General features: G+C 68.3%; 221 protein-coding genes, 4 tRNA genes and 1 riboswitch (1 of these 226 cut by a window edge). Of the genes, 126 read left to right on the forward strand and 99 right to left on the reverse strand.

From position 1 onward, the window contains the following. Positions 1–109: 109 nt before the first annotated feature. The 8 genes from ACIPV5_RS16120 to ACIPV5_RS16155 form a co-directional block, all read right to left on the reverse strand. On the reverse strand, positions 110–559 hold the full coding sequence (locus ACIPV5_RS16120; protein ID WP_230100380.1) for a DUF559 domain-containing protein: 450 nt from the start codon (positions 557–559) through the stop codon (positions 110–112). Positions 560–1162: 603 nt separating this feature from the next. Next, complete coding sequence (gene pstB / locus ACIPV5_RS16125; protein ID WP_045254296.1) at positions 1163–1942, reverse strand: phosphate ABC transporter ATP-binding protein PstB; 780 nt, start codon at positions 1940–1942, stop codon at positions 1163–1165. Positions 1943–1979: 37 nt separating this feature from the next. Then, positions 1980–3089 carry a phosphate ABC transporter permease PstA gene (gene pstA / locus ACIPV5_RS16130; protein WP_053097332.1) on the reverse strand — a complete coding sequence of 370 codons (1110 nt, stop codon included), beginning with the start codon at positions 3087–3089 and terminating at the stop codon, positions 1980–1982. Position 3090: 1 nt separating this feature from the next. Continuing rightward, the gene (pstC, locus tag ACIPV5_RS16135; RefSeq protein WP_053097329.1) at positions 3091–4059 is read right to left on the reverse strand and encodes a phosphate ABC transporter permease subunit PstC; all 969 of its coding nucleotides are present in this window, start codon (positions 4057–4059) and stop codon (positions 3091–3093) included. Positions 4060–4188: 129 nt separating this feature from the next. After that, positions 4189–5292 carry a phosphate ABC transporter substrate-binding protein PstS gene (pstS, locus tag ACIPV5_RS16140; protein WP_053097327.1) on the reverse strand — a complete coding sequence of 368 codons (1104 nt, stop codon included), beginning with the start codon at positions 5290–5292 and terminating at the stop codon, positions 4189–4191. Positions 5293–5484: 192 nt separating this feature from the next. Next, positions 5485–6462, reverse strand: coding sequence for an NUDIX domain-containing protein (locus ACIPV5_RS16145; protein WP_400341883.1), 978 nt, complete (start codon positions 6460–6462; stop codon positions 5485–5487). Continuing rightward, the gene (locus ACIPV5_RS16150) at positions 6459–8624 is read right to left on the reverse strand and encodes an RNA degradosome polyphosphate kinase (RefSeq protein WP_053097323.1); all 2166 of its coding nucleotides are present in this window, start codon (positions 8622–8624) and stop codon (positions 6459–6461) included. Before ACIPV5_RS16150 ends, ACIPV5_RS16145 begins: the two co-directional genes overlap by 4 nt. A gap of 54 nt (positions 8625–8678) precedes the next feature. Then, positions 8679–9362 carry a response regulator transcription factor gene (locus ACIPV5_RS16155; RefSeq protein ID WP_053097321.1) on the reverse strand — a complete coding sequence of 228 codons (684 nt, stop codon included), beginning with the start codon at positions 9360–9362 and terminating at the stop codon, positions 8679–8681. Positions 9363–9434: 72 nt separating this feature from the next. Here ACIPV5_RS16155 and ACIPV5_RS16160 point away from each other — a divergent pair, with 72 nt between their 5' ends. From ACIPV5_RS16160 to ACIPV5_RS16170, 3 genes are all read left to right on the forward strand, one after another. Then, the gene (locus ACIPV5_RS16160; protein ID WP_053099202.1) at positions 9435–9722 is read left to right on the forward strand and encodes a hypothetical protein; all 288 of its coding nucleotides are present in this window, start codon (positions 9435–9437) and stop codon (positions 9720–9722) included. A gap of 164 nt (positions 9723–9886) precedes the next feature. Beyond that, the gene (locus ACIPV5_RS16165; protein ID WP_053097319.1) at positions 9887–10489 is read left to right on the forward strand and encodes an FABP family protein; all 603 of its coding nucleotides are present in this window, start codon (positions 9887–9889) and stop codon (positions 10487–10489) included. Position 10490: 1 nt separating this feature from the next. Further along, on the forward strand, positions 10491–11612 hold the full coding sequence (locus ACIPV5_RS16170; protein ID WP_400341885.1) for a YgfZ/GcvT domain-containing protein: 1122 nt from the start codon (positions 10491–10493) through the stop codon (positions 11610–11612). A 22-nt stretch (positions 11613–11634) separates the two neighbouring features. Here the strand turns inward: ACIPV5_RS16170 and ACIPV5_RS16175 are convergent, their stop codons facing one another. Next, positions 11635–12459: a class I SAM-dependent methyltransferase gene (locus ACIPV5_RS16175; protein WP_053097315.1), complete on the reverse strand. Its 825-nt coding sequence runs from the start codon at positions 12457–12459 to the stop codon at positions 11635–11637. Between the two features lie 60 nt (positions 12460–12519). On the opposite strand from ACIPV5_RS16175, the gene ACIPV5_RS16180 reads away from it, so the two are divergent. Further along, positions 12520–13269 (forward strand): phosphoglyceromutase, encoded by a 750-nt coding sequence (locus tag ACIPV5_RS16180; RefSeq protein ID WP_187250566.1) that lies wholly within the window; start codon positions 12520–12522, stop codon positions 13267–13269. 61 nt (positions 13270–13330) lie between these two features. On the opposite strand, the gene phoU is transcribed toward ACIPV5_RS16180, so the two are convergent. Then, on the reverse strand, positions 13331–14029 hold the full coding sequence (phoU, locus tag ACIPV5_RS16185; protein ID WP_053097311.1) for a phosphate signaling complex protein PhoU: 699 nt from the start codon (positions 14027–14029) through the stop codon (positions 13331–13333). A gap of 221 nt (positions 14030–14250) precedes the next feature. On the opposite strand from phoU, the gene ACIPV5_RS16190 reads away from it, so the two are divergent. Together ACIPV5_RS16190 and ACIPV5_RS16195 are read left to right on the forward strand one after the other, a co-directional pair. After that, positions 14251–15468: a cell wall metabolism sensor histidine kinase WalK gene (locus ACIPV5_RS16190; RefSeq protein WP_072591611.1), complete on the forward strand. Its 1218-nt coding sequence runs from the start codon at positions 14251–14253 to the stop codon at positions 15466–15468. Then, a complete protein-coding gene (locus ACIPV5_RS16195) occupies positions 15465–16148 on the forward strand; it encodes a response regulator transcription factor (protein ID WP_053097307.1) in 684 nt (227 codons plus the stop codon). The genes ACIPV5_RS16190 and ACIPV5_RS16195 overlap by 4 nt, the downstream gene beginning before the upstream one ends. 91 nt (positions 16149–16239) lie before the next feature. Here ACIPV5_RS16195 and ACIPV5_RS16200 read toward each other — a convergent pair whose 3' ends face one another. Then, a complete protein-coding gene (locus ACIPV5_RS16200) occupies positions 16240–16776 on the reverse strand; it encodes a hypothetical protein (protein ID WP_053097306.1) in 537 nt (178 codons plus the stop codon). 136 nt (positions 16777–16912) lie between these two features. On the opposite strand from ACIPV5_RS16200, the gene ACIPV5_RS16205 reads away from it, so the two are divergent. The 6 genes from ACIPV5_RS16205 to ACIPV5_RS16230 all read left to right on the forward strand — a co-directional run bounded on the left by ACIPV5_RS16205 (position 16913) and on the right by ACIPV5_RS16230 (position 22468). Then, entirely contained in the window at positions 16913–17395 is a 483-nt protein-coding gene (locus ACIPV5_RS16205; RefSeq protein WP_053097304.1) for a CarD family transcriptional regulator, read from the forward strand. A gap of 67 nt (positions 17396–17462) precedes the next feature. Further along, positions 17463–18668: a 2-C-methyl-D-erythritol 4-phosphate cytidylyltransferase gene (gene ispD, locus ACIPV5_RS16210; RefSeq protein ID WP_400341889.1), complete on the forward strand. Its 1206-nt coding sequence runs from the start codon at positions 17463–17465 to the stop codon at positions 18666–18668. Positions 18669–18759: 91 nt separating this feature from the next. Next, positions 18760–19350 (forward strand): short chain dehydrogenase, encoded by a 591-nt coding sequence (locus ACIPV5_RS16215; RefSeq protein WP_400341891.1) that lies wholly within the window; start codon positions 18760–18762, stop codon positions 19348–19350. A 61-nt stretch (positions 19351–19411) separates the two neighbouring features. Then, positions 19412–20815 (forward strand): cysteine--tRNA ligase, encoded by a 1404-nt coding sequence (cysS, locus tag ACIPV5_RS16220; RefSeq protein WP_400341893.1) that lies wholly within the window; start codon positions 19412–19414, stop codon positions 20813–20815. Further along, positions 20808–21815 carry a 23S rRNA (guanosine(2251)-2'-O)-methyltransferase RlmB gene (gene rlmB, locus ACIPV5_RS16225; protein ID WP_053097298.1) on the forward strand — a complete coding sequence of 336 codons (1008 nt, stop codon included), beginning with the start codon at positions 20808–20810 and terminating at the stop codon, positions 21813–21815. The genes cysS and rlmB overlap by 8 nt, the downstream gene beginning before the upstream one ends. An 11-nt stretch (positions 21816–21826) precedes the next feature. Then, a complete protein-coding gene (locus ACIPV5_RS16230) occupies positions 21827–22468 on the forward strand; it encodes an NAD(P)-dependent oxidoreductase (protein ID WP_400341895.1) in 642 nt (213 codons plus the stop codon). 2 nt (positions 22469–22470) lie between these two features. On the opposite strand, the gene ACIPV5_RS16235 is transcribed toward ACIPV5_RS16230, so the two are convergent. Together ACIPV5_RS16235 and ACIPV5_RS16240 are read right to left on the reverse strand one after the other, a co-directional pair. After that, on the reverse strand, positions 22471–23775 hold the full coding sequence (locus ACIPV5_RS16235; protein ID WP_053097294.1) for a DUF4032 domain-containing protein: 1305 nt from the start codon (positions 23773–23775) through the stop codon (positions 22471–22473). Positions 23776–23856: 81 nt separating this feature from the next. Then, the gene (locus ACIPV5_RS16240; RefSeq protein ID WP_053097292.1) at positions 23857–24960 is read right to left on the reverse strand and encodes an ABC transporter ATP-binding protein; all 1104 of its coding nucleotides are present in this window, start codon (positions 24958–24960) and stop codon (positions 23857–23859) included. A gap of 229 nt (positions 24961–25189) precedes the next feature. Here ACIPV5_RS16240 and ACIPV5_RS16245 point away from each other — a divergent pair, with 229 nt between their 5' ends. Beyond that, positions 25190–26158 carry a DsbA family protein gene (locus ACIPV5_RS16245; RefSeq protein WP_400341897.1) on the forward strand — a complete coding sequence of 323 codons (969 nt, stop codon included), beginning with the start codon at positions 25190–25192 and terminating at the stop codon, positions 26156–26158. 42 nt (positions 26159–26200) lie between these two features. Beyond that, positions 26201–26273: transfer RNA gene (locus ACIPV5_RS16250), tRNA-Thr, on the forward strand. Between the two features lie 72 nt (positions 26274–26345). Here ACIPV5_RS16250 and ACIPV5_RS16255 read toward each other — a convergent pair. Beyond that, positions 26346–27452 (reverse strand): tyrosine-type recombinase/integrase, encoded by a 1107-nt coding sequence (locus tag ACIPV5_RS16255; protein WP_400341899.1) that lies wholly within the window; start codon positions 27450–27452, stop codon positions 26346–26348. 167 nt (positions 27453–27619) lie between these two features. Between ACIPV5_RS16255 and ACIPV5_RS16260 the strand changes: the two genes are divergently transcribed. Further along, entirely contained in the window at positions 27620–28048 is a 429-nt protein-coding gene (locus ACIPV5_RS16260) for a hypothetical protein (RefSeq protein WP_400341901.1), read from the forward strand. Between the two features lie 9 nt (positions 28049–28057). Continuing rightward, on the forward strand, positions 28058–28318 hold the full coding sequence (locus ACIPV5_RS16265; protein ID WP_053097287.1) for a hypothetical protein: 261 nt from the start codon (positions 28058–28060) through the stop codon (positions 28316–28318). A gap of 71 nt (positions 28319–28389) precedes the next feature. Here ACIPV5_RS16265 and ACIPV5_RS16270 read toward each other — a convergent pair whose 3' ends face one another. After that, complete coding sequence (locus ACIPV5_RS16270) at positions 28390–29697, reverse strand: hypothetical protein (RefSeq protein WP_400341903.1); 1308 nt, start codon at positions 29695–29697, stop codon at positions 28390–28392. Between the two features lie 22 nt (positions 29698–29719). After that, complete coding sequence (locus ACIPV5_RS16275; protein WP_053097283.1) at positions 29720–30043, reverse strand: hypothetical protein; 324 nt, start codon at positions 30041–30043, stop codon at positions 29720–29722. Positions 30044–30124: 81 nt separating this feature from the next. Here ACIPV5_RS16275 and ACIPV5_RS16280 point away from each other — a divergent pair, with 81 nt between their 5' ends. Both ACIPV5_RS16280 and ACIPV5_RS16285 read left to right on the forward strand, forming a co-directional pair. Next, a complete protein-coding gene (locus ACIPV5_RS16280) occupies positions 30125–30385 on the forward strand; it encodes a DUF3263 domain-containing protein (protein ID WP_400341905.1) in 261 nt (86 codons plus the stop codon). Positions 30386–30609: 224 nt separating this feature from the next. Beyond that, positions 30610–31563, forward strand: coding sequence for an aldo/keto reductase (locus ACIPV5_RS16285; RefSeq protein ID WP_400341907.1), 954 nt, complete (start codon positions 30610–30612; stop codon positions 31561–31563). 26 nt (positions 31564–31589) lie between these two features. On the opposite strand, the gene ACIPV5_RS16290 is transcribed toward ACIPV5_RS16285, so the two are convergent. The 6 genes from ACIPV5_RS16290 to ACIPV5_RS16315 all read right to left on the reverse strand — a co-directional run bounded on the left by ACIPV5_RS16290 (position 31590) and on the right by ACIPV5_RS16315 (position 36447). Then, on the reverse strand, positions 31590–32282 hold the full coding sequence (locus ACIPV5_RS16290) for a response regulator (protein WP_400341909.1): 693 nt from the start codon (positions 32280–32282) through the stop codon (positions 31590–31592). Further along, positions 32279–33544 (reverse strand): sensor histidine kinase, encoded by a 1266-nt coding sequence (locus ACIPV5_RS16295; protein ID WP_400341911.1) that lies wholly within the window; start codon positions 33542–33544, stop codon positions 32279–32281. Before ACIPV5_RS16295 ends, ACIPV5_RS16290 begins: the two co-directional genes overlap by 4 nt. Positions 33545–33584: 40 nt before the next feature. Beyond that, positions 33585–34394 carry an ABC transporter permease gene (locus tag ACIPV5_RS16300; RefSeq protein ID WP_053097273.1) on the reverse strand — a complete coding sequence of 270 codons (810 nt, stop codon included), beginning with the start codon at positions 34392–34394 and terminating at the stop codon, positions 33585–33587. Further along, positions 34391–35302, reverse strand: a complete 912-nt coding sequence (locus ACIPV5_RS16305) for an ABC transporter ATP-binding protein (RefSeq protein WP_053097271.1) — start codon at positions 35300–35302, stop codon at positions 34391–34393. The genes ACIPV5_RS16300 and ACIPV5_RS16305 overlap by 4 nt, the downstream gene beginning before the upstream one ends. 103 nt (positions 35303–35405) lie before the next feature. Next, positions 35406–35789 carry an MmcQ/YjbR family DNA-binding protein gene (locus ACIPV5_RS16310; RefSeq protein WP_400341914.1) on the reverse strand — a complete coding sequence of 128 codons (384 nt, stop codon included), beginning with the start codon at positions 35787–35789 and terminating at the stop codon, positions 35406–35408. Positions 35790–35793: 4 nt separating this feature from the next. Then, entirely contained in the window at positions 35794–36447 is a 654-nt protein-coding gene (locus tag ACIPV5_RS16315; protein ID WP_400341916.1) for an SOS response-associated peptidase family protein, read from the reverse strand. A 75-nt stretch (positions 36448–36522) separates the two neighbouring features. Here ACIPV5_RS16315 and ACIPV5_RS16320 point away from each other — a divergent pair, with 75 nt between their 5' ends. Then, positions 36523–37464 carry a DMT family transporter gene (locus ACIPV5_RS16320; protein WP_056279900.1) on the forward strand — a complete coding sequence of 314 codons (942 nt, stop codon included), beginning with the start codon at positions 36523–36525 and terminating at the stop codon, positions 37462–37464. A 5-nt stretch (positions 37465–37469) separates the two neighbouring features. On the opposite strand, the gene ACIPV5_RS16325 is transcribed toward ACIPV5_RS16320, so the two are convergent. Together ACIPV5_RS16325 and msrB are read right to left on the reverse strand one after the other, a co-directional pair. Beyond that, on the reverse strand, positions 37470–38018 hold the full coding sequence (locus tag ACIPV5_RS16325; protein ID WP_053097263.1) for a nitroreductase family protein: 549 nt from the start codon (positions 38016–38018) through the stop codon (positions 37470–37472). Then, positions 38015–38419 carry a peptide-methionine (R)-S-oxide reductase MsrB gene (gene msrB / locus ACIPV5_RS16330; RefSeq protein WP_285364169.1) on the reverse strand — a complete coding sequence of 135 codons (405 nt, stop codon included), beginning with the start codon at positions 38417–38419 and terminating at the stop codon, positions 38015–38017. Before msrB ends, ACIPV5_RS16325 begins: the two co-directional genes overlap by 4 nt. A gap of 69 nt (positions 38420–38488) precedes the next feature. On the opposite strand from msrB, the gene ACIPV5_RS16335 reads away from it, so the two are divergent. From ACIPV5_RS16335 to groL, 4 genes are all read left to right on the forward strand, one after another. Beyond that, positions 38489–39481 (forward strand): DUF2332 family protein, encoded by a 993-nt coding sequence (locus ACIPV5_RS16335; RefSeq protein WP_400341918.1) that lies wholly within the window; start codon positions 38489–38491, stop codon positions 39479–39481. A 9-nt stretch (positions 39482–39490) separates the two neighbouring features. After that, the gene (locus tag ACIPV5_RS16340) at positions 39491–39748 is read left to right on the forward strand and encodes a DUF3263 domain-containing protein (protein ID WP_053097256.1); all 258 of its coding nucleotides are present in this window, start codon (positions 39491–39493) and stop codon (positions 39746–39748) included. Between the two features lie 69 nt (positions 39749–39817). Next, the gene (locus tag ACIPV5_RS16345) at positions 39818–40396 is read left to right on the forward strand and encodes a LytR C-terminal domain-containing protein (RefSeq protein WP_230100374.1); all 579 of its coding nucleotides are present in this window, start codon (positions 39818–39820) and stop codon (positions 40394–40396) included. 122 nt (positions 40397–40518) lie between these two features. Next, a complete protein-coding gene (gene groL, locus ACIPV5_RS16350; protein WP_053097253.1) occupies positions 40519–42138 on the forward strand; it encodes a chaperonin GroEL in 1620 nt (539 codons plus the stop codon). A 75-nt stretch (positions 42139–42213) separates the two neighbouring features. Here the strand turns inward: groL and ACIPV5_RS16355 are convergent, their stop codons facing one another. From ACIPV5_RS16355 to ACIPV5_RS16380, 6 genes are all read right to left on the reverse strand, one after another. Next, a complete protein-coding gene (locus ACIPV5_RS16355; protein WP_056279906.1) occupies positions 42214–42501 on the reverse strand; it encodes a WXG100 family type VII secretion target in 288 nt (95 codons plus the stop codon). Between the two features lie 125 nt (positions 42502–42626). Then, positions 42627–44324 carry a cell wall metabolism sensor histidine kinase WalK gene (locus ACIPV5_RS16360; RefSeq protein WP_072591604.1) on the reverse strand — a complete coding sequence of 566 codons (1698 nt, stop codon included), beginning with the start codon at positions 44322–44324 and terminating at the stop codon, positions 42627–42629. A gap of 56 nt (positions 44325–44380) precedes the next feature. Continuing rightward, positions 44381–45067 (reverse strand): response regulator transcription factor, encoded by a 687-nt coding sequence (locus ACIPV5_RS16365; RefSeq protein WP_053097249.1) that lies wholly within the window; start codon positions 45065–45067, stop codon positions 44381–44383. 101 nt (positions 45068–45168) lie between these two features. Further along, positions 45169–46809 (reverse strand): DNA repair helicase XPB, encoded by a 1641-nt coding sequence (locus ACIPV5_RS16370; protein WP_056279908.1) that lies wholly within the window; start codon positions 46807–46809, stop codon positions 45169–45171. 11 nt (positions 46810–46820) lie between these two features. Next, the gene (locus ACIPV5_RS16375; RefSeq protein WP_400341919.1) at positions 46821–48530 is read right to left on the reverse strand and encodes a helicase-associated domain-containing protein; all 1710 of its coding nucleotides are present in this window, start codon (positions 48528–48530) and stop codon (positions 46821–46823) included. Between the two features lie 10 nt (positions 48531–48540). Further along, entirely contained in the window at positions 48541–48816 is a 276-nt protein-coding gene (locus ACIPV5_RS16380) for a multidrug ABC transporter ATPase (protein ID WP_400341920.1), read from the reverse strand. 139 nt (positions 48817–48955) lie between these two features. Between ACIPV5_RS16380 and ACIPV5_RS16385 the strand changes: the two genes are divergently transcribed. Continuing rightward, positions 48956–49336 carry a cold-shock protein gene (locus ACIPV5_RS16385; RefSeq protein WP_053097241.1) on the forward strand — a complete coding sequence of 127 codons (381 nt, stop codon included), beginning with the start codon at positions 48956–48958 and terminating at the stop codon, positions 49334–49336. After that, positions 49320–50033: a DUF3027 domain-containing protein gene (locus tag ACIPV5_RS16390; RefSeq protein ID WP_400341922.1), complete on the forward strand. Its 714-nt coding sequence runs from the start codon at positions 49320–49322 to the stop codon at positions 50031–50033. Before ACIPV5_RS16385 ends, ACIPV5_RS16390 begins: the two co-directional genes overlap by 17 nt. 70 nt (positions 50034–50103) lie before the next feature. On the opposite strand, the gene serC is transcribed toward ACIPV5_RS16390, so the two are convergent. Then, positions 50104–51216, reverse strand: coding sequence for a phosphoserine transaminase (gene serC, locus ACIPV5_RS16395; protein ID WP_072591600.1), 1113 nt, complete (start codon positions 51214–51216; stop codon positions 50104–50106). Positions 51217–51315: 99 nt separating this feature from the next. Here serC and ACIPV5_RS16400 point away from each other — a divergent pair, with 99 nt between their 5' ends. The 4 genes from ACIPV5_RS16400 (at position 51316) to ACIPV5_RS16415 (ending at position 54043) form a co-directional block, all read left to right on the forward strand. Then, complete coding sequence (locus ACIPV5_RS16400; RefSeq protein ID WP_053097237.1) at positions 51316–52017, forward strand: metal-dependent transcriptional regulator; 702 nt, start codon at positions 51316–51318, stop codon at positions 52015–52017. A 364-nt stretch (positions 52018–52381) separates the two neighbouring features. Further along, positions 52382–53101, forward strand: coding sequence for a M23 family metallopeptidase (locus ACIPV5_RS16405; RefSeq protein ID WP_400341924.1), 720 nt, complete (start codon positions 52382–52384; stop codon positions 53099–53101). A gap of 329 nt (positions 53102–53430) precedes the next feature. Then, the gene (locus ACIPV5_RS16410; protein WP_053099198.1) at positions 53431–53928 is read left to right on the forward strand and encodes an HNH endonuclease; all 498 of its coding nucleotides are present in this window, start codon (positions 53431–53433) and stop codon (positions 53926–53928) included. A 41-nt stretch (positions 53929–53969) separates the two neighbouring features. Next, positions 53970–54043, forward strand: a tRNA-Arg gene (locus ACIPV5_RS16415). 4 nt (positions 54044–54047) lie between these two features. On the opposite strand, the gene ACIPV5_RS16420 is transcribed toward ACIPV5_RS16415, so the two are convergent. The 8 genes from ACIPV5_RS16420 to idi are packed head-to-tail and all read right to left on the reverse strand — an operon-like array spanning position 54048 to position 61953. After that, positions 54048–56234 (reverse strand): MMPL family transporter, encoded by a 2187-nt coding sequence (locus tag ACIPV5_RS16420; protein WP_400341926.1) that lies wholly within the window; start codon positions 56232–56234, stop codon positions 54048–54050. Positions 56235–56271: 37 nt separating this feature from the next. Next, positions 56272–57159 (reverse strand): prenyltransferase, encoded by an 888-nt coding sequence (locus ACIPV5_RS16425; RefSeq protein WP_400341928.1) that lies wholly within the window; start codon positions 57157–57159, stop codon positions 56272–56274. Next, a complete protein-coding gene (locus ACIPV5_RS16430; RefSeq protein WP_400341930.1) occupies positions 57156–57500 on the reverse strand; it encodes a lycopene cyclase domain-containing protein in 345 nt (114 codons plus the stop codon). Before ACIPV5_RS16430 ends, ACIPV5_RS16425 begins: the two co-directional genes overlap by 4 nt. After that, positions 57497–57838, reverse strand: coding sequence for a lycopene cyclase domain-containing protein (locus ACIPV5_RS16435; protein WP_295104009.1), 342 nt, complete (start codon positions 57836–57838; stop codon positions 57497–57499). The genes ACIPV5_RS16430 and ACIPV5_RS16435 overlap by 4 nt, the downstream gene beginning before the upstream one ends. Continuing rightward, positions 57838–59439 (reverse strand): phytoene desaturase family protein, encoded by a 1602-nt coding sequence (gene crtI / locus ACIPV5_RS16440; RefSeq protein ID WP_400341931.1) that lies wholly within the window; start codon positions 59437–59439, stop codon positions 57838–57840. Before crtI ends, ACIPV5_RS16435 begins: the two co-directional genes overlap by 1 nt. Beyond that, positions 59436–60341 carry a phytoene/squalene synthase family protein gene (locus tag ACIPV5_RS16445; RefSeq protein ID WP_400341933.1) on the reverse strand — a complete coding sequence of 302 codons (906 nt, stop codon included), beginning with the start codon at positions 60339–60341 and terminating at the stop codon, positions 59436–59438. The genes crtI and ACIPV5_RS16445 overlap by 4 nt, the downstream gene beginning before the upstream one ends. Next, entirely contained in the window at positions 60338–61429 is a 1092-nt protein-coding gene (locus ACIPV5_RS16450; RefSeq protein ID WP_187250550.1) for a polyprenyl synthetase family protein, read from the reverse strand. Before ACIPV5_RS16450 ends, ACIPV5_RS16445 begins: the two co-directional genes overlap by 4 nt. Positions 61430–61431: 2 nt before the next feature. Further along, positions 61432–61953 (reverse strand): isopentenyl-diphosphate Delta-isomerase, encoded by a 522-nt coding sequence (idi, locus tag ACIPV5_RS16455; RefSeq protein ID WP_400341934.1) that lies wholly within the window; start codon positions 61951–61953, stop codon positions 61432–61434. Between the two features lie 76 nt (positions 61954–62029). Here idi and ACIPV5_RS16460 point away from each other — a divergent pair, with 76 nt between their 5' ends. Further along, on the forward strand, positions 62030–62674 hold the full coding sequence (locus tag ACIPV5_RS16460) for a MarR family winged helix-turn-helix transcriptional regulator (RefSeq protein ID WP_400341936.1): 645 nt from the start codon (positions 62030–62032) through the stop codon (positions 62672–62674). Position 62675: 1 nt separating this feature from the next. Here ACIPV5_RS16460 and ACIPV5_RS16465 read toward each other — a convergent pair whose 3' ends face one another. From ACIPV5_RS16465 to ACIPV5_RS16475, 3 genes are all read right to left on the reverse strand, one after another. Further along, positions 62676–63020 (reverse strand): Lsr2 family protein, encoded by a 345-nt coding sequence (locus ACIPV5_RS16465; protein ID WP_053097221.1) that lies wholly within the window; start codon positions 63018–63020, stop codon positions 62676–62678. A gap of 37 nt (positions 63021–63057) precedes the next feature. Beyond that, positions 63058–63384, reverse strand: coding sequence for a DMT family transporter (locus ACIPV5_RS16470; protein ID WP_400341938.1), 327 nt, complete (start codon positions 63382–63384; stop codon positions 63058–63060). A 10-nt stretch (positions 63385–63394) separates the two neighbouring features. Beyond that, positions 63395–63462, reverse strand: a riboswitch (guanidine-III (ykkC-III) riboswitch). Positions 63463–63530: 68 nt separating this feature from the next. Beyond that, positions 63531–64388, reverse strand: a complete 858-nt coding sequence (locus ACIPV5_RS16475; RefSeq protein ID WP_053097217.1) for a LuxR C-terminal-related transcriptional regulator — start codon at positions 64386–64388, stop codon at positions 63531–63533. Positions 64389–64498: 110 nt separating this feature from the next. Between ACIPV5_RS16475 and ACIPV5_RS16480 the strand changes: the two genes are divergently transcribed. Continuing rightward, the gene (locus ACIPV5_RS16480; protein WP_400341940.1) at positions 64499–64846 is read left to right on the forward strand and encodes a DUF485 domain-containing protein; all 348 of its coding nucleotides are present in this window, start codon (positions 64499–64501) and stop codon (positions 64844–64846) included. Next, positions 64843–66480, forward strand: a complete 1638-nt coding sequence (locus ACIPV5_RS16485; RefSeq protein ID WP_056279927.1) for a cation acetate symporter — start codon at positions 64843–64845, stop codon at positions 66478–66480. Before ACIPV5_RS16480 ends, ACIPV5_RS16485 begins: the two co-directional genes overlap by 4 nt. A 59-nt stretch (positions 66481–66539) precedes the next feature. Here ACIPV5_RS16485 and ACIPV5_RS16490 read toward each other — a convergent pair whose 3' ends face one another. After that, positions 66540–67055, reverse strand: a complete 516-nt coding sequence (locus ACIPV5_RS16490; RefSeq protein ID WP_400341942.1) for a methylated-DNA--[protein]-cysteine S-methyltransferase — start codon at positions 67053–67055, stop codon at positions 66540–66542. Between the two features lie 190 nt (positions 67056–67245). On the opposite strand from ACIPV5_RS16490, the gene ACIPV5_RS16495 reads away from it, so the two are divergent. Together ACIPV5_RS16495 and ACIPV5_RS16500 are read left to right on the forward strand one after the other, a co-directional pair. Next, entirely contained in the window at positions 67246–70965 is a 3720-nt protein-coding gene (locus ACIPV5_RS16495; protein WP_400341944.1) for an AAA family ATPase, read from the forward strand. Further along, complete coding sequence (locus tag ACIPV5_RS16500; RefSeq protein ID WP_053097209.1) at positions 70958–71152, forward strand: hypothetical protein; 195 nt, start codon at positions 70958–70960, stop codon at positions 71150–71152. The genes ACIPV5_RS16495 and ACIPV5_RS16500 overlap by 8 nt, the downstream gene beginning before the upstream one ends. Positions 71153–71235: 83 nt before the next feature. Here the strand turns inward: ACIPV5_RS16500 and mscL are convergent, their stop codons facing one another. From mscL to ACIPV5_RS16515, 3 genes are read right to left on the reverse strand one after another with little or no spacing between them, the layout of a single operon-like run. Next, positions 71236–71661: a large conductance mechanosensitive channel protein MscL gene (gene mscL, locus ACIPV5_RS16505; RefSeq protein WP_053097207.1), complete on the reverse strand. Its 426-nt coding sequence runs from the start codon at positions 71659–71661 to the stop codon at positions 71236–71238. 25 nt (positions 71662–71686) lie between these two features. After that, positions 71687–71962, reverse strand: coding sequence for an FmdB family zinc ribbon protein (locus ACIPV5_RS16510; RefSeq protein WP_400341946.1), 276 nt, complete (start codon positions 71960–71962; stop codon positions 71687–71689). Positions 71963–71977: 15 nt separating this feature from the next. Further along, positions 71978–72574 carry a 5-formyltetrahydrofolate cyclo-ligase gene (locus ACIPV5_RS16515; protein ID WP_053097203.1) on the reverse strand — a complete coding sequence of 199 codons (597 nt, stop codon included), beginning with the start codon at positions 72572–72574 and terminating at the stop codon, positions 71978–71980. Positions 72575–72614: 40 nt separating this feature from the next. On the opposite strand from ACIPV5_RS16515, the gene galU reads away from it, so the two are divergent. The 4 genes from galU to ACIPV5_RS16535 all read left to right on the forward strand — a co-directional run bounded on the left by galU (position 72615) and on the right by ACIPV5_RS16535 (position 75221). Beyond that, complete coding sequence (gene galU, locus ACIPV5_RS16520; protein WP_400341947.1) at positions 72615–73502, forward strand: UTP--glucose-1-phosphate uridylyltransferase GalU; 888 nt, start codon at positions 72615–72617, stop codon at positions 73500–73502. Between the two features lie 46 nt (positions 73503–73548). Continuing rightward, the gene (locus tag ACIPV5_RS16525; protein ID WP_053099195.1) at positions 73549–74160 is read left to right on the forward strand and encodes a GNAT family N-acetyltransferase; all 612 of its coding nucleotides are present in this window, start codon (positions 73549–73551) and stop codon (positions 74158–74160) included. Positions 74161–74242: 82 nt separating this feature from the next. After that, positions 74243–75100 carry a hypothetical protein gene (locus ACIPV5_RS16530; RefSeq protein ID WP_053097199.1) on the forward strand — a complete coding sequence of 286 codons (858 nt, stop codon included), beginning with the start codon at positions 74243–74245 and terminating at the stop codon, positions 75098–75100. A 48-nt stretch (positions 75101–75148) separates the two neighbouring features. Beyond that, positions 75149–75221, forward strand: a tRNA-Ala gene (locus tag ACIPV5_RS16535). A gap of 46 nt (positions 75222–75267) precedes the next feature. Here ACIPV5_RS16535 and ACIPV5_RS16540 read toward each other — a convergent pair. Further along, positions 75268–75684 carry a DUF2809 domain-containing protein gene (locus tag ACIPV5_RS16540; RefSeq protein WP_372984222.1) on the reverse strand — a complete coding sequence of 139 codons (417 nt, stop codon included), beginning with the start codon at positions 75682–75684 and terminating at the stop codon, positions 75268–75270. A 21-nt stretch (positions 75685–75705) separates the two neighbouring features. Continuing rightward, positions 75706–77385, reverse strand: coding sequence for a glucose-6-phosphate isomerase (gene pgi / locus ACIPV5_RS16545; protein ID WP_400341949.1), 1680 nt, complete (start codon positions 77383–77385; stop codon positions 75706–75708). Between the two features lie 72 nt (positions 77386–77457). Here pgi and ACIPV5_RS16550 point away from each other — a divergent pair, with 72 nt between their 5' ends. Together ACIPV5_RS16550 and ACIPV5_RS16555 are read left to right on the forward strand one after the other, a co-directional pair. Then, a complete protein-coding gene (locus tag ACIPV5_RS16550) occupies positions 77458–78501 on the forward strand; it encodes a hypothetical protein (protein WP_400341951.1) in 1044 nt (347 codons plus the stop codon). A 27-nt stretch (positions 78502–78528) separates the two neighbouring features. Further along, positions 78529–78861, forward strand: a complete 333-nt coding sequence (locus ACIPV5_RS16555) for a hypothetical protein (RefSeq protein ID WP_400341953.1) — start codon at positions 78529–78531, stop codon at positions 78859–78861. A 1-nt stretch (position 78862) separates the two neighbouring features. Here the strand turns inward: ACIPV5_RS16555 and ACIPV5_RS16560 are convergent, their stop codons facing one another. Beyond that, the gene (locus tag ACIPV5_RS16560) at positions 78863–79474 is read right to left on the reverse strand and encodes a flavodoxin family protein (protein ID WP_187250542.1); all 612 of its coding nucleotides are present in this window, start codon (positions 79472–79474) and stop codon (positions 78863–78865) included. Positions 79475–79552: 78 nt separating this feature from the next. Between ACIPV5_RS16560 and ACIPV5_RS16565 the strand changes: the two genes are divergently transcribed. Then, positions 79553–79783, forward strand: coding sequence for a hypothetical protein (locus ACIPV5_RS16565; protein ID WP_150115093.1), 231 nt, complete (start codon positions 79553–79555; stop codon positions 79781–79783). On the opposite strand, the gene ACIPV5_RS16570 is transcribed toward ACIPV5_RS16565, so the two are convergent. From ACIPV5_RS16570 to ACIPV5_RS16580, 3 genes are read right to left on the reverse strand one after another with little or no spacing between them, the layout of a single operon-like run. Next, positions 79784–80386, reverse strand: a complete 603-nt coding sequence (locus tag ACIPV5_RS16570) for a GNAT family N-acetyltransferase (protein ID WP_400341956.1) — start codon at positions 80384–80386, stop codon at positions 79784–79786. Positions 80387–80421: 35 nt separating this feature from the next. Further along, positions 80422–80862: an ImmA/IrrE family metallo-endopeptidase gene (locus tag ACIPV5_RS16575; RefSeq protein WP_082297859.1), complete on the reverse strand. Its 441-nt coding sequence runs from the start codon at positions 80860–80862 to the stop codon at positions 80422–80424. Positions 80863–80884: 22 nt separating this feature from the next. Then, positions 80885–81262, reverse strand: coding sequence for a helix-turn-helix domain-containing protein (locus tag ACIPV5_RS16580; RefSeq protein ID WP_232224461.1), 378 nt, complete (start codon positions 81260–81262; stop codon positions 80885–80887). Positions 81263–81356: 94 nt separating this feature from the next. On the opposite strand from ACIPV5_RS16580, the gene ACIPV5_RS16585 reads away from it, so the two are divergent. The 3 genes from ACIPV5_RS16585 to ACIPV5_RS16595 are packed head-to-tail and all read left to right on the forward strand — an operon-like array spanning position 81357 to position 82951. Continuing rightward, positions 81357–81566 carry a hypothetical protein gene (locus ACIPV5_RS16585; RefSeq protein ID WP_056279941.1) on the forward strand — a complete coding sequence of 70 codons (210 nt, stop codon included), beginning with the start codon at positions 81357–81359 and terminating at the stop codon, positions 81564–81566. Positions 81567–81584: 18 nt separating this feature from the next. Further along, positions 81585–82514, forward strand: a complete 930-nt coding sequence (locus ACIPV5_RS16590) for an aldo/keto reductase family oxidoreductase (protein ID WP_400341958.1) — start codon at positions 81585–81587, stop codon at positions 82512–82514. A gap of 38 nt (positions 82515–82552) precedes the next feature. Continuing rightward, positions 82553–82951, forward strand: coding sequence for a PLDc N-terminal domain-containing protein (locus ACIPV5_RS16595; protein WP_400341959.1), 399 nt, complete (start codon positions 82553–82555; stop codon positions 82949–82951). Here ACIPV5_RS16595 and ACIPV5_RS16600 read toward each other — a convergent pair. From ACIPV5_RS16600 to ACIPV5_RS16610, 3 genes are read right to left on the reverse strand one after another with little or no spacing between them, the layout of a single operon-like run. Next, positions 82948–83922: an epimerase gene (locus ACIPV5_RS16600; protein WP_400341961.1), complete on the reverse strand. Its 975-nt coding sequence runs from the start codon at positions 83920–83922 to the stop codon at positions 82948–82950. The genes ACIPV5_RS16595 and ACIPV5_RS16600 overlap by 4 nt on opposite strands. Positions 83923–83930: 8 nt before the next feature. Further along, a complete protein-coding gene (locus tag ACIPV5_RS16605) occupies positions 83931–84560 on the reverse strand; it encodes a DUF4166 domain-containing protein (RefSeq protein WP_400341963.1) in 630 nt (209 codons plus the stop codon). Between the two features lie 9 nt (positions 84561–84569). Beyond that, complete coding sequence (locus tag ACIPV5_RS16610) at positions 84570–85181, reverse strand: TetR/AcrR family transcriptional regulator (protein ID WP_056279948.1); 612 nt, start codon at positions 85179–85181, stop codon at positions 84570–84572. Positions 85182–85290: 109 nt separating this feature from the next. Here ACIPV5_RS16610 and ACIPV5_RS16615 point away from each other — a divergent pair, with 109 nt between their 5' ends. Together ACIPV5_RS16615 and ACIPV5_RS16620 are read left to right on the forward strand one after the other, a co-directional pair. Further along, on the forward strand, positions 85291–86097 hold the full coding sequence (locus ACIPV5_RS16615; RefSeq protein WP_295101436.1) for a sugar phosphate isomerase/epimerase: 807 nt from the start codon (positions 85291–85293) through the stop codon (positions 86095–86097). After that, positions 86097–87236: a Gfo/Idh/MocA family protein gene (locus tag ACIPV5_RS16620; protein ID WP_053097175.1), complete on the forward strand. Its 1140-nt coding sequence runs from the start codon at positions 86097–86099 to the stop codon at positions 87234–87236. Before ACIPV5_RS16615 ends, ACIPV5_RS16620 begins: the two co-directional genes overlap by 1 nt. Before the next feature lie 29 nt (positions 87237–87265). On the opposite strand, the gene ACIPV5_RS16625 is transcribed toward ACIPV5_RS16620, so the two are convergent. Next, the gene (locus ACIPV5_RS16625; protein WP_056279954.1) at positions 87266–88462 is read right to left on the reverse strand and encodes an ROK family protein; all 1197 of its coding nucleotides are present in this window, start codon (positions 88460–88462) and stop codon (positions 87266–87268) included. Positions 88463–88574: 112 nt separating this feature from the next. Between ACIPV5_RS16625 and ACIPV5_RS16630 the strand changes: the two genes are divergently transcribed. The 8 genes from ACIPV5_RS16630 to ACIPV5_RS16665 all read left to right on the forward strand — a co-directional run bounded on the left by ACIPV5_RS16630 (position 88575) and on the right by ACIPV5_RS16665 (position 96803). Then, on the forward strand, positions 88575–89684 hold the full coding sequence (locus ACIPV5_RS16630; RefSeq protein WP_053097173.1) for a Gfo/Idh/MocA family protein: 1110 nt from the start codon (positions 88575–88577) through the stop codon (positions 89682–89684). Further along, positions 89681–91189, forward strand: coding sequence for a sugar ABC transporter ATP-binding protein (locus ACIPV5_RS16635; RefSeq protein WP_400341966.1), 1509 nt, complete (start codon positions 89681–89683; stop codon positions 91187–91189). The genes ACIPV5_RS16630 and ACIPV5_RS16635 overlap by 4 nt, the downstream gene beginning before the upstream one ends. Next, on the forward strand, positions 91186–92268 hold the full coding sequence (locus tag ACIPV5_RS16640; protein WP_400341968.1) for an ABC transporter permease: 1083 nt from the start codon (positions 91186–91188) through the stop codon (positions 92266–92268). Before ACIPV5_RS16635 ends, ACIPV5_RS16640 begins: the two co-directional genes overlap by 4 nt. Then, a complete protein-coding gene (locus ACIPV5_RS16645) occupies positions 92265–93314 on the forward strand; it encodes an ABC transporter permease (protein ID WP_053097169.1) in 1050 nt (349 codons plus the stop codon). The genes ACIPV5_RS16640 and ACIPV5_RS16645 overlap by 4 nt, the downstream gene beginning before the upstream one ends. A gap of 14 nt (positions 93315–93328) precedes the next feature. After that, entirely contained in the window at positions 93329–94525 is a 1197-nt protein-coding gene (locus tag ACIPV5_RS16650; protein WP_400341970.1) for a substrate-binding domain-containing protein, read from the forward strand. Between the two features lie 83 nt (positions 94526–94608). Beyond that, the gene (locus ACIPV5_RS16655; protein ID WP_400341971.1) at positions 94609–95460 is read left to right on the forward strand and encodes a sugar phosphate isomerase/epimerase family protein; all 852 of its coding nucleotides are present in this window, start codon (positions 94609–94611) and stop codon (positions 95458–95460) included. A 27-nt stretch (positions 95461–95487) separates the two neighbouring features. After that, entirely contained in the window at positions 95488–96513 is a 1026-nt protein-coding gene (locus tag ACIPV5_RS16660; RefSeq protein ID WP_400341973.1) for a sugar phosphate isomerase/epimerase family protein, read from the forward strand. After that, entirely contained in the window at positions 96510–96803 is a 294-nt protein-coding gene (locus ACIPV5_RS16665; RefSeq protein WP_053097158.1) for a Dabb family protein, read from the forward strand. The genes ACIPV5_RS16660 and ACIPV5_RS16665 overlap by 4 nt, the downstream gene beginning before the upstream one ends. Before the next feature lie 21 nt (positions 96804–96824). Here ACIPV5_RS16665 and ACIPV5_RS16670 read toward each other — a convergent pair whose 3' ends face one another. Further along, a complete protein-coding gene (locus tag ACIPV5_RS16670; RefSeq protein ID WP_053097157.1) occupies positions 96825–97835 on the reverse strand; it encodes an NYN domain-containing protein in 1011 nt (336 codons plus the stop codon). Then, positions 97828–98823 carry a Gfo/Idh/MocA family protein gene (locus tag ACIPV5_RS16675; RefSeq protein WP_400341975.1) on the reverse strand — a complete coding sequence of 332 codons (996 nt, stop codon included), beginning with the start codon at positions 98821–98823 and terminating at the stop codon, positions 97828–97830. Before ACIPV5_RS16675 ends, ACIPV5_RS16670 begins: the two co-directional genes overlap by 8 nt. A gap of 340 nt (positions 98824–99163) precedes the next feature. Between ACIPV5_RS16675 and ACIPV5_RS16680 the strand changes: the two genes are divergently transcribed. The 13 genes from ACIPV5_RS16680 (at position 99164) to ACIPV5_RS16740 (ending at position 111075) form a co-directional block, all read left to right on the forward strand. Then, positions 99164–100591 (forward strand): NtaA/DmoA family FMN-dependent monooxygenase, encoded by a 1428-nt coding sequence (locus ACIPV5_RS16680; protein WP_400341977.1) that lies wholly within the window; start codon positions 99164–99166, stop codon positions 100589–100591. A 164-nt stretch (positions 100592–100755) separates the two neighbouring features. Further along, positions 100756–102390 (forward strand): TIGR04028 family ABC transporter substrate-binding protein, encoded by a 1635-nt coding sequence (locus ACIPV5_RS16685; protein ID WP_400341978.1) that lies wholly within the window; start codon positions 100756–100758, stop codon positions 102388–102390. 22 nt (positions 102391–102412) lie between these two features. Further along, the gene (locus tag ACIPV5_RS16690; protein ID WP_053097150.1) at positions 102413–103360 is read left to right on the forward strand and encodes an ABC transporter permease; all 948 of its coding nucleotides are present in this window, start codon (positions 102413–102415) and stop codon (positions 103358–103360) included. Continuing rightward, positions 103357–104253: an ABC transporter permease gene (locus tag ACIPV5_RS16695; RefSeq protein WP_400341980.1), complete on the forward strand. Its 897-nt coding sequence runs from the start codon at positions 103357–103359 to the stop codon at positions 104251–104253. Before ACIPV5_RS16690 ends, ACIPV5_RS16695 begins: the two co-directional genes overlap by 4 nt. After that, positions 104250–105878, forward strand: coding sequence for a dipeptide ABC transporter ATP-binding protein (locus ACIPV5_RS16700; RefSeq protein ID WP_400341981.1), 1629 nt, complete (start codon positions 104250–104252; stop codon positions 105876–105878). The genes ACIPV5_RS16695 and ACIPV5_RS16700 overlap by 4 nt, the downstream gene beginning before the upstream one ends. After that, positions 105875–106894 (forward strand): putative FMN-dependent luciferase-like monooxygenase, encoded by a 1020-nt coding sequence (locus ACIPV5_RS16705; protein ID WP_400341983.1) that lies wholly within the window; start codon positions 105875–105877, stop codon positions 106892–106894. Before ACIPV5_RS16700 ends, ACIPV5_RS16705 begins: the two co-directional genes overlap by 4 nt. After that, positions 106891–107511 carry a CMD domain protein gene (locus ACIPV5_RS16710; RefSeq protein ID WP_400341984.1) on the forward strand — a complete coding sequence of 207 codons (621 nt, stop codon included), beginning with the start codon at positions 106891–106893 and terminating at the stop codon, positions 107509–107511. Before ACIPV5_RS16705 ends, ACIPV5_RS16710 begins: the two co-directional genes overlap by 4 nt. After that, positions 107508–108104: an alkylhydroperoxidase domain protein gene (locus ACIPV5_RS16715; RefSeq protein WP_072591572.1), complete on the forward strand. Its 597-nt coding sequence runs from the start codon at positions 107508–107510 to the stop codon at positions 108102–108104. The genes ACIPV5_RS16710 and ACIPV5_RS16715 overlap by 4 nt, the downstream gene beginning before the upstream one ends. A gap of 131 nt (positions 108105–108235) precedes the next feature. Next, complete coding sequence (locus ACIPV5_RS16720; protein WP_400341986.1) at positions 108236–108538, forward strand: hypothetical protein; 303 nt, start codon at positions 108236–108238, stop codon at positions 108536–108538. Then, the gene (locus tag ACIPV5_RS16725; RefSeq protein ID WP_400341988.1) at positions 108538–109830 is read left to right on the forward strand and encodes a putative T7SS-secreted protein; all 1293 of its coding nucleotides are present in this window, start codon (positions 108538–108540) and stop codon (positions 109828–109830) included. The genes ACIPV5_RS16720 and ACIPV5_RS16725 overlap by 1 nt, the downstream gene beginning before the upstream one ends. Beyond that, on the forward strand, positions 109827–110312 hold the full coding sequence (locus ACIPV5_RS16730; protein WP_187250524.1) for a hypothetical protein: 486 nt from the start codon (positions 109827–109829) through the stop codon (positions 110310–110312). Before ACIPV5_RS16725 ends, ACIPV5_RS16730 begins: the two co-directional genes overlap by 4 nt. Further along, positions 110309–110794 (forward strand): hypothetical protein, encoded by a 486-nt coding sequence (locus ACIPV5_RS16735; protein WP_400341990.1) that lies wholly within the window; start codon positions 110309–110311, stop codon positions 110792–110794. Before ACIPV5_RS16730 ends, ACIPV5_RS16735 begins: the two co-directional genes overlap by 4 nt. Beyond that, a complete protein-coding gene (locus ACIPV5_RS16740; RefSeq protein WP_400341991.1) occupies positions 110791–111075 on the forward strand; it encodes a WXG100 family type VII secretion target in 285 nt (94 codons plus the stop codon). The genes ACIPV5_RS16735 and ACIPV5_RS16740 overlap by 4 nt, the downstream gene beginning before the upstream one ends. Before the next feature lie 5 nt (positions 111076–111080). Here ACIPV5_RS16740 and ACIPV5_RS16745 read toward each other — a convergent pair whose 3' ends face one another. Then, the gene (locus ACIPV5_RS16745; protein WP_295101409.1) at positions 111081–112025 is read right to left on the reverse strand and encodes an NADP-dependent oxidoreductase; all 945 of its coding nucleotides are present in this window, start codon (positions 112023–112025) and stop codon (positions 111081–111083) included. A gap of 9 nt (positions 112026–112034) precedes the next feature. Beyond that, a complete protein-coding gene (gene hrpA, locus ACIPV5_RS16750) occupies positions 112035–115913 on the reverse strand; it encodes an ATP-dependent RNA helicase HrpA (RefSeq protein WP_400341993.1) in 3879 nt (1292 codons plus the stop codon). 25 nt (positions 115914–115938) lie between these two features. Between hrpA and ACIPV5_RS16755 the strand changes: the two genes are divergently transcribed. From ACIPV5_RS16755 to ACIPV5_RS16775, 5 genes are all read left to right on the forward strand, one after another. Next, positions 115939–117126, forward strand: a complete 1188-nt coding sequence (locus ACIPV5_RS16755; protein ID WP_363521492.1) for a heparan-alpha-glucosaminide N-acetyltransferase domain-containing protein — start codon at positions 115939–115941, stop codon at positions 117124–117126. Beyond that, positions 117123–117959 carry an aldo/keto reductase gene (locus ACIPV5_RS16760; protein WP_053097128.1) on the forward strand — a complete coding sequence of 279 codons (837 nt, stop codon included), beginning with the start codon at positions 117123–117125 and terminating at the stop codon, positions 117957–117959. Before ACIPV5_RS16755 ends, ACIPV5_RS16760 begins: the two co-directional genes overlap by 4 nt. Before the next feature lie 76 nt (positions 117960–118035). Beyond that, the gene (gene msuE, locus ACIPV5_RS16765; RefSeq protein WP_053099190.1) at positions 118036–118605 is read left to right on the forward strand and encodes an FMN reductase; all 570 of its coding nucleotides are present in this window, start codon (positions 118036–118038) and stop codon (positions 118603–118605) included. Between the two features lie 37 nt (positions 118606–118642). Continuing rightward, positions 118643–120442, forward strand: coding sequence for a thioredoxin domain-containing protein (locus tag ACIPV5_RS16770; protein ID WP_400341994.1), 1800 nt, complete (start codon positions 118643–118645; stop codon positions 120440–120442). Between the two features lie 78 nt (positions 120443–120520). Further along, complete coding sequence (locus ACIPV5_RS16775) at positions 120521–121930, forward strand: amino acid permease (protein ID WP_053097123.1); 1410 nt, start codon at positions 120521–120523, stop codon at positions 121928–121930. 28 nt (positions 121931–121958) lie between these two features. Here the strand turns inward: ACIPV5_RS16775 and ACIPV5_RS16780 are convergent, their stop codons facing one another. After that, positions 121959–123524: a dolichyl-phosphate-mannose--protein mannosyltransferase gene (locus ACIPV5_RS16780; protein WP_400341995.1), complete on the reverse strand. Its 1566-nt coding sequence runs from the start codon at positions 123522–123524 to the stop codon at positions 121959–121961. Positions 123525–123572: 48 nt separating this feature from the next. On the opposite strand from ACIPV5_RS16780, the gene rsmI reads away from it, so the two are divergent. The 11 genes from rsmI (at position 123573) to ACIPV5_RS16835 (ending at position 136877) form a co-directional block, all read left to right on the forward strand. Then, complete coding sequence (gene rsmI, locus ACIPV5_RS16785; RefSeq protein WP_056279993.1) at positions 123573–124391, forward strand: 16S rRNA (cytidine(1402)-2'-O)-methyltransferase; 819 nt, start codon at positions 123573–123575, stop codon at positions 124389–124391. After that, complete coding sequence (locus ACIPV5_RS16790; RefSeq protein WP_400341997.1) at positions 124391–125011, forward strand: class I SAM-dependent methyltransferase; 621 nt, start codon at positions 124391–124393, stop codon at positions 125009–125011. Before rsmI ends, ACIPV5_RS16790 begins: the two co-directional genes overlap by 1 nt. 49 nt (positions 125012–125060) lie before the next feature. Next, positions 125061–126167 (forward strand): LacI family DNA-binding transcriptional regulator, encoded by a 1107-nt coding sequence (locus ACIPV5_RS16795; protein ID WP_072591560.1) that lies wholly within the window; start codon positions 125061–125063, stop codon positions 126165–126167. 178 nt (positions 126168–126345) lie between these two features. Beyond that, entirely contained in the window at positions 126346–128010 is a 1665-nt protein-coding gene (locus ACIPV5_RS16800) for an ABC transporter substrate-binding protein (RefSeq protein WP_400341998.1), read from the forward strand. Next, positions 128007–128987, forward strand: a complete 981-nt coding sequence (locus ACIPV5_RS16805) for an ABC transporter permease (RefSeq protein WP_285364224.1) — start codon at positions 128007–128009, stop codon at positions 128985–128987. Before ACIPV5_RS16800 ends, ACIPV5_RS16805 begins: the two co-directional genes overlap by 4 nt. Continuing rightward, a complete protein-coding gene (locus ACIPV5_RS16810) occupies positions 128984–129898 on the forward strand; it encodes an ABC transporter permease (RefSeq protein ID WP_400341999.1) in 915 nt (304 codons plus the stop codon). Before ACIPV5_RS16805 ends, ACIPV5_RS16810 begins: the two co-directional genes overlap by 4 nt. Continuing rightward, a complete protein-coding gene (locus ACIPV5_RS16815; protein WP_400342001.1) occupies positions 129895–131619 on the forward strand; it encodes an ABC transporter ATP-binding protein in 1725 nt (574 codons plus the stop codon). Before ACIPV5_RS16810 ends, ACIPV5_RS16815 begins: the two co-directional genes overlap by 4 nt. 12 nt (positions 131620–131631) lie before the next feature. Further along, positions 131632–132801: a glycoside hydrolase family 1 protein gene (locus ACIPV5_RS16820; protein ID WP_053097102.1), complete on the forward strand. Its 1170-nt coding sequence runs from the start codon at positions 131632–131634 to the stop codon at positions 132799–132801. 43 nt (positions 132802–132844) lie between these two features. Next, the gene (locus ACIPV5_RS16825; RefSeq protein ID WP_400342004.1) at positions 132845–134386 is read left to right on the forward strand and encodes a molybdopterin-dependent oxidoreductase; all 1542 of its coding nucleotides are present in this window, start codon (positions 132845–132847) and stop codon (positions 134384–134386) included. 38 nt (positions 134387–134424) lie between these two features. Then, the gene (metG, locus tag ACIPV5_RS16830; protein ID WP_400342006.1) at positions 134425–136002 is read left to right on the forward strand and encodes a methionine--tRNA ligase; all 1578 of its coding nucleotides are present in this window, start codon (positions 134425–134427) and stop codon (positions 136000–136002) included. Positions 136003–136004: 2 nt separating this feature from the next. Continuing rightward, complete coding sequence (locus ACIPV5_RS16835) at positions 136005–136877, forward strand: TatD family hydrolase (protein ID WP_400342007.1); 873 nt, start codon at positions 136005–136007, stop codon at positions 136875–136877. Here the strand turns inward: ACIPV5_RS16835 and ACIPV5_RS16840 are convergent. Continuing rightward, positions 136856–138115, reverse strand: a complete 1260-nt coding sequence (locus ACIPV5_RS16840) for an MFS transporter (RefSeq protein WP_187250514.1) — start codon at positions 138113–138115, stop codon at positions 136856–136858. The genes ACIPV5_RS16835 and ACIPV5_RS16840 overlap by 22 nt on opposite strands. 55 nt (positions 138116–138170) lie before the next feature. Between ACIPV5_RS16840 and rsmA the strand changes: the two genes are divergently transcribed. The 7 genes from rsmA to ACIPV5_RS16875 all read left to right on the forward strand — a co-directional run bounded on the left by rsmA (position 138171) and on the right by ACIPV5_RS16875 (position 146390). Further along, positions 138171–139040 (forward strand): 16S rRNA (adenine(1518)-N(6)/adenine(1519)-N(6))-dimethyltransferase RsmA, encoded by an 870-nt coding sequence (gene rsmA, locus ACIPV5_RS16845; RefSeq protein ID WP_320489962.1) that lies wholly within the window; start codon positions 138171–138173, stop codon positions 139038–139040. A 9-nt stretch (positions 139041–139049) separates the two neighbouring features. Then, a complete protein-coding gene (mgrA, locus tag ACIPV5_RS16850; protein ID WP_295105049.1) occupies positions 139050–140117 on the forward strand; it encodes an L-glyceraldehyde 3-phosphate reductase in 1068 nt (355 codons plus the stop codon). Positions 140118–140130: 13 nt separating this feature from the next. Continuing rightward, positions 140131–141063, forward strand: coding sequence for a 4-(cytidine 5'-diphospho)-2-C-methyl-D-erythritol kinase (locus ACIPV5_RS16855; protein WP_400342010.1), 933 nt, complete (start codon positions 140131–140133; stop codon positions 141061–141063). A 100-nt stretch (positions 141064–141163) separates the two neighbouring features. After that, complete coding sequence (locus ACIPV5_RS16860) at positions 141164–142177, forward strand: LacI family DNA-binding transcriptional regulator (RefSeq protein ID WP_053097086.1); 1014 nt, start codon at positions 141164–141166, stop codon at positions 142175–142177. A 155-nt stretch (positions 142178–142332) separates the two neighbouring features. Then, positions 142333–143853, forward strand: coding sequence for a multiple monosaccharide ABC transporter ATP-binding protein (gene mmsA, locus ACIPV5_RS16865; RefSeq protein ID WP_222839478.1), 1521 nt, complete (start codon positions 142333–142335; stop codon positions 143851–143853). Then, positions 143850–145208: a multiple monosaccharide ABC transporter permease gene (gene mmsB / locus ACIPV5_RS16870; protein ID WP_053097084.1), complete on the forward strand. Its 1359-nt coding sequence runs from the start codon at positions 143850–143852 to the stop codon at positions 145206–145208. Before mmsA ends, mmsB begins: the two co-directional genes overlap by 4 nt. A 60-nt stretch (positions 145209–145268) precedes the next feature. Continuing rightward, on the forward strand, positions 145269–146390 hold the full coding sequence (locus tag ACIPV5_RS16875; RefSeq protein WP_053097082.1) for a sugar-binding protein: 1122 nt from the start codon (positions 145269–145271) through the stop codon (positions 146388–146390). 145 nt (positions 146391–146535) lie between these two features. Here the strand turns inward: ACIPV5_RS16875 and ACIPV5_RS16880 are convergent, their stop codons facing one another. From ACIPV5_RS16880 to ACIPV5_RS16895, 4 genes are all read right to left on the reverse strand, one after another. Further along, a complete protein-coding gene (locus ACIPV5_RS16880) occupies positions 146536–147462 on the reverse strand; it encodes a hypothetical protein (protein WP_400342013.1) in 927 nt (308 codons plus the stop codon). A gap of 203 nt (positions 147463–147665) precedes the next feature. Next, positions 147666–148436 (reverse strand): hypothetical protein, encoded by a 771-nt coding sequence (locus ACIPV5_RS16885; protein ID WP_400342015.1) that lies wholly within the window; start codon positions 148434–148436, stop codon positions 147666–147668. Positions 148437–148507: 71 nt separating this feature from the next. Next, the gene (locus ACIPV5_RS16890) at positions 148508–149107 is read right to left on the reverse strand and encodes a hypothetical protein (protein ID WP_400342017.1); all 600 of its coding nucleotides are present in this window, start codon (positions 149105–149107) and stop codon (positions 148508–148510) included. Positions 149108–149171: 64 nt separating this feature from the next. Next, entirely contained in the window at positions 149172–150506 is a 1335-nt protein-coding gene (locus ACIPV5_RS16895; RefSeq protein WP_400342019.1) for a DUF222 domain-containing protein, read from the reverse strand. A 103-nt stretch (positions 150507–150609) separates the two neighbouring features. Here ACIPV5_RS16895 and ACIPV5_RS16900 point away from each other — a divergent pair, with 103 nt between their 5' ends. The 6 genes from ACIPV5_RS16900 (at position 150610) to ACIPV5_RS16925 (ending at position 157965) form a co-directional block, all read left to right on the forward strand. After that, positions 150610–151350 (forward strand): alpha/beta fold hydrolase, encoded by a 741-nt coding sequence (locus ACIPV5_RS16900; RefSeq protein WP_400342020.1) that lies wholly within the window; start codon positions 150610–150612, stop codon positions 151348–151350. A gap of 64 nt (positions 151351–151414) precedes the next feature. After that, complete coding sequence (locus ACIPV5_RS16905; RefSeq protein WP_056280025.1) at positions 151415–153226, forward strand: ABC-F family ATP-binding cassette domain-containing protein; 1812 nt, start codon at positions 151415–151417, stop codon at positions 153224–153226. Between the two features lie 123 nt (positions 153227–153349). Continuing rightward, positions 153350–155152 carry a Na+/H+ antiporter gene (locus tag ACIPV5_RS16910; protein WP_400342023.1) on the forward strand — a complete coding sequence of 601 codons (1803 nt, stop codon included), beginning with the start codon at positions 153350–153352 and terminating at the stop codon, positions 155150–155152. Between the two features lie 91 nt (positions 155153–155243). After that, positions 155244–156158, forward strand: coding sequence for a MetQ/NlpA family ABC transporter substrate-binding protein (locus tag ACIPV5_RS16915; protein WP_053097067.1), 915 nt, complete (start codon positions 155244–155246; stop codon positions 156156–156158). A gap of 104 nt (positions 156159–156262) precedes the next feature. After that, a complete protein-coding gene (locus ACIPV5_RS16920) occupies positions 156263–157306 on the forward strand; it encodes a methionine ABC transporter ATP-binding protein (RefSeq protein ID WP_053097066.1) in 1044 nt (347 codons plus the stop codon). Further along, entirely contained in the window at positions 157306–157965 is a 660-nt protein-coding gene (locus ACIPV5_RS16925) for a methionine ABC transporter permease (RefSeq protein ID WP_053097064.1), read from the forward strand. The genes ACIPV5_RS16920 and ACIPV5_RS16925 overlap by 1 nt, the downstream gene beginning before the upstream one ends. On the opposite strand, the gene ACIPV5_RS16930 is transcribed toward ACIPV5_RS16925, so the two are convergent. Together ACIPV5_RS16930 and ACIPV5_RS16935 are read right to left on the reverse strand one after the other, a co-directional pair. Then, the gene (locus ACIPV5_RS16930) at positions 157952–158875 is read right to left on the reverse strand and encodes a pseudouridine synthase (protein WP_222839477.1); all 924 of its coding nucleotides are present in this window, start codon (positions 158873–158875) and stop codon (positions 157952–157954) included. The genes ACIPV5_RS16925 and ACIPV5_RS16930 overlap by 14 nt on opposite strands. A 17-nt stretch (positions 158876–158892) precedes the next feature. Further along, on the reverse strand, positions 158893–159387 hold the full coding sequence (locus tag ACIPV5_RS16935) for a MarR family winged helix-turn-helix transcriptional regulator (protein WP_053097060.1): 495 nt from the start codon (positions 159385–159387) through the stop codon (positions 158893–158895). 71 nt (positions 159388–159458) lie between these two features. On the opposite strand from ACIPV5_RS16935, the gene ACIPV5_RS16940 reads away from it, so the two are divergent. From ACIPV5_RS16940 to ACIPV5_RS16965, 6 genes are all read left to right on the forward strand, one after another. Then, positions 159459–159530: transfer RNA gene (locus ACIPV5_RS16940), tRNA-Gln, on the forward strand. A 1-nt stretch (position 159531) separates the two neighbouring features. Then, positions 159532–160962 (forward strand): bifunctional UDP-N-acetylglucosamine diphosphorylase/glucosamine-1-phosphate N-acetyltransferase GlmU, encoded by a 1431-nt coding sequence (glmU, locus tag ACIPV5_RS16945; protein WP_072591547.1) that lies wholly within the window; start codon positions 159532–159534, stop codon positions 160960–160962. A gap of 8 nt (positions 160963–160970) precedes the next feature. Beyond that, a complete protein-coding gene (locus ACIPV5_RS16950; RefSeq protein WP_053097056.1) occupies positions 160971–162005 on the forward strand; it encodes a ribose-phosphate diphosphokinase in 1035 nt (344 codons plus the stop codon). Positions 162006–162090: 85 nt separating this feature from the next. Continuing rightward, the gene (locus ACIPV5_RS16955; RefSeq protein ID WP_053097053.1) at positions 162091–162561 is read left to right on the forward strand and encodes an FMN-binding protein; all 471 of its coding nucleotides are present in this window, start codon (positions 162091–162093) and stop codon (positions 162559–162561) included. A 15-nt stretch (positions 162562–162576) separates the two neighbouring features. Beyond that, the gene (locus tag ACIPV5_RS16960; RefSeq protein WP_400342027.1) at positions 162577–163434 is read left to right on the forward strand and encodes an FAD:protein FMN transferase; all 858 of its coding nucleotides are present in this window, start codon (positions 162577–162579) and stop codon (positions 163432–163434) included. A gap of 27 nt (positions 163435–163461) precedes the next feature. Beyond that, complete coding sequence (locus ACIPV5_RS16965) at positions 163462–165036, forward strand: FAD-dependent oxidoreductase (RefSeq protein WP_400342029.1); 1575 nt, start codon at positions 163462–163464, stop codon at positions 165034–165036. Between the two features lie 248 nt (positions 165037–165284). Here the strand turns inward: ACIPV5_RS16965 and ACIPV5_RS16970 are convergent, their stop codons facing one another. The 3 genes from ACIPV5_RS16970 to ACIPV5_RS16980 all read right to left on the reverse strand — a co-directional run bounded on the left by ACIPV5_RS16970 (position 165285) and on the right by ACIPV5_RS16980 (position 168575). Further along, the gene (locus tag ACIPV5_RS16970; RefSeq protein ID WP_400342031.1) at positions 165285–166118 is read right to left on the reverse strand and encodes a DUF559 domain-containing protein; all 834 of its coding nucleotides are present in this window, start codon (positions 166116–166118) and stop codon (positions 165285–165287) included. Positions 166119–166350: 232 nt separating this feature from the next. Then, positions 166351–167820: a sensor histidine kinase gene (locus ACIPV5_RS16975; RefSeq protein WP_400342032.1), complete on the reverse strand. Its 1470-nt coding sequence runs from the start codon at positions 167818–167820 to the stop codon at positions 166351–166353. A 26-nt stretch (positions 167821–167846) separates the two neighbouring features. Next, positions 167847–168575 (reverse strand): response regulator transcription factor, encoded by a 729-nt coding sequence (locus ACIPV5_RS16980; RefSeq protein ID WP_056280043.1) that lies wholly within the window; start codon positions 168573–168575, stop codon positions 167847–167849. 163 nt (positions 168576–168738) lie between these two features. Between ACIPV5_RS16980 and ACIPV5_RS16985 the strand changes: the two genes are divergently transcribed. Together ACIPV5_RS16985 and ACIPV5_RS16990 are read left to right on the forward strand one after the other, a co-directional pair. Further along, complete coding sequence (locus ACIPV5_RS16985; RefSeq protein WP_400342035.1) at positions 168739–170211, forward strand: ABC transporter permease; 1473 nt, start codon at positions 168739–168741, stop codon at positions 170209–170211. A gap of 40 nt (positions 170212–170251) precedes the next feature. Further along, positions 170252–170977 (forward strand): ABC transporter ATP-binding protein, encoded by a 726-nt coding sequence (locus ACIPV5_RS16990; protein WP_400342036.1) that lies wholly within the window; start codon positions 170252–170254, stop codon positions 170975–170977. 56 nt (positions 170978–171033) lie between these two features. Here the strand turns inward: ACIPV5_RS16990 and gndA are convergent, their stop codons facing one another. Next, positions 171034–172482 carry an NADP-dependent phosphogluconate dehydrogenase gene (gene gndA, locus ACIPV5_RS16995; RefSeq protein ID WP_053097041.1) on the reverse strand — a complete coding sequence of 483 codons (1449 nt, stop codon included), beginning with the start codon at positions 172480–172482 and terminating at the stop codon, positions 171034–171036. A gap of 97 nt (positions 172483–172579) precedes the next feature. After that, complete coding sequence (locus ACIPV5_RS17000; protein WP_256381367.1) at positions 172580–172705, reverse strand: hypothetical protein; 126 nt, start codon at positions 172703–172705, stop codon at positions 172580–172582. A gap of 222 nt (positions 172706–172927) precedes the next feature. Between ACIPV5_RS17000 and ACIPV5_RS17005 the strand changes: the two genes are divergently transcribed. Further along, the gene (locus tag ACIPV5_RS17005) at positions 172928–173536 is read left to right on the forward strand and encodes a 50S ribosomal protein L25/general stress protein Ctc (RefSeq protein ID WP_053097039.1); all 609 of its coding nucleotides are present in this window, start codon (positions 172928–172930) and stop codon (positions 173534–173536) included. A 120-nt stretch (positions 173537–173656) separates the two neighbouring features. Then, a complete protein-coding gene (gene pth, locus ACIPV5_RS17010; protein WP_053097037.1) occupies positions 173657–174238 on the forward strand; it encodes an aminoacyl-tRNA hydrolase in 582 nt (193 codons plus the stop codon). Positions 174239–174273: 35 nt separating this feature from the next. On the opposite strand, the gene ACIPV5_RS17015 is transcribed toward pth, so the two are convergent. The 8 genes from ACIPV5_RS17015 to sdhC all read right to left on the reverse strand — a co-directional run bounded on the left by ACIPV5_RS17015 (position 174274) and on the right by sdhC (position 181716). Beyond that, positions 174274–174984, reverse strand: a complete 711-nt coding sequence (locus ACIPV5_RS17015) for a hypothetical protein (RefSeq protein WP_400342039.1) — start codon at positions 174982–174984, stop codon at positions 174274–174276. Between the two features lie 24 nt (positions 174985–175008). Next, positions 175009–176013: a tryptophan--tRNA ligase gene (gene trpS / locus ACIPV5_RS17020; RefSeq protein WP_400342040.1), complete on the reverse strand. Its 1005-nt coding sequence runs from the start codon at positions 176011–176013 to the stop codon at positions 175009–175011. A 77-nt stretch (positions 176014–176090) separates the two neighbouring features. Next, the gene (locus ACIPV5_RS17025) at positions 176091–176933 is read right to left on the reverse strand and encodes an exodeoxyribonuclease III (RefSeq protein ID WP_053097033.1); all 843 of its coding nucleotides are present in this window, start codon (positions 176931–176933) and stop codon (positions 176091–176093) included. A 9-nt stretch (positions 176934–176942) separates the two neighbouring features. Beyond that, positions 176943–178145 (reverse strand): YihY/virulence factor BrkB family protein, encoded by a 1203-nt coding sequence (locus ACIPV5_RS17030; protein ID WP_053097031.1) that lies wholly within the window; start codon positions 178143–178145, stop codon positions 176943–176945. Between the two features lie 77 nt (positions 178146–178222). Beyond that, positions 178223–178990, reverse strand: a complete 768-nt coding sequence (locus tag ACIPV5_RS17035) for a succinate dehydrogenase iron-sulfur subunit (RefSeq protein WP_053097029.1) — start codon at positions 178988–178990, stop codon at positions 178223–178225. 2 nt (positions 178991–178992) lie between these two features. After that, positions 178993–180819: a succinate dehydrogenase flavoprotein subunit gene (gene sdhA / locus ACIPV5_RS17040; RefSeq protein ID WP_053097027.1), complete on the reverse strand. Its 1827-nt coding sequence runs from the start codon at positions 180817–180819 to the stop codon at positions 178993–178995. A 19-nt stretch (positions 180820–180838) separates the two neighbouring features. Beyond that, entirely contained in the window at positions 180839–181282 is a 444-nt protein-coding gene (locus tag ACIPV5_RS17045; protein WP_053097025.1) for a succinate dehydrogenase hydrophobic membrane anchor subunit, read from the reverse strand. Beyond that, positions 181282–181716 (reverse strand): succinate dehydrogenase, cytochrome b556 subunit, encoded by a 435-nt coding sequence (sdhC, locus tag ACIPV5_RS17050; RefSeq protein WP_072591539.1) that lies wholly within the window; start codon positions 181714–181716, stop codon positions 181282–181284. The genes ACIPV5_RS17045 and sdhC overlap by 1 nt, the downstream gene beginning before the upstream one ends. A gap of 179 nt (positions 181717–181895) precedes the next feature. Here sdhC and ACIPV5_RS17055 point away from each other — a divergent pair, with 179 nt between their 5' ends. From ACIPV5_RS17055 to ACIPV5_RS17100, 10 genes are all read left to right on the forward strand, one after another. Beyond that, complete coding sequence (locus tag ACIPV5_RS17055) at positions 181896–183011, forward strand: mannose-1-phosphate guanylyltransferase (RefSeq protein WP_053097023.1); 1116 nt, start codon at positions 181896–181898, stop codon at positions 183009–183011. 147 nt (positions 183012–183158) lie between these two features. Continuing rightward, on the forward strand, positions 183159–184271 hold the full coding sequence (locus ACIPV5_RS17060) for a BMP family protein (RefSeq protein ID WP_400342042.1): 1113 nt from the start codon (positions 183159–183161) through the stop codon (positions 184269–184271). A gap of 161 nt (positions 184272–184432) precedes the next feature. Beyond that, on the forward strand, positions 184433–185947 hold the full coding sequence (locus tag ACIPV5_RS17065) for an ABC transporter ATP-binding protein (RefSeq protein WP_053097019.1): 1515 nt from the start codon (positions 184433–184435) through the stop codon (positions 185945–185947). Continuing rightward, positions 185944–187263, forward strand: a complete 1320-nt coding sequence (locus tag ACIPV5_RS17070) for an ABC transporter permease (RefSeq protein ID WP_053097017.1) — start codon at positions 185944–185946, stop codon at positions 187261–187263. The genes ACIPV5_RS17065 and ACIPV5_RS17070 overlap by 4 nt, the downstream gene beginning before the upstream one ends. Then, the gene (locus ACIPV5_RS17075) at positions 187260–188546 is read left to right on the forward strand and encodes an ABC transporter permease (RefSeq protein WP_053097015.1); all 1287 of its coding nucleotides are present in this window, start codon (positions 187260–187262) and stop codon (positions 188544–188546) included. Before ACIPV5_RS17070 ends, ACIPV5_RS17075 begins: the two co-directional genes overlap by 4 nt. A gap of 7 nt (positions 188547–188553) precedes the next feature. After that, positions 188554–188952, forward strand: coding sequence for a cytidine deaminase (locus tag ACIPV5_RS17080; RefSeq protein WP_042536471.1), 399 nt, complete (start codon positions 188554–188556; stop codon positions 188950–188952). Beyond that, complete coding sequence (locus tag ACIPV5_RS17085; protein WP_053097013.1) at positions 188949–190241, forward strand: thymidine phosphorylase; 1293 nt, start codon at positions 188949–188951, stop codon at positions 190239–190241. Before ACIPV5_RS17080 ends, ACIPV5_RS17085 begins: the two co-directional genes overlap by 4 nt. Before the next feature lie 52 nt (positions 190242–190293). Next, on the forward strand, positions 190294–191409 hold the full coding sequence (locus ACIPV5_RS17090) for an adenosine deaminase (RefSeq protein WP_400342046.1): 1116 nt from the start codon (positions 190294–190296) through the stop codon (positions 191407–191409). A gap of 3 nt (positions 191410–191412) precedes the next feature. After that, positions 191413–192516 carry a polysaccharide deacetylase family protein gene (locus tag ACIPV5_RS17095; protein WP_056280060.1) on the forward strand — a complete coding sequence of 368 codons (1104 nt, stop codon included), beginning with the start codon at positions 191413–191415 and terminating at the stop codon, positions 192514–192516. Between the two features lie 29 nt (positions 192517–192545). Continuing rightward, a complete protein-coding gene (locus ACIPV5_RS17100; protein WP_400342048.1) occupies positions 192546–193403 on the forward strand; it encodes a carbohydrate kinase family protein in 858 nt (285 codons plus the stop codon). A 19-nt stretch (positions 193404–193422) separates the two neighbouring features. On the opposite strand, the gene ACIPV5_RS17105 is transcribed toward ACIPV5_RS17100, so the two are convergent. The 8 genes from ACIPV5_RS17105 to ACIPV5_RS17140 form a co-directional block, all read right to left on the reverse strand. After that, complete coding sequence (locus ACIPV5_RS17105; protein WP_400342050.1) at positions 193423–194172, reverse strand: alpha/beta hydrolase; 750 nt, start codon at positions 194170–194172, stop codon at positions 193423–193425. Positions 194173–194182: 10 nt separating this feature from the next. Continuing rightward, positions 194183–195502 carry a flavin-containing monooxygenase gene (locus ACIPV5_RS17110; protein ID WP_400342052.1) on the reverse strand — a complete coding sequence of 440 codons (1320 nt, stop codon included), beginning with the start codon at positions 195500–195502 and terminating at the stop codon, positions 194183–194185. Between the two features lie 85 nt (positions 195503–195587). Next, on the reverse strand, positions 195588–196745 hold the full coding sequence (locus ACIPV5_RS17115; RefSeq protein WP_072591535.1) for a mannitol-1-phosphate 5-dehydrogenase: 1158 nt from the start codon (positions 196743–196745) through the stop codon (positions 195588–195590). Then, complete coding sequence (locus ACIPV5_RS17120) at positions 196745–197176, reverse strand: PTS sugar transporter subunit IIA (protein WP_056280066.1); 432 nt, start codon at positions 197174–197176, stop codon at positions 196745–196747. The genes ACIPV5_RS17115 and ACIPV5_RS17120 overlap by 1 nt, the downstream gene beginning before the upstream one ends. Positions 197177–197243: 67 nt before the next feature. After that, positions 197244–198887, reverse strand: coding sequence for a PTS mannitol transporter subunit IICB (locus ACIPV5_RS17125; RefSeq protein ID WP_320489917.1), 1644 nt, complete (start codon positions 198885–198887; stop codon positions 197244–197246). Continuing rightward, positions 198884–200569 carry a phosphoenolpyruvate--protein phosphotransferase gene (ptsP, locus tag ACIPV5_RS17130; RefSeq protein ID WP_072591533.1) on the reverse strand — a complete coding sequence of 562 codons (1686 nt, stop codon included), beginning with the start codon at positions 200567–200569 and terminating at the stop codon, positions 198884–198886. The genes ACIPV5_RS17125 and ptsP overlap by 4 nt, the downstream gene beginning before the upstream one ends. Further along, positions 200566–200847, reverse strand: coding sequence for an HPr family phosphocarrier protein (locus ACIPV5_RS17135; RefSeq protein ID WP_053096995.1), 282 nt, complete (start codon positions 200845–200847; stop codon positions 200566–200568). Before ACIPV5_RS17135 ends, ptsP begins: the two co-directional genes overlap by 4 nt. After that, positions 200844–201161 (reverse strand): PTS sugar transporter subunit IIB, encoded by a 318-nt coding sequence (locus ACIPV5_RS17140; RefSeq protein ID WP_053096993.1) that lies wholly within the window; start codon positions 201159–201161, stop codon positions 200844–200846. The genes ACIPV5_RS17135 and ACIPV5_RS17140 overlap by 4 nt, the downstream gene beginning before the upstream one ends. A gap of 165 nt (positions 201162–201326) precedes the next feature. Here ACIPV5_RS17140 and ACIPV5_RS17145 point away from each other — a divergent pair, with 165 nt between their 5' ends. Further along, positions 201327–203249 (forward strand): transcription antiterminator, encoded by a 1923-nt coding sequence (locus ACIPV5_RS17145; RefSeq protein ID WP_187250490.1) that lies wholly within the window; start codon positions 201327–201329, stop codon positions 203247–203249. 8 nt (positions 203250–203257) lie between these two features. On the opposite strand, the gene ACIPV5_RS17150 is transcribed toward ACIPV5_RS17145, so the two are convergent. The 3 genes from ACIPV5_RS17150 to ACIPV5_RS17160 are packed head-to-tail and all read right to left on the reverse strand — an operon-like array spanning position 203258 to position 206027. After that, positions 203258–203521 (reverse strand): HPr family phosphocarrier protein, encoded by a 264-nt coding sequence (locus ACIPV5_RS17150; RefSeq protein WP_082297852.1) that lies wholly within the window; start codon positions 203519–203521, stop codon positions 203258–203260. Between the two features lie 5 nt (positions 203522–203526). After that, entirely contained in the window at positions 203527–205161 is a 1635-nt protein-coding gene (locus ACIPV5_RS17155) for a phospho-sugar mutase (RefSeq protein WP_400342057.1), read from the reverse strand. Positions 205162–205193: 32 nt separating this feature from the next. After that, positions 205194–206027 (reverse strand): purine-nucleoside phosphorylase, encoded by an 834-nt coding sequence (locus tag ACIPV5_RS17160; protein ID WP_053096984.1) that lies wholly within the window; start codon positions 206025–206027, stop codon positions 205194–205196. 48 nt (positions 206028–206075) lie between these two features. On the opposite strand from ACIPV5_RS17160, the gene ACIPV5_RS17165 reads away from it, so the two are divergent. After that, positions 206076–207530, forward strand: a complete 1455-nt coding sequence (locus ACIPV5_RS17165; protein ID WP_171821928.1) for an NAD(P)H-quinone dehydrogenase — start codon at positions 206076–206078, stop codon at positions 207528–207530. A gap of 68 nt (positions 207531–207598) precedes the next feature. Here the strand turns inward: ACIPV5_RS17165 and ACIPV5_RS17170 are convergent, their stop codons facing one another. Continuing rightward, positions 207599–209365, reverse strand: coding sequence for an acetyl/propionyl/methylcrotonyl-CoA carboxylase subunit alpha (locus ACIPV5_RS17170; protein ID WP_400342060.1), 1767 nt, complete (start codon positions 209363–209365; stop codon positions 207599–207601). A gap of 78 nt (positions 209366–209443) precedes the next feature. Beyond that, positions 209444–210082 (reverse strand): nucleoside triphosphate pyrophosphatase, encoded by a 639-nt coding sequence (locus tag ACIPV5_RS17175; protein WP_053099183.1) that lies wholly within the window; start codon positions 210080–210082, stop codon positions 209444–209446. A gap of 23 nt (positions 210083–210105) precedes the next feature. Here ACIPV5_RS17175 and ACIPV5_RS17180 point away from each other — a divergent pair, with 23 nt between their 5' ends. The 5 genes from ACIPV5_RS17180 (at position 210106) to ACIPV5_RS17200 (ending at position 215762) form a co-directional block, all read left to right on the forward strand. Beyond that, positions 210106–211335: a TRAM domain-containing protein gene (locus ACIPV5_RS17180; protein WP_363521619.1), complete on the forward strand. Its 1230-nt coding sequence runs from the start codon at positions 210106–210108 to the stop codon at positions 211333–211335. A gap of 40 nt (positions 211336–211375) precedes the next feature. Continuing rightward, on the forward strand, positions 211376–212038 hold the full coding sequence (locus ACIPV5_RS17185) for a response regulator transcription factor (RefSeq protein ID WP_053096978.1): 663 nt from the start codon (positions 211376–211378) through the stop codon (positions 212036–212038). Next, positions 212028–213257: an ATP-binding protein gene (locus tag ACIPV5_RS17190; RefSeq protein WP_400342063.1), complete on the forward strand. Its 1230-nt coding sequence runs from the start codon at positions 212028–212030 to the stop codon at positions 213255–213257. The genes ACIPV5_RS17185 and ACIPV5_RS17190 overlap by 11 nt, the downstream gene beginning before the upstream one ends. After that, a complete protein-coding gene (locus tag ACIPV5_RS17195) occupies positions 213254–214264 on the forward strand; it encodes a hypothetical protein (protein ID WP_053096976.1) in 1011 nt (336 codons plus the stop codon). The genes ACIPV5_RS17190 and ACIPV5_RS17195 overlap by 4 nt, the downstream gene beginning before the upstream one ends. A 298-nt stretch (positions 214265–214562) precedes the next feature. After that, entirely contained in the window at positions 214563–215762 is a 1200-nt protein-coding gene (locus ACIPV5_RS17200) for an ROK family transcriptional regulator (RefSeq protein WP_400342065.1), read from the forward strand. A gap of 198 nt (positions 215763–215960) precedes the next feature. Here the strand turns inward: ACIPV5_RS17200 and ACIPV5_RS17205 are convergent, their stop codons facing one another. From ACIPV5_RS17205 to ACIPV5_RS17220, 4 genes are all read right to left on the reverse strand, one after another. Then, a complete protein-coding gene (locus ACIPV5_RS17205) occupies positions 215961–216194 on the reverse strand; it encodes an acyl-CoA carboxylase subunit epsilon (protein ID WP_400342067.1) in 234 nt (77 codons plus the stop codon). Then, positions 216191–217780 carry an acyl-CoA carboxylase subunit beta gene (locus tag ACIPV5_RS17210; protein ID WP_372984169.1) on the reverse strand — a complete coding sequence of 530 codons (1590 nt, stop codon included), beginning with the start codon at positions 217778–217780 and terminating at the stop codon, positions 216191–216193. The genes ACIPV5_RS17205 and ACIPV5_RS17210 overlap by 4 nt, the downstream gene beginning before the upstream one ends. A gap of 108 nt (positions 217781–217888) precedes the next feature. Beyond that, on the reverse strand, positions 217889–218863 hold the full coding sequence (locus ACIPV5_RS17215) for a hypothetical protein (protein ID WP_400342069.1): 975 nt from the start codon (positions 218861–218863) through the stop codon (positions 217889–217891). 80 nt (positions 218864–218943) lie between these two features. Further along, on the reverse strand, positions 218944–219636 hold the full coding sequence (locus ACIPV5_RS17220; RefSeq protein WP_053096968.1) for an NTP transferase domain-containing protein: 693 nt from the start codon (positions 219634–219636) through the stop codon (positions 218944–218946). Between the two features lie 251 nt (positions 219637–219887). On the opposite strand from ACIPV5_RS17220, the gene ACIPV5_RS17225 reads away from it, so the two are divergent. The 3 genes from ACIPV5_RS17225 to ACIPV5_RS17235 are packed head-to-tail and all read left to right on the forward strand — an operon-like array spanning position 219888 to position 223469. Further along, the gene (locus ACIPV5_RS17225) at positions 219888–221621 is read left to right on the forward strand and encodes an ATP-binding cassette domain-containing protein (protein WP_400342071.1); all 1734 of its coding nucleotides are present in this window, start codon (positions 219888–219890) and stop codon (positions 221619–221621) included. Then, entirely contained in the window at positions 221597–223162 is a 1566-nt protein-coding gene (locus ACIPV5_RS17230; protein ID WP_400342073.1) for a hypothetical protein, read from the forward strand. Before ACIPV5_RS17225 ends, ACIPV5_RS17230 begins: the two co-directional genes overlap by 25 nt. A 40-nt stretch (positions 223163–223202) precedes the next feature. Next, positions 223203–223469, forward strand: coding sequence for a DUF3039 domain-containing protein (locus ACIPV5_RS17235; RefSeq protein WP_053096965.1), 267 nt, complete (start codon positions 223203–223205; stop codon positions 223467–223469). A gap of 20 nt (positions 223470–223489) precedes the next feature. On the opposite strand, the gene ACIPV5_RS17240 is transcribed toward ACIPV5_RS17235, so the two are convergent. After that, a protein-coding gene (locus tag ACIPV5_RS17240) for a nicotinate phosphoribosyltransferase (protein ID WP_400342075.1) crosses the window boundary here: on the reverse strand, positions 223490–223541 show its final stretch. 1274 nt of this gene lie beyond the right edge of the window; the window shows 52 of its 1326 coding nt (coding positions 1275–1326); its start codon lies off the right edge, out of view; its stop codon occupies positions 223490–223492.

A 223541-nucleotide genomic window follows, 5' to 3' on the forward strand; every position in this document is an offset into this window, starting at 1 on the left:
ACAACTTCGGAGCTCTCGACCGACCCGCCGCGCGCAGTCACCCGGATCGGCGCGTCGTCGACCGGCATCCGAAGTTGTGCCCGTAAATGGGGCGCTGATCCGAGAATGATCAGGGCCTGAGCGCCATCATTCCGACAATCGCTCGCTCGACGAGATCCCAGTCATGTATGACCATCGCATAGTCGAACCGAAGTGTGGCGTGCCCCCACGCGGCGGCCGTGGCGTCCCGAGTGAGATCGCGGTGTCGATGCGACTGTCCCTCATGATTCGCCTTGCCATCCGTCTCGATGAGAAGCCAATCATCGATCATGAGATCGACGATGCCGCTCGCGACGAACCGCACTTGGCAGCGGACGAACCATCCGTACTTGCGGAGTCGCAGCCGAACGAGTGACTCCAGGCCGCTGTCGGCATCCGCGCGGGAGAAGTCGATCAGGTCTCGTCCAAAGGTATCGACGTGCAGCCGCAGCCATCGCAGCCCATCGCCGTCGATCAGGCCGAGGCGGCGCGCGGACTCGAGCGCGACGAAGAACGCCTCGCCGCCGCGGCAGTGGAGCATCTGCAGCAGTATCCGAGGTGCCGAAGGGAGCCCGAACGTTCGCGAGGAAGCGCCTGAATCCCAATGACGGATGCAGGTGCACTCACGGCTGACGCCTGGGTGATGGTGTCTGTCTGCGCGAAGCCAGACGTGCAGAGCTGGATCCTCGAGAACCCAGATGCCGAGGTGCCGTGCTGCGCTGGCGCATCCCAGAGAGCCTCCATGCTCAGCAGCCTCGACGGCGCTCGCGCAGGCCGTGTCGGCAGCGTAGACCCCCCGTCGGATTCGACGGAGCTGCCCGCGCCGCACGCGAGCGTCGAGAGCCCGGCGTGAGCTTCTCGCCCGAAGGTCGCGCCAGGTCCAGATCTCGATCGATGATGAGCTGCACATCAGAGGAGCATCCGCGATCCCGATGCTCGTTCTCGACCATGATGCCGGCATCTGTGGACACAATCCGTCCTGGCTCGTCTCTGCAGGATGAGTGCCGCGGTCTGGCCCCGGGCACCGATTCGGACTAAAACGACGAAACGCCGTGGGACCAGAGGGTCACACGGCGTTTCGAACCAGCAGCTCCGAAACTGTGCCCGCGAAGAACGGGCGCCCGGTCGAAGCTGAGGCGGATGCTTATCCGAAGCGACCCGAGACGTAGTCCTCGGTGGCCTGGACAGACGGAGTGGTGAACATCGTGCGGGTGTCGTCGTACTCGATGAGCTTGCCCGGCTTGCCGGTGCCCGCGATGTTGAAGAACGCCGTCTTGTCGGACACGCGGCTCGCCTGCTGCATGTTGTGCGTCACGATGACGACCGTGTACTGGGTCTTGATCTCGGCGATGAGCTCCTCGATCGCGAAGGTCGAGATCGGGTCGAGCGCCGAGCAGGGCTCGTCCATGAGGATCACGTCGGGGGAGACGGCGATGGCACGCGCGATGCAGAGACGCTGCTGCTGACCGCCGGACAGGCCGGAGCCCGGGCGGTCGAGGCGGTCCTTGACCTCGTTCCAGAGGTTCGCCCCACGCAGCGACTTCTCGACCAGGGCATCCTGGTCGCTCTTGGCCATGCGCGTGTTGTTGAGCTTGACGCCCGCGAGCACATTCTCCTTGATCGACATGGTCGGGAACGGGTTCGGGCGCTGGAAGACCATGCCGACCTGGCGGCGCACGAGCACAGGGTCGACCCCGGTGCCGTAGAGGTTCTTGCCGTCGATCAGCACCTCGCCCTCGACGCGCGCGCCGGGGATGACCTCATGCATGCGGTTCAGGGTGCGCAGGAACGTGGACTTGCCGCAGCCCGACGGGCCGATGAAGGCCGTGACGGTGTTGGGCTTGATGTCGATGCTGACGCCTTCGACCGCGAGGAAGTCGCTGTAGTAGACGTTGAGGTCGTTGACTTCGATGCTCTTGGACACGTGAAATCCTTCTTCTTCTTCAGTCGGGTATGACGGCTCAGCGGCCGTTGATCTTGGGGGCGAACACCTTGGCGATGACGCGAGCCAGGAGGTTCAGCACCATCACGATGACGATCAGGGTGAGGGCGGCTGCCCAGGCCCGCTCGAGGTAGGCATCGACGGGGATGCCGGGGTATTTGGCCTGCATGTACGAGAACACCGGCAGTGTGGCCATCTGGCCGCTGAACATGTTCAGGTTCATGCCCTGCACGATTCCGACGGTGAGCAGCAGCGGGGCGGTCTCGCCGATCACTCGGGAGATGGCCAGCATGATGCTCGTCAGGATTCCGGCGATCGCGGTGGGCAGCACGACCTTGAGGATGGTGAGCCACTTCGGCACGCCGAGTGCGTAGGCCGCCTCGCGGAGCTCGTTCGGCACGATGCGCAGCAGCTCTTCCGAGCCGCGCACGACGACCGGGATCATCAGCACCGAGAGCGCGAGCGAACCCATGATGCCCATTCGCGTGCCCGGTCCGACGATGATCGAGAAGACCGAGTAGATGAAGAGACCTGCGACGATCGACGGGATGCCGGTCATGACGTCGACGAGGAAGGTGATGCCGCGAGCGAGCTTGCGGCCTTCGCCGTACTCGACGAGGTAGATCGAGGTCATCAGGCCGATCGGCACCGAGATGATCGTCGCGCCGAGGGTGATGAGCAGCGTGCCCCAGATGGCGTGCACCGCGCCGCCGCCCTCGCCGACGATGTTGCGCATCGAGAAGCTGAAGAACTCTCCGTCGAACCGCATGAGGCCGTTGACGACCACGGTGTAGAGCAGCGAGATCAGGGGCAGGAGCGCGACCACGAAGGCGCCGGAGACCAGCGCCGTCATGAGACGGTCGATCGCGTGGCGACGGCTCTCGACCACGGTGGAGATCACCATGATGAGCACCATGTAGAACAGCAGGCCGACGACGAGCGTCAGCGCGATGTTGAAGTCGGCGGGGTCGTTGCCCACGTTCATGAAGGCGAAGATCGTCGCCGACACGACGAATGCGACCAGCAGCAGTGCCCAGGGGGCCCACTTGGGCAGGTGGCCGGCCGAGGTGATGTGCGTCGGGGCGACGACGGACGCGGGCGACGGCGAGGGCGTGAGAGTGGCGGTCATGTCAGTTGGCTCCCGAGAACTCGGCGCGGCGCGAGACGATCCAGCGGGCCACGAAGTTGACCGCGAAGGTGACGATGAAGAGGATCAGACCCGCGGCGATCAGCGTGTTGACGCCTTCGTCGTGGGCCTCGGGGAACCGCAGCGCGATGATCGCAGGGATCGTCGTGGGGTTCTCCGGGTTGATCAGGTTGAAGGTGACGATGCCGAGCGGCGAGAGCACGAGGGTCACTGCCATCGTCTCGCCGAGTGCGCGACCGAGACCGAGCATCGCGCCCGACACCATTCCGCTGCGTGCGAAGGGGAGCACGGCCATCCGGACCATCTCCCAGCGCGTGGCTCCCAGCGCGAGGGCCGCCTCTTCGTGAAGCTTCGGCGTCTGCAGGAAGACCTCGCGGCAGATCGCGGTCATGATCGGCAGGATCATCACCGCGAGCACCAGGGAGGCGGTGAGGATCGTCTTGCCGGTTCCGGAGGGCGTTCCGCTGAAGAGCGGGATGAAGCCGAGGTTCGTGTTCAGCCACTTGTAGAAGGGCACGAGCATCGGCGCGAAGGTGAGCGCTCCCCAGAGGCCGAAGACGACCGAGGGCACGGCGGCCAGCAGGTCGATGATGTAGCCGAGGACGCCGGCGAGGCGGCGAGGGGCGTAGTGCGAGATGAAGAGCGCGATGCCGATGGCGATCGGGGCGGCGATGACGAGGGCGATGAAGCTCGACCACAGCGTTCCGAAGACGAACGGCCACACCCACGACAGGAACGACTGCCCTTCGAGGATGTGGTTGTTGGAGGTGTCGGACGACAGTGCGGGGATCGCCTGCACGATGAGGAAGACGGCCACCGCGGCGAGGGTGACGAGGATGATGATTCCCGCCGCCAGCGCGGTGCCCGAGAAGACGAGGTCGCCGCGGCGGCGGGGAGCGGTGCGCGTCCCGGTGGAACGGGTGGTATCGGGACCCGTTGAGGTTGTGGTCATCGGAGCGACTCCAGGCTCTGAGGGACGTTCGGGGTTTTCATGCGGGTGCCCCCGCGGTGTCGGTCGAGTCCTACGACCGACACCACGGGGGCGTCGGGACCGGGGCTCAGCGGTGTGCTGAGCCGTCGATCACTCCGTGACGATCGCGTCGATCGCCGTGTTGATCTGCTCGCGCAGGCTGTCCGAGATCGGGGCGCTGCCCGCGGCCTCTGCTGCAGCGTCCTGGCCCTCGGCCGACGCGACGTACTGGAAGTACGCCTTCACGAGACCGGCGGTCTCGGCGTCGTCGTACTCGACGCAGCCGATGAGGTACGAGACGAGTGCGATCGGGTACGAGCCGGCGGGCGCTGCGGCCGGGTCGACGGCGTACGCGAGGTCGTGGTCGGAGCGACCCTCCTCGAGCGGGGATGCCTCGACGAGCGCTGCGGCTGCCTCGGCGGAGTACGCGACGTACTCGCCCTCGACCTCGACGGCGACCTGGCCCAGGTCAGCGGTGCGCGATGCGTCGGCGAAGCCGATGTAGCCGACACCGTTGGTGATCGCGTCGACGACGCCCGAGGTGCCGTCTCCGGCCTCACCGGTCGACAGCGGCCACTCGTCGCTGGCCTCGTAGGTCCACACGTCGGGGGCGACGGCGCTGAGGTACTTGGTGAAGGTCTCCTGCGTGCCCGACGCGTCTGCGCGGTGCACGGGGACGATCGCCTGGTCGGGAAGCTCCACGCCCTCGTTCTGCGAGGCGATGGCGGCGTCGTTCCAGTTGGTGATGGCGCCGGAGAAGATCTTCGCGATGGTCTGGCCGTCGAGGTTCAGCTCGTCGATTCCCTCGAGGTTGAACGCGACGGCGACGGGCGAGATGTAGACGGGGATCTCGACGATGTCGTCGGAGGTGCAGGAGCCGAAGCCGCCTGCGGCGAGCTCGTCGGCGTCGAACGCACGGTCGGAGCCGATGAAGTTCGAGGAGCCGGCGATGAAGTTCTCGCGGCCGGTGCCCGAACCGGTGGCGGTGTAGTTCACCGTCGTGTCGGGGTTGGCGGTCTGGAATGCGGCGACCCAGGACTGCTGCGCGGCCTCCTGCGAGGAGGCGCCGGTGGCCTCGATCGTGCCGGAGAGCGTGGACTCGCTCGGGGCGTCGGTGGAGCCGCCGGTTCCGCCTTCGTTCGCGGCACAGCCGGCGAGTGCGAGAGCGGCAACGGCGCCGACGGCGCCGATACGTGCGATTCGGGAGATCTTCACTGTGGATCCTTCGATCTTTGATGGGTGGGGCCCGGTGCAGGGCACACAGTGACGCTATGTGCGGCGGTTAACGAGACTCTCCCGCGCAGGTGAACGGGAGGTGAACGGCACGCGTCTCTCTGGGGCATGCGAAAGGCCGCACCCGGAACCGGGTGCGGCCTTCCCACGGCTCGCGGCGCGAGACGGACGGTGTCACGCCTTGGGGATGTGCGTCTCGATCGCGATGATCCCCGACCCCGGATTCGACGCCGAGAGGTGGACGACCGAGAAGGCGGCCGGTTCGAGATCGGCTGCGCTGCTCACGTACGAGCCGCGGACGGTGCCGGTCGCCAGCGCGATCTCCGTCAGGATTCCGGGGAGGACCGGGCCATGGCTGCACAGCACGGCGGGCTTGCCGGAGCGCACGCGCCGGCCGACCACGGAACGCAGATCGTCGTCGCCGTCCTCCCACGCATCCTGACTGATCTTCGGGGTGGTGACGGTCTTACGGTCGAGGGCTTTCGCGAGGGGCGTCACGGTCTGCATGCAGCGCACGGCATCGCTCGTGATGATCTTGCGCACACCGAAGGCCCGCAGCGGACCGACGATCGACTTCGCCTGCTGCTCGCCGCGGTCTGTCAGAGGCCGTGCGGCATCCGCCCCGTCCCAGTCCGAGCGCGAGAGCGCCTTCGCATGACGCAGAGCGATGATCGGGAAGGTGCGCAGCACGCCGTCGTCGACGAGCTGCGTGAAGAAGTCGAGGATCTCGATGTCGACGGGGTAGCTCAGCCGGGCGCGGGCCTTCTTGACGCTCACCCATTCGAGGGCGGCGATCTCGCGGTTCGGCACGAAGGTCGAGGCGCGGATCGCGTCGGCCGTCGCCTCGGCCGCCCAGTAGTGCACGACCTTCTGCTTGCTCGACGGCAGGTGGTACCGACTGACGCCGACGGGCACGCCGAGGGAGACGCGGATGCCGGTCTCCTCATGCACCTCGCGCACCGCGGTCTCGGCGAGCATCTCGCCGGGATCCACCTTGCCCTTGGGGAGCGTGACGTCGCGGTACTTCGTGCGATGGATCAGGAGGATGCGCAGCTTGCCGTCGATGAGCCTCCACACGACCGCGCCGGCCGCATACACGGCCTTGTCCGTCCATTTCGACCGTGCGGTCTGGGTGCTCGTGTGCGCGCTCATCGAACCGCCCGTGCTCGACGACGCCGCTGGATCAACCCCATGGTCTTGTCCTGCAGGTCGACGAGGGGCTTGCCTGCGGCATCCTCGGCGTGGCGGGTCCAGACGCCGTCGGCTCCGAGGTGCCACGACGTGGTTCCCGGGTCCATGGCGAGATCGAAGAAATCGAGCAGATCCTTCATGTGGACCGGGTCGGTGACGCGCACCAGCGCCTCGACGCGGCGGTCGAGGTTGCGATGCATCATGTCGGCGCTGCCGATGTAGACCTGGGCATCGCCGTCGTTGTGGAATGCGAAGATGCGCGAGTGCTCGAGGTACCGGCCGAGGATGCTGCGGACGGTGATGTTGTCGCTGATGCCCTCGAGGTCGGTGCGCAGGCTGCAGATCCCGCGGACCCACACGTCGACCTTCACGCCGGCGGCGCTGGCGCGGTACAGCGCGTCGATGACCTCTTCGTCGACCATCGAGTTCACCTTGATGCGGATGCCGGCGGGCTTGCCGTCCTCGGCATTGCGGCGCTCGTGGTCGATCTGGCGCACCAGTCCCTTGCGCAGGTGAAGCGGCGCCACGAGCAGACGCTTGAACTTCTTCTCGATCGCGTAGCCGCTGAGCTCGTTGAACAGACGCGTGAGGTCCTTGCCCACCTGGGCGTCGGTGGTGAACAGCCCGAAGTCCTCGTAGATGCGGCTGGTCTTCGGGTTGTAGTTGCCCGTGCCGATGTGCGAGTAGTGGCGCAGCACGCCGTCCTCCTCGCGGATGACGAGGGCGAGCTTGCAGTGGGTCTTGAGTCCGACGAGGCCGTAGACGACGTGGACTCCCGCCTTCTCGAGCTTGCGCGCCCAGACGATGTTGTTGGCCTCGTCGAAGCGGGCCTTGACCTCGACCAGCGCCAGCACCTGCTTGCCGGACTCGGCGGCGTTGATCAGCGCCTCGACGATCGGGCTGTCACCCGAGGTGCGATAGAGCGTCTGCTTGATGGCCAGCACGTGCGGGTCGCGCGCCGCCTGCTCGAGGAACGCCACGACGCTGGTGGTGAACGACTCGTACGGGTGGTGCACGAGCACGTCCGACTTGCGGATCGCCTTGAAGATGTCGGCCCGTGTGTTGCTCCCGGTGGGCTGGAAGGCGACAGCGGTGGTGGGCAGATGCGGCGGGTAGCGGAGATCGGGTCGGTCGATGCGCGACAGGTCGAAAAGGCCGCGCAGATCGAGCGGCCCGGGCAGGCGGTAGATCTCCTGGTCGGTGATCTCGAGCTCGCGCACGAGGAGGTCCATCGTGACCTCGTCCATGTCGTCCGTGATCTCGAGGCGGATGGGCGGGCCGAAGCGGCGCCGCAGCAGCTCGGCCTCGAGCGCCTGGATGAGGTTCTCGCTCTCGTCCTCCTCGATCTCCACGTCCTCGTTGCGGGTCAGGCGGAAGGCGTGGTGATCGAGGACCTCCATACCGGGGAAGAGGTCGCCGAGGTGGTTGGCGATCAGTTCCTCGAGCGTCAGGAAGCGCTTGATCTCGCCGGTTCCGGGCACCTCGACGAAGCGGGGAAGCATGGGCGGCACCTTGAGACGGGCAAACTCCTGGCGGCCGGTGCGGGCGTTGCGGATGCGGATGGCGAGGTTGAGCGACAGTCCCGAGATGTACGGGAAGGGGTGCGCGGGGTCGACCGCGAGCGGCATGAGGACGGGGAAGACCTGCGCGCCGAAGTACTCGGAGAGCTTGGACCGCTCGTCGTCGCTGAGCTCGGACCATTCGGTGATCTCGATGCCGGATTCGGCGAGAGCCGGTCGCACCAGCGACTTCCACGCGTCGGCGTGGCGCAGCTGCAGCGCGTGCGCCTCGCGAGCGATGTCGGCGAGGGCGTCGGCGGGGGAGCGGCCGATGTTGGTGGGCACGGCCAGGCCGGTCACGATGCGACGCTTGAGCCCGGCGACGCGGACCATGAAGAACTCATCGAGGTTGCTCGCGAAGATGGCGAGGAAGTTCGCGCGCTCGAGTTCGGGGAGCGAGGGATCCTCCGCCAGCTCGAGCACGCGCTGGTTGAACGCGAGCCAGCTCAGCTCACGATCGAGGTAGCGGTGGTCGGGGAGGAGCGCGTCCGGGGACTCGATGGCATCGAAGTCGTCATCTTCAGCGTCACCGAGACCTGCGTCGGCGAGTGCGGGATCGATCATGGGGTACATCTAAGCACCGTGAGGTGTCGCGCGCGTGAACTGACCTCTCGTGCGTCAGCGCGCAGCGGCGACCGGCTCCTCGTCGTAGACGTTGAATCGGTAGCCGACGTTACGCACCGTGCCGATGATCTGCTCCTGGTCGCCCAGCTTCGCCCGCAGTCGACGGACGTGCACGTCGACCGTTCTGGTGCCGCCGAAGTAGTCGTATCCCCACACCTCGCTGAGCAGCTGCTCGCGGGTGAACACGCGAGAGGGGTGCGTGGCGAGGAAGTGCAGCAGCTGGAACTCCTTGTAGGTGAGGTCCAACGGGCGTCCGCGGAGCTTCGCCGAATAGGACTGCTCGTCGATCGTGACGCCAGACGCCTGTACGCGGGTCGGTTCGGCGACCTCGTCACGGCGTGCGAGTGCGAGCCTGACCCGCGCGTCGGTCTCGGCCGGCCCCGCAGTCGACAGCAGCACGTCGTCGATGCCCCACTCGCCCGAGAGGGCGCTCATGCCGCCCTCGGTGACGACGAGCAGCAGCGGGGCGTCCTGCCCTGTGGCCCGCAGCAGGCGGCAGAGTGACTTCGCCCCGACGAGATCGAGACGACCGTCGACGATCACGATGTCGTACTCGGGGGCGCTCACGAGTTGGGCGGGCTCGGCCGGGATCTGACGCACTCGATGGCTGAGGAGCTCGAGTGCGGGCAGGACCTGCTCCGAGACCGGAGCATTGGTCAACACCAGGACCTGGGCCACACGCACTCCTTCCGGACGGCGGGGTACGCCGTGCCGCAATGATACCGGGCGCTGATGGGTGACAATGGAGTCATGACGGATCCAGCGCTCGCACCGCGTAATGCTTTCGTCGGCGTGCTCATCGTCTGGGCCGTCGCCTTGGTGGCCGCTGTCGGCGTGGGCATCTTCGTCGCCGAGGAGTGGCGGGTGCCGTGGCTGCTCGTCGCGTTCGGCGCGATCGTGCTCCTCTCCTTCGCCGTGCAGCTGCAGTACGGGCGCACACAGGGCTTCATCTTCCGTGTGGGCGCCAGCACGATCGGCGCGCTGCTGCTGATGGGCGTGATCTCCGTCGGCTTCGGCCTGGCCGCACTCCTCACCTGATCCGCAGACGAGACACCGGGTCTACCGCAGGGTAAAGTGGTGGCCATGGATCTCATGGCGCTCGAACTCTTCTTCATCGGCCTCTTGGGCCTGGCGAGCCTCGCGATCGCCTTCGTCTCGGTCGTCGTGCTGAGAAACCTCTTCCGCGGCCAGCGCTGAGCATCGTGCTCGAGCTCCCCACCGATCTCCCCGCCGACCTCGCGCCGCTCTCGTGGCTCATCGGCGTCTGGGAGGGAACCGGCGTCATCGACTATCCGGTCGGCGACGAGCGTCTACAGGGTGAGTTCACGCATCGCGTGAGCTTCAGCCACGACGGCGGTCCTTTCCTGAACTACTCGGCCACCGCGACGTTCACCGGCGACGACCAGGCGGTCTCCCTCCCGCTCGTCGCCGAGACCGGTTTCTGGAGACTCAGCCGTCCGGCCACCGCCGCCGATCCCGGCCCCGGGCTGCTGCCGCCGCTGACCGAGCCGGTCACGCGCGGCGTCGACGACGTCGAGCAACTGCGCGCGGCATCGGGTGGATTCCCGATCGAGGTCTCTCTCGCACACGCCGACGGGACGCTCGAGCTCTACCTCGGCGAGATCAACGGTCCGCGCATCGACATCGCCTCCGACGCGATCGTCCGCGGTGCGGGTGCCAAGGAGTACGGCGCCGCGACGCGCATGTACGGACTCGTCGACAACCACCTGCTCTGGGCCTGGGACATCGCGGCTCTCGGCACTCCTATGCGGGCGCACGCGTCGGCACGATTGGCCAAGGTCTGACATGACCGGTTTCTCCGGCATCACCGGCGCTGTGACCGGCGACGGCGGGATCGCCCACTTCGGCGACGCGTTCCGTGAGCAGCGTCGCCTCGCCTCAGGCGGGGCGATCGTGCCGCTCGACGACCGGACGGTCATCGAGGTCGCGGGACCGGAACGACTCGGATGGTTGGATTCCATCACCTCGCAGTCCGTCGGTCGGCTCGCGCCCGGCGAGAGCACCGAGATGCTCGTGCTCGATCCCCAGGGGCGCGTCGAGCACGCCGCCGGCGTCCTCGACGACGGGGCATCGACCTGGCTCATCGCGGATGCCGGCGACGCCGAGGCGTTGGCGACCTGGCTGACGCGGATGAAGTTCCGCACACAGGCCACCGTCGCCGTGCGTCCCGATCTCGCGCTGCTCGGCTTCGTCGACGGAGGCGCGGCGGCTGAGCGTGGGACTGCTGCGGCATCCGCTCCTGCAGGCGCACCGCTGATCTGGACCGATCCGTGGCAGCGCGTGAGCGCGGGCGGTCACCAGTACGCCGAGGTCCTCGATCACCCGGGTGCAGACCTCGCCTGGAAAGTGGCCATCGCGACCGCCGAGGCAGCAGATGCGCTGGCAGCGACGCTCTCACCGGAAGAGGTCGCCGGACTCCTCGCCGCCGAGGCGCTGCGCATCGCCGCCTGGCGACCGCGGTGGTCGGCCGAGGTCGACGAGCGCTCGCTGCCGCACGAGTCCGACTGGATCCGCACCGCCGTGCACCTCAACAAGGGCTGCTACCGCGGACAGGAGACCGTCGCGAAGGTCCACAACCTGGGTCACCCGCCGCGCAGGCTCGCGGCACTGCACCTCGACGGCAGCGAGGCCGTGCTGCCCGCGGTCGGCGATGCGGTGCTCGCGGGCGACGACGAGGTCGGTCACATCACGTCGGTCGCCCGGCACCATGAAGACGGACCGATCGCGCTCGCGATCCTGTCGCGTCGCACGCCGGTCGGCGATCTCGTCGTCCGCGCCGAGGGGGCCGACATCGCCGCGACGCAGCAGGTGATCGTGCCGGCGGATGCCGGTGCCACGGCCGAGATCCCTCGTATCACCCGACTGTCCCGACGCCCGAGCGCACCGGATCCGCGCCAGGCGGGCTGACTCGCGGGGCGAGAAGCGCCCTTCAGGGGAGCGGCGCGACCGCATCCCAGGGGAGCGTGAGCTCACCGAGTCGCCACCGGCTCTTGACGCCGAGCACGGGCCAGCCCTGATCGCGCAGAGCGGCGACCGCGCCCAGGAATCTCTGCGTCGCTCCGAAGGTCGACAACGGCGCCGCACGGCTCCACTCGCGATCGAGGTCGACGAGCAGGGCGTGCACGCGCTCGCCGGGCACGTTGCGGTGGATCAGCGCTTTCGGCAGCCGCTCCGCAACGATGCTCGGACGCTCGAGATCCGCGAGACGCAGGGAGATCGTGAATCGGAGCGGCGATCCGGTCGGGTCCACGTCGACCCAGCTCGACACCCGACCGATCTCGTCGCAGGTGCCCTCGACGAGCAGGCCCTCGGGAGCGAGGCGCCCGGCCATCGTGCTCCAGGCCGCGGCGACATCGGACTCGTCGTACTGGCGGAGCACGTTCATCGCGCGGATCACCGCGGGGCGCCGCCCGGCAGGCAGAGGCACCTCGAATCCACCGCGAGCGAAGGAGACGCGCAGATCGGGCGAGAAGGCGGTGTTCCCTGCCTGCACCTCGACCAGCTGCTGAGTCGCGGTCGCGACTCTGACCGGATCGATCTCGAGGCCGCGCACCTCGGCATCCGCTCGCACGCGCTGCAGTCGGGTGGCGAGCTCGAAGGCGGTCACCCCGCTGGCGCCGTAGCCGAGGTCGATGACGAGCGGATCCGCGGCGCGGCGGAACGCGGGGCTCACCGCGATCCAGCGATCGTTGCGGCGCAGCCTGTTCGTCCCGGTGGTGCCGCGGGTCGGCCGACCGAGGGGAGATGACGCCATGCGTCAATCCTCGCAGGGCATGGGCGTGGACGCGTCCGGCTGCGCCGATAAACTGGGGCCATGACTTCGAAGCGCACCCTGATCCTGCTCCGTCACGGCCGGAGCGAGTGGAACGAACTGAACCTCTTCACCGGATGGGTGGACGTCCGCCTGAACGAGCAGGGCCGGAACGAGGCCCGCCGAGGCGGCGAGCTCCTGGCCGAGGCGGGCATCCTGCCCGACGTGCTGCACACCTCGCTGCTCAGCCGTGCGATCCAGACCGCGAACATCGCGCTCGACGCGGCCGACCGTCTGTGGATCCCGGTCACGCGCTCGTGGCGCCTCAACGAGCGTCACTACGGCGCTCTGCAGGGCAAGGACAAGGCGCAGACGCTCGAGGAGTTCGGTCCGGAGCAGTTCCAGCTGTGGCGCCGTTCGTTCGACGTGCCGCCGCCCGTGCTCGACGACGACAGCGAGTTCAGCCAGGTCAATGACGTGCGCTACGCCGACATCGACGGCGAGGTGCCGCGGACGGAGTCGCTGAAGCTCGTTATCGATCGCCTGCTGCCGTACTGGGACGACGCGATCGTCCCCGACCTCGAAGCAGGCAAGACGGTCCTCGTCACCGCGCACGGCAACTCGCTGCGCGGCCTCGTGAAGCACCTCGAGGGCATCAGCGACGATGACATCGCCGAGCTGAACATCCCCACCGGCATCCCGCTCGTGTACGAGCTCGACGAGAACAACGTCCCCACCGGTCCCGGCCGCTACCTCGACCCCGAGGCTGCCGCCGCCGGTGCTGCCGCCGTGGCAGCGCAGGGCAAGAAGTAACACCGCAGACGAAGGGGGCGGATGCTGACAGCATCCGCCCCCTTCGTCGTGTCATCGGCGCTCAGGCGTGGCCGAGCTCCTGCTGCTGCTCGACCGCGAGGGCGATGTCCTCCTCCTCGATGCGCCAGTCGCCGGTCGCCAGGTAGATGACCTTCTTGGCGACCGCGACCGCGTGGTCTGCGAAGCGCTCGTGGTAGCGGCTGGCGAGCGTCGCGTCGACCGTCGCCGTGGCCTCGCCCTTCCAGTTGTCGCTGAGCACCTTCTCGAAGACGCTGGCGTGCAGCTCGTCGATGTCGTCGTCGGTGTTGCGGATGGTGTCGGCGAGCTTCAGGTCCTGGGTTCGCAGCAGCTCGGAGAGCGTGCGCGAGATCTCGACGTCCAGCTCGCCCATCTTCGTGAAGGTGCCCTTGAGGCCCTTCGGGATCGCGCGCTCGGGGAAACGCAGGCGCGCGAGCTGGGCGATGTGCTCGGACATGTCGCCCATGCGCTCGAGCGAGGCGCTCACGCGCAGCGCGGTGACGACGACGCGCAGGTCTCGCGCGACGGGCTGCTGGCGGGCGAGGATCTCGATGGCCTGCTCGTCGAGCGCCACGGCCAGCGCATCGATCTTGGCGTCATCGGCGATGACCTCTTCGGCCAGCTCGACATCGCTCGTGGCGAAGGAGCGGGTGGCCTTGTCGATGGAGACCGTGACGAGGTCGGCGATCTCCACGAGCTGGGACTGCAGGTCCTCGAGGGACTGATGGAAGACTTCGCGCATGTCGGCGCAACCTTTCGTTCGGGTCTCGGCTGTGGTGTCAACGCGAGACGGCCGGGCCGCTCGCACGAGAGGAGAGCACAGCGCTCCCGCACAGGCCCGAAAGCGATTGTCTGCTCCGAAGGTTAACGAACGGTGCCCAGCACGTGAATAGTACTTCTCGCCGTGGCTCAGGGGCGGGCGAACCCGCCGATCCGCGGGTGAACGCACTCTACGCTGGGGTTATGACCTTGCCGCAGATCGCGCTGCTCGCGTTGGCCGTCGGCCTCGTGATCGGCGTCGGCCTCTCCCTTCTCGTGGCCTGGGCATATCGTGCGCGGGCGCGCGTGGCCGATGAGACCTCGCTCGTGGTCCCGGAGGGTGTGACCGCCGTGCTCGGCAGCATGGACGATGCGGCATGCGTGGTCGACTCCTCCGGACTCGTGCTCGCCGTCTCGAAGGCGGCGACCAGGTTCGGCATCGAGGTGGGCGCACCCCTGGAGAACCCCGAGCTGCGTCAGCTCGTGCGTGGCGGACGCATCGAGGGCAGTTCGGCGACCGAGTCGCTGCGCATCACGCGCGGCGGGCTCAGCCTCGATCCACGGCTCGTGTCGGCTCGGGCGAGCGCCATCAGTCCGCGCATGACGCTGCTGATCATCCGCGACGTCACGGAGCAGGAGCGCCTCGATCAGATGCGCCGAGACTTCGTGGCGAACACCAGTCACGAGCTCAAGACCCCTGTGGGAGCCGTCACTCTGCTCGCCGAGGCCATCGAATCGGCGGCCGACGACCCTGCTCAGGTGCGTCACTTCGCGACCCGGATCTCGGCCGAAGCCGCACGTCTCGGTCAGCTGACCGGTCGGATCATGAGTCTCTCGAGACTGCAGACCGACGATGCGCTGTCCGATGTGCGGCCCGTCTCGATCGACGAGGTTCTCGCCACCGCGCTCGAGGCGCATGTCGTGCAGGCCGACTCCGCCGGGGTCGAACTCGCCCGCGGCGGCGATCGCGGAGTCTGGGTGCGCGGCGACTCGCAGATCCTCATCGAGGCCTTCGGCAACCTCATCGCGAACGCGATCGTCTACTCCCCGAAGGGGTCGCGCGTCGGCATCGGTGTGAAGGCCGATGAAGGGGTGGTCGAAGTGGCGGTCTCGGACCAGGGCATCGGGATCGCGGAGGCGGATCGGGAGCGGATCTTCGAGCGCTTCTACCGGGCGGACGAGGCGCGGTCCCGCCGCACCGGCGGAACGGGGCTCGGACTCTCGATCGTCAAGCATGCGACACAGCGCCACGGCGGCGAAGTACGCCTCTGGTCGCGCCCCGGACGAGGCTCGACCTTCACCATCAGGCTTCCGAGGATCGACGCTCCCCCGAGCATCGACAAGGACCAGAAGAACAAGAAGAAGCGCGAGCGCAAAGCGGCCAAGGCCGCTGCTCGCGTCCGAAACGGAGAGAACGCATGACCCGCATCCTTCTCGTCGAAGACGAGCCCGACCTCGCCGACCCGCTCGCCTACCTCCTGCGCCGAGAGGGGTACGAGGTCGAGATCGCCGAGGACGGTCCAGGGGCGCTGGCCGCCTTCCGCGAGCGTGGCGCCGACGTCGTGCTCCTCGACCTGATGCTGCCCGGCATGCCGGGCACCGAGGTGTGCCGGCAGATCCGCTCGACCTCGGCGGTGCCGATCATCATGGTCACGGCCAAGGACTCGGAGGTGGACATCGTCGTCGGACTCGAGCTCGGCGCCGACGACTACGTCACGAAGCCGTACTCGTCCCGCGAGCTGCTCGCCCGGATGCGCGCGGTCCTTCGTCGCGTGGTGCAGGCCGACAGCGAGCTCGACGAGCGCGTGCTCGACGGGGGACGCGTCTCGCTCGACATCGATCGCCACACCGTCTCGGTCGCCGGACAGCAGATCAACATGCCTCTGAAGGAATTCGAGCTCCTCGAGGTGCTGATGCGCAATTCAGGTCGAGTGCTCACGCGCGGTCAGCTGATCGACCGCGTGTGGGGGAGCGACTACTTCGGAGACACGAAGACGCTCGACGTGCACATCAAGCGGATCCGCTCCCGCATCGAAGAGAACCCGGGGGAGCCCGTCATGCTCGTCACGGTTCGCGGTCTCGGGTACCGCTTCGAGGGCTGACGCAGTCGTCGGACGGCACGCCCGCCCCCATGACGGAGAAGAGGCCGGCACCCCGCAGGGTGTCGGCCTCTTCGTCAGCGTATGCGCCGGCTCACTCCGCCGGAGCGGGGGCAGCCGTGTCCGTGGGGGCCGGCTCGGGCGTCGGTGTCGACTTCTGCTCCGTGGGCACGAGGTCGGCGTAGTACGGCAGAGTGCCGTCGAGAACGGGAACCTGAGTCTTCGTGCCGGCGCCGTCGCCCGACTGGAAGTGGATCTCGATGGTCGCGCCGGGCATGGTGTCGAGTCCGTCGATGCGCAGCGGTTCCTCGTCGGCACCGAAGCTGACGGTCTTGCCCGCGGGCACGGAGACGGTGAACGGCTCATCGGAGCCCGACACGGTCATCGTGAGCGTCGCCTTGTCGGCGGTCGGGTTGACCACGGCGCCGATGAAGTTGCCGACCGATCCGTCTTCGTTCGCGACGATGAAGGCATTGCGCACGTCGATGGGACCGTCGGAGTCCGAGACGTTGACGCCGTCGGAGGCGGAGTATTCGATCGTCGTCGCCTGCGGCGAGATGAACGTGCAGCCCGTCGCGCCCAGAAGAACGAGGGCGCTGATGGCGGCAGACGCAACAAGGCGCGATTTCACGGGTCCTCCTGAGGTACGACGGGATATCCGCGTCCCATTCTATGCGCATGCGGGGCACCGCCCGAGGACGCGGCGGCGCGAACCTTAGCGCATGTCCCCTGTGGTATCCTTGAGGTTGCCGAAAGGACAAGTTTTTATGCTTTTTGAGGTTGGCGAAACTGTCGTCTATCCGCACCATGGCGCTGCGACCATCATCGAGGTCAAGGAGCGCATCATCAAGGGTGAGGCGAAGAAATACCTGAAGCTCAACGTGACCCAGGGGGACCTCATCATCGAGGTGCCTGCGGAGAACGTCGATCTGGTCGGGGTCCGCGATGTCATCGGCCGGGAGGGGCTCGACAACGTGTTCGAGGTGCTCCGCGCTCCGTTCACCGAAGAGCCCACGAACTGGTCTCGTCGTTACAAGGCGAACCTCGAGAAGCTCGCCTCCGGCGACGTGATCAAGGTGAGCGAGGTCGTCCGCGACCTGTGGCGTCGGGATCAGGACCGCGGTCTGTCGGCCGGTGAGAAGCGGATGCTGGCGAAGGCTCGTCAGATCCTCATCTCGGAGCTGGCTCTGGCGGAGAAGACCGACGAGGACAAGGCGAGCGCGCTGCTCGACGAGGTCCTCGCTTCCTGAGCGGATCGAGACAAGGCGGGTGCTTCGGCATCCGCCTTTTTTCGTGCGCGCCGGTAACGTGAACCTGGTGAGCATGCTTCCCGTCCCTGACACCGCGATCATCGTCGTCGCCGCCGGCTCCGGCACGCGACTGGATGCCGGAGCGCCCAAGGCGTTCGTCGGCATCGACAGCCATTCGATCCTCCGCCACGCGCTCGACGGCGTCTTCGCGGCGGGGCCCGCCCAGGTCATCGTGGTCGCCCCCGCAGGGTTCGAGGGCGACGCGGAGACCGAAGTGCGTGCTGCGGCCGGCGATCGCGTCGACCTCGGCAGGGTCGTGACGGGCGGAGAGACCAGGCAGCAGTCGGTCGCCGCCGGTCTGAAGGCCCTGTGGGGAGACATCACGCGAGTTCTCGTGCATGACGCGGCGCGCGCGCTGACCCCGCCGGAAGTGATCGACGCCGTGGCCCGGGCGATCGACGGCGAGACAGGGGTCATCCCGACGCTCCCCGTGGTCGACACGCTCAAGCGGGTCGAGGGAGACGCTGTCATCGCGCCGGTGGATCGCTCCGAGCTCGCGGCAGCGCAGACGCCGCAGGGGTTTCCGCGCGCCCTTCTCGAGGCCGCCTACGATGCTGCGAGCGGCTCGGACGTCGAGTACACCGATGATGCGGCGCTGTTCGCCGCTGCCGGACATCTCGTGCGTCAGATCCCGGGTTCGCCCAGCGGATTCAAGATCACCACGCCCGCCGACCTCGAGCGCGCCCGCCAGCTGCTGGCGGCTGTCGCCATTCCGGCACCCGATCTCGCCCCGACGTGGACGGGACCCCGGGTCGGCCTCGGCACCGACGTGCATGCATTCGGTGGAGATGGGAACCTGTGGCTCGCCGGCCTGCAGTGGCCGGGGGAGCCGGCGCTCTCCGGGCACTCCGACGGCGATGCCGTCGCTCACGCGATCGTGGACGCGCTGCTCGGCGCTGCAGGGCTCGGAGACATCGGCGAGCACTTCGGCACCGCACACCCCGAGTACGCCGGAGCACACGCGGACGTCTTCCTCGCCCGCACCCGGGAGATCCTCACCGAGGCCGGTTTCGCGATCGGCAACGTCTCGGCGCAGTTCCAGGGCAATCGACCGCGCTTCAGCACGCGACGCGCGGAGGCGGAGCAGGTCCTGTCGACCGCGCTCGGCGGCGCGCCGGTCTCCGTCACGGCGACCACGACCGACGGACTCGGGTTTCCCGGGCGAGGCGAGGGGATCGCGGTGACGGCAGTCGCGATGGTGCACGCGGTCTGACAGGCGTCACGGAGCGCGCGGGAATGTCTCAGCATCCGCGCTCGTTGTCGGAGAACGTCGTGCGACCGTCGCACGATCCCGAGGAGGCATCATGAGGATCCTGGTCATCGGAGCCAGTGGACAGGTCGGCCGCACGGCCGTCGACGCGTTGGCCGGACACGAGGTCATCTCGGCGTCGCGCAGCAGCGAGCCGTCCGTCGATGTCACCGACTCGGCGTCGGTGGAGCACCTCTTCGCCTCGGTCGGACAGATCGACGCCGTGATCGTCGCCGTGGGAGAGGTGCCCTTCCGCTCGCTCGACGAGCTGAGCCGGAGCGACTACGAAGCGGCTTTCCGCGGCAAGGTGCTGTCGCAGCTCGACGTCGTGCGCATCGGCACGTCGTATGTGCGCGACGGCGGCTCGATCACGCTGACCTCCGGCATCCTCTCGCGCGAGCCGATCGCCACCGGCGCCGCGGCGTCGCTCGCGAACGGAGCCATCGAGTCCTTCGTCGTCGCCGCGGCGACCGGGCTGCCCCGCGGCATCCGCATCAACGCCGTGAGCCCGTCGGTGCTCGCGGATGCGCCGTCGTATCACTCGTCGTTCCCCGGCTTCGTGCCCGTGTCGTCGCACCGCGTGGGGCAGGCCTTCGCGAAGAGCGTGCTCGGCGTGCAGACCGGGCAGGTCTACCCGGTCGACTGAGCGGCGGCAGGGCCGGGGTCACACCCAGTCTTCGGATTGCGCCGCCCGGTAAGCTTGTGCGGTGACTCTCCGCCTCTACGACACCCGCGCACAGCAGCTGCGCGACTTCGTGCCTCTCGATCCCGAGAACATCACGATGTACGTCTGTGGAGCCACCGTGCAGTCCGGCCCTCACATCGGTCACGTCCGAGCGGCGCTGAGCTTCGACCTCCTGCGGCGCTGGCTGACTCACCGCTACGGCCGCGTCACGTTCGTGCGCAACGTCACCGACATCGACGACAAGGTGCTCGTCAACGCGACAGACGTCGAGCCGTGGTGGGCGCTCGCATACCGCATGGAGCAGGAGTTCACCGCAGCGTATGCCGGCATCGGCATCCTGTCCCCGACTTATGAGCCGCGCGCGACGGCGTCCGTCCCGCAGATGCAGGAGCTGATCGCGATCCTCATCGAGCGCGGCCACGCGTACCCTGCACCGGACGGTTCCGGCGACGTCTACTTCGACGTCCGTTCGTGGACGGAGTACGGGTCGCTGACGAACCAGTCCGTCGACGCGATGGAGGCGGCGGAGGATGCCGACCCTCGCGGCAAGCGCAACCCGCAGGACTTCGCGCTGTGGAAGGGTGCCAAGCCCGACGAGCAGGCGGATGCCGTGTGGCAGTCGCCCTGGGGCGCAGGTCGCCCCGGCTGGCACATCGAATGCTCGGCGATGTCCAAGCGCTACCTCGGATCCGAGTTCGACATCCACGGCGGAGGCCTCGACCTGCGCTTTCCCCATCATGAGAACGAGCTCGCCCAGTCGACCGCGGCCGGAGACGGCTTCGCACGCTACTGGGTGCACAACGGCCTCGTGACGGTCGGCGGACAGAAGATGTCGAAGTCTCTGGGCAACTTCACCCTGGCGAGCGACGTGCTCTCGGAGCGGGATCCGCAGGTGGTGCGCTACGCACTCGCCGCCGCGCACTATCGCTCGAGCCTCGACCTCTCGGAGTCGTCGTGGACCGAGGCAGAGGCGGCACTCGGCCGCGTCCGCACGTTCGTCGAGCGCGCAGAGCGCATGCTTCCGAAGACCTTCGGCTGGGGGGAGCGCACGCCGCTGCCCAAGGCCTTCGCCACCGCGATGGATGACGACCTCGGCATCCCGCAGGCGCTCGGAGTCCTGCACGACACCGTGCGCGCGGGCAATGCGGCGCTCGACGCCGGTGATGCCGACGGCGCCGGGACGGCGAGGAGCGAGGTGCTCGCGATGCTCGACGTCCTCGGATTCGAGCGCGTGGGTGTCGCGTCGACAGGCGATGCGCAGGCCTCTGCTCTCGACGCGCTCGTGCAGACGATGATCACCCAGCGCGCGCAGGCGCGCGCTGACAAGGACTGGGCGGCGGCCGATCGCATCCGTGATGCGATCGCCGCGGCAGGAATCACGCTGGAGGACTCTCCGGCCGGAACTCATTGGAGTATCGATGGCTAAGCCACAGCGCCCCGGCGCAAGCAACGGCAAGAAGAAGGGCCCCACCAAGGGCACCGGCGGACTCGGACGCAAGTCCCTCGAGGGCCGCGGACCGACCCCGAAGGCGGAGGACCGCGCCTGGCACCCGGCGGGCAAGCGCAAGGCCGCGGCCGAGCGCTATGCGGCATCGGGTGGAAAGGGCAAGCCGGGGCAGCGTCAGACGTCCGGCGGAAACCCGAACCGCTCGGCCCGCGCGAAGGACAACACCACTGAGGTCGAGGTCGTCACCGGCCGCAACTCGGTGCTCGAGGCTCTCCGGGCGAAGATCCCCGCGTCGGCGTTCTACATCGCGCAGCGCGTCGAGATGGACGACCGCGTCAAGGAGATGCTGTCGATCGCCACCCACCGCGGAATCCCGGTGCTCGAGGTCACGCGTCAGGAGCTCGACCGCATGGCCGGCTTCGACGGAGTCCACCAGGGCGTCGCCGTCAAGGTGCCGCCGTACGAGTACGCGCACCCGCAGGACCTCCTCGAGGCCGTCATCGACAAGGGCGAGGTCCCGCTGTTCGTCGCCCTCGACGGCATCACCGACCCCCGCAACCTCGGCGCGATCATCCGCTCGACCGGTGCGTTCGGCGGACACGGCATCATCCTGCCGCAGCGTCGTTCGGCCGGTGTGAACTCGGCAGCCTGGAAGACGAGTGCCGGTGCTGCGGCACGCGTGCCGGTCGCACTGGCGACCAACCTCACCACGCAGCTCAAGGAGTTCAAGAAGCAGGGCGTGTTCGTGCTCGGCCTCGACGGCGACGGCGACGTCCTGCTGCCCGAGCTGCAGCTGGCCGACCGCCCCGTCGTGATCGTGACCGGTTCAGAGGGCAAGGGCCTCTCGCGTCTGGTCGCCGAGACCTGCGATCAGATCGTGTCGATCCCGATCTCGGCCGTGACCGAATCGCTCAACGCCGGCATCGCGACCTCGGTCGCGCTCTACCAGGTGTCGTCCATCCGCAACGCGAAGAAGTAGGGGAGAAGGTCATGGCTCGGATCGTCGTGCTCGGAGGAACCGGCTACGCCGGACGCCACATCGTGTCCGAGGCGGTGAGCCGCGGCCATGACGTGATCGCGATCTCACGCAGCACGCCGACCGATGCTGTCGACGGCGCCTCGTACGTGCAGGGCTCGGCGCTGGACGCCTCGTCGCTCGCGAACGCCTTCGACGGAGCGGATGCCGTCGTCTCGGCCCTCTCGCCGCGTGGCGACATGGCGGACCGCGTGCTCGAGGCGCTGACGAACGTCATCGCGGAGCTCGCCGATACGAGCACCCGTCTCGGCGTGGTCGGCGGCGCCGGTGGAAGCCTGGTCGCCCCGGATGGCCCGCGCCTCTTCGACCTCGACTTCCCTGAGGAGTACAAGCACGAGGCACAGGTCGGCATCGACTCGCTCGCACTGCTCCAGAGCACGGACCGGTCGCTGGACTGGTTCTTCATCCACCCGGCCGAGGTCTTCGGACCCTGGGCCGAGGGTGAGCGCACCGGTCACTATCGCGATGGTGGAGATATGCTCGTGCGTGACGCCGAGGGCAAGTCCTTCATCTCGGGGGCGGACTTCGCGGTCGCGGTGGTCGACGAGATCGAGCGCCCGGTGCACCGTCGCGGACGCTTCACGGTCGGGTATTGACCTCAGACGAGGTCGCGCCAGTCGACCTCGTCGTCGTCATCGGCGACGGAGTGCGTGCCTGTGATGACGGGCAGGCTCATCGTCTCGGTGGGCGGGCCCATGATGGTCGCCTCGTCGCGGCGGTGGCGCAGCACCTCGTTGATGTAGCTCGTGAGGACCTCGGCGAGCGGGACTGAGCGTCCCTGCGCCTGAGAGAGATACCACCGGTGCTCGAGCACCTGGTGGAACACCTCTGCGGGTTCGAGCTTGGCGCGCAGCTCCCAGGGGATCGCACGCACCACGGGCTCGAACACGCGGGTCAGCCATTCGTGCGCGTACATCTCCTCGTCGACCCACTGCTTGGTCGAACGGGCACGGAACTCGTCGAGATCGTTGAGCAGGCGGCGGGCCTGGTTCTCCTCGACGTCCAGGCCCGTGAGGCGGATCAGGCGGCGCTGGTGGTGTCCGGCATCCACCACCTTCGGCTGGATCTCGACGACCGTGCCGTCGGAGGTCGTCGACATCGACATCTCGTCGATGTCGAATCCGAGGGCGTTGAGGCGTTCGACGCGCTCCGTGATGCGCCAGGTCTCCGCCGCGGCGAAGGACTCCTGCACCGTCAGCTCCGCCCACAGCGAGTGGTACGACGAGACGATGCCGTCGGCGATCGCGACCGCGTCGACGCCGTGCTCGAGCCGTCCGCCGGCCGCGAGGTCCATGATCTCCCCGGCGATGTTGGTGCGGGCGAGGTCGAGGTCGTAGAGGCGCTGCCCGTCGGTGAGTCCCTCCTCGTGCAGTTCACCGGTCTCGGCGTCGACGAGGTAGGCCGCGAAAGCGCCGGCGTCCCGGCGGAAGAGCGTGTTCGAGAGCGAGACGTCGCCCCAGTAGAAGCCGACGTTGTGCAAGCGCACCAGGAGCACCGCGAGGGCGTCGACCAGGCGATTCGCCGTGTCGGGGCGCAGCACCCGGGTGAAGAGGGCGCGATACGGCATGGAGAAGCGCAGGTGCGAGGTGACGAGCGCGGCGGGGAGCGGCTCGCCGGCGGCATCCGATCGCCCCGCGATCACGGCGACGCGGTCGACGCAGGGCACATCGAGCCTGGCCAGGTTGCCGAGCATCTCGTACTCGCGCCTCGCCATCTCATCGGTCGTCTCTTTGACCGCGACGACCTTGCCCGAGAGGTCGGCGAAGCGCACCAGATGCCGTGACAGCCCCTTGGGGAGCGACACGATCTGCTCGGACGGCCACTTGCCGAGGGGGGTCGACCAGGGGAGGGCGAGCAGGGCCGGGTCGATCGAGCTCGCCGTGATCCGCAGCGCATCCTGCATGTCTCTCCAGTGGGTCGGGGCGGAAAAGAAAGAAGCGGCGCGGGCGACCGAAGTCAGCCCGCGCCGCGTCAGTGGGTCCGATCAGGCGGAGACGATCGGCTTGTCGTTCAGACGAACGCCCGACTCGATGTCGAACGCGTGCACGTGGCCCGCGTTCGCCGCGAGGGTGACGGTCTCACCGGCGTTGGGGTGGCTGCGACCGTCGACACGTGCGACGAGGTCGGCGCGCTTGCCGTTGATCTCGGTGTGACCGTAGAGGTAGCCGTCAGCGCCGAGCTCCTCGACGAGGTCGACGACGACCGAGAGGCCCTTGCCGTCGGCGGGGCCGACGGTGATGTCCTCGGGGCGGACGCCGACGGTGACCTGCGAGCCGTTGGCGCGGCCCACGGTGTCGCGGTCGAGCGGGACGACCTCGGTGCCGAAGCGCACGCCGCCGTCTGCCAGGTCTGCGCTGAACAGGTTCATCGCGGGCGAGCCGATGAAGCCGGCGACGAAGACGTTCTCGGGCTTCTCGTACAGGTCACGCGGCGAACCGACCTGCTGGAGGAGTCCGTCCTTCAGCACGGCGATGCGGTCGCCCATGGTCAGAGCCTCGGTCTGGTCGTGCGTGACGTAGACCGTGGTGACGCCGAGGCGGCGCTGCAGCGACGCGATCTGCGTGCGCGTCTGGACGCGGAGCTTGGCGTCGAGGTTCGACAGCGGCTCGTCCATGAGGAAGACCTGGGGCTGACGGACGATCGCGCGACCCATCGCGACACGCTGACGCTGACCACCCGAGAGGGCCTTCGGCTTGCGGGTCAGGTACTCCTCGAGGTCGAGCAGCTTCGCGGCCTCGAGCACGCGGCTGGCGCGCTCTTCCTTGCCGACGCCGGCGATCTTGAGCGCGAAGCCCATGTTCTCGGCGACCGTCATGTGCGGGTACAGCGCGTAGTTCTGGAACACCATCGCGATGTCGCGGTCCTTCGGCGGCACGTCGGTGACGTCGCGGTCACCGATGAGGATGCGGCCGGCGTTGACCTCTTCGAGGCCGGCGAGCATACGCAGCGAGGTGGACTTTCCGCAGCCGGACGGGCCGACGAGAACGAGGAACTCGCCGTCAGCGACCTCGAGGTTGAGCTTGTCGACAGCCGGGCGGGTTCCGCCGGGGTAGAGGCGGGTGGCCTCGTCGAAAGTCACAGATGCCATTGTGTTTCTCCTTCACCGGCAGGTACGTGCCGGACGATCCGTAGTGATAGAGCGGCGGAGCGATCCGCCGTGACCCCTCATCGGGTCGGGATCAGTATGGCAGATGCCCGTGCATCTGGGTATTTCTCAGCCTGGCTGGTTAACATCGATCTCGGCCGCTTAACGCGGCGTTCGCCGCCCGAGTGGCGTCCGGGGCCACCCTGCCCCCCTGAGACTGTCTAGAGGAACGATGTCGAGCGACGAGACGCCGAACGTCCCCAGCCCTCGCAATTCGCGTGAGGTCGTGCGGGAGAAGGCACAGAAGGTGCATGCCCAGCAGTCGAGGGCGCGCGTGATGCGACGAATCATCCTCGGCGCGATCGCCGTCGTCGCCGTCGGCGCCATCGGCACCGCGATCACGCTCGCCGTCTCTGCACAGGTCTCGAAGCCGCAGCTCACCCCGGGCGGGATGAACGACGACGGCATCCTCGTCTCCGACATCAGCGCGTCCGCGATGTCCGACGAGACGGTCGCGCCTCCGAGCCCGGAGGAGACCGAGGCGGGTGGCGAGACGACGCCGACCCCGGAGCCCACCACGTCGAGCACGGTCGACATCCACATCTACGTCGACTACCTGTCGCCGGATGCCGGTGAATTCGAGCGCGCCAACGCGCGCCAGCTCGTCAACTGGATCTCGGAGGGTGCGGCGACGGTCACCTACCACCCGGTCGCGCTGCTCACCGCGAGCTCGAACGGCACCAAGTACTCCCTGCGTTCGGCGGCGGCCGCGGCCTGTGTCGCGACGCACTCGCCGGCACAGTTCTACGCGTTCAACCACGATCTGCTCGATGACCAGCCCGAGGTGAACACCGACGGCTTCTCCGATTCTCAGCTGGCCGACATCGCCGGCGCGGTCGGCTCGGACAACGTCAAGAGCGTCCGATCGTGCATCGAGGATCAGGACTACGTCACCTGGGCGAAGGAAGCCACGTCCCGTGCTCTGGAGGGCCCGCTCGTCGGTTCGGACGACCTCGTGCTCACTGCCGCGCCCATGATCGTCGTGAACGGCGAGGCCTACGTCGGCGCCCTCGACGACCCGAGCGAGTTCTCGCAGTTCGTGCTCACGGTCGCGAGCGACGCTTACTACGCCACCGAGACTCCGACTCCCGCGCCGACCGAGACCACGGAGCCTGCACCTGCGGAGACCCCGGCGCCGTAGTTCGTCGGTGCCCGCCGCCCATCGCTAAGCTGGGTGGTGTCCGCCGACTTGGCGCAATTGGTAGCGCACCGTACTTGTAATACGGGGGTTGCAGGTTCGAGTCCTGTAGTCGGCACAAGAAATCCCAGTTCATAGCGAAGAAAACCGCCCCGGTTCCGTTTCGGAATCGGGGCGGTTCGTTGTTTACTCATGGTTTTCGGACGAACAACTTCGACAGAACAAGTCCGGCAGCCGGGCCGCGGTGCACCTCGTCGGCGTAGTGCTTCAGCGTCGTGCGCTCCGACTCGTGGCCGAGCTGATCCTTCGCCGCTTCGACGCCGAGCTCGTCGCGCAGCACGGTCGCGACGGTCTTGCGGAAGCTCTTCGGCGTCGTGCCCTTCCAGTCCGTGTCGCGCAGCGCGTCGCGCCAGGAGGTCCGATAGTTGTTCGGGTGACGGAACGTCCCCACGCTGGACGCGAAGACGAACGCCGAATAGGACGCCACGCGCCGACGCATCAGCATGTCGACGAGATGATCGGGCAGCTCGAGCTCGCGGTATCCGGCGTCCGTCTTCGTGAACTCCTGGACGAAGAACTTCCCGTCACGGTCCTGCGCGATCGTGCGCCGGATCGTGGCGAGCTTCGCGTCGAGGTCGAGCTGATCCCACTGCAGCGCGAGCAGCTCGCCGGTACGGACTCCGGTGCCGATGATCATGACCGTCGTGTCGAGCAGCTCACTCGCGCGCGGCCGCCGGCGTCGCCGGTCGTCGGCGGGCCTCGGCTCGGTTCCGGCGTCCCACTCCTCGAAGCGGGCACGCATCGCCCGCACGACCTCGAGGTTTGGGGCGGCGCGCCTGGTCGTGCGCTTCCGCTTCTCCGGTGCTGGAACGTCGGTCATCGGGTTCGGGCGCACGGCGCCGTGGCGCGCAGCGAGCGTGAACATACCGCGCAGCACGACGTGCGTCGTAGTCGCGGTGCCGGGGCCCGAGGACTTCGTGAGCGCGGTGATGAATCGGTCGAGCCGCGGCACGCTGATCTCACTGAGCCGCACCGCGCCGAGGCCGGGGGAGATGTGCTTCTCGATCGCGTTCTTGTAGATCCGAATCGATCCCTCGGCGAGCCGCGCCTTCGAGTCGAGCCACATCGTCGCGAGGTCGCTCACGGTCGAGGCTGACGTGAGCATCTCGCTCGCCGGCGCGAGACGCTTCTTCAGCGCCTTGATCAGCATGCGCTCTGCCTCCGGGGCGGTGCGCCCCTGTCGCTGCATCAGACGGGTGACGCCATCGGAGTCCCGGTAGTAGGCGATCGCGATCATCGTTTCCCCGTCGCCGGAGCAAATCGCGCAGCAGGAAGCGCCGTCGTGGTTCGTGTCGGTGATCCTGCTCCTGCCGCTGCCGCTGCCTCTCTTCCGTCTGGACCTGCTCGCGACCGAGTGGGCCGACCGACGGGCGGCGGAGAGGCGGAAGCCGTTGGAGGTCGCGCGTGACTGATACCGGCATCATCGTCTCCGTCATCGCGCTGCTGTCGGGGGTGCTACTCGCGCTGATCGCGTTCTGGCGGTTTCGACGCAAGGACCGCGCCGACGCTCAGCAGGTCGAGGAAGGCACGATCTCCGGCCGATTCAAGGACGCCGACGCGCTCATGCGGTACATCGACGAGCGCGTCGACGAGCGCACCGCTCAGCTGGTTACGCAGCTTGAGGAGATGCGGGAGAAGCTCAAGACCGTCGGCGCCGAGTCGCACGAGATGCATGACGCTGTCCGAGCCCGCGAGACACAGCTCTGGCTCTGGAATCACCGCGGCCGCCCCGGCGACCTTCCCATGCTCCCCGAGCCCATCCTTCGACGCCTCGGCCTCGGCCACATGGTCGGCGACGACTGGCCCACTCAACCCCTCAACCCCAAGACCTAGGAGGTCACCATGAGCACGCCCACACAGACGCCGAACGTCGTCGTCCAGAACCCCACCGTCCGCAAGGCCGCTGGCATCGTCCTCGGCGCCGCTGGCATCATCCTCGGCACGGCAGTTGTCGTCGACGGCGCGACGGCCGCGTTCGACATCACCGAGATCACGACCCCGATCACCGCCGGCTACCTCTACCTGTCGAGCCTGTTCGGCCTCGCGGTGACCGTGCCGAACGTGCCGACTCCGCGCGCGCTTCTGCGCCGCGATCTTCGCTGAGCCCTGCACGGACACAGAAGACCCCCACCTAGCCTTCGGGCCGGGTGGGGGTCTTTCGTCGTTGTGGTGCGTTAGATCGCGGCGACTCTGTTGAGGAATCTCTCGACCGTCTGCCCCACGACTACGTCAGGCTTCAACTGATCGACTAGATCCCAGTCGAAGTCGGGCCCCCAGTGGAAGTGGAATTCGCTGAAGAGGTGCTTTCCCCACCAGGAGAGGTATCCGGCGAAGTCACCGGTTCCGAAGAAGGAGTTGCCGAAGATGAGCACCTTGAGCGGGCTCGGCGCGGTGCTGTTGGTCCACCTGAAACGCCGGCCCCTCATTCCGCCATCGGCAGGGAAGTGGTTCTCGATCATCGTGATGCCGTCCGCGTAGGCGGCAAGTTCATCGTCGCTCGGTTCGACGATCCGTGAGTAGAGAGGCAACCTGAAACGGCCGGTGAGGTCACCGACTGCATACCGGAACTGGTACATGCGAACGGCGTCGACGATGGGCACGAGCTGGGGGTCGATTTGCGCGGCGAGGGCGGAGAACATTCGCTGAGCGCCGACGGCTGAGAAGTGCGTGTCCGCCATCAGGAATGGATCGTCGACGTCGCTCCACTGCTCGAAGGGGGAGACGCCGCTGACGTAGAAGTCGGCGTCGCGCAGCCTGCTCTCGATCTCTTGGAGCACGGGGCTCGGACCCTCAATGTCGACAGGGGCATCGTCGCGCAGGACGGTCAGCTTCTCCGGGATGATGGTCTGCACGAAGCGCGTCCCACGTGCCTCGCAGCCTTCTCCTCGCTGGGCGAGCACATCCATCCACCGGTCAACTCGCGACATGAGTGCATCGTCGACAGGCTCGGCGTACAGCGACAGCAGGGAGTTGTTGCCCTCGGTGAGGAAGAGATGCCCGCGCAGACCGATGACCGCTGACCCATCCATCGACGGCAACCCGGCCGGCATGAGCATGGGGGACAGGTTGCCCGCCTCGACCTGGTGCTTCACCGCGTTCCGCTCTTCCGAAGACCAGAGGGTCGTCGACGACGACGACTCACCATTCAGTTCTTCGACGGCGGTCTTCTTCAGAGTGGCTAGACCGTCGGCTCCGAGGCTCAGAGCTGCTTCTCGACCATCACTCAGAGCCTTGACCTGGAACCGTCCGGATACGACATCGAGAGCGGTGAAGGCTCGGGAGCACTCGAGGGAGAACCAAGCATCTTGGGTCGTGATCTTCTGCAGGTCGTTACGAGTTGCGCTCGGTCTCGTTTCCCCGACGATCTCGCCGTCGAAGGTCGCGACCACGCGCACATCCCGGTTGTCTTCCGCCTCTTCGTCGTACACCCAGCCCCTGATGGTCTGCTTGCCGAAGTCGAAGCGTTCCGCGTATCCCCTCATTAGGCCAACTGTAGCGAACGGGTCACCTGCCGCGTTCTGGCCACGACGCACCTGCGTGCGCGGTCGGCGTCCGGTGGTCGGGCTGCGCGCGGCGGTTCGCGCCGATCGCGATCCACGGCTCGAGTCCGGGCAGCTCGCGCAGTGCGGTGCACAGGGTGATGATGTGGGCCTCTTCGAAGAACCCGACCCAGAGGCCGACGGACTCGGTGAGGATATCGAGCCGGTCGCCGGCAGTCGCGTAGAGCTCGGCGATCACAGGGCCCGGGTCGCTGGTGTACCTGTTGGGTGAGCAGATGGCGTCGAGTTCGATGCTGAGCATCACGTCGGGGGAGAGCCTTCGAGGCATGGCCGGGTGTCCTTCCTCCGGCCGAGATGATGAGTCTACGTCGCCGTGCCGACGTCGGTGGTTGGAGGGATGATCGGAACCGTGACGCCTGCTGACATCCTCGCTTTCGAAGCCGCCAACCCGCACCACACGCCGACCCGAGCCGAGCGCATCCGCCGCGAGCTCGGCATCACCCCGATCAGATACTTCGTGCTGCTCAAGCGTGCCGCCAGCTCGGCTGAGGGGATCGCCGCGGACGCGATCACCGCCCGGCGCGTCTTCAGATGGCGGCTCGCGCTGCGGAGCGGGCGCGTAGGACCGCAGCGTGAAGCCTCGCTTCCGCTCGCCGTATCCATGGTTTAGTCGTGGTTTTCAAGGCGTACCAACCTGTACATGGTTGTACCGACCGCATGGATTCGCGCGGAGAGTCCAGGAAAGTACAAGCATGGACAGCGCATCCTTCAAACGGGGGTTGCAGGTTCGAGTCCTGTAGTCGGCACCGTCCAGCGGATCGCATCCGCGCCTCCCTCGACGACACAGATCGTCACACGGGAAATAGTGCGAGCAGAGCACACGTTCTCCCCGGTATGACTCGTATCGGAAACAGTGACCTAGACGTCTTCCCGCTCTCGCTCGGAGGCAACGTGTTCGGCTGGACGGCCGACCGTGATGCCTCCTTCGCCGTGCTCGACGCCTTCGTGGCGGGTGGTGGCGATTTCATCGACACCGCAGACGGGTACAGCTCGTGGGTGCCGGGCAACTCGGGCGGCGAGAGCGAGACGATCATCGGTGAGTGGCTCGCGTCACGCAAGCCCGAAGGCGTCATCGTGGCGACCAAGGTGAGCCAGCACCCGGAGTTCTCCGGGCTGTCGGCGTCGAACGTGCGCAGGGCCGCCGAGGCATCGCTCGCCCGACTGGGCGTCGACGCCATCGATCTCTACTACGCGCACTTCGACGATGAGACCGTGCCGCTGGAGGAGACGGTCACCGCATTCGGCGAGCTCGTCTCAGACGGCCTCGTACGCAACGTCGCGGTGTCGAACTACACGGCGCAGCGCATCCGTGAGTGGGTGGAGATCGCCCGTCGCACGGGATCGGCGTCGCCCGTCGCCGTGCAGCCCCACTACAACCTCGTTCACCGCAACGACGTCGAGGAGACGATCATCCCGGTGGCGCAGGAGTTCGGTCTGAGCCTGGTGCCCTACTACTCGCTCGCGAGCGGATTCCTCACCGGCAAGTACCGTTCGACGGCCGTCGAGGGTCAGACCTCGCCGCGCGCCTCCGGTGCGGCCAAATACGCGACGCCGGCGGGTCTGCGCATCATCGACGCTCTCGAGGAGATCGGCGACGCCCACGGCGCCTCGATCGCGGCGACCTCGTTGGCGTGGCTGCGTGCTCAGCCGACGGTCGCCGCCCCGATCGCGAGTGCTCGAACGGTCGAGCAGGTTCCTGACCTTCTCGCCGGAGCGCGATTGGAATTGCGCGGGGACGAGATCGAGACGCTGAACCGCGTCTCCGAGTGGACACCGGCGAAGGCCTGAGGCTGTCGGCCTGTCCTCCGCCCCTGCTAGGAGCCCGAGGACAGGCCGCCGTCGACCAGACCCATCCTGTGAGCCAGGATCACCAGGTGGATGCGGTCGCGGGATCCCAGCTTCGACAGGATCCTGCCGACATGCGTCTTCACAGTGGATTCGCTGACGAACAGCGCCTGAGCGATCTCCGCGTTCGTGAGGCCGCGCGCGATCTCGACGAAGACGTCGCGCTCGCGGTCGGTGAGGTCTGCCGTCAGGTCCTCGGTCACAGTGGCGGACGCTGCAGGTGTCGCGCCGAGCGTCGGGGTCACATGCTCCAGCAGCATCCGCGTGACCCGCGGTGAGAGGGCCGCGTCACCGCGGTGGATGGCTCGGATCGCCGAGATCATCTCGTGCCTCTGCGCGTCCTTCAGCAGGAATCCGCTCGCGCCGGCGCGGATCGCCCCGAAGGCGTACTCGTCGAGATCGAACGTCGTGAGCACCAGAACACGGGTGTCGGGATGCTCGCGGACGATGGCCTCGGTCGCCGCGATCCCGTCGAGCCCCGGCATCCGGATATCCATCAGCACGAGGTCGGGACGGAGTCCGGACGCCTGGACGATCGCGTCATGCCCGTCCGCGGCCTCGCCGACCACGACCATGTCGGCCTCGGCGTCGAGCACCATCCGGAAGCCGACGCGGATGAGAGCCTGATCGTCGACGAGGAGTAGCCTGATCGGCTCGGTCATGGTGCATCCTTCGGTTCGAGGTCAGCAGGATCGGCGGGCGACACAGGCAGCTCGGCGCGCAGCATCCACCGACCGCGTTCGACGGGTTCAGAGGTGATGGTGCCGCCCGAATGCGCGGCACGTTCCACGAGCCCGCGCAGGCCGAACCCGGTCGTGGCGACAGGGCCGGAGACGCCGTCGTTGAGGATCTCGACGATCACCGAATCCGAGGCGTAGATCAGCCTGACCTCGATCGACGTCGCCATCGGCGCGTGCCTCATGGCGTTCGTGACGCCTTCCTGCACGATGCGGCCGAGCGCATGCGACAGAGCGGTGGAGATCGAGGCGGTGCCTGTGACCGAGAGCGTCACCGGAAAACCGGCGCGCTGCGCCACTGCGACCGTCTCCTGCGGTGGCGTCGGCTCGAGAGGTGCCAGGGGGAGTGGCGAATCATCGGCGCGGAGGACTCCGAGCATCGCGCGCATCTCGGTGAGCGCGCTGCGAGCCGTCTCGGCGGCGGAGGACGCCGCCGTTCGCGCCTGCACGGGATCCGGTGTCGCGGCTGCGCCCTCGGACAGGGCGACGATCACCGTGAGCGAGTGCGAGACGATGTCGTGCATCTCGCGGGCGATGCGGGCGCGTTCGCCTGCTGCGGCCAGCTGGGCCTGCTGATCGCGTTCCACGAGCAGCTGGCGGGAGCGGTCGATCACCGCAGCCAGGTAGCGTTTGCGTCCTCCGACATTCACACCGATCAAAGTGCCGATGAGTCCGAGGACCAGCGACATCACGACGGCGTTCGCGGCGATCTGCAGAGTGATGACGCCGGTGAGGGTGAGCGCACCGGCGAGCGCCGCGAGCGATGCGATCGCGATGCCGAAGCCGGTCCACGCCGCCCGCGACGAGCGGTACACGGCGAGCGAGTAGCAGCTGACCAGCAGGACAGGAGCGCCGATCGGCTGAAGCGCGAAGAGGAACAGGGCTTCGAGTGCGAAAGATGCCACGAACGGCACCAGCGGGTGCCTGCGCCGCCAGAGCAGAGTCGCGCACGTGCCGACCACGGCGGCGGGGACCAGGATCGCCACGCCGATGGCGAGGGGCATCGGAAGATCGCGGGTGATCGCACCAGCGGGAACGAGCGAGAGGAGCAGGCACAGGATCGTGATGACGACGTCGGCGACCACCGGATGCCGCGCCCAGAAACGGCGCAGGACGCCGGGGGGACGCGGCAGCCGCAGCCCCTCGTCCTCGCGGACTGAGGTGCTGCGGCTGATCGGGGTGGTCACCGGCCGACTCTACGCGGATCGGTCATCGGTCGGCTCTCGGTCACGCGTCGCGGGTGCGGAGCACGCCCCACGCGGCGAGCATGCCCGCAGCCACCCAGCCGGCCAGCGTGAGATACGCGACCGGGCCCTCGAGGGCGGCTCCCTCGGGAAGGATCGCACTCTGAGCGGCGGCGACCGGCAGGTAGTTCGCGGTCTCGAGGAGCCACGTCCACGCGTCGCCGGCGATCGTGAAGAAGCTCGCGACGATCGGCAGGACGAACAGCAGGCCGACGGTCGCGGCGATGGCTCCGGCGCCCGAGCGCAGGATGAAGCCGAATGCGACGCCGATGAGAGCGAAGACGGACATGGCAAGCGACGACACGACGATCGGAAGGAGCGATGCCGCCGGATCGGACCAGTCGATGCTCTGATCGCGCGACGCGACGACCGCGGAGACGGCGACAGCTGCGGCTGAGAAGATCACCAGAGACGACACGAACAGGAAGACCGCGATCACGACGGCCTTGGCGGCGAGCACGGAGCCGCGCTTCGGGTTGGCTGCCAGCGTCGAGCGGATCATTCCGGTCGAGTACTCACCCGTCACTGAGATCGCACCGAGGATGCCCGCGAGCAGCATCGTGAACTGGATCGGCATGACCACGGCCTGAATGGGGTCGAAGCCCGGCAGGTCGATCGCCTGAGCGATGAGCACCGCGATGCCGACGGTGAGCACTGCGGCGATGCCGATGGACCACCAGGTGGAGCGAAGCGTGGAGAGCTTGATCCACTCGCCGCGGATCGCGCGGACGAACGTGAGGCGGTGTCCGGTGTCGACGTGCTGGCGCGTGCGGGCAGGAGCCTGGACGGTCATGAGATCTCCTTCGTGCGGTACTCGACCGAGTCGCCGGTGAGCGCCAGATAGGCGTCTTCGAGCGACCCGGTGGTCGGGGTGAGCTCGTGCAGGGGGATGCCGTGGCGAGCGGCGAGGTCGCCGATGCGGGAGGCCGGCAGGCCGACGATGTCGAGAAGATCGGGAGCCGAGCTCACGATCTCGACCGACGGGCCGCCGACCGCTGTGGCCAGATCCGCAGCGCGGGGCGTGCGGACGCGCACGGTGTTCGTCGTCCAGGCGCGGACGAGCTCTTCGAGCGGAGCGTCGGCGAGCACTCTGCCTCGGCCCATCACGATCACGTGATCGGCGGTCTGCGCCATCTCGCTCATCAGGTGGCTGGACAGAAGGACCGTACGCCCCTCGGACGCCGCATGGCGCACGAACTGTCGCACCCATCGCACCCCCTCGGGGTCGAGGCCGTTGACAGGCTCATCGAGGATCAGCGTGTGCGGATCCCCGAGCAGGGCCGAGGCGATTCCGAGCCGCTGCCCCATGCCGAGCGAGAACTTCCCGGCGCGCTTGCGGGCGACGGGCGCGATGCCCGCCAGGTCGATGACCTCGTCGACGCGCGACGCGGGGATGCCATGGGTCGCCGCCATCGCACGCAGATGATTGCGAGCGGTGCGGCCGGTGTGCACCGCCTTCGCGTCGAGAAGCACCCCCACCTCTGTGAGCGGGGCGCGAAGCTTCCGGTACTCCCGGCCGGCGACGGTCGCGATGCCGGACGTCGGCCGGTCGAGGCCGACGATCATGCGCATCGTGGTGGATTTTCCCGCGCCGTTCGGACCGAGGAACCCGGTGACCGTGCCCGGCTTGACCGTGAACGACACGTCCTGGACGGCTGTCTTGTCTCCGAATCTCTTCGTGAGGCCTTCTGCTGTGATCATGTCTACGACGCTATCGACGGCGCCGCAGCCCGCGCGTCCTCCCTGGGTACCGTTCCCCGGAGGCAGCGGGTCATCCTCACGGTGGATGGCCGGTGCGGAATCGTCAGGACGAGGGGCGCCCGAACAGGTCGGGATCCACGGGCCGCTGGGCGCGTGGGAGCTTCTCGACCACCAGACGGTACGACTCCGTGACCAGCTCGGACACGAGTTCCTCGTCGAGTGACGGCCCCGGCATCAGGGTGATCCAGTGCTTCTTGTTCATGTGGTACCCCGGGACGATGTCGGCGAAGGTCTCGCGCAATGCGACCGAGTCGTCGGGGTGCGACTTGAGCGTGACCCTCCCGGTCTGGTCGAGAGGGATCAGCAGGAACACGCGTCCGCGCACCTTGTACACGTCCCACTCGGGACCGAACGGGTTCTCCCGCGCCGCGCCCGACAGCTCCTCTGCACGCTCCGCCGCGGTGGCGACGAGATCCGTCGAATCCATGAGCTCAGAACAGCCGATCCGCGCCCTTGTCGCTCGCGCGCGGCGCGGCGTGCACGCGCTCGTCGAGCGTCGCAGCGGCGAGCAGCGCCTCGTCGATGATGTCCTTCGCGGGCTCGGCGGTGAGCCACTCCTCACTCAGGGACGCGGGGATCAGCAGCGGCATCCGGTCGTGCACGTCCGCGAGGTGCGGAGGAGCCGGGCGCATCACGATCGAGTAGCAGGTGAAGGACTCGCCGTCGGCGGTGCGACCTCTCTGGGTGACCGCGGCCATCCCGAAGAGGGCCCCCTCGTCGACGAGGAACTCGTGCCACACGCGCTCGGGCTTCTTCATCTCGTACCAGCTGGTCGCAGGGACGAGCGCGCGACTCTTCAATCCGCCGGGGCGCTCCTGCAGCCGCTCGGAGCGGGTGTTGATCGACGGGAACTTCGACGGCTCCCCGTTGATGAGGAATCCCCACCACGCCGGCTCGAGCGTCGGAGCGGTGTCGGGCTGGACCACGATCGGATTGAGATTGCGGAGGTTCTTGCCGGTGGGGCGAACGGTCTCGCGGGCATTCTGCTCAGCCCACTCCCGGAGCCCGTCGAGCACGGCCTCGTCGGCCGCTGCGAGGAGTTCGGTGTCGGTGAACCGGGGGTCAAGTCCGTAGCTCGCGCACATGCCGTCAGGGTACGCCCGGCTACGGACATCGTGCACGCTGCGGGAGGAGGATCCTCGCTCGGCTAGGGTCGACAGGTGACCCAGGTTCGTCGTCTCTCCCCGCCCCTCGCGCTCGGCGGAGCAGTCGCGATCGGCGTCATGACGGCTGTCCAGGCCCGGATCAACGGGGTGCTGGGCGTCGAGATCGACAACGGCATCGCGGCCGGTCTCATCTCGTTCTCCGTGGGACTCGCAGCCCTGGCGATCGTGATCGTCTGCCTTCCCTCGGCTCGTCGAGGCGTCGGACGACTGCGCGGCGGCATCCGCGATCGGACCATCCCGTTCTGGATGCTGCTCGGCGGCGCCTGCGGCGCACTCACCGTATCGACCCAGGGGATCACCGCCGGCGTGCTCGGCGTCTCGCTGTTCACGGTCGGCGTGGTGGCGGGACAGACGCTGCACGGCCTCGTCCTCGACCGGATCGGGTTCGGCCCGGCGGGAGTCGTCGCGATCACGCCGGGACGCGTGCTGGGCGGCGCGTTCGCGCTCGCCGCAGTGGGCATCTCCCTGAGCGGGGACGTGCTGGCCACAGCACCGCTCTGGATGCTGCTGCTGCCGTTCGCCGCGGGTGTCGGCATCGCCTGGCAGGCAGCGACCAACGGCAGGCTGGCTCAGCGCGTGAGGTCGCCCCTCGCGGCCACCTTCATGAGCTTCATCGCCGGCACCGTCGCGCTGCTGGCCGCAGCGGGCATCAGCATCGCCGTGCGAGGGGTGCCCGATGCGCTGCCGACCGAGCCGTGGCTGTACCTCGGAGGATTCCTCGGCGCGGCGTACATCCTGCTCGGCGCCTTCATCGTCGCGCATACCGGCGTGCTGCTGATGGGCCTCGGCTCGGTGCTCGGTCAGCTCGCCACGTCGGTGATCATCGACCTCATCTGGCCCGCGGCCGCGGGGCCGGCGCTCTGGCAGATCGTCGGCATGGTGATCGTCGCCGTGGCATCCGTGGTCGTCGCACTCCCGCGGCGTCGACGCAGCTGAGCGCGCTACTTCTTCTTCGGCTGCGGCATCCGCGTCACGAGTGCCCGGGCGTCGACCGGCTTGCGGCGGCCCGGCTTCTTGCCCTGCGGCTTGCCGCCGACATACAGCCAGCCGAGCAGCTCTTCGTTCTTGCCGATGCCGTGAGCCTTCGCGATGGCCTTCGAGCGCGTGTACCGACCGGTGCGCCACAGCACGCCCCAGCCGGCCTCGTCGAGCAGCAGGCTGAGCATGTGGGCGACGCCTGACGCGACCGCCTCCTGCTCCCACCGGGGAACCTTGTCGCTCTTGCGATAGCTGGCGACCACGGCGATCAGCAGCGGAGCGCGAAGAGGCTTGGTCGACGGGGACTTGTCACCCTCCGCCTTCGCGATCGCCGCGCCGAGCACCTCGCGGTCGGACCCGCGGAGCTCGATGAGACGCCACGGGCGCAGCGACGAATGATCGGCCACACGACCCGCTGCGGCGACGAGTGTCAGCAGCTCATCGCGCGACGGCGCGTCGTCGGTGACCTTCGACCAGGACTGCCGTGCGCGGACCGCCTCGAGGGCGTTCACGACTCTTCGGGTGTGAAGTTCAGGGCGATCGAGTTCATGCAGTAGCGGTCGCCGGTGGGCGTGCCGAATCCGTCGGGGAAGACGTGACCCAGGTGAGAGCCGCAGCTCGCGCAGCGCACCTCGGTGCGCACCATGCCGAGCGTCGTGTCCTCGATGAGCTGCACCGCGTCAGGGCGGATCGACTCGTAGAAGCTCGGCCAGCCGCATCCGGAGTCGAACTTCGTGCCGCTCTTGAACAGCTCGGCACCGCAGGCGCCGCAGGTGTAGAGGCCCGCTCGGCCCTCGTCGAGAAGCTCGCCCGTCCAGGCGCGCTCGGTGGCGGCTTCGCGCAGCACGGCGTACTGCTCCTCGCCGAGCTCCTCGCGCCACTCTTCTTCGGTCTTGTCCACGCTGTACGACATCGGTCCTCCTGGGGGTCTGATCCATTCTCTCGCGTTCAGAGGCGCTCGGCGCCACGAGACAATGGATCCATGACGGATGCCGTGCAGCAGCACTACGCGCGTTTCGCCGAGCAGGAGGCGCCGGGGCGCAGCGACCTGTATGTCGAGTGGGCCGACGGTGTCGCCGCCGACTCCGAGGTCCAGGGCGTGCTCGCGCGGATTCCGGAGAACAGACGGCAGCCCCCGCTCGTGTTCGCGGTGACACGGATGCTGGGCGCCGGCCTCGTCGGCTACGGCGCCTGGCGGTCGTTCGTGATCGCGCGCGCCGATGAGATCGTGGCCGAGTGCACCGACCGGCGTCTGCAGACGAACGAACCTCTGCGTCTCGCGCCGCTTCTGCCCGCGCTGTCGGAGATCGACGGCCCGATCGCGCTGCTCGAGGTCGGAGCCTCCGCAGGACTGTGCCTCTATCCGGACAGGTACTCGTATCGCTTCGTGGGCGCCGACGGGCGGCTGCGCGCGTCGCTCGACCCCGCGGACGGCCCCTCCACCGTGATCCTCGAAAGCCGTGTCGACGGAGCCCTCCCGCCGATGCGGATGCCCGATGTGGTGTGGCGAGCCGGCATCGACCTCGCGCCGCTCGACGCGCGAGACGAGCGTGACCGGCGCTGGCTGCTGGGTCTGGTGTGGCCGGGGGAGGAGGGGCGCGAGCAACGGGTGTCGGCGGCGCTCGACATCGCGGCATCCGCCCCTCCCCACCTCGTCGCAGGCGACGCGCTCGAGCAGATCGACGAGCTCGCCGCCGAGGCGCCCCGCGACGCCGCCCTCGTCGTCACGACTCCCGGCGTGCTGGTGCACATTCCCCGGGAGGCCCGTGAAGCCCTCGTCGACCGCATCCGCGGACTCGGCGCGCGCTGGCTGACCATCGACCCTCCCGCGCTCCTCGACGCCTGGGATCCGCCCGTCGTCGCCGCGGAGTGGCCCGGTTTCGTCGTGGCGCTCGACGGGCAGGTGCGCGCAGCCGCCGACCCACTCGGGCGATGGTGGGAGTGGCGTGCCGGAATCGGCGGGGCGGCGACCTAATCTGATCTCATGCTGGGAGAGCTGAGCGAGCGCGATCGTGCGATCCTCGCGCTGGAGACCGCGTGGCCGCGGCACGGCGGCGCGAAGGAGGAGACCATCCGCGCCCAGCTGGGTATGAGCGCCGCGCGCTACTACCAGCTCCTCGGGCGTCTGATCGAGTCGGAGGCCGCCCTCGAGTACGACCCGATGCTGGTGCGTCGGCTGCGGCGCATCCGCGACTCGAGATCATTCCAGAGAGCCGCTCGCACGCCCGGTTTCGTCGGCTGACTCGCGCGTCCGCCACGCGCCGACGGCGCTCGATGCGGATACAGAGGTCGGTGCCGTTAGCATCGAGGGGTGTCAAAGCCCAGCCGAGATCGATTCGACGACGTCCCCCGATCATCCGGACGCGTCGGAGCGCATCGCGCCGAAGCCCCGGGGATGAACGGCTGGGTCGTGCTCCTCTGGTCTTTCGTGGCCGCTCTGGTGCTCATCATCGGCGGCATCTTCGGCTCGCTGGTGGTGATGGGGCGCATCAGCCTCTTCCCGGAGGCCGTCCCCACGGCCAGTCCTGCACCCGTCGAGACCGGAGTCGTCGACGTCACCTACTCGGTGATGATCCTCAACGCATCCCCGGACGAGGGGCTCGACGAGCAGATGCGCGACGTCCTGATCAACAACGGCTGGGCAGCAGACGTCGTGTTCGCGACCGACAGCGCGAGCCAGGACTTCTCGACGACGACGGTCTACTACGTCGCCGACGAGGACGAGCTCGCGGCCATCGGCCTCGCGAACCTCATCGGCGGAGCACAGGTGGAGCAGAGCGATTTCTACACCGATCTGAACGACACCGGCGCGAAGCAGCTCACGGTGGTCATCGGACTCGATCGCGCGACCACCGCTCCCGAGACTCCCGCAGACACCCCTGCCCCGTAGAGCGCCGCGCGGTCCCTCCCCGCAGCTTGCACTCGATGGGGTCGAGTGCCAGAATGGCGTTAGCACTCTCTCACTCTGAGTGCTAAACCCAACGTCTACGTCCAGGAGGGACGACAAAACTCATGGCAAAGATCATCGCTTTCGATGAGGAGGCCCGCCGCGGCCTCGAGCGCGGCCTCAACATTCTCGCCGACGCCGTCAAGGTGACGCTCGGCCCGCGCGGTCGCAACGTCGTGCTGGAGAAGAAGTGGGGCGCCCCCACGATCACGAACGACGGCGTCTCCATCGCCAAGGAGATCGAGCTCGACGACCCGTACGAGAAGATCGGTGCGGAGCTCGTCAAGGAGGTCGCCAAGAAGACCGACGACGTCGCCGGTGACGGAACCACCACCGCCACGGTGCTCGCCCAGGCTCTGGTCCGCGAGGGTCTGCGCAACGTCGCAGCCGGCGCAGACCCGATCTCGCTGAAGCGCGGCATCGAGAAGGCCGTCGCGGCCATCACCGAGGAGCTCCTCGCCAGCGCGAAGGAGATCGACTCCAAGGAGCAGATCGCTGCGACCGCTTCGATCTCGGCTGCTGACCCCGCCATCGGCGAGCTCATCGCCGAGGCGATCGACAAGGTCGGCAAGGAGGGCGTCGTCACCGTCGAGGAGTCGCAGACCTTCGGCACCGAGCTCGAGCTCACCGAGGGCATGCGCTTCGACAAGGGCTACCTGAACCCGTACTTCGTGACGGACCCGGAGCGCCAGGAGGCTGTCTTCGAAGACGCCTACATCCTCATCGCAAACCAGAAGATCTCGAACATCAAGGACCTTCTGCCCATCGTCGACAAGGTGATCCAGGACGGCAAGGAGCTCGTCATCATCGCCGAGGACGTCGAGGGCGAGGCTCTCGCGACTCTCGTGCTCAACAAGCTCAAGGGCATCTTCAAGTCGGTAGCCGTCAAGGCCCCCGGCTTCGGCGACCGCCGCAAGGCCCAGCTGCAGGACATCGCGATCCTCACCGGTGGTCAGGTCATCACCGAAGAGGTCGGCCTGAAGCTCGAGAACGCCACGCTCGACCTGCTGGGTCGCGCTCGCAAGGTCATCGTCACCAAGGACGAGACCACGATCGTCGAGGGTGCCGGAGAGGCAGACCAGATCGAGGGTCGCGTCACGCAGATCCGTCGCGAGATCGAGAACACCGACAGCGACTACGACCGCGAGAAGCTGCAGGAGCGCCTCGCCAAGCTTGCAGGTGGCGTCGCCGTCATCAAGGCGGGCGCGGCAACCGAGGTCGAGCTCAAGGAGCGCAAGCACCGCATCGAGGACGCCGTCCGCAACGCGAAGGCAGCCGTCGAGGAGGGCATCGTCCCCGGTGGTGGCGTCGCGCTGATCCAGTCCGGCACCAAGGCTCTCGACGCTCTCTCGCTCTCGGGCGACGAGGCGACCGGTGCGAACATCGTTCGCGTCGCGATCGAGGCTCCGCTGAAGCAGATCGCCCTCAACGCCGGCCTCGAGCCGGGTGTGGTCGCGAACAAGGTCTCCGAGCTTCCCTCGGGTCAGGGCCTCAACGCGGCTACCGGTGAGTACGTCGACATGTTCGCAGCGGGCATCATCGACCCGGCGAAGGTGACCCGCTCGGCGCTGCAGAACGCAGCATCGATCGCGGCTCTCTTCCTCACCACCGAGGTCGTCGTGGCTGACAAGCCCGAGAAGGCTCCGGCCCCGATGGGTGACCCGTCTGGTGGCATGGACTTCTGATCCATCACTGCTGAACAGAAACGCCCCGACCTCGGTCGGGGCGTTTCTGCGTTCGCGGGCGGTCGAACCCGTGAGTCAGCGGAACAGGCTCGCCGAGTACTGATCGGCATCCGCGTACTGCGTCGCCGCACTGCCCAGCGAGTGCCCGATGGACTCGAGCACCTGCTCGACGTGCAGCTGGGCTCCTCGCCACTCTTCAGCGCATGACTGGAACGCGGCTGAGGCGGTGCCGACCCACGATGCCTGCAGCTGCGTCAGCTGGGACATGAGCGTCGCAGACTCGGTCTGCAGACGCTCCATCGTGGCCAGTGCGGCTCCTTGGGCGGCACCTACTGCTTCGGTGTCGACGGTGATGACGGACATGGGAACTCCTCTCGTTCGGTTCTCCGACGGTAGGGGAGGGGCGACTGCCGGATGCCGATGCGGCGCGATCGCCCGCAGCCGTTGTGGAGAACCTGCGCGGAGGATTCTCCGTGCAGCAGGAGCCGTCAGATGTCGAGCGGCTCGATCGGCTGGGTGTCCTCGAGAAGATGCGCAGGTGTCGCGCGTGAAGGTGCGAGGGGGAGGGTGACGGTGAACGTCGCTCCGCCGCCGGGCGTCTCCGACACCGCGACGCTTCCGTGCAGCGCCTTCACGATGGACGAGACGATCGCGAGACCCAGGCCAGACCCTCCCGTCTCGCGAGCGCGCGAGGTGTCGGCGCGCCAGAAGCGCTCGAAGATCTGCTCGCGGATCTGCGGCGGGATCCCCTCACCGTGATCGACGATGGCTATGCTCCCCGTGCCTCGCACACGATCTGCGTCGACCACGATCTCGATCGGACTCTCCTCCGCCGAGAAGCGTCGCGCATTGCCCAGCAGGTTCGTGACGACCTGGCGGACCTTGTTCTCCTCGCCGAGCACGATCGGCGGCGTGCGCACGGGGATGTCCGCCGCTTCGGTGAAGTCGATCGCCGGCACGGCTGCACCCGAGTTCCGGGGGCGACGGCGCAGGCGCGCGAGCGTTCCGCGTGAGAGCCCACGGGGTGCTGGCGTCTCCGGAGCGGAGGGAACGACGGGTGTGGAGCGCGTGGTGACATCGATCAGCGGAGCCTCGACGGTGCGATCGACCACGGTCACGGTGCGCGCCGGAGCCGCCGCGCGCAGGTCGAGAGCGGCGTCCCGCGCGATCGGTCGAAGATCGAGGGCTTCGATCTCGGGCTCCCGCTCCTCGTCGAGGCGCGCAAGAGCGAGGAGGTCCTCGACCAGGACGCCCATGCGGATCGCCTCCTTCTCGATCCGCTCCATCGCGCGTGCGGTGTCTTCCTCGCCCTTGATCGCGCCCATGCGGTAGAGCTCGGCGTATCCGCGCACGCTCACCAGGGGAGTGCGCAGCTCGTGGCTGGCATCTCCGATGAAGCGCCGCATGTGCTGCACGGTGCGATCTCGCTGCGCGAGCGACGCGTCGACGCGGTCGAGCATCGTGTTGATCGCGCTGTTCAGGCGGCCGACCTCGGTCGTGGGCTCGAGATCGGTGAGACGCTGGGTGAAATCGCCGGCGGCGATCGACATGGCGGTGGACTCGACCTGCCCGAGCCGACGGAATGTCAGCGTCACCAGACCGCGGGTCAGCAGAGCGGCCAGGAAGATCGTGACGAACGCGACCGTGATGTAGATGCCGAAGTACTGGCTGATGATGCGATCCGCGTACTCGAGCGGCATCGCGACGATCTGGATACGCAGCGATCCGTCGCCCTCTCCGGGCACCCGCGCGACAGCGGCGCGGAAGCTCGACCCTTCGGTCCCCTCCATCGTGAACGGCGTGTCCTCGTTCGCCTGCACGTCGAGAGGCGAATAGGTCGCGGGGAAGAGCGGCTGTCCGTTGGCGGAGTTCCCGGTGGTCGTCTGCAGCACGCCCTCGGCGTCGTAGATCGCGACGAAGAAGTCTCGCGGCGAGTCGGTGGGGGTGTAGACGGTCTCGCCGTCCTCGACCGTCACCTCGAAGTAGCGGCTCGCGAGATCCGCCGACACCAGGGCCGGAAGCTGCGCATCGATGTTGCTGATGAGCGAGTTGCGCAGGATCGGCACGGTGCCGATGCCCGCAGCGAGAAGACCCAGTGCGAGCACTGCGACCGTGACACCCGTCACCTTGGCGCGCAGGCTGATCGACCGCCACCACCGGGTGATCGCGTCAGGCTTGTGCGCCATGCGGACCTCCCTGGAGACGGATGCTGTGCGGCGTCAGCGTGCGGCGGTGTGCCGGACTACTTGCCGACCTTGAGCATGTATCCGAAGCCGCGCTTCGTCTGGATCACCGACTCCTCGGTGTGCGGGTCGATCTTGCGGCGGAGGTACGAGATGTAGCTCTCGACGATGCCGGCATCGCCGTTGAAGTCGTACTCCCACACGTGGTCGAGGATCTGGGCCTTCGACAGCACGCGATTCGGGTTCAGCATCAGATAGCGCAGCAGCTTGAACTCGGTCGGGCTCAGCTCGATCGACTCCTTGCCCACCTGCACGTCGTGGGTGTCCTGATCCATCGACAGCTCGCCGGCCCGGATGATCGACTCCTCGTCGGCCTGCATCGTGCGGCGCAGGATGGCCTGAGCGCGGGCGACGATCTCGTCGAGGCTGAACGGCTTGGTGACGTAGTCGTCGCCGCCGGCGTTGAGCCCCTCGATCTTGTCGTCCGTGCCGTCCTTCGCCGTGAGGAACAGGATCGGCGCAGTGAACCCGGCGCCGCGAAGACGCTTGGTCACGCTGAAGCCGTTCATGTCCGGAAGCATCACGTCGAGGATGATGAGGTCCGGCTCCTCCTCGAGCACCGCCGAGATCGTGGCGGCGCCGTTGGCGACGGTCTTCACCTGGAACCCGGCGAAGCTGAGACCCGTCGAGAGCAGGTCGCGGATGTTGGGTTCGTCGTCGACGACCAGGATGCGCGCATCAGTCATGTCCCCATTATGGTGACTTCGGCCATGCGGATGCTGACTATCCTTCGGAGCGGCGCTTTCGCCCTCCGCGTAGCGGCGCTGTTCCGAGGGAGTGAAGACGGTCAGGCCGCGATCGCGTCGGCATCCATGATCGTGTAGCTGTATCCCTGTTCGGCGAGGAACCGCTGGCGATTCTGGGCGTAGTCCTGGTCGATCGTGTCGCGTGCGACGAGCGTGTAGAAGCTCGCCGTGCGGCCCGACTGCTTGGGGCGCAGGAGTCTGCCGAGGCGCTGAGCCTCCTCCTGGCGGGAGCCGAACGAACCCGACACCTGAATGGCGACGGACGCCTCGGGGAGGTCGATCGAGAAGTTCGCGACCTTCGACACCACGAGCAGCGAGATCTCGCCCTCGCGGAACGCGCGGTAGAGCTCCTCGCGCTCGTCGATGGGCGTCGCGCCGGTGATCTGCGGCGCGTTCAACGACTGCGACAGGGAGTCCAGCTGGTCGAGGTACTGACCGATCACGAGGATCCGCTCGTCCTTGTGCTTCGCGATGAGCTCGCGCACGGCGTCGATCTTCGCCGGGGCGGAGGCGGCGAGGCGGTAGCGCTCGTCGTCGGTGGCGGCGGCGTATTCGAGCCGGTCGTCCGGCGGGAGGTCGACCCGAACTTCGTAGCAGACGGCGGGGGAGATGAAACCCTGCGCCTCGATCTGCTTCCACGGGGCGTCGAACCGCTTGGGCCCGATCAGGCTGAACACGTCTCCCTCGCGTCCGTCCTCGCGGACCAGCGTGGCGGTGAGGCCGATCCGGCGACGCGCCTGGAGGTCGGCGGTCAGCTTAAACACCGGTGCGGGGAGCAGGTGAACCTCGTCGTAGACGATGAGGCCCCAGTCGAGAGCATCCAGCAGGGCGAGGTGGGCGTACTCGCCCTTCCTCTTGGCCGTGAGGATCTGGTAGGTCGCGATGGTCACCGGCTTGACCTCTTTGGCCTGCCCCGAGTACTCGCCGATCTCCTCGGGCGTGAGGCTCGTGCGCTTGAGCAGTTCGTCGCGCCACTGCCGAGCCGAGACCGTGTTGGTGACGAGGATGAGGGTCGTGGTCTTCGTCGCGGCCATCGCGCCGGCGCCGACGATCGTCTTGCCGGCGCCGCAGGGGAGGACGACGACGCCCGAGCCGTCCTTCGAGAAGGCGTCGACGGCATCCTGCTGGTAGGGGCGGATCGCCCATCCGTCCTCTGCCAGTTCGATCTCGTGCGGGGTGCCGGGGGTGTAACCGGCGAGGTCTTCTGCAGGCCAGCCGATCTTCAGGAGCTCCTGCTTGATCTGACCGCGCGCCCAGGCATCGACGACGAACGTGTCGGGCGCCGGGTGGCCGATCAGCAGCGGCTGGATGCGCTTGTTGTTCGCCACCTGTGCGAGCACGGCGGGGTCGGTCGAACGCAGGATCAGGGTGCCCTCGTCGTCGCGTTCGATGACGAGGCGCCCATAGCGGTTCACGGTCTCGCGCAGGTCGACGGCCACCGACGGGGGCACGGGGAACCGGGACCAGCGGTCCAGCGTGTCGAGCATGTCCTCGGCGGTGTGCCCGGCGGCGCGGGCGTTCCACAGGCCGAGCCGCGTGATCCGGTAGGTGTGGATGTGCTCCGGCGCGCGTTCGAGCTCCGCGAAGATCGCCAGCTCGTGGCGGGCGCTCTCGGCATCGGCGTGGGCGACTTCGAGCAGCACGGTGCGATCGCTCTGGACGATCAGGGGGCCATCAGACATAGCTGTCCAGTTTACTGTGCGATCACGGTGGCGGCGCGGATGCTCGACACCGGAAGCGTGCGCTCGACGTCTGCCGCCCGGTCGCGCCCGCGCAGCCGGCCTCCGCCCAGCCCGGTCGCCTCGAGGATCAGCTCCCTGGTCGATCCGTCCGGCATGCCCACGCTGACCCGCAGCACGGCCTTCGCGCGCACGGCGGCCTCGAGCTCGCGGTCGAGCCAGGCCGCGTCGGCGTCGGGACCCTGGTGCGAGCGCAGCGCGGCGATGAGGCCCGAGTAGTCCGGCGTCGGGTCGGGCGTCGCCTCGGAGACCGGGTTCCGTTCGCCGGCCACCGCGTGTCCGTCTTCGTCGACGAGCGTCGCCGGGTAGCGGGCATCCGTGAGCGCCCAGTACACGGTGTCGCGCCCGACGCGGGTCGTGAGCGAGGCGACGTGCTTCGTGAGGGCGAGCGGCCGCAGCCCCTGGTCGACGGACATGGCCTCGATCAGATGCTGGTCGCTGCTCTCGATGCGCGTTCGCCCGGTCTCGGCGTCTGTCGACACCCGCACCAGGCCGTGCCGTTGGGCGGTCTGGGTGACGAGATACCGGAGCGGCTGGGGGATGCCGGTGAGCGAGAGCGACTCGAGGAACTCGAGGATCGACTGCTCCGTCTCGCCGGCGACGAGTGCGTGGGCGATCGATTCGGGAGTGAACCGATAGGTGGAGGCCTGAGCGGCGGACTCGCGCGCCGCGATCGTGCGCAGCCGCACGTCCAGACCGGGGGCCAGCGGGCCGGGGGAGATCGCGCTCAGATCGTTCTGGAGGAAGATGCGATCGACCTCGCTCGGGAGGAGTGCCGTGAGGGGAGTGGCGTCGACGCTCGCGCCGCGCCGGATCGCCGCCGCCCATGCGGGCTCACGGCCCTCGTCGGCGATGAGCCCGAGCAGACGGGCGCGCTCCAGCAGAGCCGTGCTCTGCTCTGCCCAGGCAGGGTCCCAGGGGTGAGCGTCGGCCCAGTCGCTCGGGGGGATCCACCCGCCCTCCGTGGTGCGCAGACCGCGGGGGAGAGCGTCGCGGAAGCCTTCGACCAGGGTGCTCCACCGATCGGCCACGGACGATCGCAGCCATTCCTCGGTCTGTGGCGTCGTGCGCAGTCTGCGCGCGTCCGGTGCGACGAGGCGCGAGTCGACGGCGATGGCGATCAGCGCGTCGATCGATTCGGCCACGACGCCCGACTCGCCGAGCTGTCGCTTCTCGCCGGCGCTGACGTTGCCGCCGGCCAGCAGGGTGAAGGGCTTCTCGCGGGCGAGCAGGAGCAGATCGGCCAGGGCCGAGACGGTGGTGAAGGCGCGCTCGGCAGCGTGGGCCGTCAAGGTGTCGGTCGTGGGCTCCGGCACGGTGTCGCTGGGCGCGCTCGGCTCCGCACGATCTGCGACGGCGGTGACCACCGGCGGGAAGGGCGCCCCGTCCGGGCGCAGCAGCGCGAGGCTTTCGAGGGTCTCGCGCTGCGCGGAGTGTTCCGACGCGGGACTCGCTGCGAACGCGAGAAGGGCTGCGGCCTCGTCGCGCGTCAGGGTGGGGAGGACCCGAGCGAGCGACGCGGGATCGAGAAGCGCTTCGGCGGCGTCGAAGAAGTCCTGCCAGTTGACGTCCGGGCGCACGCGCCGTGCCGTGAAGAGGGTGCTGAGCTGCTCGTCGCTCGCCGCGGACAGCCATTCGGCCAGCGGTCGGGCGTGCGTGCTCATGCCGGATACCTCAGGGCCGCGATGCCGCGCGCCCCTTGCGGATGAAGCTCATGGCGAGGAGCACGATGATCATGACGAAGGCGGCGGGGAGCCCCCAGTAGGGGATCGCGGCGATTAACGGCCATGCGCCTGAACCGAAGTCCTCCTGCTGCATGCCGACCGCTGTGCCGATGATGATCGCGAAGAAGCAGATGATGGACGCCGCAGCGAGTCCGAGTGCCGTGAACGCCAGAATGCGATCGATGCGGCGAACGGGAACCTCAGGTTCGGGACTCTTGGTGCTCATCCGTCTCAGCCTAGTCGTTGCGGGGTGGCACGGTTCCGCATCGTGACCTACGGATTCCGTGCCCGGCGACCGGTAGGCTGGGGGTGGCCGCACACGTGCGTCCCATCCAGCTCCACACCGACTCAGCGAGGTTTCTTCCATGCCCACCGGCAAGGTCAGGTTCTACGACGAAGACAAGGGTTTCGGCTTCATCGCCGCCGATGACGGCCAGGACGTCTTCCTGCACGCCTCCGCTCTGCCGGCCGGCGCCGCTGTGAAGGCGGGTGCACGCGTGGAGTTCGGTGTCGCCGACGGCAAGCGCGGCCTCCAGGCGCTGTCCGTCCGGGTGCTCGAAGCGCCGCCGAGCCTCGCGAAGGCGAAGCGCAAGCCCGCGGACGACATGGCGATCATCGTCGAGGATCTCGTGAAGCTCCTCGACGGAATGGGCGGCGACCTGCGTCGCGGCCGCTACCCCTCGTCTGCACAAGGCCGCAAGATCGCGGCAGTTCTGCGCAAGGTAGCCGATGACCTCGAAGCCTGAGGCGGACCAGCGTCTGATCGACGCTCACGATCTCGCGCTCGCCGCCCTGCACGAGATCACTCCGGCGTCGACCGTCGGACCCGCAGCCGACTATCTCCCCGAGGAGGACGGCTCGGTCTCGTTGCGCTTCGAGAACCGGCTCCCCGGATACCCCGGCTGGTTCTGGACCGTCACGGTCGCTCGCGTCGATGACGAGGAGCCGACGGTGCTCGAACTCGAGCTGCTGCCGGGCGACGGCGCCCTGCTCGCACCCGAATGGGTGCCGTGGGCTGAACGCCTCGCCGAGTACCGCGCCCACCAGGTGGAGCTCGCGGAGCAGGCGGCCGCGGCCGCCGCGGACGACGAGGATGCCGCATCGGTCGAGGACGACGACTCCGATGACGATCTCGACGGCGATGACCTCGACGACGATGACGACGATGAACTCGACGACGATGATGACGACGACGATGACGACATCGATGAGGACGAACTGGCCGCGGAGCCGCGAGAGCTGCACGCCGGTGACCTCGACGGAGTCGACATCGACGAGCTCGACGACTCCGCCGCCGCGGACGACGACGACGCGGACGACGACGACGAGGACGAGTCGGATGACGACGAGGACGACGTCTCCGACGAGGATGACGACTCCGACGACGAGGATGACGACTCCGACGACTCCGACGACGACGAGGACTCCGACGACGAGGAATGATCGTCCACGGGACGAATGAGAAAAGGGGCCGCGTTCGCACGCGGCCCCTTTTCATCTTCGTCGGTGGGTGTCAGGCGCCCTGCTGCCCGAGGACGTAGTCGAGAGAGCGGGTGAGCTGTCGGATGTCGTCCGGTTCGATCGAGACGAAGGTCGCGACGCGCAGCTGGTTGCGACCGAGCTTGCGGTACGGCTCGGTGTCGACGATGCCGTTGGCGCGCAGGGTCTTGGCGACCGCCGCCGCATCGATGCTGTCGTCGAAGTCGATGGTCACGACGACCGGTGACCGGTGCGCCGCGTCCGTGACGAACGGGGTCGCCACCGTGGAAGCCGCCGCCCAGTCGTAGAGGATGCCGGACGACTCCGCCGTGCGGGCGCCGGCCCAGGCGAGGCCGCCGTTCGACAGGATCCAGCTGAGCTGGCTGTCGAGCAGGTGCAGCGTCGTCAGCGCGGGAGTGTTCAGCGTCTGGTTGAGTCGCGAGTTGTCGACGGCGTTCTTCAAGCTGAGGAACTCCGGGATGTACCGACCCGAAGCGGCGATGCGCTCGATGCGGTCGACGGCGGCGGGCGACACCGCGGCGAACCACAGGCCCCCGTCGGAGCCGAGGTTCTTCTGCGGCGCGAAGTAGTAGACGTCCGCCTGAGAGGCGTCGAAGTCGATGCCACCGGCCGCGCTGGTCGCGTCGATGACGGTCAGAGCGCCGTCGGCGACCACGCGTTCAATGGGTGCCGAGACGCCGGTCGACGTCTCGTTGTGCGGCCAGGCGTAGACGTCGATGCCGTCGACGATCTCTGCGGCGGTGCGCGAGCCCGGCTCGGACTTGCGCACATCCGGCGCCTCGAGCCACGGTGCGGCAGCGGCGGCGGCGAACTTGCCGCCGAACTCCCCGAACACCAGATTCTGGCTGCGGCGCTCGATCAGGCCGAAGGCGGCGGCGTCCCAGAACGCCGTCGAGCCGCCGTTGCCGACGATGATCTCGTATCCCTCGGGAAGGCGGAAGAGTGCTGCGAGCTGCTCGCGGACGCTGCCCACCAGGTTCTTGACGGGTGCCTGTCGGTGCGAGGTGCCGAGCAACGTCGGACCTGCGGCGAGCAGCGCATCGAGCTGCTCGGTGCGCACCTTCGAGGGACCGCAGCCGAAGCGGCCGTCAGCGGGCAGGAGGTCACGGGGAATCTCGATCGCCATGCGTTGATTCTACGGCGTGGGCCCCCGGTGCCTTCACCGCATGACGCCCTGATGTCCGCGCGGGAATGTAGGCTTGCCTAAGAAGACCCGGAGGGCCACATGACGGACTTGATCGACACCACGGAGATGTACCTCCGCACCATCCTCGAACTCGAGGAGGAGAACATCGTGCCGCTGCGTGCGCGTATCTCCGAGCGGCTCGGCCACTCGGGTCCGACGGTCTCGCAGACGGTCGGGCGCATGGAGCGCGACGGCCTCGTCGTCGTCTCCGAAGACCGCACCCTCGAACTCACCGACGCCGGCCGCCGCAAGGCGGTCAACGTCATGCGCAAGCACCGCCTCGCCGAGCGCCTCCTCTCCGACGTGATCGGCCTCGACTGGGCGTTCGTCCACGAAGAGGCGTGCCGCTGGGAGCACGTGATGAGCGAGCAGGTCGAGCGTCGTCTCGTCGAGCTGCTCGGCCACCCCACCGAGTCCCCGTACGGCAACCCGATCCCGGGCCTCGACCAGCTCGGCGACGCGCCTGCGCGCACGTTCGACGAGGGCGTCATCGGGCTCGTGCAGAAGCTGAACGCCGCCGGCGCTCCGATCGATGGCACCGTGCGCCGTCTCGCCGAGCCCGCTCAGGTCGACCCGGAGCTGCTCGAGCAGCTGCGAGACGCCGGCGTGGTTCCCGGTGCGAAGGGCGACTATCGCTTCAACGAGGGCTACGTGCTCATCCAGATGGAGGGCAAGGAAGACGGTCTGGAGCTCCCCGTCGAACTCGCCTCGCACATCTTCCTGGTCGGCGAGCCCGCCTGAACTTCGAGGCTGAAGGGCCCGACATCCGCGTGATTCCGCCTCTCCGAGGATTGCCAGGTTCGCAGGGTGACAGGATCGTTATCTTCCGGTAACCTCGGACGAGTCGTCGAAGAAGCCCGCTGACGACACCCGAGAGGATTCGCCTTCCAGGCTCGTCGACCTCCCGGTCAGACCGCACAACGTACCCGAGCTACATACGTGCCACGAGAGCAGAGTGCCGACGAGCCAGCGCTTCCCGAGCGTGCAGGCGCAGGAGGACTAAGTTTTGGCCAAAGACATCGAATCGCCCGAGAAGACAACTGAAGATCGAGCAGTCGCCCGCAGCTCTCGCAGCCGCGTCGACGCTCGCAAGGTCGTTAAGCCCTTGCGTTCGATCGCCATCTTCGGGGCCGTCGGTGCTCTCGTCGCTGCTGTCGCTCTTCCCGCCTACGCCGCATCGAAGCCGGCAGAGACCGCGGCGACCGTCCAACAGCTCGCTGCTGTCGACGCCCAGTCTCTGGTCGTCGCGTCCGACGCGACCGCCGCTCCGCTGAGTCGCGGTACCTTCAGTGCCACGACTCCGGACGAGATCGAGAAGAAGAAGGCCGAAGAGGCCGCGAAGGCCCGCGCGGCCGCTGCTGCAGCCTCCGTCGCCTCTGCGTCGAACACCAGCTTCGACATCGGTCGCTACGCGCTGGCGTCGCCCGGTTCCGGCGAGGTCCGGTACCCGCTTCCCCAGGGTTCCTACAACGTCAGCCGCACCGTCGGCGGCGCTCACCAGGGCGCCGACATGCTCGCCCCGGCCGGCACCCCGATCTACGCTGCGGCTGCGGGCGTCGTCCGTGCCTCTGCCGAGAGCATCGGTGGATACGGCGTCGCCGTCATGCTCGACAGCGTCGTGGGCGGTCAGCGCGTGCAGACGACCTATGGTCACATGATCTACGGTTCGCGTCAGGTCCAGGCGGGGCAGACCGTCGCCGCCGGACAGCTCATCGGCTTCGTCGGCAGCACCGGACGCTCGACAGCCAACCACCTGCACTTCGAGGTCTGGGTCAACGGCGGCCTCATGGAGCCGATCGCCTGGCTCGGCGCCAACGCGGGCTGATCGCTCGCACCTTCATCTTTCCCTCGCGGACACGCCTTCGTGCGTTCACCCGCAGTTTGACCCTCCTGTGCTGCTGATGGGTTAGCCTGAACCCGTTGTCGCATAGTCGGGAGAAGCTGATGGAGCGAATACCGAACATCCGAACCATGGATGCCCTCGGTCGTCACGTCCTTCTGCATCGTCCGCAGGGACGCCACGGTCTTGCCGTGCGCATGAGGCGCTGTCTGTAGACAGCGCCTTTTTTCATCCCCGCGAACGCTTCCGTCCTGTGCGGCTTCGTGTGAGTCGAGAGTGCCGGGAAGCCGTCCCGGCGGATCGAGAGGATGACGATGCGCACACTTGTACTGAACGCAGGATACGAACCGCTCGCGATCGTGTCGTTCAAGAGAGCCCTGGTCCTGGTCATGAACGACAAGGCAACGGTCATCGAACGTGTCGAGGACGACCCCGTCTGGGGCAGTCACGGCGTCTACGACCGTCCTGCCGTCATCGTCCTCTCGCGGTATGTGCGCATTCCGATCAGCAGACGGGTCCCGGTCACACGGCGGGGCGTCCTCCGCCGTGACAACCACCGCTGCGGCTACTGCGGCAAGGCCGCCTCGACCATCGACCACGTGATGCCGCGTTCGCGCGGAGGGGCTGATTCGTGGGAGAACCTCGTCGCGTGCTGCCTGCGCTGCAACAACACCAAGAGCGACCGCACGCCGCAGGAGATGCGCTGGGAACTGAGGTTCGCGCCTCGTCCTCCGCACGGGACGGCGTGGACGGTCCGCGGCACGGAGCGGAGCGACCCGCGATGGGAGCCGTACCTGGCCCTCGCCGCGTGAACGGAAGGCGGGGGCGAGGCTTCCTCTAGAATGGAATCCTCGCCCCCGTAGCTCAGCAGGATAGAGCAGCCCTCTCCTAAAGGGCAGGTCGCTGGTTCGAATCCAGTCGAGGGCACATCTCAGTCACGGCCGTTGCGCCACAGCTTCGACGGCCACCAGATCACTCGACCCAGGTCGTAGGCGAGTGCCGGCACGAGCAGCGAGCGCACCACGAAGGTGTCGAGCAGCACTCCGAACGCGACGATGAACGCGAGCTGCGCGAGGAACAGGATCGGGATCACCGACAGGGCGGCGAAGGTCGCTGCGAGTACGAGACCCGCGGACGTGATCACGCCGCCGGTGATCGAGAGGCCGCGAAGCACGCCTTCGCGTGTGCCGTGCTCGAGCGACTCCTCGCGCACCCTCGTCATCAGGAAGATGTTGTAGTCGATGCCGAGTGCCACGAGGAACACGAATCCGTAGAGCGGAACCGCAGGATCGGCACCGGGGAAGTCGAACACTCCGTTGAAGACCAGTGCCGAGACGCCCATCGCCGTGCCGAACGACAGCACCGTGGTGATGATGAGCAGCACCGGCGCGAGGATCGACCGCAGCAGCAGCATCAGGATCAGCATGATCACGACCAGGACGACCGGGATGATCAGGTTGCGGTCATGGATCGAGGCGTCGTTCGTGTCGATCGCGGTCGCCGTCACTCCGCCGACCAGAGCATCGAGCTCGTCCAGCTGGGTGCGCAGGTCCCGCACCGTCGCGGCAGCCGCGTCAGAGTCGGCCGCGTCGGTCAGAGTGCCCTGAAGAAGAACGTCTCCGTCGACGACGGTGGGCTCGGGCACCGGGGTCCCGGGAGGGCCGACGGCGACCAGACCGTCTTCCGTCACCGGCACCGAACCGCTCGGCGAGTCAGCGGCCGTCACTGAGACCCCGTCGATTCCATCGTCGGCCAGCAGCACGTCGGCGGCATCCTGCAGCTCATCCTCCGCGACGACCACGTACACGGGACTGCCGGAGCCGCCGGGGAAGTGCTCGCCCAGAGCCACCTGACCGTCGCGCGCCTCGGACGCGCCGAGCACGAGATCGGACTGGGGCACGCCGACGGCGTTCAGCTGCAGGACGCCCGAAGCACCGGCGAGCAGCACCAGGGTCGTCACGATCCAGATGACGCGCGGGCGGCGGGTGATGAGGTTCGCGAGCCGCGCCCACAGGCCCGTCTTGCGCATGCCGTGCTCGTCGGCGACGACCTCGGGCTCGAACTTCGGGCGACGGGGCCAGAACACCGCGCGGCCGAACAGCAGCAGGAGCGCCGGCAGCAGTGTGAGCGCGGCGAGCATCGCGAACACGATGCCGATGGCGGCCACCGGACCGAGGGTGCTGTTCGACTTGAGGTCGCTGAGCAACAGGCAGAGCAGTCCGGCGATGACGGTTCCGCCGGAGGCCACGATCGGCTCGAAGGAGCCTTTCCAGGCCGCCAGCACGGCGGCCCCCTTGTCTCGGGTGACGCGCAGCTCTTCGCGGAACCGCGCTACGAAGAGCAGCGCATAGTCGGTGGCCGCTCCGATGACCAGGATGAAGAGGATGCCCTGGGTCTGGCCGCTGAGCAGCAGCACCTCGAACTTCGCCAGCCACCAGACCACGAGGAGCGCGACACAGAGTGCGAAGAGGCTCGTCGAGAGCACGACGATCGGCAGCAGGAACGAGCGGTAGACCAGCACGAGGATGACGAGCACCGCGAGTAGGGCCACGCCCAGGAGGAGGCCGTCGATGCCGGCGAACCCGGCGACGAGGTCGGCGCTGAATCCTGCAGGACCCGTGATGTAGACGGTGACGCCGTCAGGCGCGGCATCCCGCAGCTGAGTGCCGAGTGCATCGATCGCGTCGGCGAGTTCCGCGTCGCCCTCGATCGGGATGAACGCCTGGACGGCCTTGCCGTCGTCCGACGGCAGAGCGGGAGAGACGTCTTCGCTCACGCCCTCGACGGAGGGCGCGTCGGCCACCGCATCCGAGATGGTCTGGAGGTCTGACTCCGACAGCTCGTCATCGGCGACGAACACCGCGATCGCCGGAATGGCATCGCTGTCGTTGAACTCGCCGAGGAGCTTCTGCACCTGCGTCGCATCGGCCGACTCAGGCAGGTAGCTCGTCTGATCGTTCGATGAGACCTCGTCGACCTTGCCGAACAGCGGGCCGCCGAGCCCTGCGCCCACCAGCCAGATGAGGATGAGGGCGACGGGGATGAAGACGCGCGCCCAGGAGTGCCGACGCGTGCGCTCTCGGGTCGGCGGGGTGGGCGCGTGCTCAGGGGTGGACATCAGATTCCTCTCGGAAGGTGCAGGGGATCGGGGTGCGTCAGGAGACCCAGGCGAGGATGAGGATCATCGTCGCGAGGAACCCGGCGAAGTAGTTGAGGAAGATGAAGCGCCGCCACGCGCGGTTGGTCCCCGCCGATGTGTCGTCGGTGACGTTCCACCAGGGTGCGGCGTTGACGATGTACGGCAGCGCGAGTGCGGCGCCCAAGGGTGCCGGCCAGGACGTGAACAGCATGGCGATGCCGGCGAGTGCCCACAGCGCGATCGACAGCCGTACGGTCGCCCGTGCTCCGATCACGGTCGCGATCGAGCCGATGCCCCCTTCGCGGTCGGGCGCGATGTCCTGCACCGCTCCGAAGGCGTGCGCGGCCATGCCCCACAGGAAGAACGCGAGAAGCACGATGACCGCTGTCGAGGTGACGGCGCCCTCGGCAAGGGTCAGCCCCACGATCGCCGGAGTGACGAAGTGCAGGCTCGAGGTCGTCGAATCCAGGAACGGCCGCTCTTTGAACCGGAGCCCGGGTGCGGAGTAGGCGATCACCGCGAACACGCTGATCGTGAGCCAGAGCCAGGATGCGGGATTCCCGACCGCCACGAGGTAGACCAGGAACGGGACGTTCGTCACGACCGCCGCCCACAGGGTCGCGCGGTGTATGCGGGGGGCGAGAAGTGCGCCCTCGATCCCGCCCTTGCGCGGGTTGGCGAGGTCGGACGCGTAATCGAACACGTCGTTGATGCCGTACATGGCCAGGTTGTACGGCACGAGGAAGTAGAGGGTGCCGATGATCAGCGTCAGGTCGATCTCGCGCGTGCTGAGGAGGTAGGCGGCCGCGAAGGGGAATGCCGTGTTGATCCAGCTGATGGGGCGGGAGGAGAGGACGATCTGCCGGGCGTCGCGACCGGTGGATCCGCGGGTCGAGGAGCTCACGAGGGATCCTCCTCGGCGCCTCGGAGGCCGGCGCGCGCGCGTCGACGTGCGCGCAGCGCTGCCCACAGGGTCGGCAGCAGCACGGCCCCTGCGAGCGGATAGGCGAAGTCCTCGAGCGGTGCGAGACCGATGTGCACCCCGAGGAGGTGATCGGGGGAGTAGTGGAACAGTCCGGTGGCGATCATGACGGTGTCGAAGACGGCGGTGAGGAGGAAGAGCACGACGACGGTCGCGGCGATCGCGCCGAGATGGGCTCTGTTCCGACCAGCGACCACGGAGAGAACGGCGGCCGCCACGACGGCGACGCCGACGAACCATACGGAGAGCTCGATGTAGGTCACGATGCGACCTCCACCGGGCGTCGGCGCAGTCGGGTGAGGATCCGCACAGCCCCGGTGTAGACGACCATGGTGCAGACGACGAGGAAGAGCAGGAAGACAGGCTCTTCGATGGGGAGCTCGGGGGCGAGGACGATCCCCGTCGCGACGGCGGCCTCGCCCCGGAAGAAGATCCCTCCGACGATGCCGGCGACGTCCCACGCGAGGAAGAAGGCGAATCCGATCGCCGTGACGATCGCCGCGGTCACCGCGTCGCTCCAGAAGAAGAGCCGGAACCGCCGGTCGAGCAGCAGCATGCAGCCGAGCGTGATGAGCAGGAGCGCGAGGTACAGGAAGCCCATCAGGATTCCCCGCGGGTGGACCCTGTCGGGGCCGTGACATCGAGAGGGCCGCTGGAATGGTCGCCGCGGATGCGCTTGAGAACGATCTCCGCGCTGATGAGGCACATCGGCACCCCCACGCCCGGCGCGGTCGTGGCACCCGCGTAGTACAGGCCCGACACCTGGCGCGACTCGTTCTGAGCACGGAACATCGCGCTCTGGGACAGGATGTGCGCCGGCCCCAGCATCCCGCCGCGCCACGAGTTGTAGTCCTCGAGGAAGTCCGCGGGGCCCTTGGTCTCGCGCACCACGATGCGCTCACGCAGGTCGTGGATGCCGGCCCAGCTCGCGATCTGGTCGATCGCCGCATCCGCGGCCTCCTCGATCGCGGCGGAGCCTGCACCGTCGGAGCCGCCCGCTCCCAACGCCGTGTCGGCGGGGATCGGCACGAGCACGAAGAGGTTCTCGTGGCCCTCGGGGGCCACGGTGCGGTCGGTCGCGCTCGGGCGGCAGACATAGATCGAGGCGGGCGAGGGGATCTCAGGGTCGTCGCCGAAGATCGCGTCGAAGTTCGCATCCCAGTCCTCCGTGAAGAACAGGGAATGATGCGGCAGCTCGGGCACGGAACCACGGATGCCGAGCATCACCAGCACGGCGCCGGGACCGCTCGTGCGCTGCTGCCACCAGGAATCGGGGTAGGTGCGCAGGTGCGGCGGCAGCAGCGCCGTCTCGGTGTGGTGGAGATCGGCGCCGGACACCACGATGTCCGCCTCGGCCCGGTGCGCGATTCCGTCGGCGTCGCGCCACTCGATGCCCGTGACGGTCGGAGCACCCGACCGGACGCCGGTGCTGATCGCCGTGACATCGGCATCCAGCACGATCTCGGCTCCGGCCGCCTCCGCGAGCTCCGCGATGCGCTCGACGACGCGCCAGAATCCGCCCTGGGGGTAGCTGACGCCCTCATCGAGGTCGAGAGCGCTCATGAGGTGGTACATCGCCGGTGCGGTGCGGGGGTCCGTGCCGAGGAACACGGCGGGGTACCCGAGCAGCTGCCGGATGACCGGGTCACGGAAACGCCGCGCGGCGAATGACTGCAGGCGTGTGCCCAGCAGGCTGAAGAGACGGGGGAGTGCGCGCAGCACCTCCGGTGTCATCAGCGTGCGCACCCTCGTGAACGGGTTGTAGAGGAAATAGCGCTCGGCCATCACGCGGGCGTCGTGCGCCGAGTCGAGGTAGGCATCCAGGGCCTGTGCGGCGCCGGGCTCGCGTGACTCGAAGAGGCGCGAGACCGCGTCACGACCGGTGGGAACCGTGACGGACGGCGCCGTGCGCCCGTCCGCGAGGGGCGCCCGGAATACGCGATACCCGGGATCGAGGAGGGTCAGATCGAGCTGCTCCTGGGTCGAGGTGCCCATCATCTCGAAGAAGTGATCGAACACCTCGGGCATGAGGTACCACGAGGGCCCGGAGTCGAAGCGGAAGCCGTCGCGCTCGATGGTGCCTGCACGACCACCGACACGGCCGTTCTTCTCATAGACGGTCACATCGTGGCCGTCACGGGCGAGCAGCCCGGCGACGGCGAGACCGGCGACGCCTGCGCCGATGACCGCTACCCGGCTCATCGGCTCCGCTCCATCGCGGTCACGAGCACCGAGCGCGCGGCCAGCATCGCCTTCACCGGATCGGGTACGCGCACCCGCTGCTCGTAGAGACTCGAGGCCGGAGTCTTCGCGACCCGGCGCGTGAGAGCGGCGAACAGCGCGAGTGCGCTGCGGACCGCGGCGCGAGAGTCCTTGGGCAGCAGCGGGATCGTGCGCGCCGCATCATCGAGCTGCGCCGTGATCGTGCGCACCCACTCGTCCCGATCGCCGTCGGTGAGGCGGCCGCCGTCGCCGAGGTAACCGCGCTGCAGTCGATCCGTGTCATCCGCGAGGTCGCGCAGGAAGTTCACGTTCTGAAATGCCGCACCGAGCTGCCGTGCTCCGTGCGTCAGGGTCTCGAGCTCTCTGTCGGTGCGCCGCTCGTCCCGCAGGAAGACGCGCAGGCACATCAAGCCGACCACCTCGGCAGAGCCGTAGACGTAGCGCTCATGAGCCGCCGCGTCGTAGGACGTGAAGTGCGACTCCGCAGCGATGTCGGCGGCCATCGAGTCGAAGAACGGCTGCGTGAGATCTTCGCCGATCCCGCACTCCCTCGCCGTTCGCGCGAAGGCGTGCAGGACGAGGTCCGTGCTGTACCCCACGCGCATCGCCCGGTGCGTCTCCGAGACGTACGACGCGAGCGCTCCGCTCTGCGCCGACTCGTCGAGCCCCGCCTGGGCGGCGACTCCGTCGACGATCTCGTCCGCGATGCGCACCATCGCGTAGATGTTGCGCACGTGCTGACGGTGTCTCTCGCCGAGCAGGCGCGTCGCGAGTCCGAAGGATGTCGAATATGTGCGGATGACCTCGGTGGATGCGGTGTCGGCGGCGCGGTTGAACCGCCCCAGACTCGCACCCGATGCGTCGTGAGGGTTCGGGGTCATGCGTGACGCCCTTCGAGGCGGGAGGTGGAGACGAGGATCGACCGTGCGGCATCCGAGCTGATCTCGCCGGCGAGCTCGGCCTCGGACAGCAGGGCGTAGACCGCGTCGAGTTGATCGCCGATGAGGCCGATCACGAATCGCTCCGCTCCGCACTCGCGCAGCAGATCGCGCATCGAGGTGGCGTCCTGTAGGCTGAGGTCCGCCGAACCGAACCGCGGTTCGATGTCGTGCCAGGCGCTCGTCGACCGCGCGAAGGCGATGATGGCCGTCTCCTTGCCCTCTCTCAGGTCGGAGAAGGGGTCCTTGCCGTGTGTCCGGTGGTCGCCGAAGACGCAGAGCAGGTCGTCCTGAAGCTGGTAGGCGAGACCCAGGTGGCGGCCGACGGCCTGCAGCGTCTCCTCGGCCGAGGTGGAGGAGTCGGCGAGGAGCGCCGCGGCGCGCAGCGGGAGCGAGAACGAATAGGTGGCCGTCTTGTAGACGCTCATCGACAGGACGGTGTCGACGTCGGAGGCGATGATCCCGTGGCTCAATGCGACGTCGGTGTGCTCGCCGGCCACCGTCTCGAGGATCGTCTGCTCGACCAGGTCGAGGAGGCGTCCTCGTGTGTGCGCCGGCACATCCGCCCGGGCGAAGCCCATGATCGCGGCCGAGAGCATCAGATCGCCCATCAGGATCGCGCTGGACCTGGCCCAGTGCAGCGCGTCCTGCTCGGAGGCGCCGGGTGTGCCGGCGGCGAGCTGCCCGATCAGGTTGGGTCGCTTGCGGCGGGTCAGGTCTCCGTCGATGACGTCGTCGTGAAGGAGGAAGGCATAGTGAAGGAGCTCGATATGGGTCGCTATGTCGACGGCCCCGATCATCGCGTCCTCGCCTGCGGTCGGGACGAGCGCGCGGTGGATGTCGAGCAGCAGCCGCGGGCGCACGAGCTTGCCGCCGAGAGCGTGGTCGGCGGTCGCGCGCCAGAGGGCGGCGAACTCGGCTCCGTACACCTCGGCGTTCTCGCAGTGAATGGCGAAGCGCTGTCGGAGCACCTCTTCGACACGGGTGCTCATGTCCTCTCGCGGCGCGGTCTGCGTCACGGTCGCGGTCATGATCACACCACCCCGAGGTCGCGCAGCCGGGGCAGCTGCTCCACGAGCCAGGGACTGTACGCGAAGGGGGCGCCGATGACGGCGTCGGCGAACTCGGCCGGATCGACCCAGGCCCACTCGGCGACCTCGTCGGGATCGGGGGAGAGGGGGCCGTCTGCGATGGCGACGTGCACGGGGCAGATCTCGTTCTCGACGATCCCGCTCGCGTCGACCGCGCGATAGCGGTAGTCAGGCAGCACCAGGGAGATGTCGGTGACACGGAGTCCGAGCTCGTCCTGCGCGCGTCGATGCACTGCCTGTGTCATGTCCTCACCCGGGCGGGGGTGACCGCAGAAGCTGTTGGTCCAGACGCCGGGCCAGGTGCGCTTCGTCAGCGCTCGCCGCGTGACGAGGAGACGCCCCTGCCGGTCGAAGACATGGCAGGAGAAGGCCAGGTGAAGAGGAGTATCGGTGGTGTGTACCGCGTCTTTCGCGAACACGCCTATCGCGACTCCGTCTGCAGAGAGGAGGGTGACCTCATCCAACGGGGAACCTCCTCGATTTTCGCTAGCTTAGCTAATAATCAACATAACACGAAACAATCGTGTGTAGCATGATGGCATGCACGACGGACCGGACGCCACCCCCCGCGGAAGCGGTGCGTCCGATGTGCTGTCTCGCAAGGACCCGATCTCTCCGGATGGCCTCGCGCACGCGGCGATCTACGACGTCGAGTCGGCGGATCCGCGGAGCACTCTGATCGATCGATCAGGTGTCGACCCCGAGGACCTGCGCCAGATCGCGCTCGTCATGGGCGCCCTCGCTGAGCTCCGCGACGCGGAGCAGAAGCTGTCACTCGCCTCACGGCGCTACATGCGCCTGAACGACACGGACATGCGCGCACTGCACTACCTGATCGTGTGCGCGAACCGCGGGGCCACGGCCACTCCCGGGGGGATCGCGACGCACCTCGGCATATCGACGGCGTCGACGACGAAGCTGCTCGACCGCCTCGAGAAGGGCGGACATATCCGGCGGGCGCCGCATCCGACGGACCGGCGCGCTCTCGCGATCACCATCACGCCGGAGACGCGGCAGGCGGCCATGGAGACGGTGGGTCGTCAGCAGGCCAAGCGCTTCTACTCGGCGGCGCGACTCACTCCGGACGAGCGTGACGTCGTCATCCGGTTCCTGTCCGACATGGCCCAGGAGATCACGCTCCGGGATGAGCCGTGGGCTCAACCCGGAGTCGCGACCTCAGACTGAGTCAGTGCGCGGCGTTGTACGCCTCGACGACCGGGGCGGGAATGCGGCCCCGCTCTGAGAGCGTGTAGCCGTTGTCGTTCGCCCAGGCGCGGATCGCCGCGACCTCGGGATTGCGACCCGCGCGCTTCCGGGGTGCTGCTGACCGCGACGAGGCCGCCGAGCCGGCCCGTCTTCCAGCCGAGATATACGGTTCCAATGCCGCGCGCAGTTCTTCGGCGTGCGCGGAATTCAGATCGATCTCGTAAGAAGTGCCATTCAGCGAGAAATGGACCGTTTCGCCTTCGCCCACTTCCAGGATGCTTCCGTCGATGTCGTCAACCAGCTGGTGCACAATTCTTCTTGCCATGGGAATACAGTACTGCCGAATATCCGAGCCCGCAGTGCTATTCGTGACCAGGGTCGATCAATTTCAGGCCGATGATGCAGCCGACGAGGCCGAGGAGCAGCAGAATCCGCGGCCAGGAGATGTCGCTGTCGCCGGTGATCATCGCCCACACCACTGTCAGAGTCGCGCCGATGCCGACCCACACCGCATAGGCGGTGCCGGTGGCGATATCACGCATGGCGAATGCGAGCCCGAGCATCGAGAGGATCAGACCGCCCGCGAATATGATGCTCGGCCACAGCTTGGTGAATCCCTCGGATTTGCCGAGCGCAGTCGCCCATACAGCTTCGAGGACTCCGGAGACGATAAGCACGATCCACGACATGACGGTCCTTTCGGACCAGTCTTTTCGCTCACCGGGTACTGGTCTGCCTCGTCCGGGGCCGGGGTTCACCGACCAGTATCCACGATAGCCGTGAGCGCTGGGCAGGGCCTGTGCAGCGCGGTGCCGCGGAGTGCCGCGCGCGTGACTCAGGGGAGCAGCCCGGCCCGCCGCGCCTTGGCCACGGCGGCGTGGCGGGTCGAGGCGTCGAGCTTGGACATCGCCGTGCCGAGATACGCCTTGACGGTGCCCTCGCGAAGGCCGAGCTGCCCGCCGATCTCCGCATTCGTCGCGCCGAGGGCGGCGCAGGCGAGCACATCGGTCTCGCGGCGGGAGAGATGAACCGTCGGGATCGGCCCGGTGCCGGTGGAGACCGCGTCGTCCGCGAGCATCACGAGGCGCTGCTCCACCTGTGCGATGCGCGCCCGAAGATCCGCATCATCGACGGATGCCGCGATGCTGCGAAGCTCGGCGAAGCTCTCCCGCAGCTCTTCGCGATGGCGCGGGGGGACGGATGCGGACGACGGCGTGACCGAGCGAAGGCGACGTTCCACCTCGTCGCGAACTCGGAGCTCCTCTGCGACGGACTGTGCGACCTGCATCGCCGGCGCCGTGGTCACGCCGCCGACGGGTGTCCGGTCCCAGGCCCCCGCGTACAGGACTCCTCGGGGACGGCCGCTCACGACGATCGGCAGGGCCAGCAGAGTCCTGAGGCCCTCGCCGAGCACGAACACGTCGTAGTCGTGCGTGATCTGCTGCGATGACCCGTAGTCGCTCGTCATGCGAGGGCGCAGCTCCATCATCGCCCGTCCGCCGAGACCGCGTTCGGGTCTGACGCGCAACCCGTCGAGGCTGTGCGTGCGGTTTCCGACGATGCTGGTGACGCTGACCACGCCCTCGTCGATCAGGCCGCCGAAGGCGACCGGGAACCGGGTGCGCTGCGCGAGCTCGCGCACTGCTCTGGCGACGAGCTCGGTCTCTGATTCCATCTCGGTCGATGTGCTCACGACTACCTACTTTCGGGGGTGACGGCGCTGTGTCCCCGTTTCGTAGCGTCGACCCTATCATTCGCCTGGCAATGCGGGGCGAGCCGCAGAACATGAGGCAAGGAGGCCCCATGACCGACCATTCGACGGCAGATTCGCCGGGAGCGATCGACTACATCGCTGTCGAGGAATCACCACGATTCCGCGAACTGAAGAAGACGCAGCGCTCATTCATCTTCCCGCTCGCGGCATTCTTCCTCATCTGGTATTTCGTCTACGTCCTGCTCGCCGCCTTCGCGACCGAATTCATGTCGCAGAGAGTGTGGGGAGATATCACCGTCGGGCTACTCATGGGGTTGGGACAATTCGTCACCACCTTCGCGATCACGATGGGGTACGTCGCATTCGCGAACCGGAGACTCGATCCGATAGCGACCGAGATCCGCGAAGAGCTCGAGAAGGCGCAGGCTGACGCATGAACCGCATTCACGCCGCCGCGGGGGAGATCGCGGTGGAGAGCAATCCTGTTCTCAACATCTCGATCTTCGTCGCCTTCGTGGCGGTGACACTGTTCATCGTCATCCGTGCGAGCCGGAACAACAAGACGGCGGCGGACTACTACGCCGCGGGCCGCTCGTTCACGGGGCCGCAGAACGGTTTCGCGATCGCCGGCGACTATCTGTCTGCGGCATCCTTCCTCGGAATCTGCGGTGCGATCGCGATCAACGGCTACGACGGATTCCTGTATTCGATCGGATTCCTCGTCGCCTGGCTCGTCGCACTGCTTCTCGTCGCCGAGCTGATGCGCAACACCGGCAAGTTCACGATGGCCGACGTCCTGTCGTTCCGACTGAAGCAGCGGCCAGTGCGCATGGCGGCCGCGATCACCACGCTCGCAGTGTGCTTCTTCTACCTGCTCGCGCAGATGGCGGGAGCCGGCGGGCTGGTCTCCCTGCTGCTCGGAATCGACGGCCGACTCGGTCAGTCGATCGTGATCGCCGTCGTCGGCGTGCTGATGATCGTCTACGTCCTCATCGGCGGCATGAAGGGCACGACCTGGGTGCAGATCGTCAAGGCGTTCCTGCTCATCGGCGGTGCGATCGCGATGACGATCTGGGTGCTGGCGATCAACGGATTCAGCCTCAACACGCTGCTCGAGGCGGCTGTGGCGAATTCCGACAAGGGCGACGCGATCCTCGCGCCGGGACTGCAGTACGGAGCGAACCCCTGGGACTTCGTCTCTCTCGGCATGGCTCTCGTGCTCGGAACGGCGGGGCTCCCGCACGTGCTGATGCGCTTCTACACGGTCCCCACCGCCAAGGAGGCTCGTCGTTCGGTGGTGTGGGCGATCTGGCTGATCGGCGGCTTCTACCTGCTGACGCTGGTGCTCGGCTACGGAGCAGGCGCGCTCGTCGGCGCGGACGTGATCGCGGCGGCACCCGGCGGGCCGAACTCGGCGGCGCCGCTGCTCGCCCTGTATCTCGGCGGGCCGGTCCTCCTCGGGTTCATCTCGGCCGTCGCCTTCGCGACCATCCTCGCGGTGGTGGCCGGACTCACGATCACGGCAGCAGCCTCGTTCGCGCACGACATCTATGCGAACGTGATCCAGAAGGGGAAGAAGGACTCGGCCGGAAACCCCGTCGAGCCGGATCCCAACGGCGAGGTGCGCGTCGCACGCCGAACGGTGGTCGTGATCGGCATCCTCGCGATCGTCGGTGGCATCGGTGCGCAGGGGCAGAACATCGCCTTCCTGGTGGCGCTCGCGTTCGCGGTCGCCGCCTCGGCGAATCTGCCGACGATCCTCTACTCGCTGTTCTGGCGACGGTTCAACACCCGCGGTGCGGTCTGGAGCATGTACGGCGGCCTCGCCGCGGCGATCATCCTGATCATCCTGTCGCCGGTGTTCTCCGGGTCGCCGACCTCGATGATCCCCGGGATCGACATCGTGCTGTGGCCGATGAACAATCCGGGAATCGTGTCGATCCCGCTCGGCTTCTTCCTCGGCTGGCTCGGGACGGTCACGAGCCGGACCAAGGAGTCGCCGCTCCTGGCGGCCGAGATGGAAGTGCGCTCGCTCACCGGTTTCGGGGCCGAGAAGGCCGTCGACCACTGAGCGGCCGATGACGCGAACGGGGACCCCGACGGCCTACTCGTCGGGGTCCCCGTGTGCGGTCAGCCGTGCGACTCGAGGTCGAGAAGGAACCTCTTGCGCTCGGGATGCGCGCCGTACTGACCCGTCGTGCCATCCGACCGCACCACGCGGTGGACGGGGACGACGATGGAGAAGGGACTGAGACGGCAGGCGGTGCCGACGGCCCGCGCGGCACCGGGGCGCCCGGCCAGCACCGCGACGTCCCCGTAGCTGATCGTCTCTCCCCATTCGATGGTGGTGATGGTCTGCAGCGCCGTGCGCGCGAACCCGTCGATGAGGCGCCAGTCGAGCGCCAGGTGATCGTGGAATCGCACCGGCGATCCACCGAAGTACGCGTCGAGGAGTTCGGTGACCTCGTCTGCCGCACCGGGGTCGGGTTCCGGGACGGCCCGGAGCTGGCTCGCGACGTTCTCGAGGAGCCAGGGAACCGATGGATCATTCGACTCCGAGAGGTCGAATCGGACGAGCCCCTCGTCGGAGAACACCGCGAGGGCGTCGCCGAACGGAGTCGGTGCGAAGTCATAGCGGAAGGTCATGCCTCCATACTGACCGGAGCGGGGGCGCGGCAGTGTCCCCACGAGCGCGACCGGGGGAGACCGCACCGACTCGTCGCTCGGGTGCAGAAGCAGTCCGCAGGGTCGTCGCTCCGCCCTCGAGCGGGCGGAAATACGGTGAAACCCGCCCGGGATACCGCCTGCGGGGCGAGGCGCGCTTAGTGTGTGAGGTGTGTGGCGACGTGAAGGCAAGGCTGCGGATGACGCAGCGACCGATGCCGCAGTGACCCTCGGCGAATCGCACGAGCCGGTCTCCGGTATCGGCATCGCGCATGCGGCAGAGGCCGAGCGCACTCGGCTGCGTGCGGAAGCTGCTGACCTCGGCGGTTCATCGCCGCTCGTGAACTTCCGCGACACGGTCGAATCCAGCATCGACATCTCGAAGGCCCACCCCGGCAGTCTTCCCCAGTTCATCACCGGCAAATCGACCCTGCTGTCGAACCTCTACCGCGACGAGGTCGGTCTGCGCACTGCGAGGCTCGCCGCCGAGCGGATCACCGCGAAGAACACCGAGCTGCGCACCGTTCGCGGCATCGAGGCGGTGCACCTCGCAGTCGGCGTCGCCGGCTGGCGCATCGGCGGGGCGGATTTCTCGGCGCCCGTGCTGCTTCGCCCCCTCGCCATCCGTCGGCACCACTCCGACTTCGAACTCAAGCTGCAGGGCGCGTTCGAGGTGAACCCCGAGCTCGTGCGCATCGCGCGTGAGCACTTCGGCATCACGATCGACGCCGCGGCTCTCGCCTCCCTCGCCTACGACGGCGGGATCTTCAAGCCGCAGCCCGTGATCGACAGCCTTCGGGCCACGACGCGGTCGATCGACACCTTCACGGTGCTGCCGCGGCTCGTGGTCTCGACCTTCGCCGATGTCGGCGGTGCCATGTCCCGCGACGGCGGGAGTCTGGACCACGTCGTGCTCAACGCTCTGGCCGGTCACGTCGGTGACCGCGAGCAGGTCTCGGCCCGCCGACCCGCGCCGCACCACACCGGACCGGACGACCGGGCGCCGGCATCCGACAATCTGCTGCTCGATGCGGATGCCGAGCAGGAGGCGCTCCTCGCCAGGATCGCCGCCGGACATTCGCTGACCGTCGCGACGCTCCCCGGCACAGGCGGCACACAGACCGTGATCAACGCGCTCGGCGAACTCGTGCGGGCCGGCAAGAGGGTGCTCGTCGTCTCGGCGCGACGGTCGACCCTCGACGGCGTGCGGCACCGTCTTGCGGGCATCGGCCTCGACAGCCTGGCGGTATCGCCCGCGAACGTGCGTCGGGACCTCGTCCGCGCGATCGGCCGGAACGAGAAGGCGACGGCTCCGAAGGTCAGCGACGTCGATGACGCTCTCGTGCGTCTCCGCACGGTGCTCAGGGATTATCGCAGCGCTCTCACCGCTCCGGTCGCGGGGACGAACTCGTCGGTGCTCGACGCCACCAGGCATCTCACGAGGCTCGCCTCCCTGCCCACCCCGCCGTCGACCACGGCGCGACTCAGCGCCGAGACCCTCCGCCGTCTCGCTGACGATCGCACGTCGGCGGCAGCGGCGCTCGCGCAGGCCGCGCGCCTCGGCGAGTTCCGCTTCGGACCCGACGACTCGCCCTGGTACGGAGTCACGTTCTCGAGCACCGAGGCTGCGAAGTCGGCGCACCAGCTGGCAGCGCGTCTGCACTCCGACAGCGTGCCGGCCCTCCTCGAGCGCGGGTATGCCCTCATCGCCCAGACGCATATGCGCCCGTTCTCGACGATCGACGAGCTCGGTGAGTACCTGCGGCTGCTGCAGGGCATCCGCGACTCTCTCGACCGGTTCAGCCCCACCGTCTTCGAGCGTCCGCTGGGCGAGCTCATCCAGGCTCACGGATCGCGCCGCGACGCGCCCGCGATGTCCGGGGCGAACCGGCGTCGGCTGCGTCGCCTCGCCAAGGAGTACGTGCGCCCGGGCGTCCATGTCACCGAGATGCACGAGTCGCTGCTGCGCATCCAGGCGCAGCGCACCCAGTGGCAGCGGTTCGTGGAAGCCGGGGTTGCGCCCGAGGTTCCACTCGGGCTCGCCGACGTCCACTCCTCGTGGCAGCGCGTCACGGCTGAGCTCGCCGAGCTCGATGTCGCGCTCGGCCGCAGGGAACCGCTGTCGACGCTCCCCGTCGCCCGCCTCGTGCGCACTCTCGCCGGTCTCGCGGCGAAGTCCGACGTCTTCGACAACCTCGTGGAGCGCGCGCAGCTGCGCGATAGGCTGGCCGACCTCGGTCTCGAGCCGCTGCTCGCGGAGCTGTCCGTTCGCCACGTCGCCGAGTCGCGTGTGGGTGACGAGCTGGAGTTCGCCTGGTGGCAGACACTGCTGGAACGGGCTCTGCAGGAGGATCGAGCGCTGCTCGGTGCGAACACGGCGGTGGTCGACCGGCTCGAGCGGGACTTCCGTCTCGTCGACGAGGCGCACGCCGCGATGGCCGGTCCGTTGCTCGCCTGGCAGCTCGCGAACCAGTGGAAGATCGCCATCGTCGATGAGCCGCAGGAGTCGCAGAACCTGAGGCGTGCACTGAAGCAGCCGGCGACGACGACAGCCGAGATCGTGAGCTCCGCGCCCACCCTCGTCGGCGTGCTCGCGCCGGTCTGGATCTCGTCTCCCTACCTCGTGCCGCAGATCCCCGACTCCGTCGAGTTCGACACGGTGCTCCTCGTCGATGCGGCCGCGATCAACCTCGCCGAAGCGGCCCCGGCGATCCGCCGTGCCCGTCAGGTCGTCGCATTCGGCGACCCGGTCACCCAGCTTCCGACAGCGTTCCACGTCGCCGTGGACCCCGGCCCCGAATGGGAGCACGAGGTGCCCTTCGACTCCGTGTCGGTGTTCGAGCGCCTGTCCGAGCTGCTTCCCGTGATGACCCTCACGCGCAGCTACCGCGCGGGCGGCGAGGACCTCGCAGAGCTCATCAACGACGCGTTCTACGGCGGCGAGATCGTCTCGCTGCCCTGGGCGGGCTCGTACCTGGGTCGCGGCAGCCTCACCGTCGACTACGTCGAAGGCGGCACCGGCGCACCCGACCCCGTGTCGGGTGCGGTGGAGAGCCCCGAGGCAGAGGTCGCACGCGTCGTCACGCTGGTCGTGGAGCACGCCGTGCATCGCCCGGACGAGTCGCTCATGGTGGTCACCGCGAGCAGGCGTCACGCCGAGCGCGTGAGGGCCGCCGTCACCTCGGCATTCGCCGGGCGCTCCGACGTCGCCGACTTCGTCGGTCGCGACACGGCCGAGCCCTTCGCGGTGCTCACCCTCGAGGAGTCCGTGGCTGAGAGCCGCGACCGGGTGATCTTCTCACTCGGCTACGGCCTGACCAAGCACGGCCGAGTGCTCAGCGACTTCGGCGACCTGTCCACGCCGGATGGCGAGCGGCTGCTGACGGTCGGGATGACCCGCGCCCGCCGGTCCATGGTGATCGTCTCGTCGATCCGCCCCTCGTCGTTCGACGACGGCCGCCTCGAGTTCGGCGCCGCCACCCTGATGTCGATCCTCGGCGGCCTCGCCACCCGAGGACGCGACGCACGCCTGGAGGATCTCGCCGACCCGCTGACGCTCGCCCTCGCACGAGAGCTTCGCCGTCTCGGCGCAGCGGTCGACGTCGACTACCGCGGTCTGCTGCCGCTCGTCGCACAGCACAACGGCAAGGCCGTCGTCATCGAGTCCGACCCGGAGTCTCGTGGCGAGTCACTGCGCGAGGCCCTGCGGCTGCGCCCGAACGTGCTTCGCCGCCTCGGGTGGCATTACGTGCGCGTGCACGCCTTCGACCTCTACAGCGACCCCGTCACGGCGGCCACGCGCATCGCGGGAGTCTTGGGAATCTCGGCATCCGCGGCTCGAGCCGACAACGACACGCAGCCGATCGATCTCACCGACCCGCAGAATGACTGATCAGCCGGACTCCGGTGCCCCGCGGCAGAAGGTCGTGCGGGTCGCCGGATCGCGGCGTGCCCGGCTGACTCCCGTGCCGGGCACCGACACGGACCCGGATCGGGTCGTCCGGGAACCTCAGCGGACGACGGGCCCGAAGGGGCCCAACGACGACCGCCTGATGCAGGACGTGCCCCCGCACTACTGAGCACCGGCGGCTCAGGCGTGTTCGGGAGACGACGAAGCGCACGGCCCGAATCGGACCGTGCGCTTCGCGGTGCGGACTGCGAGTCAGCTGCGCGGCTTGTTACCGGCGAGCAGGTCGCGGATCTCGACGAGCAGCTCCGCCTCGGTGGCGGCCGCCGGCTCTTCTTCCGGCTGCTCGGCCGCGGTGCCCTTGCGAGCTTCGACGTGGGCCTTGAACGTGTTCATCGGCAGCACGAAGACGAAGTACACCACCAGAGCGACCGAGAGGAAGCTGATGATCGCCGAGATGAGATCGCCGATGGGGAACGTGACGGTATCTCCGTAGATGCTCTGCACCTGCGGTCCGAAGTTGCCCGTCGCATCCGCCTTGAAGAACAGCGAGACGAGCGGGGTGATGATGCTGTTCACCACGGCGGTGACGATCGCCGTGAACGCGGTGCCGATGACGACCGCGACCGCGAGGTCGATCACGTTGCCGCGGAGGATGAAGTCCTTGAAACCTTTGAGCATGGATGCCTCCGGGGAGTCGATGGGGTCAGGAAGAAGAGGTGCTGGTCGACGCGGGGGCCGGGGTCGTGGTCTTGGCCGGCTCCGCCTTCGATGATGCCGGGGCGGATGCGGAAGAGCCGGAGCCCGCTCGCGAGTCGGTGCGATAGAAGCCGGATCCGTTGAAGGTCACGCCGATGGATCCGTACTGCTTGCGCAGCTCGTCGCCGCATTCGGGGCAGACGGTGAGGGCGTCGTCGGAGAAGCTCTGCACGGCGTCGAAGGCGTGACCGCACGAACGGCAGGCATAGGCATAGGTGGGCATTGCGATCCTCGCGGGTCAGCGTCGCGTGGGCGACAGGTGGAGGGTCTGCGTGGGAGTCACGACGCCGGTGACCGGCTGGTCGTGAACCTCCCTCGGCAGGAAGTCGAGTACCTCGGAATCATAGATGACTGCGTAGACCGGAGGGCACTTCTCCATCGAACCGATGGTCTTGTCGAAGTAGCCGCGCCCCCAGCCCATGCGCATCCCGGTGCGGTCGACGGCCGCGGCGGGGATCACCATCAGGTCGACATCATTGACGGCGATCGGACCGAGCACCTCGCCGGTCGGCTCGGGAAGCCCGAAGAGGCCTTCCGCGACGTCGTCGTCATCGGTCGCCACGGCCCAGTCGAGAAGGCCGTCGGCCCGTGTCACAGGAAGCAGGACCCGGATGCCGCGGCGCACCGCGCCGGTGACGAACTCCCGGGTGCCCGGCTCGGTCGTGGTCGAGAGGAAGCATGAGATCGACCGGGCGCCGAGCGCGTCGACCAGCTCATCGAGGCGCTGCGTGATGGCGGATGCCGCGGCCTCCCGCTGCGAGTCGCTCAGCAGCTGGCGGCGTTCGCGGAGCTCGGCGCGAAGCGCGCGCTTCTCATGCTCTACGTCGTGGGACATGGCTCCGAGTCTACGGCGGCATCCCCACTAGGCTGGGTGGATGGGTATACGGAAGATGAAGGCTGTCATTCCTGCTGCCGGTCTGGGAACGCGTTTCCTGCCGGCGACGAAGGCGATGCCGAAGGAGATGCTGCCGGTCGTCGACAAGCCGGCGATCCAGTACGTCGTCGAAGAGGCCGCCAGCGCCGGGATCGATGACATCCTCGTCATCATCGGCCGCAACAAGAACGCGATCTCCAACCACTTCGACTCGGTCCCCGAGCTCGAGGTCAAGCTGATGGAGAAGGGCGACACGGGGCGTCTCGAGCGCGTCATCCATTCGAGCGACCTCGCCGACATCCACTTCGTCCGTCAGGGTGAGCCCAAGGGACTCGGTCACGCGGTGCTGCGTGCCCGCACGCACGTCGGCGACAGCTCCTTCGCCGTGCTCCTCGGCGACGACCTCATCGACGAGCGCGACCAGCTGCTCACCGAGATGATCGCCGAGCACGAACGCAGCGGCGCTGCGGTGATCGCCCTCATGGAGGTCGACCCCGCGAGCATCCACATGTACGGCGCCGCCGCCGTCGAGGAGATCGAGGGATCGGATGCCGTGCGCGTCACCGACCTCGTCGAGAAGCCCGCACCCGAGGACGCGCCGTCGAACCTGGCGATCATCGGCCGTTACGTCCTGCCCGCCTCGATCTTCGAGGTGCTCGAGCGCACCGAACCCGGCAAGGGCGGCGAGATCCAGCTGACCGACGCGCTGCAGGAGCTGGCCACCAGTGCCGACGGCCCCGGTGTGGTGGGCGTCATCTTCCGTGGACGCCGGTACGACACCGGCGACCGCGTCGACTACATCAAGGCGATCGTCCAGCTCGCCTCCGACCGCGACGACCTCGGCCCCGAGCTGCGGCCGTGGCTCAAGGAGTTCGCGGAACGCCTCTAGGCGTCGACGCGGCGTCGGGAGCGCGCGGATGGATCAGGCGACGGGGATGCGGCATGGTCCCATCGAGCTGCGCCTCGTGCGCTCTCGGGACGCGAGGGCTCTTCAGCACGAGCTGTTGAGCAATCGCTCCTGGCTGCAGCCGTGGGAGGCCACCGTCCCGTACGGCTCGGTCTCGTTCGACATGCGACTCAGCATCCGACGTCTGCTGCAGCAGTACCGCGACGGCGCGGGCTATCCGTTCGTCATGGAGTACGAGGGCGAGATCGCCGGGCAGCTCAACGTGTGGGGAGTCGCCAGGGGGTCGTTGTGCTCGGCGACCATCGGGTACTGGGTGAGCGAGCGCTTCGCCGGCAAGGGCATCACGCCCACAGCCGTCGCGCTCGCGACCGATGCCTGCTTCACGGAGTATGCGCTGCACCGCATGGAGATCTGCATCCGGCCCGAGAACGTCGCGAGCCTGAGGGTCGTGCAGAAGCTCGGCTTCCGCTACGAGGGGCTGCGTCGCCGTTACATCCACATCGACGGCGACTGGCGGGATCACTACGCGTTCGCCCTCACTCGCGAGGATGTGCCGCAGGGCGTGCTGGCCCGGTGGCTGAACGGCGAGGTGCCTCCGGACGCCGCGACGATCCCGCCGTCGGACCGTTTCGCGCTCTGACACGCCGCTGACTTCAGAACTCCTCGCGACACACGCTCCGACTGAGCGTCGTGACCAGCGATGTTCCCGTACCGTTGTCGACATGGACGGGCCGGTGCTGAGCGGGGGAGTGATAGTCCTCGTCGCTGTGCTCCTGTGGATGCTCTACCTGCTGCCCTCCTGGCGTGGGCGCTTCCAGTACGACGCCGCGGAGCGCAACGCCGTCAGACTGAACCAGGCCCTTCGGGTGCTGGCCGAGACCAGCGAGACCCCCGGCGAGGTCCGTCTCGAACTCAACGCGCGGACTGCCCTCGCGCAGCAGAAGCTCGCGAAGCGCCTGCAGTCCGAGAAGGAAGCCGCTGAGCTCATGAAGCTCCGCGAAGAGCTGGCTGCCACGAGGGCTGATCCCGTCATGCGACAGGCCCGCGCGCGTCGCCGCGTGCGCATCGTCGCCACCTCGACCCTGCTTCTCGGTCTCGTCGTCACCGGGCTCGGCGTGTGGCAGCTAATCGCGCTTCAGGCGCAGCTGCTGCTCTGGGTCGGCGGGTCGATCATCGTCGTCGCCGGCTTCGCCCTGCAGCGGATGTCGGCTGTCGCCGCCCGCGCCGCCCGGCGTTCGGTGCGCGTCGTCGAGCAGCCCGTGCAGAGGGCAGAGCCCGAACTGCACGATCAGGGCCCGGCGACATGGACCCCGCGTCCGCTGCCCGAGCCGCTGGTGTCGGTCGCAGGCTCGCGCGCGCAGGTGGCGAGAGCGGAGCTGGATGCGCAGGAGAAGCGCCGCGCTGCGGCTCGTCTCGCCGAGCTTCGTGAGCGAGCGGAGCGCATGGCGCCCGCCGCACCCGTGCAGATTCCGGCGGCCGCGCAGGCCGCCGCGTCTCCGTTCGCGAAGATGGGATACGTCGACGACGCGGAGATCGAGGCGCACGTGCGCGACCTCCTCGCGAAGCGTGCAGCGGGCTGACCTCGCGGCACGAGAGGGTCTTCGAGCGTGATAGCGTAGAAGACGTCAGGGCCTATGGCGCAGTTGGTAGCGCGCCTCGTTCGCATCGAGGAGGTCAGGGGTTCGAATCCCCTTAGGTCCACCGACGAGAAAGACCCCCGAGCATCGCTCGGGGGTCTTTCTTCTGTCTACTGTGCGCGTGCGCGGAGACGGCGACCGATCGCGTGGTCGCAGAGGGCGGCGGCACCCGCGCCCACCGCGTAGGCGACGAGGTCGCGCGCATCGAATCCGACGCCCAGGACGAGTCGCACCGGCCAGAAGGCCTCGGACCAGATCGCCGGCAGACCGGTGAGCTGGAAGCACTCGATCAGCATGCACAGCGCCGCGGCGCTCGCACCCACGATCCAGACCGGGGCTCGTGGGAGCACGATCGCGATGACGACGTAGATCATCACCGCATAGAGGACGTCGCCGAGTGCGTCCGCGATCGGACCACGACCGACGACGTGTGTGACGAGACCGGCCGCGACCACCAGGACGGCGATGACGACCAGTGCCCGGCGACGCGCACTGACGTGCGCGTCGCCGCGTGTGACCGACTGCATCCGTCGCTCCCGCTGTCTCGCCTACTTCCGGTTCGCGCGGTAGTAGGAGAGCAGCGCCTTCGTGGAGGCGTCCTGCGCGTCGATGGCCGCCTCGTCCCCGCCGATGGCCGGAGCGATCTGCATCGCGAGCTGCTTGCCCAGCTCGACGCCCCACTGGTCGAACGAGTTGATGCCCCAGATCGTGCCCTGCGTGAACGTGATGTGCTCGTACAGGGCGATCAGCTGACCGAGCACCTGCGGTGTCAGCGCGGGTGCGAAGATCGAGGTCGTCGGGCGGTTGCCGGCGAACGTGCGTGCCGCGACGAGCGCTCCGGTGGTTCCCTCGGCCTCGACCTCTGCGGCGGTCTTGCCGAAGGCCAGAGCCTTCGTCTGCGCGAGGAAGTTCGCCAGGAACAGCTCGTGCACGTCCTGCCCGCCGTCGGTCAGAGGGTAGGCCGGGTTCACGAACGCGATGAAGTCGGCCGGAATCAGCCGGGTGCCCTGATGGATGAGCTGGTAGAACGCGTGCTGGCCGTTTGTTCCGGGCTCTCCCCAGAACACCTCGCCGGTGTCGGTGGTGACCGGGGTGCCGTCCCAGCGGACCGACTTGCCGTTGGACTCCATCGTCAGCTGCTGCAGGTAGGCCGGGAACCGGCTCAGCTGCTGTGCGTAGGGCAGCACCGCATGCGACTGCGCGCCGTGGAAGTTGACGTACCAGACGTTGAGCAGACCCATCAGCACCGGGACGTTGCGCTCGAGAGGCGTAGTGCGCACGTGCTCGTCGACCGCATGGAAGCCGGCCAGCAGATCGCGGAAGGTGTCGGGTCCGAGCGCGATCGCGAGCGACAGGCCGATCGCGGAGTCGACCGAGTAGCGGCCGCCGACCCAGTCCCAGAATCCGAAGGCGTTCGCCGGATCGATCCCGAAGGCCGCGACCTTGTCGAGCGCGGTCGACACCGCCACGAAGTGGTGCGCGACGGCGTCGGTGCGGGCGTCCTCGTCGTCGGAGATGGCTCCCGAGGCCTGGAGTCCGGCCCACAGCCAATCGCGCGCCAGGCGGGCGTTGGTGAGCGTCTCGAGGGTGGTGAAGGTCTTGGACGCGACGATGAAGAGGGTCGTCTCGGGGTCGAGGTCCGCGGTCTTCTGCGCGAGGTCGGTGGGATCGATGTTCGACACGAACCGCGCCTCGATCCCGGCATCCGCATAGGGCTTGAGCGCCTCGTAGACCATGACGGGCCCGAGGTCGGAGCCGCCGATGCCGACATTGACGACGTGGGTGACGCGCTTTCCGGTGATGCCGAGCCACTCTCCGGAGCGAACTCTGGTGGCGAAAGTGCTGAGTGCGTCGAGCACGGCCTGCACGTCGGCATCCACGTCCTGTCCGTCGACGACGAGCGCGGGGGAGGAGTCGGCCGGTCGACGCAGTGCCGTGTGCAGCACGGCGCGGTCCTCGGACGTGTTGAGGTGGCTTCCCTGGAGCATCGCGGCGTATCGCTCGGCGACTCCCGTCTGCTCGGCGAGGCGCAGAAGCGCTGCGAGAACGTCGTCGGTGACGAGGTTCTTCGACAGGTCGACGTGGAGGTCTGCGAGCGGGAACGAGAATCGCTCCGCACGGTCGGCATCGGCGGCGAACCAGCCTCGCAGATCGGCGGTGATCGACTCGCGCAGCGCGGCGAGTTCGGACCAGGCGGGAGTGAGTGTCGGATCAACAGGAGCGGTCATGGATCCACGGTACTGCCGCACGCGACGTCGTGACCCCGTGATGACGTCCGCCCTCGCTCTAGGATGGGGGCGATGACCGACACGGCGCCCACGACGACCTCGGAGCGGAGGCTGCGACGCGAGATCGGCCGCCGGCTCGTGCGGGCTCCGCTCGCGTGGGGAGTGCTCCTGCTGGTGGCCGCGACGGTGTGGACGATCGCGGGCGACGACCTGAGCTTCTTCCCGTTCCTGCTCATGCTGATCGGCGGCTGGAGCATCGCCTTCTCCTTCGTCAACGCGACGATGGACATGCGCCCGGTGCGCGCCGGCGTCGCCGTGCACCTGGGTGTCGCCGTGGTGCTGACGGCTGTGATGATCGTCGTGATCGACGCCGGAAGCGAGCTGCTCGCCGGCCTGCCCGAACCCGTGCGGGCGGTCATCGTCGTGCTGCAGATCGCCGCCGGTCCCGCCGCGGGATGGATCTGGCTGGGCCTTCTGTCGCGCGTCACAGACCGCATCGGACGGCGTGATGCCCTCAGGCGCCCGCCTCCTGTCGCACCCGAATGGGAGCGCGCCGAGAACGGCGACGGATCCCACGTCCAGTTCTCCGCCATCGACCTGCGCATGCGGGCGCTGACGGTCGCCATCGTGGCGGTGGTCCTCGTCGTCGGCACCGCGGGCACCGTGCTGCTCATCGCATTCGACGACGCGGTGATGCACATGGGCGCCCGCCTCGCGATCATCCTCACGGGCGCGGTCGTCGGACTGCCGGTCTATCTGACGCTCCGCGCCGTGCTGAGGCGACGGACGCTGTCCTGCAGCGTCGCGTTCGGCGATGACGATCTGCGCATCCGCGCCGGAAACGCAACCCACCGCATCCCCTTCCGGCAGCTGCAGCACCTCGTCTGGCGGACGCGATCGGACTACGCCCGCATCGAGGTGCGCGGCGCGGGCGTCGATCTCTCGCTGATCACCGGGCTCGCGAAGCCGCCGTCGGGCCGCACGGCCGAACTGCCCGCGCTTCCGCGTCGGGTCTTCCGACGACTCGAGCTCGCAGGGCTCGACGTGGAGCGTTCGCGCCGTGATGAGGTTGTGACGTTCTCGCCGCGCCAGAGCGCGCGCGCGAGTACACGATGACACGCGCGTCGGGGTACGGTTTCCTTCATGGGAAGACTGCGATATGACGGCACTTCGGAGCCGATCCTCATCGACGACGAGACGCTCGCTCATCTGAAGGTCATCGTCGGCACGAAGCTCCGTCGCCAGGAGAGCTTCATGATGACCTGGCATCCTCGCGAAGGCGGCGACCCCGGACGTCTCACCGTCTGGATGCACCCGGCGATCCCGCTGCAGTTCCTCTTCACCTCTCCGTACCCGCACAACATCGAGAAGACGCGCATCGAAGAGATGATGCGCGCTCTCAACGCGACGGGCGAGCTCGTGATCGACGACTACGTGCAGCCGAAGGCTGACAGCGGGAGCGCGCCGAAGTCCTGAACTACTCCGCGGGGTATCCGTCTGCCTGGAGACTGCGGGCCAGGTGCACGGCATTGCGCACTGCCGTCGCCGTGGCCTGCGCGACCTTCTCAGGGGTCGTGGAGAGATCCTTGTAGTCGACGGTCTGCATCGCCTCGCCGTTCCAGTAGATCGACGACTGGGCGGGCAGCGAGTACCCGACGTCGTTCAGCGCCTGGAACAGGATCGCGGCGATGTGGTGTGCTCCATCCTCGTTGCCGACGATTCCGGCGATCGCGACCTTGTCGAACAGGATCGGTCGACCCGCATCGTCGGTCTCGCTCAGTTCGGCGTCGAGGCGTTCCAGCACCCGCTGCGCGACACTCGAGTGCTGGCCCATCCAGGTGGGGGTCAGGAACACGAGGATGTCGGCCGCCAGCACCTGCTCGCGCAGAGTCGGCCATTCATCGCCTTCGCCCATGTCGGTCTCGACGCCGGGACTGATCGAGTGATCGACGGCGCGCACCAGCTGGCCGGCGACTCCGTGCTCCGCGAGAGCTTGCAGGATCTGGGACCCCAGGAGGTCGCTGCTCGATTCCGCGGGAGACGGCTTGAGGGTGCAGGAGATGGCGAGGGCAGTCAGTCGTGTGCTCATCCCTGCACGCAATCACCCCCGCGGGCGATCGCCCAGGGGGTTCCGTCGCTGCCGCGTGTGCGCTAGGCGGTATCCTGGATGACGGCCGCTACGACAGGAGATCCCGTGATCCTCAGCTTCATCTTCTTCATGATCCTCTTCCTCGGAGGCATCTGGCTCATGGGTCTCGCGCAGTCGCTCGAGGACTTCCAGGCGATCGTCTTCATCGCCGGCCTGCTCATCGTGAGTCTGTCGCTCGCGTTCGTGATGCGCGCCAGCGGCTCGGCCACCCGTCGCAAGGACAACTGGTCGGGCAACGCCACCGAGTAGTCAGGCGCGTCTGGCCAGCCTCGCCTCGAGGTTGGCCTTCACCGCGGGCCACTCGGGCTCGATGATCGAGAACTCGACGCTGTCGCGCAGCGCGCCGTTGCGGTATCGGCTCATCGCGCGCATGACACCGTCCTGCTTCGCTCCCAGACGTTCGATCGCCGCCCGCGACTGGAAGTTGACCCACTGCGTCGTCAAGCCCACACGGAACACGCCGAGGTCCTGGAACGCGTGCCGGAGCAGCAGCAGCTTCGACTCGGCGTTGGTGCCGGTGCCGTGGGCCGACGGGCGATTCCAGGTGTAGCCGATGTGCAGCCGGGGGACGTCGGCCTCCAGGTCGTAATAGGACGTGAGGCCGAGGATCCGTCCTTCGGCGTCGAACGCGGTGAACGGGATCATCCCACCGGTCTCGATCAGGCCGATCCGACGGTCGATCTCGGCGGCGAGCCCGTCGGGGGAGGGCACCGAGGTGTACCACGCCTGCTTCCACAGCTCACCCTCGAGCAGCGCATCGAGGAGGCCGTCGTGATGAGTCGTCTCCAGAGGTCGGAGTTCGACGAGGCGGCCGGTGAGGGTGATCGGGGCCGGAGTGATGCGGAAGGTCATGCAGCCATTCAATCAGCGCCGCGCCCGGCGCCATGTCACACGATCGGGGCGCGATGCTCCCACTGGCCCCGCCCCATCCTCGCGCCGACGTACGTGGTGTCCCCGACGCGACGCAGCAGCCGTCGATAGGCGGTCACGAGCTCGACGGTCACTCCCAGCTCGAAGGCGAGGCTGGCGGGGTGGGTGCCTCGCGCTCTCTCGGCCTCGGCGTACGCGTCGGCGTCGATCAGCAGTCGGGCCGCCCACTCATCTGCTCGGCGCTCCTGTCGCGCGCGGATCGACGAATCCGCTGTGGGGGTGTGACCGAGCATCGCGTGCCCGAGCTCGTGCGCGATCACGCTGGATGTGGCCCTCGCGCTGAGACCGGGGGTGACCCGGATGGTCGCGGTGTGCGGTTCGTAGCCGCCGGGGCGCCGACCTCGACGTTCGATGAGGTGCAGCCCGTTCTCTTCGAGCAGGCGAAGGAGGGCCTCCATGATCCTCCTCGCCTGGTGGTCGTCAGTCGTAGAGATCGTCGGTGTCGTCAGCGTGCGCGAGAGGAGACTCGAACGCGACTTCGGATTCATCCTGGCGTCGACCACGGACATCGGTGCGGGGGTGCAGGGCGGTGATCGTGGCGCCGCCGCGGAAACCCTCGGAACGGAGCCGCTCTTCGGCACGCGTGATCACCACGTGCGGTGCGATGTCGAGGGCCGCGCTGACCGCGTACAGGATGGGAACCGGGATCGAGCGCTTGCCCGTGACGTAGTTGTCGAGAGCGCTCCTCGCGATGCCGACCTCGCGCGCCATCGCGGCGATGCTGCTTCCGGCGGCGGCGATCTCGGCGCGGAGTTGGCGGCCTACCGCCGCATTGAACTGCTCGCCCGGTGTCTTCACGTGAGTCACGATAGCACCGGCATGAAGCCAGGATGCCGTCATACTGGTGCGCTGAACGCTTGTCGCACCCCGTATGCGGCGATACTGTCTATGAATGACGACAGATGTGCGACGTGCGGTGGCGAATGCGATCGAAGAAGAACTGCGTCGCGGGGGCCGGGACGCACCCTGGCTCTCCGATCGAGCGGGAATCGCCCGCGCAGCGCTCCGCAGGAAGCTCGCGGGTGAGGCCGACTTCACCGTGGCTGATCTGGCCGACATCGCGCAGGCGCTCGACATATCGGTCGCACGGCTCACGCCCTGACCGCACTAGCGTGGGGGTATGAAGACCATCCCCTTCGGATCCGCCACAGCCCCCGCCGTCGTCGCCGGAATGATGCGCATCGATGACAAGGATGATGCGCAGATCCGTGAACTGTACGACACCGCCCGCAGCGCCGGCATCGACTTCTTCGATCATGCCGACATCTACGGCGGCAGCATGCACTTCTGCGAAAGCCGCTTCGCCGATGCGCTGGGCCTGACGGCCGCCGAGCGCGACGAGATCGTGCTGCAGACCAAATGCGGCATCCACCCCGCCGAGGGCACGTTCGACTTCTCATACGAGCACATCGTCCGCCAGGTCGAGGGGTCGCTCGCGGCGCTTCGCACAGACCACATCGACGTTCTCCTGCTGCACCGCCCCGACGCGCTGGTCGAGCCCGAGGAGGTCGCCAGGGCGTTCGACGAGCTCGAGGCCGCAGGCAAGGTCTGCTCGTTCGGCGTCTCGAACCACACGCCGCGGCAGATCGACCTCCTGCGCACCGCGGTCACTCAGCCCCTGGTCGCCAATCAGCTGCAGCTGTCGATCACGCACGCGCCGATCCTCGCGCAGCCGGTCGCCGCGAACATGGCAGGCGAGGACCAGAGCATCGTCCGCGACGGCGGAGGCATCGTCGAGTACTGCCGCATCAACGGCATCACGATCCAGGCATGGTCGCCCTTCCAGGGCGGCTTCTTCACGGGGGTGTTCCTCGGCAACCCCGAGTATGCCGAGCTCAACGCCGTGATCGATCGGCTGGCTGCGTCGTACGCGGTCGCACCGATCGCGATCGCGACGGCGTGGATCACGCGTCACCCCGCGAAGATGCAGGTCGTGCTCGGAACCACGACCCCGCAGCGGGTGCAGGATGCCGCTGCCGGCGCCGACATCGAGCTCACGCGCGCCGAGTGGTACGAGCTCTTCCGCGCGGCGGGTCACCTGCTCCCGTAGCAGGCGCGCGAGACGCGGGCGTCGTCTACCCTGAACACATGCCGTTCCTGTTCTCGCTCCTCGTCATCGCGCTGATGATCGGCGCGCTGGTCGACATCATCCGTCGAGAGGACGCGCAGGTGAGATTCCTGCCGAAGATGGCGTGGATCATCATCGTGATCCTCCTGCCGCTGATCGGCGGTCTGCTGTGGTTCGCGATCGGCAGGGAGTACTCGGAGGCGGGCTTGCGGCTTCCCCGGATGCGGACGGCTGCGCGCCCTGCGACCCGCCGACCCGAGCCACGCCAGGCCCCGCCGGTCGACGCTCGCAGCACGGAGCAGCAGATCGCGGATCTCGATCGTGAGATCGAGGAGTGGCGGCTGCGTCAGGAGATCGAGAAGCGCCGGCGAGACGGCGGCGATGCGTCGTCGAGCGGGGCCGCGGACACGTCGAGCTAGCCGACGCGCTCGAGATCGAAGGACTCCCGCAGGGCGTCTTCGAGGTGGGGATACGCGAACTCGAACCCGGCGAGCGTCAGCTTCTCGGGGATGACCCAGCGGCTCTTGAGGATCAGCTCGGTCTCGGTGCGGATGCCGATGGCGCCGAGCTCGAGCATCCACCGAGGCACCGGCGGACCGATGCGTACCTCCAGCAGCCGCCGCACGGCGGCCATGAAGTCGGCGTTGTCGGTCGGATTCGGAGATGCGGCGTTCACGGGTCCGTCGAGGGTCGGCGTGACCTCGAGGAAATCGATGATGCGGGCGACGTCCTCGACGTGCACCCAGCTGAACCGCTGCCGTCCGCGGCGTGCGCCGGGGCGGTGGCCCGTGCCCGCGGCGCGGCGTGCGCGGCTGATCGGCCAGCGCCCGTCGTGCTGCGCCCCTCCGAGGCCGAGTCGTGCCAGGTTCTTCAGCGGGCCGAGCACGCCGCCGTGGCCGAGCACGATCGCACTGCGCAGGGCCACCCGCCGCGTCCGGGGGAGGTCGTCCGCGAACAGCGCGCGCTCCCACGCCTTGGCCACCTCGACGGAGAACCCCGTGCCGATCTCGCCCGACGACTCGGTCATCGGACGCTCTTCGGCATGACGGTAGATGGTCGCCGTCGAGGAGTTGACCCATAGTGGGGGAGGATTCGCGGCCTTCGCAATCGCGGAGCTCAGCGACGAGGTCGTGTCGAGCCGCGAGCGGAAGATCGCGGCGCGGTTCTCGGGCGTATAGCGGCAGTTCACGCTCTTGCCCGCCAGGCCGATCACGAGCGACGCACCGTCGACGGCCCGATCGATCGCCGCCTGGTCTCCCCAGGAGATGTCGGCGCCGGATCGCGAGACGGTGATCACCTTCCGCCCCGCTGACCGCAGACGGGGGATCAGGTACTGCCCCATGAAGCCGGTCGATCCGCCGATCACGACGGGTCCTGCGGAGCGGGGCATCGGATCCGTCACGGGGTCTCGCTCTCGATCGCGTACTCGAAGAATCCCGTGTACTCGTAGACGCGGCCGAGCAGCGGGGCGTCGATGGTCATGTTCACGTGGTGCCGCTCGCGCTGTTCGTCCCAGCGCTCGACGAGACCGATGCGCGGACTCAGGAAGGGCGGAGCGGTGATGCGCAGGCGCCCGAACCGCATCCCGACCCGGCGGATGGTCAGCACGACGGCACCGTCACGCACGTCGATGTCGAAGGTCGTGACGACCGTGCGACGGGGGCCGATCTCGTTGCGGAGGATGCTGTTCGCGCCGAGGGAGACGACGTCGGGCATGACCCAGGTGCGTCCTGGGAGATCGAAGTGCCTGACTGCCAGCGCCTCGCCCGCGACCGTGCGGTTCTCGATGCGGAACGGGACGTCGTGCTCCCATCCGGCGAACGCGACTCCGAGGGATTCCGCGATGCGGAACACCGGCCACAACCAGCGATGGCGCGAGCCCGCGCTCGTGAACACGCCCGTGCCGACTCCGACATGCCCGTCGGGGATGGTGCGGAAGTACCAGGCGGTCTTCGGGTGGAGTTCCGAGATGCGCTCGCCGAGCGCGCGCTCGTAGGGCGACCGTCGATCAGTGCCGGGTGCTGTCACACCCTCACCCTAGCGAGAGGTCGGACGCAGCAGTCGATCGAGCAGGGCGAGTGCCTCATGCTGCGGCGCGGTGTCGTCGAGGAGCCACTGCGTCTGCAGGCCGTCGGAGGCGGCCACGACCAGGGCGGCGACGGCCTCGGCATCCACGTCCTCGCGTATGAGACCCGTGTCCTGCTGCTCTCGCACGAGCGCGGCCATGTCCGTGCGCAACCGCGCGAAGCGCGTCGTCGCGAACTCGCGGGCAGCCGGGTGCCCTTCTTCGAGTGCGGTCGCGACGAGCATGGAGTAGAGCTGGACGAGCCCGGGGACCTCGCGGTTGGTGCGCGCGGACTCGATCATCCGCTCGACCGGGGTCGCCTCGGCCGGGAGGGCGTCGGGCTGCTGGCGACCGGGCGCCGTGCTCTCCTGGTAGACCGCGACGAGCAGCTCCTCCAGCGACCCGAAGTAGTGGGTGAGGGCCGCATGAGTGACGCCGACGGCACTGGCGATGGAGCGGAGGCTCGTGCGGTCGGCTCCGCGTGCGGCGAAGACCTCGATGGCGCGATCGAGGATCTCCTGGCGACGGGCGATGCCCTTCGCGTAGGCACCGCGCTGCCGCGGGCGATCCTGATCCTGACTCATGAGGCGAGTCTACAGATTGAAAACTTCCGCGCGGAGGTATTTGGTGATAGCGTGCTCGGACAGACGGGTGAAGGCAGCCCGCACGTCACCGACGACCGAAGGAGACCCCGTGGCGATTCAGACTTCCATCCAGCTGTTCACGATCAAGGATCAGCTCGAGACCGACCTCGAAGGCTCGCTGAAAGAGGTGGCCGTCAGAGGCTTCACCGCCGTCGAGCCCTACGACTTCGTGCGCCGGGCTCAGCCGCTCGCCGACGCCCTGTCTGCGGCGGGCCTGACCGCTCCCTCCGGCCACGCGTTCCTCGCCTCCGAGTCGTTCGTCAACCCGGACGGCAGCGGGACCACTCTTCCGGTGCCGTCGCCCGCCGAGGTGTTCGCCGCGGCGAAGGTGCTCGGCATGGGCACCGTCATCGACCCCTACACGGAGCCGGCGCGCTGGGAGTCGATCGAGCAGATCGAGGAGACCGCGCGCCTGCTCAACGAGGCGGCCGCCGTCGGCGCGACCGTCGACGTGCGCGTCGGCTACCACAACCACGCCCATGAGCTCGAGGCCGTCTTCGACGGCGTCACCGGGCTCGAGGTGCTCGCCGGCCTGCTCGACGAGCGTGTCGTGCTCGAGGTCGACCTCTACTGGGTCGCACGCGGCGGGGTCGACCCGGTCGCCCTGCTGCAGCGCCTCGGGGACCGCGTGATCGCGGTGCACGCCAAGGACGGCACGCTCGATCCCGCGCTCCTGAGCGCCTACCCGCCCGCCGATCAGGTGGCAGCCGGCGAGGGCACCGTGCCGCTCATCGAGGCCATCGCGGCCGCCCCCGCTCTCGAGCTCGCGATCGTCGAGTTCGACCACTTCGACGGCGACCTCTGGGATGCGGTCGAGCGCAGCCGCGTCTACCTCGACGAGAAGGTCGCCGGCTGATGGCGATCGGCAACGGACCCGTCGGCGTCGGCATCATCGGCGCGGGCAACATCAGCGACCAGTACCTGTCGAACCTCACGACCTTCCCCGACGTGCGCGTGATCGCCGTCGGCGATCTGCTCGAGGACCGCGCGAAGGCGCAGGCCGAGAAGTACGGCGTTCCTCGCGCGGGCGGTGTCGAGCTCGTGCTGAACGACCCCGAGATCGACATCGTCGTGAACCTGACGATCCCCGCCGTGCACGTCGAGGTGTCGGAGGCGATCCTCGCCGCCGGCAAGCACGTGTGGACGGAGAAGCCGATCGGCGTCAGCCGCGACGAGTCGCAGCGCCTGCTGCAGCGGGCGGAGGCCGCCGGTCTCCGTGTCGGCGTCGCCCCCGACACCGTGCTCGGACCCGGCGTGCAGACCGCGAAGCGCGCGATCGCCCGCGGCGACATCGGTCGTCCCCTCTTCGCCCAGACCACGTTCCAGTGGCAGGGGCCGGAGATCTTCCATCCGAACCCCGCGTTCCTGTATGCCAAGGGTGCGGGTCCGCTGCTCGACATGGGTCCGTACTACGTCTCGGCGCTCGTGCACGTGTTCGGTCCGGTGGCGGCCGTCGCAGCCCTCGGACTCCAGGGTGCTCCGACGCGCACGGTGCAGGTGGGAGAGCTCGCCGGACAGGAGTTCCCGGTCGAGATCCCGTCGACGCTGAGCGTGCTGATGGACTTCGAGCAGGGCGGACAGGCGCAGAGCCTCTACAGCACCGACTCGCCTCTGCTGCGCCAGGGCATCGTCGAGATCACGGGCACCGAGGGCACGATAGTGATCCCCGACCCCAACACGTTCGGCGGACCAATCACGATCACGCGACCGCTGTCCCGCGTGTTCGTGCCGCCGGAGCCGACCGTGCAGGACGTCGTCGACGTCGAGCAGGAGGGCGTGCTCTCGGGACGCGGTGTCGGTCTGCTGGACATGGCGCGGTCGATCGCCGCCGGCCGGACGCATGTCGCCACGGGGGAATTCGGCTATCACGTGCTCGACACGCTGCTGTCGATCGAAGAGGCCGCCGAATCGCGCAGCTTCGTGCAGGTCGAGAGCACGATCGACGAGGTGGGCTCGCTGGATGCCGACTTCGATCCCTTCGAGGCGACTCTCTGAGGTCAGCCGGTGTGGCGGCGGCGGTGCGGTCAGCGCGCCTTCGTCGCCACATAGCGGTCGACGTTCGCGGGTGAGAGCACCTCGCGGGCGACCATGATCGCGGCGCCCAGCACGGCGGCCCGGTCACCCGCCTGCGACTGCACGATGGCGAGGTGCTGGGTCGCCAGGGGGATGGATCGTCGATAGACGACCTCGCGCACCCCGGCGAGAAGGTGCTCGCCGGCGCGGGCGATGCTGCCGCCCAGCACGATGATCGACGGGTTGAGCAGATTGACGACGGTCGCGAGCACCTCGCCGACATCTCGGCCGGCCTGACGGGTCGCCTCGATCGCAGCGGCATTGCCCGAGCGGACGAGGTCGACCACATCTGCGGGACTGTGCGCCGCAAGCCCGGCCTCCCGCAGAGCTGCGGCCAGCGCCGACCCGCTCGCGAGCGCTTCGAGGTCGCGCTCGTCGCCGGGCTCCCTCGTCGAGCCTGCGCCGCTCGGCACCTGGACGTGCCCCAGATCGCCGGCCGATCCCTGCGCGCCGCGCTGCAGCTGTCCGCCGGCGATGATGCCGGACCCGATGCCGGTCGAGACCTTGACGAACACGAGGTCATCGACGTGCGGCCACGTGGTGGCCTGCTCGCCGAGCGCGAGGATGTTCACGTCGTTGTCGACGAGCACCGGCACGTCGAACGTGCGCTGCACGTAGGCGGGGATGTCGAAGCGGTCCCAGCCGGGCATGATCGGCGGGTTGGTCGGTCGCCCGGTCGAATGCTCGACGGGACCCGGCACGCCGATGCCCACCCCGAGCAGCGGGATGCCGGCAGCGCGGGAGGCCTCGAGGAGAGCGCCCGCATCGTCGAGGATCAGATCGAGGAGGCTCTCGGGCCCGTCGCCGATGTCGATCGTGCGGGTGCGCGAGTCGAGGATCACGCCGGCGAGATCGGCGACGGCACTGGTGGCGTGAGTGGCACCGAGGTCGACGGCGAGCACGACTCCGGCACGGGAGTTGAAGGCGAGTCGCGCAGGCGGTCGGCCGCCCGTCGAGACCGCCTCGCCTGCCGGTCGCAGGAGGTCGGCGGCGAGCAGGGCATCGACCCGCAGCGCGACGGTCGACCGCGCGAGACCCGTGATGGTCGCGAGCTCGGCTTTGGTGCGGGCGGTGCCGTCGCGAAGGATCTGGAAGATCTCGCCCGCCCCGGGATTCGCCGCCGCGGCGGTGCGGAGTGCGTCGACCATTGCGTCAGTAAACCACAGACTTGCGCCACCGCTCGGTCGACTTCCGATTCGTTACGAAGAACTTTTGACGAACACCTAGCAAAAGTCGAGGAGCCGTGTCAGACTCACCGCCATGACAACGGATGTCACAGACACCGGTCTCGGGACGATCCGAGTCGGCATCCTCGGCGGGGGATTCATGGCTCGCGTGCATCGCACCGCGGCCAGGGACGCGGGAGGCGAGTTCCGCGCCGTCGCCACCGGCTCCCTCGCGGGCGGGCGTCAGGCCGCGGACGAACTCGGCGCCGTGCGTGCTGAGGCCGATGCCGCCGCTCTCCTCGCGGCCGATGACATCGACGTCGTCCACATCTGCACCCCCAACGCCACCCACGCCGGCCTTGCGCTGCGCGCACTCGAAGCCGGCAAGCATGTCATCTGCGAGAAGCCCCTCGCCACGAACGCGGCGGACGCCCGTGAACTCGCACGGGTCGCCGGATCTCTCGGCCGCGTCACCGCGGTTCCCTTCGTCTACCGCTACCACCCGATGGTGCGGGAGGCGCGGGCCCGCGTCGCTCTGGGCGGCATCGGGGAGCTCCTCACCCTCGACTGCTCGTATCTGCAGGACTGGATGCTCCTCTCCACGGACGATGACTGGCGGGTGCGGTCGGCATCCGGCGGGGCATCCCGGGCGTTCGCCGACATCGGCTCGCACCTCTGCGACCTCATCGAGTTCGTGACGGGCCAGCGGATCCGGTCGCTGAGCGCCCGCACCCGCCGGGTGTTCGCCGAGCGAGCCGGACGGGCGGTCGACACGGAGGACATCGTCGCGATCCTCGTCGAGACCGAGTCCGGTGCCCTCGGCACCCTGCTCGTCTCGCAGATGGCCGCCGGACGCAAGAACGCCCTGACTCTCGAACTCCACGGGACCAGGCAGACCCTGCGCTTCGAGCAGGAGCGCCCGGAGGAGCTGTGGATCGGCATGAGAGAGGAGTCCCGGCTGCTGCTGCGGGACCCCTCCACCGCATCGCCCGACTCGGCTCGTCTGCAGCGGGTGCCCTCGGGGCATGCCATGGGCTATCAGGACGCGTTCAACGGCTTCATCGCCGACGTGTATGCGGCGATCGGCGGCGCGACCCCCGACGGGCTGCCCACGTTCGAGGACGGTGTCCGCTCGGCGGTGCTCACCGAGGCGGTCCTCGCCTCGGCGGCCGCGGACGGACGATGGACGGAGGTGGCGGCATGACCGCGACGATCACAGAGCCGGTGCTCGAGGTCTCGGGCATCCGCAAGTCGTTCTTCGGAGTGGAGGTGCTGAAGGGCATCGACTTCGATGTGCGTCCCGGGGAGGTGCACGGACTCGTCGGCGAGAACGGCGCGGGCAAGTCCACGCTCATGAAGATCATCGCCGGGGTGCAGCCCGCCGACGACGGCGTGGTGCGCTACCGCGGCGCGGAGGTGCGGCACGCACACCCGCGGCAGGCGATGGACGACGGCATCGTGACCGTCTTCCAGGAGTTCACGCTGCTGCCCGAGCGCACGGTCGCGCAGAACGTGTATCTCGGACGTGAGCCCCGACGCGGCGGCTTCGTCGATCAGAAGGCGATGATCCGTCGCACCGGCGACCTCCTCGCCGACCTCGGCGTCTCGTTCATCGACCCGCAGGCCCGGGTCGGTTCGCTGACCGTCGCCGAGCAGCAGATCGTCGAGATCGTCAAGGCGCTGTCGTTCGAGGCGCAGGTCATCTCGATGGACGAGCCCACCGCCGCGCTGAGCGACCGCGAGGTCGAGCTGCTGTACGCGATCATCCGCCGGCTCACGTCTCGCGGGGTGGCGGTGATCTACGTCTCGCACCGGCTCAAGGAGATCTTCGACCTGTGCGACCGCATCACGATCCTCAAAGACGGCGCTCTGGTCTCGACCGATGAGACGAGCGCCCTGACGACCGACGAACTCGTGCGCCGAATGGTCGGCCGATCCATCCAGTCGTACTACCCGGATGCCGTGGCCGGCACCGTCGTCGGCGAGCCGCGGCTCGAGCTCGACGGCTGCGGCAACGCCTTCGTCGACGGCGTCTCGCTCACCCTCCGCGCCGGGGAGATCGTCGGGATCGCCGGGCTCCAGGGGTCCGGACGCACCGAACTGGTCGAGGGGATCTTCGGCATCGACCCGTTCGTGCGGGGCTCGATGCGGGTCGACGGCTCATCCACGCGCATCACGAGCGCCAGGGCGGCGGTGCGCGCGGGACTCGCCCTCGTCTCGGAGGATCGCAAGGCCCAGGGACTGGCGCTCGGGCAGTCGGTGCTCGACAACACCCTGCTCGTGATCCGCAGCGTCTTCACCGCTCGCACCGCCTCGTCCCGTCGAGAGGTGCCCGGGGTGCTCAGCTCGCTGGAGATCAGCTCCCGCGGTCTCGACCAGGAGGTGCGCTTCCTCTCGGGCGGCAACCAGCAGAAGGTCGTGCTCGCCAAGTGGCTGCTCACACAGCCGCAGATCGTGCTCTTCGACGAGCCGACCCGAGGCATCGACGTCGGTGCGAAGTACGCGGTGTACCAGCTCATGCGCGACCTCGCGGCACAGGGCAAGGCGGTGCTGATGGTGTCGAGCGAGCTGCCGGAGGTGATCGGCATGAGTGATCGGATTCTCGTGATGCACGACGGCGAGCTGGTCGCCGAGCTGCCGGCGGGTTCCGCGGAGCACGAGATCCTCGGCGCAGCCACGGGCGCGACGGTCGACGGGGGTGCACGATGAAGAGACTTCGGATCGACTCGACCGTCATCGTGCTCGGGATCCTCATCCTGACGCTCATCGTCGGCGCCATCCTCGTCGGCACCGTCGGTCGCAACTTCTTCAGCCCCGGCAACATCCGCGACATCCTCACCGGCATGAGCGTCCTCGGGCTCGTCGCGATCGGGCAGACCCTCGTGGTGCTGGGCGCGTCGCTCGACCTGTCGGTGACCTACGTCGTGAGTCTGTCGAGCCTTCTGGCGGCGACGATCATGAACGGCAACCCCGGGAACATCCCGGCCGCGGTCTCGATCACTCTGCTCGTCTGCGCCGGGATCGGTCTGGTCAACGGACTCATCGTCACCGTGCTGAAGGTCAACGGGTTCATCGCGACGCTCGGCGTGGGGCTGATCCTGCAGGGGATCCTGAACACCAACTTCGAGGGCTCGGCGGGCAGCGTGCCGTGGGAGTTCCAGCTCATCGGCGCCACCGGAGTCGGGCCCGTGCCGGTGTCGACGATCATCATGATCGCGCTCGCCGTCGTCGTCTGGCTGCTGCTGAACCGCACGCGCACCGGCGCCCACCTGTATGCGGTCGGCGGCGACCCCGAGATCGCGCGCCTGTCGGGTGTGCGCACCCGCCCGCCGCTGATCGCCGCGCACGTGCTGTGCTCCGTCTTCGCGGGCCTCGCCGGCCTGCTGCTCGCCAGCCGTCTCGGCGTCGGCAGTCCCACGGTCGGCCAGCAGGGCGGCTACGCGCTGCTGTCGATCGCGGCCGTCGTGCTCGGAGGCACCCTGCTGCTCGGCGGACGCGGTTCGATCTGGGGTGCCATCGGCGGCGTCGCGATCCTCGCGGTCGTCGACAACGTGATGAGCGTCATGCAGGTCAACCCGTTCCTGAAGGACGTCGTCCGCGGCGTGGTGATCGTCGCCGCGGTGGCCGTCTACAGTCGTCGGTCGATCGTCAGTCGCCGTCCGCGCTTCGGCGTCGGCGGCACGAGAACCGGGGGAGACGACGCCGCCAAGGCGGCCGAGTCCGAGATGGCGGCCGCAGCATCCGAACTCGCCGATACGAGCACCGTGGCGGAAGGAGGCCGGTCGTGAACACTCTGCGCACACTCGTGAGCCCTCGGGGCGCGGTGTTCCTGCTGCTGGTGATCCTGCTCGTCGCCGTCATGATCCTCAACCCGAGCTTCGCGGAGCCGGGGCAGTTCATGAGGTTCATCCAGCGCGTCGCACCGATCGCCATCGTCGCGATCGGCCAGTACTTCGTCATCATCGCGGGCGAGTTCGACCTGTCGCAGGGCTCGCTGATCACCGCGCAGGTGATCGTCGCCGGCAACCTCGTCGGGCAGGACGACTCCCGCACCGTGCCCGTGCTGCTGCTCATGATCGTCTTCGGGGTGGTCGTCGGACTCGTGAACGGTGTCATCACCACGCTGCTCAAGGTGCCCTCCTTCATCGTCACGCTGGGCATGATGCTCGCCCTTCTCGGCGGCGTCATGTGGTGGACCGGGGGAGCGGCCACGGGCAACCCGGCTGACAGCTTCCGCGAGATCGGTCGTGGCGGCATCCGTGACGTGCCGGTGCTCGAGTTCATCCCCTGGGCGGTGTTCATCCTGATCGGGTGGCTCGCGCTGGGCATCTGGATCACCAAGCGCCCGCTCGGCAAGCTCCTCATCGCGGTCGGCGACAACTCGACCGCGGTCGACTTCGCCGGCGCGCGCAGCGCCTGGGTGACGACACGGGCGTTCGTGATCTCGTCGCTCTCGGCCACGCTCTCCGCCGTGCTGCTCGTGGGGTACGCCGGGGTGCATCCCTCGGTCGGCCGCGGCTACGAGTTCGTCGCCATCACCGCCGTCGTCCTCGGCGGGGTCGTGCTCGGCGGAGGCCGGGGATGGATCGTCGCGGCGGCGGCGGGAGCCTTCGCGCTCGAGGCCCTCTTCATGCTGCTGAACATCGCGGGGGTTCCTTCGACGCTGCGAGACGCCGTGCAGGGCGTGATCATCATCGCCGCAGTGGCGTACTCCGCGGTCGCCTTCCGGGCACGGCGCCGGCGAGGCCCGCAGCCGTCTCCGGACGTTCCGCGCACAGAGACCTCAGAACCCGTAACAACCAGCACCATCCACACAGAAACCAGAGGAGATTAGCAATGCGACGATCGATGAAGATCGCCACCGCAGGGGTGGCTCTCTTCGGCCTCATCGCGCTCGCCGGGTGTACGACAGACCCGTCCGTGGCGCCGGCGGAGTCGGAGAACCCGGAGGAGTCGGCCGAGACCACCGAATGGTTCGACCAGGAGCTGTTCGACAAGCAGATGGAGGAGCGGGGTGTCGAGCCCCAGGGGCCGGCGACCGAGCCGTATCTCCAGCACATCAACGCCGAGATGGTCGACACGTCGGAGTTCGCCAGCGAGGGGCCCAAGAAGGCCTGCTTCGCGAACGCCTCGATCTCGAACCCGTGGCGGCAGACGGGCTGGATCACGATGAACGAGCAGCTCAAGTCGCTGCAGGAGGCCGGTGCGATCAGCGAGATGGAGACCCGCGACGCGCAGGACTCGGATGACACGCAGATCGCCGACATCGACTACTTCATCTCCGAGGGCGGCTGCGACGTCTTCCTCATCTCGCCCAACAGCACCGCGGCGATGACGCCGGCCGTCGAGCGCGCATGCGAGACCGGCAAGCCGGTGATCGTGTTCGACCGCGGCGTCGACACCGACTGCCCGGTCACATTCATCCACCCGATCGGCGGATTCGCGTGGGGCATCGACACGGCCGAGTTCCTCATCGACAACCTCGAAGAAGGCGACAAGGTCGTGGCGCTGCGCATCCTCCCCGGAGTCGACGTGCTCGAGCACCGGTGGGCCGCTGCGGAGAAGCTCTTCGACGAGGCGGGGATCGAGGCCGTGGACTACTTCACGGGCGCCGACCCCGCGGAGATCAAGAGCATCATCAGCGACGAGCTCGCCAAGGGCGACGTGCAGGGAATCTGGATGGATGCCGGTGACGGCGCTGTCGCCGCGATCGAAGCCTTCGAAGATGCCGGCGCCGACTACCCGGTGATGACCGGCGAGGACGAGATGAGCTTCCTCCGCAAGTGGAAGGACACGGGTCTCACGGGCCTCGCCCCGGTGTACTCGAACTTCCAGTGGCGCACGCCGCTGCTCGCCGCGCAGATGATCTTCGCCGGCGAAGAGGTTCCGAAGGAGTGGGTGCTCCCGCAGAAGCCGATCACCGAAGCAGAGCTCGACGACTACCTCGCCGCCAATGAGGGAATGCCGGACGGGCACTACGCGAAGTTCGGCGGGGAGAACCTTCCCGGTTACCCGACCGTCTGGCAGGAACGCCAGATCCCGTAACCCCCGGTGATGCTCCCACCCTTCCCCTCTGCGCCTCGCGGATGGGAGGGTGGGAGCACTCGCGTCATCCCCGAAGGAGCAGGATGCCTCGCACGATCGCCGTCAACACGTGGGTGTGGACGTCTCCACTGACCGACGCGACTCTCGAGCCGCTCGCGCGGAAGGCGGCGGGGATGGGGTATCAGGCGCTCGAGCTTCCGCTCGAGAGCGTCGGGGACTGGGATCCGGCACGAGCCCGCGACGTGCTCGATGACCTCGGCCTCGCCGCGATCGTCGTCGGGGCCATGGGCCCGCGGCGCTCGCTGCTCGCGCAGGCCGGTGACGTCGGGGCCACGCAGGACTACCTGCGCTCGTGCATCGCGGCGGCCGCGACGCTCGGCTCCGCGGTGGTCGCCGGTCCCTTCTACGCACCCACCGGGGCGACCTGGCGGATGTCCGTCGAGGACCGTTCGCGAGTGGTGCGCGAGCTGCGCACGAACCTCGAGCCGGTCGCGGCCGAGGCCGCCTCCGCCGGAATCACCCTGGCCGTCGAACCGCTCAACCGCTACGAGACGAGCGTGCTCAACACGGTCGAGCAGAGCCTCGACGCGCTCGCACCGCTGCTCGGCGCAGGCGTCGGGCTCGCGCTCGACACCTACCACCTGAACATCGAGGAGAAGAAGCCCGCGGAGGCCATCCGCGCGGCGGGCTCGGCGATCGCGCACGTGCAGGTGTGCGGCAGCGATCGGGGCGCCGTGGGCGACGACCACACGGACTGGCCGGAGATCCTCCGGGCCCTCGACGATGCGGACTATCGAGGGCCGCTCGGGCTGGAGAGCTTCACGGGCGAGAACGCGACGATAGCCGTCGCCGCATCCGTCTGGCGACCACTCGCGGCGAGCCAGAACGAGCTCGCCGCCCGCAGCATCCAGGCGCTGAGAGCGCTCGGCACCTGACCCGTCACGCGATACGAAGGAGTGTCCATGACCACGCACCCGGTCACCCTGTTCACCGGCCAGTGGGCCGATCTGCCGTTCGAGGAGGTCGCCCGGCTGGCGGCCGAGTGGGGATACGACGGCCTCGAGGTCGCAGCATCCGGGGACCATCTCGACCTGCGGCGAGCCGACGAGGACGACGCCTACGTCGCCTCGCGCCGCGAGATCCTCGACCGGAACGGTCTGCAGATCTTCGCGATCTCGAACCATCTCGCGGGCCAGGCGGTGTGCGACGCCCCCATCGACTTCCGTCACCAGGCGATCCTGCGCGACTACGTGTGGGGCGACGGCGACTCCGAGGGCGTGCGCGCCCGCGCGGCGGACGACATGAAGCGGGCGGCGCGGGTCGCGCGCAGGCTCGACGTCGACACCGTCGTCGGGTTCACCGGCTCATCGATCTGGCCCTATGTGGCAATGTTCCCGCCGGTACCGGCATCCGTCATCGAAGGCGGGTTCGAGGACTTCGCCGCGCGCTGGAACCCGATCCTCGACGTGTTCGACGGCGAGGGCGTGCGGTTCGCGCACGAAGTGCACCCCGGTGAGATCGCCTACGACTACTGGTCGTCCGTGCGGGCGCTGGAGGCGATCGAGCACCGTGGGGCGTTCGGATTCAACTGGGACCCGTCGCACATGATGTGGCAGAACATCGATCCCGTCGGGTTCATCGTCGACTTCGCCGACCGGATCTACCACGTGGACTGCAAGGACACCCGGATGCGACCGCACAACGGGCGTGCGGGCGTGCTCGGATCGCATCTGCCGTGGGGCGACCCGCGACGCGGGTGGGACTTCGTCTCGACCGGCCACGGCGACGTGCCCTGGGAGGACGCGTTCCGCGCGCTCGAGGCGATCGGATACGACGGCCCCATCTCGATCGAATGGGAGGACGCGGGAATGGACCGCCTGCACGGCGCGCCGGAGGCCCTCGTCTACGTGCGGTCGCTGCTCTGGCCCGCGCCCACCGCCGCGTTCGACGCCGCCTTCAGCAGCCAGCAGACCGGAGATCCCGCATGACCATCCAGCACACCGTCGTCTTCCGCCTCGTGCACGAGGCGGGCAGCCCCGAGGAGCGCGAGTTCCTCGCGACGGGCAGAGCGGTGCTCACGTCGATCCCCGGTGTCGAGGACTTCACGATCCGTCGCCAGGTGAGCCCGAAGAGCGACCTCGAGCATCAGTTCTCGATGGTGTTCCGCGACCGCGATGCGTACCGCTCCTACGACGCGCACCCCGCGCACACCGCGTTCGTCTCGGAACGCTGGGTGCCCGAGGTCGCGGCGTTCCAGGAGTATGACTTCGAGGAGTGACGACGTGACCGGCGGCGCGGATCAGACCGAGTCGCGCAGCTTCACCAGGCGCTCGTGGCCGGTCTCCTCGAGCTCCGCGATGCTCTCGCGCGACTTGAGGAAGTCCGAGAACGAGCGGTAGCCGAGGGCCTTCTCGCTGAACGACGGGTCCATGCGACGCATGTGCGTCTTCACCGCCGAGCTGTGCAGCCACTCGTCGGCATCGGCCTTGTCGTGCCCGAGGCGCAGCGCGCGATGCAGCAGCTCCGTCGCCTCGCCCTGCTCGGTGCCCTCGCCGTGCTCGTCGAGCTTCGCGGACGACGACGGTGCCGCAGCGGTCGCCGCCGCTGCGGCGGCCTTCGCCTTGGCGGCCTTCGTCGGCGGTCGCGATTTGGCCTTCGCGGCGGGCTCGGCGGCCGGCTCGGCCACAGGCTCGACGGCGACCTCGGGAACGGTGACGACGGGCGCGGGCGCGGTCTTGCTCGGGCGCACGACGCCGGGAAGCGAGTCGTACGCCTCGAACTCGTCGCACGCGGCGGCGAGGGACTTCGCGGTGGATCCCGCGACGCCGACGCCGATGACGTAGCGACCCAGACGCTTGCAGCGCTGTGCGAGCGGGACGTAGTCGCTGTCTCCGGCGACGATCACGACGTGCGTGAGGTCGGGCAGACGGAACATGTCCTCGACCGCGTCGACGGCGAGGCGGATGTCCGCGCCGTTCTTCGCGTAGGCGGCGGCCGGGAACAGCTGCACGAGGTCGACGGCGCGGGCCACGAGCTGCGACCGGTAGACCGCGTTCACGGGCGACGACCAGTCGGCGTACGCCCGGGTGAGCACGAGCGTGCCGAAGGAGGCCGCGTAGTCGATGATCGCGCCGACCTCGATCATGGCGCGGGACAGCCGCTCCGTGACCTCCGGATCGGTCGGGTTCTCGGTGATCCGCTGGCGGTCCTTGCCGTAGGCGTTCCGTCCGTGCACACGGTCGTACCAGGAGATGACGATGTTGTCGAAGTCCAGGTAGACGGCGACGCGGGCGTCGGTGGCCTCAGCCATGGTTCACTCCTTCGCGCGGGTAGCGCACGCCGATCTGCGCGCGGATCTCGTCGAGGGTGCCCATGATCGCGACGCTCTCGGCGATCGGCAGGATATCGCCCTCGAGCACGCCGTCGCCCACGAGGCGCTCGGCCGCGAGGGCCTGGTACTGCATGCCGCGACCGTCGACCTCGGACACGTACTCCTCGACGACCGTGCCGTCCGGCTGCACGACGCGGAACGTGGTGGGGGTGTACCAGACGCGGTCGAGGTCGATGCGCGCCGTCGTGCCGATGATGCTCGCCGCGTTGGGGCCCGCGGCACGCGACGACGAGAGCGTCGTCGAGATCGCTCCGCCGTCGTGGGTCATGACGGTGGCGACCTCGGCATCCGCTCCGGTCTCGATCAAGCGGCCGACGGCGTGGATGCCGGTCGGGGCGCCGAGGATGTCCCACACGAAGGAGATCGGGTAGATCCCGAGGTCGAGGAGGGCACCGCCGCCGAGCTCGAGGGCGTTGAGACGGTGCTCGGGGTCGGAGGGGAGCAGCTGGGTGTGGTCGGCGCTCACGGCGCGGATCTCACCGAGGGTCCCGGCGGCGATGATCTCGCGGATGCGGACCATGTGCGGCAGGTAGCGCGTCCACATCGCCTCCATCGCGAGCAGGCCCCGATCGGCGGCCAGACGCTGCAGGTCCTCCGCCTCCGAGCGGTTGAGGGTGAACGCCTTCTCGACCAGCACGTGCTTGCCGGCTTCGAGCGCGAGGCGGGCGTTCTCGTGATGCATCGGGTGCGGGGTCGAGACGTAGATGATGTCGACCTCGGGGTCGGCGACGAGCGCCTCGTACGAGGGATGCGCGCGCCGGATGTCGAAGCGGGCGGCGAAGGCGTCGGCCGATTCCTGCGAGCGCGAGCCGACCGCCACGAGATCGAGCCCTGCGGTGCGCAGATCGGATGCGAATGCGCCGGCGATGCCGCCGGTCGCGAGGATTCCCCAACGAAGACCAGTCATCATCTCAGCGTAGGGGGTGGAGGCTGAGCACGGGGTGTTCAGACCAGGGCATCCGGGGGCGGCCGGAACGGATGCCGTTCAGACGAGCGCGAGCGCGCGGTCGAGGTCGGCGATCAGATCGCTCGGATCCTCCAGCCCGGCCGACAGGCGGATCGTGGCGAACTCGGTCATGCGGTCAGCACTGCGGTGCTCAGAGCGCGGGGGAGGAGGTCGAGGTCATGGTCCCATCCTCCGATCGGGCACCCACACTCGGGGAGGATGTGTCGCCGTGTTGCGCTCCGTTTCGCTGCGCTTCTCCGCCGATTGGCCGGCTCCCGAGCCCGCTCATACTTTCGGGTGCATGACCGAACCCCTCATCATCGGCGCCATGGTGCGCACTCTCGGCGCGTATCCCTCCGGCTGGCGTCAGCCGGGCGCGCATCGCGACCCCTCGGCCGATGCCGAGATCCTCCGTCGCATCGCGCGAGAGGGAGAGGACGCGGGGCTCGACTACCTGTTCTTCGGCGATTGGCTGGCCACCGGGCCGGACCTCGAATTCCGCGACCCGTACCTGCTCGCGCGGATCGATCCGGTGAGCGCCGTGCTGTACCTCGCCGGGGTCACCTCTCGCATCGGCCTCATCGCGACGGTGAACACGACCTACGCCGATCCGTATGCGACGGCGCGCTCGCTCGCATCCCTCGACTTGCTGACAGGCGGTCGCGCCGGCGTCAACCTCGTCACCGGAGCCGAGCCACGAGCCGCGGGCAACCACGGTCGCGATGCGCACGCCGACAACGAGAGCCGATACGACCGCGCGGAGGAGTTCGTCGTCGCCCTGCGCCGTCTGTGGGACTCGTGGAGCGAGGACGCCTGGATCGCGGATGCCGCACGCGGCGTGCTCATCGACCCGGACGGGCTCCGGGGTGCGGACCTCCGGGGCGAGCACGTGCGCGTCTCCGGACCGCTGAACGTCGCCCGCCCCCCGCAGGGGCGGATCCCTCTCGTGCACGCGGGCACTTCGCCGCGGTCGCGCGCGCTCGCCGCGACCGAGGCCGACCTCGCGCTCATCGCCGCCCCGAACATCGCCGATGCGATCGCCACCCGGCGGCAGCTGCGCGACATCGCGCTCCGATCAGGCCGCGCGCCCGAGGGGCTGGCGGTGATCGCGCCCGTGCTTCCTGTGGTCGCACCGACGGATGCCGACGCTCACCGCATCGTCGAACGGCTGCTCGCGCTCGTCCCGCTCGACGAGGGGCATCAGTCGTCCCGCACGGCATTCCCCGCGAACAGATCGGTCGTCGCGCTGGCCGACGCCCTGGGCGTCGGCGCCGACGAACCGCTGCGTTCCGCCGGCTTCGACGAGGTCGTGACCCGCGATCAGGCCGGGCGCCTCGGGGAGGCAGGGCAGGCGCTGATCGAGCGCCTGCGACTCATCGCCGGACTCCGCGTCGGGGATGACGGCGAGACGGCGCTGACCTGGCGCCACCTCGTCGCGGCCCATGCCGTGCCTGCCGCATTCGTGGTCGGCGACGCCGCGACGATCGCGGACCACTTCGAGACCTGGCGCGACCAGGGTGCAGCCGACGGGTTCAACGTGCTCTCCGCGTTCCAGCCCGCACAGTTCGAGGCCTTCACCCGCCTCGCCGCGCCCGAACTGCGTCGACGGGGCCTGCTCGGTCGCAGCGACGGAGCGCCCACCCCGCTGCGGGACCGTCTCGGCGTCGGCGGGGGAGTCGGTGTCGGCGGGGGCGAGCAGCGTGCCGCATCATCGCTTCTCGTCCGCTGAACCGCGTCATCCATTACGTCGGATTGCGTCTGGTGACCCGTCATGACGTCTCGTGACAGGCCGGGTCCGCACATGACAGCCCCATTCGCGTCACGACCGTGAGAGTCCCTAGCGTGACGTTCACCCGCACACCGAACCACAGCATCCCGTCCAGGAGGACCCGCATGAACCGCCGTCTCATCCGCGCAGCCGCCGTCGCGCTTCCGCTCGTCCTTGCGGCGGGACTCGCCGCCTGCGCGTCCTCGCCGGCCCCGAGCGGCGCCTCCGCCGACGCGGGCGACCCCGTCACCGGGGGAACGCTGACCTATCTGGAGCACCAGACCTTCACGAACCTCTACCCGCCGCAGGCCGGGTTCTACCCGAACGGAGGCGTGGTCAACAACATCGCCGCCCGCCTGACGTGGCAGAACCCCGACTCGCTCGAGATCGAGCCGTGGATCGCCTCGGCCTGGACCGTGAACGACGACGCCACCGAGTACACGTTCGACCTGCGCCCCGACGTCACCTTCTCGGACGGGACGCCGCTGGACGCCGCGGCCGTGGCGAAGAACTTCGACACGTACGGCCTCGGCGACCCCGAGCGCGGCCTCACGGTCTCCGAGGCGATCAACAACTACGCCTCGAGCGAGGTCGTCGACGACGACACGGTCACCTTCCGCTTCTCGGCCCCGGCCCCCGGGTTCCTGCAGGCGACGTCGACCATCAACTCCGGCCTGCTCTCGCCCGAGACGCTCGACGGCACCATCGAGGACTTCGGAGCGGGCAACGCCGAGGAGATCATCGGCGCCGGGCCCTTCACCCTCACCGACGAGAAGCTGGGCACCGAGTTCACCCTCGCCGCCCGCGAGGACTACGCGTGGGCGCCGGAGAGCGCCGAGAACCAGGGCCGTCCGTACGTCGACGCCGTGCACGTGCTCGTCACCCCCGAGGACTCCGTGCGCATCGGATCGCTGCTCGCGGGTCAGGCCGACTACGTCCGCTACGTGCAGGCCTTCGACGAGGACCGGGTCGAGAGCTCGGGCTTCACGCTGTACGCACCGCAGACGCGTGGCGTCAACAACTCCATCTCGCTGCGTCCCGAGAACCCGCTGCTGAGCGACATCAGGGTGCGTCAGGCGCTCGTCGCCGCGGTCGACGCCCAGGAGGTCGTCGACACCCTGTTCACCGAGAACTACCCCGTCGCGACCTCGGTGCTGTCGCAGGAGGCGCTCGGATACAAGGACGAGTCGGAGCACTACGCATACGACCCCGACAAGGCCGAGAAGCTGCTCGACGAGGCGGGCTGGACGGCCGGGGCCGACGGCATCCGCGAGAAGGACGGCGAGCGCCTCGCGATCACCGTGTACGAGGCCGCACCGCAGCCGCTGTCGAAGCAGACGCTCGAGCTCGTCGCCCAGCAGCTCGCGAAGGTCGGCGTGGAGCTCACGGTCAAGCCGGCGGATGCCGGGTCGTATGCCGAGGACACCCGTGACCCGCTCAAGACGGGCTTCTACCACTCGATGGTCGGCCGCGCCGACTTCGACGTGATCAAGAGCCAGTACTACACGAAGAACCGTGACGCGCTGATCTCGAACGACGCCGAGCTCGACGCCCTGCTCGAGGCGGTCGCCTCGGAGCCGGACACCGAGAAGCGAGCGGCGGCCTCGCAGGCCGTGCAGGACTACATCGCCGAGCAGGCCTACGTCATCCCGCTGTTCGAGGAGCCGCAGGTCTACGGCGCCGCCACCTACGTGCACGGTGTGGACTTCGAGTCGGTCGGTCGCCCCACCTTCTCGGGCGTCTGGCTCGCCGAGCACTGAGCATGACTGAGACGGTGCACCGATGAGCTTCGTCCTCCGACGAGCCGGGCAGGCCGCGATCGTTCTGATCGCGGCCTTCACGGCCACCTTCTTCCTCCTGCAGCTGCTGCCGGGGGATGCGATCCTGATCAAGTTCTCCGACCCCAGCCTCGGGCTGTCGCCGGAGCAGCTCGACGGCATCCGCGCCACCTACGGCACCGATCTGCCGTGGTGGCAGCAGTACGTGCACGCGGGTCTCGGATTCGCGGCCGGTGACTTCGGCTACTCGACGCAGTTCGGCACCCCGGTGCTGGAGATGCTCGCCGAGGCACTGCCGTCGACCGTGCTGCTCGCGTCGCTGGGGCTCGTCGTCGCGCTGCTGATCGCCGTGCTCGTCGCAGGGCTCTCGTCTCTCGCACCGTTCGCGTGGCTGCGCGACGGCATCCGTCAGGTGCCGGGGCTGTTCGTCGCCGTGCCGGTGTTCTGGCTCGGCATCCTGCTGATCCAGGTCTTCTCGTTCGGTCTCGGGTGGGTGCCGATCGTCGGCGCCGACCCTGTCGCCGGGCTCGTCCTTCCCGTGCTGACCCTCGCCGTGCCGATCTCCGCTCCGCTCGCCCAGGTGCTGGTGCGCGCCATCGATCAGGTGCAGGCGCAGCCGTTCATCACCGTCGTCCGTGCCAAGGGCGCGCCGCCGTCGTGGGTGCTCACCCGGTCGGTCGCGCGCAACGCGGCCCTGCCGACGCTCACGATCGCCGGGGTGCTGTTCGGCGAGCTCGTGGGAGGGGCCGTGGTCACCGAGACCGTGTTCGGTCGCACCGGCATCGGCCGCCTCACCGAGCAGGCCGTGTCGAACCAGGACATCCCGGTGCTGCAGGGCGTCGTGCTGCTGTCGGCCCTCGGCTTCGTGCTCATCAGCTTCGCCGTCGACCTCGTCACCCCGCTGATCGATCCGCGCCAGCGCGCCCTCTCGAAGTCAGGAGCATCGGCATGACCGTCGCCGCCGTGGCCGCATCCGTCGACACCCCGCCCGAGACACCGCAGCAGGATGCCGCAACGCTCACCCGATCGCCTCGACGCGCGCGCGGACTGCTCGCTCTGCCGTGGGGGCTCTACCTCGCGATCGCCGTCGTCTCGCTCGCCTTGCTCTGGGCGCTGATCCCCGGGGTCTTCGCACCCGGCGACCCTCTCACCGGCACTCCCGCCGACAAGCTGCTGCCACCGAGCGCGGCGCACCTCTTCGGCACCGACACGCTCGGTCGCGACCTGTTCGGCCGCGTCGTCCACGGCGCCGTGCACTCGCTCTCGGGAGCGCTCATCGCCGTCACCGTGGGCCTCGCGCTCGGGACGATCCTCGGTGCGATCGCCGGCGCGATCGGCGGCGTCGTCGACGACATCCTGATGCGCGTCGTCGACGTGCTGCTCGCCATCCCCGGCCTGCTGCTGTCGCTGTCGGTGATCATCCTCCTCGGCTTCGGCACGGTGAACGCCGCCATCGCCGTGGGCCTCGGCAGCGTCGCCGCCTTCGCCCGCCTGATGCGGTCGGAGGTCGCCAGAGTGCGTCGCAGCGAATACGTCGAGGCGGCGTACGGCAGCGGGGGCACCTTCTTCACGGTGCTCCGTCGCCATGTGCTGCCGAACTCGCTCACCCCGATCGTCGCGCTCGCCGCCCTGCAGTTCGGCACCGCGATCCTCGCGATCTCGACCCTCGGATTCCTCGGTTACGGTGCTCCGCCACCCACCCCCGAATGGGGGCTGCTGATCGCCGAGGGGCGCAACTACATCGCGACCGCCTGGTGGCTCACGGCACTGCCAGGACTCATCGTGGTCGTCGTCGTGCTCAGCGCCAACCGCATCTCGCACCGCATCGGAAGGAACCCGCGATGAGCGTGCTCACCGTCGACGGCCTCGCCGTCTCGTACGCCACCCGAGCCGGTCGCCGGGAGGTGGTGCATGGGGTCTCCTTCGAGATCGCCGAGGGAGAGGCACTCGCGCTCGTGGGCGAATCGGGATCGGGCAAGTCCACCACCGCGCACGCCCTGCTCGGCCTGCTGCCCGAGGGCGGCAGGGTCGACGGCGGCACGGTGCGCCTCGGCGAGCTCGACATCTCGGGCTGGACGGATCGCGCACTGCGCGGCATCCGGGGTCCGGAGATCGGACTCGTGCCGCAGGACCCGGTGACCTCGCTCGATCCCGTGCGCCCGATCGGCGCCCAGGTCGAAGAGGTGCTGAAGCTGCACGGCCACCGCGATCGTCGCTCGCGGCGCGCGCGGGCGATCGAGCTCCTCGACCGGGTCGGTATCGATGATCCGGACCTCCGAGCGCGGCAGTACCCGCACGAGCTCTCGGGCGGTATGCGCCAGCGTGTGCTGATCGCCTCGGCCATCGCGCTGCGGCCACGGCTGCTGATCGCCGACGAGCCCACGAGCGCTTTGGACGCGACCGTCCAGCGCAAGGTGCTCGATCTGCTCGACGAGCTGCGTCGAGAGGAGGGCACGAGCATCCTGCTGGTCACCCACGACCTCGGCGTCGCGGCCGACCGCGCCCAACGGCTCGTCGTGCTGAAGGACGGCCGCATCGTCGAGCAGGGAGCGAGCGCCCAGGTGCTCGCGGCACCCTCGGACGGATACACGAAGCAGCTCCTCGCGGACGCCCCGGCGTTCACGACGGGGTTCCGCCGCCCCGAGGCTCCGCCCTTCCTGCGGGATGCCGCGGCGGTCGCGGCCGAGAACCCGTTCGCGATCACCGCGACCGGTCTCGTCAAGGAGTTCAGGGTCGCGGGGCGTGAGCGTTTCCGGGCCGTCGACGACGTGTCGTTCCGGGTGCGGCGGGGCACGACGCACGCGCTGGTCGGCGAGTCCGGATCGGGCAAGACGACCACCGCGCGCCTCATCACGCGCTTCCATGAGCCGGACGCCGGGGCCATCGAGATCGACGGCGAAGACGTGACCGGCCTGTCGGGCCAGCGTTTGCGCGCGCTGCGCCGGCGCATCCAGCTCGTCTACCAGAACCCCTTCGCATCGCTGGATCCGCGGCAGCAGGTCGTCGACATCATCGCCGAGCCGCTGCAGAACTTCGGGGTGGGCTCCCGCTCCGACCGCAGGGATCGGGCGCTCGCCCTGATCGACAGGGTGTCGCTGCCGAGCGACCTCGCGCAGCGCACACCGCGTGAGCTCTCGGGTGGGCAGCGACAGCGGGTCGCGATCGCCAGGGCCCTCGCGATCGACCCCGAGATCGTCGTGCTCGACGAGGCGGTGTCGGCCCTCGACGTCACGGTGCAGGCGCGCATCCTCGAACTGCTCACCTCACTGCAGGCCGAACTCGGTCTCACCTACCTCTTCATCTCGCACGACCTCGCCGTGGTGCGCAGGATCAGTCACACCGTCTCGGTGATGCGCCGCGGGCGGATCGTCGAGGAAGGCGTCACCGAGGAGCTCTTCCACGACCCCCAGCACGACTACACCCGGGAGCTGCTCGCGGCCGTCCCCGGACGAACGGAGCAGCCCGCATGACCGCACCCACGATCGCCTTCTTCACCCGGCTGCTCGACGACGCGTCGCCCGCCGAGCGCTACGCGCTGGCCACCGAGCAGATCCGGCACGCCGAACGGCACGGCGTCGGTCGCGCCTGGGTCGCACAGCACCACTTCCGCGCCGCGGAGGGCGGCCTGCCCTCGCCGCTCGTCTATCTCGCCAACGTGGCCGCGCAGACCTCGCGCATCCGTCTCGGCACCGGGGTCGTCACGCTGCCGCTCGAAGATGCGGTGCGTGTCGCCGAGGACGCGGTGGTCGCCGACCTGCTCTCGGGCGGACGCGTCGACCTGGGGCTCGGCAGCGGCGGAACCCCCTCGTCCTTCGTGCCGTTCGGTGAGGACGTGCGCGACAAGGCGCCCACCTACGACCGCAAGCTGCGACTGCTGCTCGACGCACTCGCGGGGCGGGACATCGGCGCCGACAACACCCTCTATCCGGATGCCGGCACTCTCGGCGACCGCATCTGGCAGGCGACCTTCTCGGCCCCCGGAGGCCATCGCGCCGGCATCCACGGGCATGGCCTCCTGCTCTCGCGCACCCAGCCGCGGTCGACGGACGCGCTGCACGCCCCGCTCTCGGCGCTGCAGGATCCGATCATCGACGCGTACCTCGAGGCTCTCCCCGACGGCGTCGCCCCGCGTGTCACCGCCTCGCGCACCGTGTTCGTCGCGGATGACCGCGCGGAGGCCCTGCGCTTCGCTGAGGTCGGGCTGCGTCGTGCCGCCGAGGGGTTCCGCCGACAGGGCCAGACGATCCCCGGCGACACCCTCGATGAGCTGATCGTGGCCCTCGACACCCACCTCGGCACCCCGGAGGAGGTCGCCGAGTCCCTCGCCGCAGACGCCACGCTCGACAGGGCGACCGAGGTCGCGTTCCAGGTGCACTCGGTCGACGCCCCGCACGAGCACGTGCTGCGCTCGATCGAGCTCTTCGCCGAGCAGGTCGCCCCCGCTCTCGGCTACACCCTCACCGACACCATCAAGGAGAAGGCATGACCACCGACATCGTCGATCAGATCGTAGGGGTGACGCCGGAGCTCGATGAGCTGCGGCGCCGTCGCCCCGTCACCAGGGAGCAGCTGCAGGCGAGCTTCGACGCGCTCTTCGCGCCGGTGTCGACGGCGGAGGTGTCGCAGGCCGAGCGTGAGCTGATCGCCGCGTTCGCGACGCGCCTCGCCGGCGACGCGGATGCGACGGCCGAGTTCTACGCAGACCGGGCCCTGGCTGTGGACCCGCAGCGCGCCACCGTCGTGATCGCCGAGGCCACGAACGCTGCGGTGACCGGGCCCTTCGGCTCGTACACCGAAGCGGGACTGCAGGACGAGAACACCGAGGGCGAGCGCTACGCGCCGTCGCCCGAGATCGCAGAGGCGCTCGGCGGGCGGGTGGCCGCCGCCCTCGCGCACACGCACCTGCTCGTGTTCCGGCCGCGCGAATCCGCGGCCGTCGACATCCAGCGGCTGGTGGATGCGGGATGGTCGGCCGACGGCATCGTCACCCTCTCGCAGCTCGTCTCGTTCCTCGCGTTCCAGCAGCGCGTCATCACGGGCCTGAGGGTTCTCTCCGCCGCCGGCATCGCCGCGGCATCCGACTCCGAGGAGGAGGCAGCATGACCGAGCTTCTGCGCGATGACGCACCGCACCCCGAGGCGTTCACGCGAGCCGAGGTGGGGTGGACCCCGCATCTGCCGCCGCTCGCGGAGGAGGAGCTCACCGAGCGCCACTACGACGGTCTGGTCGACGCCTCTCGGGCGAAGAACGACTACTTCCGGCTGCTGGCGCGCGACCCCGAGGTGCTCAAGGCGCGCACGCTCGTCGACAAGGACATCTTCTACAACGCCAAGGAGGGTCTTCCCCGGGCCGAGCGCGAGCTCTCGGCGACCGCGGCTTCGCGTCGCAACGGCTGCGTGTTCTGCGCCTCGGTGCACTCGCGCTTCGCGGCGCACCACAGCAAGCGGGTCGACGACGTCGATCTCCTGCTGGATCAGGGAGTCGACGCCGACCTCGGGGAGCGGTGGAACGCGGTTGTCGCGGCCTCCGTCGCCCTGACCGACACGCCCAGCACCTTCGGCGCCGACGGGATCGCCCGGCTGCGGGCGGCGGGACTCGATGACCTCGAGATCGCCGACGTGATCCACGGTGCCGCGTTCTTCAATTGGGCGAACCGTCTGATGCTGTCGATCGGGAGGCCGGTCGCGCCCGCCTGATCGGTCGAGAGATCAGCACCGGCCCACCTCTGACGTGTCACCGTCGGGGTGGGCTGATGTCCTTTTGCGAGAGTATCGGCATACTTCTTGCTGTCTCCATATGACGACGTATCGCTTGCTAACGTCGACGCATGACAGTCGCGGGCGGAGCATTCTACGAAGTCGATACCGACGTGCTGCGTGCGATGGCGTCGAAGGCACGTCGCATCGTCGGCGAGCTGGGCTCGTCCGATGCCGCGAAGCCTGCTGACGCCGGACACGAGTGGGTCGTCGCAGCCGCGACGCGTTTCAGCAGCGCATGGTCCGACGGGCTCTGCGTCCGTGTGGCCGACACCGAAGACTTCGCAGACAGGTTGAGCACGACCGCTCGGATCTTCGACGAAGGCACCGATGCGGCGAAGGTCGAAGTCGACGCGATGATCTGGGACGACTGATGGAGCTGGGGCAGACCCAGTCGGCGGCGGACCTCGTGCCGGGCTCGGTGTCCGAGGTCAGGGCGACCGCGGAAGCGTGGAAGGCTCGTGGCGCTGAAGCGACCCGTGTACGCGATGACCTCGCCACGCTGGATGACGACGGCACGTGGAGAGGCGCTGCCTACGACGCCTACCTCGACCGGTTCGAGCGGCAGCTGCTGCACTGGAAGCATGCGGGCGAATCGCTCCGCGCGGGTGCGAGCGCACTGTTCACGTGGGCCGACGCGTTGCAGTGGGCGCAGGACGAAGCCGACCGTGCGATCACTCTCTGGAACGAGGCAGAGCAACAGGCTGCTGCGGCGCTGGCCGCCCACCGTGCACACGTGCGGGAGTTGCGCGTCGGGCAAGGGCTCCGGCACCCCGAGGCCGACGTGCCCTTCGTCGATCCGTCAGGTCCTGCACACGATGAAGCGCGGGAGGTCCTGTTCAACGCCCGGGCGACTCTCGAGGTCTATGCGCGCGACTGCGCGATCCGGTTGGACGATGCCGCGGATGCGGCGCGGATTCCGCTGACCGACGCGGAGGCCGCGACACGAACACAGCACGCGACGACCGAGGTGATCGTCAACCTCGTTGTCGTCCAGCCGTTCCGAGCCACGATGGACATGCTCGCGATCTCGGCGCAGACGCTCTGGGAGCACCCCGACATCATCCTCGAACTCCTGGGCGGCGCTGCCACCTTCCTCGGCGGCGCGGCGCTGGCAGCCGGAGGCGGGGCCATCACCGTCACCGGAGCCGGTGCGCTGGCAGGTTCGCCCGCACTGGTCGTCGCCGGAGTCGGAGTGGCCGGTGCAGGCGCGACGATGATGGGCGACGCCGCCGGCCGATGGCTCACCGAGAGCTACGGCGTCAGCGACCGAGTCCGCGGCCTCGACCGCGGCGATGGACGCGACGACGCGGGGACGTTCGCGAATGGCCAGAAGGATCCGCTGTGGGTTGATAAAGAGAAGATCGGCCTCACGGAGTATGCCCAAGACTTCGAAGTCGAGGTGATCCGCTCGAAGATCAAAGTCGACTACGAGGGTTCTCCGCAGAATGGGCGCTTCTACGACGGGCTTGTGAAGAATACCGACGGGCCGAATACCTATACGGGTGTGGAGGTGAAGTCCGGCAGTGCTATCGAGGCATACAACAGGCCAGGAAGCACGCAGCGACAGTTCGATGACGTTGTGAACGCGGGTACACCAGCGCACGGAAAGATGGACGGCGAGGACATCCTCCTCACACGGGTGGACAGTAAGGACATTCCATGAGAGCACCGTTTACGCACGGCGAGCAGTCTCCCAGCGGGATGCGGGGGTGGGTGACGGACGGTTATCGCCCGATCCCCGATCACCTGCGCCTCATGCTGGGACATCTTGACGGCGACGGTAAGTACACGTACATCATCTGGCCGGGCTCCGATCCTTCGAGCACCATCGGATTCCGCGTGCCGGCAGATGATTCGTTCATGCAGGCCGCAGGCTCCGCGGACGCTATGACTGTCGAGGTGCGGCTTCCCGGCCCCGACGGTGAGTCGCACCTGTACTCGGTCGGACGGCCCGAGCCCGCAGACGGCACGACCACCCTCATCCCCATCAGCGACGACCGCGCGGTGCGCGTGTTCTCGAACGAGATCTTCACCGCCGACGAAGCCGCAGTGATCTTCTACACGTACTACCTCACCGATGCCGTCTCGCAGCCCTACGTGCTTCGCGAGCTGGATCTCTCCAACGAACTCTCGGAGGAACGATGACGCTCTATGGACCCTTCGTCCAGGCCGCGAACGACGGTCGCACCGGCTGGCTGGCCGACGAGCATCTCACGATTCCCGAACGGCTCCGACGCACGCTGGAGTGGCTGGACGCCCGCAAGGACTACACGTACTCGATCTGGCGCGGCGCTGACCCCACAAGGATCGACGGCTACCACGAGCAGGCGAATGAATTCTTCATGCAGGCCGCGGGCTCGGCTGATGCGATGACGGTGGAAGCGCGGCTCCTCGGCGCCGACGGGGGGAGCCATCTGTACACGATCGGCCGGCCCGAGACCGCTGACGGCACGACCACTCTCATCCCTATGAGCGACGACCGCGCGGTACGAGTGTTCTCGAACGAGATCTTCACCGCCGACGAAGCCGCGGAGATCTTCTACACGTTCTACCTCACCGAAGCCGTCTCGCCGCCCTACGTCCTGCGTGAGCTCGACCTCGCACTGGAACTCTCGGAGGAACGATGAAGGTCGCTGTTCGTCACGACGCCGTGGCACAGACCGTCGCCGAGCTCGCGCTCACCGTGAAAGCCATCGAGCACGAACTCGACGCCTTCGATTCCGAGGCGACGCTACTGAAAACGACCTGGGACGGGGAAGCGCAACGGGCCTATGACCGTGCCCAGCGGGAGTGGTCGAACGCGCTCGAGAGCATGAGAGCGTTGCTGGCCGAAGCCACGCGCCGACTGATCGCCGCGAACTCCCTCTCCATGGCGACGGCGTCCACGGCTGCCCGCGTCTGGTCCTGAGCGGCCTACGGGATCAGCACGATCTTGCCCGAGGCGGCTCCGGACTCCATGAGCTCATGAGCGCGTGCCGCCTCGCTCAGCGGCAGTTCGGGGCCGAGCTCGATCGTGAAGTCGCCCGCCGCCAGCAGGTCGACGGTCGCGCCGAGGGCCTCCGCGCGCCACGCGAGCTCCTGCTCAGTGAGCGGCACGGGTGAACCGCCCGAGAACGCCCGGATGCCGAACGACGCGGCATCGGGGCCGCGGACGATCGTCGCGATGCGGTCGCGGTCGGCGACGAGCTCGAGCGACACCTCGATGGCCTCATCGGTCCCCGCGCAGTCGAGCGCGACCGTCACCCCGACCGGTGCGGCCTCGCGTACGCGCTCCAGCAGCCCGTCTCCGTATGCGACCGGGATCGCACCGAGGTCACGCAGCTGATCGTGTCGGGCCGGGCTGGCGGTCGCGATGACGGTGGCGCCCCAGGCGACGGCGAACTGCACGGCTGCCTGGCCGACCGAGCCCGAACCGCCGTGCACGAGAAGCACGTCGCCGTCCGTGACTCCGAGCGAGCGGAGCGCCTGATAGGCGGTGCCGGCGGGGATGCCGATGCCGGCCCCCTCCGCTGCGGTGACGGAATCGGGCAGCGCGACGAGCTTGTCGACCGGTACGGCGAGCATGCTCGAGTAGGTGCCGACCGTGTCGCGGATCGCGACGCGGTCGCCCACCGCGAATCCGTCGACGTCGTCGCCGAGCGATTCGATGACCCCGGCGCCGTCGAACCCGACGGCACGCGGCTCGGTGATCGGCGGTGAGGGGCGCTTCGCGCTGCGGAGCTTGGCGTCGATCGGGTTGGCACCCGCCGCCTCGATGCGCACCACGGCCTCGCCGCTGAGCGCGATCGGATCGGGAATCTCGATCAGGTGCAGCACATCAGGAGAACCGAACTCTGTGTAGACGATCGCGCGAGCCATGGATTCAGGCTACCCCCGAGACGACAGCGCCTTCATGATCCGCTGCGGAGAGACAGGCTGCGCGGTGCCGAGACGCTGCGCGAACACGCTCACCCGGTACTCCTCGAGCAGCCAGCGGGTCTCGACCAGGGCCGGCGGCGCGTCGGCGGGCAGCGGGATCGCGCCCCCGGCATCCTCGAAGGCCTTCGCCATGCGCTCGAACTCGCTCATGCGGGTGCGGTCCTTGCCGGGCTCGTTCGCGAGCGTCTTCAGCCGCTCGAGCATCCCGTCGAGGTATCGCGGGAAGTGCGTGAGGCGCTCGACGCCTGCCGCCGAGACGAACCCGGGGTGCAGGAGTCCCGCGAGCTGCGTGCGGATGTCGTTCAGCGGCCCGAGCAGTGCGAGGGAGTTCTGCGAACGGATGCCGCGCTCGACATCGCGGGTCTTCGTGAGGATGCGAGCGACGAGCGACACGCAGGCGAAGAGGTCGTCGACGAGCGACGCCGACACCGCGTCGCGCACGCGCACGAACTCGGCCTCGGTGCGCACGAGGCCGCCCGGCGCCAGCCGATCGATCGTGCTCTGGACGACCGCGGCCCGGCAGTCCTCGATGAGCGCGGCGGCCGACTGGTAGGGCGACGCGGCGAGTGCGAGCTTCTCCTGGCTGGTGAGGTGCTGCTGCACGTACGACGAGGGCGAGGGCACACCGAGCAGCACGAGGCGCAGCACGCCCGCCCGCGTGGCGGTGGCGGCGGCATCCGCCGTGGACTCGACGCGCACCGAGACGGTCTTCCCCTGGTCGACGATCGCCGGGTACCCGCGCACCACTCCGCCGGCCACGCGGGTGTCGAGCACCTCGGGAAGGTCGCCGAACGTCCAGGCGGTGAGGCCGTCCTTCTCGATCGAGGTGGCGACGGCAGCGGGCTGCGGTCCCTTCGAGGGGCCGGGGCGGCGGGGCGGGGTCGCGATCGACCGGGCCACGCTGCTGCGCGCACGGTCGGCGAGCTCGGCCTGCAGCGCACTGAGGTCGCGGTTCGATCCCGCGACGCGCCCGCGCTCGTCGACGGCGCGGAAGTTCATCCGCAGGTGCGCGGGCACGCGATCGTCTTCGAAGTCGGCAGCCGAGACGAGCTGATTCGCGAGCGGCTGGATGAGGCGTGCCAGCGCCTCTTTGAGCGTGCGATGAGGAAGGCCGCCGTGCGACTCCGGGCCGTCTCCGGCGAGCTCGGCACCGAACTTGTCGGCCCAATCGGCCGCAGGCACCACGTGCCGTCGGATCGCCTTCGGCAGTGCGCGGAGCAGGCCGGTGACGAGTTCGGCGCGCAGCCCCGGCACCTGCCAGTCGAAGCCCCTGTCCTCGATCTGTGCGAGCAGAGGCAACGGGATCACGACGCTCACGCCGTCGTCGGCCGCCCCCGGCTCGAAACGGTACGCGAGCCCGAGCACCTGGTCGCCCTGCGTCCACCGGGTGGGGAACTCGCTCTGATCGGCCCTGCTCTCGTCGTCGAGCAGGTCGGCCTCGCGCATCACGAGCAGCTTCGGGGTCGCGGCCAGCGCGTCGCGCCACCATTTCTCGAACGAGCGCACGTCGAAGACGTCGGTCGGGATCCGCTCGTCGTAGAAGCGGAACACCGCTTCGTCGCCGGCCAGGATGTCGCGACGCCTCTCACGTTCCTCGAGCTTCTCGAGGCGCTTGCGCAGTTCGGCGTTGCTGCGCCAGAAAGCGCTGACCCGCTTGTCGATGCGCGTCGGATCCCATTCGCCCTCGACGAGGGCGTGTCGCACGAACATCTCACGCGACGCCGCCCGGTCGATGCGGGCGAACTGCACACGGCGACGGGGGATGATCTCGACCCCGAACAGCGTCACCTTCTCGTACGCGACCGCCGCGCCGGCATCCTTCGACCAGTGCGGCTCGGTGACCTGGCGCTTCGCGAGATCGCCCGCGAGCGCCTCCGCCCAGGCGGGGTCGATCGCGGCGACCGTGCGGGCGTAGGTGCGTGAGGTCTCGACGATCTCGGCGGCCATGACCGCCTGCGGGGCCTTCTTGCGCAGGGCGGATCCGGGGAAGATCGAGAAGCGGATGCCGCGGGCGCCACGGTATTCCGCCATCCTCTTCTTCTTCGGATCGAGGCCCTTGCCGGTGTTGCGCTCGTCGAGGATGCCGATCTGCGACAGGAGCCCGGCGAGCAGAGCCCGATGGATCGCATCCGGATCCGCGGTCCCGCCGCGCGAGGAGTCCTTCTCCCGCACGAGCGACCGCAGCTGACGGTGCACGTCGAACCATTCACGCACCCGGACGTAGTTGAGATGCTCCGAACGGCACAGGCGACGGAAGGCGCTCGAACCGAGCTCGCGCTGCTGCTCCCGGAGGTGGTTCCACAGGTTCAGGATCGACAGGAAGTCGCTCGTCGGGTCGGTGAAGCGCGCATGCATGCGGTCGGCTTCGTCGCGCACGCTCTGCGGCGCCTCCTGCGACGGCCGCTCGCGCACGTCCTGGATCGACATTCCGGCGACGATCGCGAGCACGTCGCGGGTGACGTCGGCGCCGCCGGGGCGTCCGGCCTCGATCAGCATGCGGGCGAAGCGGGGGTCGATCGGGATTCGGGAGATGTCGCGACCGATGCGGGTGAGTCGAGGTGCGTCTCCGCTGCCGGTGACGGCGCCCAGCTCGGTGAGCAGGTCGACCGCGGCCTTGACTCCCCGGGAGTCGGGCGGGGTGAGGAACGGGAAGGCGGTGATGTCGCCGAAGCCGAGCGACAGCATCTGCAGGATCACCGAGGCGAGCGAGGTGCGCAGGATCTCGGGTTCGGTGAACTCCGCGCGCTTGTCGAAGTCCTCCTCGCTGTACAGGCGGATCGCGATGCCGTCGCTCGTGCGCCCGGCGCGGCCCGAACGCTGGTTCGCGGAGGCCTGCGAGATCGCCTCGATCGGCAGCCGCTGCACCTTCGAGCGGTTGCTGTATCGCGAGATGCGCGCGGTGCCGGTGTCGATCACGTAGCGGATGCCGGGAACGGTGAGGCTGGTCTCGGCGACGTTCGTGGCGAGCACGACCCGGCGCCGCACACCGGCGACGCGGCTCTTCTCGAACACCCGGTGCTGCTCCGCCGCCGACAGCCGGCCGTACAGCGGCAGCACCTCGGTGGGGGAGCGGTCCTTCGCGTACGCGCCGCGCACGGCATCGGCGGCATCCCTGATCTCTGCTTCGCCCGGCAGGAACACCAGCACGTCGCCCGGCTCCTCGCGGTCGAGTTCACGGAGGGCCGCGACGATGGCGGTCACCTCGTCGGACTCCTCGGTCTCCTCCGTCTGCTCGCGGTAGCGGATCTCGACGGGGAAGGTGCGGCCGGACACCTCGATCACCGGCGCGGGCACACCCTCGGGCGTCGCGAAGTGTCGGGCGAAGCTCTCGGGATCGATCGTCGCCGACGTGATGATCACCTTGAGATCCGGTCGTTCGGGAAGGATCCGCACGAGGTATCCCAGCAGGAAGTCGACGTTGAGCGAGCGCTCGTGCGCCTCGTCGATGATGATCGTGTCGTAGCGGCGCAGCAGCCGGTCGCGGTGGATCTCATTGAGCAGGATGCCGTCGGTCATCAGCGCGATGCGCGTGTCGTCGGACACCTTGTCGGTGAAGCGCACCTTGTATCCGACGAGGCCGCCGAGCTCGACCTGCAGCTCCTCGGCGACGCGCTCGGCGATCGTGCGGGCGGCGAGTCGTCGGGGCTGCGTGTGCGCGATGCGCTCGCGCCCGAGATCGAGGCAGATCTTCGGCAGCTGCGTCGTCTTCCCCGAGCCCGTCGCTCCGGCCACGATGACGACCTGGTTGTCGCGGATGGCGTCGGCGATCTCCTCCCGCGCAGCGCTGACCGGCAGCTCGGGAGGATAGAAGATCACAGGGGAAGGCATAGAACTCCCATCGTACGATTCATCCGTGAGCACTGTGTCGAAGCCTCCTCCCGCATCGCGGTGGTTCCACGAGTTCGGGCGGGCTCCGCGCATCCTCGGACTCGACGTCGCCCGAGGGCTGGCGATCCTCGGCATGGCCGGAGCGCACATCGGCGAGACCGAGGCGTTCGATCCCTTCGACCTGTCGACCTGGACCGACCTGGTGCACGGGCGATCGTCGATCCTGTTCGCCGTGCTCGCCGGCGTCTCGATCGCCCTGATGACCGGCCGCAGCGTGCTGCCCGATCCCGAGCGGATGCCGAGCCTCCGCCTGCAGCTGATCGGTCGCGGAGCGGTCATCTTCCTGATCGGTCTGGCGCTGGAGATGCTGAACACGCCGATCGCGGTGATCCTCACGCTCTACGGACTGCTCTACGTCGCCGTCATCCCGTTCCTCCGGTGGCAGCCGTGGAAGCTGCTGATCGCCGCCGGCATCCTGGCACTCGCGGCACCGGCGCTGCTCGCGCTGCTCGCCGCACTCACCCTGAACCCCACCGGCGCGGGCGTCAGCCTCGTGCTGTACGGCTCGTATCCGATCACCGCGTGGCTCGCGTTCGTCTTCGCCGGCATGGCGCTCGGACGCCTGCGTGTCGAGAAGCTCGAGACCGCGGCGATCACGCTGGGCGCGGGCGTCGGACTCATGGTCGTCGGCTACGGACTGGGCCTCGTCGGAGGAGTCACCCGCCTCGGCTCCGGCTCGGCGATCTTCGGCGGCGAGCCCGCCGCGGGGTGGAGCACCTACTCCGACGCGCTGGCCGCAGCGGATCCGGCAGGGGCCGTCGTCCGGGCGATCTTCGCCGTCGAACCGCACTCCGGCGGAACGGCCGAGATCCTCGGCTCGGGCGGGTTCGCACTGTCGGTCATCGCGCTGTGCGTGCTGCTCAGCGGGCCGTTGCGTGCGGTGCTCCTTCCGCTCGGGGCGTTGGGGTCGATGCCCCTGTCGGCCTACAGCGTGCACGTCGTCTCGGTCGCGCTCGTGGCAGGACCCGGCGGCTTCTTCTCGAGCAACGCCTTCTGGTTGGCGACGGCCGTCGCGCTGCTTCTCGCGACCACGCTGTGGTCGATCCTGTTCGGGAGGGGCCCGCTCGAGAGGCTGGTCGGCTGGGTCGCCTCGAGGATGGCGGCGGTTCCTCCTGGTCGACCTGTCATCACAGGTCGTAGGGTGGATTCATGACGATTCCTGCACTCGAACTGAACGACGGCCATTCCATCCCGCAGCTCGGCTACGGGGTGTTCAAGGTTCCGGCCGACGAGACCGAGCGCGCCGTGAGCGAGGCGCTCGAGATCGGCTACCGCCACATCGACACGGCCGCCATCTACGGCAACGAAGAGGGTGTCGGAGCGGCGATCGCCTCTTCGGGCATCCCGCGCGACGAGCTGTTCATCACGACCAAGCTCTGGAATGACCGCCACCACGACGACGAGCCGCGTGCGGCGATCGGCGAGAGCCTCGAGAAGCTCGGGCTGGATGTCGTCGACCTCTACCTCGTGCACTGGCCCACTCCGGCGAAGGACGACTACGTGCACGCCTTCGCCCGGCTCATCGAGCTGCGCGAGGCAGGACTGACACGCAGCATCGGCGTCTCGAACTTCCTCGTTCCGCACCTCGAGCGCGTGGTAGCCGAGACCGGCGTGACGCCGGCGGTCAACCAGATCGAGCTGCACCCGGCCTACCAGCAGCGCGACGTCGTCGACTGGGCGACCGAGCACGGCATCCGCATCGAGTCGTGGGGCCCGCTCGGCCAGGGCAAGTACGACCTGTTCGGCACGCCGGCGGTGGCCGAGGCGGCGGCGGCGCACGGCGTCACCCCCGCGCAGGCGGTGCTGCGCTGGCACCTGCAGCGCGGATTCATCGTCTTCCCGAAGTCGGTGCGCGCCGAGCGCCTGCGCGAGAACCTCGACGTGTTCGGGTTCGAGCTCACCGACGCCGAGGTCGCGGCGATCGACGCCCTCGACCCGCTCGACGGCTCTGGTCGGGTCGGATCGCACCCCGACGACGTGAACTGACACGCTCCGTGTCGACAGATGACGCCCCGTGTCGCTTCCCGCGACACGGGGCGTCGTCGTGAGTAGCGTCGTCCGCATGACAGCTCCCTACCGCGTCGTCGCCGTCTCCGGATCTCTGCACGAGCCCAGCAAGACCACGGCGCTCATCCGTGCGATCGCCGGGGCGATCGCCGAGCGCGCCGAGGTCGAGATCGAGGTCATCGAGCTCACCGACATCGGCCCGTCGCTCGCAGGAGCGCTGCGTCGCGACCAGCTTCCGGCGCGCGTCGAGGAGAAGCTGGTGGCGATCGAGGCGGCAGACCTGCTGATCGTGGGCAGTCCCGTCTACCGCGCATCCTTCACCGGCCTCTTCAAGCACCTGTTCGACTTCGTGGGTCAGTACGAGCTCGTCGGCAAGCCGGTGCTGCTCGCGGCGACCGGCGGCGGCGAACGCCACGCGCTCATCATCGAGCACCAGCTGCGGCCGCTGTTCGCGTTCTTCCAGGCGCTGACGCTGCCCCTGGGCGTCTACGCCAGCGACACCGACTTCGACGGCTACGTGATCGCCTCCGACGTGCTCCACGCGCGCATCGCCCTCGCGGCCGAGCGTGCGCTACCGCTCGTCGGCTATGCGGCATCCCGACCGGCGGAGCTGCTCGTCTCCTGACCGTCTCGTCAGACGCCGATCGGCGTAGCGTGGACGTATGACGAACCGGCTCGCCGACACGCTCAGCCCGTACCTCCGCGCCCACGCCGACAATCCTGTCGACTGGTATCCCTGGGGCCCGGAGGCCTTCGCCGAGGCGCAGCGCCGCGATGTGCCGCTGCTGATCTCGATCGGGTATTCGACCTGCCACTGGTGTCATGTGATGGCCAGGGAGTCGTTTGCCGACCCCGACACGGCTGTGCTGATCAATCGCGACTTCGTCGCGGTGAAGGTCGACCGCGAGGAGCATCCCGACGTCGACGGCGCCTACATGGCAGCTGCCTCGGCGTTCACGCAGAATCTCGGTTGGCCCCTCACCGTCTTCACGACGCCGCGGGGCCGCACGTTCTACGCCGGAACCTACTGGCCGCCCGAGGCGCGACAGCCGATGCCCGCGTTCCGTGACGTGCTCGCCGCGGTGCAGGAGGCGTGGACCCAGCGCCGTGCCCAGGCCGAGGAGTCTGCGGATGCCGTCACGGACGCCCTCGCCCGCGCAGGCGCCTCGACCCCCTCCGATCTTCCGGACGCCGATGCTCTCGCCGGCGCGGCGCGGACGATCGCGGCTCGGGAGGATCGCCGCTTCGGCGGTTACGGCGATGCGCCGAAGTTCCCGGTCGCGACGACCCTGAGGATGCTGCAGACACCGCTCGTGCGCAGAGAGGCCCCGGATGCCGCCGAGTCGGCCGACCGGGCGCTCGCCGCGATGGCCGCCTCCGATCTGCGCGATGCCGATGGGGGGTTCTTCCGCTACGCGACCCGACGCGACTGGAGCGTGCCGCACTACGAGCGGATGCTGACCGACAACGCGCAGCTGCTCGACGTGGCGCTCGACGCGGGTGACGACGCGACCGCACGCGGCATCGCCGACTTCCTCCTGGGCACGCTGCGCAGGGCGGGCGGCGGGTTCGGCGCGGCTCAGGACTCGGAGTCGTGGATCGACGGCGAACGCAGCGAGGGCGGCTATTACCTGCGACCGCCCTCGGAGAGGACCGGTCTCGAGCTCCCTGCCGTCGACGGCAAGGTCATCACGGGATGGAACGGTCTGGCCATCACCGGTCTCGCCCGCGCGGGAACTTCTCTGGCGGAGGGGTCCTGGGTGCGGGCCGCGGCCGAGGCTGCCGAGTACGTGCTGCGAGTCAACAGGGATGCGACCGGGGCTCTCGTGCGGGCCTCGCTCGACGGGGTCGCCTCGGGTGCGGTCGCCACCGCGGCCGATGTCGCTCTCCTGGCCGACGGGCTGTTCGCGCTCGCCGCGGCCACGGGCGAGGCGGCGTGGGCGGTGGAGGCACGCACACTGCTCGACGCGGCGATCGAGGGCTTCGAGGGCGACCCGCTGCTCGCCGAGCACGGCATCGCCGCAGCGCCCGATCAGACCGACGGCGATCTGCCGTCGGATGCGGCGGCCGTGGCTGCGGCATCCCTCACCGCCTGGCGTCTCGGCGCGGGGGATCGGTATCGCGAGGCAGCCGCGGAACGCGTGCGCGAGCATGCCGCGCCCGCCATCGCACAGCCGTTCGCGCACGGCAGCCTGCTGCGCGTGGCAGCGGGTCTCGTCGATGCGCCGAGGCAGCTCGTCGTCGTCACCGAGACGCCCGAGGGCGCACTCGCCTCGGCAGCCCGCAGGGCCGACGCGGACGTCGTCGCGATCGTCACCCCGGAGCAGGCCCAGGCATTCGCGGATGCCGGCTTCGAGCTGTTCGACGGCAAGGGCGACGCGATGGAGCAGGCGTTCGACTGCCGCTCGTTCGTGTGCCGGCTCCCGGTGCGCGACCCCGCAGACCTCCCGCTCGCGCGGTGAGCTCAGGCTGCGATCCTGGACGGCGGGCGGAGCCGCGTAGGCTGAGCAGTCTGCTCATCGCACGCAGGAGGCACGCGCATGACCGAGGTTCCCACCACGACGACCACGACCAAGGGTCTGCACCCCGGGCTGACCCGTCGGCAGATCTCGATGATGGGACTCGGCGGGGCGATCGGCGCCGGACTGTTCGTCGGGTCGGGACAGGCGATCAGCATCGCCGGTCCTGCCGTGCTCATCTCGTACCTCGTCGCCGGCGGCATCGTCGTGCTGATCATGGCGATGCTCGCCGAGATGGTCGCCGCCCGCCCGAGCTCAGGAGCCTTCAGCTCATACGCGCAGAAGGCGATGGGCCGCAGCGCCGGCAGCGCGGTCGGGTGGCTCTACTGGATCCAGCTCGTCGTCGTGATCGCCGCCGAGGCCACCGGCGCCGCCGGGATCATCGCGGCCTGGATCCCCGGCATCCCGGCTTGGGTGTGGGTGCTCGTCTTCGTCGTCGCCCTGACCGCGGTCAACCTCTTCGGGGTGCGCAATTACGGCACGTTCGAGTTCTGGTTCGCGGCGATCAAGGTCGCGGCGATCATCGTGTTCCTCGTGGTCGGCGTGTGCGCGATCCTGGGCTTCATCCCCGGCGTGCCCGCGACCGGCATCGGCAATCTCGTCGACAACGGCGGCTTCGCCCCGAACGGCCTCACGGGCATCGCGGCGGCGCTCCTCATCGTGGTCTTCGCGTTCGGCGGCACCGAGGTCGTCGCGATCGCGGCGGCGGAGTCCGATGACCCCGCACGCAACATCCGCCGGATCGTGCGCGAGGTCCTCGTCCGCATCCTGATCTTCTACGTCGGCTCGATCTTCGTGATCGTGTCGGTGCTCCCGTGGAACGATCCCGCCGTCAAGGACGGTCCCTTCTCCGCAGTGCTCGACACTCTGCAGCTGCCGGGCGTCGGCCTCGTGATGGACCTCATCGTCGTGATCGCGCTGCTGTCGGCGATGAACGCGAACATCTACGGCGCGTCGCGAATGGCATACTCGCTCGGTGAGCGCGGGCTCGCACCGCTCGCGGCGACGCGCACGACGTCGACGGGCGTGCCGGTCGTGGCCGTGCTCGCTTCCGTCGCGTTCGGCTTCATCACGGTCGGGCTGAACTGGGCGTTCCCCGATGTGGTGCTGCCGGCGCTGCTCAACGTGGTCGGATCGACGCTGCTCATCATCTGGACGGCGACGGCGGTCTCGCAGATCATCCTCCGCCGCCGTGCCGATCGTGAGGGTGCGGCGATGCCGATGCGCATGTGGGGCTTCCCCTGGCTGTCGTGGCTGTGCCTGGCGCTGCTCGCCGGAGTGATCGCGCTCACCATGATCGACGAGGCTGCGCGTGTGCAACTGCTGCTCACGATCGGCCTCACTGCGGTGCTGCTGGTCGTCGCCCGCCTGACACGCGGTGTCTCTCGCCCGGGGGTGGCCGGCGAGCGCGACGGAGTGGTCGAGGGCTGACTGCGCGCACGTGCTGCCGCTGGTCGGGTCAGATCCAGCCGGGCAGCCAGTTGTGCAGGAGCCAGAACTGGTAGGGCACGCTCATGCCGGTCCACACCGGGTAGAAGAACGCGGAGACCAGCACCACGACGGCGAGGAAGACGATCACGGTGCGCTCGCCCGACTGCCGGCGGTGCAGCGGATCCTCCCGGCGTCCCGCGATCTGACGGAGAACGACCGCGAGTGCGAGCACGAGGAACGGCGCCATCGCGACCGTGTAGAACTGGAAGATCGTCCGCTCAGGGAACAGCAGCCAGGGCACGTACGTCGCCGCGAGCCCGACCAGGGGGAACGTGAGGGCTGGACCGACGGGGCGACGTTCGGCCCACCCGCGCACGAGGCGGTAGAGCAGGTAGAGAGCCGCGGCGACACCGGCGTACCAGATCAGCGGGTTGGGGATCGTCGAGATCACCGCGATGCAGTGATCGACGCCGCAGGGCCCGGGGTCGCTGCCCACCCAGACGGCTGTGGGGCGCAGCAGCAGAGGCCACTCCCACGCGGGGCTCGCGTACGGGTGGCCCTTGCTGAGACCGACGTGGAAGTTCAGGATCGCCTCGTGGTAGTTCCACAGCGCGATCAGCGGATTCGGATCGCTCTGCCGGGCATAGCCGCCGGCGGTGACGAGCCACCCCGTCCAGCTGGCGAGGTAGGTGGCGAGCGCCGGCAGCACGAGCAGCACGAAGGAGACCGGTCCCTGACGGAAGGCCGCCGCGGTGGGCCAGAGCACGACGCCCGCGCGGCGTCGTGCCAGGGCATCCGTCACCACGACGTACAGGCCGAAGGCCGCGAGCGCATAGAGCCCCGACCACTTCACGGCGCAGGCGGCGCCGAGCGCGACACCTGCGGCGATCAGCCACGGACGCCGCCAGAGCACAGGACCCCACATCGGCGCGGGGGAGTCGGAGTCGGTATCGGGGTCTGCGCGTTCCAGCACGGGGATCACCCGGTCGCGGTCGATCAGGATGAAGAGCGCGCCGAGCATGAGGAAGAACGTCAGAGGGCCGTCGAGCAGGGCCGTGCGACTCATCACGATGCTGAGGCCGTCGATCGCCAGCAGGGTGCCGGCGACCGTCGCCACCACGATCGAGCCGGTCAGGCGGCGGGCGACCAGATAGACGAGCAGCACGGTGGCGGCGCCCAGCAGTGCCGTCGCGATGCGCCAGCCCACCGTGTTGTCGGGTCCTCCGATGGCCATCCCCAGGGCGATCAGCCATTTGCCCAGGGGTGGATGCACGACGAACGACCCGGCATCCGACAGCGGCAGCTGCTGCAGTGTGATGAACGCCTCGTTCGCGTCCTTGCCCCAGGTGCCTTCGTATCCGAGAGTCCACAGCGACCAGGCGTCCTTGACGTAGTAGGTCTCGTCGAAGGCGAGCTGGTGCGGATGGCCGAGGTTGACCAGGCGCAGCACGGCGGCCAGGGCCGTCACCACGAGCGGCGCGAACCAGCGCACCATGCGCCCCCAGTCGGGGTCCTGCAGCACGCGGTCGCGCAGTCGCTCGTAGCGCGTCAGTCGCTGCTCGGGCGGAGGCAGCAGAGGCAGGGGCGCGGTCACCGCACCAGCCTAGACACTCCGCCGATGGGCGCCGCCTAAGCTGGGCGGGTGATCATCCTCGCCGCAACACCGATCGGAAACCTCGGGGATGTCTCGCGTCGCCTCGTCGAGGTGCTGGAGAACGCCGAGGTCGTCGTCGCGGAGGACACGCGCACCACGCAGCGGCTCATGCAGGCTCTGCAGATCTCGAACCGCCCCCGGCTGATCGCACTGCATGATCACAACGAGAAGCAGAGAGCGGCGGAGCTCGCCGCACTCGCGGTCGAGACGGATGTCGTCGTCGTGAGCGACGCGGGGATGCCGGCCATCAGCGACCCCGGGTACGGGCTCGTCGCCGAGGCGGTCGCTCAGGGAGTGACGGTGACGGCGATCCCGGGGCCGAGCGCCGTGCTGATGGCGCTCTCCATCTCGGGACTGCCGACCGACCGCTTCACGTTCGAGGGGTTCCTGCCGCGCAAGCCCGGGGATCGGCGCTCGACGCTGCGGGCGCTCGCCGCAGAGCCACGCACCATGGTCTTCTTCGAATCTCCCGCCCGCCTGGCATCGTCGCTCGCCGACATGGGTGCAGCCTTCGGCGACGACCGCCGCATCGCCGTCTGCCGCGAGCTGACCAAGTTCTACGAAGAGGTGCGCCGCGGCACCTCCGCCGAGCTCGTCGAGTGGGCGACGGCGGGCGTCAAGGGTGAGATCGTCGTGGTGGTCGAGGGTGCAGCGCCTCGTGAGGCGTCGGCGGAAGACGCTCTCGCGCAGGTGCAGCGACTCGTGGCATCCGGCGTGCGTCTCAAGGAGGCCTGCGCCGAGGTCGCCGCGGCGACGGGCCTGTCGTCGCGCGACCTGTATCAGGCAGCCCTCGCCGCGCGCAGCTGATGGAAGGCACCTCGGACGCGGGCGTCGCCGCTGCCTACGACGCGCGGGCCGCGGAGTACGTGGAGCTCGCCGGTGCGATCGAGCAGATGGATGCCCGGGATACTGCGGTCATCGAGGCCTGGCGTGACACGGCCCCCGGCCTGCTGCTGGATGCCGGCTGCGGGCCCGGGCACTGGACCCAGTTCCTGAGTCTCGGCGAACGCGTGGCGCAGGGGATCGACCTGTCGGAGGAGTTCATCGCGACGGCGAGGAAACGGCATCCGGGCATCTCCTTCGACGTCGGCTCGTTCCGCGACCTGCCGTTCGCGGCGGGGTCGGTCGGAGGCATCCTCGCCTGGTACTCACTGATCCACACCTCGCCGGCTGACATCCCCGGGATCCTCGAAGAGTTCGCCCGCGTGCTGGCTCCCGGAGGCAGCATCCTGATCGGCTTCTTCGACGGCGAGCCGCGCGAGCCGTTCGCGCATGCCGTCGCTCCGGCGTACTTCTGGTCTGCCGACGCGCTCGCCGGGCTTCTCGCCGACGCGGGCTTCGAGGTCGTGTCGAGTGACACCCGGGGCCGCGAACCCGGCGAGATCAGCGCCCGCCCTCACGGCTCACTCGAAGCACGCAGGCGGTGACTCGCTCGCCGGGTAGCCTGGTGCACACGCAAGCGGAGGAGGACCGAGCGTGAGCAAGAGGGCGACCGTCTACGACGTCGCAGACCGCGCCGGAGTGTCGATCGCGACGGTCTCCCGCGTGCTGCGGCAGCCGGATGCCGTGCGCCCCGCCACGCGCGAGCGCGTGCTCGACTCCGTCTCGGCGCTCGGCTACGTGCCCAGCGGCAGCGCGCGCGGTCTGGCCGAGCGCCGCACCGGCGTGCTCGGGCTGTACTTCCCCGGTTTCGATGCCTCGGAGGACGCGCCCGTCCTCGACGTGCTGGCCGATGACCAGGGCGAGGCGCCGCCGTTCACGGTCGAGCAGGCGTCCGCCGACGCGGGCGCACCGCATCCGACCATGCTGTTCCTCGACGAGGTGCTGCGGGGAGCGGAGCTCGAAGCCTGGAAGCAGGGTTTCGTGCTCATGATCGGCGTCGGCCGTGACGATCCGACGCGCGAGACCGTGCGGGACATCGCCGGACGCGTCGACGGGCTGATGGTGCTGGCGCAGAGCGTGCCCGACGACGTGCTCGCCCGGCTCGCTCAGCGGATCCCCGTGGTGGTGCTCTCGGGGCCGGCGCGCGGCGACAGCTACGACCACGTGACCGTCAGCAACGCCGAGGCGATGTCGGAGCTGACCAGACTGGTGCTCGCCCAAGCCGATCAGGGGACGCTCGCTTTTCTCGCCGGCCCCGAGGACTCGCCCGACGGCGCCCAGCGCTGGGAGGGTTTCGCCGCGGCGGTCGCCGAGGCGGGCATCGCGACGGATGCCGTGACGGTGCTGCGCGGCGACTTCACCCGCGCATCCGGGCGGCGGGCGGCCGAACAGCTGATCGCCGACGGCGTCCCCGCCGCACTCATCGCCGCGAACGACCAGATGGCCCTCGGGGCGATCGACGCGTTCCGATCGGCCGGCATCCGCGTGCCCCACGATGTCCGGGTCACGGGCTTCGACGGCATCGAGGCGGCGGCGCTGTCGCGTCCCGCCCTCACCACTGTCCGCCAGCCGATGATCGATCTCGGGCGGGCCGCCGTGCAGCTGCTCTCGCGACGTCTCGAGAACCCGGACGGCGAGCCGATGACGGTGCGCCTGCCCGTGCAGATCCTCGTCCGCGAGAGCTCCCAGCGCCCCGACTGAGACGGGATTTGATACCGCTCCCACGCCGGTCGTCGCAGGGGAGTGGGGGCTCTCGGAGTCATGCGAGGGGGTTGCAGGGGTCAAATGTATGCGCTTACAATTGCTGATGCGGCTTCGGCCGCGGGGTGCCCCGACCCGTGGGACCCCCTTCATGACACAGACGACATGAGGTGGCAGTGTGGCGAAGACGCACATGCTCCGGCGCTGGCGGAGAGCCGCGATCGTGGGACTGGCGGCAGCGGCCGTCGTGCTCAGCGGTTGCAGCATCCAGATCAGTTCGCAGCCCGATCCATCGATCGGCGACGACACGATGCTTATCAACGCGGACAAGGGGAACCCGTTCTTCACGCGGAACTTCAACCCGTATCTCACCAACACGCGCACCGCGTCGCGGTGGATCTATGAGCCCCTGATCCTGGTGAACCCGCTCGACGGAACCGAGAACCCGTGGCTCGCGAGCGAATGGTCGCAGCCCGATGCCCGGACGGTCGTGATGACGATCCGCGATGACGTCGAGTGGAGCGACGGCGAGAAGCTGACACCCTACGACGTGGCGTTCACATTCCAGCTGCTGAAGAACAACCCCTCCCTCGACATCAAGGGCGCCTGGCAGCACCTCGAGACCGTCGAGGTCGACGGCGACGACGTCATCATGCACCTGCAGACCGATGACGCGCCCTCGCTGCCGATCCTCGGCCAGACCATGATCGTGCCGGAGCACCTCTGGTCGGACGTGAAGGACCCGGGCACGTACCGCAATGAGAACCCGGTCGGCACCGGCCCGTTCGTGCTGGGCAACTACAACGACCAGCAGTACTCGATGGACAAGAACCCCGACTACTGGCAGGCCGACAAGATCGAGATCGAGCACATCATCCTGCCGTCGACGAACTCGCAGCTCGACACCGTCACCCGCGGCTACGACTGGGCGTACTCGTTCATCTCCGACGTCGAGGGCACGTGGGGTGCGGCCAGCGAGAACAACGACTGGTGGTTCCCGCCGGGAGGCGTGATCGCGCTGATGCCGAACCTCGAGGTCGCGCCGTTCGACGACGTGAACGTGCGCCGCGGCATCGCCCTCTCGCTCGACCGCGAGGAGATCGCCGAGACCGCCTCCGAGGGCTACATGGAGCCCGCAGGGCAGACCGGCCTCGTGCTCCCGAACCAGGAGGAGTTCCTCGACCCCGGCATCCCCGATCAGGGCATGATCACGCAGGACAGGGATGCCGCACTCGCGGCCTTCGCCGAGGCGGGGTACACCCTCGACGGCGACCGGCTGGTGAGTGCAGACGGCGAGCAGCTCGAGTTCGCGCTCACGACGGCCAACGGATTCTCCGACTGGACCCGTGCGGCGCAGACCGTGCAGAGCCAGCTCGCCGACGTCGGCGTCAAGGTGACGCTCAAGCTCCCGCAGCCGGCCGGATACCAGAGCGCCATCAGCAACGGCGACTTCGAGATGGCGATCGGCGGCATGGGCAACGGCGACGTCTACCAGGCATACAACAACCTGCTCTCGAGCGAGTTCTACGTGCCGTCCGGCGAGACGACCGCGAACAACTTCGAGCGGTACCGGTCGGATGAGGCCGACGCGCTGCTCGCCGAGTATCGCGAGACGGTCGACCCCGCCCGCCAGACCGAGATCGTGCAGGAGCTGCAGGCCATCGTCTACGAGGAGATGCCGGTCATCGGCCTCTACTACGGCGGCATCTGGGGCCTGTTCAACGACTCCAAGTTCACCGGCTGGCCCTCAGAGGATGACCCGTACATGATCCCGCAGAACTACGACTCGGCACCGCTGGGCATCTTCACTCGGCTCGAGCGCGTGAAGGAGGACGACCGATGAAGTACGTCTTCCAGAAGATCGGGCTGTTCGTCCTCACGCTGTGGGCGGCCATCACCCTGAACTTCTTCCTTCCGCGACTGATGCCCGGCTCGCCTGCCGACGCCGCCATCGCCAAGCTCTCGCAGAACGGCCCGGTGTCCGATGCGACGCGAGCCGCGATCGAGGCGCAGCTCGGTGTGCCGACCGGCTCGATCTGGGATCAGTACGTCGCCTACCTCGGTCAGGTCGCACGACTCGACTTCGGTGTCTCGTACACGTTCTACCCTCAGACCGTGTCGAGCATGGTCTCGACCGCGCTGCCGTACACGATCGGCCTCGTCGGCATCGTCACGATCCTCGCGTTCGTGATCGGCACCCTGATCGGCACCGCCGCCGCCTGGCGCCGCGGCACGTGGCTGGACTCGCTGCCGACGCTGACCGGCTCCTTCCTCAGCACCTTCCCCTACTTCTGGACAGCGCTGCTGCTGCTGTTCTTCTTCGGGTACGTGCTGCACTGGTTCCCCACCACCGGCGCGTATTCGGCGACGACCACGCCGGGCTTCACCTGGGACTTCTTCATCGATCTCGTGCAGCATGCGGTCCTCCCGGCGGTCACGATCCTGTTGACCTCTCTCGGCGGATGGATCATCGGCATGCGCAACGCGATGATCAACACCCTGGGTGACGACTACGTGACGTTCGCCGAGGCGAACGGCCTGCACGGTCGCACCATCGCCCTCCGCTATGCCGCACGAAACGCGATCCTGCCGAACCTCACCGGCTTCGGGCTCACGCTCGGCGGTGTGGTCGGCGGATCGATCCTCGTGGAGCAGGTGTTCGGCTATCCCGGCATCGGATACCTGCTCTTCAACGCCGTGATCGGGCAGGACTACCCGCTCATGCAGGCGCTCTTCCTGATGATCACCGTCAGCGTGCTCGTCGCCAACTTCCTCGTCGACATCCTGTACGGCGTGCTGGATCCAAGGACCCGCCGATGACCTCCACCATGAATGTCAAGGTTCCCTCCGACCGGATCGCGGCTCCCAGCCCGTGGCGCTCGTTCGCCCGGATGGTGGGCACCCTCTGGTCCAACGGCAAGGCCCGTCTGGGCCTCATCATCCTCGGTCTGTTCGTGCTGGTGGCGGTGTTCGCTCCGCTGCTCGCCCCGTACGGACCGAAGGCGAACACCTTCGAGCGCAACGCCGACGCGTCGGCCGCGCACTGGCTCGGCACCACCGCCGCCGGCGAAGACGTCCTGAGTCAGCTGATCTACGGCTCGCAGATCAGCCTCCTGGTCGGCATGGCCGCCGGCATCCTCTCGACGATCGTCGCCGTGCTGATCGGGCTCAGCTGGGGCTACATGCGCGGATTCCTGGGCGAGGTGGTCGGCTTCATCGTCAACCTCTTCCTGGTGATCCCCGGTCTGCCGCTGATGATCGTGATCGCCGCGTACCTGCAGAACGGCGGCATCCTGATGATCATCGCGGTGATCGTCGTCACCGGCTGGGCCTGGGGTGCGCGCGTGCTGCGCAGCCAGACGCAGTCGCTGCGAGGCAACGACTTCGTCACCTCGGCGCAGTTCTCGGGTGACAGCAGGGCGCGCATCGTGTTCCGCGAGATCCTGCCGAACATGACCTCGATCATCGCGGGCACGCTCTTCGGAGCGGCGACCGCGGCGATCCTCGCAGAGGCGGGCCTCGAGTTCCTCGGGCTCGGCGACTCGAGCATCGTCAGCTGGGGCACCATGCTCTACTGGGCGCAGAACTCCAACTCGCTGCTCACCGGGCAGTGGCTGCTGCTGTTCGCCCCTGGTCTCTGCATCGCCCTGCTCGCCCTGAGCCTGACACTGATCAACTTCGGCGTGGATGGGATCTCCAATCCGCGCCTGCGAGAGGGGAAGGGCCGATGAGCGCCATGGAAGCGAACATCCCCGCGGATGACGTGCTGCTCGATGTCCAGGGCCTGTCGGTCGAGTACGCCTCGCCCGGCACCACGCCGGTCACCGCCGTCGAGGACGTCTCGTTCACGCTGCGTCGCGGCGAGTTCGTCGGTCTCGTCGGCGAGTCCGGCTCGGGCAAGTCGACGCTCGGCTTCGCGCTGACACGGCTCCAGAAGCCGCCGGCGCGCATCAGCGGCGGGCGCATCCTGTTCGACGGGCGCGACATCCGCGAGCTCGACGCCGAGGAGCTGCGCCGTCAGCGCCAGGGCGGGTTCGCGATGGTGCTGCAGTCGGGCATGAACGCGCTGAACCCGGTGCGCACGATCGGCAACCACTTCCGCGACATCTTCGCCGCGCACGGACACGTGGCCCGCGACGATCGGGATGCGAGGGCGCGCGAGCTGATCGGCAAGGTCGGTCTCGACCCCGCAGTGCTGGCCAGATACCCGAGCGAGCTCTCGGGCGGCATGCGGCAGCGCACCTCGATCGCGCTGGCACTGTCGCTCGAGCCGCAATTGATGGTGTTCGATGAGCCGACCACGGCGCTCGACGTGCTCGTGCAGCACGCCGTCATGGACACCATCAAGGATCTCCAGCGCACCGAGCACTTCACCGCGATCCTCATCAGCCACGACCTGGGCATCGTGCTCGAGGCGACCGATCGGGTGATGGTCATGCATGAGGGTCGGATCGTCGAAGACGCGCCGAGCCTCGACATCCTGCAGCGTCCTCAGGACGAGTACACGCGGATGCTGCTGAGCCACTACGCCGATCCTCGGGCCGAGTCGATCTCGATCCCCGGGTTCGTCGACCTCGGCACGCGCCGTCGCGAGGGGCGCTCACGCACCGACCTGACCGAGACCCTGCCCACCGTGTCGCAGCGCGACACGCGCCGGGCGGACGCCGCGATCGTGGTCGAGGGCGTGTCGAAGCGGTATCCGGCTCCGCGTCGGGGCGAGCAGCCCGTCACCGCGGTCGACGATGTGTCGTTCCGACTCGAACCCGGCGAAGCCCTGGCACTCGTCGGCGCCTCCGGTTCGGGCAAGTCGACGATCGCGAAGCTGATCACCGGTGTCGAGAAGCCGACCGAGGGCACGGTGCGCTTCGGCGATGTCGACGTCGCGGCCCTGCGCCGTGCGGGCCTGCGCGACCTGCGCAAGGACCTGCAGATGGTGTTCCAGGATCCGTATGCCGCGCTCAACCCGCTGCACACGGTGGAGTACGCGCTGAGCCGACCGATCCGCAACTACACGCCGTTGCGCGGTGACGAGGCGAGAGCCCGCGTGCTCGAGCTCCTCGAGACCGTGGGCCTGACACCTGTCGAGCAGTTCGCGGCCAAGCTGCCGCATCAGCTCTCAGGCGGTCAGCGTCAGCGCGTGGTCATCGCCCGGGCGCTCGCGAGCGATCCGCAGGTGCTGATCGCCGACGAGCCGGTGTCGATGCTCGACGTGTCGCTGCGTGCCGGAGTGCTCGCGCTGCTCGAAGACCTGCGCGAGAGGTGGGGCATCAGCATGCTCTACATCACGCATGACCTGCTCAGCGCGCGGCTCGTCACCGAGAACATCCTCGTGCTCAACGGCGGTCGCGTCGTCGAGCGCGGTGAGACCTCTCAGGTCCTCCAGCATCCGGAGGACCCGTACACGGTGCAGCTGCTCGACGCCGTGCCCAACCCATCCCGAATCTCGAAATAGAGAGGAGCACTCGTGCTCACATTCCCTGACGGCTTTCTCTGGGGCGCTGCGACCGCAGCCCATCAGGTGGAGGGGAACAACACGACCAGCAACTGGTGGGCCATGGAGCATGCTCCGGGCTCGACGATGGTGGAGCCCTCGGGCGATGCCGCCGACCACTTCCACCGGTACCCGGAGGACATGCGGCTGCTGGCGGATGCCGGTCTGAACTCGTACCGCTTCTCGATGGAGTGGGCGCGCATCGAGCCCGAGCGCGGCTTCGTGTCGCGGGCGATGCTGGATCACTACCGCCGCATGATCGACACGGCCCGGGAGAACGGTCTGGACCCGACGGTGACGCTGATGCACTTCACGGTGCCGCAGTGGTTCCAGAAGGACGGCTTCTGGCGTGCGGACGACGCGGTCGACCTGTTCTCCCGCTACGTCGAGACCGTGCTGCCGATCCTCGAGGGCGTGACCTACGTCTGCACGATCAACGAGCCGAACATCGCGGCGATGCTCGCCGGGGGAGAGGATGCCTCGAACCTCGTCGCCTTCGGACTGCCGAACCCCGACCTCGCCGTCGCGGACACGCTGCTCGACGCGCACCACCGGGCCTCCGAGATCCTGCATTCCGTCTCGGGCGTGCAGGCCGGATGGACGATCGCGACGCAGGCCTTCCACTCCACCGGTGAGCCGGGGGCGGACGAGATGCTGGCCGAGTACGGCGACCCCCGCGACCACTGGTACCTCGACCAATCGGCTGGTGACGACTTCGTCGGCGTGCAGGCCTACACCCGCACCTTCATCGGCCCCGAGGGTCCGCGTCCGGTCGCCGACGACGTCGAGACCACGCTCACGGGCTGGGAGTTCTTCCCCGAGGCACTCGAGATGGGCGTGCGCAGCGCGTGGGAGCGCAGCGGCGGCGTGCCGGTGCTCGTCACGGAGAACGGCATCGCGACCGGCGACGACACGCGGCGCATCGCCTATACCCAGGGCGCTCTCGAGGGACTCCACCGTGCGATCTCCGACGGCATCGAGGTCAAGGCTTACCAGCACTGGAGCGCACTCGACAACTACGAGTGGGCGAGCGGATTCCGCCCGACCTTCGGCCTGATCGGCTTCGATCACGAGACGTTCGAGCGTTCGCCGAAGCCCTCGCTCGCCTGGCTCGGAGAGGTCGCACGTCGCAACGGGCTCTGAGCCGCACGACCCCGGGGCCCAGCCCCGGGGTTACGCTCTGATCATGACCCACGCAGTCCGCGCGAGGCGCGGAGACAGGCTTCGATCGGCGGCCGCCGGCTTGAGCGCGGCCGTCGTCGCGGTCGGCCTGGCAGAGCTGGTCGCAGCGATCGTCGAGCCGAGCGCGAGCCCCTTCGCCGTGATCGGCAGCGGTCTCATCGATCTCGCCCCCAGCTGGGCGAAGGATGCGGCGATCGCACTGTTCGGCACCGGCGACAAGGTGGCGCTGATCACCGGGATAGCGGTGGTCCTCGTCGGGGTCGCCGCGCTCGCCGGCATCCTGGAATCCCGCCGCGCGGGCGTGGGATCCGCGATCCTCGCCGCTCTCGGCGTGCTGGCGCTGGTGGCCGCGATGATCCGTCCGGGCGCGGGCCCCTTCGCCTGGCTCCCCGGTCTCGTCGCCGGCGCGACCGCGGTCGTCGCGCTGCGGCTGCTCATGCGCAAGGTGCATCCGATCCCCTATCTCCGCGCCGAGCATGAGGAACGCCGCCAGTTCCTGCTGTGGACCGCCGGCGTCGCCGCGACCGGCGTCGTGGCGCTCGTCATCGGCGGCGCAGCCCGCGGCGCGACGAGGTCGATCGAGGCGATCCGCTCGACGTTGCGGCTGCCGAAGGCTGCCGCCCCCGCGCCGATGGTGCCGGCCGGTGCAGAGCTCGACATCCCCGGCCTGGCTCCTGTCGTGACCCCCAACGCCGACTTCTACCGCATCGACACCGCACTGATCGTGCCGCGCATCGACCCGGCCGACTGGTCGCTGCGCATCCACGGGATGGTCGATCGCGAGATCGTGATCACGTGGGACGAACTGGTCGCGCTGCCGATGCAGGAGTCGCACGTCACCCTCGCCTGCGTGTCGAACCAGGTCGGCGGGGACCTGATCGGCAACGCCCTCTGGCTCGGGCATCCGGTGCGCGATCTGCTCGCGAGAGCGGGAGTCGATCCCGACGCCGACATGGTGCTGTCGACCTCATCCGACGGGTTCACGGCCTCGACGCCGATCGAGGCGCTCACCGACGAGCGCGATGCCCTGCTCGCGGTCGGCATGAACGGCGATGCGCTGCCTCTCGAACACGGCTTCCCGGTGCGCATGGTGGTGCCGGGCCTCTACGGCTATGTGTCGGCGACCAAATGGGTGACGGACCTCGAGGTCACCCGGTTCGACCGCACGACCGCCTACTGGACCGACCGCGGATGGTCGGAGCGCGGACCGGTGAAGCTGCAGTCGCGCATCGACGTGCCCCGGCGGGGGACCAGGATCGAGGCCGGCGACGCCGTCATCGCGGGCATGGCGTGGCAGCAGCACGTGGGCGTCGAGGGTGTGGAGGTGCGGATCGACGACGGTGAGTGGCGTCGCGCCGAGCTCGGCGCCGCGATCTCCGACGACACCTGGGTGCAGTGGCGTCTCGGCTGGGCGGCCGAGAGTGGAGCGCACACGATCGAGTGTCGCGCGATCAGCGCCGACGGGGAGACGCAGACCTCGGATCCGGCCGATGTCGTGCCCGACGGCGCCCAGGGGTGGCACCGCATCGAGGTGTCTGTCGCCTGAGCGTAACGACCCCCTGCATCCCACCTAGAATTGTCCCCATGCCCGCAGGCGAATCGTTCTACATCACCACGCCCATCTACTACCCCTCCGATGTGCCCCACATCGGTCACGGGTACACCTCGGTGGCGGTCGACGCGCTCGCGCGCTGGCACCGGCAGGGCGGCGATGACACCTGGATGCTGACGGGCACCGACGAGCACGGCCAGAAGATGCTCCGTGCCGCGGCCGCGAACAACGTCACTCCGCAGGAGTGGGTCGACAAGCTCGTCACCGAGGCGTGGTTCCCCCTGCTCGAGACGCTCGACGTCGCGAACGACGACTTCATCCGCACGACGCAGGAGCGCCACGAGACCAACGTGCAGACGTTCTTCCAGCGTCTCTACGACCGTGGCTACATCTATGCGGGCGAGTACGAGGCGCTGTACTGCGTGGGCTGTGAGGAGTTCAAGCCCGAGTCCGAGATCGTCGACGGCACCGGTCCGTTCGAGGGCCTCAAGGTCTGCGCCATCCACTCGAAGCCGCTCGAGCTGCTGCAGGAGAAGAACTACTTCTTCAAGCTGAGCGAGTTCCAGGACCGTCTGCTCGAGCTCTACAAGACCCAGCCCGACTTCGTGCGCCCCGATTCGGCGCGCAACGAGGTCGTCTCCTTCGTCAGTCAGGGTCTCAAGGACCTCTCGATCTCGCGCTCGACGTTCGACTGGGGCATCCCGCTGCCGTGGGACGAGTCGCACGTCATCTACGTCTGGGTCGATGCGCTGCTCAACTACGCCACCGCCGTCGGCTACGGCTCCGATCACGAGACCTTCGACCGCCGCTGGCCCGCCTATCACGTGGTCGGAAAAGACATCCTGCGCTTCCACGCGGTGATCTGGCCGGCTCTGCTGATGGCCGCAGGGCTCGATGTGCCCAAGGGCGTGTTCGCGCACGGCTGGCTGCTCGTCGGCGGCGAGAAGATGTCGAAGTCGAAGCTCACCGGCATCGCGCCGACCGAGATCACCGACGTCTTCGGATCCGACGCCTACCGCTACTACTTCCTCTCGGCGATCGCGTTCGGCCAGGACGGCTCGTTCTCGTGGGAGGACCTCTCGGCCCGCTACCAGGCGGAGCTCGCCAACGGCTTCGGCAACCTCGCCTCGCGCACCACGGCGATGATCGAGAAGTACTTCGAGGGCATCGTGCCGCCGCCCGCCGACTACACCGAGAAGGATCTCGAGATCCAGAGGATCGTCGCGGATGCCGCCTCGAATGCAGATGCCGCGATCGAGCAGTTCCGCATCGACGAGGCCATCTCGTCGATCTGGACGATCGTCGACGCTCTCAACGGCTACATCACGGAGAACGAGCCGTGGGCATTGGCACGGGACGAGGCTCAGCGCGGCCGTCTCGGCACCGTTCTCTACACGTGCGCCGAGGGACTTCGCGCGCTCGCCGTGCTGCTCTCGCCCGTGATGCCGCAGTCGACGGAGAAGCTCTGGGTCGCCCTCGGCGCCGCAGAGAGCCTCGGACGTCTGCAGGACCAGCCGATCCGCGAGGCCGGAGCCTGGGGCGTGCTGCGTCCCGGCACCAGCGTCAACGGTCTCACCCCGCTGTTCCCGCGCGTGGAGTCCACCGCCTGAGCATGACGTACGTGCAGCAGCGAGACGGCGACGGACGCAAGGATCTCCGGTACCCCGCGGCTCCGGAGCCCCTTGCCGTGCCCGTCTACGACAATCACGCGCATCTCGAGATCCTCGACGGCGATGAGCCGCTCTCGTTGACCGAGCAGCTCGATCGTGCGGCGGCCGTGGGCATCGCCGGGGTGGTGCAGGCATCGGGTGACATCGAGTCGTCCCGGTGGGCGGTCGAGGCCGCCGAGTCGGACCCGCGCGTGCTCGCGGCTGTCGCGATCCACCCGAATGATGCGCCCGCCTACGCCGAGGAGGGTCGTCTCGATGAGGCCATCGCGGTGATCGACGAGCTCGCGGCGCACCCGCGAACGCGGGCGATCGGCGAGACGGGTCTCGACTTCTTCCGCACCGAGCCCGAGCGCCGAGCGCCGCAGTTCGAGTCGTTCGAGGCGCACATCGCGCTGGCGAAGAAGCACGGCATCGCGATGCAGATCCACGACCGTGACGCGCATGACGCGGTGCTCGAGACGCTGAGTCGCGTCGGGGCGCCCGAGCGGACGGTCTTCCACTGCTTCTCCGGCGACGATGCGATGGCGAGGATCTGCGCGGATGCGGGTTACCACCTGTCCTTCGCCGGCAACGTCACGTTCAAGAACGCGCAGAACTTGCGCGACGCGCTGAAGGTGACGCCCCTGGACCGCATCCTCGTCGAGACCGATGCGCCGTTCCTCACCCCGACGCCGCTGCGCGGTCGTCCGAACGCCCCCTATCTCGTGCCGATCACGGTGCGGTTCATGGCGGCGGAGCTCGGCATCAAGGTCGACGAGCTGTCGACCCGGCTCGCCGCGAACACCCTGCGGGTCTACGGCTCGTTCACCGACTGATCCGCCGGTGCGGCACTGACGATCTGCGAGATCGGCTTCCAGACCAGGACAAGGGTCAGCGCGGCGCCCACGAAGGCGAACCACCACGGAGCCGTGAGACCCCAGACCTGGGCGATCACCCCGCCGAGGGCCTGGCCGATGACCATTCCGCCGAACACGCCGACCATGTTGACCGAGGCCACGCGGCCCTGCAGCTCGGCGGGGACCAGACGCTGACGGACGGTCGTCGAGATCGTGCCCCACACGAACGCGTAGGCGCCGAACACGAACATGATCACGAGCGCCACCCAGCCCGCGGTGGTGAGTGCGAACGCGAGGTGCATCAGCACCTCGAGCGAGAGGACGACGCGCATCAGCGTCGCGAACGACACGTGGCGTTCGAGCCAGCCGAAGCAGAGGGTGGCGAGGATTCCTCCGGCCGCCGAGGCGGTCGTCAGGGCGCCGTAGCCGACCGCGCCCATGTTGAGATACTCCGTGGCATAGAGCACGAGCACGCCCCACGGGGCCGCCCAGGTGACGTTGAAGACGAGGATGATCAGCACCAGCATCCGCACCGGCGGGTTCTGCCACAGCCAGCGGAGTCCCTCGCCGATGTCGGTGTGCACGTGCGACTTCACGCCGTCTCCCGTTGACCGGGGCGGCACGGGGGTGCGGGCCATGCGCGAGATCAGCACGACCGCGAGGAGGACGCAGAGGATCTCGAGCAGGAACGGCCACGCCGCGCCGGCGGCGAAGAGGAACGCGCCGAGCGGCGGCCCGGCGAACTGGTTCGCGACCAGATACCCGGCCTGCAGTCGGGCGTTGCCGATGCCGAGGTCGGCCGGCTTCACGAGCATCGGCAGCAGCGTGCTGCCGGCTGTGTCGACGAAGACCTCCGCCGTGCCGTAGAGGAAGGCCACGGCGAGCACGATCCAGATGTTCGCGGTTCCGGTGAGCAGGAACGCGCAGAGCCCCGCGAGCACCACGGCCCGTGCCGCGTTGGCGAACATCACGAGGCGCCGACGGTCGAACCGGTCGGCGATGGCTCCGGCGTGCAGCCCGAACAGCAGCCACGGGAGGAACTGCAGGATCGCCCCGGCCGCGACGAGGATGGGCGACGACGTCATCGACGCGATGAGCAGGGGAGCGGCCGCGAGGGCGACGCCGTCTCCGACGTTGCTCGTCCACGATGACGCGAGCAGCCAGCGGAAATCCCTGCCCATGCGCCGTGGTGCGATCAGTTCACCGAGGGAGGGCATCACAGCAGACTACTGGGCGGCTCGGACACCGGCGGGGGTGGGGGACAATGGAGCAATGACAGTCACCCTGCTCGGCGCCACCGAGATCCGCCGCCTCGCCGCTGAGCTCGACGTCACCCCGACCAAGAAGCTCGGACAGAACTTCGTCGTCGACGCGAACACCGTGCGCAAGATCGTGCACGCCGCCCGCGTCCAGCCGGGGGAGCGGGTCGTCGAGGTGGGCCCGGGGCTCGGCTCCCTCACCCTTGCGATCCTCGAGGCCGGCGCATCCGTCACCGCTGTCGAGATCGATCACCGGCTCGCCGCCCGGCTCGCCCAGACCGCCGAGGAGCACGGCGTTCCCGCCGACATGCTCACGGTCGTCGACGCCGACGCGCTGCGCATCACGGAGCTGCCGGGCGAGCCGACCGTGCTGGTCGCGAACCTGCCCTACAACGTCTCGGTCCCCGTGCTGCTGCACTTCCTCGAGAACTTCTCCTACCTGAAGCGCGGTGTCGTGATGGTGCAGGCCGAGGTCGCCGAGCGCATCGCGGCCAAGCCGGGCTCCAAGATCTACGGCACCCCGAGTGTCAAGGCCGCCTGGTACGGCGAGTGGAAGCTGTCGGGCACCGTGTCCCGTCAGGTCTTCTGGCCGGTGCCCAACGTCGACAGCCTCCTCGTCGGCTTCGACCGGTCGGAGGGCGAGCGCGGCACAGAGGACGAACGCCGACTCACCTTCAAGATCGTGGATGCCGCCTTCAACCAGCGCCGCAAGATGCTGCGACAGGCGCTGTCCGAGCTCTTCGGCAGCTCCGCCGCGGCATCCGAGATCCTGATCGCGGCCGGAGTCGCGCCGACCGCTCGTGGCGAGGACCTCACGGTCGATGACTATCACCGTATTGCGCGGCACGTCGCTCAGATCGAAGACGCCGTCGTCACCGACTAACCTGGCACCGTGACCGACTCTCCTCGCTTCCGTCCGAACATCCCCGAGCTGCACCGGCCGTACGCCGCCGATGAGAGCCGCTACCAGCAGTTCGAGTACCGCCAGGTGGGCACCTCCGGCCTGTTCCTGCCGCCGATCTCGCTCGGGCTGTGGTGGAACTTCGGCGATAACATCCCGCTCGACAACCAGCGCGCGCTGCTGCGTCACGCCTTCGACCGCGGCATCACGCACTTCGATCTCGCGAACAACTACGGCCCGCCCTACGGCTCGGCCGAGAAGAACTTCGGCCGCATCTTCGCCGAGGACTTCCGCCCCTACCGCGACGAGCTGATCATCTCGTCGAAGGCGGGCTGGGACATGTGGCCGGGTCCGTACGGCGACTTCGGCAGCCGCAAGTACATCCTCGCGAGCGCCGAGCAGTCGCTGACCCGCATGGGCCTCGACCACGTCGACATCTTCTACTCGCACCGCGCCGATCCCGTGACGCCGGTCGCCGAGACCATCGGGGCGCTCGACACGCTCGTGCGCCAGGGCAAGGCCCTCTACGTCGGCATCTCGTCGTACAGCGCCGAGCGCACAGCCGAGGCCGTCGCCGTCGCCACCGACCTCGGCACCCCGCTCGTCATCCACCAGCCCGCCTACTCGATCCTCAACCGCTGGGTCGAAGACGGCCTCACCGACACCCTCGAGCAGTCCGGCGTCGGCGCGATCGCGTTCACACCTCTCGCGCAGGGGCTCCTCACCGACAAGTACCTCGGCGACGGCACGGCCGCCCGTGCGCAGAAGCGCGGTTCGCTGCCGGATGCGCCGCTGTCGGATGCCGCCGTTCAGACCCTCCGCTCGCTCAACGCCATCGCCGAGCAGCGCGGGCAGTCCCTGGCGCAGATGGCGATCCAATGGACGCTGCGCAACCCGGTCGTCGCCTCTGCGCTGGTCGGGGCATCGCGTCCCGAGCAGCTCGACGAGAACATCGCCGCCGTCAACGGTCCGGCATTCACCGACGACGAGCTCGGCCGCATCGACGAGGCGGCCGGTGCCATCGACGTCGACCTGTGGGCGACGTCGACGGAGCTGTGACGGGAACACCGACATGAGCTTCGCCGCCCCCGTCGACTCCGTGCACGTGCGCGCGCCCGGCAAGATCAACGTCTATCTCGGTGTGGGCGGCCGCCACGACGACGGGTATCACGCGCTGGCCACGGTGTTCCAGGCGGTCTCGCTCTATGAGGACGTGATCGCCCGGCACGCCGACGACTTCTCGATCACCGTCTCGGGCGTCGACGACCCCGACACCGTGCCGCTGGACGATCGCAACCTCGCGATGCGCGCCGCCAAGCTGCTCGCGACCGCGGCCGAGTACGAAGGCGGGGTGGCGCTGGAGATCCGCAAGAGCGTGCCTGTCGCCGGAGGCATGGGCGGCGGGTCGGCGGATGCCGCGGCCGCTCTCGTCGCGTGCGACGCGCTGTGGGGCACCGGGTTCTCGACCTCCCGCCTGCATGAGCTGGCCGCCCGCCTCGGCGCGGACGTCCCGTTCGCGTTGCACGGCGGCACCGCCGTCGGAACCGGCCGAGGAGATCAGCTGAATCCCGCGCTGGCGAGGGGGCGGTTCGACTGGGTGCTCGTCCCGAGCGATGACGGGCTGTCCACGCCCGTCGTGTATGCGCGACTCGATGCGCTGCGAGACGCTGAGGGCTCCCTCGCCGACGATCCGCCGCTGTCGCTCGAGGTGCCGGCTCCCGTGCTGCAGGCGCTGCGTTCCGGCGATCCCGAGCTGCTGTCCGAGAGCATCTACAACGACCTGCAGGAGGCCGCCCTGTACGAGCGGCCCGAGCTGGAGACCACGATCCTGCGCGGCATCCACGCCGGCGCTCTGCAGGGCATCGTGTCGGGTTCGGGACCCACCGTCGCTCTCCTCTGCGCGAGCCCCGAGGGTGCGCAGGAGGTCCAGTCGCTGCTGCGTGAGCACGGACTCGAGTCGCTGCACGTGCACGGGCCGGTGCCCGGCGCGCGCATCCTCGCCTGACCCGGCCCGCCCGCATCCTCGCCTCGGCGAGGTGCGCTCCGCGCGCCTGGCATACATAATGAAGAGACGATGTGACCGTGCACATACAAGGAGGTCTGTGATGTCGACTGCCTCCGAGCGTGCCCGGATGCCGAGCATCCGCGACGTCGCGAGACTCGCGGGGGTGTCGCACCAGACCGTGTCGCGGGTGCTGAACGACCACCCCAGCATCCGTCCCGAGACGAAGGCGAAAGTCCTCGACGCCATCGCCGTGCTGGACTACCGCCCCAACCTCGCGGCGCGGGCGCTCGTGACGAGCAAGTCCAACATGCTCGGCATCCTCTCGGCCACGGTGGGGGAGTTCGGACCGACGTCGTCGATCGTCGGCATCGAGGACGCCGCTCGCGAGGAGGGGTACTCGGTCTCGACCCTGAACCTCTCGGCCACGACGCCCGAGGCGATCGGCAACGCCCTGCGGCAGCTGGCACGCGAGCAGGTCGACGGCATCGTGGTGCTCGCCCCGCAGGTCCGGGCGTTCCATGTGCTGAAGGGCATGGCGGTCGAGATGCCGTTCGTCTCGCTGCAGACGGCCTCCGGCTCCGACGGGGTGACCCTGTCGGCCGACCAGGTCGCGGGCGCGCGCACCGCCACCGAGCATCTGATCGGGCTCGGACACAGCGACATCATCCACATCGCCGGGCCGCAGGACTGGATCGAGGCCGAGTCGCGCATGCGCGGATACCTCGATGCTCTGCGGGAGGCCGATCTGCCCACCTTCCCGCCGATCCGCGGAGACTGGACGGCCGACTTCGGCTATTTCGCGGGGCAGGAGCTCGCCCGACGGCGTGACTTCACGGCCGTGTTCGTCGCGAACGACCAGATGGCGATCGGGCTGCTGCACGGGTTCAGGGATGCCGGCATCCGCGTGCCCGAGGACGTGAGCGTCGTCGGGTTCGACGACATCCCGGTCGCGGCGCATGTCGCACCGACGCTGAGCACGGTGCATCAGGACTTCCCCGAGCTGGGTCGCCGCGCCGTGCGCATCCTGCTCGCGCAGATCCGTGGTGAGCAGGTGCCGCAGTTCGGGCCCCTGCAGACGACCCTTCGAACGCGGGAATCGTCCGCGCCTCGATAAGGCCACATTTTCGCGAGTGGTCTTGACACCGTCTCAGCGAGCGTAGACTATGTAATCCAATGTGAACGGTCACATCGAAGGTGACCGCCCGTCGCGAGGAAGATCTTGTGAGCACCACAGCAACGTTGCCGGTCGTGTCAGGCCCCATCCTGGAGATGCGCAGCATCACCAAGGAGTTCCCGGGTGTCAAGGCGCTGTCCGACGTGTCCATCACCGTCCGGGCCGGAGAGATCCATGCGATCTGCGGCGAGAACGGCGCCGGGAAGTCGACCCTGATGAAGGTCCTCTCCGGCGTGTACCCCTACGGCACGTACGAGGGGGAGATCCTGCTCTACGGCGAGGAGCAGCGCTACCGCGACATCGCGGCGAGCGAGCAGGCCGGGATCGCGATCATCCACCAGGAGCTCGCGCTGATCCCTGAGCTCTCGATCACCGAGAACATCTTCCTCGGCAACGAGATCCGCCACTTCGGCGCGATCGACTGGCGCGCCCAGCGTCAGCGCACGGTCGAGCTGCTGGCCCGCGTCGGCCTGCGCGAAGACCCCGACGTCGCCATCAAGACGCTCGGTGTCGGAAAGCAGCAGCTGATCGAGATCGCGAAGGCCCTCAACAAGGACGTCAAGCTCCTCATCCTCGACGAGCCCACCGCGGCACTGAACGAGAACGACTCGCAGCACCTCCTCGACCTGATCCTGGGTCTGAAGGCCAAGGGCATCGCGTCGATCATGATCAGCCACAAGCTCAACGAGATCGAGCAGATCGCCGACGAGATCACGATCATCCGCGACGGTCGCACGGTCGAGACGCTCGACATCTCGCGCGGCGAGATCAACGAGGACCGCATCATCCGCGGCATGGTCGGCCGCTCGCTCGAGAGCCGCTACCCCGACCGCACCCCCGAGATCGGCGACGTGTTCTTCGAGGTCAAGGACTGGTGGGTGCAGCACCCGACCGTGTCCGAGCGGATGGTCGTCAAGGGGTCGAACCTCAACGTGCGTCGTGGCGAGGTCGTCGGCATCGCCGGTCTGATGGGCGCGGGCCGCACCGAGTTCATGATGAGCATCTTCGGTCGCTCCTACGGCACGTTCCTCGGCGGACAGATCGTCAAGGACGGCCAGGAGATCACCATCCCCGACGTCTCCTCGGCGATCAAGCACGGACTCGCGTACGTCAGCGAGGACCGCAAGGTGCTGGGCCTCAACCTGCTCGACACCATCAAGCGGTCTGTCGTGGCGGCGAAGCTGTCGAAGATCTCGAAGCGCGGCGTCGTCGACGAGCGCGAGGAGTACTCGGTCGCCGAGCGCTACCGCAAGGCGCTGCGCATCAAGACGCCCAGCGTCGAAGAGGGCGTCGGCAAGCTCTCGGGAGGAAACCAGCAGAAGGTCGTGCTGGCCCGGTGGATGTTCACCGACCCCGACCTGCTGATCCTCGATGAGCCCACGCGCGGCATCGACGTCGGCGCGAAGTACGAGATCTACGCGATCATCAACGAGCTCGCCTCCCAGGGCAAGGGCGTCATCGTCATCTCCAGCGAGCTGCCCGAGCTGCTCGGCATCTCGGACCGCATCTACACAGTCTTCGAAGGTCGGGTCACCGACTGCATCCCGGCCGACCAGGCGACACCCGAGGCTCTCATGCGCAGCATGACCTCCGCGACTCAGAAAGCATCCGCATGACCACCGACCTCACGACAACGAAGCGCGGCTTCCACTTCGGCGACATCCGCAAGATGTTCGGAAGCAACGGCACCTCGTCACTGCGCCAGTTCGGCATCCTGGGCAGCCTCATCGTCATCATCGTCCTCTTCGAGGTGCTGACGCTGCTGCGCAACGGACCGAACGGCGCGACGCTGACGTCGGGCAACCTGATCAACGTCATCAACCAGTACTCGTTCATCCTGATCCTCGCGATCGGCATGGTGATGGTCATCATCATGGGGCACATCGACCTGTCGGTCGGCTCCGTGGCGGCCTTCACCGGCATCATCGTCGCGAAGTCGATGGCCGACTGGAACCTCCCTTGGCCGCTGGCGATCCTGCTCGGCCTCGGCGTCGGTGCCCTGGTGGGCGCCTGGCAGGGGTTCTGGGTCGCCTACGTCGGGGTGCCCGCGTTCATCGTGACGCTCGCCGGCATGCTCTTCTTCCGTGGCGCGCAGCAGTGGATCGGTGACGCTCAGACGATCCCGGTGCCCAAGGGCTTCCAGGTGATCGGCACCGGCTACCTTCCTGAGGTCGGGCTCCCGCTGGACTTCAACGTGCCGACCATGATCCTCGCACTGGTCGCGGTGGCGTGGCTGGTCTTCTGGGAGATCCGCACCCGTCGCCAGCAGCACAAGATGGGCTCCGACAGTGCGCCCCTCTGGGTCAGCGTCGTCAAGGTCGTGCTGCTCTCGGTCGTCGTGCTCGCCGCTGCGTGGATGTTCGCGACGGGTCGCCCGGGCACGAGCTTCCCGGTTCCGGGTCTGATCCTGCTCGCCCTCGTGATCATCTACTCGTTCATCACGCGGAACACCGTCTTCGGTCGCCACATCTACGCCGTGGGTGGCAACCGCCAGGCCGCACGCCTCTCCGGCGTGAAGGACCGCTGGGTCGACTTCTTCGTCATGATGAACATGTCGATGATGGCCGCACTCGCCGGCATGATCTTCGTCGCCCGTTCGCAGGCATCCGGACCGAACGACGGCACCGGCTGGGAGCTCGACGCGATCGCGTCGGTGTTCATCGGTGGTGCTGCGGTCGCCGGTGGTATCGGTACCGTGATCGGCTCGATCATCGGTGGTCTGGTCATGGCGTTCCTCAACAACGGTCTCGCTCTGCTCGGCCAGGGTGCCGACGTCGTCTCGATGATCAAGGGCCTCGTGCTGCTGCTCGCGGTCGGCATCGACGTCTGGAACAAGCAGCAGGGCCGTCCGTCGCTCATCGGTCTCCTGACCCGCCGGTCGGGCCGCAGGAGCGACCCGGAGGCCACCGCGACCTTCGAACCCAACAGGACTTACCAAGCCCCTCCCGTCGACAAGACGAGGGCCGAGTAAGCGGACTCTCCGCGCAGTGCTCGCACGCAGAATCCGTCACATCACACAGAAAGAGATCACATGAAGAAGATCATCGTCACAGCGACAGCGCTCGTCGCGACGGCTGCCTTCGCACTCACGGGCTGCTCCGGTGAGCGCGGCGGCGGAACCGACACGGGATCCGGCGAAGAGGCCGAAGCGGGCTTCGCCGCCGACTCCTCGATCGGTGTCGCGCTTCCCGACAAGACCAGTGAGAACTGGGTCCTCGCGGGTCAGCTCTTCACGGACGGCCTGGAAGAGGCCGGCTTCAAGGCAGACGTGCAGTACGCTCCGGCGAGCAACACGGTCGCCGAGCAGCAGAACCAGATCCAGGCCATGGTCACCAACGGCGCCAAGGTCATCATCATCGGCGCGAAGGATGGCAAGCAGCTCGCCACCCAGGTGCAGGCGGCCAAGGATGCCGGCGCATACGTGATCGCGTACGACCGTCTCATCGAGAACACCGAGGCAGTCGACTACTACGTCGCGTTCGACAACTTCAAGGTCGGCCAGCTGCAGGGCCAGGCTCTGCTCGACGGTCTCGCCGAGCGTGCGGGCCACGAGGCTCCGTACAACATCGAGCTCTTCTCGGGCTCGCCGGATGACGCCAACTCGAAGGTCTTCTTCGACGGCGCCATGGACGTGCTCCAGCCGGAGATCGACAACGGCAACCTGGTGGTCGTGTCGAAGCAGACCGAGATCGCGCAGACCGCGACCGAGGGATGGCTTCCGGAGAACGCGCAGAACCGTATGGACACGCTGCTCACCTCGTCGTACAGCGGTGACACCGTGGTCGACGGCGTGCTGTCGCCGAACGACACCCTTGCTCGCGCCATCATCACCTCGGTGCAGCAGGCCGGCAAGCCGGTTCCGGTCGTCACGGGTCAGGACTCCGAGGTCGAGTCGGTGAAGTCGATCATGGAGGGCATCCAGTACTCCACGATCAACAAGGACACCGCACTGCTCGTCGAGCAGTCGATCAAGATGGTCGGCCAGCTGCAGAAGGGCGAGACCGTCGATGTCAACGACGAGGAGTCGTACGACAACGGCGCCAAGGTCGTTCCGGCGTACCTGCTCGACCCGATCATCGTCACCAAGGAGAACGCTGCTGAGGCGTACGCCAACGTGCCGAGCCTCCTCGAGATCGTGAAGTCGTACCAGTAAGCGACATCGCACTCACCGCAGACGAGCCGTCCGGACCTTCGGGTCCGGGCGGCTCTTCGCCATGTCGGGTCGACTTTCCACACCGCGCGCGGGCGAGCCGCTGGCGGAAAGCGGACGTCCTGTCGGAGGACGTCCGCACACGGCGCTAGCCCCAGACGGGGTCGTCGGGATCGGGAGAGTCTGTGCCGTCGGCATCTGTCATGATGCGCGCTTCAGCGATCCACGACGTCAGAGGGCCATCGCGGAGGAGATGAGGCCGCGGTGTGTCGAGCAAAACGGAGGCGGCGACCTTGTCCAGCGGCTCATCGCTCGCGAAAATGACGACGTTGCCGAGTGGCCCTTCCGCATCTTCCGGCTCTGCATCGAGCACGACAGCGACGTGCTCGAACACGGTGCTCAGGGTCGCGGCCTGTCGTCGTGAGTATTCGAACGGATGCCCGTCGAGCAGGTTCACGGCGACCACGCCCGCTGCTGCGGAGCGCGCGGCGACCCGACGATAGAACTCCTGGCTGGCCACACGATGCCGGATGACGGCGGCATCCCAGAGATCGACGACGGTGAAGCACGCCTCCACCCAATCGGTGTCGATTGCGGTGCGATAACTCGCGGCGTCGTCAAGTCCGGGGGACGGAGGTGACTGCACCGGCGATGTCTTCTCATTCGGAAAAGCGGCGTCCGCGACCGTTCGAGCGTCACCGAGGATGACTCGTATGTCAGACCCGGGAGGCAACGGCAGCGCGTCGATGACGGCGGCGTAGAGCGCGGGTTCGAACTCCACCACCAGCTGAGGTGATCCGGCGCGCGTCGCCTGGACGTAGCGTGCCAGCGTGAGTGCTCCGGCCCCCAGATGCACGGTGAACAGCGGCGCGTCAGGCTCGGCGGCGGCATCCATTGCGCGGGCGATGTGTTGGGTGTAGCTGTACTCGAGGGCGGTGGGTTCGGTCATCGAGACGACGGACTGCGCAATTCCATCCACGCTGAGCTCGAAGCGACCGGGGCGCCTTCTCGACTGCACCAGCTTTGCCGTGCGGTTGGCTAGTGAGAGCGAGAACACCCGGCGACTCCATGGCACCTGTCTAGTTTAAGCCGGAGGGGATCGGCCGGCGGCTGCCTCTGGAGGAGCAGAGCGCCGTAGGCGAGTTTGCTCTCGGAAGGCCGAGCCTCCTTGAGATCGTCGGGTCGTACGAGAAAGCGATCAGCCATCTGGCAGAAGAGGGCTGCTCGGACCTTCGGGTCGGGGGCTCTTTCTTGTTGCGTGCTGCTGTGGTGCGTTCTTCAGCAGCCGACGCCGGCCGGGTTCTCGTGGCAGGTGTGGGCGACGAGCGCGGTGCGGGCCTCGAGGATGCGGATCTCCTGCGCGGCGCCGCTGGTCGTGAGCTGCCCGGGAATGTCGATCCATCCGCCGCCGAGGTCCACCCGCGCGGTGAATCGGATGTCCACGCTGGCCGAGTAGATGCCGGGTTTGCGGTAGACGTGGCTGGTCGGGGTCGGCGTGAACTGCGCCTGACCGAGCGCCTCCCACGTCTGCCCAGGTGTCGTCACGGTCGCCGAGCTCCCGTCGCCGTAGGTGTAGATGTAGCTGGCCGGCGCGAAGCGCACACGCAGCGGGGCGCCGAACAGCTCGCCGTCTTGGATCTGCGTGGATGCTGCGGCCGTGAAGTTCGTCGGCATCCCGGCGATCCCGACGTTGCCGGGTTCGGCGGTCGCACGGATTGATGCCGGTGCGAATCGCGCCAGGTCAGAGATGGCGATCGTCGGCGCGCCCGGCGTCGACGGAGCGGAGGCCGGGGGAGCGGGCCGGTTCGGGCGCGGCGCACAGCGCGTGGTGCCCGAGTCGTCCATGCATGCCGCGAGGTCGATCGCCTCCTGGCTCGGTCCCGACGGTGTGCTCGGACCCCTGCCGTCGCCCGGACCGCCATCACTCCAATTCGAGTCGGTGCCGGGATCAGTGCTCGGCTGCTGCTGGGTGCCGGAGATGGTGAGGGAGGAACCATCCGTCGAGCCGCATACTCCGACGGAGGCCAGTTCGCCGGTGCATGAGCTCATGTCGACCCGAGGCGCGGGGACTGAGACCGAAACGCAGATCACGGTGGCCATGCACAATGCTGCTCCGGCTGTCAGCACGTCGTCGTCTCCGCGGTCGCCTCGTGCGCAATAACGAGGGACATTGTCGAAACAACAAACTCAACCCTCTGGGCGACTATGTCGCCACGCTCGGGCGGAGTCACGTTCACACCGGCCTCGCTCATGAGCGAGACCCCAGAAACGTCAATGCAGACCAGACTTACTACACGCGGATGGTCGGTCTGAAGCTCGGCGGATTCCTCTGCGAACGAAGTCACCTCGGCAGTGCCTTCAATTCGAAGGCCCTCCGCGCGTAGGACGTTTTGTCCGTCGATATCGCTCTCCAGTGCGACTCCGGTGAGGTACTGCTGCGGATCAGCGCCGGATACTCCTTTGCGCCGGTCGTTCAACGCCTCGTTGTACGCCCGGTACACCTTCTCCGCCGCAGCGAACGCCTCCTCCTCGCTGGCGAAGGCCGCGGTGGGCGTAGGGGCGGGCTCGGGTTCAGTGGTGCATCCCGCGAGAGCGCCAGCCCCCAACGCCAGTACGGCGACAGCAACTATGCGCCCGCCCAACCGTGGAACTGCCGCACCACCGCCTCTGCCGTGACGAATCGCAAGAACGGACAAGGGGCGCAGTGGAGGAGAGGTCACCGCGCCACCGTAATGAATTCGGACTCAGCGCCGTCGCGGTTATCCACAGCGCGAACGTCTCCGCTCAGAACGGCGCGCGCACGGCATCCGATTCGGTGAAGATCACCGTGTACGGTGCAGGGGGAGTGTCGATGTACGTCCGCCCGATGGGACTCGTCCACTCCATGACCCCGCCGGGCTTCTGCTCGACGTGCCATGGCGTGTGATGTTTGAGAACGTGATGTCGGCGACAGAACGATGCCAGATTCGATTCGCAGGTCGCGCCACCCGTCGAGGCAGCATGGTTGTGGTCGAGGTCGCATTTTCGCGCCGCCACTCCGCACGCCGGGAATCGACATCGCTGATCTCTTGCCCGTAGGTGCCTGCGCAAGTGACGGCTCGGTCGGTATCGGTCGACGGCGAGGACATGACCGGTGATCGGATGCGTCAGCACCCGTTCCCATCCCTTCGTCTGCCCGGCCAATCGGCGCGCGGTATCGACGTCGATCGGAATCACGCCGTCGAGCTCGGCGGGCGACGCCGCCTCGGCATCAGACGCCGCGTCCGCATCGTCGTCCATCAGTGTCGTCACCGGGACCGTGACCTCGATGCGCGCACTGATGGCCGCCAGCAGTCCGTCTTCGCTGTCGTGCCCGGTCGGCTGGCCGCTGAGCACGAGGTCGGCGAGCAGGTCGGCGCGGATCTCGTCGACCGTCCGATCATCCGCCTCGAACTCATCGCCGTCGCGAGCCGCCCGCCGCTTCGCGCGAAGGTTCTCGACGCGCAGTGCGTGCGCCATCTGCGAGAGACGGTCGAACATGCCGTGGACGAGCGCGGCAGGCGCGTGCGTGTGCAGCGTCGCCATCCCGTCTTCGCCATCCGTCGCCCAGACTCGCCGCTGAGATCTGGCGCGACGATGCCGCTCCGACACTGTCGTCGGAGCGAAGCGCTCGGCCACACGGCGCGCCAGCGCGCGCAGTCGGTTCGGCGATTCCACCTCCGCCAGCGGAAGGATCACCGCGGAATATGCCTCGCGGTGATCGGGCGACTCGAGGCCCGAACCTGCGTCGACAATGACACGGGAGTGCGCGGCGCTGATCCGCCCCGCTCCCTGTGCGGCCCAGACGGCGGGGAACCGATCGACCAGCAGCTCCGCCGCCGCCATCCGGCGCTCGATGGTGCGATCGCTGACATGCTGCACGGCTCCGATCTCGGCCGCGATGGTCCTGATCGAATGGTCTCCCCGGTCCGGGTGATCCCCCTGCTTCGCGATGTCGACCGCGAGCCGACCGGCGATCGCCAGCAGCCCGTCGCGCGCGGCGCTCATGCTGCTCAATGTCGCCTCTGCGACTTGCAACGCGGTGACGAGATCGGCGAGATTCGCGATCTGCGTGTCCGTCGCGTCGAGCAGTGCTGTCATGTCTCCGAGTGGATCACGGACCACCGACATTCGAACGAAGCTTCGAGACATTCCCGAACCGACATGATCCCGGAAGAGTGATGACTCATGCGACACTGACGTCATGCTCCTTCACGCCGTCGACGTCGGCGACGGCCCCCGTACGGTGGTTCTGCTCCACGGGATGATGGGCTCGGCCGACAGCTGGTGGCGTGTGATGCCGGTGCTCGCTGCACAGGGCTTCCGTGTGCTGGCGATCGATCTCCCCGGTCACGGTCTGTCCCCGCGAGATCCACGTCTGACGATCGAGCGGGCCGCATCGTCGGTGGTCGAGACCGTCCGAAGTCTCGCCCCGGGGCGGCCGCTCGCGGCCGTCGGACACTCCTTCGGTGCGAGCGTGCTCGCACAGGCGGCCCCGCTTCTCCGACCTGAACCGGGCATCTATGTCGATGCCGCACTCGTCCTCCCCGGCGGCAGCGACCGTGACGATCTCATCGAGCGGTACGCCCGCGATCGCGAAGCGCGACAGTCGCCGGAGAACCTCCGTGCCTCGCGTTCGTTCTACTCGGAGAGGGATGCCGAGATCGAGGCACTCGCCGCCCGCCGCTTCGACCCGACGACGATGGCATCCGTCTCCTGCGGCCGCGATCACATGTGGCTTCCCGACCCGGGGTCGATCATCGTCCGCGCCGACCCGAGCGACTGGGTGACCGCCGCCGACGTCGCCCGGTTCGAGGCGAACGGCATCGACGTGCGCAGCATCCCCGGAGCCGCGCACACTGTCTGGTACAGCCACTTCGAGGAGTTCACGGCGTCGCTCCCGGAGCTGTTCGGCCGGCGCGCTCGTGCGCAGGGTGCCGGATGACGAGGCAGCCGTGACAGGAGGCTGACCGGGCCACCCAGACCGCGCGACTACCCTGGGGAGTGACATGGCACATCTTCTCGGGGCAGAGGCCCTTCATCTCGAATATCCGACGAGGGTCGTCTTCGACTCCGTGACCCTCGGCATCGAAGAAGGTGACCGCATCGGCATCGTCGGCCGCAACGGCGACGGCAAGTCGAGCCTCCTCGGAATGCTCGCCGGCATCAAGGAGCCGAACTCGGGCCGCGTCACGGTGCGCGGCGGCACGACCATCGGCGTCCTCGACCAGGCCGACACCCTCAGCGACGACCTGACCATCAGCGCGGCGGTCGTCGGTGACACCCCGGAGTACGAGTGGGCCGGCGACCCGCGCATCCGCGACGTGATCGAGGGACTGCTGAAGGACCTGCCCTGGGATGCCGAGATCGGCTCCCTCAGCGGAGGCCAGCGCCGACGCGTGTCACTCGCCAAGCTGCTGACGGGGGACTGGGACGTCATCGCCCTCGACGAGCCCACCAACCACCTCGACGTCGAGGCCATCACCTGGCTCGCCGGACACCTCAAGAAGCGGTGGAGCCCGAACTCCGGAGCGCTCATGGTCGTGACTCACGACCGGTGGTTCCTCGACGAGATCTGCACCGAGACCTGGGAGGTGCACGACCGCATCGTCGAGCCCTTCGAGGGCGGCTATGCGGCGTACATCCTGCAGCGGGTCGAGCGCGACCGCATGGCGGCGGCGACAGAGGCCAAGCGTCAGAACCTCGCCAAGAAGGAGCTCGCGTGGCTCCGTCGAGGCGCACCCGCGCGAACCGCGAAGCCGAAGTTCCGCATCGATGCGGCCAACGAGCTCATCGCCGACGTGCCGGAGATCCGCGACAAGGTCTCCCTGCAGTCGCTCGCCGTCTCTCGTCTCGGCAAGGACGTCGTCGACCTGCTCGACGTCGGAGTGACCTATCCGACCGCCGACGGCGGCACCCGCGAAGTCCTCCGCGACGTCGAGTGGCGCATCGCGCCGGGGGAGCGCACCGGCATCCTCGGTGTGAACGGCGCCGGCAAATCGACGCTGCTCGGGCTGATCTCGGGCACCGTCGAGCCCACCGTCGGCCGTGTGAAGCGCGGCACGACCGTGAAGGTGAAGACGCTCACGCAGCGCCTCGACGAACTCGAGGACGTCCGACGCGAGCCGGTGCGTGTCGTGATCTCGCGACTGCGCACCTCGTACACGATGGGATCCGGCTCGAAGGCGCAGGAGCTCACGCCGGGCCAGCTCCTCGAGCGGCTCGGCTTCGATTCGGCGCAGCTCTCCACCCCCGTGAAGGATCTCTCCGGAGGTCAGCAGCGCCGCCTGCAGCTGCTTCTCGTGCTCCTCGACCAGCCCAACGTGCTGATCCTCGACGAGCCCACCAACGACCTGGACACCGACATGCTCGCGGCCATCGAGGATCTGCTCGATTCGTGGTCGGGGACCCTGCTGGTGGTCAGCCACGACCGGTACTTCCTCGAGCGCGTCACCGATCAGCAGTTCGCGATCCTCGACGGCCACCTGCGGCACCTGCCCGGCGGCGTCGACGAGTACCTGCGCCTGCGCCAGTTGCAGACCTCGGCACCGGGCAGGTCGCAGACGGCCGTCAACACTGAGAAGAAGGCCCCCAGCCTCGACGGCGCCGCACTGCGCGCCGCCCAGAAAGAGGTCTCGTCGCTCGAGCGCCGCATCCAGAAGCTCACGCAGCAGGTCGACAAGGCGAAGACCGCTCTGGCGGATCACGACCAGTCGGACTTCGCCGGCCTCGGCGACAAGATGAAGGCGATCAGCGACCAGCAGGCCGAGATCGAGGAACTCGAACTCCGCTGGTTCGAGCTGACCGAAGAGCTCGACTGACGAGAGGTCTGGCCCTTCCGCCCTCGCGGGAATACGGTGGCAGTCGAATGCGCTGTGCTCTGGGCGGGGTTCGATGCCAGCCGGGATCGCACAGCTTGATCCTGCGGTACCCGGGAGGTTCAGATGGAAGGACTCGAGGTCACCGTCCTGATCGGACTCACGATCCTCGTGGGCACGTTGATCGCGCCGCGCGTTCGACTCGCGCTGCCGCTCGTCCTCGTGATCTTCGGACTCCTGCTCGGCTTCGTCCCGCAGCTCCGCGAGATCCAGCTGCCCCCTGAGACGGTCCTGCTGCTGTTCCTCCCGGTGATGCTGTTCTGGGAGAGCCTCACGACCTCGCTGCGATCGATCCGCCGTGACTTCCGCTACATCCTCCCGATGAGCACGGTGCTCGTCGTGGCATCCGCATTCGCCGTCGCGGGCATCGGTCTGCTGTTCGGGATGCCGTGGGAGACCGCGCTGATCCTCGGCGCCGCAGTGGCCCCGCCGGATGCGACGGCCGTGGCAGCCCTCGGCAGGCTGCTGCCCCGGCGCATGTTCATGAAGCTCAAGGCCGAGAGCCTCACGAACGACGGAACCGCGCTCGTGCTCTACGCGATCGCCGTCTCGCTGGCTCTCGGCGGCAACATCACGCCGCTGTCGGTGACGATGTCAGTGCTCACCTCCTATGTCGGAGGAGTAGCGGCCGGTGTCGTGATCGCAGGCCTCGGGTACCTGCTGCTGCGTCGCACCTCTTCGACGATCGTCATCAACGTCGCGCTGCTGCTCATCCCGTTCAGCGCGTTCCTCCTCGCGGAGATCGTGCACGCCTCCGGCGTGCTGGCCGTCGTCGTCGCCGGTCTCATCGTCGCCTATGTCTCGCCCCGGGTGACGACAGCCTCGTCGCGGCGGCAGGCCGACGCCGCATGGCCGTTCGGCGTCTTCCTGCTCAACGGAGCGCTGTTCGTGCTGATCGGCCTCGAGGTGCAGTTCGTCGCACATGAGATCTCCGCGGCGGCGATCGGCCGGCTCGTGCTCATCACCCTCGCGGTGTGGGGGACGCTGCTCGTCGTCAGGTATCTCTTCCAGCTGCTGAACGCGCCCTTCCAGCGACGCAATCCGGCGCTTCCGTCCCGTGGTGCCAAGGCGCGATCGATGGCGGTGTCGACGGTCGCAGGCATGCGGGGTGCCGTGTCGCTCGCGATCGCGCTGTCGGTTCCGGCCGCCAGCGCGACCGAGGGCGAGATCGCCGGACGCGACGAGATCGTCTTCGTCACGGCGGGAGTGATCCTGCTCAGTCTGCTCGTACAGGGGCCGCTGCTGCCGGCGATCGTTCGCTGGGCGCGTTTCCCGGTCGATCACATGGAGGCCGAGGAGTACGAGCTCGCCGAGCGGACGATCTCGGGCGCGGCACTGGCCGCCCTCGACGACCTCGCCGTCGAGCACGGCGTCGGTCAGGAGATCCGAGACAAGGTGCGTGCCGAGGGCTACCAGATGCTCGAGTTCTCGAACGCGCGTGCGCTGGCGCGCGAGCAGGCGATCGTCGATGCCGAGGCCCAGGCGCTCGACGTCATGCTCGACGAGCCCGATCCGCTGGGCGGCGGCCAGCAGATGAGCGGGGGAGCGGATGCCGGTGCCGCGGAGGCGTCGGTCGCGCTGCGACTGCCGGACGCGACTCGTGTCGGCGACGACGGTGAGCTCGCGGACGGCGAGGTCAGGACTCTGCAGATGATCGCCACCTCGGCCGACGTCGACGTCATGCAGCGGTCGCCGCTGCTGCGTCACGAGGAGCACACGCGCCTCAAGCTCGCGCTCATCGACCGCAAACGCGAGGTGCTGCTCGGGCTGCGCAGAGACGGGACGGTCGACGACCTCGTGGTCCGTCGGATCTCGGCACGACTCGACCTCGAACAGGTCCGGCTGCAGGGCATCGAGGACTACGACTGAGAGCTGTGACGCTCTGTGACACTCGATTGTCGCGCAGCGCGTCGCCCTGCCTAACGTATTCGAGTCCCCCAAGAGAGGAACCCGAACACTCATGTCCATCACAGCATCCCGTCGGACCACATCCGTCATCGCCGCGCTCGCCGCGGTCCCGCTCTTCGTCGCGCTCGCAGGCTGCGCGACCGCATCGTCCGACGCCGGTTCCGGCGGCTCCGAGGACGAGACCGTCAAGATCGGTGTCGTCGGCAAGGGAGACGCACAGTGGGCTCCTTTCGTCGAGGCAGCCGCTGACGAGGGCATCACGGTCGAGCTCGTCGACTTCGGCTCGTACGAGCAGCCGAACCCCGCTCTGACCGAGGGTGAGATCGACCTCAACCAGTTCCAGCACATCGTGTACCTCGCCGAGTACAACACGGCATCAGGTTCCGACCTGACGCCGGTCGGCTCGACGGCGATCTACCCGCTGGGCCTGTACTCGCAGAAGTACGACGACGTCGACGACATCCCCGAGGGGGAGACCGTCGCGGTTCCCGACGACGCATCGAACCAGGCTCGCGCGCTGCTCGTGCTGCAGTCGGCCGGACTCATCGAGCTCAAGAGCGGCGGCACGATCTTCTCCGACCTCTCCGACATCGACACGGGCAAGTCCAAGGTCGAGGTCACCGCGCTCGAGGCCGCGCTGATCCCGACGTCGCTGCCCGACGTCGCGGCGGCGATCATCAACAACGACTTCGTCGAGGATGCGGGTCTGACCTTCGAGGACGCGATCGCTCAGGACGACCCTGAAGACCCGAACGCGCTTCCGTACGTGAACATCTTCGCGGCCCGCGCCGAGGACGCCGACAACGAGACGTACCTCAAGCTCGTCGAGATCTTCCAGACCAATGAGGACGTCCAGGCCGGCCTGCTCGAGTCGTCGGGTGACACCGCCGTGCCGCTGCAGACCCCGGTCGAGGATCTCGTCGCCTCGCTCGAGAAGGTCCAGAAGGACACCGAGGCCAACAAGTAGGACGACCGGGGTGGGTGACACCCCCGTCCGATGAGGGAGAATCGGGTGGCGCTTCGTGCGTCACCCGATTCTTCGTTCCCGAAGCAGACAGACCGGAGCACCGCATGCCGATCGTCACCCTGACGAATGTCTCGAAGACCTACCCCTCCCGCACGCGTGACGAGTCCGAGGTCGTAGCCGTGGACGACGTGACCCTGTCGATCGAGAAGGGCGACGTCTTCGGGATCATCGGATACTCGGGCGCCGGCAAGTCCACGCTCGTACGACTGATCAACGCGCTCGAGCCGGCGACGAGCGGGACCATCACCGTCGACGACGTCGACATCACAGCTCTCAAGGAGAGCGAGCTGCGCAAGGTCCGCGGCGGCATCGGGATGATCTTCCAGCAGTTCAACCTGTTCTCCTCGCGCAGCGTCAAGGCGAACATCGCCTACCCGCTCAAGCTGGCCGGATGGTCGAAGCCGGACATCGAGAAGCGGGTCGCCGAGCTGCTGAGCTTCGTAGGCCTGGCCGACAAGGCGAAGGCGTACCCCGAACAGCTCTCCGGTGGCCAGAAGCAGCGCGTCGGCATCGCCCGCGCCCTCGCCACCGGCCCGGCCATCCTCCTCGCCGACGAGGCCACCAGCGCACTCGACCCGCAGACCACGCACGAGGTGCTCGACCTGCTCAAGCGGGTCAACCAGGAGCAGGGCGTCACGATCGTCGTCATCACCCACGAGATGGACGTCATCCAGACGATCGCCACCAAGGTCGCGGTCATGGAGAACGGACGGGTGATCGAGCAGGGCGATGTCTTCGACGTGTTCTCCGCCCCGCAGAATCCGGCCTCGCAGCGCTTCGTCGGAACGGTCGTGAAGGGCATCCCGTCGCCGTCCGAGCTCGGCGTGCTGCGGGAGCGCCACCGGGGCCGCCTCGTCACGTTCTCGTTCCGCGACGGCGACTCGTCGCAGGCTCAGGTCTTCCTCGACCTCGCCGGCGCCGGACTCGACTTCGAGCTCGTGTACGGCGGGATCAACGACATCCGGGGGCGCGCCTTCGGCCACCTCACGCTCGCGATCCGGGGTGAGAGCGCCGTGATCGACCGCACGCTCGAGCAGATCGGCCAGCGCGTCGAAGTCACCGAGATCGCAGAAGAGGAGGCACGCTGATGGATCGTCTGAACGAACTGTGGCCCGACCTCTGGAAGGCCGCCCTCGAGACCCTGTACATGACGTCGTTCGCACTCGTGCTGGGCGGCATCCTCGGTCTCGCGATCGGCGTCATCCTGTATGTCACCCGTCCGGGCGGGCTCGCCGAGAACCGGGCCGTGTCGGTCATCGCGAACCTCGGGGTGAACTTCTTCCGCCCGATCCCGTTCGTGCTCTTCGTCGCCGTGGCGCAGCCGTTCGCCCGCGCGGTGGTCGGCACCGGCATCGGCACCACGGCCGGCGCGTTCATGATCGGTCTGGCCGCGGCGTTCGCCATCGGCCGCATCGTCGAGCAGCACCTCGTGTCGGTGTCGCCCGGCGTGATCGAAGCCGCGCGCGCCATGGGCGCAGGTCCCGCGCGCATCCTGTTCACGGTCGCGATCCCCGAGTCGCTCGGACCGCTGATCCTCGGCTACACGTTCATCGTGGTGGCACTGATCGACATGACCGCGATGGCAGGCCTCATCGGCGGCGGCGGCCTCGGCGCGTTCGCCCAGATCTACGGCTTCCGGCAGTTCGAGCCGGTCGTCATGTGGACGGCGATCGTCCTCATCGTCGTCTTCGTCCACCTCGTGCAGATGCTCGGCACGTGGCTCGCGCGCAGGATCATGCGGCGCTGACGGGAGCCTCCTGCAGCGTGCGCGTCGTGGTGAAGACCCGCGGCGCGCCGCTCAGCGGATCGACGAAGTGCAGCTCGCGCGCGAGCAGCTGCATCGGCTTCTCGAAGTCGTCGGGCTTCTCGCCACGCAACTCGGGGTAGAACGGATCGTTCAGGATGCCGAGCCCCAGCGCGGAGAGATGCACGCGGAGCTGATGCATCTTGCCGCTGTGCGGGTGCAGGAGCGTGTGCACGACGCGCTCGTCGGCATCGATCACATCGATCTGCGTCTCGGCGTTCGGCTCCCGCTCGTCGTCGACCTGGACCTTCAGCTCATTGCGGAGCTTCACGATGTGGTTGCGGTAGACGAGCGGGAATCGTGAGGCATCCCAGTCGGCCGGACGAGCCGACACGGCCTCGTACACCTTCTGCACCTGCCGCGTCTCGAAGAGCAGCTGATACGGCCCTCTCGTGGCCGGTCGCGCCGAGAACATCAGCACTCCTGCCGTGGCCCTGTCCAAGCGGTGGATGGGGGCGAGCTCGTCGTTGTCGAGAAGGTTGCGCAGTCGGATCAGCGCCGAGTTCTGCAGGAACTTCCCGCCGGGGATGGTGGGCAGGAAATGCGGCTTGTCGATGACCACCAGATCGTCGTCCTGATGGAGGACCTCGATCTCCACGGGGAGACGGGTCTCGACGGGCGGGTCGCGGTAGTACCAGATGAACTCCTCGACCCCCAAGGGCGTGTCCCGTGCGAGAGGGGTGCCGTCGCGGGCGACGATCTCACCGCGATCGAAGCGGCTGAGTAGCCCCTCGGGATCGAGGTGGAAGAAGCGCTCGATCATGTACGCGCCGACGGTCGGCCATTCGCCGCTCATCGGCACGTGCAGACGCGTCGCGCCGACGCCGTCGCGCACCGGAAGAGGGGAGAGCATGCCCATCCGTCAGCCCCTCACGCGTCGAAGCTCAGGCTCAGCTTGCGCAGCAACGCAGCGAGCCGATCGCGGTCACCGCGGGACAGCGCCTGCAGCAGGTCGTCCTCGACGTCGACGAGGCGCGTGATCGCGGCATCCACCCGGATGCGTCCGTCGTCCGTGAGCGTCACGAGCACGCTGCGGCCGTCGGCCGGGTCGCCCTCCCGTCGCACGAAACGTCGGCCGACCAGACGGTCGATGCGATTGGTCATGGTGCCGCTCGACACCAGCGTCTGCTGCAGCAGCTGCTTGGGGGAGAGCTGGAAGGGCGCGCCCGCGCGGCGGAGAGCCGACAGCACGTCCCATTCCCAAGCCTCCAGGTCGCTGCGTCGGAACACATCTCTGCGAGCCCGGTCGAGCAGCCTGGTCAGGCGATCCATCCGCGACAGCACCTCGAGAGGCGAGAAGTCGAGGTCGGGGCGCTGGGTGTTCCAGGCGCCGACGATCCGATCAACCTCATCCGCCTCAGTCATCCGTCCATTATCGCCGGTAGTACGCAGGTGGACGTGGCAGACTTGATCCGCGGCGCCCTCGGGGGCCGCGGTCCGCCGTGGTGTAATGGCAGCACGACAGCCTTTGGAGCTGTTAGGTCTAGGTTCGAGTCCTGGCGGCGGAGCATGACTGGGAACAATCTCGCGATCATCGTCCTCGCCGCAGGCCAGGGCACCCGCATGCGCTCGCGTCTTCCGAAGGTGCTGCATCCGATCGGCGGGCGTCCGCTCGTCGGCCACGTGCTGACCACCGCGACGCGACTCGGCGCCGATCATATCGAGGTCGTCGTGCGGCATGAACGCGACCAGGTCGTCGCCGCACTCGAGAAGGACTATCCGACCGCGGTCTTCATCGATCAGGACGACGTCCCCGGCACCGGACGCGCAGTGCAGGTGGCTGTCGACGCGCTCCCTGCCGACTTCGACGGCGACGTGCTCGTGCTCTCGGGCGACTGCCCTCTCGCGGATGCGGACACGCTGGGCTCGTTCCTCGACGCGCACCGCGCCGCGCAGGCGGAGGCGACCCTCATGACCGCCGTGGTCGAGGACCCGACCGGCTACGGCCGCGTCATCCGCGACGCCGACGGCGGCGTCGATCGCGTCGTCGAGCAGAAGGATGCGACGACCGAAGAAGCTGCCGTCAGCGAGATCAACGCAGGCATGTACGTGTTCCGCGTCTCGACGCTCCGCAAGTACCTGCCGTCGGTGGGCGTCGACAACGCGCAGGGCGAGATGTATCTGACCGACGTGCCGGGGCTCCTCCGCCGCGACGGCAGCCGTGTGGCGGCATCCGTCGTCTCCGACGTCACCGTCACCTACGGCGTCAACGACCGCGCTCAGCTCGCGGAGGTCGGTCGTCTGCTCAACCGCCGCATCGTGCGGCGCTGGCAGCTCGAGGGCGTCACCGTGATCGATCCTGCGACGACGTGGATCGACGACGACGCCACCCTCGCGCCCGACGTCACGATCCTCCCGAACACGCACATCCTGCGGGCGACGACGATCGCCGAGGGCGCCATCATCGGACCGGACACCACCCTCGTCGACTGCGAGGTGGGAGAGGACGCGATCGTCCGCCGCACCGATGCGACGCTCGCGGTGATCGGTGCCGAGGCCACGGTCGGACCGTTCTCGTTCCTGCGGCCGGGCACCGTCCTGGGGGCCAGAGGCAAGATCGGCGCCTACGTCGAGACCAAGAACGCCGAGATCGGCGAAGGCAGCAAGGTGCCGCACCTGTCGTACGTCGGAGACGCGACCATCGGGCGAGGCGTCAACCTCGGTGCGAGCACGATCACCGCGAACTACGACGACGTGAACAAGCACCGCACGGTGGTCGAGGACGAGGTGCACACCGGCTCGCACACGACCCTCGTCGCGCCCGTTAGGCTGGGAGCCGGCGCCAAGACAGGTGCTGGCGCTGTCGTCCGCAAGGACGTCCCCGCCGGCTCCCTTGCCATGAGCGTCGCCCCTCAGCGCAACATCGAGGGTTGGGTCGAGAAGAACAGGGCAGGCACGGGCGCGGCAGACGCCGCAGCCCGAACCCGAGTGGCGGAGTAGGCAGAACGATGGCGCGCAAGAAGAAGACGGTCGATCTGGACAGGGACAACGGCATCGCTCCGGGTCTCGTTGCCAAGACCAAGAAGCGACTCGTGGTCGCAGGTGGTCGATCGCACCCCGAGCTCACCGCGGCGGTGGCCGCGTCGCTCGGAACAGAGGTCGTGCCGACAGAGCACCGCACCTTCGCATCCGGTGAGATCTACGCCCGGTTCGAGGTGTCGATCCGAGGCTGCGACCTCTTCCTGATCCAGACCTTCGGTGAGCCGGTCAACGAGTGGCTCATGGAGACCCTCATCATGATCGACGCCGCGAAGCGCGCGTCCGCCAAGCGCATCACCGTCGTCGCCCCGTACTATCCGTATTCGCGTCAGGACAAGAAGGGCCGCGGCCGTGAGCCGATCAGCGCCCGCCTCGTCGCCGACCTGCTGAAGACCGCCGGCGCAGACCGCGTGATGAGCGTCGACCTGCACGCCGCACAGATCCAGGGCTTCTTCGACGGTCCCGTCGACCACCTGTTCGCCAAGCCCGTGCTGCTCGAGTACTTCCAGCGCACGCTGAGCCCCGCCGACCGAGAGATCCTCACGGTCGTCTCGCCCGACATGGGTCGTGTCCGCGTGGCCGACACATGGTCCGACAGCCTCGGCGCCCCGCTGGCGATCATCCACAAGCGACGCGACCCGAAGGTCGCGAACCAGGTATCGGTGCACGAGATCGTCGGAGCGGTCGAGGGTCGCACCTGTCTGCTCGTCGACGACATGATCGACACCGGTGGAACCATCGTGAAGGCCGCGCAGGCGCTCAAGGCCAACGGCGCGCATCGCGTGATCGTTGCCGCGACGCACGCGATCTTCAGCGATCCGGCCTCGGAGCGTCTGCAGGACGCCTCGATCGACGAGGTCGTGATCACCGACACGATCCCGCTCACCGAGTCGCGTCGCTGGGACAAGCTGACGGTCCTCCCGATCGCCCCGATGCTCGCGCGTGCGATCCACGAGGTCTTCGAAGACGGATCCGTCACGAGCATGTTCGGCGGAGACGCGTAAGCGACTCATATATCGGGCACAGCCTGCACATAGACGGGCTCCCTACGGTCGAATCAACACATCGATCAAGGCCGGGAGGACCATCATGATCCGCACGACTGTACCGACTTCTGTTCGCAAGAGCGCCGCCCTGGTCGGCGTCGCCGGGCTCCTCGTGCTCGCCGGTTGCTCCGGCACCGCGGATGCCGAAGACCAGTCCACCGACGCCGGAACCGACACGAGCACCGAGTCGACGGATTCGGGCGCATCGACGAGCGGCGACTACACCGACGGCACGTACACGGCCGACGGTTCGTACCAGACCCCCGAGACGGTCGAGAAGATCAGCGTGACCCTCACCGTCGCCGACGGCCTGGTCACCGAGGTCGAGGTGACCGGTGACCCGCAGGCACGCGAGAGCGAGCAGTACCAGGGGCAGTTCATCGACGGGATCTCGGATGAGGTCGTGGGCAAGTCGCTCGACGAGATCGAGGTCAGTCGAGTGGCCGGATCGTCGCTCACCAGCGGCGGGTTCAACGAGGCCGTCGAGTCGATCAAGGAGCAGGCGGCCGCCTGAGGCGCCTGACCACGTATGGCGATCTGGCGTTTCGACGCGATCGGCACGGCCTGGGAGATCGAGACGTCGCACGAGCTCGACGAGCATGACCGTGAGCGAGTCGGGGCCGAGATCGAGCGGTTCGACCGAGAGTGGTCGCGGTTCCGTGACGACTCCTCGGTCACGCGGGTCGGCCGTGACGGCGGCTCGATCTCCTCGCCTGATGCGGGAACGATGCTCGATGCCTTCCGCGAGCTGTCCCGCGCGACCCACGGGGCGGTCAACCCGCTCGTCGCCGACAGCCTGTCGGCCCTGGGCTACGACTCGTCGTACTCGCTCGTCGCGCACGATCCCGTCGCTGCGCCCGGCGACTGGACGTCCCTGCTGGACTGGACGCCGGGGGAGGCCACGGCATCCGTTCCCGCCCTGCTCGATGTCGGGGCCCTCGGCAAGGGACGCCTCGTCGACCTCGTCGCCGCGGTGCTCTCCGACGTTCCCGGGAGTGTCGTGGTCGATGCCGGCGGTGATATGAGGGTTCGCGGCGATGCGGTTCGGGTGGGCCTTGAGCATCCATACGATCCGACGAAGGCGATCGGAGTGATCGAACTGCAGGATGCCGCGCTGTGCGCCTCGGCGGTCAATCGCCGTGCGTGGGGCGACGGACTGCATCACGTCCTCGACGCTCGCACCGGCGTGCCCGTGCGGACATGGGCGGCCACGTGGGCGATCGCCCCCGACGCGATGCGAGCGGACGCGGTCGCGACAGCGCTGTTCTTCGAGGGCGGGCCAGAGATCGCCGCATCGTGGGGCGTGGAGTGGGTGCGGATGACGACCGACGGGCGGGCGGAACGCTCGAACGGCTGCCCCGCTCAGCTGTTCACCACCCGCCGTTGAATCAACGAAGTAGGGAAGAGTAGACCTGTGATCACCTCCATCACCGCACTGCGGCAGCGGGTCCTTGCGTTGCTCGGCGGCATCTCGATGTATCGCCTGGTGCTGTTCGCGCTGCTGACGCTGGCGCTCATCGCTGTGGTGCTCTCAGCTCTCGGCGTGATCGTCGCACCCACGCCGGTCGAGATCCTCGCATCCTTCGTCGTCCTGGCCATGGTCATCTCGCTGGTGGACGCAGCGGCCCAGCGAATCCTGCGCCTTCCATGGCGTATCGAGTCGTCGCTGGTCACCGCGCTGATCCTGCTCTTCGTGCTCCGCCCCGGCATCGAGCCGAATGCCCTGCTCGGCCTCGCCATCGCCGGAGCCGTCGCGAGCCTCTCCAAGTACCTGATCGCGTGGCGAGGTCGGCACATCCTCAACCCGGCGGCGTTCGGCGCTGCCGTCGTGTCGATCCTCGGGTCGTTCGGAGCGTTCGAATGGCTCGGGACCTCGTCGTCCTGGTGGGTGGGCACCCCGTCACTCTTCATCCCCGTCCTGATCCTCGGGCTCGCCGTGCTGTGGCGCACCGAGAAGGTGCGGATCGTCGTCGTGTTCCTCGTCGTCGCCATCGCCGTCTCGGTCCTTCGTCAGGCCGTGCAGGCGCAGGAGTTCGCGATCGACTTCGACGCCGGCTCCGCCCTCTCGTTCGCGATCCTGCAGTCTCCGTTCCTGTTCCTCGGTGCGTTCATGCTGTCGGAGCCGTTGACTCTGCCGCCGCGCCGGTGGCAGCAGTTCTCGGTGGCAGTTCTCGTCGGCGTGCTCGCCGGCTGGCCGATCGCGGTCGGCGGCCTCTTCACGCTCGGGCAGGAGCGTGCTCTGCTCATCGGAAACCTCCTGGCCTTCGCCTTCGCGCTGCGCGGATCCGTGCGTCTCGTGCTCGAGAAGCGGCAGTTCATCACGCCGACGGCTCAGGAGCTGACGTTCCACGCGAAGGGCACGCTGAAGTTCCTGCCGGGGCAGTACCTCGAGCTGGACGTGCCGCACTCCCGCCCGGATGCGCGCGGAACCCGTCGCGAGTTCAGCATCGTCTCGGCGCCTGCCGACCTCCCGACGCTGCGCATCGCCTACAAGGACGGCGATCAGAAGCATCCCTCGAGCTACAAGCGCGCGCTGGCGGCCGCCGAGCCGGGTGCTGCGCTCGCGGTGACCGGCACATGGGGCGACTTCCTGCTTCCACGCGCCGAGACCCCGGTGCTGATGGTGGCCGCGGGCATCGGCGTCACGCCGTTCGTGTCGCAACTGCGACAGCTGATGCTGACCGAGCAGCAGCGTGACGTGGTTCTCGTCTACGTGGCATCCGACAGCTCGGAGCTCGCGTTCCGCGATGAGCTGGCCGCGACCGGTGCGCGCGTGATCGTGTTCACCCGGGACGAGCCTGTCGACCTGCCCTCGCGCTGGACCTGGGCCCAGGGTGCGCGCCTCGACGCGGCGGCTCTCGAGCACTACGTCCCGGACATCGGCGAGAGGCATTCCTACATCTCCGGCCCGCCGCGGCTGATCGCCGACCTCGCTCCCGCCCTGCAGAAGGCGCGGTCGCTCACGACAGACGCCTTCGCCGGGTACTGAGTCCGGTCTGTTCGGTGTCGCCCGGCGCCACGTGCAGGACGCCAGCACGTTCTGCGGGCCGGTTCTCCTGATTCCGTCCTGCATTCGTGCCTCGGTCCTGCGAGTGGTACAGGCCGTGCGTCGACGGAGCGCTCTGTAGATCGCCGAAGTGGGTCTCCCCGGTGCCGCGTGCAGGACGCCAGCACGTTCTGCGGGGTGGTTCTCCTGATGCCGTCCCGCATTCGTGCCTCGGTCCTGCAACCGGTAGGTCAGATGCGTGCGCGAAGGCGATCGACGGCCGCAAGGATGGCGGCTTCCACGACCGGCCAGTCGTGGACGATCATCGCGTAGTCGAAGCGCACCGTCTCATATCCCTGCCTGGATGCCTCCGCATCGCGCAGCAGATCTCGATGGCGGTGCGATGCGCTGTCGTGATTCTCCGCCCCGTCGGCTTCGAGGATGAGCAGCTCATGGAGCACGAAGTCCACGCGCCCGACCGAAGGAATGTCGACCTGACATTCGAGATGGATCCCGAGCAGGTGAAGCCGAAGACGAAGCAGCGACTCGAGGCCGCTGTCGGCATCCGTCCGAGCCAGATCGACCAGCCACCGAGCCTTCGCCGGGAGGCGGGATCGGATGCGGGCGCGCCCTGCCGCTCCGATCTTGCGCAGCTGCAGGGCCGACTCGATCGAGACGAAGAACGACTCATCGCCCTTGCAGAGATAGACGTGCACAAGGGCGTCCTCGAGGGGAGCGAGGCCGAGAACCGTCCGTCCGTCGAAGTAGTGGCCGGTGCACGTGCATGTGATGTGGTGGTTTCGGCCGTGCGTGCCGAGCCAGACATGCGGATTCGTATCGTCCTCGAGCGTCCAGATGCCGTGCATCCGCAGTGCACGAGAGCAGGTCAGCGCGCCTCCGTGCGCGGCAGCGGTGAGAACGTCGGCGGGAGCGGATGGCGTCGCGAACACGCCGTTGCGGACGCGAGTGATCGTGCCGTCGCGAACGGCTGATGAGAGCATCCGTCTGCTCAGCCCGAACTGGCGAAGAGTCGTACCCCTGGCCAGATCACCCAGGTGAGAGAGGACGTGTGCGGCGGTCGGCATCTGATCGATCCTGCCCGTTCTGAGGCGGGGACGGATCGGACTCGAGGGTCGTGGAAGGTATCGGCTGATAACCCGACCTGTGCAGAAGAGAAGTCGTGGGTCCGTGCGGTCGTCTGCCTCACCGTCTGCAGGATGAGAGCACGGTTGCAGGACCGAAGTCGTCGGTTCGCCTTGCAGAAGTGCCTCGGTCCCGCAGACGGCTCTGCGGGACCGAGGGGAGACGAAGACGCGGTCAGTCCGAGGCGGCCGCCGGGTTGATCGGGAGCCGCACGCTGAAGGTCGTGTCTCCGGGCTCGCTGTCGACCGTGAGGTGACCGCCGTGTCCTTCGACGATCGCCTTCGCGATGGCCAGTCCGAGCCCGGTGCCGCCGGTCTGGCGGGCGCGGGAGCTGTCACCGCGGGCGAAGCGTGCGAAGAGCTCGTCCCGCACCCCGGGGTCGATGCCCGGGCCGTTGTCGTGCACGCGCAGCACGGCCTCGTCGCCTTCGCGGGCCACGCTGAGGGTGATCGACGTACCGGCAGGCGTGTGCGTCCGCGCATTCGCGAGCAGGTTCGCGACGACCTGGTGCATGCGGCCCGCATCGCCGACGATGACGATGGGCTCGTCCGGCGCCTCGATGTTCCAGTGGTGGTCGGCTGCGGTCGGGCGCGCATCGGAGAGCCCCTCCAGCGCGAGCTGTGTCAGATCGACGGTGCCGTAGACGAGTTCTCGCCCCTCGTCGAGACGGGCGAGCAGCAGCAGATCCTCCACCAGGCGCGTCATGCGCAGGGACTGGGCCTGGATGCGCTCGAGCGACGTCGTGGTGCTCTCGACGGCCGCCTCTCCGCCCTGCTGCTTCAGCGCACGCAGAGAGAGCTCGGAGTAGCCGCGGATCGACGACAGAGGTGTGCGCAGCTCGTGGCTCGCGTCGGCGACGAACCGACGCATCCGCTCTTCATTCTTCTGACGGGAGGCGAGAGAGGCGTTGACATGGTCGAGCAGCTTGTTGAGGGAGGAGCCGACGAGACCCGTCTCGGTCCGCGGATCGGCCTCCGCGGCAGGCACCCGCTCGGTGATCTGCACCTCTCCGCGGTCGAGGGGCTGGTTCGCCACCCGCGTCGCCGTCGCGGCGACCGCACGCAGCGGTCTCAGCCCGACGCGAATCGTGATCGCCGTCGTGAGCGCGAGGAGGATCAGACCGCCGATCGTCGCGAGGGCGATCACGGTGAGCAGTGTGGCCAGTTGATTCTGGATCTCGGTCCGGGGGAGACCGGTGACGACATTCACACCGTTGGGCGCCTGCTTCGCGACGACCATGTAGGAACCGAAGTCGTCCAGGGCGACGGTGGCGCTGGGCTGGCCGGCAAGTGCCGCGTCGATCCGTTCGAGGTCCGCGCTGGTCAACTTCTGCGGGACGCCGCCCCACTCGTCTTTGGTGTCGGGGAAGAGCACGCCGCTGGTGCCGCCCTCCGTGCTGGACACCGCCAGCAGGAGTCCCGGAACCCGCGCATCGTTGATCTCGAGGATGTTGTCCATGTTCGCGAACTGGGCCGGTACCCGGCTGACCCACTGCGTCACCTGATTCGAGTAGCTGTGCAGGCGATCCTCGAGCTGCCGTTCGAGCGTGCTGCCGAGCAGCGCACTGGTGATCACGGCGACGATCACGAGGATGAGCGAGACGAAGCCGATCACGGCTGTCATCAGCCGTGTCTGCAGACTCATCGGCCGTCTGGCCATCCCCGTGCTGCTCACTGAGGCGCCTTGATCATGTAGCCGACACCGCGCACGGTGTGCAGCAGCGGGGTGCGTCCGGCGTCGATCTTCTTGCGGAGGTACGAGATGTACAGCTCCACGACCGAGGACTTGCCGCCGAAGTCGTAGCTCCACACGCGATCGAGGATCTGCGCCTTCGACAGCACTCTGCGTTCGTTGCGCATGAGGTAGCGGAGCAGCTCGAACTCGGTCGCGGTCAGCTCGATCTCGGTGCCATCGCGCATGACCTCGTGGCTGTCCTCATTGAGGGTGAGGTCGGCGACGCGGAGGATCGACTGACCGTCGTCGGCGGTCGCATGTCCCGTGCGACGGATGATCGCGCGCAGACGTGCGATGACCTCTTCGAGGCTGAACGGCTTGGTGACATAGTCGTCGCCGCCGGCGGTGAGGCCGGCGACGCGGTCGCCCACGGCATCCTTCGCGGTCAGGAACAGCACGGGCACGAGGCTGCCCGACTCACGGAGGCGCCGCAGCACGGCCATGCCGTCGAGGTCGGGCATCATGATGTCGAGCACGAGAGCGTCGGGTTCGAACTCGCGCGCGACCTGCAGAGCTTCGAGGCCGGACGACGCCGTGCGCACCTCCCAGCCCTCCATCCGCAGAGCCATCGCGAGCAGGTCGGTGAGCATCTGCTCGTCGTCGACGGCGAGGATGCGCAGGGGGGAGCCGTCGGGGCGGCGCAATTCGGGAAGATCAGTGCTCATGAGTACATTCTGCGGAATCACCTATGGGGTTTCTATGGAGTGCGCTATGCGTCGCCTGTGAGAAAGCACCCATAGCCTTCTCATCATCGGTCCCTCGATATCGCAAAAGTCCGGTCTTTAGCGTCGACATCGGCCCCGCGAACGGCGCGGCAGAAGGAGACACATGTACGGGACATATCTACGGCGCGAGTTGGCGGGCCGCAAGAAGCAGACCATGATCGTCGCGATCGGACTCGCGATCGCGATCGCCCTGGTGATCATCGTGAACGCCCTCACGGCAGGAGTTCGGGATGCGCAGGCGCAGGCGCTGGAATCGGTGTACGGCGTGGGCACCGACCTCACGGTCACCGGTGCCGCAGCGGAACCGGGGGAGGGCGGCGGGCAGCGCTTCGACTTCGGCTCGGAGGACGGCGCGACCGAGGGCGACACGACCACACTCAGCCAGTCGACTCTCATGACGGACTTCATGCGCGGCACGCTCGACGCGTCCGTGCTCGACACGGTGACCTCGACGGATGGGGTGACGGCGGCATCCGCTGCTGTCAGCCTCACGAACTCGGCGTTCTCGGGCGAGCTGCCCAGCGGCGGGTTCGGTGAGCAGGACGCCACGACAGAGGACACTGCGCCGGCCGAGGGTCAGGCGCCGCCGCAAGGCGGAGCGGGTGGCGCGGGTGGCGGCTCGTTCGGCGTCGATTCATTCACCGTGCTCGGCATCGACCCGGCCGTGACGTCAGTGGGTCCGCTCGCCTCTGTCGAGGTCAGCGATGGCCGGGCTCTCGACACGGATGACGCCGGGGCACTCGTCGCGCTCGTCGACGCGACCTACGCGACCACGAACGAGATCGCCGTCGGCGACACCATCGACGTCGCAGGCTCCGATGTGGAGATCGTGGGGATCGTGGCTTCCACCGCGGACTCCGCCGACACCGCTGCCGACGTCTATCTGCCCCTCGACACGGCGCAGGATCTCTCCGGCGCCGGAGACGTCGTCTCCACGGTGTATGTGCAGGCCGAGTCCGCATCGTCGATCGACGCGGTGCAGGCGGCCCTCGCAGAAGAGCTGCCCGACGCGACGATCACCTCGCAGTCCGAGCTCGCCGCCACCGTCTCCGGTTCGCTGTCCAGTGCCACGTCGCTGATCACGAACCTCGGCACCTGGCTGTCGATCATCGTGCTCGCCGTGGCCGTGCTGCTCTCGGTGCTGCTGACGCTGTCCGGCGTCTCGCGCCGCACCCGCGAGTTCGGCACGCTCAAGGCGATCGGCTGGTCGAACGGTCGCGTCGTGCGCCAGGTCGCGGGCGAGTCGATGGTCCAGGGACTGATCGGTGGCGTCGTGGGGCTCGCACTCGGCATCGCCGGCATCGTTGTGATCGATCTCGTGAAGCCGACCGTCGCGGCTGCTGCCGCGAGCACTGCGGAAGGTGGCCCCGGCGGGATGGGCGGCGGGCCAACAGGAGGTGGCGACATGTTCCAGACGCAACAGGCGGCCGACATCGTGCTGCACGCACCGTTCACACCGTGGGTGCTGGTCGCCGCGGTCGGCCTCGCCGTGCTCGGCGGTCTCGTGGCAGGAGCATTCGGAGGCTGGCGCGCGGCCCGCCTCAGCCCGGCAGAGGCACTGCGCTCCGTCGCCTGACGGACGCTCGATCACCCATCGCACGACAAGGAGATACGACATGACCATCGCAGACATCGCCCCTTCCGCGAGCGGCACGGATGCCGCGGCGCCGCTGTACCGCGCGCAGGGTGTCACTCGCACGTACACGCAGAAGGGACGCACGGTGAAGGCGCTCACGGGGGTCGACCTCACGATCCTTCCCGGTGAGTTCGTCACCATCCAGGGGCCGACCGGAGGGGGCAAGTCGACTCTCCTGCAGATGCTGGGCGCGCTCGACAAGCCCTCCTCCGGCTCGTTGAAGCTCGGTGACATCGAGCTGGCGTCGGCATCCGCGAGGGAGCTCAGCCGCATCCGTGCCCAAGAGATCGGCTTCGTGTTCCAAGGGTTCAATCTCATCCCCACGCTGACGGCGGCCGAGAACGTGGACATGGCCCTCGAGCCCACCGACCTGAGCCGGACCGAACGGACGGGTCGCGTCGCCGAGGCTCTCGCTCACGTCGGGCTCGCCGACCGCGGCGACCACCTGCCCACCGAGCTATCGGGCGGTCAGCAGCAGCGTGTGGCGATCGCGCGGGCGATCGTGAAGCGACCCCGCGTGCTGCTCGCGGACGAGCCCACAGGCAACCTCGACGAGAGCATGCGCGATGAGATCCTCACGCTGCTCCAGGGGCTGTGCGCGGAAGGGATCACCATGATCGTCGTCACTCACGACTCGGCGGTGGCGCGCCGGGCCACCAGACGCCTTCGGCTGGCGAAGGGCACGGTGCAGGACATCACCCGGTGAGACATGACGAAGGCCCCGGCGGAATCGCCGGGGCCTTCGTCATGTCTGCGACGCGCTCAGTGCGTGTCTTCGGCTTCGATCTCGGTGCGGTCGCCCGACCACTGCGTGTGGAAGGTGCCCGGCTTGTCGATGCGCTTGTAGGTGTGCGCCCCGAAGAAGTCGCGCTGGCCCTGCACGAGGGCTGCGGGGAGGCGGTCGGCGCGGATGCCGTCGTAGTACGACAGCGACGACGAGAACGCCGGAGCCGGGATGCCGGCCTGTGCCGCCGCGACCACGACGCGACGCCACGGCGCCTGAGCGCGCGTGATCGCCTCGGTGAAGTACGGAGCCGTCAGCAGCACGGGAAGACCGGGCTCTGCCGCGTATGCGTCGGCGATGCGGTTGAGGAACTGCGCACGGATGATGCAGCCGCCGCGCCAGATCTTGCTGATGGCGCCCAGGTCGATGTTCCAGCCGTATTCGGCAGCGCCCGCGCGGATCTCGTCGAAGCCCTGCGAGTACGCGACGATCTTCGATGCGTAGAGCGCGAGACGGACGTCCTCGATGAAAGCGGCCTCGTCGGCGACGACGAACTCCTCGTCCGGGCCCGGGAGGGCTCCGGCGACCTCGCGCTGCTCGGGGTGCGACGACAGCGAGCGGGCGAACGTGGCCTCGGCGATGCCGGAGACGGGAACGCCGAGCGACAGCGCGGTCTGGACGGTCCACGCTCCGGTGCCCTTGGCTCCGGCCTGGTCGAGGATGACGTCGACGAGCGGCTTGCCGGTCTCGGCATCGACCTGGCGCAGCACCTCTGCGGTGATCTCGATCAGGTACGACTCGAGCTCGCCCTTGTTCCATTCGGCGAAGATCTCGGCGATCTCGGCGGGCGACTTGCCCGTGCCGCGGCGGATGAGGTCATAGGCCTCGGCGATGAGCTGCATGTCGGCGTACTCGATGCCGTTGTGCACCATCTTGACGAAGTGTCCGGCACCGTCGTGCCCGACGTGCGTGACGCACGGCTCGCCCTCGGCGATCGCAGCGATCGACTTGAGGATCGGGCCGAGGGTGATCCACGACTCGTCCGAGCCGCCGGGCATGATCGACGGGCCCGTGAGTGCGCCCTCCTCGCCGCCCGAGATCCCGGCGCCGACGAAGTTGATTCCGGTCTCACGGACCGCCTTCTCGCGGCGGATCGTGTCGGGGAAGTACGCGTTGCCGCCGTCGACGATGATGTCGCCCGGCTCGAAGACCTCGACCAGCGAGTCGATCACGGCGTCCGTCGGGCCGCCGGCCTTGACCATGATGATCGCGGTGCGCGGCTTCTGCAGCGAGTCGGCGAACTCCTGGTAGGTCTGGGCGGGGATGAAGCCGGCCTCAGGGTGATCGGAGACGAGCGTCGCGGTCTTCTCGTAGCTGCGGTTGAAGATCGCCACCGTGTTGCCCTCGCGGCTGGCGAGGTTGCGGGCGAGGTTCGAACCCATGACGGCGAGTCCGACGACTCCGATGTTCGCTGATGCTTCGGGCACAGATGGCTCCTAGATCGAGAAGAAGGGGATGCTCCCAGATTATCGCGGCGTCCGGGGTGGTGCTCCCGTGTGACGGGTGGTGACGGACGCGAGGAGGTCAGTCCTTGCGGTATCCCGAGCGCCCCAGGGAGAACAGGGCCGCGAAGGTGAAGCCTGCGGCGCACACGGTCATCGCGCCGATGAGCCAGGCGATCGCGTGGGAGAAGAAGACGCCGTCGAGCATGAGAGAACTCCGTGTTCTGCAGAGAGGGGATCGGTGTTCTCAGCCTACCGGCTCATCCGGTACCATGAGAGGAGTACCTCGGCGAGGGATGCTTCTGCGCGTGCGCTGGCATCCGTTATCGACGCGGCGAAGCAAGCCGGTGGCTTTCCTCACGTGTCTGCGTTCGAGAACAATTCCAAGACCACCGCGTAGCTGTCGCTGCGTGCCCCGAAGGAGAACCCCATGTCTGAAGACACCAAGGTCAAGGCCGAGCTCCGCGAGAGCTTCGGCAAGGGCTTCGCCCGTCGTCTGCGCGCCGCAGGCAAGATCCCCGCCGTGATCTACGGCCACGGCACCGATCCGGTGCACGTCGCACTGCCCGGCCACCAGGTCTCGCTGATCATCCGCCGTGCGAACGCTCTGCTCGAGCTCGACATCGACGGCAAGGACCAGCTCGCCCTCGTCAAGGACGTCCAGCGCGACCCGGTGCACCAGATCATCGAGCACATCGACCTGCTCGTCGTCCGCAAGGGCGAGAAGGTCACGATCGACGTTCCCGTCGTCGTCACCGGAGAGTCGGCTCCCGGAACGATCGTCAACCAGGACGCGAACACGCTGTCGATCGAGGCCGAGGCCACGCATCTTCCGCAGAACGTCGAGGTCTCGGTCGAGGGTCTCGAGGACGGCACGCACATCACCGCCGCCGAGGTCAAGCTCCCCAAGGGCTCGACGCTGCTGACCGACCCCGAGGTTCTCGTCGTCGCGATCTCGATCCCGGCCGAGGAGTCGCTCGAAGAGGACGAGGCCGGCGCCGACGAGGCTGCCGCCGAGGAGGCTCCCGCCGCGGAGTGATCTCCGCAGGCGCAGCGCACAGCTGACTGCAACACAGAGGGGGCGCGAGCATATCGCGCCCCCTCTGTCGTATTCTGACCCGGGCACCGCGAAGGGCCCGCATTCCGAGAGGACGACCACATGGCATCCACCTGGCTCGTGGTGGGACTCGGCAACCCCGGCCCCCGATACGCGGATACGCGTCACAACATCGGCCAGATGGTCGTCGATGAGCTCGCCTCACGCCGCGGCGAGAACTTTCGGGAGCACAAGGGCGGCGCGCGCGTCGTCGAGACCTGGCTGCGCCCGGGCGGCGACAAGCTCGTGCTCGCCAAGCCGAACACGTTCATGAACGTGTCCGGGACGCCGGTCGCCGCCCTGGCGCGGTTCTACTCGGTGCCGCCGGAGCAGATCATCGTCGTCCACGATGAGCTCGACATCCCGTTCGACACCGTCAAGCTCAAGATCGGCGGAGGCCACGGCGGGCACAACGGCGTCCGAGACATCGCCCGTGCCATCACCACTCCGGATTTCCCGCGGGTGCGGGTCGGCATCGGTCGACCGATGGGGCGCCAGGACCCCGCGGACTGGGTGCTCTCGCCGTTCGGCAAGGACGAGCGCGCGAACCTGCCCATCCTCGTGTCCGACGCGGCGGACGCGGTCGAGCTGCTCGTCGAGGACGGACTGCTCGCCGCTCAGCAGAAGCACCACGCTCCACGGTGAGACACGGGGCGGTGCACCCGTCGCGTGCCCCGCGGCTACGGCAGGAAGCCGGTCGCCGTTCCCGTCGACAGTGTCACCAGCAGCACGACCCAGAAGATGATCGGGCCGAGCACGGCGACCACGAGGGCGGCGATGCCCGCACCGCGCGCCTGCTTCTTGCGAATGGCGATGATGCCGATGACGATGGCGGCGATGCCGAGGATGGTCCCCGTCCAGAACGAGATCTCCGCCCACAGGACTTGGTCCCTCGCGGGAGAGAGGATCGACAGGAAGTCCGGTGCCGTCGTGTCGAGACCGCCCGGAAGACGACGTCCGATCTCGAAGCCCATGATGCCGGCGACGATCGGTGTGACCACGGCTGCCACGATCGCCAGGACCAGAGCCAGGATGCCGAGCAGCCCTGACTTCTTCTCCGCGATCACCGGTGCCTGGTATGCGCCCGCGGGCGCTGCGTAGCCTCCGACCGGAACCTGATAGGCGCCGGGAGGAGCCGCCTGCGGTGCGGGAGCGCCTTGGTACGAGGGCGGAGCACCCTGATAGGCCGGGGGAGCGCTCTGGTATGCGGGCGGAGCACCCTGATAGGCCGGGGGAGCGCTCTGGTATGCGGGCGGCGCCGGGGGAGTCGAGGAATACGCAGCGGGCGCTGGCGGCACGGGCGGAGCGAAGTGCTGCTGCTCGTCGGCCGATCGGGGCGCGGGAGGCACAGGGGGGACGGCACCGGACGGGGGCTGCTGCGGATCAGTCACGCCCCCATCCTATGGCTGGCCAGGTCAGACGCGACGAAGCAGTCCGACCCGGTCGTAGACCGCTCCGAGAGTGGCGTCGGCGACGGCATCCGCACGTGCGGCGTTCTGCGCGAGGATCCGATCGAGTTCAGCAGGGTCGTCGAGCAGCTCGAGCGCGCGGGCACGCACCGGCTCGAACTCGTTCACGATGACCTCGGCGAGTCCCTTCTTGAAGTCCCCGTAACCGCGGCCCGCGTACTCATCCTCGATCGCCGGAACCTGACGTCCCGACAGCGCGGCGTAGATGGTCAGCAGGTTGGACACGCCGGGCTTGGTGTCGCGGTCGAAGCGCACCGATCCTTCGTTGTCCGTGACGGCCCGCATGATCTTCTTCGCCGACTTCGCCGGGTCGTCGAGCATCCAGAGGACTCCCGCATCGCTCTCGGCGGACTTCGACATCTTCGACGTCGGGTTCTGCAGGTCGTAGATGCGCGCCGTGTCCTTCTGGATCACGGGGCGGGGCACGACGAACGTGTCCCCGAAACGGGAATTGAAGCGCTCGGCGAGGTCGCGGGTCAGCTCGACGTGCTGCTTCTGGTCGTCGCCGACCGGCACGACATCGGTCTGATACAGCAGGATGTCAGCTGCCATCAGCACCGGGTAGGTGAAGAGACCGACGCTGGTGGCATCCGCTCCGTAGCGCGCTGACTTGTCCTTGAACTGCGTCATGCGACCGGCTTCTCCGAAACCGGTGATCGTCGACAGGATCCAGGCCAGCTCGGCGTGCGCGCGGACGTGAGACTGCACGTAGAGCGTCGAGAGGGAGGGCTCGATGCCGGCGGCGATGTACTGAGCAGCGGTGCGGCGGGTCTTCTCGCGCAGCTCGGCGGGATCCTGTGCGACGGTGAGCGCATGCAGATCGACGACGGAGAAGTATGCGTCGTACGAGCTCTGCAGATCCCGCCACTGCAGGAGCGCTCCGATGTAATTGCCGATCTGAAGCGAGTCGGCGGAGGGCTGCATTCCTGAGTAAAGGCGAGGTTTCGTCACGACATCAATCCTAGGCGGCGCCGGTCGTGCCGGACCGCGCGAACCGGGTCCGTCCGAACCCGGGCGCCGCCTGCTGTTCAGTAGGTGTAATCGACGACCACCGGAGCATGGTCGCTCCAGCGCTCGTCATAGGCGGCCGCGCGGGCGACGTGATAGGCAGTGACCCGTTCGGCGAGAGCCGGAGTGGCGAGGTGGTAGTCGATGCGCCACCCGGAATCGTTGTCGAACGCCTGCCCGCGCATCGACCACCAGGTGTACGGCCCCTCGACCTCGCCGTGGAACACCCGGCCCACGTCGACCCAGCCGAGACCGGTGCCGGTCGAGCCGTCGACGCCCTCGACGGTCTCACCCGCCGCTCCGAGGAATCTGTCGAAGTACGCCCGCTCACGGGGCAGGAATCCCGCCTTCTTGCGGTTGCCGCGCCAGTTCTTGATGTCGAGTTCGCGGTGGCCCACGTTCAGGTCCCCGGTGACGAGCGCGAGTGCCCCGTCGTCCGCGCCGAGCTCGGCCAGCCGGGCACCGAACGCGTCGAGGAACTTCCACTTCTCCTCCTGCTTCGGAGTGTCGGCCTCGCCGCTGTGCACGTAAGCGCTCACGACCGTGAGAGGGCGGTCGCCGATCAGGAAGTCCGCTTCGATCCAGCGACCCTTCGAGTCGAAGTCGGCATCGCCGAAGTCGGTGCGCGAGGCGAGAGCCGGCAGCCGGCTGGCGATGGCCACGCCGGCGCGACCCTTGGCGGTCGCCTCGTCGTGCACGAACGTCCATCCGGGCAAGGCCGCTTCGAGATGCTCGTCCTGGCCGCGGACCTCCTGCAGAGTGAGGACGTCGACGTCTGCCGCGTCGAGCCACGCGCTCATGCCATTGCGAGCCGCCGCTCGGATCCCGTTGACATTGACCGTGGCGATTCGCAGATGAGGCATGGTTCCAGCCTAACGAGCGCCACCGACATCGCGTGTCCGCTGCAGCTCGGCCAGCAGCCGCTGCGCGAGTGGCGACGCGGTGTCGACGGGCGGGGGCGCGGACGCCTCCAGCTCCGCCAGTTCCCGCTCCGCCGCGTGCACGGCTCGACGCGCGCCCCATACGCCGTACCAGGGTGCGGTGTCGCGTGCCGCGTGCGCGTCGCGGACGCGGATGCGGGCGGCCATGAGCAGGGTCTCATGCTCGACGATCCGACGCTCGGCCTCCGACTGAGCCAGCAGCGGCAGATCCCGATCCTGGGCGGCGACGGCGATCCATGACGATGCCACGAGCATCACCACCCCGTTCACCCGGAACCACAGCAGCAGGCCGATGAAGATCGCGAACGTGGCCAGAAGCGGGTTGGAGGGCGTGTAGCTCAGGAGGAACCCTGCACCGTACTGCAGCACGGTCATCGCGGCGCCGCCGAGGATCGCGCCGGGCCAGATCGTGCGCCAATGGAGCGTCGTCCCCGTGAGGAAGCGCACCATCGCGGCCAGAGCGGCGGACATCAGGACGAACGACACGATGACCGTGCCGATGCGGATGCTGAGGTTCAGCCCGTCGGATCCCGAGTCCCAGCCGAGGAGGCTCAGGAGCCAGCTCAGCATCGCCGCACTGGCGGAGCTGAGGATCGACCCCACGATGAGCGAGACGCCGAAGATCAGCGCGGCGAGAAGATCCCGAGCCTTGAGGATAACGTAACTGCGAGTGTCCGGAGGGAGGCCGAAGATGTCCCTCGTGGCGCGACGTGAGAAGGTCACCCACCCGATCGCGGTCCAGATCACCGTGCCGAGGGCGATGAGACCTGTCACTCCCAGGAGGCTGGCCGTGCTCGCGGCGATCTCCTTCACCTGATCCGGGGTGAACACCCCGCCCTGATCGAGGATCAGATTGGGAACGTAGCTGTTGATGATGACGATCAGACCGTCGACCGCCTCCGTGCTGCCACCGAGCCAGATGCCGATGATGGCGAAGGCGAGGTACACAGCCGCGAAGATCGCGAAGAGGGCCTGATAGCTCACCCCTGCAGCGAGAAGGAATCCGTTGTGCTGCAGGAAATGACGCCAGACACGCACGGGGAACAGGCCCAGAGTGCGCTGGGTCAGAGCGGTCGCCCTCTCGACGGCCGCGTCCAGGCGACCGGGCTCGGGGGCGGCGTGGTGTTCGGACACGTCCTCACCCTATCCAAGCGACGAGAACGGGCGGGCACCCATCAGGGTGCCCGCCCGTTCTCAGGTCGGCGACGGTGTCAGGGACGACCGCGCAGGACTGCCTGCTTGACCTCGGCGATGGCCTTCGTGACCTCGATACCGCGGGGGCACGCCTCGGAGCAGTTGAAGGTCGTGCGGCAGCGCCAGACGCCCTCCTTGTCGTTGAGGATGTCGAGACGGACCGCAGCGTTGTCGTCGCGGGAGTCGAAGATGAACCGATGCGCATTCACGATAGCCGCCGGTCCGAAGTACTGTCCGTCGGTCCAGAAGACCGGGCACGACGAGGTGCATGCGGCGCACAGGATGCACTTGGTGGTGTCATCGAAGATCTCGCGATCGGCGATGCTCTGGACGCGCTCCTTGCCCTTCTCGGGCACCGAGTTCGCGACGAGGAACGGCTGCACCTCGCGGTACGACGCGAAGAAAGGCTCCATGTCGACGACGAGGTCCTTCTCGAGAGGCAGACCCTTGATCGCCTCGACGTAGATCGGCTTCGAGATGTCGAGATCCTTGATCAGCGTCTTGCAGGCGAGGCGGTTACGGCCGTTGATGCGCATGGCGTCGGAGCCGCAGATGCCGTGGGCGCACGAGCGCCGGAACGTCAGCGACCCGTCGACCTCCCACTTGATCTTGTGCAGTGCGTCGAGGACGCGGTCCGTGGAGTAGAGCTCCACGTCGTAGTCGACCCAGTGCGGCTCGGAGTCGATCTCGGGATCGAACCGGCGGATGTTGAACGTGACGATGAAGGACTGGATGCCCGTCTCCTCCGTCGTGTCCGCGGGAGCTTCGGCGATGGCGTTCGACATGCTCAGTACTTCCTCTCCATCGGCGGGTAGTTCAACTCGCCCTGCTCGTTCTTCGTGAAGACGACCGGCTTCCAGTCGAGCTTGATGTGATCGCTCGGAGTGGAGGAGTGCGGGTCACCCGTCAGGTAGGCCATCGTGTGCTGCATGTACTTCTCGTCGTCACGCGTGGGGAAGTCGTCGCGCATGTGGCCGCCACGGCTCTCCTCACGGTTCTGGGCCGCGTAGACGACGACCTCCGCGATGTCGAGGAGGAAGCCGAGCTCGACAGCCTCGAGCAGGTCGGTGTTGAACCGCTTGCCCTTGTCGTCGACGTGCACGTTCTTGTAGCGATCGCGCAGCTCGGCGATCACGCCGAGGACGTGCTCGAGCGAGTCGTGCGTGCGGAACACCTGCGCGCCCTTGTCCATCTCGTCCTGGAGCGCCTTGCGCAGGACGGCGATGCGCTCGGTTCCCTGGTTGTTGCGCAGGCCCTCGAGCATGTCGGAGACGAATGCCGCGGGGTTCTCGGGCAGCGGCACGAACTCGGCGGTCTTGACGTACTCCACCGCGTTGCGTCCTGCGCGCTTGCCGAACACGTTGATGTCGAGCAGCGAGTTGGTTCCGAGCCGGTTGGCGCCGTGCACCGAGACGCACGCGCATTCGCCGGCCGCGTAAAGGCCGGGCACGACGGTGGTGTTGTCTGCGAGCACCTCGGCGGCGTTGTTGGTGGGGATGCCGCCCATCGCGTAGTGCGCGGTCGGCATGACCGGAACCGGCTCCACGACCGGGTCGACGCCGAGGTACGTGCGTGCGAACTCGGTGATGTCGGGCAGCTTGGTCTCGAGGACCTCTGCGCCGAGGTGGGTGCAGTCGAGCAGCACGTAGTCCTTGTGCGGGCCGGCACCGCGGCCCTCCGCGACCTCCTGGACCATGCAGCGCGCGACGATGTCACGAGGCGCGAGGTCCTTGATGGTCGGAGCGTAGCGCTCCATGAAGCGCTCGCCCGATGCGTTGCGCAGGATCGCGCCCTCGCCTCGCGCTCCCTCGGTGAGGAGGATGCCGAGGCCGGCGAGACCTGTCGGGTGGAACTGGAAGAACTCGAGGTCCTCGAGGGGGAGGCCCTTGCGCCAGACGATGCCGACTCCGTCACCCGTCAGGGTGTGGGCGTTGGAGGTCGTCTTGAAGATCTTGCCGAAGCCGCCGGTCGCGAAGATCACGGCCTTGGCCTGGAACACGTGCAGCTCGCCCGTCGAGAGGTCGTAGGCGACGACGCCTGAGACCTGGGTCTTGCCATCGGCATCCTTCACCGTGAGCAGATCGAGCACGTAGAACTCGTTGAAGAAGTTGATGCCGAGCTTGACGCAGTTCTGGAAGAGCGTCTGCAGGATCATGTGGCCGGTGCGGTCAGCGGCGTAGCAGGCCCGGCGCACCGGGGTCTTGCCGTGCTCGGCGGTGTGGCCGCCGAATCGACGCTGATCGATCTTGCCCTCGGGCGTGCGGTTGAAGGGGAGACCCATGTTCTCGAGGTCGATGACCGCGTCGATCGCCTCCTTGGCGAGGATCTCCGCCGCATCCTGGTCGACCAGGTAGTCGCCGCCCTTGACCGTGTCGAAGGTGTGCCACTCCCAGCTGTCCTCCTCGACGTTGGCCAGCGCCGCCGCCATGCCACCCTGCGCCGCACCCGTGTGCGAGCGAGTGGGGTAGAGCTTGGAGATGACCGCGGTCTTCGCGCCGGAGCCGGCCTCGATGGCCGCTCGCATGCCGGCGCCGCCGGCGCCCACGATGACGATGTCGAACTGGTGGTAATGCACGCCGTCGCGCACGACGGAATCCTGGGTCTCGGTAGTCACTTCTCGTATGCCTTCTCTTCTACTTGCCCAGCGTCTGGCACTGTTCCCACAGTGTGCTCGACTCGGTCACGCCGAGGCACGGGTCGAAGGTGAAGACGACCAGGGTGCCGAGGATGATGAGCAGCGCCGCGGCCAGGCCGAGGGCCCAGGTCAGCGCCTTGCGAGCGGTGTTGTTCGTCACGTAGTCGTTGACGATCGTGCGCATGCCGTTGGCGCCGTGGATCAGTGCCAGCCACAGCATCAGGACGTCCCACCACTGCCAGAACGGCGTGGCGAACTTGCCCGCGATGAACGCGAAGTCGAGGGCATGGATGCCCTCGCCGACCATCAGGTTGATGAAGAGGTGGCCGAAGATCAGCACGACGAGCACGACGCCCGAGGCGCGCATGAACACCCAGCCCCACTTCTCGAGGTTGAAGCCGCGCTGACGGCGGATGGGCGCGGCGACGGTCTGAGCGGCCATCAGTGTCCTCCTCCGAAGCCGGCGAACGCGAGCATCAGGTGACGCGGCACGAAGCCGGCCATGATGATGCCCCAGACGAGGAGCACGCCCCAGAACAGCTGACGCTGGTACTTCGCGCCCTTCGACCAGAAGTCGACGGCGATGATGCGGAGGCCGTTCATCGCGTGGAACACGATGCCTGCGACCAGCACGACCTCGCCGAGGGCCATGATCGGGTTCTTGTAGGTTCCGATGACCGCGTTGTAGGCCTCGGGCGACACCCTGATGAGTGCAGTGTCGAGCACATGCACCAACAGGAAGAAGAAGATGGCGACTCCGGTGATGCGGTGAAGCACCCACGACCACATGCCCTCGCGACCCCGGTAGAGGGTGCCGCGCGGCGTCTTGGAAGTGGTTTCCGAAATCGACGGTGTCAAGCGAGCGCTTGTGGACACGGTCGTCCTCCCTGGATCGATGTGACTCGGTCGCGTGCGATGCGTCTTCCAAGCGTGAGCCTGCTGTCGTCAGGCACGGCCGATCGGACACCATCCTATTCCCGTGTGACGGGTGCGGGCGACGAAGGCGAGCCTAAGTGTCTCGATGTCGAGAGGTTTCGTCGGGATACCCTGACTCTGTGAGCGAACCTATCGAGGACTTCTACGCCGTCATTCCCGCCGGCGGCATCGGCAGCAGGCTGTGGCCTCTGTCCCGCGCGGACGCGCCGAAATTCCTGCACGACCTGACCGGCTCGGGGCACTCGCTGCTCCGGGACACCTGGGACCGGCTCGAGCCACTGGCCGGCGCCGATCGCATCGCCGTCGTCACCGGCCGGGCTCACCGGGCGGCGGTAGAGGCCGAACTGCCCGGAATACCGGATCTGAACGTCTTCCTCGAGTCCGAGCCGCGGGAGTCCGCCGCTGCGATCGGCCTCGCCGCGGCGATCCTGCACCGCCGTGATCCCGACGTCATCATCGGATCCTTCAGCGCCGACCATGTGATCCGCGGCACGCGGGTGTTCGAGTTCGCCGTGCGCGACGCCGTGGAGGTCGCGCGCGAGGGGTACATCTGCACGATCGGCATCTCGCCGACCGAGCCGGCCGTCGGCTTCGGCTACATCAAGAAGGGGCCGGAGCTGGTCGTCGACGGCGCGCGCGAGGCAGCCCTCGTCGAGAGCTTCGTGGAGAAGCCCGACCTCGCCACGGCTCAGGCGTACATCGCGGATCGCGGCTACCTCTGGAACGCGGGCATGTTCATCGCGAAGGCGAGCGTCCTCCTCGACGAACTCGCGGCCAACGAGCCGGAACTCCACGCCGGCCTGATCGAACTCGCCGAAGCCTGGGATGATCGCGATCGTCGGGGGTCTGCGGTCGATCGCATCTGGCCGGGACTGAAGAAAATCGCGATCGACTATGCGGTGGCCGAGCCGGCGGCACGTCGCGGACGCCTCGCGGTCGTGCCAGGACACTTCGACTGGGACGACGTCGGGGACTTCGCCTCCCTCACCAAGCTCATCACGAACGGGCGCAAGAACGACCTGGCCGTGCTCGGCCCGAACGCCAGGGTGCTCTCCGACGCGGCCAGCGGCATCCTGGTCAGTCAGACATCGAGGGTGATCAGCCTCGTGGGCGTGCAGGACATCGTCGTGGTCGACACACCGGACGCTCTGCTCGTGACGACGGTGCAGCACGCGCAGCGCGTGAAGGGCGTGGTGGAGTCCCTGAAGCTGACCGGACGGGGCGACGTGCTCTGATGAGCAGGGGTCGCCGCTCATCGGCTGTCTTGGTTTCAGGTTTGTAACCATTCGTCAGCGCCTCGCCCTCGCACGTGCACAAAAGTCGAAACACTAGGTAACTTTGAGCGATCCGCGAGGGCCGCGGCACCGTTCAGGAGGCATGAGTTGACCATCTCCACCACCAAGAAGCTGCTCGGCGCAACCATCGCCGCTGGCGTCGTCTTCGCACTCGCCGGCTGCGGCCAGGCTCCGACCGAATCGGGCGGCACCGGCGGCGGCGAGGCTGAGTCCGACTTCCTTCCCTGCCTCGTCTCGGACGCGGGCGGCTGGAACGACAAGTCGTTCAACCAGTCCGCCAAGGAGGGCATGGACCGTGCCGCTGACGAGCTCGGCGTCAAGCCGCTCGAGTTCGAGTCGGCCAACGACAACGACTACGCGCCCAACCTCGAGACCGCCGTCTCGGAAGGCTGCTCGCTCATCGTCGCCGTCGGCTTCAAGCTGTCGGCCGCGACCGTCGAGTCGGCGCTGGCGAACCCCGAGATCAACTACGCGATCATCGACGACTACGCGGACAACGACTTCGACGGCACCACCGATGCCCCGAACATCAAGCCCCTCGTCTTCGACACCGCTCAGGCCGCCTACCTCGGCGGATACGCCGCTGCCGGCTGGTCGGCTGAGTCCGGTGTGAACAAGGTCGGCACCTTCGGCGGAATGCAGATCCCGTCGGTCGCCGTGTTCATGGACGGCTTCCAGCTCGGTGTCGAGAAGTACAACGAGGACAAGTCGGGCGCCGTCGAGGTCTTCGGCTGGGACACCGCCACGCAGAAGGGCTCGTTCACCGGTGGCTTCGACGCCAACGACACGGCCAAGCAGACCGCTCAGGGCGTGCTCGACCAGGGCGTCGACGTCATCCTTCCCGTCGGCGGACCGATCTACCAGAGCGCTGCGGCCGCTATCGCGGACAGCGGCAAGGACACGCTCCTCGTCGGTGTCGACAGCGACCTCGCCGTCGCCGATGAGAGCGTGGCGGACGTCACCCTCTTCTCGATCATGAAGGCCATCGACGTCGCGGTCGAGGATGCGACGATCGCCGCGTCCGAGGGCGACTTCGACCCGGCTCCCTACGTCGGCACGCTCGAGAACGAGGGTGTGAAGCTCTCGGGCTTCGGTTCCTTCGAGGGTGACCTGCCCGACGGACTGCTCGACGAGATCTCGGCTCTGCAGAAGCAGATCATCGCCGGCGACATCACGGTGGAGTCCCCGAACTCCCCGTAATTCATCGAGTTCCAGCGCGGGGCGAGTGGTGCACGTGGCCACTCGCCCCGCGCCGTGGACGGACCATGACGACTGTTCACGGTGCATCCGGGTGATCCCCGTGCGATGCGCCGGAGATTCTTCGGACTCCTCTGGATGACACTTCTGGATAAGGTGCAGATATGAAGCTCGAACTTCGCGGTATCACCAAGCGGTTCGGAACCCTGGTGGCCAACGACCACATCGACCTGGTGGTCGAACCGGGTCAGATCCATGCGCTGCTCGGTGAGAACGGCGCAGGCAAGTCCACCCTGATGAACGTGCTCTACGGCCTCTATCAGGCCGACGAGGGCGAGATCCTCCTGGACGACGTCGTCCAGCGGTTCCGAGGCCCCGGCGACGCCATGAACGCCGGCATCGGAATGGTGCACCAGCACTTCATGCTCGTCCCCGTCTTCACGGTCGCCGAGAACGTGATGCTCGGCCACGAGCAGACCAAGGGACTCGGCACCCTCGACATCACGAAGGCGCGTGAGCACGTCCGCGCCGTCGCCGCCCGCTTCGGCTTCGACATCGACCCCGACGCGATCGTGGGCGACCTGCCCGTCGGCGTGCAGCAGCGGGTCGAGATCATCAAGGCGCTCTCGCGCGACGCGAAGGTCCTGGTCTTCGACGAGCCCACCGCCGTGCTCACGCCGCAGGAGACCGACGAGCTGATGGGCATCATGCGTCAGCTCCGCGACGAGGGCACGGCCATCGTCTTCATCACCCACAAGCTCCGCGAGGTGCGCGAGGTCGCCGACACCATCACGATCGTCCGCCTCGGCAAGATCGTCGGCGAGGCGTCGCCGTCCGCGACCAACGCGGAGCTCGCCTCCCTCATGGTCGGACGCGCCGTCGAGCTGACGGTGCACAAGGATCCGCCGCGGCTCGGCGAAGGCGGCCTCGAGGTCTCGGGGCTCCGGGTGCTCACCGCCGCGGGAGCGATCGTCGTCGACGGCGTCGACTTCTCCGTGCGACCCGGCGAGGTGCTCGCCGTCGCCGGCGTGCAGGGCAACGGTCAGACCGAGCTGGTCGAGGCCATCGTCGGCCTCGCGGCGAGGGTCGAGGGATCGATCACCCTCGGCGGCGCGGAACTGGTCGGCAAGAGCGTGCGGGGCATCCTCGACGCCGGTGTCGGCTTCGTTCCGGAGGACCGCACGGAGGACGGGCTCGTGGCCGGGTTCTCGGTGGCGGAGAACCTGATCCTCGACCGCACGGGCGACGCCGACTTCAGCCGTGGTGGAACCATCCGCCGTGCCGCGCTCGACGACTTCGCCCGCGCGCGGATCAGCGAGTACGACATCCGGACCCAGGGACCGCACACGCCGGCCGGCACGCTCTCGGGCGGAAACCAGCAGAAGGTCGTGATCGCCCGCGAGATGAGTCGCGAGCTGAAGCTGCTCGTGGCTGCGCAGCCGACCCGCGGAGTCGATGTCGGCTCCATCGAGTTCATCCACAAGCGGATCATCGAGACCAGGGATGCGGGAATCCCCGTGGTCGTCGTCTCGACCGAGCTCGATGAGGTCGCGGCTCTCGCCGACCGCATCGCGGTCATGTACAGAGGCACCATCGTCGGGATCGTTCCCGGCGACACCCCGCGCGAGACGCTGGGACTGATGATGGCGGGCGCCGCCGAGGGAGAGGTGGCCGCATGAGCGGTATCACGCCACAGGGGAGTGGACCGGCGGGCGACGTGTCCGGCGACCAGCTCTCGCTGAACACGACCACGACGCAGCGCGACACGGGTGACGTCCCGCCGCCGCCGCGCGGCAACGTGATCCTCAAGGAGATGCTCCGCGGCAGCGCCGTCACGACGATCCTCGCGATCTTCCTCGCGCTGGTGGTCGGCGGCATCCTCATCGCCTTCACCAACGAAGACGTGATCGAGGCCTCCGGGTACTTCTTCTCGCGTCCGACCGACACGATCGCCGCCGCATGGAACGCCGTCTACAACGGCTATGAGGCGCTGTTCCGCGGAGCGATCTTCAACGCACGAGGTGCGGACTTCGCCGCTCAGATCCGTCCGCTGACCAATACTCTCGGATTCGCCGCGCCGCTGATCGCCGCCGGTCTCGGTGTCGCCCTCGCGTTCCGCGTCGGTCTGTTCAACATCGGTGCCCGCGGCCAGATGCTGATCGGCGTCGCCGCCGCAGGACTCCTCACGTTCCAGCTCGACCTGCCGTTCTGGCTGCACATCCCCGTGACGCTGATCGCCGGCATCGCCGGTGGTGCGCTGTGGGGGGCGATCGCCGGTCTGCTGAAGGCACGCACGGGCGCCCACGAGGTCATCCTCACGATCATGCTCAACTATGTGGCGTACTACCTGCTGCTGTGGATGATCCGCACCCCCGGACTGCTCCAGAAGCCCGGAACGAACCAGGCGCTCGGCTATGCCACTCCTGAGAGCGCGCAGTTCCCCTCGCTCCTCGGCCCGCAGTTCCCTCTGCTCGACCTCGGATTCGTGATCGTCATCATCGCGACCCTGTTCGTCTGGTGGCTGATCGAGCGCTCCTCCCTCGGCATGCGGATGCGCGCCGTGGGCGAGAACCCGCACGCCGCGCGTGCGGCAGGCATCAGCGTCCAGCGCGTCTACGTCTACGCCATGCTCCTCGCCGGTGGTCTCGCCGGTCTCGCGGGCATGAACCAGGTGCAGGGCGCCGTCACGACCGGCATCACCGAGACGATCGACGCCGGCATCGGCTTCGACGCCATCACCGTCGCACTGCTCGGCCGCAGTCGCGCCTGGGGCACGTTCGCGGCCGGCATCCTGTTCGGCGCACTGAAGGCAGGCTCGTTCTCGATGCAGGCTCAGGACATCCCGGTCGACATCGTGCTCGTCGTGCAGTCGCTCGTCGTGCTGTTCATCGCCGCGCCCCCGCTGCTGCGCACGGTGTTCTTCCTTCCCAAGACCGACGCGGAGAAGGCGGCCAAGGCGAGAGCCAAAGCCGCGAAGAAGGCGGTGACCGCATGACCTCCCTCGTCCAGAGCGAAGCCGCCGACGGAACCGTGCAGCTCGCCACCGTGCGCGAGCGGCACCTGAAGGCGCCGATCGTCCTCGCCGCAGCCACGGTGCTGCTGGCGCTCCTCTTCCTGCTCGTGCCTCGCAGCGGCACCAGCAGCTTCCGGCTGAACGACCCGTCGTCGCCGTTCGCACTGCCCGATATCGCTCTGCCGACCGGGCCGACCAGCTGGGTCGTGATCGTGATCCTCGCGCTGCTGTCGGTGCTCGCGTTCCTTCGGGCGTGGTCGTATCGCAAGCCGTCGATCTGGCTGGTGATCGCGTTCAGCGTGCTCGCCGTCTTCGGGTTCCTCGTCTGGGCGGGCGCGGGTGGACTCGTGCCCGTCAGCAGCCTGCTCTTCGGAGCCGTCTCGCTCTCCGTCCCGCTCGTGTTCGGCGCGCTCGGCGGCGTCATCGGCGAGCGTGCGGGCGTGGTCAACGTCGCGATCGAGGGTCAGCTCCTGCTCGGAGCGTTCGCGGCTGCTCTGCTCTCGAGCGTCACGGGCAGCCCGTTCATCGGACTCCTCGGAGCGATGCTGGGCGGCGTGCTCGTCGCCGCGGTGTTGGCCGCATTCGCGATCAAGTACCTCGTCGAGCAGGTCATCGTCGGAGTCGTGCTCAACGTGCTCGTCAGCGGCCTCACCGGATTCCTCTACGGCGCACTGCTCGCGCCGAACGAGGCCGCCCTCAACACGCCGGTGCGCTTCAGCCGCATCGAGATCCCGCTGCTGAGCGACATCCCGATCATCGGCCCGGTGCTCTTCAACCAGACCTTCATCGTGTACCTGATGTTCATCACCGTCGCGATCGTCGCCTGGGGGCTCTACCGCACCAAGTGGGGACTCCGCGTCCGTGCGGTCGGCGAGCACCCGCAGGCCGCGGACACGGTCGGCATCAAGGTCAATGCGACCCGGTTCTGGAATGTGCTGCTCGCGGGCGCGATCGCCGGAATCGGTGGAGCGTACTTCACGCTGGTCTCGGTGCCGCAGTTCGGCAAGGACATGACCGCCGGCCTCGGCTTCATCGCCCTCGCCGCGGTGATCTTCGGCCGGTGGGATCCGATCCGCGCGACGCTCGCGGCGCTGCTGTTCGGCTTCGCCACGAACCTGCAGAACCTGCTGTCGATCCTCAAGACCCCCATCCCCGGCGAGTTCATGCTGATGCTCCCGTATGTCGTGACGCTGCTCGCGGTCGCCGGCTTCGCCGGTCAGATCCGCGGTCCGGCAGCCAGCGGCAAGCCGTACATCAAGTCCTAGGAGAGACATGACAGACATCGACTGGGACGAGCTCCGTCAGGTCGCGACCGACGCCATGACCAAGGCCTATGCGCCGTACTCCCGCTACCGGGTCGGAGCCGCCGCGCTCGTCGGAGACGGCCGCATCGTGGCCGGCTGCAACGTCGAGAACGCCTCGTACGGGGTGACGCTGTGCGCCGAGTGCGCGCTGGTGGGCGACCTGCACATGTCGGGCGGCGGCCAGCTCGTCGCCTTCGTGTGCGTCAACAACGACGGGCAGACCATCATGCCGTGCGGCCGTTGCCGTCAGCTGCTCTACGAACACGCGATGCCCGGAATGCTGCTGGAGACCGTCTCCGGCATCCGGACCATCGACGAAGTGCTGCCGGACGCCTTCGGCCCCCGAGACCTGGAGGACGCCCGATGAGCGTTGAGCCCTTCGACGCCGTCGATGTGATCCGTGCCAAGCGCGACGGCGGTGCGGTGCCCGAAAAGGCGCTGCGCTGGATGGTCGACGCCTACACCCGCGGCTACGTCTCGGACGCGCAGATGGCGTCGTTCGCGATGGCGATCTTCCAACGCGGCATGGAGCGCGACGAGATCCGCGTGCTGACCGACGCGATGATCGCGTCGGGGGAGCGGATGAGCTTCGCGACCCTCGGCAAGAAGACGGTCGACAAGCACTCCACGGGCGGCGTCGGCGACAAGATCACTCTTCCGCTCGCTCCGCTCGTCGCGGTCTTCGGGGTGGCGGTCCCGCAGCTCTCCGGTCGCGGTCTCGGCCACACCGGCGGAACGCTCGACAAGCTCGAGTCGATCCCCGGCTGGCGCGCCGCGCTCAGCAACGAGGAGATGTTCGCCCAGATGCAGGGCGATGTGGGTGCCGTGATCTGCGCGGCAGGCTCAGGCCTCGCGCCCGCCGACAAGAAGCTCTACGCGCTGCGCGACGTCACCGGCACCGTCGAGGCGATCCCGCTGATCGCCTCGAGCATCATGTCGAAGAAGATCGCCGAAGGCACCGACGCTCTCGTGCTCGACGTGAAGTTCGGCTCCGGTGCGTTCATGCAGGACATCGACCGGGCACGCGAGCTCGCGCGCACCATGGTCGCACTCGGCACGGACTCCGGCGTCGCCACCACCGCCCTCCTCACGGACATGAACGTGCCGCTCGGTCGCGCGATCGGCAACGCGAACGAGGTTCGCGAGTCCGTCGAGGTGCTCGCCGGAGGAGGACCCGCCGACGTCCGCGAACTGACGATCGCCCTGGCGCGCGAGATGCTCTCGCTCGCAGGACAGCCGGATGCCGACGTGGAGGCCGCTCTCGACGACGGACGCGCGATGGACGGGTGGAAGGCCATGATCCGCGCTCAGGACGGCGACCCCGACGCACCGCTGCCCACGGCCCGCGAGACCCATGTGGTCACGGCTCCCCGCGACGGCGTGGTGTCGCAGATGGACGCGCTGCCGTTCGGCATCGCGGCGTGGCGTCTCGGTGCGGGGCGCGCGCGGGCTGAGGACCCGGTGATCTTCGAGGCCGGTATCGACCTGCACGCCAAGCCCGGTGATCGAGTAGCGGCCGGACAGCCCTTGTTCACGCTCTCGGCAGCCGACGAGGCTCGGTTCCCCCGCGCTCTCGAGGCGCTCGAGGGGTCCTGGGCGATCGGCGACGAGGCTCCGGCCGCAGGGCCGATCGTGCGGGAGCGCATCACGGCCTGATCCGCCGACCGCTAGCCTGAACAGAGCGAATCCGCGACCGAGAGGAATCCCCATGTCGATCGACGCGAACGGCGATGTCACTATCCAGGGGGCATCCCTGCGCAGCCTTCCCAAGGTGTCGCTGCACGACCATCTCGACGGCGCGGTGCGACCCTCGACGATCATCGAGCTGGCGGATGTCATCGGGCTCGAGGTTCCCGAATCGAAGCCGGCCGCTCTCGGCAGGTGGATCGCGAAGCAGGGCGACTCGGGGTCGCTGGTGGAGTACCTCAAGACCTTCGATCTGACCACGGCTGTGATGCAGACGCAGGAGGGCCTGACCCGTGTCGCTCGCGAGTTCGTGCAGGATCTCGCGCACGACGGCGTGATCTACGGCGAGGTGCGCTGGGCGCCCGAGCAGCATCTCACGCGTGGGCTCACCCTCGAGCAGACCGTCGAGGCTGTGCAGCAGGGGATCGAGCAGGGTGAGGACGCCGCGGATCGCGAGGGCCACAGCATCCGCGTCGGTCAGCTGATCACCGCCATGCGCCACACAGACCGCTCGCGCGAGATCGCCGAGCTCGCCGTCGGCTTCCGCGGACGCGGGGTCGTCGGCTTCGACATCGCCGGTCCCGAGGACGGATTCCCGGCGTCGAACCATCGCGCCGCCTTCGACTACCTCGCGGAGAACTTCTTCCCCGTGACCGTCCACGCGGGGGAGGCTGCCGGGCCGGACTCGATCCGCTCGGCGCTCATCGACGGGCGAGCGCTGCGACTCGGCCACGGCGTGCGCATCGCCGAGGACCTGCAGGTCATCACGCAGGAGGGCGACGAGGTGCAGGTCCAGTTCGGCGACCTCGCCCGCTGGGTGCGAGACCGAGAGATCCCGCTCGAGCTGTCCCCGTCGTCGAATCTGCAGACCGGCGCGATCGCGTCGTGGGGCAACACGCTCGCCGACCATCCCTTCGACCTGCTCTACCAGCTCGGCTTCGCCGTGACGGTCAACGTCGACAACCGCACCATGAGCGCGACCTCGCTCACCCGGGAGCTGTCGCTCCTGATCGAGGCGTTCGAGTACGATCTCGACGATCTCGAGACCTTCCAGTTCAACGCGGCGGCCGGAGCCTTTCTGCCCGTCGAGGAGCGCGAGGAGCTTGTCGAGATGATCGCCGACGGATTCGACATCTAGATCATGGCTTCCGGGGGGAAGCGACGCCGTATCGGCGTCGCAGTGATCGTCAGCGCCGTCGTCATCGTCGTCGGCGGTGCAATCGCGGCCTTCTCATGGTCGACCCGAGTGCCCGAGGTGCTCGTGCCGCGAGCGGGCGGCGACGCCATCGAGCGTCCGCTGACACCCGCGCAGCAGCTCGTCGCGGATGCCGGCGACCCGCTCGCGTGCGCGGTGAGCTTCATCGGCGACGGTGCGCCGCAGGAACCGATGCTGCAGCGGCAGGATGCACTGTACGTGGCGCTTCCGATACCGGCGCAGGACGGTCGGGTGTTCGCCGGCTGGTACTCGACCGCAGCGGATGCCGCCGGGGGCACGGTCGCCGCGCGGATCAACGGAGCCGACCCCGTCGTGTGCGTCGATCAGCAGATCGAGCTCTTCGCGGCGTGGACGACGCCCGAGGCGAATGCCGCGGCGGACGTGCAGGTCCCGATTCTGATGTACCACCAGTTCACCTCGAACCCCGAGGGCGAGACCGGCTGGCTCCGCGGCAACTACGCGTACATCGGCGACTTCGAGGCGCAGATGAACCACATCGCGACGACGGGCTTCTACCTGCCGACCTGGGATGAGCTCAGCGCGTTCATCGACGGTCGACTGTCGCTGCCTGCTCGTTCGGTGATCATCACCGACGACGACGCCGACCAGAGTTGGTTCGACCTCGCGGTTCCGGTGATCGATGCGCACAGGCTGCTGTCGACCTCGTTCATGATCACCGCCGACCGCCAGGACCCCGCGCCGTCGATGTACGTCCTTCGCAGATCTCACACGCACGACATGCATCAGGCCGGCGACAACGGCAAGGGCCGGATGGTGAACTGGACGGCGGACGAGATCGCCGCCGATCTGAACGCATCCGCCGACGTGCTCGGGGTGCGCGAGGTGATCGCGTATCCGTTCGGTCACTTCGACGACACGTCGAAGCAGGGCGTCGCTCAGGCCGGGTTCGAGATGGCGCGGACCATCGAGCCCGGGTATGTCGAGATCGGCACGGACAAGCTCGCCCTGCCCGTCGTGCGGATCGACTACGGCATGGGGTTGGACTCGCTCATCAAGCGGATCGGCTGAACCGGGGTCTCGGACGGCAGGATGTACTCATGACCGCCACCGTCTTCATAGCCGGACCGGCATCGTGGAACTCGATCGTCGTGCTCGATCGATTGCCTGAGCCGGTGCCGCACATGCAGTTCGCCGAGGAGACCTGGGAGACCGTCGGCGGCACGAGCGCGGGGAAGGCCCTCACGCTCGCCTCGCTCGGGCGCTCCGCTCTGCTGTACGCCCTCACCGCGGCGGATGAACCGGGACACCGCGTGCGCGATGCGCTCGCACATGCCGGTGTGCGTGCGCGGTGGGGAACGGGCGACGCCACCGAGCGCCATCTGAACCTCATGACCCGCGAGGGCAAGCGAGTCTCGCTGTATCTCGCGTCCCCCTCGGCGACGGACGGGAGAGATGACTCAGCTCTGCACACCGCGATGAGCCGCGCTGAGGTGATCGTGCTCGACCTCGCGGCCGAGCCGCTGCGACTCCTCCCCGCGGCCGTCGCGACCGGGCGCCCGATCTGGGTCGACGTGCACGACTACGACGGCGAATCCGAGTTCCACCGGCCCTTCCTCGCTGCAGCGCAGGCCGTGTTCTGCAACGCCGACCGTCTGGCCGACCCGGTGCGCTTCCTCCGGTCATGCGTCGCTGGCGGCGCCTCGCTCGCCGTGTGCACCCTGGGCGCCGACGGGGCGGTCGCGATCGACGCAGACGGCACCGAACACCGTGTCGCAGCCGTGCCGGTCGATGTCGTCGACACCAATGGAGCGGGCGACGCGTTCCTGGCCGGCGTCCTCGATGCCCGGCTCTCGGGGGCCTGCGTTCCGGACGCCCTCGCTGCGGGCTCACGCGCAGCGGCATCCGTGCTGGGCACACGGCACCTGCATCCGCTGCTCGACCCCGTCATCGGCTGAGCCGAGCAGTCGACGCGGCTCAGCGCGCGGCGACGTCCGCCATGAAGGCATCCAGGATCTCAGAGACCTGTGCGTGCATCTCGTCGCTCGAGATCGTCGGCTCGCCGTCACCGGCCTGAGGCCCGTAGTCGCCGAACGACGCATGCGACGCTCCCTCGATCTCGACCATCTCGGCGTCGGCCGGCAGCAGGTCACGAGCGTCGGCGATCTTTTCCGGCGTCGACAGTCCGTCCTCGCTGCCCGAGATGCTGAGAACGGCGAGATCGGTGTCCGACACGTCCGTCGCGCAGTAGGAGCCGAACAGCACGAGTGCCTCGGCATCCGCGGCGAGCTGGCACGCGCGCACGCCGCCCAGCGAGTGTCCGCCGACCGCCCAGTCATCGATGTCGGGGGCCGCAGAGGTGAAGGAGTCGAGACCGCGCAGATCGAAGAACGCGAGGTTCAGCCACGGGCGGGTGATCACCACCGTGACGCCCTCTTCGGCGAGGCTCTGCAGGATCGGTGCGTACGCCCACGGATCGACCTTCGCACCGGGCACGAACACCAGGCCGAGGTCTGATTCGCCGTCGGCCGGGGTGAGCACGATTCCCTGCTCGGCGTCCTCGACATGGATGGCGGAGTTGTCCTCGACGCTGGCGAGCGGATCCTTCTCGGCCGACATGACGCCGATCTGGCTCCAGGCGAGTATGCCGACGATGCCGATCACGAGGACGCCGACGACTCCCCAGAGGATCACTTTCAGGACACGACGACCACGCTTCTTCTGCACTCGCCCCACGTTACGGGGTGCGGATGTGAGCGAGCTCGGGGTGCGGCCGCTCGAGCGCTGATCGCTCACGTCGCACCGCACCGCGATATGCGTCCTTGTTCACGTAGTAGGCCATGCGGTCGAGGCGCAGATATCGGTAGCCGCCGGTCAGATCGGGCCACGGCTCGGAGGTCACCCGATCGCGGAATCGCACCGCCCGAGGCGGATCGTTCTCCGCCGCGTCCAAGTATGCGGCCAGCAGCTCCGCCTGCTCGTACCGCCCCTGCCAGCCGATGCCGGACGCCTCGATCATGCCCATCACGAAGAGACCGTTGAACGATGCGGGGAAGACGTGGAGGAACAGCCGTGGTGCCGCGCCGCTCCAGTGCAGGTGCTGTGGGTCGACGAACGGGTAGTCGAGCCGGTATCCGGTCGCGAGCAGGAGCAGATCGTAGTCGTCGGACGTCCCGTCCCGGAAGCGCACGGTCGTGCCGTCGAGGCGCTCCACATCGGGGCGGATACGCAGGTCCCCCTGCCCCAGGTGATTGAGGATCATCGTGTTGACGATCGGATGAGCCTCGTAGATGCGGTAGTCGGGCTTCGGGAAGCCGAAGCGCGCAGGGTCGCCGGTGAACGCCCGGAGCACCCGGCTGTCGACCGCCTGCTTGACGCGCGCGGGCAGGGGACGGCCCTGATTCAGGGTGTCGCTCGGCCTGCCGAACAGATAGCGCGGGACGAAGTAATAGCCGCGGCGGACGCTCATGTCGACCGAGGAGGCGTGGTGCACGGCATCCACCGCGATGTCGCACCCCGAGTTCCCCGCTCCGATCAGCAGCACACGCCGGCCGGTGAGCTGTGCGGCCGACCTGTACTCGCTCGTGTGCATGATCTCGCCGCTGAATTCTCCGGCGAAGGTCGGCACGTTCGGTTCGGCGAGCGTGCCGTTCGCGAGCACGACGCCGGCGTACCACCGGGTCTCTTCGCCGTCGGGCCCCGAGCTCGTGAGATCCCAGCCGTCGTCCCGCGGCTCGAGCCGCGTGACGGTCGTCTCGAACCGGAAGAGCCCGGTGAGACCGAAGTGCTCGGCATAGTCCTCGAAGTACTGTCGCAGCGTCCGATGGTCGGGGTAGTCGACGGTCGAACGCATGGGGTACTCGGCGAACTCGGTCGTCGTGCGCGAGGAGATCAGATGCGCGGACTCGTACATCGTGCTGCGGGGGTTGTCGATGTCCCACAGACCGCCCACGCCGGTCGAGGCCTCGTACCCGTCGATCCCGACACCGCGCTTCGTCAGCGCCCGAGCGGCGGCGAGGCCCGACGGACCTGCACCGATGACGGCGTATCTGTTCATGCTGCTCCCGCACCTCGCTGTGCTCGCCACTGCGCCCTCCGCCGATCGTATCGGCAGAGGGCGCAGAACACGGCGTGCGACGTCGTCAGGAGGCGTTCAGTGCTGTCTGACGGGAGACGACTGCGTCGCGGACCGCCGGGAACAGCGGATGCTCGGGGTCGAGCCCCGTTGCGGACGAGGTGAACGCCAGCGCATCCTCCGTGTGCAGGAGCTGCTGCAGCTCGACCGCCTGCTCGTCATCGGGATCCTCGAACTCGAGGGCTGCGGTGACCGCGCCGACCAGCGCGATCGTGGAGAGCCCTCTCTCGGCAGCCATCGCCGCCGGTCCGATGAAGCGCTCGTGTCGGGAGATCTTGCGCAACGGCTGACGGCCGACCCGCTGCACGGTGTCGACGAGCGCCGGATTGCGGAACCGCTCGAGGATCGTCGCTCGGTACGCGGCCAATTCGGCCGGGTCGAGCCCGTGTTCGGCGACCAGCACCGCGGAGGTCTCCTCGAGAGCGGCCGAGACGCGTGCGACGATGTCGGGGTCGGCCAGGGCGTCGGAGATGCGCTCGATGCCGGCCCGTGCGCCGAAGTAGGCCGTGGCGGCGTGGCCGGTGTTCACCGTGAAGAGCTTGCGCTCGATGTACGGGGCGAGATCGTCGACGAAATGAGCGCCGGGAATGTTCGGCAGCGCGCCGCCGAAGGCCTGGGATTCGATCGCCCACTCGAAGTACGGCTCGACCGTGACGTCGACGCCGCCGTCTGCGGGCTGACCGGGGACGATGCGGTCGACGGCGGTGTTCGCGAACACCGCACGCGACAGCAGCTCCTCGGCGTCCGCGCCCGCCGCCTTCTCGATCTCCGCCCGGAGGGTGTCCGTCGCCCCGATCGCGTTCTCGCAGGCCATGACCTGCAGGGGAGCGGCTCCGGCAGGGCGCAGGGCGAGGCCCGCGACGATCGTGGGGGCGACGAAGCGCAGCACGGTCGGTCCGACCGCCGTCGTGACCACATCGGCGGTCGCGACCTCGTCGGCCACGGCATCCGGATCGGTCCTGCTGTTGACCGCCCGGAAGCCGGTCACCACGTGGTCGGTGCCGCCGGGGCCGGCCTCGTGCACCGTGTACGAATCGACGGCGTTGATGGCGTCGACGAGAGCGTCGGCGACATCGGAGAACACGACCTCGTATCCGCCCTCGTGCAGGAGCAGCCCCACGAATCCGCGGCCGATGTTGCCCGCGCCGAAGTGCACGGCCTTCATCAGTCGTTCACCGCCGAGAGCAGGGCGTACAGCTCGTCGGGCGTCTGCGCCGCGTTGAGCTTCGCGACGTCGTCCTCATCGGAGAACAGGATCGCGATCTGCGAGAGGATCTCGAGGTGCTCGTCGCCACGGCCGGCGATGCCGACGACGAACGTCGCGGCCTCCCCGTCCCAGTCGACTCCGCCGTCGTAGCGGACGACAGACAGCGCGGATCCGAGGATCGCATCCTTGGCGTCGTTCGTGCCGTGCGGAATCGCCAGACCGTTGCCCATGTAGGTCGAGACCGTCTGCTCGCGCTGACGCATCGCGTCGACATAGGCGGGGGTGACGGCGCCTGCCGCGACGAGGATGTCGGTCGCCTCCTGGAGGGCTTCCTCCTGCGTGCTGCTTCCGGAGTGGATGCGGACCTGGTCGAGGGTGAGAACGCTCATGGTGATTCCTTCTTTCTGAGTATGTGGAGGCGGGGCGGATGCCGCAGCACCCGCCCCGCCTGGTCTGTCACGCGTCGGTGTCGCGCTGTTCGCGCACCATCTCGACGACCTCTTCGTACTTCGGAGAGTTCATGAAGTTGTCGACGGACACGTGCACCGAGTTCGGCGACTGCGCCTTCGCCCGGTCGGTCAGCTGCTGCTGGGTGATGACCAGGTCGGCGCTGCCGTCGAGGTTCGCGATGGCCTGGTTCGTGACGGTGACGCCCTCGACCCCTGCCTTCTTGAACTTGTTGCGCAGCACGCTCGCGCCCATGGCCGACGATCCCATTCCGGCGTCGCAGGCGAACACGATGTTCTCGATGCGACGGTCCGTGGCGACGCCCGTGCCAGCCGCAGCGGCTGCTCCGGCTGCTCCGGCAGCTCCCGTACCCGACGAGGCGCGAAGGGCGTCCATCGCGGCGGACGACTTGCCCTTGTTCGCCTCGGTCTGTGCGATCGCGTCGCCGAAGCTGTCGCCCTCGGCCTCGAGGTCGCGCTTGCGGGAGGCCCGCAGGATGACGCCGGTGATGAGGAACGTGACGACCGCAGCGATGATCACCGAGAGGTAGACCACGAGCAGGTTCGGGACTCCGGGACCGACGGCGGCCGCGGTCACGGCGATGATGCTGCCGGGGGCCGCCGGGAACGCCAGGCCGCCTCCGAGCACCATGTTGGTCGTGACACCGGCCGCGCCACCCGCGATCAGGGCGAGGATGGTGGTCGGCTTGCTCAGCGCGTACGGGAAGTAGATCTCGTGGATGCCGCCGAAGAACTGGATGATCGCCGCACCGGGCGCAGACGCCTTGGCCGCACCGACGCCGAAGAACGAGAACGCGAGCAGCAGACCGAGGCCCGGACCGGGGTTCGCCTCGATCAGGAAGAGGATCGACTTGCCGGTCTCGGCCGCCTGCTCGATGCCGAGCGGAGTGAACACGCCGTGGTTGATGGCGTTGTTCAGGAACAGTACCTTCGCGGGCTCCACGATGATCGACACGAGGGGCAGCAGGTTCAGCGCGACCAGCCAGTCGACGGCACCGCCGAGAACCGCGCTGATGCCGAGCATCACGGGACCGAAGGCGAAGAATCCCACGATCGCGAGGATCATGCCCAGGATGCCGGCCGAGAAGTTGTTCACCAGCATCTCGAAGCCGGGGCGGATCTTGCCGTCCCACATCCGGTCCATCTGCTTGGTGATCCAGGCCGCGAGCGGCCCCATGATCATCGCGCCGAGGAACATCGGGATGTTGGTGCCGACGATGACACCCATCGTCGCGATCGTCGCGACGACTCCACCGCGCTCGCCGTAGACCATGCGGCCCGCGGTGTTGGCGATGAGGAGCGGCAGCAGGTACGTGACCATCGGTCCGACGAGGCCCACGTACGCGAAGATGTTGCCGTCGGCGCCTTCGGCCACCGCGGTCATGGCGCCCTGCCAGCCGACCACTGCGGAATCGCCGCCGCCGCCGATGGTCTCGGCGACACCGGCCCAGTGCCAGCCGAACGGGCTCTCGGACCCGAAGAATCCGGCCGGGATGAAGAGCATCGTGATGAATCCCCACGCGATGAACGCGGCGATGTTGGGCATGATCATGCCCGAGAGGAACGTGCCGAAGCGCTGCACGCCCGTTCGGAGGCCGCCTGCCTTCGTGGCGGCGGGTGACGTCGTCGTCATGATGTCGTCTCTTTCTGGTGAGGGGGGAGGGGTGCCGCGGCGTCAGCCACGGCGAGGCGAGCACCGGCGGCGTCGTCCGCCGCCAGTGCGAGTTCGGCGAAGTTGCGGGCTTCGTCGAGAGTGTGCTGCGACAGGGTGTGACGCACGTCCGCCAGGGCGGACGGCGCCATGGAGAGGCTCGTCGCGCCGAGCCCGACGAGCACGACGGCGAGCATCGGATCGGCGGCGGCCTCACCGCAGATCCCGACCGGCTTGCCGAGCCGGGCACCTGCCGTGCCGACCTCACGGATGAGACGGAGCACGGCGGGGTGCCACGGATCCTGGAACGCCGCGACGGAGCCGAGCAGACGGTCGGCGGCCATCGTGTACTGCGTGAGGTCGTTCGTGCCGATCGAGGCGAAGTCGGCGTGCGCGAGGATCCGGTCGGCGAGCAGCGCACTGGACGGGATCTCGACCATGACACCGGCGGTCTTCAGGCCGTACTCCCGGGCGAGCGAGGTGAAGTACTGCGTCTCCTCGACGGTCGCAACCATCGGCGCCATGACCCAGAGGTCCGCCTCGGTCGCGGCATCCGCTTCGGCGAGGGCCGTCAGCTGCTCGCGCAGGATGTCCTCGCTCGCCCGCAGAGCACGCAGCCCCCGCAGGCCCAGGGCCGGGTTCTCCTCGTGCGCGTCGTTGAGGAACGCCAGCGGCTTGTCGGCGCCGGCATCCAGCATCCTCACGACGACCTTCTTGCCGGGGAAGGCCGCGAGCAGCTCCCGATAGGACTCTCGCTGCTGCTGCACCGTCGGCGCCTGCGCCGACGAGAGGAACAGGAACTCGGTGCGGAACAGCCCGACGCCCTCGGCCCCGCGTTCGACGGCATCGGATGCGTCTGCAGGCTTCCCCAGGTTCGCCAGCAGCGGGATCGGCGTGCCGTCGGCGAGGGCGCCGGGAGTGAGTGGTGCGGCATCCGCCGAGCGGCGGGCGGCGGCGCGCTGCTCGGCGCGCGCCTTCTCGTCGTCGGTCGGATCGACGGTGACGATTCCGGCTGCGGCGTCGACGATGACCGGGCTGCCGGTCGCGAGCTCCGAGGCTGATGCCGCTCCGACGATCGCGACGATGCCCTTCTCGCGGGCGAGGATCGCGGTGTGCGAGGTGGGTCCGCCGTCGAAGGTGACGAGGGCGAGCACCTGATCGAGGTTCAGCAGCGCGGTGTCGGCCGGGGCGAGGTCGCGAGCGACGAGGACGAAGGGATGCCCGGGGTCGGGGACCCCTGGCGCATCCACGCCGCGAAGTCGGGCGAGCACCCGCTGCGCGATGTCGTCGAGATCGGCGGCGCGCTCGCCGAGGTAGCCCCCGACGGCCTCGAGCGTCGCCCGGAAACCGGCGAACGCGTCATGCACGGCCCATTCGGCCGTCGCGCCGTCGTCGATGCGTGCGTCGACCTCGTCCTGCAGCGTCGGGTCCTCGGCGATCATCGCCTGCGCCTCGAGCACCTCCTGGGCCGAGCCGCCGGCGGCCTCGCCGCGGGCCGTCAGCTCCTGTGCGACGGCCGTCACGGCCTCGCGGACACGTGTGCGCTCCGTGTCGGCTCCCTGACCGCTGGGGGTGTTCTCCGGGGCGGGCAGCGCCTCGGTCATCCGGACGACGACGCCCTGGGCGACTCCGAGACCGATGCCGACTCCACGCAGTTCGCTCATACTCCGGCGTCCTGATCATGGTCGGTCGTGAGCAGCTCGGTGAGCGTGTCGAGCACGCCTTCCGCGCTGTCGCCGTCGGCCGTCAGCGTGACGTAGTCGCCGTGCTCGATCGCCAGTGCGATCACGCCGAGGATGCTGGCCGCGTTGACCGCCTTCCCCGAGTCCTTCGCGATGGTCACGGGAATCCCCGAGTCCTTCGCCGCCTGTGCGAACAGCTTCGCCGGACGGGCGTGGAGTCCATGGGATGAGCCGATGCGGACGGTGCGAGAGACGGTCATGATGTTCCTTTCGGGGTGTTCCTGGCGCTGGAGACGATCGACTGTGCGAGTGCCAGCGTGCGGGTGCCGTCCCGATCGGCGAAGACGTCGTCGGGGAGCACGGCCACCTGAGCGGGCGCCGCCTGGCGGATCGCCTCGAGGCGATCGGCGAGATGAGGGCCGATGAGGATGAGGTCGTGGTCGCTGCCGGCGACGGACTGCTCCATGCCGGCTGCGGCGTCCCAGTCGAGGCCGGCTTCGGAAGCCGCCCGGCGGAGTCGTTGCGCGACGAACGTGCTCGACGCGCCAGCGCCGCACACCACGAGGATCTTCATCGATGCTCACCTTTCCTGAGAACAGTCTGGGAACAAGGGGGGTGTGCTCGCCAACAGGTTCCTTTCCGCCCCTGCGGAACCTCGGTTTCGGAGCACCGCTCCCCGCTTGCTGACATCATGGAAGTCACGTCAGGACAGTGCGGTCGGCACGGAGGAGGGAGCATCATGTCGCGACAGCGTCAGGATCAGCTCCTGTCGTCCCTGCTCCGTCAGGGCGAGTGGGTGACGGCCGCCAGTCTCGCCGATCAGCTCGGGGTCACCCCGCGCAGCATCCGCTCGTACGTCGCCGCGCTGAACGCGAGAACCGGTGGAGCGGATGCCGTCGAATCGGGCCCGGCGGGATACCGTGCCGGGTCGGGTGCTCGCGACGCACTGCGCGCGCGGCAGAGCGGCGACTCCGCCCCGCGTGACCGACTGCACGGTCTCGTCCGCACCCTGCTCGATGTGCCGGACGGGGTCGACGTCTTCGCCACGGCCAGTGCGCTCCATGTGAGCGAAGCCACTCTCGAGGCGGACCTCGCCCGCGTCCGCACACTGCTCGACGGCACCGATCTCGCACTCGAGAGAGACCGCGAGATCGTGCGACTGCGAGGCAACGAGGCGGCACAGCGTCGTCTGCTGTCGCGACTCGCACATGACGAGATGGATGCCGCGTCGTTCCACCCCGAGACGTTCCGCCGAGCGCTCGCCGGAGGAGTCATCGCCGCCGACGCCGTCGGGCCTTTCAAGTCCGAGCTCGTGCGCGAACTCGGAGAACAGGGCTACTACGTCAACGAGCTCGCGATCTCCGATGTCCTTCTGCACATCGCGATCGCCGCCGAGAGGGTTGCGGCCGGCCACGCGCTCGAAGCCGGTCCTGCCGGTGCGCGGGAGGAGATCCCGCGGGTCGGGGCTGTGATCGCCCGGCTCGCCCAGCAGCACTTCTCGGTCGCGCTGGGCGACGGGGACAGCGGGCATCTCGCGTCCCTCGTCCTCACGCGCATCGTGGCTCCGGGGGAGGACGCTGCGGGCGATGTCGCCCGCAGCGGCGTGGACCCGGGTGTCGAGGCGGCCGTGCGTGCGGAGATCGCGAGGGCGGCGGAGGATTTCCAAGTCGACCTGGTCGACGAGACCTTCGTGCTGCGCCTCGCCCTGCACGTGCAGAACCTGATGCGTCGCGCCGAGGAGAGCGCGCTGACCCGCAATCCGCTCACCCGCTCGCTCAAGACCTCGTATCCGATGATCTTCGAGGTCGCGGTCTCGATCGCCAGCGGACTGCACGATCGCCTCGGCACGCCGATCCACGACGACGAGATCGCCTACATCGCGATGCACGTCGGCGGACGACTCGAGCGCAGCCGCAAGGCCGAGTCGATCCTCACCGCGACCATCGTGTGCCCCGGGTATTACGAGCTGCACGAGCTGCTCCGATCGAGCGTCGACCGCTCGCTCGGGTCCGCGATCGAGGTGACCAGCGTCATCACCAAGGTCGACCCGGACTGGGCGTCGTTCGACACCGACCTGGTGCTCAGCACGATCGAGCCGGGCGCTGCCGGCGATCGCTTCGTCCGCATCCAGCCGTTCCTCACGGATGCCGATGTCGACCGGATCCAGCAGGCCGCGGCGCGCGTCCGGCGAGGCCGACGCCTCACCAGGCTCCGTGGCGAGCTCGCACGATACTTCGATGCCGACGCCTTCGTCTATCCGCTGCCCGATGCGGGGGAGGAGGCGATCATCCGGCGACTGGGCGGTCTCCTCGTGGATGCGGGGCTGATCGGCGACGACTACGTCGAGAACACCATCCTCCGCGAACGGATGTCGTCGACGGCGTTCACAGACGCGCTCGCGGTGCCGCACGCGCTCCAGATGACCGCCACGCGCACCGCGATCGCGATCGGCGTGACGGACGGGTCGGCAGCGTGGGGTGAGGGCCGCGTGCAGGTGGTCGCTCTCGCCGCCTTCAGCGAGAGCGACCGCGCCGCGTTCCAGACGGTGTTCGAGCAGCTCGTCGAGGTGTTCAGCGAACGGGAGAGCGTGCAGCGAATCCTCCGCCGGGGCACCACCTTCGAGGCGTTCCTCGACGAGCTCGTCGCCGTCATCGACGGGTGACGGCCGGGTCAGCCCTGAGGGTCGAGGACGCCGGCGAGGGTGTCGAGCACGGCGTCGGCGCCGGCCGAGTCCGCCGTCTCGAGCACCACGGCATCGCCGGGCGCGAGTGCGAGGTCCATCAGCGCGAGAACGCTGCTGAGGTCCACGACCGCGCCCGACGACGTCCGCAGGGTCACCGCGTGCGAATGCGCCTGCACGAGCCGCACGAGCTCGGCGACGGGGCGCGCGTGCACCCCGTTGTGCGCGCTGATCACGACATGTCTTCTCGGCATGCGGCCTACGAGCGTTCTTCCAGGAGCAGGCGCACCGCGGCCTCGAGCTCGGCGACCGTCGCGGTGGCGCGCTCCGCGGAGTCCGCGGCCGCGTCGATGTAGACCTTGAGCTTCGGCTCGGTGCCGCTCGGACGGACGATGATGCGCGAGCCGTCCGTGAGCCGATACCGCAGCACGTCGCCCGAGGGCTGCCCTGCGTCGGCGTGCAGCAGATCCTCCGCGGAGGCGATCGCGTGGCTGCCGAAGTGCGTCGGCGGCAGCGTGCGCAGCGAGAGCATCACGGTGCCGATGACCGAGAGGTCCTGCACGCGGACCGACACCTGACCGCTGGCGAAGTGACCGTACGTGTCACCGAGCTCCGACAGCAGGTCGGCGAGAGAGCGTCCGCGCTCGTGCGCCTCGGCGGCGAGTCCGAGGATCGCCACGGTCGCCGAGATGCCGTCCTTGTCGCGCACGGTCTCGGGATTCACGAGGTAGCCGAGTGCCTCCTCGAAGCCGAAGACGATGCCGGGGGCGCGGGAGATCCATTTGAAGCCCGTGAGCGTCTCGTGGAAGTCGAGCCCGTGATGGGCGGCGACCGCGCCGACGCCGGGCGATGAGACCAGGGAGCACGCGAGCGATGCACCCGGCGTGCCCTCGGCGGCCCTGGCGGCGCGAGCGCCCAGGAGGAGCCCGACCTCGTTGCCGGTGAGTCGCCGCCATCCACCCTCCGACGACGCGTCCGGGATCGCCACGGCGAGTCGGTCGGCATCCGGATCATTGGCGATGATGAAGTCCGCCTGCACGCGGCGGGCCCGGGTGAAGGACAGGTCCATCGCCCCCGGCTCCTCCGGGTTGGGGAACGAGACGGTGCGGAACGTCGCGTCGGGTTCGAGCTGCTCTCCGACGACCATCGGCTGAGGGTATCCGGCGGCCGCGACGATCTTCGACAGCGTCTCCCAGCCGACCCCGTGCATAGCGGTGTAGACCCAGCGCAGATCGGACGCGCCGGCTGGTGCGGGAGCGACCGCCGCTGTCGCGGCGACGTACGCGTCGACCACAGCTTCGCCGGCCGTCTCATAGTCGGTGGAGCGAGGCAACGACGTGACGTCGTCCGCATCGGCGACCCGCTGGATGTGCGCGGCGATCTCGGCATCGGCGGGTGCGACGATCTGCGAGCCCTGATCGGCGCCGCCCAGATAGACCTTGTATCCGTTGTCGTTCGGCGGGTTGTGCGACGCGGTCACCATGACACCGGCATCCGCGCCCAGGTGACGCACCGCGAACGCGAGCACGGGCGTGGGCAGCAGTCTCGGCAGCAGGATCGCGCGCAGCCCTGCTCCGGCGAACAGCTCGGCGGAGTCGGTCGCGAACACGCGGGAGTTGCGGCGTCCGTCATAGCCGATCACCACGGTCGGCGTGCGGCCGTGCGACTTCTCGCGCAGGTACGAGGCGAACCCGGCGGCCGCCTGCGCGACGAGCACGCGGTTCATGCGGTTGCTGCCGGCCCCCAGGGCTCCGCGGAGACCGGCGGTGCCGAACGCGAGTCGGGTGCTGAAGCGATCATCGAGGTCGGCGGCGGCCGACTCGTCGCCATCGGCTGCCCGCGTGATGACCACGGCCAGCTCGTCGCGGGTCTCGTGATCGGGGTCCTGTCTCATCCACGCGCGCGCCTGCGCGAGACGCTCGTCGTTCACAGCGCCTCGACCACTCGGGCCAGCAGCGCCGAGATGACCGGTTCGGCCTCTCGACCGGCCTCGATGACCTCAGCGTGGCTGAGCGGCGTCTTCTGGATGCCGGCGGCGAGGTTGGTGATGAGCGAGAACCCGAGGATCTCCATACCGGCCTCGCGAGCGGCGATCGCCTCGAGCGCTGTCGACATTCCCACGATGTGTCCGCCGATGTGCTTGGCCATCTGCACCTCGGCCGGCGTCTCGTAGTGCGGGCCGCGGAACTGCGTGTACACGCCCTCGTCGAGCGTGGGGTCGACGCTCCGGGCGATGTCGCGCAGACGCGTCGAATAGAGGTCGGTGAGGTCGATGAAGGTCGCGCCCTCGAGAGGGGAGTCGGCCGTGAGATTGATGTGGTCGCTGATCAGCACGGGCTGGCCGGGAGTCCACGTCTCGCGCACTCCGCCGGCGCCGTTCGTCAGCACCATGATCTTGGCGCCCGTGGCCGCGGCGGTGCGCACCGAGTGCACGACACGGCGCACGCCGTGGCCCTCGTAGTAGTGGGTGCGGGCACCGATGACGAGGACGTTCTTGCCATCGGGAGTGCGGATGCTGCGCAGGGTGCCCACGTGGCCCTCGAGAGCGGGCTTCGAGAAGCCGGTGACCTCGGTGGCGGGGATGGTCGCCGTGGTCTCGCCGATGATGTCGGCGGCCTTGCCCCAGCCGCTGCCGAGGGTCAGGGCGATGTCGTGCTTCTCGACTCCGGTCAGGCGCGCGATGTCGGCGGCTGCGTCGGCTGCGACCTCGAACGGGTTCGCATTCGGGTCGTCGAGGGGGTTGCTGTGTGTTTCAGACATGGATCCACTCTAGGAAGGTGCAGGCTCCGGGGCCAGGATTGCGGAAGAATGGAGATCATGTCTTCCACCCCTTTTGAGCGCACACAGCGCGTCGCCGTCCTCGGCGGCGGTCCCGGCGGTTATGAGGCGGCCCTCGCGGCCGCTCAGCTCGGAGCCGAGGTGACCCTGGTCGAGCGTGTGGGCGTGGGCGGAGCGGCAGTGCTCACCGATGTCGTTCCCTCGAAGAGCCTGATCGCCACGGCGGATGCCGCGGTCGCGATCTCGGAGGCCTCCGACCTCGGAGTGCAGTTCTACGCCAAGGGCGAGCACGGCAAGCCGCTCAAGCCCGAGATCGCCATCAACCTCGCCGCGGTGAACAAACGTCTGATCGCGCTCGCGGGCCAGCAGTCCGAGGACATGCGCACGACGCTGCTCGAGGCCGGCGTGCGCATCCTGTCCGGCCACGGCCGTCTGGAGGGACCGACGGCGATCGTGGTCTCGACCGGGCAGAAGGGCACCGACTTCGACCGAGTCGAGGCCGACACGATCATCGTGGCGGTGGGCGCGTCGCCGCGCGAACTGGATTCGGCCAAGCCCGACGGCAAGCGGATCCTCACGTGGACGCAGCTGTACGACATGAAGGCGCTTCCCGAGCACCTGATCGTGGTCGGCTCCGGTGTGACGGGCGCCGAGTTCGCGTCCGCCTACATGAACCTCGGCGCCAAGGTCACGCTGATCTCCAGCCGCGAGCAGGTGCTGCCGGGTGAGGACCAGGATGCCGCGCACGTGCTCGAGAAGGTCTTCAAGCGCGGGGGGATGACGGTGCTCTCCAAGGCCCGCGCCGAGAAGGTCGAGGTCACCGAGGACGGCGTGCGTGCGACGCTCTCCGACGGCCGCACGGTCGAGGGGAGTCACTGCCTCATGGCGGTCGGCTCGATCCCGAACACCGCTGGCATCGGTCTCGAAGACGCGGGAGTCGAGCTCGACGAGACCGGGCACGTGCGGGTCAACCGCGTCGCGCGCACCTCTGTGCCCAACGTCTACGCCGTCGGCGACTGCACGAACTTCTTCCCGCTCGCCTCCGTCGCGTCTATGCAGGGCCGCACGGCCGTGTTCCACGCGCTGGGCGACATCGTGATCCCTCTGGAGCTGATCAAGATCACCTCCAACATCTTCACGGCGCCCGAGATCGCCACGGTCGGCTATTCCGAGAAGGACGTCGAAGACGGCGTCGCGGACGGCCTCGTCTACAAGCTGCCCCTCGCCGCGAACCCTCGGGCCAAGATGATGGGCATCAAGGACGGTTTCGTGAAGCTGATCGCACGCAAGGGATCCGGCACCGTGATCGGCGGCGTGATCGTCGCGCCCAAGGCCTCCGAGCTGATCTACCCGATCGCGGTCGCCGTCGAGCGTCGTCTGACGGTCGACCAGGTCTCTCGCGTCTTCGCGGCATACCCGTCGCTGTCGAGCAGCATCACCGACGCGAGCAGGGCGATGCACCTCGTCAACGCGAACATCTCCTAGATCCGCCGCGGATCAGACGAGAAAGGCGCCCCGCAGCAGCGGGGCGCCTTTCTCGTGTGCGAAGGTGGTCAGCTGATCGTGAGCAGCTGGTGTCCGGCCGAGACCGTCGCACCGGCGACGGCGCCGATGTTGCCGATCGTGCCGTCCTTGTGAGCCTGCAGCGGCTGCTCCATCTTCATCGCCTCGAGGACGACGACCAGATCGCCCTTGACGACCTGCTGCCCCTCTTCGACGGCGACCTTGACGACGGTCGCCTGCATCGGCGACTTGACGGCGTCTCCCGATGCGCCGGCGCTGACCGAGGTCGCGTGGCTGCGGCGGGACGGCGGAACCGCGGCCGGTCGTCCTGCGGTGCCGGCCGCCACCGCGACGCGATCGGGAAGGCTGACCTCGAGGCGCTTGCCGCCGACCTCGACCACGACGGTGTGCCGGTTCTCGCCGGTGGAGGGCGACTCGAGCTCGCCGTCCCAGGCGGGGATGTCGTTCTCGAACTCGGTCTCGATCCAGCGGGTGAAGATGCCGAACTCGCCGTTCTCGGCGGTGAACGCGGGGTCGTTCACGACCTTGCGGTGGAACGGGAGCACGGTGGGCAGACCTGCGACCTCGAACTCCTCGAGGGCGCGGCGCGAGCGCTCCAGGGCCTCGGCGCGGTCCTTGCCGGTGACGATGATCTTCGCGAGCAGCGAGTCGAAGGCGCCCGAGACCGAGTCGCCCGCGGTGACGCCAGAGTCGAGGCGGATGCCGGGTCCGCCGAAGGTCTTGAAGACGTGGATCGGACCAGGCTGCGGGAGGAACCCTCGACCGGGGTCCTCGCCGTTGATGCGGAACTCGATCGAGTGTCCGGTCGGCTTCGGGTCGTCGTAGTCGATCGTGCCGCCGGCGGCGATGCGGAACTGCTCGCGCACCAGGTCGATGCCGGTGACCTCCTCGGAGACGGGGTGCTCGACCTGCAGACGGGTGTTGACCTCGAGGAACGAGACGGTGCCGTCGGCGCCGATCAGGAACTCGCAGGTGCCTGCGCCCACGTAGCCGACCTCCTTGAGGATGGCCTTCGACGCGGAATAGAGCAGGTCGTTCTGCTCGTCCGTGAGGAACGGCGCGGGTGCCTCCTCGACGAGCTTCTGGTGGCGGCGCTGCAGCGAGCAGTCGCGCGTCGAGATGACGACGACGTTGCCCTCGGCATCCGCCAGGCACTGGGTCTCGACGTGCCGCGGCTTGTCGAGGTACTTCTCGACGAAGCACTCGCCGCGTCCGAAGGCGGTGACCGCCTCGCGGGTGGCGGATTCGAAGAGCTCCGCGACCTCGTCGAGCTCGCGGGCGACCTTCAGGCCGCGACCTCCGCCGCCGTACGCGGCTTTGATCGCGATCGGCAGACCGAACTCCTTCGCGAAGGCGACGACCTCGTCGGCTCCGGAGACGGGCCCCGGCGTTCCGGGAGCGAGCGGCGCGCCGACCTTCTCGGCGACGTGGCGGGCGGTGACCTTGTCGCCGAGCGCCTCGATGGCGTCGGGGGAAGGCCCGATCCAGGTCATCCCCGCACCGATGACGGCGCGGGCGAATTCGGCGTTCTCGGCGAGGAAGCCGTACCCGGGGTGCACGGCGTCGGCGCCGGCGCGGCGGGCGACCGAGAGGATCTTCTCGATCTGCAGGTAGGTCTCGGCGCTCGTGGCGCCGCCGAGGGCATAGGCCTCGTCGGCGAGGCGGGTGTGCAGAGCGTCGCGGTCCTGGTCGGCGTACACGGCGACGGAGGCGATCCCCGAGTCGCGAGCGGCACGGATGATGCGGACGGCGATCTCGCCGCGGTTGGCGATGAGCACCTTGGCGATATCAGGCATGCTTGCCAGCCTAGCGAGAAGGCTCCCGTTCGCTTTGACGACTCTCCACAAGAAAGAGGCAGAAACGTCGACGAGACTCTACGACCAGAGGTCGGTCCACGTGACGCCGAGATCGGCGGCGAGGCGGCGCACGGTCGACAGCGACATCCCGACCACCGTCGACGGGTCGCCGTCGACGCGGGTGATGAAGGCGCCGCCCAGACTGTCGACCGTGAACGCACCGGCGACGAGCAGGGGCTCACCCGAGGCGACGTAGGCGGCGATCTCGGCATCCGTGACGTCATCGGCGAAGGTCACCGAAGCCTCGGCCGTGGCGGTGGCCTCGACCGGGTCGGTGCCCGGCGAGACACGGAAGACCGAGTGCCCCGAGTGCAGGATGCCGGTGGCCCCGCGCATCTCCTGCCAGCGTCTGGTCGCCTCCTCGGGCGTGTAGGGCTTGCCGTACACGCGCCCGCCGAGTTCGAACATCGAGTCTCCGCCGATCACGATGCCGTCGAACTCGCCGTCCGCAGAGAGGCGCTGCGCGACGTCCGCCGCCTTCGCCCGGGCGAGCAGGAGCACGAGGTCCGCCGGTGTCAGCTCCGCGCCCCGTTCGGCCGCGGCAGCGGCGGCGACCGCATCCTCATCCACTCCCGGCGACTGGGTCAGAGGCTCGATACCCGCCTGACGCAGCAGCATGAGGCGGGCGGGAGAGGTGGAGGCCAGGCAGACGCGCATGTTCACCACCGTATCCTCGAAGGATGACTTCCTCCCCAGTCCTGCTCGATCTGGACATCACCGGCATCGCGCACGGCGGCACGTTCATCGCCCGACACGAAGGCCGGGTCGTCTTCGTCTCCGACGCCATCCCCGGTGAGCGGGTCCGCGCGCGGCTCACCGAGGACTCCACGGGTGAGTCCAAGAGCTTCTGGCGTGCCGAGACGGTCGAGGTCCTGGACGCCTCGCCGCATCGTCGCCCCCACATCTGGGCGGAGGCCGACGTCTCCCGCGCGCCCGAGAACCGGCCGGGGGGCGCCGACCTGGGGCACATCGATCTCGCGCATCAGCGCGTGCTCAAGCGTCAGGTGCTCACCGAGGCGCTCGATCGTTTCGCCGGACCCGGTCTCGAGGCTCCCGAGATCGAGGCCGTGGACTCGACCGACGGAACCGGCTGGCGCTCCCGGGTGACCCTGCACGTCGACGACCAGGGGCGCGTCGGTCCCTACGCCGCTCGCAGTCACCGGGTGATCCCGGTCAGCTCCCACCCGCTCGCGCGTCCGGCGGTCGCACAGGCGGCCCTCCGTCTCGCGGGCGGCGAGGCGGGCAGCGTCGACCTGGTCGAACCGGGCGACGGCCAGGTGCGGGTCATCCGACGAGATCGCCTCGACGAGCGACCGGCCAGGGGGCAGCACCGCCGCCCGGCGCCCGAAGTCGTCTACGAGCAGGTGGGCGATCGCCGGTTCCAGGTCGACGCCGGTGGATTCTGGCAGGTGCACCCGCGAGCCGCCTCGGTGCTCGACGGCGCCGTCTACGGCATCCTCGACGGGCACGTCGATCCGGAGGCGACGCACTTCGACCTCTACGGAGGAGTCGGGCTCTTCGCCGCATCGCTCGCAGACCTCGGTGGCACCGACATCGTCACCGTCGAGTCCAGCAGGCGGGCGACGACTCACGCGCAGCAGAACCTCGCGCCCCTCGCCGTGAACGCCGTCACAGCACGGGTCGACCGCTATCTCGCCGGTCTCCCCTCCGACACGCGAGCAGGAGCGGTCGTACTCGATCCGCCGCGTGCCGGTGCCGGACGCGCGGTGGTCGATGCACTGAACTCTCTCGCCCCCGAGGCGATCGCCTACGTCGCCTGCGACCCTGTGGCGTTGGCGCGGGACCTCGGAACCTTCCGCGAACACGGGTGGAACGTGGGGACGCTGCGCGGTTTCGACCTGTTCCCGCACTCGCATCACTTCGAGGTCGTCGCGCTGCTCACCCGGTGATCGTGATCTGCGGGGGCTGAGTACTCAGTAGGCTGGGCGGATGAGCAGGGTCGCACTCATCGACGATCACGAATCCGTCCGCCTCGGTCTCGAGGCGGCGTGCGCTCGTGACGGAGAGCAGACCGTCGTCTTCTCCGGCAGCACCGTCGTGTCCTACCTCGAGTGGAGGTCGACGACGTCGTCGCAGCCTGCCGACGTGGTGGTGCTCGACCTCACCCTGGGAGACGGCACCACGGTGACCGAGAACGTCCGGTCTCTCGTCGCCGACGGCGCGAGCGTCGTGATCCACAGCGTCGCCGATCGACCGGCGGCTGTGCGCGAGGCGCTCGCTGCCGGTGCAGCCGGCGTCGTGAGCAAATCCTCTGCGCTGGACGACGTGCTCGACGCCATCCGCACCGTCGCGCAGGGCGAAGCCCTCAACAACGTCGAGTGGGCGAGCGCTGTCGACGGGGATCGCGACTTCGCGGACGCCCAGCTGTCGACACGCGAGCGGGAGGTGCTCCGGCTGTATGCGACCGGCCTGCCGCTGAAGGCCGTGGCCGAGCGCCTCGGCGTCGCGTACTCGACCGCCAAGGAGAACATCACCCGGATCCGGGTCAAGTACGTGGAGGTCGGGCGACCGGCCCCGACGAAGGTCGACCTTCTGCGGCGAGCGATGGAGGATGGGATCGTCGCCGCAGACGGGGCGCCGAGTGGCCGCTGACCCGCTCAGCATCCGGGAGGCATGGAGCAAGATCCCTTCGCCCGGCAGCGTGGAGACCGAGTTCGAGCGCTTCACCGGCAAACGCATGGAGCGCATCCTCGCGACGGTCGTCGCGATCGGATCGGGTGTTCTCGGCGCACAGGCACTGATCGCGGGGGTCACGACGACGGGATCGGATGCCGCGCGCATCACGATGCTGCTCGTGGTCTTCGTGCCGCTGATCGTCATGCTCGTCGCGTGCGTCATCGGACGTGGCGTCAGGACCGCGTCCGGCGCGTTCGCCATCGTGTACACACTCGCGCTCGCCGCCTGGCCGAGTCTGGTCGACCCGGTGGGCAGAGCCGCCGACCAGCCGTGGATCTTCTTCCTCGTCAACGTGGGCGTCGTGGCTGCGATGCTCGCCTTCCCTCTGTGGCTGCAGTTCGTCTGGGCGGTGTGCCTGCCGTTCGTCTACGGCTATGTCCGCCTCGTCGAGGGCGATTTCTCGCGAGACTTCTGGGTGACGACGGCGTTCGACGTGTCGTTCACCCTGATCCTCGGATGCGTCATCATCGCGTTGGGATGGATGTTCCGCTCGGTCGCCGCGGGTGTCGATGAGGCCCGGGCCCGAGCCGTCGCGTCGTACGCGGGGGCCGCGGCAGCCGCCGCAGCCGAGGAGGAGCGTGCGGCGATGTCGGCGCTCATGCACGACAGCGTCCTCGCAGCGCTGATCGCGGCGGAACGGGCCGAAGGCGATCGGGCGCAGGACCTCGCCGTGGGGATGGCCCGGGAGGCTCTCACCCGCCTGGCGAACACCGAGGCCGCGGTGGCCCAGGAGGGCAGCGACGAACCGGTGGGCGCCGCTCAGATCGTCGTCGAGCTCCGTCGCGCGCTGTCCGAGCTCGGGGCGGATGCGATCGTCGAGGAACGGGGAGGGATCGGCCTGATCCCCGGGCGCGCGGCGAGAGCACTCGTGCTCGCCGCCAGACAGGCGCTCGGCAACGCGGTCACCCATGCGGGTGGGCGCGGGCTGCACATCCTCGTCGAGGGCCGCGGTGACGAGGGGATCACGGTGACGATCTCGGACACCGGCCCAGGATTCGATATCGGGGCCATCGGCGCCGACCGCCTCGGGATCAGAGCGTCGATCTTCGCACGGATGGCCGGGGTGGCGGGCACCGCCGAGATCGATTCGAGAGAGTGCGGCACCACCGTGACGCTGGGCTGGGAGCGGCCATGAATCGCACGGTGCGCAGTGTCGCGACGTCACTCGCGGTGGGCTTCGCGATGTACTTCGCCGCGAGAGGGGTGTGGTGGATCGAGCAGCCCTCCGCGCCGCTGCTGATGGTCGCGGCGATCGCGCTGTACCTCGTCGTCGTCAACGTCGCGATCCTCTGGGACTCGGCGATCTCGGTGCGGATGCCGCTCTGGGCGGCGCTGCTGACGCTGGTCTCGAGCGTCCTCATTCCGATTCTCGTGACGCTGTCACTCGATCCGCTGACACGCACGGCGCCGTTCGCCACCTGGTACATCGGTGCGCTCGGTCTGATGGGCGTGGTGTGCATCGTCCGGCGCCGCTTCGTGATCGGCTGGCTGGTGGTGCTCGTCCTCGTCGCCACATCGTCGGTGTATCTGGGTGTCTTCGTGGCGCTGTCCCTCGGCCTGGTGGGCTCGCTCGTGTGGGTCGCGATCGCTCACCTCCTGGTGATCTTCTGGGACAGAGCCGTCCGCGACACCGAGCGCCTCGCCGGCATCCAGCAGGCGGTGTCCGCCTGGCACGCGACCCAGCAGGTGCGCCAGAAGGAACGTCGTCTGCGCACGCAGTTCGCGCTGGCGGTCGCGGGGCCGGTGCTCAGTCGCACCGTCGCATCGCGTGGCGCGCTGAGCGAGGAGGAGCGTCTGCAGGCGCGTCTGGCGGAAGGTCGCCTGCGCGACGAGCTCCGGGGAGCCGATCTGCTCAACGATGCGGTGCGGGATGCGATCGAGGACGCGCGTCGCCGCGGTGCCGTCGTCACCGTCTTCGACGAGGGCGGCTTGGACGACGTCGATGAGGGACGACGCGCGATGATCCGCGACGAGCTCGCCCGGGTGCTGCGCGATGCGGATGCGGAGCGGTGGATCATCCGAGCGGCCAGGGATGCTCACACGGCCGTGACGGTGGTCGGCCGGGCCGGCGCCGGCGGGCAGAGCGACGACGATGCCGTCGACGTGTGGCACGAGATCCCGAGAGACGCTCCACGCCAGTGAGGCCCCTGTCCTCGGCTCTGGCCGGGGGAGGGGGTCAGAGTCGAGGTCAGACAGAGTGGGCGAGGGGCGGCGAATCCGCCAGCCCCTCGCCATGCGGACCAGTTACCCGAAAACCGTCCGCTGGTGGCCGGTCTGCGTCTATCTACCCTGGGACAGAGAGACCAGCCGAACGCGAAGCGTCTTACTCAGTCTCATGGTTAGTCAAGTCGTTGTCTGTAGGTATTTTGGGGGACACGGAATCGACGCCGGTGCGAGATGATGAGGCATGGGAATGCGTCGCGGAACCAATCTCCCCCGCATGGGTGACTTCAACCAGTCCGTCATCCTCGAGGCCATCCGCCGGTCCGGAGAGGGACTCAGCCGGATCGAGCTCGTCGATGCGACCGGCCTCTCGGCGCAGACGATCACGAACATCACCCGTCGCCTTCTCGACGAGGGGCTGATCACCGAAGCAGGGCGGACCATCAACGGGCCCGGCAAGCCGCGAGTCACGCTGCGCCTGGTCGCGGAGAGTCGTTTCTCGGTGGGGGTGCATCTCGACCCGTCGGTGATCACCTTCGTGCTGCTGAACATGTCCGGTGCGGTGATCGCACGACGAGTCGTGCGCACGCACGACCGGGACCCGCACCGCATCGTCGAGACGATGGCGCAGACGATCGATGGCCTCGTCGACGAGGCCGGCATCGATCGCGCACTCGTCGCCGGGGTCGGCGTCGCTGCCCCCGGGCCGCTCGACGCGGCGAAAGGCACGGTGGTGGACCCGCCGAAGCTCGACGGATGGCATCGGGTGCCGCTGCGTTCCGTTCTCGCAGAAGCGACGGGCTTCGAAGTCACGCTGGAGAAGGACACCACTGCCGCCGCAGTGGGGGAGCTGTGGACCGGCTCCGCGACAGCCGAGGACTCGTTCCTGTTCGTCTACCTCGGCACGGGGCTCGGGGCCGCCGCAGCGCGTGAGGGGGTCGTGGTCACAGGCAGCACCCACAACTTCGGCGAGATCGGCCACATCATGGTCGACCCAGACGGGCCGCCTTGCGCGTGCGGCTCGCGAGGATGCGTCGAAGTGGTATGCACCCCGCAGGCGATCGTCGAGCAGGCGGAGGCGGCCGGGGTGTTCCGCGATGAGCCGGACGACGGAGGTGCGCGCGGGGTGGAGGAGCGGTTCGCCCGCCTGTGCGAGCTCGCTGCCGCGGGCGAGATCCGCGCGCTGGGCGTTCTGCGTCGTTCTGCCGAACATCTCGCAGTGCTGATCTCGGTGCTCACGAACATCCTCGATGTCGATCGTGTGGTGCTCGGCGGGCCGTTCTGCGCCCCTCTGTCCGAGGTCTATCTGCGCGAGATCCCGGAGCAGCTGAACCGTCGCAGTGCGACGAGGTCGGTTCGGGCCTTGCGCGTCGACAGCGCGGTGGTGGGAGAGGATGTCGGTGCCGTGGGAGCCGCCTGCGTCGTGCTCGACGCGGTGCTCACGCCTCGAGCATCCGACCTCTACCTCGAGGATTGAACGGCGCCATCAATTCGCATACCGGTATATCGGTTGGAGCGCCCTCAGTGATTACTCCAGTCGATGTATTATCGAAGAGATGCGCCGTCTGGGGTTTACAGGTGCCAGGGGCGACGGCCCCGCATCAATCGGAGGGTCGTCTGCGTGGCCCGGTAGCTGGGGGGCTCCGGGTCTCGCAGACTCTCCGATGCGAGGGGGTCAGCGCGCGAAGCGGCCCCACGGGATGTCTCGTCGCAGTCCGCGTCGCAGCGGTCGCTGGGTGCGGGCCCACGCCGACACGCGAGGCTCCTCGGCCACGGCATCCGCCGCCTCCTGCGAGTAGGCGTCGCTCACCACGGCGATGAGAGCGGCGAGCTCCTCTTCGGTCGCAACGCCCCGGGTGATCTCCATCGTCGGGAGCTGGCGCTCGTCCGACGTCGCGGGCTCGGTCACAGCGGGATGTTCCCGTGCTTCTTGGGGGGCAGCTCGGCGCGCTTCCCGCGGAGGGCTCGGAGCGCCTTGGCGATCGAGACTCGGGTGTTCGCCGGTTCGATGATGCCGTCGATCTCGCCGCGTTCGGCGGCGAGGAACGGCGAGGTCACGCTGTAGGTGTACTCGTTCGCGAGCCGCGTGCGCACGGCGGCGACGTCCTCGCCGGCCTCTTCGGCACGCTTGATCTCGCCGCGGTAGAGGATGTTGACCGCACCCTGGCCGCCCATCACGGCGATCTCCGCCGTCGGCCAGGCGAGGTTGACATCGGCGCCCAGCTGCTTCGATCCCATCACGATGTAGGCGCCGCCGTAGGCCTTGCGCAGGATGACCGTGACCAGCGGCACGGTCGCTTCCGCGTAGGCGTAGATGAGCTTGGCGCCGCGGCGGATCACGCCGGTCCACTCCTGATCGGTACCGGGGAGATACCCGGGCACGTCGACGAGCGTGACGATAGGGATCGAGAACGCGTCGCAGAACCGCACGAATCGGCTGGCCTTCTCACCCGCCTCGATGTTGAGCGTTCCGGCCATCTGGGACGGCTGGTTGGCGATGATCCCGACCGAGCGCCCTTCGACCCGGCCGAAGCCGATCACGATGTTCGGCGCGAAAAGCGGCTGGACCTCGATGAAGTCTCCCGCGTCGACGACGTGCTCGATGACCGTGTGGATGTCGTACGGCTGATTGGGGGAGTCGGGGATGATCGTGTTCAGAGAGCGATCGGCATCCGTGGTCTCCCACTCGAAGCCGCTCTCGTACGCGGGGATCTCCGCCATGTTGTTGTCGGGGAGGAAGCCGAGGAGCGTGCGGGCGTAGTCGATCGCGTCGTCCTCGTCCTCGGCGAGGTAGTGCGCGACACCCGAGCGAGTGTTGTGCGTGAGGGCTCCTCCGAGCTCCTCCATACCGACGTCCTCGCCGGTGACCGTCTTGATGACGTCCGGACCGGTCACGAACATCTGGCTGGTCTTGTCGACCATGATCACGAAGTCCGTCAGAGCGGGGCCGTAGACGGCTCCACCGGCGGCCGGGCCCATGATGATCGAGATCTGCGGGATGACCCCCGACGACCGAGTGTTCAGGCGGAAGATCTCGCCGTACTTGCTGAGGGCGAGCACGCCCTCCTGGATCCGGGCTCCGCCGGAGTCGAGGATGCCGATGATCGGCATACCGCCCGACAGCGCGAACTCCATGATCTTGATGATCTTGTCGCCGGAGACCTCGCCGAGAGATCCGCCGAACGTGGTGAAGTCCTGCGAGTACACCGCGACCGTGCGGCCGTGGATCGTGCCCACACCCGTCACGACGGAATCGCCGTAGGGCCGGTTGCGATCCATGCCGAACGCGGTGGTGCGATGGCGCACGTACTCGTCGAACTCGACGAAGCTTCCGGGGTCGACGAGCAGTTCGATGCGCTCGCGGGCGGTCATCTTGCCCTTGGCGTGCTGCTTCTCCTGCGCGACCTTCTCGGCGTCGACAACGGCTTCGTTGTAGCGAGCGCGGAGGTCTGCGATTCTGCCGGCGGTGGTCGAGAGTTCGGGCTTGTCCGTCACGGATTCCACCCTATCGTCGCGGTGGCCCCGTCCGTTGGATGCTCGCTACAACGGGTCGTCAGATCCTTTGGCGGCTCTCGTGAACCCCGCGTGTCCCGAGGGCGGCCGTCACTCGCGGTGTTCGGCACCGAGCGTGCCCGGCAGGTCGTGGGTGCCGGCCTGCTCGATCTCGCCGACGTCCTTGTTGCGGCCACGTCCGACCGACGCGATCTTGCGTCCCGCCCAGCCGACGCCGCGGACCGCCGATCCGGCCGCTCCGGCCACGGCGCCCCCGACGAACTGGGCACCGTGCAGCATTCGCAGCTCCATCTTCTCTGCGCCGGCGACGGGCTCCAGCTCGAGCGGCATGTCCAGAGGTGCCGCTCCGAATGCGTGGTGCGACGTCGTCAGCACGCGGCGTCCGAGAATGTGGTTGCCCGCGCCTCCGACGGCCGCGCCGACGCCGAACGGCAGTGCCTTCCCGATGAACGAGGCACCGCCCTTCGCCGCGAACTGCTTCACGAACATGCCCTTGAGTCGATCCACGAGGGGGCCGACGGCAGCGCGCGGCAACGACTTCGTCACCATCTCGCCCCAGTACGACGACCTCGAGCCGCCGCGGCCGGTGGCCTCGCCTGCCAGCTGTCCGACGAGGGCCACGCCCTCCTTGCCGAGCATGAGGGTCATCACCAGCGCGCGGGCCCGGTCGGGGTTCGACACCGCGATGCCATGGACCTCTGCGACGGACTGCGCGAAGAGCGCCGTCGATTCGACGAAGCCCACCGTCTCGACTCCGGAGAGGGCGAGCGTGATGCCGGTGCCGATCCCCGGCACGACGGCGGTCGCTCCGACCGCCGCGCCGCCCGTGGTCACTGCCGCGAGATAGCGCCGCTCGAGGATGCGGATGATCTGCTCGGGCGAAGCGTGCGGGTTGCGGAGGCGGATGCTGCGGATGTGCGCCAGCACGAGCGGGCGCTGGATCGCGAGAACGCGGTCCAGCCCGCGGACCATCAGCGGATGCTCGGCCGAGCCGACGGGCGGCACCCCCCTGTCCCACGCGGCGTCGTCGGGGAGGGAGTGGATCTTGTGCACCTTGGGGGCCATGGATCGATCCTAGGAAGCCAGGCCGCGAAAAAGCCGAAAGCCCGGCTCCCTTGACGGGGCCGGGCTTTCGTGGAAGGCGATCAGACGAACAGGTTCGCCCGCTCGAGGTCCTCGGCGAAGTCGACCTCGACCGCGTAGAGATCGGAGACGTCCATCGGCTCGAGGAGCAGGCCGTCTTCGGCGATCGCGAGCTCGAGGCCGCGCTCGAAGTAGTCCTGGTCTTCGACGCGCTGCAGCTGGCGCATGAACGCCTTCTTGTCTGCGGAGGAGATGTAGTTGATGCCCACAGCCTCACCGAGACCGCCCTTGACGGTCTTCGACAGCTCGTTGATGAAGCCCTCGGCCGTGACCGTGTACTTCACCTCTTCGTCGCTGACTTTGGAGGTGTTCACCGTGACGAAGGACTGGTCGCGCTCGATGTACGCCGCAGCACGGCCCAGGATCATCGGGTCGAACACCACGTCGCCGTTCATCCAGAGCACGCCCGACTTGCCGGTGGCGCCGAGAGCGCGCAACAGGCTCTTCGACGTGTTGGTCTCGTCGTAGCGCTCGTTGTGCACGTAATTGACGTTCGGGAACGCCTCGATGATGGTCTCTGCGCGGTACCCGACGACGGCGGTGATGCGGGCGTCCGATCCGAAGGCGGCGCGGATGTTGTCGTGCTGCTGGCGCATGATCGTGCGGCCGTCGCTCAACTCCGTGAGCGGCTTCGGCAGCGCGCGGCCGAGGCGTGAGCCCATGCCTGCTGCGAGGATGACGGTCTGAAGAGTCACGAGTGCTCCTAAATGAAGTATGTGTTCATGGTCGGTTCACCGACCGGACACTTCGTCGTGCCGAGAGCCATGCTAGCGATCCCGCCTGAGAACCCGCGGGGGTTGACATCGCTGTGGCCAATTCGTGATCCAGTACACACCCAACACTCAGATTCGTCCAGATCCGGAGTGAAATGTCCAACGGGCTCACCAGGTCGGCGAAATGTTGCGGTGACCCGAAGAAATCCTGCCCCCGTTGATACCGTAGGACGGTGACTGCTTCTTCCCCCGACGATCCCGCTGCTCAGGCGGTCGACGCCACGCCCGCCGCCCCGAAGAAGACTTCCGCTCGCACGACGCCTGCCAAGAAGACGGGTGGAGCGCGCGTTCCCTCCAAAGCTGCGGCGGACAAGGCCGCAGTCACCGTCGAGGTGGTCGCCGAACCGGCGCTGAAGATCGACCGGACCACCGAGAGCGGCGCTCCGCGATCGGCGGCATCGAAGAAGACCGCCGCCGCTCGCACGACTGCCGCCAAGAACGCGACCCGCGACACGACCGCCCGCGCGGCTGGGACGAAGACGTCATCGGCGCGATCCGCTGCTGCCAAGACCACCGCTGCGAGGACCACCGCCGCGAAGACGGCTGCGGCCAAGACCGCTGCTGCGAAGACCTCAGCCGCGCAGGGATCCACTCCGGCCGCCAGGGCGGCCGCGGCGAAGACGGTCGCCGCCAAGGCTGCGGTGGAGAAGAGCGCGTCGGCGAAGTCCGCAGCACGCACTTCCGCGGCGAAGACCACGGCGGCCAAGGCCGCGGCCGCGAAGGCCGCTGCGGCGAAGACAGCTGCCGCGAAGGCTGCTGCGGCCAAGGCCAAGGCCGAGGCCGAGGCAGAGGCGGACGCTCAGGTCGAGAGCGAAGCGGCGATCGAGATCGAGATGCCGGCTCCTGCCCACGTTCAGGGAGACGAGCCTGAGGCTGCAGCCGAGGGGGCGAAGACAGATCTGCCCGCTCCGGCGGAGGAGACCCCTATGAACGACGCCGCACCGGTTGTCGACGCGACGCCGGTCGACGACGCCACGCCGGTCGACGACGCCACGCCGGTCGACGACGCCACGGCGGACGTCGCCGACGCCACCGAGTCTGCAGAAACGGCATCCGCCGACGAGAGCACGACATCCGAGATCTCCGAGCCGGTGTCCGATGCGGACGCGACCGAGGAGGCTGTCACCGGAGTCGAGGCGGCCTCCGGTGCGGAGGCCATCCGCATTCGGGGCCTCGTCAAGAACTTCGGGGATCACACCGCGGTCAACGGCATCGACCTGACGGTGCCTGCAGGTTCGTTCTACGGCATCGTCGGTCCCAACGGCGCCGGCAAGACGACGACCCTGTCGATCGTCGCCGGGCTGCTGCGCGCCGATGCAGGCGACATCGTGATCTGCGGCATCGATCAGTCGGCGAAGCCTCTTGCCGCGAAACGCATGATGGGTGTGCTGCCCGACCGGCTCCGCACGTTCGATCGACTCACCGGGCGGCAGCTGCTCTACTACTATGGGCTCCTGCGGGGGCTCGCCTCGGCGGTCATCGAGAAGCGCGTCGCCGATCTCGCGCGCGCGTTCGATCTCGGAGAGGCGCTCAATCGCGTCGTCTCCGACTATTCGGCCGGTATGACCAAGAAGATCATGCTCGCGGGCGCCATGATCCACTCGCCGAGGGTCCTGGTGCTCGATGAGCCGTTCGAGGCCGTCGATCCGGTGTCCTCCGCGGTCATCCTCGACATTCTGCGCGCCTATGTCGCGCACGGCGGAACGGTGGTGCTCTCGAGCCACGGGATGGATCTCGTCGAGCGGGTCTGCTCGCGCGTCGCGATCATCGTCGGGGGAGAAGTGCTCGCCGAGGGCACCATCGACGAGGTCCGCGCAGGCCAGACGCTCGAAGCGCGGTTCGTCGAGCTGTCCGGTGGCATCGGCGAGGTGGAGGGGCTCGAGTGGCTGCACACGTTCTCCGACTGAGAGCCGCGCTCCTGATCGGATCGCTCCGCGGCGAACGTCGGGTACGGACGCTCATCATGCTCGCCGTCGTGGCGATTCTCACGGGTGTGGTCTGCGCGGCGATCCTCAGCCTCGACGACGCACCCGTCGTTGTCGCGCGCACGGTCATCGTCCTCGGCAGCGCGGCACTGCTCCTGGGATTCCTGGTGGGTCCCATCCTCGTGGGTGCCGTGGATCAGCTGGATCCCCGCAGATTCGCCGTGTTCGGGGTCGACGAGCGGCAGATGCCATGGATCCTCGCGCTCGCCTCACTCGTCAGCGTTCCCAGCCTGGCTCTCATCGCTGTGAACATCAGCGTGTGCATCGTGGCGATCAGGCTCGGAGCGCCGTGGTTCATCGCGGTGCTGATGAGCGTCGTCTGCCTGTTCTCGACGGTGCTTGCGGCGCGTATCGGCATGGCGGTGAACGCGCTGCTGCTGCCGGAGCGTCGATCGCGCGAGCTCACCGCCCTCTTCGCGCTGGCGGTGATCGTGATCGCATTCCCCGTGGCCGTGTTCCTCGCCTCGCTCAAGTGGGACGGGCAGGTCCCCGCCGCAGTGGGGGCACTGACGGCGACGATCGGGTTCACCCCTTTCGCCGCATCGTCGAGGTTCCTGTTCTCGTTCGCGACGGATGACGATGCCGGCAACTGGATCAGCGGGATCGTGGCCCTCCTCACCGCGGTGGTGCTCTGGGCGGTGTGGTCGTGGCTGGTTCGCAGACTGCTCACCACGACCGAGCGTCCTGTGGCCTCTCGCGAGCGCTCCGGTCTCGGCTGGTTCGGCCTGCTTCCGTCGAACGCCTTCGGTGCGATCGCGTCTCGCAGCCTCGTCTACTGGCTGCGTGACCGCCGCTACATCATGAATCTCATCGTGGTCCCCATCGCCGGCGTGCTGTCCGTCCTGCCACTCCTCGTCGCGGGCGTGCCGCTCGAGATCGCCGCTCTCGTGCCCGTTCCGGTGATGGCCCTGTTCTTCGGCTGGCTGCCGCACAACGATGTCGCCTACGACTCCACCGCACTGTGGACGCACGTGGCGAGCGGCGTGCGCGGCATCCCCGATCGTCTGGGCCGACTCGTCCCGGTGATGCTCGTGGCCGTTCCCGTGCTCGCGATCGCTGTGCCTCTCACGATGCTCTGGATCGATGACTGGCGTCTCCTTCTGCCCCTCACCGGCCTCGGGGCCAGCCTGCTGCTGTCGGCGCTCGGCTTCTCGAGCATCGTCTCTGTCATCGCGCCGTACGCCGTGTCGCGTCCCGGAGACAGCCCGTTCCAGCAGCCTCAGCGGCCGACGTCGCGTGGCGCGTACGGTCCTGCTGCGGCGTTCCTCGGAGCGATCCTCGTGAGCGTGCCGACCATCTGGCTGCTCGTGCTCACGATGCTCGAGGGATCGCAGTTCGCCCCCGCGACGTTCTGGGCCGGACTCGCGACAGGGGTGGCGCTCTTCGCGATCGGTGTCGGCGTCGGCGGGCGGATCTTCGAGCATGAGGGCGAGCGACTGATGGAGTTCGTCGAGACCGCGTGACGACCGCCCAACCGGGTGCGTCCGAGGCTAGACTCTCGGCATGAGTACTCCGCTGGACAGCCCCGATCAGGGCGGCGTGGCAACGCTTGATCGCGAACTGGAAGAACTCCTCCGCGAGGAGAATGTCGAGCCGGGCGACCACGAGCGCTTCTCTCATTACGTCAAGAAGGACAAGATCCTCGAATCGGCGATCACCGGTAAGCCGGTGCGTGCGCTGTGCGGCAAGAAGTGGACGCCGGGCCGTGATCCGGAGAAGTTCCCGATCTGCCCCACGTGCAAGGAGATCTACGAATCGATGGTCGGCTGAACTGAACCGCCTCGGCCGCGTCAGCTCGCGTCGACGTAGACGGTGGGGATCGCCGGGTCGGACTTGCTCAGG

The organism is Microbacterium sp. NPDC090014, from assembly GCF_044748285.1.
Taxonomy (GTDB): Bacteria; Actinomycetota; Actinomycetes; order Actinomycetales; family Microbacteriaceae; genus Microbacterium.

Excerpts from the sequence above, each read along its gene's own strand:
- ACIPV5_RS16315 (WP_400341916.1), bottom strand. The coding sequence starts at position 36,447 with ATGTGCGCGAGCTACGGACTTGACCCCCGGTTCACCGACACCGAACTC.
- ACIPV5_RS17085 (WP_053097013.1), top strand. The coding sequence starts at position 188,949 with ATGAGCGTTGAGCCCTTCGACGCCGTCGATGTGATCCGTGCCAAGCGC.
- ACIPV5_RS16680 (WP_400341977.1), top strand. The coding sequence starts at position 99,164 with ATGACCGAACCCCTCATCATCGGCGCCATGGTGCGCACTCTCGGCGCG.
- ACIPV5_RS16860 (WP_053097086.1), top strand. The coding sequence starts at position 141,164 with ATGTCGACTGCCTCCGAGCGTGCCCGGATGCCGAGCATCCGCGACGTC.
- ACIPV5_RS16705 (WP_400341983.1), top strand. The coding sequence starts at position 105,875 with ATGACCGCACCCACGATCGCCTTCTTCACCCGGCTGCTCGACGACGCG.
- ACIPV5_RS16740 (WP_400341991.1), top strand. The coding sequence starts at position 110,791 with ATGAAGGTCGCTGTTCGTCACGACGCCGTGGCACAGACCGTCGCCGAG.
- ACIPV5_RS16530 (WP_053097199.1), top strand. The coding sequence starts at position 74,243 with ATGGACGGGCCGGTGCTGAGCGGGGGAGTGATAGTCCTCGTCGCTGTG.
- ACIPV5_RS16905 (WP_056280025.1), top strand. The coding sequence starts at position 151,415 with ATGGCACATCTTCTCGGGGCAGAGGCCCTTCATCTCGAATATCCGACG.
- ACIPV5_RS17135 (WP_053096995.1), bottom strand. The coding sequence starts at position 200,847 with ATGACCGTCTCTCGCACCGTCCGCATCGGCTCATCCCATGGACTCCAC.
- ACIPV5_RS16930 (WP_222839477.1), bottom strand. The coding sequence starts at position 158,875 with ATGCTCTCCCCTCTTCCGGTGCGCGACGGCGTCGGCGCGACGCGTCTG.
- ACIPV5_RS17195 (WP_053096976.1), top strand. The coding sequence starts at position 213,254 with ATGAATCGCACGGTGCGCAGTGTCGCGACGTCACTCGCGGTGGGCTTC.
- ACIPV5_RS16835 (WP_400342007.1), top strand. The coding sequence starts at position 136,005 with ATGACGTACGTGCAGCAGCGAGACGGCGACGGACGCAAGGATCTCCGG.
- ACIPV5_RS17200 (WP_400342065.1), top strand. The coding sequence starts at position 214,563 with ATGGGTGACTTCAACCAGTCCGTCATCCTCGAGGCCATCCGCCGGTCC.
- rlmB (WP_053097298.1), top strand. The coding sequence starts at position 20,808 with ATGGCTAAGCCACAGCGCCCCGGCGCAAGCAACGGCAAGAAGAAGGGC.
- glmU (WP_072591547.1), top strand. The coding sequence starts at position 159,532 with ATGACTGGGAACAATCTCGCGATCATCGTCCTCGCCGCAGGCCAGGGC.
- ACIPV5_RS16950 (WP_053097056.1), top strand. The coding sequence starts at position 160,971 with ATGGCGCGCAAGAAGAAGACGGTCGATCTGGACAGGGACAACGGCATC.
- ACIPV5_RS16685 (WP_400341978.1), top strand. The coding sequence starts at position 100,756 with ATGAACCGCCGTCTCATCCGCGCAGCCGCCGTCGCGCTTCCGCTCGTC.
- ACIPV5_RS16600 (WP_400341961.1), bottom strand. The coding sequence starts at position 83,922 with ATGCCCCGCTCCGCAGGACCCGTCGTGATCGGCGGATCGACCGGCTTC.
- ACIPV5_RS16565 (WP_150115093.1), top strand. The coding sequence starts at position 79,553 with ATGACGGCCGCTACGACAGGAGATCCCGTGATCCTCAGCTTCATCTTC.
- ACIPV5_RS16895 (WP_400342019.1), bottom strand. The coding sequence starts at position 150,506 with ATGACAGCACTGCTCGACGCGACGGACACGCAGATCGCGAATCTCGCC.
- ACIPV5_RS16885 (WP_400342015.1), bottom strand. The coding sequence starts at position 148,436 with ATGAGCTCATGCACCGGCGAACTGGCCTCCGTCGGAGTATGCGGCTCG.
- ACIPV5_RS16540 (WP_372984222.1), bottom strand. The coding sequence starts at position 75,684 with ATGCAGTCGGTCACACGCGGCGACGCGCACGTCAGTGCGCGTCGCCGG.
- ACIPV5_RS16445 (WP_400341933.1), bottom strand. The coding sequence starts at position 60,341 with ATGACCCCGAACCCTCACGACGCATCGGGTGCGAGTCTGGGGCGGTTC.
- ACIPV5_RS16370 (WP_056279908.1), bottom strand. The coding sequence starts at position 46,809 with ATGTCTGATGGCCCCCTGATCGTCCAGAGCGATCGCACCGTGCTGCTC.
- mscL (WP_053097207.1), bottom strand. The coding sequence starts at position 71,661 with ATGCTCAAAGGTTTCAAGGACTTCATCCTCCGCGGCAACGTGATCGAC.
- ACIPV5_RS16920 (WP_053097066.1), top strand. The coding sequence starts at position 156,263 with ATGCCGATCGTCACCCTGACGAATGTCTCGAAGACCTACCCCTCCCGC.
- ACIPV5_RS16775 (WP_053097123.1), top strand. The coding sequence starts at position 120,521 with ATGACCGAGGTTCCCACCACGACGACCACGACCAAGGGTCTGCACCCC.
- ACIPV5_RS16470 (WP_400341938.1), bottom strand. The coding sequence starts at position 63,384 with ATGTCGTGGATCGTGCTTATCGTCTCCGGAGTCCTCGAAGCTGTATGG.
- ACIPV5_RS16900 (WP_400342020.1), top strand. The coding sequence starts at position 150,610 with ATGCTCCTTCACGCCGTCGACGTCGGCGACGGCCCCCGTACGGTGGTT.
- pth (WP_053097037.1), top strand. The coding sequence starts at position 173,657 with ATGGCATCCACCTGGCTCGTGGTGGGACTCGGCAACCCCGGCCCCCGA.
- ACIPV5_RS16790 (WP_400341997.1), top strand. The coding sequence starts at position 124,391 with ATGGAAGGCACCTCGGACGCGGGCGTCGCCGCTGCCTACGACGCGCGG.
- metG (WP_400342006.1), top strand. The coding sequence starts at position 134,425 with ATGCCCGCAGGCGAATCGTTCTACATCACCACGCCCATCTACTACCCC.
- ACIPV5_RS16710 (WP_400341984.1), top strand. The coding sequence starts at position 106,891 with ATGACCACCGACATCGTCGATCAGATCGTAGGGGTGACGCCGGAGCTC.
- ACIPV5_RS16855 (WP_400342010.1), top strand. The coding sequence starts at position 140,131 with ATGAGCTTCGCCGCCCCCGTCGACTCCGTGCACGTGCGCGCGCCCGGC.
- ACIPV5_RS16265 (WP_053097287.1), top strand. The coding sequence starts at position 28,058 with ATGAGCACGCCCACACAGACGCCGAACGTCGTCGTCCAGAACCCCACC.
- ACIPV5_RS16575 (WP_082297859.1), bottom strand. The coding sequence starts at position 80,862 with ATGGAGGCCCTCCTTCGCCTGCTCGAAGAGAACGGGCTGCACCTCATC.
- ACIPV5_RS16725 (WP_400341988.1), top strand. The coding sequence starts at position 108,538 with ATGGAGCTGGGGCAGACCCAGTCGGCGGCGGACCTCGTGCCGGGCTCG.
- ACIPV5_RS16300 (WP_053097273.1), bottom strand. The coding sequence starts at position 34,394 with ATGACCGTCCAGGCTCCTGCCCGCACGCGCCAGCACGTCGACACCGGA.
- ACIPV5_RS16660 (WP_400341973.1), top strand. The coding sequence starts at position 95,488 with ATGACCACGCACCCGGTCACCCTGTTCACCGGCCAGTGGGCCGATCTG.
- ACIPV5_RS16120 (WP_230100380.1), bottom strand. The coding sequence starts at position 559 with ATGCTCCACTGCCGCGGCGGCGAGGCGTTCTTCGTCGCGCTCGAGTCC.
- ACIPV5_RS17140 (WP_053096993.1), bottom strand. The coding sequence starts at position 201,161 with ATGAAGATCCTCGTGGTGTGCGGCGCTGGCGCGTCGAGCACGTTCGTC.
- ACIPV5_RS16170 (WP_400341885.1), top strand. The coding sequence starts at position 10,491 with ATGACCGGTTTCTCCGGCATCACCGGCGCTGTGACCGGCGACGGCGGG.
- ACIPV5_RS16335 (WP_400341918.1), top strand. The coding sequence starts at position 38,489 with ATGACGGATGCCGTGCAGCAGCACTACGCGCGTTTCGCCGAGCAGGAG.
- ACIPV5_RS16245 (WP_400341897.1), top strand. The coding sequence starts at position 25,190 with ATGTCGAGCGACGAGACGCCGAACGTCCCCAGCCCTCGCAATTCGCGT.
- ACIPV5_RS16205 (WP_053097304.1), top strand. The coding sequence starts at position 16,913 with ATGCTTTTTGAGGTTGGCGAAACTGTCGTCTATCCGCACCATGGCGCT.
- ACIPV5_RS16215 (WP_400341891.1), top strand. The coding sequence starts at position 18,760 with ATGAGGATCCTGGTCATCGGAGCCAGTGGACAGGTCGGCCGCACGGCC.
- ACIPV5_RS16480 (WP_400341940.1), top strand. The coding sequence starts at position 64,499 with ATGACCGACCATTCGACGGCAGATTCGCCGGGAGCGATCGACTACATC.
- ACIPV5_RS16275 (WP_053097283.1), bottom strand. The coding sequence starts at position 30,043 with ATGCCTCGAAGGCTCTCCCCCGACGTGATGCTCAGCATCGAACTCGAC.
- pstA (WP_053097332.1), bottom strand. The coding sequence starts at position 3,089 with ATGACCGCCACTCTCACGCCCTCGCCGTCGCCCGCGTCCGTCGTCGCC.
- ACIPV5_RS16190 (WP_072591611.1), top strand. The coding sequence starts at position 14,251 with ATGACCTTGCCGCAGATCGCGCTGCTCGCGTTGGCCGTCGGCCTCGTG.
- ACIPV5_RS16360 (WP_072591604.1), bottom strand. The coding sequence starts at position 44,324 with ATGGCGCACAAGCCTGACGCGATCACCCGGTGGTGGCGGTCGATCAGC.
- ACIPV5_RS16985 (WP_400342035.1), top strand. The coding sequence starts at position 168,739 with ATGTACGGGACATATCTACGGCGCGAGTTGGCGGGCCGCAAGAAGCAG.
- ACIPV5_RS16380 (WP_400341920.1), bottom strand. The coding sequence starts at position 48,816 with ATGAGCACCAAGAGTCCCGAACCTGAGGTTCCCGTTCGCCGCATCGAT.
- ACIPV5_RS16485 (WP_056279927.1), top strand. The coding sequence starts at position 64,843 with ATGAACCGCATTCACGCCGCCGCGGGGGAGATCGCGGTGGAGAGCAAT.
- ACIPV5_RS16670 (WP_053097157.1), bottom strand. The coding sequence starts at position 97,835 with ATGGCTGAGGCCACCGACGCCCGCGTCGCCGTCTACCTGGACTTCGAC.
- ACIPV5_RS16960 (WP_400342027.1), top strand. The coding sequence starts at position 162,577 with ATGGCGATCTGGCGTTTCGACGCGATCGGCACGGCCTGGGAGATCGAG.
- ACIPV5_RS16970 (WP_400342031.1), bottom strand. The coding sequence starts at position 166,118 with ATGCCGACCGCCGCACACGTCCTCTCTCACCTGGGTGATCTGGCCAGG.
- ACIPV5_RS17065 (WP_053097019.1), top strand. The coding sequence starts at position 184,433 with ATGAAGCTCGAACTTCGCGGTATCACCAAGCGGTTCGGAACCCTGGTG.
- ACIPV5_RS16175 (WP_053097315.1), bottom strand. The coding sequence starts at position 12,459 with ATGGCGTCATCTCCCCTCGGTCGGCCGACCCGCGGCACCACCGGGACG.
- ACIPV5_RS16435 (WP_295104009.1), bottom strand. The coding sequence starts at position 57,838 with ATGGGCTTCCTGTACCTCGCGCTCCTGCTCATCACGCTCGGCTGCATG.
- ACIPV5_RS16915 (WP_053097067.1), top strand. The coding sequence starts at position 155,244 with ATGTCCATCACAGCATCCCGTCGGACCACATCCGTCATCGCCGCGCTC.
- ACIPV5_RS16810 (WP_400341999.1), top strand. The coding sequence starts at position 128,984 with ATGACCTCCACCATGAATGTCAAGGTTCCCTCCGACCGGATCGCGGCT.
- ACIPV5_RS16235 (WP_053097294.1), bottom strand. The coding sequence starts at position 23,775 with ATGCAGGATGCGCTGCGGATCACGGCGAGCTCGATCGACCCGGCCCTG.
- ACIPV5_RS16500 (WP_053097209.1), top strand. The coding sequence starts at position 70,958 with ATGACTGATCAGCCGGACTCCGGTGCCCCGCGGCAGAAGGTCGTGCGG.
- ACIPV5_RS17115 (WP_072591535.1), bottom strand. The coding sequence starts at position 196,745 with ATGAAGGCCGTGCACTTCGGCGCGGGCAACATCGGCCGCGGATTCGTG.
- ACIPV5_RS16450 (WP_187250550.1), bottom strand. The coding sequence starts at position 61,429 with ATGACCGCGACCGTGACGCAGACCGCGCCGCGAGAGGACATGAGCACC.
- ACIPV5_RS16635 (WP_400341966.1), top strand. The coding sequence starts at position 89,681 with ATGACCGCGACGATCACAGAGCCGGTGCTCGAGGTCTCGGGCATCCGC.
- ACIPV5_RS17170 (WP_400342060.1), bottom strand. The coding sequence starts at position 209,365 with ATGCCTGATATCGCCAAGGTGCTCATCGCCAACCGCGGCGAGATCGCC.
- ACIPV5_RS16160 (WP_053099202.1), top strand. The coding sequence starts at position 9,435 with ATGACGGATCCAGCGCTCGCACCGCGTAATGCTTTCGTCGGCGTGCTC.
- ACIPV5_RS17235 (WP_053096965.1), top strand. The coding sequence starts at position 223,203 with ATGAGTACTCCGCTGGACAGCCCCGATCAGGGCGGCGTGGCAACGCTT.
- ACIPV5_RS16560 (WP_187250542.1), bottom strand. The coding sequence starts at position 79,474 with ATGAGCACACGACTGACTGCCCTCGCCATCTCCTGCACCCTCAAGCCG.
- ACIPV5_RS16975 (WP_400342032.1), bottom strand. The coding sequence starts at position 167,820 with ATGAGTCTGCAGACACGGCTGATGACAGCCGTGATCGGCTTCGTCTCG.
- ACIPV5_RS16145 (WP_400341883.1), bottom strand. The coding sequence starts at position 6,462 with ATGAGCGCGCACACGAGCACCCAGACCGCACGGTCGAAATGGACGGAC.
- ACIPV5_RS17075 (WP_053097015.1), top strand. The coding sequence starts at position 187,260 with ATGACCTCCCTCGTCCAGAGCGAAGCCGCCGACGGAACCGTGCAGCTC.
- ACIPV5_RS17215 (WP_400342069.1), bottom strand. The coding sequence starts at position 218,863 with ATGGCCCCCAAGGTGCACAAGATCCACTCCCTCCCCGACGACGCCGCG.
- ACIPV5_RS16355 (WP_056279906.1), bottom strand. The coding sequence starts at position 42,501 with ATGTCCGTCATCACCGTCGACACCGAAGCAGTAGGTGCCGCCCAAGGA.
- ACIPV5_RS17000 (WP_256381367.1), bottom strand. The coding sequence starts at position 172,705 with ATGCTCGACGGCGTCTTCTTCTCCCACGCGATCGCCTGGCTCATCGGC.
- ACIPV5_RS16935 (WP_053097060.1), bottom strand. The coding sequence starts at position 159,387 with ATGACTGAGGCGGATGAGGTTGATCGGATCGTCGGCGCCTGGAACACC.
- ACIPV5_RS16305 (WP_053097271.1), bottom strand. The coding sequence starts at position 35,302 with ATGATCACAGCAGAAGGCCTCACGAAGAGATTCGGAGACAAGACAGCC.
- ACIPV5_RS16980 (WP_056280043.1), bottom strand. The coding sequence starts at position 168,575 with ATGAGCACTGATCTTCCCGAATTGCGCCGCCCCGACGGCTCCCCCCTG.
- groL (WP_053097253.1), top strand. The coding sequence starts at position 40,519 with ATGGCAAAGATCATCGCTTTCGATGAGGAGGCCCGCCGCGGCCTCGAG.
- ACIPV5_RS16675 (WP_400341975.1), bottom strand. The coding sequence starts at position 98,823 with ATGACTGGTCTTCGTTGGGGAATCCTCGCGACCGGCGGCATCGCCGGC.
- ACIPV5_RS16730 (WP_187250524.1), top strand. The coding sequence starts at position 109,827 with ATGAGAGCACCGTTTACGCACGGCGAGCAGTCTCCCAGCGGGATGCGG.
- ACIPV5_RS16715 (WP_072591572.1), top strand. The coding sequence starts at position 107,508 with ATGACCGAGCTTCTGCGCGATGACGCACCGCACCCCGAGGCGTTCACG.
- ACIPV5_RS16805 (WP_285364224.1), top strand. The coding sequence starts at position 128,007 with ATGAAGTACGTCTTCCAGAAGATCGGGCTGTTCGTCCTCACGCTGTGG.
- ACIPV5_RS16990 (WP_400342036.1), top strand. The coding sequence starts at position 170,252 with ATGACCATCGCAGACATCGCCCCTTCCGCGAGCGGCACGGATGCCGCG.
- crtI (WP_400341931.1), bottom strand. The coding sequence starts at position 59,439 with ATGAGCCGGGTAGCGGTCATCGGCGCAGGCGTCGCCGGTCTCGCCGTC.
- ACIPV5_RS17110 (WP_400342052.1), bottom strand. The coding sequence starts at position 195,502 with ATGAACAGATACGCCGTCATCGGTGCAGGTCCGTCGGGCCTCGCCGCC.
- ACIPV5_RS16420 (WP_400341926.1), bottom strand. The coding sequence starts at position 56,234 with ATGTCCACCCCTGAGCACGCGCCCACCCCGCCGACCCGAGAGCGCACG.
- ACIPV5_RS16180 (WP_187250566.1), top strand. The coding sequence starts at position 12,520 with ATGACTTCGAAGCGCACCCTGATCCTGCTCCGTCACGGCCGGAGCGAG.
- ACIPV5_RS16665 (WP_053097158.1), top strand. The coding sequence starts at position 96,510 with ATGACCATCCAGCACACCGTCGTCTTCCGCCTCGTGCACGAGGCGGGC.
- ACIPV5_RS16585 (WP_056279941.1), top strand. The coding sequence starts at position 81,357 with ATGACGACAGATGTGCGACGTGCGGTGGCGAATGCGATCGAAGAAGAA.
- ACIPV5_RS16410 (WP_053099198.1), top strand. The coding sequence starts at position 53,431 with ATGCGCACACTTGTACTGAACGCAGGATACGAACCGCTCGCGATCGTG.
- ACIPV5_RS16690 (WP_053097150.1), top strand. The coding sequence starts at position 102,413 with ATGAGCTTCGTCCTCCGACGAGCCGGGCAGGCCGCGATCGTTCTGATC.
- ACIPV5_RS16910 (WP_400342023.1), top strand. The coding sequence starts at position 153,350 with ATGGAAGGACTCGAGGTCACCGTCCTGATCGGACTCACGATCCTCGTG.
- ACIPV5_RS16515 (WP_053097203.1), bottom strand. The coding sequence starts at position 72,574 with ATGTCCCACGACGTAGAGCATGAGAAGCGCGCGCTTCGCGCCGAGCTC.
- ACIPV5_RS16770 (WP_400341994.1), top strand. The coding sequence starts at position 118,643 with ATGACGAACCGGCTCGCCGACACGCTCAGCCCGTACCTCCGCGCCCAC.
- ACIPV5_RS16525 (WP_053099195.1), top strand. The coding sequence starts at position 73,549 with ATGCGGCATGGTCCCATCGAGCTGCGCCTCGTGCGCTCTCGGGACGCG.
- ACIPV5_RS16630 (WP_053097173.1), top strand. The coding sequence starts at position 88,575 with ATGACAACGGATGTCACAGACACCGGTCTCGGGACGATCCGAGTCGGC.
- ACIPV5_RS16955 (WP_053097053.1), top strand. The coding sequence starts at position 162,091 with ATGATCCGCACGACTGTACCGACTTCTGTTCGCAAGAGCGCCGCCCTG.
- ACIPV5_RS16390 (WP_400341922.1), top strand. The coding sequence starts at position 49,320 with ATGACCTCGAAGCCTGAGGCGGACCAGCGTCTGATCGACGCTCACGAT.
- ACIPV5_RS16490 (WP_400341942.1), bottom strand. The coding sequence starts at position 67,055 with ATGACCTTCCGCTATGACTTCGCACCGACTCCGTTCGGCGACGCCCTC.
- ACIPV5_RS16290 (WP_400341909.1), bottom strand. The coding sequence starts at position 32,282 with ATGACCGAGCCGATCAGGCTACTCCTCGTCGACGATCAGGCTCTCATC.
- ACIPV5_RS16590 (WP_400341958.1), top strand. The coding sequence starts at position 81,585 with ATGAAGACCATCCCCTTCGGATCCGCCACAGCCCCCGCCGTCGTCGCC.
- ACIPV5_RS16925 (WP_053097064.1), top strand. The coding sequence starts at position 157,306 with ATGGATCGTCTGAACGAACTGTGGCCCGACCTCTGGAAGGCCGCCCTC.
- ACIPV5_RS16595 (WP_400341959.1), top strand. The coding sequence starts at position 82,553 with ATGCCGTTCCTGTTCTCGCTCCTCGTCATCGCGCTGATGATCGGCGCG.
- ACIPV5_RS16640 (WP_400341968.1), top strand. The coding sequence starts at position 91,186 with ATGAAGAGACTTCGGATCGACTCGACCGTCATCGTGCTCGGGATCCTC.
- ACIPV5_RS17155 (WP_400342057.1), bottom strand. The coding sequence starts at position 205,161 with ATGAGACAGGACCCCGATCACGAGACCCGCGACGAGCTGGCCGTGGTC.
- hrpA (WP_400341993.1), bottom strand. The coding sequence starts at position 115,913 with ATGCCTTCCCCTGTGATCTTCTATCCTCCCGAGCTGCCGGTCAGCGCT.
- ACIPV5_RS16735 (WP_400341990.1), top strand. The coding sequence starts at position 110,309 with ATGACGCTCTATGGACCCTTCGTCCAGGCCGCGAACGACGGTCGCACC.
- ACIPV5_RS17160 (WP_053096984.1), bottom strand. The coding sequence starts at position 206,027 with ATGTCTGAAACACACAGCAACCCCCTCGACGACCCGAATGCGAACCCG.
- ACIPV5_RS17090 (WP_400342046.1), top strand. The coding sequence starts at position 190,294 with ATGTCGATCGACGCGAACGGCGATGTCACTATCCAGGGGGCATCCCTG.
- ACIPV5_RS16550 (WP_400341951.1), top strand. The coding sequence starts at position 77,458 with ATGACCGACACGGCGCCCACGACGACCTCGGAGCGGAGGCTGCGACGC.
- ACIPV5_RS16400 (WP_053097237.1), top strand. The coding sequence starts at position 51,316 with ATGACGGACTTGATCGACACCACGGAGATGTACCTCCGCACCATCCTC.
- ACIPV5_RS16465 (WP_053097221.1), bottom strand. The coding sequence starts at position 63,020 with ATGGCAAGAAGAATTGTGCACCAGCTGGTTGACGACATCGACGGAAGC.
- ACIPV5_RS16700 (WP_400341981.1), top strand. The coding sequence starts at position 104,250 with ATGAGCGTGCTCACCGTCGACGGCCTCGCCGTCTCGTACGCCACCCGA.
- phoU (WP_053097311.1), bottom strand. The coding sequence starts at position 14,029 with ATGCGCGAAGTCTTCCATCAGTCCCTCGAGGACCTGCAGTCCCAGCTC.
- ptsP (WP_072591533.1), bottom strand. The coding sequence starts at position 200,569 with ATGAGCGAACTGCGTGGAGTCGGCATCGGTCTCGGAGTCGCCCAGGGC.
- ACIPV5_RS17180 (WP_363521619.1), top strand. The coding sequence starts at position 210,106 with ATGACTTCCTCCCCAGTCCTGCTCGATCTGGACATCACCGGCATCGCG.
- ACIPV5_RS17005 (WP_053097039.1), top strand. The coding sequence starts at position 172,928 with ATGTCTGAAGACACCAAGGTCAAGGCCGAGCTCCGCGAGAGCTTCGGC.
- mmsB (WP_053097084.1), top strand. The coding sequence starts at position 143,850 with ATGACCACCGACCTCACGACAACGAAGCGCGGCTTCCACTTCGGCGAC.
- ACIPV5_RS16620 (WP_053097175.1), top strand. The coding sequence starts at position 86,097 with ATGGCGATCGGCAACGGACCCGTCGGCGTCGGCATCATCGGCGCGGGC.
- pstC (WP_053097329.1), bottom strand. The coding sequence starts at position 4,059 with ATGACCACAACCTCAACGGGTCCCGATACCACCCGTTCCACCGGGACG.
- ACIPV5_RS17185 (WP_053096978.1), top strand. The coding sequence starts at position 211,376 with ATGAGCAGGGTCGCACTCATCGACGATCACGAATCCGTCCGCCTCGGT.
- ACIPV5_RS16375 (WP_400341919.1), bottom strand. The coding sequence starts at position 48,530 with ATGAGCACGCACGCCCGACCGCTGGCCGAATGGCTGTCCGCGGCGAGC.
- rsmA (WP_320489962.1), top strand. The coding sequence starts at position 138,171 with ATGACAGTCACCCTGCTCGGCGCCACCGAGATCCGCCGCCTCGCCGCT.
- ACIPV5_RS16840 (WP_187250514.1), bottom strand. The coding sequence starts at position 138,115 with ATGCCCTCCCTCGGTGAACTGATCGCACCACGGCGCATGGGCAGGGAT.
- ACIPV5_RS16230 (WP_400341895.1), top strand. The coding sequence starts at position 21,827 with ATGGCTCGGATCGTCGTGCTCGGAGGAACCGGCTACGCCGGACGCCAC.
- ACIPV5_RS16760 (WP_053097128.1), top strand. The coding sequence starts at position 117,123 with ATGACGATTCCTGCACTCGAACTGAACGACGGCCATTCCATCCCGCAG.
- ACIPV5_RS16460 (WP_400341936.1), top strand. The coding sequence starts at position 62,030 with ATGCACGACGGACCGGACGCCACCCCCCGCGGAAGCGGTGCGTCCGAT.
- ACIPV5_RS17120 (WP_056280066.1), bottom strand. The coding sequence starts at position 197,176 with ATGAGCGTTCTCACCCTCGACCAGGTCCGCATCCACTCCGGAAGCAGC.
- ACIPV5_RS16340 (WP_053097256.1), top strand. The coding sequence starts at position 39,491 with ATGCTGGGAGAGCTGAGCGAGCGCGATCGTGCGATCCTCGCGCTGGAG.
- ACIPV5_RS17175 (WP_053099183.1), bottom strand. The coding sequence starts at position 210,082 with ATGCGCGTCTGCCTGGCCTCCACCTCTCCCGCCCGCCTCATGCTGCTG.
- ACIPV5_RS17145 (WP_187250490.1), top strand. The coding sequence starts at position 201,327 with ATGTCGCGACAGCGTCAGGATCAGCTCCTGTCGTCCCTGCTCCGTCAG.
- ACIPV5_RS16655 (WP_400341971.1), top strand. The coding sequence starts at position 94,609 with ATGCCTCGCACGATCGCCGTCAACACGTGGGTGTGGACGTCTCCACTG.
- ACIPV5_RS16365 (WP_053097249.1), bottom strand. The coding sequence starts at position 45,067 with ATGACTGATGCGCGCATCCTGGTCGTCGACGACGAACCCAACATCCGC.
- serC (WP_072591600.1), bottom strand. The coding sequence starts at position 51,216 with ATGGCGATCGAGATTCCCCGTGACCTCCTGCCCGCTGACGGCCGCTTC.
- msrB (WP_285364169.1), bottom strand. The coding sequence starts at position 38,419 with ATGTCGTACAGCGTGGACAAGACCGAAGAAGAGTGGCGCGAGGAGCTC.
- ACIPV5_RS16825 (WP_400342004.1), top strand. The coding sequence starts at position 132,845 with ATGACCCACGCAGTCCGCGCGAGGCGCGGAGACAGGCTTCGATCGGCG.
- ACIPV5_RS16510 (WP_400341946.1), bottom strand. The coding sequence starts at position 71,962 with ATGCCCACCTATGCCTATGCCTGCCGTTCGTGCGGTCACGCCTTCGAC.
- ACIPV5_RS17080 (WP_042536471.1), top strand. The coding sequence starts at position 188,554 with ATGACAGACATCGACTGGGACGAGCTCCGTCAGGTCGCGACCGACGCC.
- ACIPV5_RS16150 (WP_053097323.1), bottom strand. The coding sequence starts at position 8,624 with ATGATCGATCCCGCACTCGCCGACGCAGGTCTCGGTGACGCTGAAGAT.
- ACIPV5_RS17035 (WP_053097029.1), bottom strand. The coding sequence starts at position 178,990 with ATGTCGAACGCCATCGCCGAAGCTCCCGCGGACACGACGGAGGAGACG.
- ACIPV5_RS16745 (WP_295101409.1), bottom strand. The coding sequence starts at position 112,025 with ATGGCTCGCGCGATCGTCTACACAGAGTTCGGTTCTCCTGATGTGCTG.
- ACIPV5_RS16695 (WP_400341980.1), top strand. The coding sequence starts at position 103,357 with ATGACCGTCGCCGCCGTGGCCGCATCCGTCGACACCCCGCCCGAGACA.
- ACIPV5_RS16195 (WP_053097307.1), top strand. The coding sequence starts at position 15,465 with ATGACCCGCATCCTTCTCGTCGAAGACGAGCCCGACCTCGCCGACCCG.
- galU (WP_400341947.1), top strand. The coding sequence starts at position 72,615 with ATGGGTATACGGAAGATGAAGGCTGTCATTCCTGCTGCCGGTCTGGGA.
- ACIPV5_RS17165 (WP_171821928.1), top strand. The coding sequence starts at position 206,076 with ATGGAGATCATGTCTTCCACCCCTTTTGAGCGCACACAGCGCGTCGCC.
- ACIPV5_RS16270 (WP_400341903.1), bottom strand. The coding sequence starts at position 29,697 with ATGAGGGGATACGCGGAACGCTTCGACTTCGGCAAGCAGACCATCAGG.
- ACIPV5_RS16570 (WP_400341956.1), bottom strand. The coding sequence starts at position 80,386 with ATGACCTTCCGCATCACTCCGGCCCCGATCACCCTCACCGGCCGCCTC.
- pgi (WP_400341949.1), bottom strand. The coding sequence starts at position 77,385 with ATGACCGCTCCTGTTGATCCGACACTCACTCCCGCCTGGTCCGAACTC.
- ACIPV5_RS16555 (WP_400341953.1), top strand. The coding sequence starts at position 78,529 with ATGGGAAGACTGCGATATGACGGCACTTCGGAGCCGATCCTCATCGAC.
- ACIPV5_RS17150 (WP_082297852.1), bottom strand. The coding sequence starts at position 203,521 with ATGCCGAGAAGACATGTCGTGATCAGCGCGCACAACGGGGTGCACGCG.
- ACIPV5_RS17100 (WP_400342048.1), top strand. The coding sequence starts at position 192,546 with ATGACCGCCACCGTCTTCATAGCCGGACCGGCATCGTGGAACTCGATC.
- mmsA (WP_222839478.1), top strand. The coding sequence starts at position 142,333 with ATGCGCAGCATCACCAAGGAGTTCCCGGGTGTCAAGGCGCTGTCCGAC.
- ACIPV5_RS17045 (WP_053097025.1), bottom strand. The coding sequence starts at position 181,282 with ATGGCCGCTCAGACCGTCGCCGCGCCCATCCGCCGTCAGCGCGGCTTC.
- ACIPV5_RS16650 (WP_400341970.1), top strand. The coding sequence starts at position 93,329 with ATGAAGATCGCCACCGCAGGGGTGGCTCTCTTCGGCCTCATCGCGCTC.
- ACIPV5_RS16240 (WP_053097292.1), bottom strand. The coding sequence starts at position 24,960 with ATGGCATCTGTGACTTTCGACGAGGCCACCCGCCTCTACCCCGGCGGA.
- ACIPV5_RS16385 (WP_053097241.1), top strand. The coding sequence starts at position 48,956 with ATGCCCACCGGCAAGGTCAGGTTCTACGACGAAGACAAGGGTTTCGGC.
- ACIPV5_RS17125 (WP_320489917.1), bottom strand. The coding sequence starts at position 198,887 with ATGACGACGACGTCACCCGCCGCCACGAAGGCAGGCGGCCTCCGAACG.
- ACIPV5_RS16285 (WP_400341907.1), top strand. The coding sequence starts at position 30,610 with ATGACTCGTATCGGAAACAGTGACCTAGACGTCTTCCCGCTCTCGCTC.
- ACIPV5_RS17070 (WP_053097017.1), top strand. The coding sequence starts at position 185,944 with ATGAGCGGTATCACGCCACAGGGGAGTGGACCGGCGGGCGACGTGTCC.
- ACIPV5_RS17025 (WP_053097033.1), bottom strand. The coding sequence starts at position 176,933 with ATGCCTCATCTGCGAATCGCCACGGTCAATGTCAACGGGATCCGAGCG.
- ACIPV5_RS16255 (WP_400341899.1), bottom strand. The coding sequence starts at position 27,452 with ATGATCGCGATCGCCTACTACCGGGACTCCGATGGCGTCACCCGTCTG.
- ACIPV5_RS16310 (WP_400341914.1), bottom strand. The coding sequence starts at position 35,789 with ATGGATTCGACGGATCTCGTCGCCACCGCGGCGGAGCGTGCAGAGGAG.
- ACIPV5_RS17095 (WP_056280060.1), top strand. The coding sequence starts at position 191,413 with ATGGCTTCCGGGGGGAAGCGACGCCGTATCGGCGTCGCAGTGATCGTC.
- ACIPV5_RS16875 (WP_053097082.1), top strand. The coding sequence starts at position 145,269 with ATGAAGAAGATCATCGTCACAGCGACAGCGCTCGTCGCGACGGCTGCC.
- ACIPV5_RS16625 (WP_056279954.1), bottom strand. The coding sequence starts at position 88,462 with ATGGTCGACGCACTCCGCACCGCCGCGGCGGCGAATCCCGGGGCGGGC.
- msuE (WP_053099190.1), top strand. The coding sequence starts at position 118,036 with ATGACAGCTCCCTACCGCGTCGTCGCCGTCTCCGGATCTCTGCACGAG.
- ACIPV5_RS16815 (WP_400342001.1), top strand. The coding sequence starts at position 129,895 with ATGAGCGCCATGGAAGCGAACATCCCCGCGGATGACGTGCTGCTCGAT.
- ACIPV5_RS16610 (WP_056279948.1), bottom strand. The coding sequence starts at position 85,181 with ATGAGTCAGGATCAGGATCGCCCGCGGCAGCGCGGTGCCTACGCGAAG.
- ACIPV5_RS16720 (WP_400341986.1), top strand. The coding sequence starts at position 108,236 with ATGACAGTCGCGGGCGGAGCATTCTACGAAGTCGATACCGACGTGCTG.